This window comes from Sphingobacterium sp. UBA5639 (assembly GCF_002421245.1).
Taxonomy (GTDB): domain Bacteria; phylum Bacteroidota; class Bacteroidia; order Sphingobacteriales; family Sphingobacteriaceae; genus Sphingobacterium; species Sphingobacterium multivorum.
In genome coordinates this window covers 1-230686 of the sequence record NZ_DIJR01000012.1, presented here as the reverse complement: position 1 = coordinate 230686, position 230686 = coordinate 1, and the positions used below count along the sequence as shown (strand labels likewise).

204 protein-coding genes and 5 tRNA genes (1 of these 209 cut by a window edge) are annotated in these 230686 nt (G+C 39.7%); 105 read left to right on the top strand and 104 right to left on the bottom strand.

The genetic code is table 11. The features are described from left to right. On the bottom strand, positions 1-107 hold the 5' end (the start) of the coding sequence (locus tag B4Z90_RS09430) for a TlpA disulfide reductase family protein (protein ID WP_070564110.1). The gene continues 1051 nt to the left of window position 1, outside the view; only the first 107 of its 1158 coding nucleotides appear in the window; its start codon is at positions 105-107; its stop codon lies beyond the left edge, outside the window. A gap of 242 nt (positions 108-349) precedes the next feature. Here B4Z90_RS09430 and B4Z90_RS09425 point away from each other — a divergent pair, with 242 nt between their 5' ends. Next, positions 350-1075: a DUF6090 family protein gene (locus tag B4Z90_RS09425; protein ID WP_286751894.1), complete on the top strand. Its 726-nt coding sequence runs from the start codon at positions 350-352 to the stop codon at positions 1073-1075. 113 nt (positions 1076-1188) lie between these two features. Here B4Z90_RS09425 and B4Z90_RS09420 read toward each other — a convergent pair whose 3' ends face one another. The 13 genes from B4Z90_RS09420 to eat all read right to left on the bottom strand — a co-directional run bounded on the left by B4Z90_RS09420 (position 1189) and on the right by eat (position 15413). Continuing rightward, a complete protein-coding gene (locus B4Z90_RS09420) occupies positions 1189-1656 on the bottom strand; it encodes a GNAT family N-acetyltransferase (protein ID WP_286751895.1) in 468 nt (155 codons plus the stop codon). A 177-nt stretch (positions 1657-1833) separates the two neighbouring features. Next, on the bottom strand, positions 1834-2829 hold the full coding sequence (locus B4Z90_RS09415) for a hypothetical protein (protein ID WP_286802042.1): 996 nt from the start codon (positions 2827-2829) through the stop codon (positions 1834-1836). A gap of 80 nt (positions 2830-2909) precedes the next feature. Beyond that, positions 2910-4112, bottom strand: a complete 1203-nt coding sequence (locus B4Z90_RS09410; protein WP_286802041.1) for a S41 family peptidase — start codon at positions 4110-4112, stop codon at positions 2910-2912. A gap of 162 nt (positions 4113-4274) precedes the next feature. Then, on the bottom strand, positions 4275-5006 hold the full coding sequence (locus B4Z90_RS09405) for a hypothetical protein (protein ID WP_286802040.1): 732 nt from the start codon (positions 5004-5006) through the stop codon (positions 4275-4277). A 9-nt stretch (positions 5007-5015) separates the two neighbouring features. Then, entirely contained in the window at positions 5016-5738 is a 723-nt protein-coding gene (locus B4Z90_RS09400; RefSeq protein WP_286802039.1) for a hypothetical protein, read from the bottom strand. A 398-nt stretch (positions 5739-6136) separates the two neighbouring features. Next, positions 6137-7864, bottom strand: coding sequence for an amidohydrolase (locus B4Z90_RS09395; protein WP_286802038.1), 1728 nt, complete (start codon positions 7862-7864; stop codon positions 6137-6139). A 111-nt stretch (positions 7865-7975) separates the two neighbouring features. Continuing rightward, positions 7976-8677 carry an HAD family hydrolase gene (locus tag B4Z90_RS09390; protein ID WP_286767204.1) on the bottom strand — a complete coding sequence of 234 codons (702 nt, stop codon included), beginning with the start codon at positions 8675-8677 and terminating at the stop codon, positions 7976-7978. A 26-nt stretch (positions 8678-8703) separates the two neighbouring features. Next, positions 8704-9192, bottom strand: coding sequence for an NUDIX hydrolase (locus B4Z90_RS09385; protein ID WP_286751901.1), 489 nt, complete (start codon positions 9190-9192; stop codon positions 8704-8706). 267 nt (positions 9193-9459) lie between these two features. Next, positions 9460-10839 (bottom strand): aldehyde dehydrogenase family protein, encoded by a 1380-nt coding sequence (locus tag B4Z90_RS09380; protein ID WP_286802037.1) that lies wholly within the window; start codon positions 10837-10839, stop codon positions 9460-9462. Next, on the bottom strand, positions 10817-11593 hold the full coding sequence (locus B4Z90_RS09375) for a gamma-glutamyl-gamma-aminobutyrate hydrolase family protein (RefSeq protein ID WP_201303532.1): 777 nt from the start codon (positions 11591-11593) through the stop codon (positions 10817-10819). Before B4Z90_RS09375 ends, B4Z90_RS09380 begins: the two co-directional genes overlap by 23 nt. Then, a complete protein-coding gene (locus B4Z90_RS09370) occupies positions 11568-12725 on the bottom strand; it encodes an iron-containing alcohol dehydrogenase (RefSeq protein WP_286802036.1) in 1158 nt (385 codons plus the stop codon). Before B4Z90_RS09370 ends, B4Z90_RS09375 begins: the two co-directional genes overlap by 26 nt. Positions 12726-12732: 7 nt before the next feature. Further along, the gene (locus B4Z90_RS09365; protein WP_156167603.1) at positions 12733-14094 is read right to left on the bottom strand and encodes a glutamine synthetase family protein; all 1362 of its coding nucleotides are present in this window, start codon (positions 14092-14094) and stop codon (positions 12733-12735) included. Continuing rightward, a complete protein-coding gene (gene eat, locus B4Z90_RS09360; RefSeq protein ID WP_115048706.1) occupies positions 14091-15413 on the bottom strand; it encodes an ethanolamine permease in 1323 nt (440 codons plus the stop codon). The genes B4Z90_RS09365 and eat overlap by 4 nt, the downstream gene beginning before the upstream one ends. A gap of 192 nt (positions 15414-15605) precedes the next feature. Here eat and B4Z90_RS09355 point away from each other — a divergent pair, with 192 nt between their 5' ends. Beyond that, entirely contained in the window at positions 15606-16070 is a 465-nt protein-coding gene (locus B4Z90_RS09355) for an Lrp/AsnC family transcriptional regulator (protein WP_070564088.1), read from the top strand. A 150-nt stretch (positions 16071-16220) separates the two neighbouring features. On the opposite strand, the gene B4Z90_RS09350 is transcribed toward B4Z90_RS09355, so the two are convergent. Continuing rightward, positions 16221-17165 carry a pentapeptide repeat-containing protein gene (locus B4Z90_RS09350; protein ID WP_112374120.1) on the bottom strand — a complete coding sequence of 315 codons (945 nt, stop codon included), beginning with the start codon at positions 17163-17165 and terminating at the stop codon, positions 16221-16223. A gap of 353 nt (positions 17166-17518) precedes the next feature. Between B4Z90_RS09350 and B4Z90_RS09345 the strand changes: the two genes are divergently transcribed. Further along, positions 17519-19096 carry a Na+/H+ antiporter gene (locus tag B4Z90_RS09345; protein ID WP_115048708.1) on the top strand — a complete coding sequence of 526 codons (1578 nt, stop codon included), beginning with the start codon at positions 17519-17521 and terminating at the stop codon, positions 19094-19096. 80 nt (positions 19097-19176) lie between these two features. Here B4Z90_RS09345 and B4Z90_RS09340 read toward each other — a convergent pair whose 3' ends face one another. The 3 genes from B4Z90_RS09340 to B4Z90_RS09330 all read right to left on the bottom strand — a co-directional run bounded on the left by B4Z90_RS09340 (position 19177) and on the right by B4Z90_RS09330 (position 22007). After that, complete coding sequence (locus B4Z90_RS09340) at positions 19177-19443, bottom strand: hypothetical protein (protein ID WP_046673356.1); 267 nt, start codon at positions 19441-19443, stop codon at positions 19177-19179. 39 nt (positions 19444-19482) lie between these two features. Beyond that, positions 19483-21279, bottom strand: a complete 1797-nt coding sequence (locus B4Z90_RS09335; RefSeq protein ID WP_286802035.1) for a beta-lactamase family protein — start codon at positions 21277-21279, stop codon at positions 19483-19485. Between the two features lie 368 nt (positions 21280-21647). Further along, on the bottom strand, positions 21648-22007 hold the full coding sequence (locus tag B4Z90_RS09330) for a hypothetical protein (RefSeq protein WP_046673355.1): 360 nt from the start codon (positions 22005-22007) through the stop codon (positions 21648-21650). A gap of 204 nt (positions 22008-22211) precedes the next feature. Between B4Z90_RS09330 and B4Z90_RS09325 the strand changes: the two genes are divergently transcribed. The 3 genes from B4Z90_RS09325 (at position 22212) to B4Z90_RS09315 (ending at position 24426) form a co-directional block, all read left to right on the top strand. Further along, positions 22212-22871, top strand: coding sequence for a FadR/GntR family transcriptional regulator (locus tag B4Z90_RS09325; RefSeq protein WP_112374116.1), 660 nt, complete (start codon positions 22212-22214; stop codon positions 22869-22871). 88 nt (positions 22872-22959) lie between these two features. Next, complete coding sequence (locus B4Z90_RS09320; protein ID WP_286802034.1) at positions 22960-24171, top strand: MFS transporter; 1212 nt, start codon at positions 22960-22962, stop codon at positions 24169-24171. A gap of 111 nt (positions 24172-24282) precedes the next feature. After that, entirely contained in the window at positions 24283-24426 is a 144-nt protein-coding gene (locus B4Z90_RS09315) for a hypothetical protein (RefSeq protein WP_159332944.1), read from the top strand. A 260-nt stretch (positions 24427-24686) separates the two neighbouring features. Here B4Z90_RS09315 and B4Z90_RS09310 read toward each other — a convergent pair whose 3' ends face one another. Together B4Z90_RS09310 and B4Z90_RS09305 are read right to left on the bottom strand one after the other, a co-directional pair. Continuing rightward, positions 24687-26564, bottom strand: coding sequence for a RagB/SusD family nutrient uptake outer membrane protein (locus B4Z90_RS09310; RefSeq protein ID WP_115048712.1), 1878 nt, complete (start codon positions 26562-26564; stop codon positions 24687-24689). A gap of 36 nt (positions 26565-26600) precedes the next feature. Beyond that, positions 26601-29816 carry a SusC/RagA family TonB-linked outer membrane protein gene (locus tag B4Z90_RS09305; protein WP_159332945.1) on the bottom strand — a complete coding sequence of 1072 codons (3216 nt, stop codon included), beginning with the start codon at positions 29814-29816 and terminating at the stop codon, positions 26601-26603. Positions 29817-30307: 491 nt separating this feature from the next. On the opposite strand from B4Z90_RS09305, the gene B4Z90_RS09300 reads away from it, so the two are divergent. Continuing rightward, complete coding sequence (locus B4Z90_RS09300) at positions 30308-30688, top strand: GNAT family N-acetyltransferase (RefSeq protein WP_115048716.1); 381 nt, start codon at positions 30308-30310, stop codon at positions 30686-30688. Here the strand turns inward: B4Z90_RS09300 and B4Z90_RS09295 are convergent. The 6 genes from B4Z90_RS09295 to B4Z90_RS09270 all read right to left on the bottom strand — a co-directional run bounded on the left by B4Z90_RS09295 (position 30685) and on the right by B4Z90_RS09270 (position 37810). Further along, positions 30685-31539: a polysaccharide deacetylase family protein gene (locus B4Z90_RS09295; protein WP_236590847.1), complete on the bottom strand. Its 855-nt coding sequence runs from the start codon at positions 31537-31539 to the stop codon at positions 30685-30687. The genes B4Z90_RS09300 and B4Z90_RS09295 overlap by 4 nt on opposite strands. 290 nt (positions 31540-31829) lie before the next feature. Further along, on the bottom strand, positions 31830-32579 hold the full coding sequence (locus B4Z90_RS09290; RefSeq protein WP_046673445.1) for a succinate dehydrogenase/fumarate reductase iron-sulfur subunit: 750 nt from the start codon (positions 32577-32579) through the stop codon (positions 31830-31832). An 11-nt stretch (positions 32580-32590) separates the two neighbouring features. Further along, positions 32591-34507: a fumarate reductase/succinate dehydrogenase flavoprotein subunit gene (locus tag B4Z90_RS09285; protein ID WP_115048718.1), complete on the bottom strand. Its 1917-nt coding sequence runs from the start codon at positions 34505-34507 to the stop codon at positions 32591-32593. A gap of 12 nt (positions 34508-34519) precedes the next feature. Further along, positions 34520-35176 (bottom strand): succinate dehydrogenase cytochrome b subunit, encoded by a 657-nt coding sequence (locus B4Z90_RS09280; protein ID WP_070564055.1) that lies wholly within the window; start codon positions 35174-35176, stop codon positions 34520-34522. A 16-nt stretch (positions 35177-35192) separates the two neighbouring features. Further along, positions 35193-36623 (bottom strand): anion permease, encoded by a 1431-nt coding sequence (locus B4Z90_RS09275; RefSeq protein WP_046673349.1) that lies wholly within the window; start codon positions 36621-36623, stop codon positions 35193-35195. Positions 36624-36643: 20 nt separating this feature from the next. After that, positions 36644-37810: a porin gene (locus B4Z90_RS09270; RefSeq protein WP_286802033.1), complete on the bottom strand. Its 1167-nt coding sequence runs from the start codon at positions 37808-37810 to the stop codon at positions 36644-36646. Positions 37811-38130: 320 nt separating this feature from the next. Between B4Z90_RS09270 and B4Z90_RS09265 the strand changes: the two genes are divergently transcribed. From B4Z90_RS09265 to B4Z90_RS09240, 6 genes are all read left to right on the top strand, one after another. Beyond that, positions 38131-39522, top strand: coding sequence for a hypothetical protein (locus B4Z90_RS09265; protein WP_070564513.1), 1392 nt, complete (start codon positions 38131-38133; stop codon positions 39520-39522). Between the two features lie 102 nt (positions 39523-39624). Next, positions 39625-40656 (top strand): glutaminase A, encoded by a 1032-nt coding sequence (gene glsA / locus B4Z90_RS09260; RefSeq protein ID WP_070564052.1) that lies wholly within the window; start codon positions 39625-39627, stop codon positions 40654-40656. Positions 40657-40677: 21 nt separating this feature from the next. Then, entirely contained in the window at positions 40678-41043 is a 366-nt protein-coding gene (locus B4Z90_RS09255) for a glyoxalase (RefSeq protein ID WP_070564049.1), read from the top strand. A gap of 124 nt (positions 41044-41167) precedes the next feature. Beyond that, the gene (locus B4Z90_RS09250) at positions 41168-41608 is read left to right on the top strand and encodes a carboxymuconolactone decarboxylase family protein (RefSeq protein WP_115048720.1); all 441 of its coding nucleotides are present in this window, start codon (positions 41168-41170) and stop codon (positions 41606-41608) included. Between the two features lie 139 nt (positions 41609-41747). After that, entirely contained in the window at positions 41748-41981 is a 234-nt protein-coding gene (locus B4Z90_RS09245) for a hypothetical protein (RefSeq protein ID WP_286802032.1), read from the top strand. Positions 41982-42075: 94 nt separating this feature from the next. Then, the gene (locus B4Z90_RS09240) at positions 42076-42252 is read left to right on the top strand and encodes a hypothetical protein (RefSeq protein WP_286802031.1); all 177 of its coding nucleotides are present in this window, start codon (positions 42076-42078) and stop codon (positions 42250-42252) included. A 79-nt stretch (positions 42253-42331) separates the two neighbouring features. Here B4Z90_RS09240 and B4Z90_RS09235 read toward each other — a convergent pair whose 3' ends face one another. From B4Z90_RS09235 to B4Z90_RS09200, 8 genes are all read right to left on the bottom strand, one after another. After that, entirely contained in the window at positions 42332-43018 is a 687-nt protein-coding gene (locus B4Z90_RS09235) for a Bax inhibitor-1/YccA family protein (protein ID WP_046673344.1), read from the bottom strand. A 125-nt stretch (positions 43019-43143) separates the two neighbouring features. Further along, on the bottom strand, positions 43144-44583 hold the full coding sequence (locus B4Z90_RS09230) for a TolC family protein (RefSeq protein ID WP_115048722.1): 1440 nt from the start codon (positions 44581-44583) through the stop codon (positions 43144-43146). Beyond that, positions 44576-47740: an efflux RND transporter permease subunit gene (locus B4Z90_RS09225; RefSeq protein WP_286802030.1), complete on the bottom strand. Its 3165-nt coding sequence runs from the start codon at positions 47738-47740 to the stop codon at positions 44576-44578. Before B4Z90_RS09225 ends, B4Z90_RS09230 begins: the two co-directional genes overlap by 8 nt. Positions 47741-47761: 21 nt before the next feature. Next, positions 47762-48844 carry an efflux RND transporter periplasmic adaptor subunit gene (locus B4Z90_RS09220; protein ID WP_046673341.1) on the bottom strand — a complete coding sequence of 361 codons (1083 nt, stop codon included), beginning with the start codon at positions 48842-48844 and terminating at the stop codon, positions 47762-47764. Positions 48845-49022: 178 nt separating this feature from the next. Then, a complete protein-coding gene (locus B4Z90_RS09215) occupies positions 49023-49319 on the bottom strand; it encodes a hypothetical protein (protein WP_070564037.1) in 297 nt (98 codons plus the stop codon). 189 nt (positions 49320-49508) lie between these two features. Then, positions 49509-50723, bottom strand: coding sequence for a DUF763 domain-containing protein (locus B4Z90_RS09210; RefSeq protein ID WP_286802028.1), 1215 nt, complete (start codon positions 50721-50723; stop codon positions 49509-49511). Positions 50724-50881: 158 nt separating this feature from the next. Beyond that, entirely contained in the window at positions 50882-51532 is a 651-nt protein-coding gene (locus B4Z90_RS09205) for a hypothetical protein (RefSeq protein WP_286802027.1), read from the bottom strand. Between the two features lie 93 nt (positions 51533-51625). Continuing rightward, positions 51626-54547, bottom strand: coding sequence for an FAD-binding and (Fe-S)-binding domain-containing protein (locus B4Z90_RS09200; protein WP_070564032.1), 2922 nt, complete (start codon positions 54545-54547; stop codon positions 51626-51628). A 210-nt stretch (positions 54548-54757) separates the two neighbouring features. Here B4Z90_RS09200 and B4Z90_RS09195 point away from each other — a divergent pair, with 210 nt between their 5' ends. From B4Z90_RS09195 to B4Z90_RS09170, 6 genes are all read left to right on the top strand, one after another. Beyond that, positions 54758-55261: an FUSC family protein gene (locus tag B4Z90_RS09195; protein WP_286802025.1), complete on the top strand. Its 504-nt coding sequence runs from the start codon at positions 54758-54760 to the stop codon at positions 55259-55261. A gap of 183 nt (positions 55262-55444) precedes the next feature. Beyond that, positions 55445-55918: an Lrp/AsnC family transcriptional regulator gene (locus B4Z90_RS09190; RefSeq protein ID WP_046673335.1), complete on the top strand. Its 474-nt coding sequence runs from the start codon at positions 55445-55447 to the stop codon at positions 55916-55918. Positions 55919-55936: 18 nt separating this feature from the next. Beyond that, positions 55937-57004, top strand: coding sequence for an EamA family transporter (locus B4Z90_RS09185; RefSeq protein WP_201639201.1), 1068 nt, complete (start codon positions 55937-55939; stop codon positions 57002-57004). Between the two features lie 145 nt (positions 57005-57149). After that, on the top strand, positions 57150-57911 hold the full coding sequence (locus B4Z90_RS09180) for a 5'-nucleotidase C-terminal domain-containing protein (RefSeq protein WP_236560201.1): 762 nt from the start codon (positions 57150-57152) through the stop codon (positions 57909-57911). Next, positions 57889-58848 (top strand): bifunctional metallophosphatase/5'-nucleotidase, encoded by a 960-nt coding sequence (locus B4Z90_RS09175; protein ID WP_046673333.1) that lies wholly within the window; start codon positions 57889-57891, stop codon positions 58846-58848. The genes B4Z90_RS09180 and B4Z90_RS09175 overlap by 23 nt, the downstream gene beginning before the upstream one ends. 121 nt (positions 58849-58969) lie before the next feature. After that, the gene (locus B4Z90_RS09170; protein ID WP_286802023.1) at positions 58970-60184 is read left to right on the top strand and encodes an MFS transporter; all 1215 of its coding nucleotides are present in this window, start codon (positions 58970-58972) and stop codon (positions 60182-60184) included. Between the two features lie 75 nt (positions 60185-60259). Here B4Z90_RS09170 and B4Z90_RS09165 read toward each other — a convergent pair whose 3' ends face one another. The 4 genes from B4Z90_RS09165 to B4Z90_RS09150 all read right to left on the bottom strand — a co-directional run bounded on the left by B4Z90_RS09165 (position 60260) and on the right by B4Z90_RS09150 (position 64224). After that, a complete protein-coding gene (locus B4Z90_RS09165) occupies positions 60260-62263 on the bottom strand; it encodes a M13 family metallopeptidase (RefSeq protein WP_286802022.1) in 2004 nt (667 codons plus the stop codon). A gap of 105 nt (positions 62264-62368) precedes the next feature. Next, positions 62369-62578, bottom strand: a complete 210-nt coding sequence (locus B4Z90_RS09160) for a hypothetical protein (RefSeq protein WP_046673330.1) — start codon at positions 62576-62578, stop codon at positions 62369-62371. Between the two features lie 60 nt (positions 62579-62638). Continuing rightward, positions 62639-63580, bottom strand: coding sequence for a homoserine O-acetyltransferase MetA (gene metA / locus B4Z90_RS09155; RefSeq protein WP_112374108.1), 942 nt, complete (start codon positions 63578-63580; stop codon positions 62639-62641). Positions 63581-63693: 113 nt separating this feature from the next. Next, a complete protein-coding gene (locus tag B4Z90_RS09150) occupies positions 63694-64224 on the bottom strand; it encodes a TlpA family protein disulfide reductase (protein WP_070564020.1) in 531 nt (176 codons plus the stop codon). 233 nt (positions 64225-64457) lie between these two features. Here B4Z90_RS09150 and acnA point away from each other — a divergent pair, with 233 nt between their 5' ends. From acnA to B4Z90_RS09135, 3 genes are all read left to right on the top strand, one after another. Further along, entirely contained in the window at positions 64458-67226 is a 2769-nt protein-coding gene (gene acnA / locus B4Z90_RS09145; RefSeq protein ID WP_286802021.1) for an aconitate hydratase AcnA, read from the top strand. 287 nt (positions 67227-67513) lie between these two features. Further along, the gene (locus tag B4Z90_RS09140; RefSeq protein ID WP_070564014.1) at positions 67514-68080 is read left to right on the top strand and encodes a pentapeptide repeat-containing protein; all 567 of its coding nucleotides are present in this window, start codon (positions 67514-67516) and stop codon (positions 68078-68080) included. 139 nt (positions 68081-68219) lie between these two features. Continuing rightward, positions 68220-69605: a WG repeat-containing protein gene (locus tag B4Z90_RS09135; RefSeq protein ID WP_286802019.1), complete on the top strand. Its 1386-nt coding sequence runs from the start codon at positions 68220-68222 to the stop codon at positions 69603-69605. Between the two features lie 75 nt (positions 69606-69680). Here B4Z90_RS09135 and B4Z90_RS09130 read toward each other — a convergent pair whose 3' ends face one another. Beyond that, a complete protein-coding gene (locus tag B4Z90_RS09130; RefSeq protein WP_112374105.1) occupies positions 69681-70550 on the bottom strand; it encodes a DUF808 domain-containing protein in 870 nt (289 codons plus the stop codon). A 133-nt stretch (positions 70551-70683) separates the two neighbouring features. Between B4Z90_RS09130 and B4Z90_RS09125 the strand changes: the two genes are divergently transcribed. The 4 genes from B4Z90_RS09125 (at position 70684) to B4Z90_RS09110 (ending at position 74035) form a co-directional block, all read left to right on the top strand. Next, positions 70684-71241: a DUF4256 domain-containing protein gene (locus B4Z90_RS09125; protein WP_286802017.1), complete on the top strand. Its 558-nt coding sequence runs from the start codon at positions 70684-70686 to the stop codon at positions 71239-71241. Between the two features lie 31 nt (positions 71242-71272). Next, positions 71273-72130 carry a DUF6265 family protein gene (locus B4Z90_RS09120; protein WP_286802016.1) on the top strand — a complete coding sequence of 286 codons (858 nt, stop codon included), beginning with the start codon at positions 71273-71275 and terminating at the stop codon, positions 72128-72130. A 61-nt stretch (positions 72131-72191) separates the two neighbouring features. Continuing rightward, the gene (locus B4Z90_RS09115) at positions 72192-72650 is read left to right on the top strand and encodes a GyrI-like domain-containing protein (protein WP_046673474.1); all 459 of its coding nucleotides are present in this window, start codon (positions 72192-72194) and stop codon (positions 72648-72650) included. 92 nt (positions 72651-72742) lie between these two features. After that, entirely contained in the window at positions 72743-74035 is a 1293-nt protein-coding gene (locus tag B4Z90_RS09110) for a chloride channel protein (protein ID WP_236560203.1), read from the top strand. 60 nt (positions 74036-74095) lie between these two features. Here the strand turns inward: B4Z90_RS09110 and B4Z90_RS09105 are convergent, their stop codons facing one another. Beyond that, positions 74096-75517 carry an RtcB family protein gene (locus B4Z90_RS09105; protein WP_070563998.1) on the bottom strand — a complete coding sequence of 474 codons (1422 nt, stop codon included), beginning with the start codon at positions 75515-75517 and terminating at the stop codon, positions 74096-74098. Between the two features lie 102 nt (positions 75518-75619). Beyond that, complete coding sequence (locus B4Z90_RS09100) at positions 75620-76714, bottom strand: slipin family protein (protein WP_286802015.1); 1095 nt, start codon at positions 76712-76714, stop codon at positions 75620-75622. A 210-nt stretch (positions 76715-76924) separates the two neighbouring features. On the opposite strand from B4Z90_RS09100, the gene B4Z90_RS09095 reads away from it, so the two are divergent. Next, positions 76925-77107 carry a hypothetical protein gene (locus tag B4Z90_RS09095; protein WP_046673477.1) on the top strand — a complete coding sequence of 61 codons (183 nt, stop codon included), beginning with the start codon at positions 76925-76927 and terminating at the stop codon, positions 77105-77107. 14 nt (positions 77108-77121) lie between these two features. Here B4Z90_RS09095 and B4Z90_RS09090 read toward each other — a convergent pair. Beyond that, positions 77122-77183: transfer RNA gene (locus B4Z90_RS09090), tRNA-OTHER, on the bottom strand. Positions 77184-77730: 547 nt separating this feature from the next. On the opposite strand from B4Z90_RS09090, the gene B4Z90_RS09085 reads away from it, so the two are divergent. After that, positions 77731-78318, top strand: a complete 588-nt coding sequence (locus B4Z90_RS09085) for a hypothetical protein (protein WP_236560204.1) — start codon at positions 77731-77733, stop codon at positions 78316-78318. An 85-nt stretch (positions 78319-78403) separates the two neighbouring features. On the opposite strand, the gene B4Z90_RS09080 is transcribed toward B4Z90_RS09085, so the two are convergent. Both B4Z90_RS09080 and B4Z90_RS09075 read right to left on the bottom strand, forming a co-directional pair. Continuing rightward, positions 78404-79657, bottom strand: coding sequence for an amidohydrolase (locus B4Z90_RS09080; RefSeq protein ID WP_286802014.1), 1254 nt, complete (start codon positions 79655-79657; stop codon positions 78404-78406). 76 nt (positions 79658-79733) lie between these two features. After that, positions 79734-80585 carry an AraC family transcriptional regulator gene (locus tag B4Z90_RS09075; protein WP_070563990.1) on the bottom strand — a complete coding sequence of 284 codons (852 nt, stop codon included), beginning with the start codon at positions 80583-80585 and terminating at the stop codon, positions 79734-79736. 388 nt (positions 80586-80973) lie between these two features. Here B4Z90_RS09075 and B4Z90_RS09070 point away from each other — a divergent pair, with 388 nt between their 5' ends. From B4Z90_RS09070 to B4Z90_RS09060, 3 genes are read left to right on the top strand one after another with little or no spacing between them, the layout of a single operon-like run. Then, positions 80974-81588, top strand: a complete 615-nt coding sequence (locus B4Z90_RS09070; RefSeq protein ID WP_286802012.1) for a hypothetical protein — start codon at positions 80974-80976, stop codon at positions 81586-81588. 14 nt (positions 81589-81602) lie between these two features. After that, positions 81603-81956: a hypothetical protein gene (locus tag B4Z90_RS09065; RefSeq protein WP_070563983.1), complete on the top strand. Its 354-nt coding sequence runs from the start codon at positions 81603-81605 to the stop codon at positions 81954-81956. Next, positions 81941-83137, top strand: a complete 1197-nt coding sequence (locus tag B4Z90_RS09060) for an oxygenase MpaB family protein (protein WP_286802010.1) — start codon at positions 81941-81943, stop codon at positions 83135-83137. Before B4Z90_RS09065 ends, B4Z90_RS09060 begins: the two co-directional genes overlap by 16 nt. Here the strand turns inward: B4Z90_RS09060 and recR are convergent. Further along, the gene (recR, locus tag B4Z90_RS09055) at positions 83134-83748 is read right to left on the bottom strand and encodes a recombination mediator RecR (RefSeq protein WP_046673482.1); all 615 of its coding nucleotides are present in this window, start codon (positions 83746-83748) and stop codon (positions 83134-83136) included. The two genes, B4Z90_RS09060 and recR, sit on opposite strands and share 4 nt — an antisense overlap. Positions 83749-83862: 114 nt before the next feature. On the opposite strand from recR, the gene B4Z90_RS09050 reads away from it, so the two are divergent. The 6 genes from B4Z90_RS09050 (at position 83863) to B4Z90_RS09025 (ending at position 92608) form a co-directional block, all read left to right on the top strand. Continuing rightward, positions 83863-84567 carry a TIGR00730 family Rossman fold protein gene (locus B4Z90_RS09050; RefSeq protein WP_046673602.1) on the top strand — a complete coding sequence of 235 codons (705 nt, stop codon included), beginning with the start codon at positions 83863-83865 and terminating at the stop codon, positions 84565-84567. Positions 84568-84778: 211 nt separating this feature from the next. Further along, on the top strand, positions 84779-85336 hold the full coding sequence (locus tag B4Z90_RS09045) for an RNA polymerase sigma-70 factor (RefSeq protein WP_286767221.1): 558 nt from the start codon (positions 84779-84781) through the stop codon (positions 85334-85336). 67 nt (positions 85337-85403) lie between these two features. Next, entirely contained in the window at positions 85404-86543 is a 1140-nt protein-coding gene (locus B4Z90_RS09040; RefSeq protein WP_070563977.1) for a FecR family protein, read from the top strand. 35 nt (positions 86544-86578) lie between these two features. Further along, positions 86579-89851, top strand: coding sequence for a TonB-dependent receptor (locus tag B4Z90_RS09035; RefSeq protein WP_115048725.1), 3273 nt, complete (start codon positions 86579-86581; stop codon positions 89849-89851). A gap of 18 nt (positions 89852-89869) precedes the next feature. Then, positions 89870-91420, top strand: coding sequence for a RagB/SusD family nutrient uptake outer membrane protein (locus B4Z90_RS09030; RefSeq protein WP_070563972.1), 1551 nt, complete (start codon positions 89870-89872; stop codon positions 91418-91420). Between the two features lie 66 nt (positions 91421-91486). Then, entirely contained in the window at positions 91487-92608 is a 1122-nt protein-coding gene (locus B4Z90_RS09025; RefSeq protein WP_070563969.1) for an acyltransferase family protein, read from the top strand. 562 nt (positions 92609-93170) lie between these two features. On the opposite strand, the gene B4Z90_RS09020 is transcribed toward B4Z90_RS09025, so the two are convergent. Next, positions 93171-94631 (bottom strand): exonuclease domain-containing protein, encoded by a 1461-nt coding sequence (locus tag B4Z90_RS09020; RefSeq protein WP_286802009.1) that lies wholly within the window; start codon positions 94629-94631, stop codon positions 93171-93173. Between the two features lie 178 nt (positions 94632-94809). Here B4Z90_RS09020 and B4Z90_RS09015 point away from each other — a divergent pair, with 178 nt between their 5' ends. Beyond that, on the top strand, positions 94810-95091 hold the full coding sequence (locus tag B4Z90_RS09015; protein WP_070564501.1) for a GNAT family N-acetyltransferase: 282 nt from the start codon (positions 94810-94812) through the stop codon (positions 95089-95091). 65 nt (positions 95092-95156) lie between these two features. Here B4Z90_RS09015 and hutG read toward each other — a convergent pair whose 3' ends face one another. From hutG to hutH, 4 genes are read right to left on the bottom strand one after another with little or no spacing between them, the layout of a single operon-like run. After that, entirely contained in the window at positions 95157-96179 is a 1023-nt protein-coding gene (gene hutG / locus B4Z90_RS09010) for a formimidoylglutamase (RefSeq protein ID WP_286802008.1), read from the bottom strand. After that, the gene (locus tag B4Z90_RS09005) at positions 96176-98194 is read right to left on the bottom strand and encodes a urocanate hydratase (protein WP_070564498.1); all 2019 of its coding nucleotides are present in this window, start codon (positions 98192-98194) and stop codon (positions 96176-96178) included. Before B4Z90_RS09005 ends, hutG begins: the two co-directional genes overlap by 4 nt. A 4-nt stretch (positions 98195-98198) precedes the next feature. Beyond that, positions 98199-99398, bottom strand: a complete 1200-nt coding sequence (hutI, locus tag B4Z90_RS09000) for an imidazolonepropionase (RefSeq protein WP_286802007.1) — start codon at positions 99396-99398, stop codon at positions 98199-98201. Positions 99399-99456: 58 nt separating this feature from the next. Further along, complete coding sequence (gene hutH, locus B4Z90_RS08995; RefSeq protein WP_070563957.1) at positions 99457-101016, bottom strand: histidine ammonia-lyase; 1560 nt, start codon at positions 101014-101016, stop codon at positions 99457-99459. A 77-nt stretch (positions 101017-101093) separates the two neighbouring features. Between hutH and B4Z90_RS08990 the strand changes: the two genes are divergently transcribed. The 6 genes from B4Z90_RS08990 to B4Z90_RS08965 all read left to right on the top strand — a co-directional run bounded on the left by B4Z90_RS08990 (position 101094) and on the right by B4Z90_RS08965 (position 107940). Next, a complete protein-coding gene (locus B4Z90_RS08990) occupies positions 101094-102017 on the top strand; it encodes a LysR family transcriptional regulator (RefSeq protein WP_070563954.1) in 924 nt (307 codons plus the stop codon). A 122-nt stretch (positions 102018-102139) separates the two neighbouring features. Next, entirely contained in the window at positions 102140-102430 is a 291-nt protein-coding gene (locus B4Z90_RS08985; RefSeq protein WP_046673491.1) for an antibiotic biosynthesis monooxygenase family protein, read from the top strand. A 110-nt stretch (positions 102431-102540) separates the two neighbouring features. Further along, complete coding sequence (locus tag B4Z90_RS08980; RefSeq protein WP_046673492.1) at positions 102541-103047, top strand: S-ribosylhomocysteine lyase; 507 nt, start codon at positions 102541-102543, stop codon at positions 103045-103047. Further along, positions 103048-103689 (top strand): hypothetical protein, encoded by a 642-nt coding sequence (locus B4Z90_RS08975; protein WP_070563951.1) that lies wholly within the window; start codon positions 103048-103050, stop codon positions 103687-103689. A gap of 256 nt (positions 103690-103945) precedes the next feature. Continuing rightward, on the top strand, positions 103946-106129 hold the full coding sequence (locus B4Z90_RS08970; RefSeq protein WP_115048735.1) for a bifunctional alpha,alpha-trehalose-phosphate synthase (UDP-forming)/trehalose-phosphatase: 2184 nt from the start codon (positions 103946-103948) through the stop codon (positions 106127-106129). Next, entirely contained in the window at positions 106129-107940 is a 1812-nt protein-coding gene (locus tag B4Z90_RS08965; RefSeq protein WP_070563945.1) for a glycoside hydrolase family 15 protein, read from the top strand. The genes B4Z90_RS08970 and B4Z90_RS08965 overlap by 1 nt, the downstream gene beginning before the upstream one ends. Positions 107941-108031: 91 nt before the next feature. On the opposite strand, the gene B4Z90_RS08960 is transcribed toward B4Z90_RS08965, so the two are convergent. Together B4Z90_RS08960 and B4Z90_RS08955 are read right to left on the bottom strand one after the other, a co-directional pair. Then, positions 108032-108301 carry a hypothetical protein gene (locus B4Z90_RS08960; protein WP_046673496.1) on the bottom strand — a complete coding sequence of 90 codons (270 nt, stop codon included), beginning with the start codon at positions 108299-108301 and terminating at the stop codon, positions 108032-108034. A gap of 185 nt (positions 108302-108486) precedes the next feature. Further along, positions 108487-109065, bottom strand: coding sequence for a hypothetical protein (locus B4Z90_RS08955; RefSeq protein ID WP_286802006.1), 579 nt, complete (start codon positions 109063-109065; stop codon positions 108487-108489). A gap of 141 nt (positions 109066-109206) precedes the next feature. Between B4Z90_RS08955 and B4Z90_RS08950 the strand changes: the two genes are divergently transcribed. Then, positions 109207-109557, top strand: a complete 351-nt coding sequence (locus tag B4Z90_RS08950) for a hypothetical protein (RefSeq protein WP_147282038.1) — start codon at positions 109207-109209, stop codon at positions 109555-109557. 42 nt (positions 109558-109599) lie between these two features. Here the strand turns inward: B4Z90_RS08950 and B4Z90_RS08945 are convergent, their stop codons facing one another. Then, entirely contained in the window at positions 109600-109848 is a 249-nt protein-coding gene (locus B4Z90_RS08945; protein ID WP_286802005.1) for a hypothetical protein, read from the bottom strand. A gap of 396 nt (positions 109849-110244) precedes the next feature. On the opposite strand from B4Z90_RS08945, the gene B4Z90_RS08940 reads away from it, so the two are divergent. The 4 genes from B4Z90_RS08940 to B4Z90_RS08925 all read left to right on the top strand — a co-directional run bounded on the left by B4Z90_RS08940 (position 110245) and on the right by B4Z90_RS08925 (position 112695). Then, entirely contained in the window at positions 110245-110745 is a 501-nt protein-coding gene (locus tag B4Z90_RS08940; protein ID WP_070563934.1) for an RNA polymerase sigma factor, read from the top strand. A 79-nt stretch (positions 110746-110824) separates the two neighbouring features. Then, positions 110825-111010 (top strand): hypothetical protein, encoded by a 186-nt coding sequence (locus tag B4Z90_RS08935; RefSeq protein ID WP_286802004.1) that lies wholly within the window; start codon positions 110825-110827, stop codon positions 111008-111010. 215 nt (positions 111011-111225) lie between these two features. Beyond that, positions 111226-111699, top strand: a complete 474-nt coding sequence (locus B4Z90_RS08930) for a PA2169 family four-helix-bundle protein (protein ID WP_286802003.1) — start codon at positions 111226-111228, stop codon at positions 111697-111699. Between the two features lie 36 nt (positions 111700-111735). Further along, the gene (locus tag B4Z90_RS08925; RefSeq protein WP_286802002.1) at positions 111736-112695 is read left to right on the top strand and encodes a DNA topoisomerase IB; all 960 of its coding nucleotides are present in this window, start codon (positions 111736-111738) and stop codon (positions 112693-112695) included. Positions 112696-112703: 8 nt separating this feature from the next. Here B4Z90_RS08925 and B4Z90_RS08920 read toward each other — a convergent pair whose 3' ends face one another. Continuing rightward, entirely contained in the window at positions 112704-113909 is a 1206-nt protein-coding gene (locus B4Z90_RS08920) for an NAD(P)/FAD-dependent oxidoreductase (RefSeq protein ID WP_286802001.1), read from the bottom strand. Between the two features lie 125 nt (positions 113910-114034). On the opposite strand from B4Z90_RS08920, the gene B4Z90_RS08915 reads away from it, so the two are divergent. From B4Z90_RS08915 to B4Z90_RS08900, 4 genes are all read left to right on the top strand, one after another. Further along, positions 114035-114790: a Ku protein gene (locus B4Z90_RS08915; RefSeq protein ID WP_286802000.1), complete on the top strand. Its 756-nt coding sequence runs from the start codon at positions 114035-114037 to the stop codon at positions 114788-114790. Positions 114791-114887: 97 nt separating this feature from the next. Beyond that, entirely contained in the window at positions 114888-115514 is a 627-nt protein-coding gene (locus tag B4Z90_RS08910; protein WP_286801999.1) for a hypothetical protein, read from the top strand. 163 nt (positions 115515-115677) lie between these two features. Beyond that, positions 115678-117846, top strand: coding sequence for a GAF domain-containing sensor histidine kinase (locus B4Z90_RS08905; protein ID WP_286801998.1), 2169 nt, complete (start codon positions 115678-115680; stop codon positions 117844-117846). A gap of 113 nt (positions 117847-117959) precedes the next feature. Further along, positions 117960-118256, top strand: a complete 297-nt coding sequence (locus tag B4Z90_RS08900; RefSeq protein ID WP_286801996.1) for a hypothetical protein — start codon at positions 117960-117962, stop codon at positions 118254-118256. A gap of 8 nt (positions 118257-118264) precedes the next feature. On the opposite strand, the gene B4Z90_RS08895 is transcribed toward B4Z90_RS08900, so the two are convergent. Next, a complete protein-coding gene (locus tag B4Z90_RS08895) occupies positions 118265-120283 on the bottom strand; it encodes a glycoside hydrolase family 43 protein (protein ID WP_286801994.1) in 2019 nt (672 codons plus the stop codon). 218 nt (positions 120284-120501) lie between these two features. Between B4Z90_RS08895 and B4Z90_RS08890 the strand changes: the two genes are divergently transcribed. After that, complete coding sequence (locus tag B4Z90_RS08890; protein ID WP_286801993.1) at positions 120502-120972, top strand: hypothetical protein; 471 nt, start codon at positions 120502-120504, stop codon at positions 120970-120972. A gap of 104 nt (positions 120973-121076) precedes the next feature. Then, on the top strand, positions 121077-121325 hold the full coding sequence (locus B4Z90_RS08885) for a hypothetical protein (RefSeq protein ID WP_156167613.1): 249 nt from the start codon (positions 121077-121079) through the stop codon (positions 121323-121325). A gap of 58 nt (positions 121326-121383) precedes the next feature. On the opposite strand, the gene B4Z90_RS08880 is transcribed toward B4Z90_RS08885, so the two are convergent. Both B4Z90_RS08880 and B4Z90_RS08875 read right to left on the bottom strand, forming a co-directional pair. Next, positions 121384-122040: a response regulator transcription factor gene (locus tag B4Z90_RS08880; protein ID WP_046673510.1), complete on the bottom strand. Its 657-nt coding sequence runs from the start codon at positions 122038-122040 to the stop codon at positions 121384-121386. A gap of 10 nt (positions 122041-122050) precedes the next feature. After that, a complete protein-coding gene (locus B4Z90_RS08875; RefSeq protein ID WP_286801992.1) occupies positions 122051-122782 on the bottom strand; it encodes a hypothetical protein in 732 nt (243 codons plus the stop codon). 349 nt (positions 122783-123131) lie between these two features. Here B4Z90_RS08875 and B4Z90_RS08870 point away from each other — a divergent pair, with 349 nt between their 5' ends. From B4Z90_RS08870 to B4Z90_RS08860, 3 genes are all read left to right on the top strand, one after another. Beyond that, a complete protein-coding gene (locus B4Z90_RS08870; RefSeq protein ID WP_046673512.1) occupies positions 123132-123638 on the top strand; it encodes an RNA polymerase sigma factor in 507 nt (168 codons plus the stop codon). A 180-nt stretch (positions 123639-123818) separates the two neighbouring features. After that, complete coding sequence (locus B4Z90_RS08865; RefSeq protein WP_286801991.1) at positions 123819-124541, top strand: SIMPL domain-containing protein; 723 nt, start codon at positions 123819-123821, stop codon at positions 124539-124541. A 362-nt stretch (positions 124542-124903) separates the two neighbouring features. Beyond that, the gene (locus B4Z90_RS08860; RefSeq protein WP_286801990.1) at positions 124904-126238 is read left to right on the top strand and encodes a GH1 family beta-glucosidase; all 1335 of its coding nucleotides are present in this window, start codon (positions 124904-124906) and stop codon (positions 126236-126238) included. Positions 126239-126243: 5 nt separating this feature from the next. Here B4Z90_RS08860 and B4Z90_RS08855 read toward each other — a convergent pair whose 3' ends face one another. Next, a complete protein-coding gene (locus B4Z90_RS08855; RefSeq protein WP_286751963.1) occupies positions 126244-127122 on the bottom strand; it encodes a hypothetical protein in 879 nt (292 codons plus the stop codon). Positions 127123-127173: 51 nt separating this feature from the next. Here B4Z90_RS08855 and B4Z90_RS08850 point away from each other — a divergent pair, with 51 nt between their 5' ends. Both B4Z90_RS08850 and B4Z90_RS08845 read left to right on the top strand, forming a co-directional pair. After that, complete coding sequence (locus tag B4Z90_RS08850; protein WP_070563896.1) at positions 127174-127689, top strand: hypothetical protein; 516 nt, start codon at positions 127174-127176, stop codon at positions 127687-127689. Positions 127690-127709: 20 nt separating this feature from the next. Then, a complete protein-coding gene (locus B4Z90_RS08845) occupies positions 127710-128099 on the top strand; it encodes a DUF2809 domain-containing protein (RefSeq protein WP_286801989.1) in 390 nt (129 codons plus the stop codon). An 11-nt stretch (positions 128100-128110) separates the two neighbouring features. On the opposite strand, the gene B4Z90_RS08840 is transcribed toward B4Z90_RS08845, so the two are convergent. Next, entirely contained in the window at positions 128111-128629 is a 519-nt protein-coding gene (locus B4Z90_RS08840; RefSeq protein ID WP_286770710.1) for a VOC family protein, read from the bottom strand. Positions 128630-128895: 266 nt separating this feature from the next. Here B4Z90_RS08840 and B4Z90_RS08835 point away from each other — a divergent pair, with 266 nt between their 5' ends. After that, positions 128896-129921 (top strand): threonine aldolase family protein, encoded by a 1026-nt coding sequence (locus tag B4Z90_RS08835; protein WP_070563890.1) that lies wholly within the window; start codon positions 128896-128898, stop codon positions 129919-129921. Between the two features lie 146 nt (positions 129922-130067). Here B4Z90_RS08835 and B4Z90_RS08830 read toward each other — a convergent pair whose 3' ends face one another. From B4Z90_RS08830 to B4Z90_RS08795, 8 genes are all read right to left on the bottom strand, one after another. Further along, the gene (locus B4Z90_RS08830; RefSeq protein ID WP_312208564.1) at positions 130068-130733 is read right to left on the bottom strand and encodes an aquaporin; all 666 of its coding nucleotides are present in this window, start codon (positions 130731-130733) and stop codon (positions 130068-130070) included. A 129-nt stretch (positions 130734-130862) separates the two neighbouring features. After that, on the bottom strand, positions 130863-133079 hold the full coding sequence (locus B4Z90_RS08825) for a DUF4838 domain-containing protein (protein ID WP_286801988.1): 2217 nt from the start codon (positions 133077-133079) through the stop codon (positions 130863-130865). 1 nt (position 133080) lies between these two features. Then, positions 133081-134613: a YaiO family outer membrane beta-barrel protein gene (locus B4Z90_RS08820; protein WP_286801986.1), complete on the bottom strand. Its 1533-nt coding sequence runs from the start codon at positions 134611-134613 to the stop codon at positions 133081-133083. Between the two features lie 4 nt (positions 134614-134617). After that, positions 134618-136054, bottom strand: a complete 1437-nt coding sequence (locus tag B4Z90_RS08815) for a glycosyltransferase family 2 protein (RefSeq protein WP_286801984.1) — start codon at positions 136052-136054, stop codon at positions 134618-134620. A 39-nt stretch (positions 136055-136093) separates the two neighbouring features. Next, positions 136094-137230, bottom strand: a complete 1137-nt coding sequence (locus B4Z90_RS08810; protein ID WP_286801982.1) for a HEAT repeat domain-containing protein — start codon at positions 137228-137230, stop codon at positions 136094-136096. Next, positions 137223-137474 carry a response regulator gene (locus B4Z90_RS08805; protein WP_349681258.1) on the bottom strand — a complete coding sequence of 84 codons (252 nt, stop codon included), beginning with the start codon at positions 137472-137474 and terminating at the stop codon, positions 137223-137225. The genes B4Z90_RS08810 and B4Z90_RS08805 overlap by 8 nt, the downstream gene beginning before the upstream one ends. Further along, a complete protein-coding gene (locus tag B4Z90_RS08800; RefSeq protein ID WP_286801981.1) occupies positions 137441-137602 on the bottom strand; it encodes a response regulator in 162 nt (53 codons plus the stop codon). Before B4Z90_RS08800 ends, B4Z90_RS08805 begins: the two co-directional genes overlap by 34 nt. Before the next feature lie 167 nt (positions 137603-137769). After that, on the bottom strand, positions 137770-138849 hold the full coding sequence (locus B4Z90_RS08795; protein WP_286801980.1) for an NAD(P)H-dependent flavin oxidoreductase: 1080 nt from the start codon (positions 138847-138849) through the stop codon (positions 137770-137772). 175 nt (positions 138850-139024) lie between these two features. Here B4Z90_RS08795 and B4Z90_RS08790 point away from each other — a divergent pair, with 175 nt between their 5' ends. Next, positions 139025-140017 (top strand): 2-hydroxyacid dehydrogenase, encoded by a 993-nt coding sequence (locus B4Z90_RS08790; RefSeq protein ID WP_286801979.1) that lies wholly within the window; start codon positions 139025-139027, stop codon positions 140015-140017. A 165-nt stretch (positions 140018-140182) separates the two neighbouring features. On the opposite strand, the gene B4Z90_RS08785 is transcribed toward B4Z90_RS08790, so the two are convergent. Then, positions 140183-140521: a winged helix-turn-helix transcriptional regulator gene (locus B4Z90_RS08785; RefSeq protein ID WP_286801978.1), complete on the bottom strand. Its 339-nt coding sequence runs from the start codon at positions 140519-140521 to the stop codon at positions 140183-140185. Between the two features lie 118 nt (positions 140522-140639). Here B4Z90_RS08785 and B4Z90_RS08780 point away from each other — a divergent pair, with 118 nt between their 5' ends. After that, positions 140640-142043, top strand: coding sequence for an MFS transporter (locus B4Z90_RS08780; protein WP_286801976.1), 1404 nt, complete (start codon positions 140640-140642; stop codon positions 142041-142043). A gap of 58 nt (positions 142044-142101) precedes the next feature. On the opposite strand, the gene B4Z90_RS08775 is transcribed toward B4Z90_RS08780, so the two are convergent. The 6 genes from B4Z90_RS08775 to B4Z90_RS08750 form a co-directional block, all read right to left on the bottom strand. Further along, entirely contained in the window at positions 142102-143040 is a 939-nt protein-coding gene (locus B4Z90_RS08775) for a hypothetical protein (RefSeq protein ID WP_286801975.1), read from the bottom strand. 82 nt (positions 143041-143122) lie between these two features. Beyond that, on the bottom strand, positions 143123-146263 hold the full coding sequence (locus tag B4Z90_RS08770) for an error-prone DNA polymerase (RefSeq protein ID WP_286801974.1): 3141 nt from the start codon (positions 146261-146263) through the stop codon (positions 143123-143125). Positions 146264-146265: 2 nt separating this feature from the next. Then, on the bottom strand, positions 146266-147765 hold the full coding sequence (locus B4Z90_RS08765; protein ID WP_286801972.1) for a Y-family DNA polymerase: 1500 nt from the start codon (positions 147763-147765) through the stop codon (positions 146266-146268). Positions 147766-147767: 2 nt separating this feature from the next. Next, positions 147768-148508: an ImuA family protein gene (locus tag B4Z90_RS08760; RefSeq protein ID WP_070563863.1), complete on the bottom strand. Its 741-nt coding sequence runs from the start codon at positions 148506-148508 to the stop codon at positions 147768-147770. Positions 148509-148629: 121 nt separating this feature from the next. Beyond that, positions 148630-149364 (bottom strand): LytR/AlgR family response regulator transcription factor, encoded by a 735-nt coding sequence (locus B4Z90_RS08755; RefSeq protein ID WP_046673530.1) that lies wholly within the window; start codon positions 149362-149364, stop codon positions 148630-148632. 12 nt (positions 149365-149376) lie between these two features. Continuing rightward, entirely contained in the window at positions 149377-151254 is a 1878-nt protein-coding gene (locus tag B4Z90_RS08750; RefSeq protein ID WP_286801970.1) for a sensor histidine kinase, read from the bottom strand. Between the two features lie 504 nt (positions 151255-151758). On the opposite strand from B4Z90_RS08750, the gene lgt reads away from it, so the two are divergent. Beyond that, the gene (lgt, locus tag B4Z90_RS08745) at positions 151759-152577 is read left to right on the top strand and encodes a prolipoprotein diacylglyceryl transferase (RefSeq protein ID WP_286801969.1); all 819 of its coding nucleotides are present in this window, start codon (positions 151759-151761) and stop codon (positions 152575-152577) included. Between the two features lie 63 nt (positions 152578-152640). Here the strand turns inward: lgt and B4Z90_RS08740 are convergent, their stop codons facing one another. Further along, positions 152641-153309, bottom strand: coding sequence for a response regulator (locus B4Z90_RS08740; protein WP_070563855.1), 669 nt, complete (start codon positions 153307-153309; stop codon positions 152641-152643). A 336-nt stretch (positions 153310-153645) separates the two neighbouring features. Between B4Z90_RS08740 and B4Z90_RS08735 the strand changes: the two genes are divergently transcribed. Then, the gene (locus tag B4Z90_RS08735) at positions 153646-155673 is read left to right on the top strand and encodes a sensor histidine kinase (protein WP_286801966.1); all 2028 of its coding nucleotides are present in this window, start codon (positions 153646-153648) and stop codon (positions 155671-155673) included. A 99-nt stretch (positions 155674-155772) separates the two neighbouring features. On the opposite strand, the gene B4Z90_RS08730 is transcribed toward B4Z90_RS08735, so the two are convergent. From B4Z90_RS08730 to rocD, 6 genes are all read right to left on the bottom strand, one after another. After that, positions 155773-156843, bottom strand: coding sequence for a phytase (locus B4Z90_RS08730; RefSeq protein ID WP_084823135.1), 1071 nt, complete (start codon positions 156841-156843; stop codon positions 155773-155775). Between the two features lie 13 nt (positions 156844-156856). Further along, complete coding sequence (locus B4Z90_RS08725) at positions 156857-158119, bottom strand: right-handed parallel beta-helix repeat-containing protein (RefSeq protein WP_286801965.1); 1263 nt, start codon at positions 158117-158119, stop codon at positions 156857-156859. Between the two features lie 149 nt (positions 158120-158268). Next, positions 158269-161055: a TonB-dependent receptor gene (locus tag B4Z90_RS08720; RefSeq protein ID WP_286801964.1), complete on the bottom strand. Its 2787-nt coding sequence runs from the start codon at positions 161053-161055 to the stop codon at positions 158269-158271. 206 nt (positions 161056-161261) lie between these two features. Then, complete coding sequence (locus B4Z90_RS08715; RefSeq protein WP_286801962.1) at positions 161262-162830, bottom strand: tetratricopeptide repeat protein; 1569 nt, start codon at positions 162828-162830, stop codon at positions 161262-161264. 255 nt (positions 162831-163085) lie between these two features. After that, positions 163086-164051: an arginase gene (locus B4Z90_RS08710; protein ID WP_286801961.1), complete on the bottom strand. Its 966-nt coding sequence runs from the start codon at positions 164049-164051 to the stop codon at positions 163086-163088. Positions 164052-164054: 3 nt separating this feature from the next. After that, entirely contained in the window at positions 164055-165314 is a 1260-nt protein-coding gene (gene rocD, locus B4Z90_RS08705; RefSeq protein WP_286801960.1) for an ornithine--oxo-acid transaminase, read from the bottom strand. Positions 165315-165435: 121 nt separating this feature from the next. On the opposite strand from rocD, the gene B4Z90_RS08700 reads away from it, so the two are divergent. After that, positions 165436-165888: an Lrp/AsnC family transcriptional regulator gene (locus tag B4Z90_RS08700; RefSeq protein ID WP_046673539.1), complete on the top strand. Its 453-nt coding sequence runs from the start codon at positions 165436-165438 to the stop codon at positions 165886-165888. A gap of 51 nt (positions 165889-165939) precedes the next feature. Here the strand turns inward: B4Z90_RS08700 and B4Z90_RS08695 are convergent, their stop codons facing one another. After that, positions 165940-166125, bottom strand: a complete 186-nt coding sequence (locus tag B4Z90_RS08695) for a hypothetical protein (RefSeq protein ID WP_046673540.1) — start codon at positions 166123-166125, stop codon at positions 165940-165942. A gap of 207 nt (positions 166126-166332) precedes the next feature. Here B4Z90_RS08695 and B4Z90_RS08690 point away from each other — a divergent pair, with 207 nt between their 5' ends. The 3 genes from B4Z90_RS08690 to B4Z90_RS08680 all read left to right on the top strand — a co-directional run bounded on the left by B4Z90_RS08690 (position 166333) and on the right by B4Z90_RS08680 (position 168816). Further along, positions 166333-166575 carry a hypothetical protein gene (locus B4Z90_RS08690; RefSeq protein ID WP_046673541.1) on the top strand — a complete coding sequence of 81 codons (243 nt, stop codon included), beginning with the start codon at positions 166333-166335 and terminating at the stop codon, positions 166573-166575. 83 nt (positions 166576-166658) lie between these two features. Next, entirely contained in the window at positions 166659-167312 is a 654-nt protein-coding gene (locus B4Z90_RS08685) for an NAD(P)H-binding protein (protein ID WP_286801959.1), read from the top strand. A 91-nt stretch (positions 167313-167403) separates the two neighbouring features. Next, complete coding sequence (locus B4Z90_RS08680) at positions 167404-168816, top strand: alkaline phosphatase (protein ID WP_286801958.1); 1413 nt, start codon at positions 167404-167406, stop codon at positions 168814-168816. Between the two features lie 43 nt (positions 168817-168859). Here the strand turns inward: B4Z90_RS08680 and B4Z90_RS08675 are convergent. The 3 genes from B4Z90_RS08675 to B4Z90_RS08665 form a co-directional block, all read right to left on the bottom strand. After that, a tRNA-Thr gene (locus B4Z90_RS08675) sits at positions 168860-168932 on the bottom strand. 33 nt (positions 168933-168965) lie between these two features. After that, a tRNA-Thr gene (locus tag B4Z90_RS08670) sits at positions 168966-169038 on the bottom strand. A 34-nt stretch (positions 169039-169072) separates the two neighbouring features. Next, positions 169073-169145: transfer RNA gene (locus B4Z90_RS08665), tRNA-Thr, on the bottom strand. 271 nt (positions 169146-169416) lie between these two features. On the opposite strand from B4Z90_RS08665, the gene clpB reads away from it, so the two are divergent. Continuing rightward, the gene (clpB, locus tag B4Z90_RS08660) at positions 169417-172017 is read left to right on the top strand and encodes an ATP-dependent chaperone ClpB (RefSeq protein WP_075992745.1); all 2601 of its coding nucleotides are present in this window, start codon (positions 169417-169419) and stop codon (positions 172015-172017) included. A gap of 59 nt (positions 172018-172076) precedes the next feature. On the opposite strand, the gene B4Z90_RS08655 is transcribed toward clpB, so the two are convergent. Further along, positions 172077-172571 (bottom strand): TlpA family protein disulfide reductase, encoded by a 495-nt coding sequence (locus B4Z90_RS08655; protein WP_286801957.1) that lies wholly within the window; start codon positions 172569-172571, stop codon positions 172077-172079. A 157-nt stretch (positions 172572-172728) separates the two neighbouring features. Here B4Z90_RS08655 and purN point away from each other — a divergent pair, with 157 nt between their 5' ends. Further along, positions 172729-173301 carry a phosphoribosylglycinamide formyltransferase gene (purN, locus tag B4Z90_RS08650; protein WP_070563826.1) on the top strand — a complete coding sequence of 191 codons (573 nt, stop codon included), beginning with the start codon at positions 172729-172731 and terminating at the stop codon, positions 173299-173301. Between the two features lie 244 nt (positions 173302-173545). Here the strand turns inward: purN and B4Z90_RS08645 are convergent, their stop codons facing one another. Then, positions 173546-174778 carry an MFS transporter gene (locus B4Z90_RS08645; protein ID WP_286801956.1) on the bottom strand — a complete coding sequence of 411 codons (1233 nt, stop codon included), beginning with the start codon at positions 174776-174778 and terminating at the stop codon, positions 173546-173548. 91 nt (positions 174779-174869) lie between these two features. Between B4Z90_RS08645 and B4Z90_RS08640 the strand changes: the two genes are divergently transcribed. The 9 genes from B4Z90_RS08640 (at position 174870) to B4Z90_RS08600 (ending at position 184281) form a co-directional block, all read left to right on the top strand. Next, the gene (locus B4Z90_RS08640; RefSeq protein WP_070563819.1) at positions 174870-175367 is read left to right on the top strand and encodes a PaaI family thioesterase; all 498 of its coding nucleotides are present in this window, start codon (positions 174870-174872) and stop codon (positions 175365-175367) included. Positions 175368-175407: 40 nt separating this feature from the next. After that, complete coding sequence (locus B4Z90_RS08635; protein WP_070563816.1) at positions 175408-175830, top strand: hypothetical protein; 423 nt, start codon at positions 175408-175410, stop codon at positions 175828-175830. A gap of 101 nt (positions 175831-175931) precedes the next feature. Beyond that, positions 175932-176579: an SCO family protein gene (locus tag B4Z90_RS08630; protein ID WP_070563813.1), complete on the top strand. Its 648-nt coding sequence runs from the start codon at positions 175932-175934 to the stop codon at positions 176577-176579. Position 176580: 1 nt separating this feature from the next. After that, complete coding sequence (locus B4Z90_RS08625; RefSeq protein ID WP_070563810.1) at positions 176581-177000, top strand: c-type cytochrome; 420 nt, start codon at positions 176581-176583, stop codon at positions 176998-177000. A 208-nt stretch (positions 177001-177208) separates the two neighbouring features. Next, the gene (locus B4Z90_RS08620; RefSeq protein WP_046673552.1) at positions 177209-177811 is read left to right on the top strand and encodes a TetR/AcrR family transcriptional regulator; all 603 of its coding nucleotides are present in this window, start codon (positions 177209-177211) and stop codon (positions 177809-177811) included. Positions 177812-177819: 8 nt separating this feature from the next. Next, positions 177820-179145, top strand: coding sequence for a TolC family protein (locus B4Z90_RS08615; protein WP_046673553.1), 1326 nt, complete (start codon positions 177820-177822; stop codon positions 179143-179145). Between the two features lie 26 nt (positions 179146-179171). After that, entirely contained in the window at positions 179172-180329 is a 1158-nt protein-coding gene (locus B4Z90_RS08610; protein ID WP_046673554.1) for an efflux RND transporter periplasmic adaptor subunit, read from the top strand. Positions 180330-180367: 38 nt separating this feature from the next. Continuing rightward, positions 180368-183538, top strand: coding sequence for an efflux RND transporter permease subunit (locus tag B4Z90_RS08605; RefSeq protein WP_070563807.1), 3171 nt, complete (start codon positions 180368-180370; stop codon positions 183536-183538). A 131-nt stretch (positions 183539-183669) separates the two neighbouring features. Then, positions 183670-184281, top strand: coding sequence for an HAD family hydrolase (locus B4Z90_RS08600; RefSeq protein ID WP_070568850.1), 612 nt, complete (start codon positions 183670-183672; stop codon positions 184279-184281). Positions 184282-184361: 80 nt separating this feature from the next. On the opposite strand, the gene B4Z90_RS08595 is transcribed toward B4Z90_RS08600, so the two are convergent. Beyond that, complete coding sequence (locus tag B4Z90_RS08595; protein ID WP_286801955.1) at positions 184362-185726, bottom strand: hypothetical protein; 1365 nt, start codon at positions 185724-185726, stop codon at positions 184362-184364. A gap of 14 nt (positions 185727-185740) precedes the next feature. Continuing rightward, entirely contained in the window at positions 185741-186346 is a 606-nt protein-coding gene (locus B4Z90_RS08590) for an RNA polymerase sigma factor (protein ID WP_286801953.1), read from the bottom strand. A 326-nt stretch (positions 186347-186672) separates the two neighbouring features. Here B4Z90_RS08590 and lysS point away from each other — a divergent pair, with 326 nt between their 5' ends. The 6 genes from lysS to coaA all read left to right on the top strand — a co-directional run bounded on the left by lysS (position 186673) and on the right by coaA (position 193073). After that, entirely contained in the window at positions 186673-188391 is a 1719-nt protein-coding gene (lysS, locus tag B4Z90_RS08585; RefSeq protein ID WP_286801951.1) for a lysine--tRNA ligase, read from the top strand. Positions 188392-188794: 403 nt separating this feature from the next. Continuing rightward, positions 188795-189850, top strand: coding sequence for a patatin-like phospholipase family protein (locus B4Z90_RS08580; protein ID WP_075992758.1), 1056 nt, complete (start codon positions 188795-188797; stop codon positions 189848-189850). Between the two features lie 31 nt (positions 189851-189881). Further along, positions 189882-191114 carry a nucleoside recognition domain-containing protein gene (locus B4Z90_RS08575; RefSeq protein WP_075992759.1) on the top strand — a complete coding sequence of 411 codons (1233 nt, stop codon included), beginning with the start codon at positions 189882-189884 and terminating at the stop codon, positions 191112-191114. Positions 191115-191185: 71 nt separating this feature from the next. Beyond that, positions 191186-191566 carry a methylglyoxal synthase gene (locus tag B4Z90_RS08570; RefSeq protein ID WP_046673562.1) on the top strand — a complete coding sequence of 127 codons (381 nt, stop codon included), beginning with the start codon at positions 191186-191188 and terminating at the stop codon, positions 191564-191566. Positions 191567-191578: 12 nt separating this feature from the next. Then, positions 191579-191980 carry an OsmC family protein gene (locus tag B4Z90_RS08565; protein WP_088161689.1) on the top strand — a complete coding sequence of 134 codons (402 nt, stop codon included), beginning with the start codon at positions 191579-191581 and terminating at the stop codon, positions 191978-191980. A gap of 133 nt (positions 191981-192113) precedes the next feature. Beyond that, entirely contained in the window at positions 192114-193073 is a 960-nt protein-coding gene (coaA, locus tag B4Z90_RS08560; protein WP_088161690.1) for a type I pantothenate kinase, read from the top strand. On the opposite strand, the gene B4Z90_RS08555 is transcribed toward coaA, so the two are convergent. Beyond that, entirely contained in the window at positions 193070-193918 is an 849-nt protein-coding gene (locus B4Z90_RS08555) for a mechanosensitive ion channel family protein (RefSeq protein WP_088161691.1), read from the bottom strand. The two genes, coaA and B4Z90_RS08555, sit on opposite strands and share 4 nt — an antisense overlap. 178 nt (positions 193919-194096) lie before the next feature. Here B4Z90_RS08555 and B4Z90_RS08550 point away from each other — a divergent pair, with 178 nt between their 5' ends. The 4 genes from B4Z90_RS08550 to B4Z90_RS08535 all read left to right on the top strand — a co-directional run bounded on the left by B4Z90_RS08550 (position 194097) and on the right by B4Z90_RS08535 (position 201208). Further along, positions 194097-196196, top strand: coding sequence for a heavy metal translocating P-type ATPase (locus B4Z90_RS08550; protein ID WP_088161692.1), 2100 nt, complete (start codon positions 194097-194099; stop codon positions 196194-196196). Positions 196197-196359: 163 nt separating this feature from the next. After that, complete coding sequence (gyrA, locus tag B4Z90_RS08545; RefSeq protein WP_088161693.1) at positions 196360-198924, top strand: DNA gyrase subunit A; 2565 nt, start codon at positions 196360-196362, stop codon at positions 198922-198924. 8 nt (positions 198925-198932) lie between these two features. Next, positions 198933-200033 (top strand): tetratricopeptide repeat protein, encoded by a 1101-nt coding sequence (locus tag B4Z90_RS08540; RefSeq protein ID WP_286801949.1) that lies wholly within the window; start codon positions 198933-198935, stop codon positions 200031-200033. A gap of 2 nt (positions 200034-200035) precedes the next feature. Beyond that, complete coding sequence (locus tag B4Z90_RS08535; protein WP_112376491.1) at positions 200036-201208, top strand: tetratricopeptide repeat protein; 1173 nt, start codon at positions 200036-200038, stop codon at positions 201206-201208. 66 nt (positions 201209-201274) lie between these two features. Here the strand turns inward: B4Z90_RS08535 and B4Z90_RS08530 are convergent, their stop codons facing one another. Beyond that, a complete protein-coding gene (locus B4Z90_RS08530) occupies positions 201275-201712 on the bottom strand; it encodes an FKBP-type peptidyl-prolyl cis-trans isomerase (protein ID WP_286801948.1) in 438 nt (145 codons plus the stop codon). Between the two features lie 114 nt (positions 201713-201826). Next, positions 201827-202237 (bottom strand): OsmC family protein, encoded by a 411-nt coding sequence (locus B4Z90_RS08525; RefSeq protein WP_070568887.1) that lies wholly within the window; start codon positions 202235-202237, stop codon positions 201827-201829. A gap of 173 nt (positions 202238-202410) precedes the next feature. Here B4Z90_RS08525 and B4Z90_RS08520 point away from each other — a divergent pair, with 173 nt between their 5' ends. Then, positions 202411-202662 (top strand): hypothetical protein, encoded by a 252-nt coding sequence (locus B4Z90_RS08520; RefSeq protein ID WP_046673571.1) that lies wholly within the window; start codon positions 202411-202413, stop codon positions 202660-202662. A gap of 52 nt (positions 202663-202714) precedes the next feature. Continuing rightward, on the top strand, positions 202715-203902 hold the full coding sequence (locus B4Z90_RS08515) for an MFS transporter (protein ID WP_286801947.1): 1188 nt from the start codon (positions 202715-202717) through the stop codon (positions 203900-203902). Positions 203903-204001: 99 nt separating this feature from the next. Here the strand turns inward: B4Z90_RS08515 and fabV are convergent, their stop codons facing one another. Beyond that, the gene (gene fabV / locus B4Z90_RS08510) at positions 204002-205204 is read right to left on the bottom strand and encodes an enoyl-ACP reductase FabV (RefSeq protein WP_112376488.1); all 1203 of its coding nucleotides are present in this window, start codon (positions 205202-205204) and stop codon (positions 204002-204004) included. Positions 205205-205365: 161 nt separating this feature from the next. Between fabV and B4Z90_RS08505 the strand changes: the two genes are divergently transcribed. Then, on the top strand, positions 205366-206304 hold the full coding sequence (locus tag B4Z90_RS08505; RefSeq protein ID WP_286801945.1) for a multidrug resistance efflux transporter family protein: 939 nt from the start codon (positions 205366-205368) through the stop codon (positions 206302-206304). A gap of 7 nt (positions 206305-206311) precedes the next feature. On the opposite strand, the gene B4Z90_RS08500 is transcribed toward B4Z90_RS08505, so the two are convergent. From B4Z90_RS08500 to B4Z90_RS08485, 4 genes are all read right to left on the bottom strand, one after another. Beyond that, entirely contained in the window at positions 206312-207301 is a 990-nt protein-coding gene (locus B4Z90_RS08500) for an ABC transporter ATP-binding protein (RefSeq protein WP_286801944.1), read from the bottom strand. Positions 207302-207355: 54 nt separating this feature from the next. After that, positions 207356-208102, bottom strand: coding sequence for an ABC transporter ATP-binding protein (locus B4Z90_RS08495; RefSeq protein ID WP_286801943.1), 747 nt, complete (start codon positions 208100-208102; stop codon positions 207356-207358). A 240-nt stretch (positions 208103-208342) separates the two neighbouring features. Then, positions 208343-209137 carry a S1/P1 nuclease gene (locus tag B4Z90_RS08490; RefSeq protein WP_286801941.1) on the bottom strand — a complete coding sequence of 265 codons (795 nt, stop codon included), beginning with the start codon at positions 209135-209137 and terminating at the stop codon, positions 208343-208345. Positions 209138-209259: 122 nt separating this feature from the next. Beyond that, a complete protein-coding gene (locus tag B4Z90_RS08485) occupies positions 209260-209721 on the bottom strand; it encodes a DUF4268 domain-containing protein (RefSeq protein ID WP_070568910.1) in 462 nt (153 codons plus the stop codon). Between the two features lie 103 nt (positions 209722-209824). Between B4Z90_RS08485 and B4Z90_RS08480 the strand changes: the two genes are divergently transcribed. Next, positions 209825-210355: a lipocalin family protein gene (locus tag B4Z90_RS08480; protein ID WP_070569098.1), complete on the top strand. Its 531-nt coding sequence runs from the start codon at positions 209825-209827 to the stop codon at positions 210353-210355. Positions 210356-210376: 21 nt separating this feature from the next. On the opposite strand, the gene B4Z90_RS08475 is transcribed toward B4Z90_RS08480, so the two are convergent. Both B4Z90_RS08475 and B4Z90_RS08470 read right to left on the bottom strand, forming a co-directional pair. Next, positions 210377-210682, bottom strand: a complete 306-nt coding sequence (locus tag B4Z90_RS08475; protein ID WP_046673578.1) for a hypothetical protein — start codon at positions 210680-210682, stop codon at positions 210377-210379. A gap of 152 nt (positions 210683-210834) precedes the next feature. Then, positions 210835-212139, bottom strand: a complete 1305-nt coding sequence (locus B4Z90_RS08470) for an ammonium transporter (protein ID WP_070568913.1) — start codon at positions 212137-212139, stop codon at positions 210835-210837. A 291-nt stretch (positions 212140-212430) separates the two neighbouring features. Between B4Z90_RS08470 and B4Z90_RS08465 the strand changes: the two genes are divergently transcribed. Continuing rightward, on the top strand, positions 212431-213483 hold the full coding sequence (locus B4Z90_RS08465; protein WP_070568916.1) for an outer membrane beta-barrel protein: 1053 nt from the start codon (positions 212431-212433) through the stop codon (positions 213481-213483). 160 nt (positions 213484-213643) lie between these two features. Here B4Z90_RS08465 and B4Z90_RS08460 read toward each other — a convergent pair whose 3' ends face one another. Then, entirely contained in the window at positions 213644-214930 is a 1287-nt protein-coding gene (locus B4Z90_RS08460; RefSeq protein ID WP_286801940.1) for an OmpA family protein, read from the bottom strand. A gap of 164 nt (positions 214931-215094) precedes the next feature. After that, positions 215095-215508 (bottom strand): NUDIX hydrolase, encoded by a 414-nt coding sequence (locus tag B4Z90_RS08455; protein ID WP_286801938.1) that lies wholly within the window; start codon positions 215506-215508, stop codon positions 215095-215097. A 266-nt stretch (positions 215509-215774) separates the two neighbouring features. Between B4Z90_RS08455 and B4Z90_RS08450 the strand changes: the two genes are divergently transcribed. Then, complete coding sequence (locus B4Z90_RS08450; protein ID WP_286801937.1) at positions 215775-216794, top strand: L,D-transpeptidase; 1020 nt, start codon at positions 215775-215777, stop codon at positions 216792-216794. An 81-nt stretch (positions 216795-216875) separates the two neighbouring features. Next, positions 216876-217637, top strand: a complete 762-nt coding sequence (locus B4Z90_RS08445; RefSeq protein ID WP_236586050.1) for a murein L,D-transpeptidase catalytic domain family protein — start codon at positions 216876-216878, stop codon at positions 217635-217637. A gap of 88 nt (positions 217638-217725) precedes the next feature. On the opposite strand, the gene B4Z90_RS08440 is transcribed toward B4Z90_RS08445, so the two are convergent. Next, entirely contained in the window at positions 217726-218424 is a 699-nt protein-coding gene (locus tag B4Z90_RS08440) for a prolyl oligopeptidase family serine peptidase (RefSeq protein WP_286801934.1), read from the bottom strand. 245 nt (positions 218425-218669) lie between these two features. Between B4Z90_RS08440 and B4Z90_RS08435 the strand changes: the two genes are divergently transcribed. From B4Z90_RS08435 to gap, 6 genes are all read left to right on the top strand, one after another. Beyond that, a complete protein-coding gene (locus B4Z90_RS08435) occupies positions 218670-219875 on the top strand; it encodes a metallophosphoesterase family protein (RefSeq protein WP_286801933.1) in 1206 nt (401 codons plus the stop codon). Between the two features lie 3 nt (positions 219876-219878). After that, positions 219879-222917 (top strand): AAA family ATPase, encoded by a 3039-nt coding sequence (locus tag B4Z90_RS08430; RefSeq protein ID WP_286801932.1) that lies wholly within the window; start codon positions 219879-219881, stop codon positions 222915-222917. 79 nt (positions 222918-222996) lie between these two features. Next, on the top strand, positions 222997-223194 hold the full coding sequence (locus tag B4Z90_RS08425; RefSeq protein ID WP_286770440.1) for a hypothetical protein: 198 nt from the start codon (positions 222997-222999) through the stop codon (positions 223192-223194). A 335-nt stretch (positions 223195-223529) separates the two neighbouring features. Next, positions 223530-224624 carry an AI-2E family transporter gene (locus B4Z90_RS08420; protein WP_070568932.1) on the top strand — a complete coding sequence of 365 codons (1095 nt, stop codon included), beginning with the start codon at positions 223530-223532 and terminating at the stop codon, positions 224622-224624. 221 nt (positions 224625-224845) lie between these two features. After that, positions 224846-225463, top strand: a complete 618-nt coding sequence (locus B4Z90_RS08415) for a TlpA family protein disulfide reductase (RefSeq protein WP_286801930.1) — start codon at positions 224846-224848, stop codon at positions 225461-225463. Between the two features lie 6 nt (positions 225464-225469). Beyond that, positions 225470-226477, top strand: coding sequence for a type I glyceraldehyde-3-phosphate dehydrogenase (gene gap / locus B4Z90_RS08410; RefSeq protein ID WP_286801928.1), 1008 nt, complete (start codon positions 225470-225472; stop codon positions 226475-226477). A gap of 102 nt (positions 226478-226579) precedes the next feature. On the opposite strand, the gene B4Z90_RS08405 is transcribed toward gap, so the two are convergent. Together B4Z90_RS08405 and B4Z90_RS08400 are read right to left on the bottom strand one after the other, a co-directional pair. Next, complete coding sequence (locus tag B4Z90_RS08405) at positions 226580-227359, bottom strand: TIGR02757 family protein (protein WP_286801927.1); 780 nt, start codon at positions 227357-227359, stop codon at positions 226580-226582. 8 nt (positions 227360-227367) lie between these two features. Continuing rightward, on the bottom strand, positions 227368-228402 hold the full coding sequence (locus tag B4Z90_RS08400) for a quinone-dependent dihydroorotate dehydrogenase (protein WP_286801926.1): 1035 nt from the start codon (positions 228400-228402) through the stop codon (positions 227368-227370). A gap of 60 nt (positions 228403-228462) precedes the next feature. On the opposite strand from B4Z90_RS08400, the gene B4Z90_RS08395 reads away from it, so the two are divergent. Next, complete coding sequence (locus tag B4Z90_RS08395; protein WP_070568943.1) at positions 228463-230382, top strand: ABC-F family ATP-binding cassette domain-containing protein; 1920 nt, start codon at positions 228463-228465, stop codon at positions 230380-230382. Positions 230383-230515: 133 nt separating this feature from the next. After that, positions 230516-230588, top strand: a tRNA-Lys gene (locus tag B4Z90_RS08390). The last annotated feature ends 98 nt before the right edge of the window (positions 230589-230686 follow it).

Genomic DNA, 230686 nt, shown 5'->3' with positions numbered 1-230686 from the left:
CCATCCTGCAGTGGGGGTATTGTGCCATTAATTTGATAGCGATTTTGCCCACAAACGAGGAAAGGAAGCGTAAGAGCCACTACTAGCAATCCTGCCCGAATTCTCATAATATAAAGTCTATTTTCAGTTAATTTACGAACCTAAATATACGGAATTTTTCTGTTCTAAACCAGTCACTATTTAGTATAATCCATGGTATATACCCGATAAAACAATTTGACAGGTGTTTTCTGCCATAAAAGAGGTAATAGATAAGTTATTAATTTGTGTGTTTTACCAAACTTTTGCATCTTTGCGTATTAGCACCAATATTTAACAAATCACCTTTATATTAACTTAAAGCTGTAAAATGCAAGACGAGATCATTAAGCACACGAAGAAAATTTATAAAACCGCAAAGGAGCCAAAGCATAGTCTCACCGAAAAATTGAAAGAAATATCCATTGAGATCTTCATTATCGTTTTTGCAGTATCACTTTCGATATGGCTTCACGGTTGGAGTGAGCATAGGCATGAACAACAAGAAGTAAAAGAATTTTTGGAGGACCTAAAAGTCGATCTCGAAAAAGATGTCCACGACTTAGAAAAGCAAAATTCCTACCTAACGAACACAGCGGAAGGATGTAAATTTTACGGGGAATTAAACCAACAAAAAATTGATAGCTTGGTGAAAGTCAACCCAAATGACCGTATTAAGATGAACCTTAATCCGATCTTTAAGATCAGAAATACTGGAAATTATGAAGGATTTCGATCTAGTGGAAAAATCGGTCTCATTAAGGATCGAAAATTAAAAACAGGAATTTTGGAATATTATCAAACCGTAGTACCATCAAAAGACGATTGGCAAACCTACTATAACTCATTGGTTTTTAATCTCGCAGATGAGCTGGTATCCGTTCCCAATGCAAATATCAATCCTGATTTAATGTACAAAGCAATTAACGCATCGCCAAAAGTAAAAGGGATTCTTATCAATGCAGCATCTCAAGCAAATATGATTATTCAGCTGAATGATCAGGTGATTAAATCTGCCAAAGAAATCATTGCCGAAATTGAGCATAACAACGAATAAATCGGTTTAAAATGAGTGTGTAATGCCTTACCAATAAAAAAAAGACTTCTTTTAAAGTTTTAAAAGAAGTCTTTTTTACTTGTTATAGATATTATCTCATTGGATTTTCACTATTATCTGTCATCGATTTCCATACGCATTTCCAGAAGATTTGGTTTAAATCCTGCCTTTGCATAGGCTTTTATTGCACTGGTATTTTCTTCATAAACCTGAAGTCTTACTTCCGAGATATTTCTTTCTTTTGCCCAATCGATCAATCGGTGTAAAATCATCTTGTTGATACCCTGACCTCGATATTCTGGCCTAACGTACATAAAACCAAGATAAGCATACTTTTCATACTTTTGATAAGGTTTTGCATCCAATAATTTCGCATATCCTGATCCGACAAGTTGATCGTCAACAACTGCGACAAGGACTTCAGCCTCCCTAGACTTGATCAATTCGAGGAGATCATAATAATGAATTTCGCCTGGCTTTAATGTGTTATCAAAAGGTCGTTCCGCTTCAACGATCCCTTGTTCAAACTCAATTAACACATTGATTTCGCTTTCTTTTGCTTGTCTGATGATTATTTCCATAATTAATATTCTGCGTCTATTATTCCGCCTTTTTCGGGCTATATCCACTGCTGGCAAACTACAAATCGCATAGCAACTGTAGTATTATTTTCATATTTTAAGTTCTAATTAGAAGGAACTTCGGAGCCTTTTTCACCTTTTCTACAAGTTACATATTTATCACTTATAACGGAGGGGCTACTTATCAAGAATATGGAACTCTCGTTTTTCCAATAATCCATTTTTGTATAGTTCAGTATAAATCAACGGTCCTCTTTTTCTTGTGTTGATTATTGGTTCCCCCGTTTCTTCATTATATTCCTGCAATAATTTATAATACTTCCATTTGCCATCAGGAAGCCCTCCTTTATACCTTGCTTCCAAGTACGTATACGAATCTGTAAATGATGGATATTCTTGTAAGTCCACAAACCGATTTGTTTTAAATTCGATCCATTTTCCTTCTTTATGGTGATTTTTAATTGAGCCCTGTTCTTCATCTGTTTTATATAATCCATTCTGATCATAGTATCTGACAAATGTTCCGTTGCTTAAGAGCTGAAATTGATAAACAGGTTTTTGCCTAAAGGGATTCTCATTAAATTCATAATCCCGCAATGAGATTATAAAATTTTTATCGATATAGAATAGTGTATAGTCTGTGAATCCCATTTCTCCCTCATGATGAAGATAAATTCTTCTTATATCAACCGGCTTCCCATTCTTTACTGAAATTAAATATATTTTTTCTATGAATGGTTCACTATAGCGGACAGCGTTATAAATGGCCAGAAAATGAAGCGAATAATCCCCATAACGGAGGAAATTGGAGGCAAGTTTAATCTGATTATATTCTTTGCCGATATCTTGCTCAAATGGAAAAGAAACATCATATGCTTCGGGTATCGTTACGAGATTGTTTTTGATTGATTGATCAAATTTTAATGCATAGCGATTTCCTAAACCACGGTGATCTTGCATAGCCGACAATACGGAATCGACAGGTAGTTGTTTTGAAATATTTGAATACCCAAATGGAGGCGTTATACAATTCCTTTTATCCGTATTAAAAAAGGTAGATCCTTCAACTGATGCAGGTATATTTAAATTCTTATATCCGGTTTGTGCTTTGCTGTAGTTGGAAACAAGTACAAGCACAAGAAGGATAAAGGTTTTATTAATTTTACTAAACATATACTCTTTAGTTGTTCACATTGATCCTAACATTGCTCCATGAGTTTTCAGGCAAACTGAGCCATCATCTCCTATCTAACCTACCAAGCTATCTCCTTCGCTTTTTTTAATGTTTCTTCGATATTTTCACACAAAATCTTGGGAATAAAATCCTCTCTTGGCATTCCGTTGATATGATACAATCTTTCCGTTGGGAATTGGAATCCAATTTTTGTTTCTGTGAGACGGAAGTTTGAAATTGCGCCTAATAGCCCGGCCATAGGTGTGCCAATAACTGTCGCTCTATCAAGCGCGTCAAAACCTATAGCTATCCCTTCGCCCATACTTCCTGTCCAGTGTCCCACGAGGATATACACATTACCCTTGAAGATTTCCTTACGTGGACTTACATACTCTACCCAATGTCGTTTTGTGTCATAATCCTTCTCATCAAATTCGTGAATTTGATAAGGTAGAACTTTATTGACAAACCGCCCCATAATGGCCCTCGCAACCGTTGAATTTCCACCGCTAGGAGTTTCAGTCAAATCCAAAATAAGGTTTTTATTAGAAATCAAACTGTCAAGCGTCTTATCAAATTCAGCGATCAAGTTATTATTTCCCAGTGAATTATTGATTTTGATATAGGCTGTGTTTCCATTTATAATTTTATAATACAACAATTCATTCCGATTGCCATAGCTTACCGGTTCAAATGTTTTACGTTCGCCGTTTTCAACGACAGTAATCACGCGTTTCTTATCATGAGTTCCCGCAAAAAGCATATCTAAAGCATACTGATACATCTTTGGACTGTAATGACCTGTAAATCGAGGTAAGAAACTTTTTAACTGTTCATCGATTGCTTTTCCGTTGAAAAGAGTTACTTGCATACCAATTTTTAACCCAGCTAAATCTGCACCAAAACCTTTTCTTAAGTCTTTTATTAAATATTTGTTTCCATTTTTTTCGACACGTAGGTCGGACCATGATGGAATTATCCTGTTTGATGTATTAAGATTTGTGCTTAACGACGAATGTCCATTGTACAGCTCATTCAACGTATTTTCAAGCAACTGAATAAACTCGTTGTCATTTGTAACTTTTTCTACTTGTGAAGAATAAATTTCTTTGACTTTATTCCAGTCGATATTTTGCCTTTCTAAATAAGCATAATGTTTATTGATATCAGACCAAAACTCATAAAAATCCTTTTGGTATTTGGTTTGGGCGAAAATATTATTCTTTGTTAAAAATAAGAATACTATAGTAAAAATTGCTTTAGTCAATAGGCTTAATTTCATTGTTGTGTTCTTGAAGTGGTATTTCATTGGTCCAACCATAGCAAAAATAATAAAACCGGTGTTAAAATACTGAATCTTTTGAAAGCATTACTTTTTTCGTAATCTCTTTGTATAGATTTATAACTTGGAAAATCCTGGTGTTGTGATTCAGCAATTAAGCTGTTAACATCCCATTGGAGTTTTGATAATGATTAATTTGGTAACTTTTTTACCGTTATCTTTAAGACGACATGCGATCCGTAAGAAATAACGGCTTATACCGACTGCTGATGGATATTCAGATGGCGATTTTACTTTAGTCAAAAGTTTAAACCATTCTTCACCACACTGCTCTTTTACTTTTTGTTTCAACTCGTCCATAGATACGCTGGGAAAGGTCCGATGATCCTGATCAGTATATTCTTCACTTAGAAAAAGGCCATTCCCATTTTGTTTTAAAGGCTTCCAGTCTGAGTTAAAATGTTTCCATTCGGTAAGATCACAATGGGGACCTTCATTCATAATAGTTACGCTGGTTTCATAGCGTTGTTCCACCTTCAAGTCACGGACCTGATCACTTAAAATAGAAATATAAGTTCCCTCGATGCTTTCCCCGACTTCTGCTTCGATTTCTACGGTATCACGTTGTAGTCGATCCATCCTTTCTGGATCAAAAATGGCCATACCTTGAATCGAAACGACAAATTCATTGAATTTTATGGATGTTGTAGTCTTAACCTCATTCGTGGTATGTGAGGCGGGGACCGTATCTATCTGCTGCCTGGATATCACTACTTCTCCGTCAATAGGATGTTCTGATTGCTTAACATCCCGTTTTTGTAGGGGTACGCTAGGATTGTTACAAGAGCAAATTGCAGCAACAGTTAGCATGATGATATTTTGTTGTATGTTCATCTCTATACCTTAGTTTGTATTTTCTTTGCTTAACCGGGCAGTGTAGTACGCAAACTGCTTCATATTTTCATTGGCAACTTTTTTAAGCGTATAAGCTTTTATGATAATCGTCGTGCTATCGATCCATCTGATGTTTTCCACCGCCCAATTGTCCGTTTCAAAACTGTTGTATTCGGAAAGTTTGATCCGGAAAGGAGCCTTTTCTTTGCGGACAGCAAGTACCCCTATAAAGCAACTATTCGCAGCAAAGGCCTCATTATAATAATAAGCAAGAAAATCTCCGTTTGGAGATGAAATTGGTATTTCAACTGCACCGTCGCCGACTGAAGCAATTGTATGTTGACTACCGTTGATGCTATCGAGTAAAACTAAATCGCTAAAACCTAATGATTCAGCAACATGATTGCTTACGAGAATATGCATTTTCAGTTTGGGAAGATAGCCTTTATACGCCCAACCCTTAAATCCATCACCATAACCGGCTGAAAAACTATATTTCCTGAACTTTAGCTTGCCTTTGCCTGTAGGAATCACAAAGCTTTTCCGTTCAACAGCAGGAGTTTTATTGATAATGTTGGAGCTAAATGCTTTATGATAGTCTTCTGGTGTAGCTGCTTTGATTACTAATTTGGGAAGGCTATCATAGCGATCTCCATAACCTACTGTCAAATTTGGTGTAGATTGACCGTAAACAAGGTTTATCGAAAAAAGAAATATCAATAGCGATTTCATAATTATTTCTGGATTTTAGTAAAAACAGGATTCCATCTAAGATAACCCTCCCTGCGTTGCATGATGAAATAGATCTATTGTTTGTTCAAAAGTGACATCATGAATCGATCATCGTGTAAAGATAGGCCACAAGCCGCAAAAGTTTAAGACCATTTAATATTTGCATGTGGCGATTTATTATTCGCTATTTCTTTAAAGGATGAAGACTTGACGCTGTTGTATTACTATACAACTCTTCTGTTTTATCCCAACATTTGATCCTCTTGAAAACGATGACTTCGACTCATCGTCACTAGTCCAGCAGAGTGGCAACTAACAGTACAATAGTGGGTTTTTCCAAACAATCGCGAATCAAAATGAGTTTACAATGCTGTTTTATTATGGGATTGACAGATGGATCAATTTCGCTTAAAGACGGTATTCCCTTCTTTGATTGTTTCAATTACTTTGATGTCCCGTAATTTTTGGGGATTAATTGTTAATGGATTTTGATCCAAAATAACCAAATCAGCTAGTTTTCCTTTTTTAAGAGACCCTTTATCTTTTTCTTCCTGATACTGATAGGCGGCGTTGATGGTAATTGCTTTGAGCGCGTCCCTGACATCAATACGTTCATCTGGCCCCAACAACATTCCCGAACGTGTCGTCCGATTGACTGCAGCATACACCCCGGTCAATAGATCTGGAGGTGTTACTGGGCTATCATGATGGATGGTAAACAGTATTCCCGCTTTTTTTGCCGACTGAGCTGGACTAATAAACGCCGCACGTTTGGGACCAAAAACACTTTGATAGTGCCAATCTCCCCATAAGTAAACATGGGATGAAAAATAGGAAGGAATAACACCGATATCTTTTATCTTGGCGATATGATCGGGGCGGCTGTTCTGCACATGTATCAAGGTTGCCCTAAGCTCAGGCTTATAAATTCCTTCGGCTTTCAATCTGCCGATCACACGAAGTGCCTGATCAATAGCCGCATCGCCATTAACATGTAGTTGTGCCGTAATATGATTTGAAAACACTGTTTTTAAATCATTGTAGAGGGTCTGGTCCGAAAAGATTGGAAAGCCTTTGTAATCTGCCAGTTGTCCTTCTGGTGGAATCAGGTATGGTTCTGTCAACCAAGCTGTCTTCCCCTGAGGCGAACCATCATCAGAAAATTTAAATCCACCAAATTTCAAACGCTTTTCGTATTTCATGTAACTGGGTTTAAAGGATTTCCATTCGGCTTTGTTTGCTTCAAAATCCGGAAAATAAACCACATCTGCCTTTAGAAGATTTTTCGAAGCTGCTTCCTTCAACAGGCCAACCCCCACTCCCATCGAACGTCCGTCACAGATTGTTGTCTGCCCATAACTAAGCCATTCGTCTTGCGCTTTGACAAAATCTTTTAGGGATTGAGATAGCTCATTTTTGGCCTGTTGAGGCTTGGGAATCATATTCGTCAACTTCACCAGTGCGGCAAAAGAGGCATTTTCTTCTAGTTTGCCGTTTAGTCGATTATCAGGGCTTCGGCCGTAATGTCCCCCCTCCGGGTCTTTCACATTTTCGGTAATACCTAATAACTTCAACATCGCACTATTGGCAACACTTGCATGACCAGAAGCATGAATGACAATAATCGGATTTGTCGTACTGATCGCATCCAATTCCTGACGAGTCGGATGGCGATGCTCACGCATGATAGCATCATCGTAACCATTTCCTAATACAGGAACAGACGCGCCTAATTTTGTTCGCTTAATAACTGATAATATAGTCTTTTGAAGATCTGGTATTGAATTAACGGTACCATATGGACTTGGCGATAAATCTATTGCCTGTTCCATTCCTGCTCTTGAAGTGATATGGCCATGGGCATCAATAAAGCCAGGCAGTAAAGTTTTTCCCTTCAAATCGATCTGTTTCGTGTTTTCCCCTACATAGGGGCCCGCTTCTTTCCGGCTACCGACGAAAAGAATTTTCCCGCCTTTTACTACTAACGCATCTACCTGGGGAAAATCATCTTCCATCGTAATAATATTTCCACCAAAATAGAACGTATCGCCTTTTTGCTGACTGCTCTTACAGCTTAAAATAAAAAAGGGTAAAAGGATAATTAGATATTTCGTAATTATTGCCATGTGAGAGGTTAACTGTACTGATGAATAACAACAGAATACAGTTAATTGTTTCGCAGCTCTTTGCTGGGGAACAGTCGGTGGAAAAATGCGCATCTAGATGTGCATTTTCGATTAAAGCAGAATCGGTAGCAGTTGATCTAGACTTTCTACCTGCAGGAAATTGCTTGGTTTAACCTCATCACAAGCTTGCTCATGTGTCCAAGTCACATGGTAAGGGACATGTATTGCCTGTCCCCCCAATGCCAAAACAGGCAGAACATCGGAGTTAATTGAATTTCCGATCATGATAAAATTTTCAGCGGGGCATTCAATTTTTCTTAATAATTTTGAGTAATCGTCATTTTTCTTGTTACTCATAATTTCCACATGATGGAAGTACTTTTGGAGACCCGAATTTTTCAGCTTTCTTTCCTGATCCAAAAGATCGCCTTTTGTGGCTACGATTAGCTTATAATGTGCACTCAGCCTTACCAACGTATCTTCAACACCTTCCAATAATTCAATCGGCATCTTTAATAAATCTTGTCCAATCGCTATGATTTTGTTTATTGTCTTCAGCGATAACTGTCCTGCCGAAATACGGCTGGCAGTCTCTATCATACAAAGAATAAAGCCTTTCACACCATACCCATAGAGGGACAGGTTATTCATTTCTGTTTCAAATAATTCTTTTGATACTGCATGCTGTGGAAGATAATTTTCTAACAGTGCACAAAAATCATGTTCTGCTTTTTGAAAATATGGTTCGTTTACCCATAATGTATCATCTGCATCGAATGCGATGACTTTAATGGCAGTTTTATTGATAATCATTCTAATTTTAATTCAATTTAAGTAGTTTACTTGATCTTGATGCCATTATATTGTTCCCATAACCCGGTCAAGTTTAGGTCTGAATCATATACGGCATTAAAAGCAAACAGTTTTCCCTTAGCCACATAATCATAAATATAAAGATCGGTTAAAGGGGTCGGAATAGATTCCAGTTCGTCTGCAGCGATCCATTCGAGGTCACCCTCATTACAATAGGGGGCCTCTACATATTCGATATCGGATACATATACATAGCTGATCCAATTGTAATTGATCGGTGATGTTTCGGTTAACATGCCACAAAATTGTTTTGACGTGATATGGATCCCTGTTTCTTCCATGACTTCACGAACTACCGCATCATCCGGGTTTTCAAATGGGTCTAATTTCCCACCAACGGGAACATACATATCTTTATTGGGTTCTTTAAGGCGCTTTAGCAATAGAAACTTATCTTTATTTCTTAATATACATAGTGTGGCTACACGCTTCAAACCTGTCACTTCAGTGCTCATTTCTTTTCTGTTTGTAACAAAAATAGAAAATGTTGCGAGAGTCTTCAAGCATTTTAGCGAATTCATTCAGTCTATCTCTTATCAGTAAAGACTTGCATATCTATTGCATCGGCATAAGTCACCTTGGCGATCACTTTTCCATGAAGCGGACCCCATAATCTTTACGCACTCACTCTCATGGGGTACCGAAATTTATTTTTGAGGGAAAGCCCATTATCCAATGAACGATCGGCATAATGGGCTATATCCATAGAATTAAACATTAAATTATGCGGGTCTTAAATGATAGGCTTTAGGCTGAACAAATGCTCGTATACCTTGAGCCGATAAGGTCGAACCTAAGCCAGAATTTCGTCTTCCGGACCAAGGCACATTAGGGCTTACCCTATCACAGCAGTTCCAATACACCGTTCCTGTATCCATTTTGCTAAGGATATTCATTGCTCTATCCTGATCGGACGAAAACACCGCTGCAGTAAGGCCATAGGTCGTATCCTGCATCAACGTAATTGCCTCTTCGTCTGAAGTGACCTTTTGTATACCTATCAACGGACCAAAAGTCTCTTCACGCATAAGTAGCATGTTGTGATTACAGTGCTCAAATACTGTGGGAGCATAATAATATCCCTTACCTTCTAATACATGTCCGCCCAACCGTAGTGTTGCTCCCTTTTCAAGGGCATCTTTCACTTGATCTTCAAGGACGTCCAGCTGAGCAGCCCTCGTTAAAGGACCGATAAATGTGTCTCCAGCGCATGGATCGCCAACCTGATAGGAAGCTACCTCCTCAATAAATGCCTCGACAAACTCATCGTATATCTGTTCTGAAACATAGATACGTTCAACAGCACAACAGCTCTGCCCATTGTTGTAGAAAGCGCCCTCAGCTGCCGACACTGCCGCCTGTTTTATGTCTTTCAAATCTTCTGTTACGTATAGGGGATCCTTTCCGCCTAGCTCAAGCTGGACTGGAACTAATTTATGCGCTACGGCCCTAGCAATATGTACTCCAGTTTTATAGGATCCAGTAAAGAAATAGCCATCCAATGGCAATGATAAGATATGCTCGCCAATCCTCCCATCTCCAACAACACAGTGAAATACATCATCAGGTATACCGGCTTCATAAAGGTATTTTGCAAACTGCAATCCGGTCAGCGTAGCAAATTCAGAAGGTTTATAGAGCACGGCATTGCCCGCAACCAAGGCGTACAGAAAAATATTAAAGCCCACATTATAAGGGAAATTCCATGCAGAAATATTGGCAATGACACCAAGTGGTTCATAGCGAATATGTTCTAGTGTAGCCCCCTCATTTACAATAATTTCTTCTGAAAGCCATCTTTCAGCATTTTTTCGAAGATGCTCAATACGGTTTTGTGCTCCGTTAATTTCATTAAGCGATTGTGTGATGGGTTTGCCCGTCTCCTTGGTAAGGATCTCCGCAAGTTCCTGTTTATTCGCCAAGATCAGCTCCCCAAATTGTATGATGCACGCCAAACGATCCTTCAAAGGAACGTTGGCCCATTTTTGCTGTCCCTGTCTTAGTAAGGAGAGTGTATTTTCCAATTCAACTGTTGTGGTTGAAGGCAACGTTGCTACTACAGCACCGGTTGCAGGATTTCTAATTTCTATGTTGTCTTGCATGTTCGATAAAAACATTAAGAATTAAATTTTCATCTAAAAGTATTCCCTTCTGTGTTTGGGAAAATTCGGGATGCCATTGTACACCCATCACTTTCCCGGCCGCTTCTTTGGTATAACCAAATGCTTCGATAAATCCGTCTTCCGAGCGCGCAAAGACTTCGAGATCACGGCCAAGATCTTTAATAGCCTGATGATGTACAGTGTTGACCAATGGATTGGCAACATGGCCATATAGTCTGTCGAAAAGTGTTCCTGGTTCTATATGTACGGGATGATTGATGGTGTCGTATAGACTTGCTGAACGATGTACAGCCGACTGAGGAAGCTGACTACCGATATCCTGATACATTGTGCCTCCAAAATAGACGTTCATTAACTGAAATCCCCGACAGATACCTAAGACTGGCTTATGATTTCTGATGGCATAATCCAATATCTTTAGCTCATATTGATCCCGATAAGGGTCTCCTTTCCAGGGTCCGATAGGCTCTTCTCCATAATGCTGGGGTGCTATATCGCTTCCACCTTGAAGAACTATGCCATCCATCTGGTGTAAGATGTCCGCTAATAATGATTCTTCAAGATCCGGCAATAATATAGGAAGAACGCCTTTTTTAGTTATCCATCGAACCATATCATTTTCCATATAGCTCAGTGATTTGTGTCCAAAGACCGTCCTCTCGGGGTCTGGATAAAAAAAACACGCACTAATACCGATTTTTAACATATTATTTTCCTTCGTAAGCGGTTTCATAAATTGCAAGAAAATCTGCTTTGCTAACGGGCTTGGGGTTTGATGGGTGACAGAAATCTGCAAACGCCAGTTCTGATAACGGTTGCAGATGTTCCTTTTGCACGCCTATCGCAGATAATTGTGTAGGCAGTCCCAAACGTACATTGAGGTCAAACAGATAGTCTACAACCCTGTCTCCAGCATGACTACCGAGCCCTAAAGCCATGGCCATCTTATCGAAACGATCTTCAAAACCGACATAATTAAACTGCATTCCATAAGGAAGATTCACCGCGTTGGCCAGTCCATGATGGGTATCAAGGAGCGAGGACAGCGGATGCGCTAAACTATGAACGACTCCTAATCCCTTCTGAAAAGCAACAGCTCCCATCAATGATGCCAAAAGCATTTTGGAGCGGGATGGCAAGTCTGATTCTTTCGTAGCACACTCAATAGACGTCGCCACCATGGCCATTCCTTCAAGCGCTATACCATCACACATCGGATGATACCCTTTGGCCAAATAGGCTTCCATATTGTGGGTAAGTGCGTCCATTCCCGTTGCTGCCGTAATAAACGGTGGCAGATCCATTGTAAGCAAAGGATCGGCAAATACAATTTTTGCCATCAATCTGGGACTAAATAGAATTCGTTTTTTCTTGGTTTCATCTTCTGAAATAATAGCACTACGCCCCACCTCACTCCCAGTCCCGGCGGTCGTGGGTACAGTAATCAATGGTGGTATCTCGTTGGTCACATAGATATCGCCACCGATCAGATCGTCGTAATCAAATAAATCACGATGATGATTTGCGCGCAAGGCAATTGCCCGTGCTACGTCGAGTGCTGCTCCACCGCCAACGCCAATAATTGAATCTCTATTTTGCCCTCTAAAGACATCTCCTCCCAAAAGAACATCAGATTTTATTGGATTTTTATGCAAATCATGAAAGACAATAACGTCGATCCCTTTGTTCGTCAGCTTTTGTTGGACTCCCTTAAAAAATGGCAGTTGGGCGATAGTCGGATCCGTTACCAGTAGAGGGCGATTAAGTCCATTGGTCAATAAATAGTCTGGTAGCTCATCGATCACTCCAGCACCAAAACGGATCGGTGTCGGAAAATTAAAACCGTAAATTTTTGCTGTATCCATTGTTCAGTTAAATAATTTCAAAATATCTTTTTGTTTCCCAATCTGTGACCTGCTCTGAAAATTGTCGCCATTCCCATAACCGTGATTTACAAAAATGATCGACAAACTTTTGGCCAAATAGCTCGGAGGCTATTTGCGATTGCGCCATTCGAGCGGTCGCATCGTGGAGGTTTCTTGGTAACACGCCGTGTTGCAGATCTTTATAACCATTACCGCTAGTATGTCGATTATCCAATGGCAATTTATACTTGATGCCATACAACCCGCTAGCCAAACATGCTGCTACTGCCAAATAAGGGTTCACATCTGAACCGACAACACGGTGTTCAATGCGTGTGGCCTTGGGGCCACCTTCGATGACGCGGAGTGCTGTGGTACGATTATCTATGCCCCAAGTCAGGGTTGTCGGTGCCCATGCTCCTTCAGTCAGCCTTTTATAACTGTTAACAGTGGGCGCCAATAACGGTAGAATATCAGGTAAACAATACAATTGCCCAGCAAGAAAATGCTTCATCAACTGGCTCATTCCGAGTTCATCATCTTTATCATAAAAGAGGTTGTTCTGTTTGTTGAGATCCCAAAGACTTTGATGCACATGGCCACTGCAGCCAGGTAAGTCCTTGGTCTGTTTCGCCATAAAACTCGCCGTGATATTATGTTTTTTTCCGATGTCCTTAACCGCAGATTTAAAGAGCGTAGCCCTATCCGCAGCTTCAAGAGCATCACTACATTGGATCGCAGCTTCCAGAACACCTGGCCCGGTCTCCGTATGTAGGCCCTCAAGAGGTACACCGAATCTTTCGAGCATAGCCAAAAGATCCTGAAAAAATCCGTAGTTGTCAGACATCCGTAAGATGGAATAGCCAAACATACCAGATGTTATCGGTGTCATATCTCTAAAACTATTTTGGGGAGCGGCATTATCGGCTTTCACGAAATTAAACCATTCAAATTCCTGTGAAAAAATTGGTTTAAATCCGGCAGTCTCCGCCTGTGCAATTATGTTTTTAAGGAGTGATCTTGGGCACACATTTTGGTCGCGAGAAAGCGGAGATTCAAAATCAGCTAGAAAAAAGGGAATATCTTCTTGCCAGGGAATCTGTCGAAATGTATTTCCATCAATACGCGCCGGGAAATCGCCGTATCCTGTATGCCAGCCTGTAATTTCCACATTGTCATAAACCTGATCGTTAACATCCCATCCAAACACCACCGAGCAAAACCCAAATTCATTGTCCAGTGCAGAGATAAACTTATCCCGATGCATAAATTTCCCACGGAGCACCCCGTCTATATCAGCGACGGCAACTTTAACGTGCGTACTTGTGCTTGCTGTTAATTTGGCAATAATTTCATTTTTAGTTATCATAATTTGATGGTTTTGTCCTTGTCAAGGAAGATTAGGAAATAGAGGTATGATAAGATGACAAGCCCAAAGAATAATAGAGCTGTCAAGGGGTTATAATATATCATTGCAATGAGACACACGACAGCAATAATAAATGCAATTGCCGGAAACAGCGGATACAATGGAACTTTGAATGGGCGTTCCAAATCGGGTTCCTTTTTTCGCAAGGCAAAAAATGACCACATGGATATTATATAAAGACAGATTGCCCCAAAACATGCGATGGTAATAATACCTGCGGTCTTTCCGGTCAATAATGCTATGATGCCAATAGCCATATTGATTAAGAGTGCATTGGCCGGAGTCTTAAATCGTTGATGTACTTTTCCAAGAATCGACGGTGCATACCCCACTCTCCCAAATTCGAAGGTAGCTCTGCCACCAGCGAGAATGATACCATGAAATGAGGCTATAAGACCCAAAAGACCAACGCCTATAAGTAGTTTATAGAGAATATGGCGATTGTCAATGACATGTGCAATGGCAAGTGGCAATGGTGAATCGGAGGGTTCAGTGCTTCCGACAGGATAAACAACAGCCTCCCAGCCGCCGACACCCACCGCCGACAAAAATGTAATGATACAAAGCACAACTAAAGTTACGATGGCCGATCCAAAGCCGATTAATACATTTTTCTGTGGATTGATCGTTTCCTCAGCAACATTCGCTACACCTTCAATAGCGAGAAAAAACCAGATGGCAAACGGAATAGCTGCAAAAATACCCGAGAAGCCATTGGGCAATGCGTTGTGCTCAAGGTTGGAAAATTCGAAAGCCGGAAATGTAACACCGGCAAATATTAGTAATTCGATAACCGCAAGAACAGTTACGACCAATTCAAATGATGCAGCGAGCTTTACGCCCAGTATATTCATTGAAGTGAAAATCACATAGGCCCCAATGGCAAAAATAAGATAGTCAACCGAAGGATGCAATAAATGTAGATAAGCACCTATAGCAGCAGCAATGGCAGGCGGAGCAAAAACAAACTCGATATTTTGTGCAATACCGGCGACAAATCCCAAATGCTTGCCCAATCCTCGATTGGCATATTCAAAGGCTCCGCCAGCCTTAGGGATCGCACACGCCATCTCTGTATAGCTGAAGGTAAATGTAAGGTACATGATAATAACGAACACTGTAGCAATGGCCAATCCCAATGTGCCGCCTTCTGCCAAACCGAGATTCCATCCAAAATACATTCCCGAGATAACATAGCCTACACCCAATCCCCATAACATAACCGGACCAAGGACTTTTTTTAATTGAGGCTCACTCATAATTTTATTTAGGTTGGTAAATTGATAGTAATTAATTAATTTAAATTTACTACATATAGTTTAAATGATAGTATTATATATCTGTAATTATGGCTATTTTAGTAAAATAATATGGTTGTATTTTATTTACTAGTGTTTACGATCTAACTACAGTCATAGATATAGTTTTTTTAGATTTAATTTACTACGATAATGAAATTGGATGAGAAAGACCTCATGCTTCTGGACCTTTTGCAACAGGATGCGAACATAAGTAACAAGGAAATAGCTGACCGTGTTAATTTATCCATGACTCCCGTTTACGAACGTATTAAGAAGTTAATGGCAACCTCCGTTCTCAAACAGAAAGTCTTTCTGCTGGACAGAAGAAAACTTGATCTTAATCTAATGGTCCTTGTATCCATTAGTATGGAAAAACATTCCAATGAAAGTGCCTTGTTATTTATGGAGGAGATACAAAAATTTCCAGAAGTAGTCGAGTGTTTCCACGTAACGGGTGCATTTGACTATCAAATAAAGGTGATGGTTAGGGATGTTGATCACTATCATGAATTCAATTTTAATAAACTGGCAACAATCAAGGGAATCAGACATATGGAAAGTTATTTTGTCATGAAAGAAATCGTGAATACAACCCGTCTCCCAATCTTTCTTTGATAATTAGTTTAGCATATTTTAGCTTCTATGCTGCGCTGACGACTCTCCTAATTTAATTTCCCGGAATTGATGGATTTCATTGGTATGGCACCTACACTTAGGCAATGGTTCATACTTGCAGAACCATGCCTTCTATTTGTATCGTGTTGTTTATAAGAGCACAATATTCTCAAGCGATACGCCTACTCCCTTAAGAGCTGCGTAGGTTAATTTGTCCATTGAGGCCCCGTCAAAATCGATTGTTTTAATACTCTTATAATATTTATTGGTAAGCGCAAACGTGGGCCGAAAGGAAACATTTCTAAGAATAACCCCTCTAAATGAACTGTTTGCTAGGTCTGCATTATCGAATTTTACGTCGACAAATACTTGCCCATCAAAGCTTATGCCTTTCATATCACAGGACTTAAAGCAAACACCATTGAACTCACAGTGTTCAAAAATGGTTTTTCTGAGATCCGACGCCGTAAATTTGACATCTGTCAGCTTTATACTATTAAATCTAGCATTGTTCAACTCCGACGCATAAAATTCTGTACGTGCGAGAACGGTCTTGTTGAAATTTGCGTTCGTCATATTACTAGCAGAAAATGTACAGTCCGTAAGGTTCGACGAATCAAAATTAGCATCGCGGATATCACTTCCTTTAAAAATGCTTGCCGTGAAATCTGCTGTACTGAAGTCTGTGCCACGCAGCTCACTTCCGAGAAATTTTCTCTTTGGCGCATTTACGCCAGAAAAATCAGTTTCGGCTAGCGTGTTACCGCTAAAATCTGTCAGTAGCGGCTTTTGTCCCGTATCAGAAAATTTTGCCTCTTCCAGAGAATTTCCTTTCGTGTCATCTAAAGTGCCAATGACCACCTTTTGACTTGCTACGCTATCTCCTAATTTCGAATTTTCGGCGAAGTAGTTTAGATCGACTGCGAATATTTCCGCAAGTCTATGTAGTGTTAAAAAGTCTGGTAAAGACTCTCCCCGCTCCCATTTTCCAACTGCTTGGGGGCTGACGAATAAAAGTTCAGCAAGCTGTGCTTGCGACATATTTCGCTCTTTCCGCACTTTGGCAATATTATTACCTAATGTTTTGTTATCCATAATTATTGTTTATTGATGATGTTCAACTTTACAAATATATTGAGGCTAATCTGTAATTATCGCGAAAAGGGAAATACCTCTAGTTGTAATTATGCTACTTATCGTTGTATTCGAACAGCTTCGGGTTGTTATTCCTAGAGTATTGTCCTATACTGTTATTGAAACTATATTTTAAGTAAAACTTCTCAAAGACGGGCCTTTCTTTATAATAATGCCATCTCATATTTTAGATCGTGGGTTATGAGAAAGACAAACTTTAACTAATTTAGGAAGATCTACCACCATGAATACCGCCAAGCTAGTTTAAATATTTCTAGAAATTTGATCTATATTTATATACCTAAAATTTACATATGTTAGAGAATTTTGAGTTTTACCTTTTTTTAGTCCTACTAATTACGATGTTGATCATGCTGGCGAGAAAAATTCAGGTTGCATACCCTGTTTTACTCGTATTAGCGGGACTTGTAATAAGTTTTATCCCGGGAGTTCCCCCTATAAAGATAGAACCCGAATTGATATTCATTATTTTTTTACCGCCGCTCCTCTACGAGGCAGCTTGGTCAACTTCCTGGAAAGAACTCTGGCGATGGCGCCGGATTATCTTCAGCTTTGCCTTTGTTGTGGTCTTTTTTACAGCATTGTCCGTTGCCGTTTTTGCCAACTATTTTATCCCGGGATTCTCCTTAGCTCTCGGTTTTCTATTGGGTGGAATAGTTTCCCCTCCTGATGCGGTTAGTGCCGGTGCAATTTTAAAATTCGTGAAGGTACCCAAAAGGCTGGCGTCCATATTGGAAGGTGAAAGTTTGTTGAATGATGCTTCCTCACTAATAATTTTTCGCTTTGCAATGATTGCTGCTGCTACTGGGCAGTATGTATGGTACCAAGCGGCCGGGAGCTTTATTTGGATGTGTATTGGCGGAGTGGGAATCGGACTTACAATTGCCTATGTTTTTCTGAAAATGCATAAACTTTTACCAACCGATTCCAATACAGACATATTGCTAACTTTTATTGCACCTTTCTCGATGTATTTGATCGCAGAACAACTTCATGCTTCTGGGGTTCTTGCGGTTGTCAGTGGCGGCTTATTTCTCTCGTATCGTAGTCACGATTTTTTAAGCAGTGCATCTCGAATCCGGACAGTAACCGTATGGGAAAGCTTTTGCTTTCTGCTGAATGGCATTGTCTTTATGCTTATCGGATTAGATTTACCGGAAATTGTATCTGGATTGGGTGATACCAATATCTCCACTGCTATTGGCTATGGCGTCGCCGTTACAATAGTCCTTATTCTTGTACGAATTTTTGCAGGGTATGCTGCAGTAATTACGACCTTGATCATGAGAAATTTTATAACGGTTGCAGACGCTCAATCGCCCGGTTGGCAAACGCCAATGATTATCGGATGGACTGGAATGCGTGGCGTCGTTTCTTTGGCAGCAGCGCTATCTATCCCATTAACTTTGGCCGACGGAACTCCTTTTCCTCAAAGGAATCTCATTCTTTTCATCACATTTGTTGTGATTCTGTTAACCTTACTTGTTCAAGGGTTGACCCTCCCTTTTATCTTGAGGAAAATCAAATTAGTAGATAGAGATTTTGTAAGAAGTGAAAAGGAGATCGATTATGAAATTCAGAATAGATTGGCTCAAGTCGCCGTTGACAAGATTCGTAATGATTACGCGGACAAAGTTGAAAGTTTTCCGACCTTAAAGGATCAACTACAGAAGTATGAAAATCAATTGCGGAGCTCCGAGATTATCATTAATTATGCCGAATACCGTAAAATCTATATCGATATCCTTGAAACACAGCGAATTTGGCTTATCAATAAAAACCGCGAAGAACTTTTATTGGACGAAGAGATCATCCGCAAACACCTTCGTTTGTTAGATCTTCAGGAAGAAAGGTTGAATATGAGAAGCTAATTTATCCCTAGCTCAGCCTACTGCCGTACATTAATGATCGACAATGCAGATTGAATTGTCGATCATAAATAACTAATTTATTAGTCTTCATCCAAATAAATGTCGTGAACAACAAAACGAATAGATTTGCTAAACACCAACATATCCGCTACATCTTCAGAATCTATGGCATAGAGTGTTTCTACCCCACCTTCATCCAAAAGTTCGGAATCTGGTATAAGTTCAAAAAAAGTGATTCCTTCAACAATGGATAATTCTTCTACTTTAACATATGATACATCCTGGCTCTTCCAAAGTGAGAGAATTTCTTTGGAAAACAATCGATAATTATTAGCTTGATTTGACATGCTCGCAAATTAACAAAAATATGGCTCATTATATTTGTGTTATAACGTTTCTAAAATCTTACTTACTCTTTCGTTTTTAGGATTAATTTCGCGAACTTTTTGATAGTTCTTCTTGGCACTATCTATTTGTCCAGATTTCAGGTAGGCTTCCGCTAAACTATCATAAACATTTTCACTTTTAGGATATAGCACCGTATTCACCTTAAATATGTCAATAGCTTGGTTTATTTTATGCTGATTGAGCAATTCATAACCTGCACCGTTCAGGAAACCTTCTGAAAGCAACTCATCGTCACTATCCTGTTCTTTTGCTTTTTGAAAAGCTTTTAATCCATCCTTGAAATTTGCTTCTAAAATAAGCTCTAGTGGAGTCCGGTCATTTGCATTGACTTTCGGATTTTTGGAATAAATCTTTTTATCACGCAAAACCTGTACAAGCTCATATTGACCGCTTTCGGTATCCTTTGAAAATACTACGTTCACGTTTCGATCTCGCATAACAAAAGTATTTGCCGACACTTTAACCAACTCTACAGGCTTGTCTAGATTTTGGACTGACATAAGCTTGCCACTCTGACTATAGACCCTTATAACACCGTATTTGCCAGATCGATAACGTCCACTATTGACATTCAGTTCTTGAGAACTGAGCGGCAAAATTTTATTTATTGGGGCCAGGTAATTGGGCCATTGATAGGTTAATGCAACCGCTCGGACAAGTTCGTTGATAAATTCAGGTTTGTTTGTATTTGTAAGAATAACTACGCCATCACCGCTTGTTTTATTTCCAACAAAATAGGAGCTAAAGCCTTCGTTCCATCCACCATGGCAAAAATAAGATGAACCGTCGTAATCTTCCAGAAAGACACCTAATCCTATAATAGGTTCAATATAGGGGCTTGTGAATTCTTCGGCCATCTTCTTGGAAATTATAGTACTACTTTTGCCATTTAAGGTCCGTTGAATATAGATCACGAATCTAGCGTAATCTTCTGCTGTTGACCACAAGCCAGCAGCCGCCTGCTCTGGGTAGACATGATATCTTCCTTCGACTTTTTTACCATCTACAGTATAAGCCGTCGCCGCAAATTGTTTGTTCAACTCAGGAAGAGGCTGGGCAAAAGTGCTATTTTTCATACCCAAAGGTGAGAGTACCTTTTCTTCCATTATGCTACTATAATCTTTCCCTTCAATATCAACGAGCATCTGTTGAAGTACGGTATAGCCACCGCCTGAATACCGAAAATTTAAGCCAGGAAGTTTATCAACATACACCATAGGTGTATTAGCAGGCTTTAGACCACTCAGTACTTCTACCGCTGTAGGAATTGGGTCTGTTGTCCGATAGCCCGGGAACCCACTTACGGTAAGTCCGGCAGTGTGGCTAATGATATTTTTGAGTGTAACAGTTTTCGCTCTGGTCCAATTATTTTCGGGTATTTTCCAGGATTTCAGGTATAAATTCACATCGGCATTGGATGCCAACTTGCCAAGCTCCACTTCCTTCAATGCAGCGTATGCACTTACGGGCTTGCTCATGGACGCCACCTGAAATAAGGTGTTTGACCTAACTGGTGTTTTCGAATCGAGATCGGCAAAACCATACGTTTTGCTCCATAATATTTCAGCGTTTTTTATCACGGCGATGCTTACACCTGGAACCTGATAAAATTCCATGCGCGATTTAATATTCCAGGCCGGCTCACCCTCAAAACGAACAGGCGGTATGAGACTGGATTCGACATGAGAAATCTCCTTTATTTTTTGAGGGGTCGTTTGAGCAAATGCGGTTGACACTAGTATCGCAAAAATTCCAGTAATTGGTGAAGCTTTCATTTTATTTATGATCGTTTAAATGGTGATACGAAGCGCCTCTCCTATCTCTTGCTGGCTTCTTTGTAATTCTTCATTGACAGCTGATGCCAATTTTATTGCCAAAACCATAAGTCACTGTAAAACAATGCTATGAAATAGTATTCCAAAATAAATTGATCGTATTCGGNNCCGAATACGATCAATTTATTTTTACTAAGCGGTATCTCGCTTTTCTAACATCATCAGCTGTCAGCCCCATAGCATGTTCGCATACAGTAGCATCTTCATTGTCGTATTAGGATCGCCAATAGAAGTTTCCTTTTGGTTGAATTGTGGAAAAATGAAAACGGGGCATACTAGCCCCGTTACATTGTTTGATTAATTGATACTTAATGATTCGGATTACCATAATAGTTTTGATAATTCTGAATGGTAGCACTAAACCATGCTCCACAGCTGCTATAATACATATCATTGGCTCCATAGCTGGTGTACGTGAGAACCTGAGTTTCGATCAACTGACCGCTTGTATTATAGATACTCATCGTCAATCTACATAGGGTACGAGACTTTCCGAGCTTGATCTCTTTGGCTTCGCTCACGATATTCAAATTAGCTTTTCCAGTTTGTGATTTGTAAATCGTTGATTTTTCAACAAGGCTGTTGTCGGCCGCTTTTGGCCCCGTTTTCGCAAAAGTAGCAGATGACATTAAAGCCAAGGCTACGGCGCTCATCATTAATTTTTTCATGTTACTAAGTTTTAGATAAATACATTGGAGGACCTGCCTCACTGTTAATTAACCTAAAACTGCCAATAAATTTAACACAGTAAACACTGTAATAAATATCTGATGTAGTCGTAACAATATTCGGTTGGTTTGATCAAATTTTTGAAAATAAATAAGAATTCAAAAAATTCTACTACCTTTGCAATCATCAGATGATATGACTATATGAAGACTGAAGCTATCGTACGAAGATCCTTGGCAGAGGAAGTTGCCGCGGCAATAGAAGAAAAAATCAAATTAGGTGAATTCCCGGTAGAATCTAAACTTCCTACGGAACCAGAATTGATGAAACAATTTGCTGTGGGCAGATCCAGCATTCGTGAGGCGGTCAAATATTTAAGTCAATCAGGCTATCTCAATGTACAACAAGGTCTTGGTACTTTTGTTAAAAGTAGCACAGGTCATCATGCTCTTGATTCAAAAATTGAAAAAGCCAATTTTAACGATATTTTTGAAGTTAGACACGTATTGGAATTGCGAATTATTGAAAAAGCTGCCTTAAATCGTACTTCGAAAGGCCTCAAGGATATGGCTCAAGCGCTCAAAAATAGAGCAAAATATGCCGAAATGGGAAATTTGATGGCGTGCGTGGATGCCGATATTGCCTTTCACAGTGCAATTGCTGAATCATGTGGAAATAGTATTTTGACCGCTTTATATACAACTTTATCTGAACATGTCAATAAGTTCTTCATGACTATTTATAAGGATACAGTACCCTTCTTAACTTCACAACAGCAACACGAGGAACTGATGTTGGCAATCAAAGATAAAGAAGTGAAAAAAGCTGTTGATATTGCTAACCGAATTATCCAACAGCTGTAATTTTCCTATAGCATATGCAAATCATCAATCTCAATATACGTTATTTTTATCAATTAAAACATCAGATGACCTGATGAATATTTCTTTTATGAAAACACAATCTTTAAACCCGAGTGGATCTTGGAAAAGCTCCGAAACCGTCTATCCGATTTTATTTGCGATTAGTCTTTCACACTTGCTCAATGACTTGATTCAGTCGGTCATCCCGGCAGTATATCCCATGTTAAAATCAAATTATGCGCTTAGTTTTACCCAAATTGGTATTATAACGTTGGTTTTTCAGCTTACTGCTTCTATTTTGCAACCCTTCGTTGGTTTGTATACAGATAAAAACCCTACACCACGATCACTCGCTGTCGGTATGCTTTTCTCTTTAGCAGGATTGATATGCATTTCTTTTGCGTCAAACTTTATCTACATTCTCCTTTCTGTAAGTCTTATTGGCATGGGTTCATCTATATTTCATCCTGAAGCTTCTCGAGTTGCTCATTTAGCTTCCGGAGGCAAAAAGGGGCTCGCCCAGTCTATCTTCCAAGTCGGTGGTAATGCTGGTGGTGCGATAGGTCCCCTTCTTGTAGCGCTTATTGTGATCCCTTTGGGCCAACAATACATTGGTGTATTTGGCGTATTGGCCATTGTAGCCGTTATGATTCTTACTTATGTCGGTAATTGGTATCAAATACATCTCAAGCCTAAGACACAAACAACTGCTGTTGGTGCTTCAAAAGCCAACCTGCCAAAATCAAAAGTAGTATTTGCACTTGTAATTTTATTGGTACTCATTTTTTCCAAATATTTTTACATGGCTTCCATGACCAGTTATTTCACCTTCTATTTGATCAATAAATTCCATGTTTCGGTTCAGGAATCTCAAATATACTTATTTATATTTCTTGCTTCTGTAGCTGCGGGAACTATATTAGGGGGGCCATTGGGAGATCGCTATGGGCGTAAACTAATTATCTGGGTATCGATTCTCGGAGCGGCTCCGTTCACATTACTATTGCCACACGTGGGTCTAGGGCTAACCATTATCCTCGCTATTTTAATAGGTCTTATTATATCGTCTGCATTCTCTGCTATCTTGGTCTATGCGACAGAACTCATCCCAGGAAAGGTCGGAATGATTGCTGGTTTATTTTTTGGCTTTGCTTTTGGTATGGGGGGAATTGGTTCAGCAGTTCTAGGCTGGCTTGCAGATCAAACCTCAATCGAATATGTATTTAATATCTGTGCTTATCTTCCATTAATCGGAGTAGTTACAGGGCTATTACCTAATATAAGTCAGCAGAAAAAGTAATTATATAATCAGTGTGTCCGAAAAGTTTGTCACTTGTTTTGTGGAAACTATTTTTGAATAGCAGATAAAGTTTCAACCTGTCCAAAGAGCTATGGTGAAATCCGGTGAAAAATGGCAACAATAAGCGAATGGGAAGCCCTTTGCTTCGTACCTGCTTCGTACTTTCTTCGGATCATCAATAGATTCCGTACAGATGCTGAACAGTCATTGACCAGTCTCCGAACAGGAAAATACTGGTCAGGAACTGGCCAATAGCTAATCCTTATCCGGTGAGCTCCGAAGCTTGTCCGAAGCAGGTACGAACACAATAGGTATCTAAGGCATATTGCCGCCACTAGCAGCATATACTGAAACTTATTCCTGTCGCTTATCAATACAGCATAGTTACTAAAATTGGACCTATTCAAAACGTATTAAAAATTAGCCGCAAAAAAAGCTGTCCAAAAAAATGCAGTGTCCCCAAAAAGTTAGACATTTTCTGGGGGCACTGCACATTTGGACAGCTTCTTTAAATACTAGTAACCTGGATTTTGGATCAATTTTGTATTTCGATTAACCTCATCGCGATGCAAAGACGTGTAGTACATTTTGTCATCCCAGTTCCTATTTTCGATACCTGGATCAATATTGGATACCGTATAGGTATAGGTGTAGTTATCGGGATTATATTGATAAAGAGTTACATTTTTACCCGCCTTAAGGGTTCCCGTGATGTTTATAATATTTGCTTTACGACCTATAGTTTCCGCGGCTATCATCCAGCGTCGCGCGTCAAAGAAGCGATGCTCCTCGTAGGCTAATTCAATACGGCGCTCGTTTCTATAACGTGCTTTTAGAGCCGCTCCGGTTTCGGCGGTTGGAATTGCAGGCATTCCAGCTCTAAAGCGGATTTTGTTTAACCATGTTTTAGCTTCATTCTCTTCTCCTAATTCAAGACATGCTTCTACATAGTTCAATATCGCCTCTGTATAGCGAAACATTGGCCAGGGAATGCGCTGTCTTGTGTTTTGATCCTGCATTGTAGGGTCCGGATCTGTAAATTTACGAATATAATATCCTGTCCGTGAACCATTCCAATCTTCAATCGGGCTTTTTCTTGTGTCAAGGCCAAATTGGATAACCTTTTGTCCTTTGGCATTCATTATTTCGTATTGACCTGTTTGGATTTGATTCGCCTTATCTCTTTCAGCGACATCAGCTGTCCTAGGTTTCCAATCCGCACCGTCGTATAAAATTGTTGCCTTTAAACGTGGGTCACGATTTTGATAAGGGCTGGCTGCCATAGTAGGATTTGACCAGCTGAATTTTTGGCCATCAATAGTCTCGTAGTCGTCTACCAAGAGTTGTATCGGTGTATTTCCGGCCCAGTTATGATAGCCATTTGGACCGTTGTCTCGCCCTACCCAGCCACCACGTTCATCCTTTTCGTCAATAAAGAATCTCCCCAGAATAATATCTTTTCCTGCTGTAAAATCAACTGTCTTGCTCCCCCCTCCTAACGATACGGCCATATAGTTGGCAGTACCCTCATTAGGCGAAGCGGGTTGAGTTAGGTCTAACTTATAGGCGAATTCTGTATGATCCAGTACGGCTTTTGCTGCGGCCTTTGCTTTTGTCCAACGCTCCACCTGATTGCCACTCGTGTACATTAGATATTCTGGATTTTTATACCCTGACAATAATGTTGATTTTGCTTTGGCTTTACCCGCATCGTGGAGATCGCTGGCAGCATAGAGTAATACCCTTGATTTTAAGGCCAATACTGCAGTTTCATTTGCACGTCCCTTTGTTGATGAACTGCCCTTTAACAAAAGAGCTGCGCTGTCTAGATCTTTCACGATGGCATTGACACACTCCTCATAGCTATTCCTCGGAACCATATAGTCTTTATCGTTCAATGTATATATCTTATTATCGATGGGGATGCCACCATAAAAGCGTAAGAGCTGTTGATAATAATACCCACGCAGGAAATAGGCTTCGCCTAACAGCTTATCGGCTTTTGCTTTGTCAAACTTGGGTGCACTCAAATTGGAGATGGCAATGTTAGTTGCCCGGATGCGCGTATACATGCGACCGTATTCGTAAGTATCCATAATATAGCCTTGATCAGCTGGATTTGATCGAGATTCGGTCACGGTATTTATGCCCCGATTAGGGTGTGTAAATAAAGCTTCGTCGGTCATGGATGCCATTTCTTGCTCATAAAAGCCTCCTACCCCAAAACCGTTATAGATTTCTGTCACGAAAGCCTCAGACAAACCAGCATCCGACCAAACGATCTCCTGTGGAACTTCACTGAGTGGCTTCGTGCTCACAAAATCATCATTACAAGCTTGTAATGATGCAGAAAGTACAAGTAGTATAAGTGATATATTCTTAATTTTTTTCATTTTTCTTCTTCGTTAAGTTCTTAATATGACAGTTGGTTAGAACGATAATAATGCGCCAAAATTAATCAATCTTGCCTGCGGATAATATTGCCCTAATGCATTAACGGCTTCTGGATCATACATTTTGATCTTACTCCACGTTATTAAATTCATGCCATTTGCATATAGACGTAAAGAACCAATGCCAATTTTACTACAAATGCTTGAGGCCAGATTATATCCTATTTCCACATTTTTAAGCCGCAAATAATCGGTACTCCGCATCCAATAGGTATTGTTATAAGAATAATATTGATTGCCACGGTCTGTCAAACGTGGATAAACGCTACTTGGGTTACTGATGCTCCAGCGTTTATCATAGAATTCTTCCACAAAATTTCCGATAGATCCAGATTCATCCGTTCCTACACGTATCTCTCCTCCTGTAGCTCCTTGAAATAGTACCGATAAGTCAAAATCCTTATAGGTCAGACTAAAATTGAAACCTCCCTGAAATGTTGGGTCACTATTCTTGTCTCGTCTTACTTTATCATCGGGGGTAATCTTTCCGTCACCATTGAAATCTTTATATTTCATATCTCCAGGGCGTAAAGTTTTCGTAATGGCACTATAGTCCAATTTATTGTTGGCGATATCTTCCATGTCACGGAATACGCCGTCATAGACATAATAAATATCCGTTTTGATAGGTTTACCTGTACTTTGCTGCCATGCAGGGGCGCCCGGGGCTTCATCCCAGAAGATAATTTTGTTTTTAGCATAACCACCATTCACACCAACCGTGTACCCCAAATCTCCCACCTTGCCACGATAACCTAAGTTAAATTCCCAACCCTTGTTATCCACTTTGCCAATATTTTCTGCCGGTAATGTCATCCCTGTACTTTGTGGTATTGACGCATTTTTTCTCCATAGAATGGAATTACGGCGATTTTTAAAAATATCAAACTCGAAATTCAGCTTTCCTTGTAAAAATTGAAAATCAAACCCTAAATTATAGTTATTGGCAACCTCCCAAGTAATCATCTCATTAGGAACACGGCTTTCAAAAAGGGTTTTGGCTAGCTTATCATTGACGATATAAGTACCAAAGGAATAGGTTGAAAAATATTGATATTCTTGTAATTTATCATCATAGTAGATGTTGTCATTACCCATCTGGCCATATGACGCACGGATCTTGAAATAATTAATCACAGGGACATTTTCCTTCCAGAAATTCTCTTCCGACACGACCCATCCCGCCATGGCACCTGGAAAGAAACCGAACCTTTCACTTTCAGGGAACATATACGATCCGTCATAACGCCAAAGGAATTCTGCGATATACTTGCTTTTATAATTATAGCCAAATCGCCCAAAGTAATTTAGCCGCGCTCTTTTCCATGCAGATCCATCGTTATTTTTTTCCTGTTCTCCACCGGCAAAAAGATAGTCGATCGCATTTGAAAGAAAATAGCGACGATACGCGCTGAATTTATCATTATCAATTGTTTCTCTGTTGATACCGGCTATAGCATTTACCTGATGGTCACCAAATTTCCGCTCAAAGCTTAAGATTCCACCAAGTAAGATATTCAGTTGATCTTCATTGCTTTGGTTTAAATTTGGATCGGCAGGCCCACGTCTTCCAGGAACCAGTTGTGGTGTGCTGCCATCGGCCTCATAAGCGCCCTGCCAAGAATACAAAGTCCAGGGTGTAACCCATGTTTTTTGATTTTTTACATATTTGTCAACAGAGGCATTAAGTGTTAATTTAAGACCATCTATCCAGGGATTTGTAATCTCAACCTGACCATTTGTTTGAAAATAGTAGCGTTTATCGTGATCGTAACCTGTCGCATTGGTCGTAATTACCACGGGGTTTTCGCCATTTTCGATATCTGGTCCCGGCATTCCATTAGGCCATATTGCTGGTTGTGTTGGATTTCCCCGCATCAGCATTCTAAAGACCGTGCCAGCACTCTTGGTGGGGAAATTTCGGTTTTCCTGTCTTCCTAAAACACCAAATTGTGTTTTGATATACTGACTTATATTGGCGTCCAGATTGATCCTTAAGTCATACTGTTTATAACCTGTAGCCGAATTTTTATAGTAGGCATCCTGATTTTGATACCCCAAAGACATCAGATACTTGACATCCTCAGTACCGCCATTGATTTGGAGGTTGTGGCGCTGTTGAGGTGACCAGTTTTTTAGCGTAGCTTTATACCAGTCAGTATTGGGATGCCCCCAAGGATCTGATCCGTCTTTGAACTTTTGGATATCTTCTGGTTTAAACGGCGCATCCAAAACTCCTCCACCTTGTTTATTGTAACTGCCTTTCTCGTTGATCGCTGTATAAGCAGCAGACCATTCTTCAACAGGGAGGTTATAAATTTCGAGTTCATTTCTAATTGCCGCAAACTGGGAGGCATCTGTTAATTTAGGAATAACGGTAGGTTGGGAATACCCTTGGTTGAACGTATAAGAAAACTGCGGTTTTCCTGTTTTTCCTCTTCTTGTCGTAACGAGAATAACCCCATTGGCTGCCCTGGCTCCATAAATAGCAGCAGAAGCATCTTTTAGAACCGAGATATTTTCTATATCTCGGGGATTAATACGATCAATTCCTCCTTCACGCGCAGGAACTCCATCAATAACGACTAAGGGACTGCTATTACCCAGTGTATTCGTTCCCCGGATTTTGATATTGGAACCATCGTAGCCAGGCTCGGCGCTCCCGTTGGTTGCTGTAACGCCCGGGACGCGTCCTGTTAATGCATTGGAAACGTTCAATGCCGGTGATTGTGCTAGATCGCTTCCCTTCACAGTGGCTACGGCACCGGTGACAGTCTCTTTGCGTTGCTTTCCGTAACCAACAACAACGACTTCTTCGAGATTCGATTCCGAATTAAGAAGTGTGATATCGATGGTCTGTCTTCCTTTTACAGCTTCATCCATAGATTGTTTGCCGACCATCCGGAAATTAATAATCGCACTTGCGGGGACTTTGTCTAACTTGTATCTACCTTGAACGTCGGTTTTAGTTACTAACTTTGTTCCATTGACGGAAACTGTTACTCCAGGAATTGGCATTCCAGATTCATCATGCACCGTTCCAGAAACACTTTGCTCCTGCTGAAAGAGAATTCCATAGCTTGCGAGGGTTGTAGCATCGACGATTTGGGGACTCAAGGCCACTAGTGAGCACAATGATCCAGTCCAAAACGCTCTCTTCCATTGATTTGAGAAATAATGGCAGTTAATCATAAAAACTGTTTAATTGTTTAAATTTTGTGTTTAATTAGTTATTTTTTTTACCTCTAAGACGTATCGGTTTAGGTGTCTACTGGAGGCGATTTATAATTGTTTATTTAACATGAAAATACGAAAATAAATATACATTGCAAGTGTTATTTTTACACTATTTAACACTATTGTTATTAAGTGATTGGTAATCAGATAATTTATTGAAAAACAAATCAATTGTAAATTCATTTTCTCAAAATTGTTTCCAGCGCTTTTGCTACTCAACGCAAGATCAAAGAACTAGTAAAACACTGCAAATAGAAAGTCCTGAGGAAAAGTACTTTTTATCATTTAGAAACTATATTATCAATTTTTCAAATATTAATACGCATATTTATCCTATATAATTAGATCTATAATTGATTTTTTCTAAACAACTATGTACCTACAAATAATGGGGCCAAAAACGGCTTTATTAATAGCGAAGAAATAGTTGTATCTACAAAAAAACTATGACTGTAAATATTAGGACAGAAAAGTCAAGTGACACAACGATTGTATTCGAACTGATCCGACTCGCCTTTGAAAACGAACAGTATAGCGATCATCAAGAGCACATTTTAGTAGAAAAACTAAGAAGGACAGCAGAATTTATACCACAACTGTCAATGGTAGCTGAAGCTGAAGGAGAAATAGCAGGCTATATACTCCTGACAAAGGTGAAGATTATCGATAAAGAGAATCAAAAAACATCCGATTCTCTTGCCTTGGCTCCTGTCGCTGTGCTACCTCAGTTTCAAGGACAGGGAATTGGCGGTAAATTAATTCTTGGTGCTCATCAGATTGCAAAAGAAATGGGTTTTGATGAGATGACAGCTGACGAACCTATCTAATACTTAATCGGATAATCTTGCATCAATTCAAACTGGTAGCCTTCTTTTTTTAATGCATCAATTAAAGTGGATAACTCCTGCTGCCCTTTTCGCGTTTGAAACATATCATCATGCATTAAGAAAACAACATTATTAGGTACCATTGAGCTTTTGTTGTTCATATAATTTCGGATATGAGACAAGGTAGACTCTTGGCTCTGTATGGGCGTACCAGTAACGCTATTAAGCCGCCACTCGACATCCCAGCCATAAATTGTATATCCGTTCTTATGCAATAGATCGGCTGTGCTGGATCCATTCTTAAGGTCAATCTTACGAACATTATCATATATCCAAATATTCCTTCCTGGAAGCCGAACAATTTTATGTTTTAAATGGAGATCTTTTTCATTCTTTTCAAAATCAGCAAAAGCATTTTGGGGGTTACTATAAAATCTTGAATATTGATTGTTTGCGTGCGTATAGCTGTGATTATAACAGGCTATAAGTGGATTGGATTCATAACGGGCAAGATCGCGTTTTCTTCCTTTGCTCATATTCGCATGTTTACCAATCAAGAATACACTCACTTTAATGTTTTTTTCTTTCGCAATAGAATCAATAAAAGCACTACCAATTAATGGGCCATCATCAAAAGTCAAATAAATATGTTTTGGTTGCTTATCAAATGCTTTCCGCAGGGAGTCCTTTAGCTCACGTCTTTGTTGTTTGATCGGAACAGGGTGTAGACTATCTACTGTAAAGTGTATCTGATTTTTCTGAAGCGAATCCCACCTATTCAACAAATGTGGTATTTTTTCCTTAACAACCAATTTCTCCGTAAGTGTGTCCTTCAGTTCGCCTTTTCCCAAGACTTTGTTTGAAAAATCCTTACATGCGGTTACACTAAACACTATACTACAAATGAAAAGTACCACAAACAACCTACTACACTTCATATCAATCGCTATAACTTAATGAATTTCTTTTTTCAAAATTACTACAAAAACCTATTTATTAACCATAAAATCTTACAAATCCCTACTTTCAGGGATAAGGTGAGTCATCTTCAACGATCCGGTATCGCTCTTTTTATGGCTTCAGTCTTTATTATAAATCCGATATAAGAAACTATCGTGCCACTTTTTTCGACCGTTGGTCTTTATTTCTTTTTAAAAAATAGTGCCTTGTTATACTCAAAATTCATACGTGCGATATTCAGTACTGATATACCTTGTGGACACTCTACCTCGCACGCTTCTGTATTTGAACAATGACCGAAGGACTCCTTATCCATTTGTTTGATCATATTTAATACCCGTTGACTACGCTCTTCCTTTCCTTGTGGTAATAGTGCCATATGGGTGATCTTTGCTGAGGTAAAAAGGGCCGCGCTGCCATTTTTGCACGTCGCCACACAAGCACCACAACCTATACAGGCTGCCGAGTCAAATGCCGATTCAGCTAATTCATGAGAAATAGGAATGGCTGTTGCATCTGGAGCCTGTCCTGTATTGATAGAGACAAATCCACCAGAAGAAATAATTCGATCGAATGCGGAACGATCCACTTTCAGATCTTTTTTTATATGAAATGCGGCTGAACGAAAAGGTTCTATGGTAATGGTATCCTTGTCTTTAAATGAACGTAAATGTAACTGGCAAGTCGTCGTATGCTTAAGGGGCCCATGTGCAATGCCGTTAATCATCATTCCGCACTGCCCGCAAATTCCTTCACGACAGTCGTGATCGAACTCGACGGGCTCTTCTCCTCCTGTTATCAACTGTTCATTTAAAGTATCCAACATTTCCAAAAAAGACATATGCGGATTTAGGTCAGTTAATGTGTACGTCACTAATTTGCCTGTAGCATTGCGATCCTTTTGTCGCCATATTTTAAGATATAAATCCATAATCATTCATTTTATTTATAGCTCCTAACAGTTGGTTGTATTTCTTCAAAGGTCAACGGTTCTTTGACCAACTCAGGTTCTTCATTTTCTCCCTTCCATAACCAAGCGGAAATAAATTGGTATTCGGCATCGTTACGTAGCGCCTCTCCGTCTGCAGTTTGATATTCTTCCCGAAAATGCGCTCCACAGGATTCATTTCGCGTCAATGCATCATAACACATCAGTTCTCCAATCTCAAAATAGTCTGCTACACGTCCGGCTTTCTCCAGTTCGCTATTTAACGTATCGGCCTGGCCGCTGACAATAACGTCCTTGAAAAATTCTTGTTTTAGCTTTCTAATTTCTTCAATAGCATAGCGAAGCCCTTTTTCATTACGTGCCAGCCCACAATAGTCATAGAGTATTTTGCCGAGTGTTTTATGGAAATAATCCACAGTTTTACTGCCTTTGATTTTCAAAAATACGTCGATTTGTTTTCTAACATCCTCTTCAGCACGTTCAAACGCAATATGATCTGTGGAAATTTTCCCCGTATGAATATCGTTTGCCAAATAATTGGCAATCGTATAGGGACCGATAAAATAGCCATCGACAGATGCCTGAAGCAGTGAATTTGCCCCAAGTCTGTTTGCACCATGGTCCGCAAAATTAGCTTCGCCAAGCGCAAATAAACCTGGCAGACTCGTCATCAACTCATAATCGACCCATAAACCGCCCATGGAAAAGTGTGCAGACGGTGAAATCATCATCGGTACGCTATAAGCATCATATCCCGTAATCTTTTCATACATGTCAAATAGATTACCATATTTTTCCTGTATTTTCTGTTTCCCCTGTTCTCTGATAGCCTTCGCAAAATCAAGATAAACAGCATTTTTGAGTGGACCAATCCCAAAGCCGGCATCGATCCGTTCCTTTGCCGCCCGAGAGGAAATATCCCGTGGGGCAAGATTTCCAAATGCGGGATACCGTCGTTCTAAATAGTAATCCCGTTCTTCCTCCGGAATAGCGTTGGGTTCTCGCGTCTCACCTTCCTTCATGGGGACCCATATTCTTCCGTCATTGCGCAAAGACTCCGACATTAAGGTTAATTTAGACTGATAACTGCCCGATTGTGGTAAGGACGTCGGGTGAATCTGAATCCAGCTCGGAGAAGCCATTAATGCGCCCTTTTTATGTGCGCGCCAGATTGCCGAACCGTTACATCCCATAGCCAAGGTCGATAGGTAATATATTTTACCATAACCTCCTGTTGCTAATACAACTGTATGGGCCGCATGCCGTTCAATATCGCCCGTATCTAGATTACGTACGATAACACCACGTGCCTTTCCATCGATAACAACAACATCAAGCATCTCATGTCGTGTAAAAAGTTGCACGGTTCCCTTTCCTACCTGGCGCATAAGTGCCTGGTAGGCGCCCAAAAGAAGCTGCTGCCCGGTTTGGCCTCTTGCATAGAACGTCCGACTTACCTGTACGCCGCCAAAAGAGCGATTATTTAAATAGCCGCCGTATTCTCGTCCAAAAGGAACTCCTTGGGCTACAGCTTGATCGATCAAATTAAGTGAGCATTCTGCCATGCGGTATACATTTGCTTCACGTGCACGGAAATCCCCTCCTTTTAAGGTGTCAACAAACATTCTGTAAACGCTATCTCCATCATTTTTATAGTTCTTTGCCGCATTTACCCCGCCCTGCGCTGCGACGGAATGCGCCCGTCGCGGACTGTCCTGAAAACAAAATGATTTCACCTGATACCCCATCTCGCCAAGGGAGGCTGCAATAGAACTACCCGCCAACCCTGTACCAATCACGATAACATCCAATTTTTTGCGATTGGCGGGATTAACTAATTTGGCAGTCTTCTTATAGCGTGTCCATTTTTCATCCAATGGCCCTTCTGGTATTTTTGAATTTAATATCATGATTTATCCGCTTTAGTTTACTGTAAAGAATATATAAACAGGCATCATGGCAAAGCCCAAACTAATGATAACCGAATAGCCAATGCCAAGGATCTTAAACCATTTGACAAATTTTGGATGAAATAATCCTAAGGTTCGAATTGCGCTATGAATCCCGTGAATAAGATGATAACACAAGGCTATCATAGATAATACATAGATAAGGACGTACCACCATTGTTGGAAGACAGCGATGACCAAAACATATAAGTCCTTGTTCCCCCGCTCATCAAGCGGGGTTGCACCAAATTTGTATACATACCAAAAATTCTGAAAATGGATAACTAAAAAGATGAGAATTATAGTACCTAAAATTCCCATATTACGCGAGTACCATTTGCTTGCTCTTCCGCGATGATCCGATTTATAAACAGCTCCCTCCTTTTTATTTTTTAATGTAATGACAAGGCCATCTAAGGCATGAAGGATAATGCTGGCATAAAGTACATAAGAGATAATCTTGATCAAGATATTGCCCGCTAGAAAATGTGAGTAGGCATTAAATTGTAAATGTGCTTGTTCCTGCGGCAAGAATAGCTGTAAGTTCCCTAGGAAGTGAATCAGCAAAAAGAACGCTAAAAACAATCCAGTCAGGCACATGAGCATCTTTTTTGACAAAGTAGATAACATAATAAGATCCTAATTTTTAATAATAACCTATAACCTTCATCCACAATCCACCAACACCCATGTAAATCACCAATAATACGATACCGATTTCCAATCCACGCAACCACCATGATTTTAAATCAACATAGCCACTTCCGAAAAATACCGGTGCAGGGCCATGGCCATAATGTGTTAATACACCATAGATGGAGCCTAGAAATCCAAGCATCATCGCAAGCAGCATTGGTGGAATGCCTAAAGAAACACCGACACCCAACAAAGCGGCATACATCGCTGCTACATGGGCAGTGGCGCTAGCGAAAATGTAGTGACTAAAGAAGTAAACAAGAATAATGACAGGAAAGGCTATTTGCCAGCTCAAATCACCAATCTGTACTTTAATCAAATCACTAAACCAGCCGATGAATCCCAATTCGTTTAATGAACTGGCCATCATGACCAACACAGCAAACCAAACAATCGTATCCCATGCTCCTTTTTCTGCTTTAACATCCTCCCAGGTCAACACAGAGGTTAGTAACAGTAGCGTTAAACCTATAAAAGCCGTCGTTGTAGCATCAATTGAAAAGGATCCACCAAAGATCCATAATGCCAATAAGATAAAGAATGCCAAAAGCATTAACCACTCATTCCTCGAAATAGGCCCCATCTCTTTTAGTTTCTGTGCCGCCATCTTCGGCGCATCGCCTGTTTTTTTTAATTCAGGCGGATATAATTTGTAAAGAACAAGCGGTACCACAAAAAAGGCGACAATACCAGGTATGAATCCCGCAATGGCCCAGGACATCCAAGTAATGTCGATTCCCAGGTTAGCAGCAAATTTTTGACACATTGGATTACTGGCAGTCCCAGTCAAAAACATCGAAGATGCGATAAGATTCATATAATAGCTATTTAAAGTAAGATAGGATCCCAATTTCCGATGTGTCTCTGGTTTATCGGGGACGGAATCAAAACTAATAGCCATGGATTTCATAATTGGATATATAATTCCACCGCCTCGAGCCGTATTGCTCGGGATTGCTGGAGCTAAACAGACGTCTGCCAGTCCCAATCCATAGGCTAACCCGAGCGAACTTTTTCCAAAAACACGAATGAAAAGAAATGCAATCCGATTGCCAAGACCGGTTTTTATGAAACCGCGAGCAATAAAAAAAGAGATACCAATCAGCCAGATAACTTTGTCGCCAAAACCGGTCAAAGCTTTGGTAATGGATTTACCAGCATCTCCGGGCGCCAACACTTGTGTCAGCGCAGTAAATGCTATGGCCATCATACACATGGTACCCATTGGAGCTGCTTTTAAAATAATCCCAAGAATAGTTGCTGCGAAGATAGCAAAGAGATGCCAAGCTTCTGGGCTGACTCCTTTCGGTATTGGGATAAACCATAAAATGAGTGCCACAAGAAAAGTGATGGCAATATTTTTAATACTGATTTCTTTCATAATAAGCGTGGTTTAATAAATTAGAATCGACTTTGCACTTGAATAATAAATAAGTTCTTATTGAATTCACTGGTATTTTCGGTCTGCTTTTTATACCGGTCTAACTGGACACCAAGCTGAATCCTTGCACCATAATTTTTTAAAAATTCTAGACCGAACATCGGTGTGTATGTTTGACGTCCATTTGCATTTAGTTTATAATTAGGATCAATGTATTCATATCGGCAAGATAGCTCGAAAGCGCTTAGGTTGAAATAATTTACTTCGTATCTTAAGTTTGGAAGAAAATAAATACCCCGTACAAGGTAATCGCTCAATTTGGAGCTACGAGCACTCTCGTCCAACGAATAGTACAGGCTATGATTGATCGCCTGTTTTGCTTCCAGCTGCATATCGAGATTCCAGCGCTTGCCAAAGTTCACATTTCCGGTTAGATCAACACCCAATGCGTGCACCTGTTTTTTCATAACCTCGCCAATCCCCCCATTGAGCCCTAAGTTAACACTATACTTCTTCGAAAGGCCAAAGACAAGACGCGTAGCATATTGTTTGCCATTGTCGTTATCGACTACCTGATTTTTTCCATTTCCATTTACCACGGATAACGAGTAGCTAAAAGGCATTTCCCCAAGCGTGGTCTCACCTGTCGCTGCCACGCCGATCTGAAAGCTTGCCCAGCCGAGTTTGCCAAACTCAAGATATTGATTGGACCAATCCAATGATTTGATAATATCAATTGGATAAGTCTCTTCAATACCAAACCAGGGACGGAATTGGCCTACTGTAATCGCCAATTTGGGACTAAATGTATATTTCAAATAAGCATTTTCGAGAACTTTTGTTTTCGGATCGCTTTTAAAATCCGCGAGATTTGCCAAAACTGTCACCTCTGTGCGTTTGCTAATTTGGGCACGCATCTGAACGCGCATATACTTCACCATAAAATTGTTGTCCGTACCAGAACCATCACTGTGATGCAGTCCATTAACGTCTACATCTTTTGTGCCACTCACAAGGTATCTGGCCTGAAATAAACCTTTTACCTGAAGCTTGGGATAAATCGTATCATCCTTGGTTAGTTTTACAGAATCTACTTTGCTTTGTTGTTCGGTCCCTACTTCTTGCCCGTTGGCCAGGTTATTCAATAGTGAGCACGCAATAAGGAGTGGAATGTAATGTTTCTCCATATCAAAACAATTTGGCCTTAGCGAGTAGCCCGGCCTACTTTTCGTTGTTAATAATGTTACTTCTTCGATTTGGTATTGTAGTAACAACAGATAACATTAGAAAATGTTTTGTTATTTTAATATAATTTAATAACTGTAAGAAAACCAGTCCGATTCTAAAATGGTATCGTGTAAATTCCATGTTTTTGTGTAATTTCACGGACGAACATTAAACTAATCTAATTTTCAAATTCGCAGATTGATCTTTTAAGGAGCCATTGAACTCACTGAAAACTTCGCGCGTAAATTATGGTATGCAATTTTTAGAATCGATAAATATTATGAAAGAAAAATTAATCAAGACATGTTTTATTTGCCTGCTTCTCCTGATCATTCAGGGTTTTTCAATAACCACAAGCCACGCTGCTGACAAAGAAAAACCCGCCATGTTTTGGACTTGGCTAGATTACAACGCCAAAACAAACTTTGATTCAATTTGCCGTGAGATGAATTATTTAGGAATCGATGGCGTAATGTTAAATGCCGCCAGTCCAGACGAGTATCGGGTAGCAATTCCCATTGCAAAAAAATATGGCATCCAAGTTATCGCGTGGCTTTGGACGATGAACTTGGAACATGACAGGGATAAAATACTCCAAGAACATCCGGATTGGTTCAGCGTCAATCGAAATGGTAAAAGTCTGGCAGATACCACTGCATACGTTGGTTATTATAAATTTTTGTCACCTGTTGTGCCCGGAGTAAAAGAGTATATCCGTAAAAAAATCGAATCCTATTGTGAAGTCGAGGGATTGGAGGGGATTTCTATTGACTATAATCGCTACGTGGATGTTGTCCTCCCTACAACCCTTTGGCCTAAATACAATATTGTTCAAGATCGTGAATACCCAGCTTGGGATTACGGTTACCATCCAATTGCAATAGCGAAGTTCAAGAAACAGTATGGTTATGATCCGAGAGCACAAAAAGATCCATCGAAAGATCTAAAATGGCGCCAATTTCGTTGCGATCAGATAACCGATATCGCCAATATGATTGCAGACATCGTTCACTCCCATGGTAAAACAATGGCTGCATCCCCATTTCCGACTCCCAAAATGGCTTCTCGTATGGTGCGCCAAGATTGGGGTAAGTGGAATTTGGATGTTGTTTTTCCGATGGTATACAGCAATTTTTATACAGAAGATCCAAGCTTTATTAGAGATTGTACATTAGAAAATGTGCGCGATAAAGGAGCAAATACGACGCTATATTGTGGATTGATGGCTAAAAATAATGAAGAAATATTTGCCGATATGGATGAGGCGCTAAATAATGGTGCGCAGGGAATTTCTATTTTTACCATCCATAGCTTAAAAGATCCGCAGATAAGGGAAAAATTTAAAAACTATACAGCTGCTGCGAAAGCTAAAAAAGCGCAAAATAATGGAACTTTAACCCATTCGGCACATGTGAAAATCGAAAATAATCCTTTCAAAAAAGAAGGTATTATGAAATTAATCAACCAAAAGATACAAGATTTGGTACGCTCAGAAAATCCTGCTGCCAGCCCGATAGCATTATCAAAATATAAAAAAATAGATGCATACGATGTAACTCAAAAATACCTGGTTACTGATCAGGTGAGCAAAAAGAATTTTTACGTCACCTTCTTTTTCTATGGCGGTATACTTTCCGGTTGGAATGTTGATCCAGCTCCAAATGCAGCCTAAAGGATGACCTACTAGATGGAGGTGCTAAAATGTTACTTATTTGGCACCTCTTTTCTTTTAATACACTGTTCCCTATCTTTGGAACAAACAAATACTGAAAAAATGAGAAAAAATGTCAGGTTGGTAGCCTGTATTATAGGTTTGATATGTTCCGGATCAATTACTGTATCGTTTGCTCAAAACAACATTCAAAACCAGCGCAGTACTAAGAGCGCGATCATTGATAAAGCGCTATTGGATAAAATATTGGATAAAAATAGGCAATCATTCAAAGAAGGTAAAGTGGCTGATTACATCCCGGAATTAAGTAAAGCCAATGCAGCATCTATCGCACTTTCGGTGGTAAATAGTGATGGAACAATCGTTAGTATCGGAGATGTACAACAAAGATTTACAATTCAGAGTATTTCAAAAATTGTTTCCTTGATGGTTGCTGTATTGGAAAATGGCGAGGAAGTTGTTTTTAATAAAATGGGATACTATGGAACAGATAAACCCTTCAATCATTTTGCGAATTTGGAAACATCGGGTAAACCGCTCAATCCGATGATGAACGCCGGCGCCATTTTAACGACATCGCTTATTAAAGGAACAGGTGAGGAACCTTTTGTTAAAATAAGGGATATGATTCGCTTTATAACGAATAATGAAAAAATCGATTACAGTAGATCTGTATACCATTCGGAACGGGAGACTGGAAATCGAAACAGAGGCATGTTCTACCTGATGCGCAACAATGGACTCATTGATGGTGAAGGTGAAGACAAACTCAATAATTATTTTAAGCAGTGCTCCATTGAGATAACTGCGGAGGATCTGGCTAAAATAGGTTTCTTTTTTGCCCATCATTGCGTGCGCTATGATGGAAATAAGCAATACTATAACCCAGATCTATCTCAGCTAGTTCAATCACAAATGCTCATTGCAGGGATGTACGAATTTAGTGGCGAATATGCCAGAACTGTCGGACTTCCAAGTAAATCGGGCGTTGGTGGCGGAATCACAGTAAGTGTACCGAATAAAATGGGTATAGGGGCCTACAGTCCAGCATTGGATCAACATGGCAACTCTGTTGCAGCATATCGCATGATATTGGACTTGGTAAAAGAGAAATCGCTGGGCCTCTTTAATTAGTTTTCAACCTTTCAAAATCATATGACACGAACAGAACCCATAATTGCTGTAAAGAGCGTCTCCAAAAGCTCGCTATTCTACCAAAAGCTTTTGGGCTGTACCAGTCAACATGGCGGCGAAACATTTGAAATTCTCACGGATAACGGGACTGTCATTCTCTGTTTACACAAATGGGGTGAGCACGACCACCCTACTATGCAAGATCAAAAACATGCGGGGAATGGATTTATTTTATTCTTTAGAGTAGACAATTTACAGCAAATCTTCGAAAACGCTACTTTGTTAAATGCATTCATAGAGAAAGATATACATTACAATGAGAACTCGCTAAAGGATCAATTTATCCTGCGTGACCCCGACAACTATTACCTGATTGTATCAAACTAGGCTACTATAGCTGTATATCGATTGAATGGAGGCTTGTCTTCATACGTAAAATTTCCATTCTTAAACCAGTTTAATTTTTTTAGCGTATACTAATCGCAACTTTGTCTTATCAAAACTTAAAACAATGAACACACGATTGAATATTGCAAAAGTAGATGCGGTAGCCTATAAGGCGATGATGGGATTGGAAACCTATCTCAATGATATTTTTTTAAATCCAATTCAAAAGGAACTCATAAAAATACGTGCTTCTCAAATCAATGGCTGTGCCTTTTGCTTAGATATGCACACGAAGGATGCGCTGAAGTATGGTGAAACGCCACAACGGATATTTTTATTAAATGCCTGGCGGGAAACGAATCTATTCACTAAGGAAGAACAGATTTTGTTGGAGATGACAGAGGAGATCACATTGATACATCAAAAGGGTTTGACAGAAAGCACTTTTCAAAAAGCAAAAGAAATATTTGAAGAAAAGGAGATTGCACAGATTATTATGGCGATCATTACCATAAATGCGTGGAATAGAATTGGCATCAGCACCCATTTAGAACTATTAAAGTAGTGCTACGCTTTGATTACAAAAAAGCCTCTTTCAATATTGGAAGAGGCTTTTTTCATTGCTAAATATATTCCTGTTTTTTCCAATAAAAATCCCGATTATCCTTTATCTTTATTAGGAAAACCAATATGAATGCATGATTATGAAAATCCTAAAAAAAATCCTCATTGTTTTGGCGATCATCATCGCTATTCCCTTAATTACTGCAATCTTCGTCAGTAAAGACTTCTCGGCCCAGAGTGAGATAACAATCAATAAGCCGAAGCAGGAAGTGTTCAACTACGTGAAAATGCTTAAGAACCAAGATAACTTTGGTGTATGGCAACTATCAGACCCGCAAATGAAAAAAACTGAACAGGGTGTAAGTCGGCTATAAATCCAGCTGGGATGGTAAGAAAGTCGGTAAAGGTTCACAGACCATTACAAAAATCGTCGAGGGCGAAACAATTGAAACGGCCCTCGATTTCGGTATGGGTGAACCAGCCAAGGGTTATTTCATCTTAAAAGAGATCTCGCCTAATCAAACTTTGGTGACCTGGGGAATTTCAGGAAAATCGCCCTATCCATGGAACTTTATGAACTTATTTATGAATATGAATAAAGACTTCGATCAGGGTCTGAAAAACTTAAAAAATAGACTAGAATAGCGTCTATACAATGCAAAAAAAAGTGGTTAAAATAAACTTTACTTTAACCACTTTTTCTCATTTTTAAAAGGAACAAAATTTATCTTCTGCGCATTAAAATTCGTAGAATGTACCAGAACAGCAACATGATTGATGAAAATAGCTGCAAGGCTGCCCCTACATATTGTTCGTTGCCGTAACTATACTTCAGATTTTGAGTTTGATAGAGTATGCTTCCAGAAGCAAGTGCAATCATGGCAACCGAAAACCATAATCCAAGTTCAAAACCAAAAATAGCTCCAGCAACAATTGCCCCCAAAGATAAGAAGCCTCCAATCACCAGGATATTTCTGAGAAATGAAAAATCTTTATTGGATACAAATGCAACGACAGTAAGGCCGGTAAACAAGGCCAAAGTCATTATACTTGCCTGATAAATGACACTAATTCCTTCGGTCATAAATACCGCCATAAAAATCATCGGCAGGAAGATGATTGCCTCCAGTACAATATAGAATGCTAGGCCTAAATATTGGGTTTGACGGCTTTGCGAAAGTGTCCATCTTGATGAAAGTGTGGAGCCCAACCAAAAACATCCCAATAAGAACAACCAAATAAATTTTCCGCTAACCATCCAAACGATAAAATCATAAGGGATCAATTTGATCAGCAAAGTTTCCAAAACGATAAATGCTAAAATCGAAAGCGCAACATGAAGATAGGTTTTTTTATAAAAAACGCCCCTTTCAGCGTCATCATTGATAAGAATATACTCTTGTGATTCCATAAAACAAATACAATAGATTAAATAAGGATTAAAAATAAGCATTTATTCTATTTTCACAAGAAAGAAGTTTGCATAGGCTTATAAAAAAAGAACCCCGCCTAGCGGGGTCCATTCAAACAAACAACTTATTTCCAGCCTCCTCCCAAATCTTTATAGATATTGACAACAGCATTGAGCTGCTGCTTCTTTGTTTCTATCAATTCAAGTTTTGAATCCAGTACATCGCGTTGTGTCATTAAAACCTCCATATAGTCTGCCCTCGCTGATTTAAAGAGATCATTTGACACAGACACGGAATTATTCAGAACCTCAACTTGTTTTGTTTTGAAATCGTAGCTGCGCCCGAGGTTTTCAATATTAGAAAGTTGTGTAGAGACTTCTAAGTAAGCATTCAGAATCGTCTTCTCGTAATTATATACCGCCTGTATTTGTTTCGCGTTGGCTGTATTAAATTCCGCTTTAAGCCCATTTTTGTTGATCAAAGGTGCTGCAAGCTCCCCTATTAGATTATACAAAACTGATTCAGGCATCTTAAATAGATAAGAAGGCTTGAATGCCTGTAAACCCAGAGCAGCCGAAATCTCCAAAGAAGGATAAAACTCTTTCCGCGCGATCTGTACGTCCAACTTCGCGGCAGCGAGCTCATACTCGGCCTCACGAATATCAGGTCTATTGCTTAGTAGTTGGCTCGGTATACCTGTCTGAACTTTCGCCGGGATCAGATCGACAAAATTGCTTTTGTCACGTTTGATCTCTTGTGGGAAACGTCCCAATAGAAAATTAATACGGTTTTCAGTTTCTTTGATCTGTTGCCGCGTCTCAAATTCCATACCTTTGGTCTTCAACACTTCGGCTTCAAACTTTTGAACCGCCAGTTCTGTTACACGAGCAGCCTGTTTCTGCAATCGGATTACCGCAAGCGCATTGTCCTGAAGCTCGATATTTTGTTTGATAATAGCCAACTGATTGTCCAATGCCAATAATTCATAATACGAACGGGCAACTTCGGCAATAAGGCTACTTAAGACAAAATTTTTCCCTTCTACCGTAGCAAGATAACGGTTCAGTGCTGCTTGTTCGGAGTCCTTCAGTTTTTTCCAAACATCGATTTCCCAACTGGCATACGCACCAATGGTCAAATCTCCTAGTGGATCCGGCATTTCCTTTCCAGGGGCAATTTCTGTACTGGCATCACCGGCCCCCTGACTGGTGTATCGTCCAACTTTTTCAACACCACCTCCGGCACGTAAACCAACAGTGGGTTTCAATGCTCCTTTTCGTAAAAGAATATCATTCTTTGCGATCGCCAACTCCTGCAAAGTAACATTCAGCTCCTGATTGTTTTTCAACGCTGTATCGATCAATACAACTAAATTTGGATCCGTAAAAAATTCACGCCACTTAACCGACGCTGAATTCGTTGTATCTGATTGAGCTACATCTGTATACTGCTTCGGAACGAATTTATTCTCCTGTATTTGTGTCGCTTTGGGAACCTTACATCCCGTCACTGCTGCTGAAAGCGAAAATGCAATGACCCATTGTATTTTTCTGCGATTAGTCATTATTATCAAGTTCTTCAGTTAATGGATTTTCATCTTCGTGTTTAATAAGCTTGCGTTTGGAGGCAATAGACCCGAAGATAAAGTATAAGCCCGGTATCACCACAATACCAAAAACCGTCCCAAACAACATACCTCCCGCTGCCGCTGTACCGATCGTACGGTTTCCAATTGCACCTGGGCCTGAAGCCATAACTAAGGGAATCAACCCGGCGATAAAAGCAAATGATGTCATCAAAATAGGTCTAAACCTTACTTTTGCACCGTCCAAGGCAGCCTCAATGATACTCAATCCCTGCGAATGCCGTTGAGCGGCAAACTCAACAATCAACACGGCATTTTTACCAAGTAGACCGATAAGCATGACCAAAGCAACCTGCGCGTAAATATTGTTTTCCAATCCCAATAACTTCAATAGTAGAAATGCCCCAAAGATTCCGATTGGTAAAGAAAGCAACACCGCAAAGGGCATAATAAAGCTCTCATATTGAGCGGAAAGTATCAAGTAAACGAAACCGAGACAAATTAAGAAGATATAAATTGCCTGATTTCCACGACCTACCTGATCTTTGGAAATACCAGCCCAATCAATGCCATAGCCTCGTGGTAAGGTCTTGGCAGCGACTTCATTAATCACCTGAATTGCTTCACCACTGCTATAACCTGGTGCGGCAGAGCCCGAAATTTCAGATGCCATATACATATTGTGCCGGGTGATCTCAGAAAGACCGTAAACCTTTTCCATATGCATAAATGCTGAAAATGGTACCATTTCGTCTTTATCATTCTTCACATATAGTTTTAAGATATCTTCCGGCAAAGCCCTGTATTGCGGCAAAGCCTGAACCATAACTTTATATTGACGGTCATACTTAATGAAATTCGTTTCGTAATTACTGCCCACCAAAGTCGAAAGCGTATTCAGTGCATTATCAATGGTAACACCCTTCTGTTGCGCGAGATCATTATCGATATGCAACATATACTGCGGAAAACTTGCACTATAGAAGGTAAATACAGACGATAATTCAGGCCTTTTGTTCAATTCACGCACAAAATCCTTACTTACCGTTTCCATTTTCTTGTAGTCGCCAGAACCTGCTTTGTCCAGAAGACGAAGCTCAAATCCACCCGCAGCACCATAGCCCGGTACGGCCGGCGGTTGGAAAAACTCGATAGACGCTCCTGGGATATTTTTGGCAGCGGCCTCCAGTTGCTCTATGATCTCCTGCGAGGATTCTTTACGTTCTTCCCAGCTTTTCAAGTTGATCAAACAAGTACCTGTATTTGCCCCGGTTCCTTCAGTCAGGATTTCATAACCAGCCAATGAAGATACCGATTGTACACCATCAATGTCTTCAGCTTCTTTTTGCAATGTCTGGGCCGCTAGATTGGTCCGTTCCAATGTCGATCCTGGCGGCGTTTGAATAATAGCATAGATCATCCCCTGATCTTCATTGGGGATAAAACCTGCAGGAACAGCATTATTCAAAAAATATGCGCCAATACAAAAACCAATTAATACTAAAAATGTAAAAACGCGCTTATCCACTATGCCCTTCAACAAGTAAACATATTTGTTGGACATCTTATCAAACAATCTGTTGAAAGAATCCAGGAATTTATCGATAATGGATTTCTTTCTTGCCTTTCCATGGTTATTCTTCAGCATAATCGCACATAAAGCCGGAGTGAGTGTCAATGCCACAACACCCGATAAGATGATGGAAGTAGCCATGGTAATGGAAAACTGCCTATAGAATATCCCTACGGGGCCAGACATAAAGGCAACCGGAATAAAAACCGCCGCCATAAGGAATGTGATCGCAACAATGGCACCACTGATTTCGTGCATCGCTTTTTTGGTCGCCTTATAGGCCGAAATATGAAGCTCTTCCATTTTAGCATGGACAGCTTCAATAACCACAATCGCATCGTCCACAACCACACCTATGGCAAGCACCAGTGCAAACAATGTGATCAAGTTGATGGTAATGCCAAAAAACTGCATGAACAAAAACGATCCCACCAAGGAAACCGGTACTGCAATGGTCGGAATCAATGTCGAACGCCAATCTCCTAAGAATAGAAAAACCACAATAGCAACAAGCACAAATGCTTCCAATAAAGTATGGACTACTTTTTCCATGGATGCATCCAAGAATTTTGATACGTCATAGCTAATTTCGTAATCCAGCCCTTTCGGAAAGGAAGCTTTCAATTCCTTCATTTTGCTTTTAACGTCTTGGATTACCTGAGAAGCATTACTTCCATAGGATTGTTTTAAGACAATCGCTGCAGATGGTTTTCCATTCAGTGTAGAGTAGATATCGTACATCGCCGAACCGAATTTGATTTCCGCAACATCTTTTAAACGTAACATTTCACCATTTTCACCCGCACGTAAAACGATATTGCCATAACCTTCCGTAGTTGTAAAACGCCCCGGGTATTTCAATACATATTCAAAAGACTGGGAGGTCATACCAGACGACTCCCCGGCTTTACCTGGTGAAGCTTCCAAACTTTGCTCGGATAAGGCTTTCATCACCTCTTCTGCAGAAATCTTGTAGGCTGTCATACGATCAGGTTTCAACCAAATACGCATCGCTAATTCGCGTGTTCCAAGAATATTTGCCACCCCGACACCGTCTACCCGACGTAATTCGGAGACAATATTCATGTCCGCATAGTTATACATAAAATTTCCATCAAGCTCCTTGTCTTTACTGTAGAGATTGATGTACATTAACATATTGGATTCTTCACGTGTAATCTTCACCCCTTCACGGACCACAATTGGCGGAAGCTTGTTAACCACAGAGGCTACGCGGTTCTGTACATTTAAAGAAGCCTGATTCGGATCCGTTCCTAGGTTGAATACGACCTGAATACTTGCTTCCCCGTCATTACCGGCATCGGAAGCCATGTATTTCATTCCAGGAACCCCATTGATCGCACGTTCCAGCGGAATGATAACTGATTTAATCATCAACTCACCATTGGCTCCAGGATACTCAGCAGTGATGTTCACCTTCGGTGGCGATATTGACGGAAATTGTGTTACAGGAAGCTGTACCATAGAAAGCACACCCAAAAACACAATGATCAGTGATATCACGATCGAAAGTACTGGTCTATTTATAAAACGACTAAACATAGTAATTTAACTGTAAGGGATCTATTCTGTTTTTAACTTCAAATTTGAGATGGCGTCTTTAGGTTGCACAAAGCTGTAGCTGATTTTATCATCCTCTTTTGCTTTCTGAATACCATCCAACAAAAATTTATCATCTTTTTGAAGTCCGCTCGTTACCACATACAGATCTGGTAGGGAGTTACCAATGGTGATATGACGGGCTTTTAATTTGCCCTCCTTATCGATTACATACACATATTTACGGTCCTGCATTTCGTATGTCGCTTTCTGTGGAATAATTAAAACCTGTTTCAGCGGAAAGTTCATCACCACCTTGCCGCTCTCGCCATGTTTTAATAGACGGTTTGGATTGGGAAATTTCGCTCTAAAAGCAATATTTCCCGTCTCACTGTTGAACTCACTTTCTATGGTCTCCACAAGACCATTTTGAGCGAACAACTCATTATTGGCAAGCAACAAGCCGACATGAGTATCTCCACGTTTACTCACGTTAGTTTGATAACTTAAATATTCAGGTTCGGAGACATTGAAATAAACCAGCATCTCACTGTTGTCGGACAGACTTGTCAATAATTCACCTTCATCCACCAAACTTCCCAATTTCAATGGAATCCGATCAATGGTTCCGTCAAAAGGTGCCCTGATTTCTGTAAAGGAGAGATGTAATTTTGCAATCGCAGCCTCAGCTTTGGCTTGCTCAAGTTTTGCTTTAGCCATCGCGAGTTCATTGGGCGATACGACATTTTTATCGGCAAGCGTTTTTGTATTTTGAACTTCAATTTCTGCTACATTAACTTCTGCCGAAGATTTACGGTATTCGGCCTCATACATCTTCGGCATAATCCGAAAAAGTAATTGCCCTTTATGGACAAATTGTCCTTCATCTACGAAAATCTGCTCGAGATAGCCCTTTTCCTGAGCCCGAAGCTCAATATTTCGGAAAGACCTAATCTGGGAAACAAAGTCCTTACGGATAGTTGTGTCCATTTGCACCGGAGAGGTCGCTGTAAATTTCTCTTTTTCTTCCTTTTCTTCCTTTTTGGAAGTACACCCGATTTGGCATAAGGTAATAGCCAAACTAGCGAGCATAAATACTCTTTTCATTTGTAAGCGTCTAATTAAAAAAATAAGTTTGATTGTTTGTTGTCTTGGTTGGTGAAATGACCTCTACTTTGGTTTATGGTCGTTCCGACTTGTTCATAGATTGTACAAATCGATTACGACTGAGCAGAGCATCCCTTAGGATATCCACCAAAGCATATGAAATTTCGAAGGGTATATTTTAAATTCTCCAGTTTTGTTGAAGAACGTATCTTTGAGGGAAAAGATAGGCTATGAAATTGCAAAAAGGTATCTTCTTTGCAAATCGAAAAACGAAAACAAAAAGGACAATAGCAAAAAGTAGCAGCGCAACAAATTGGGATGTCACCTGCAAATCCTTGGTCAGTTGAAAATTTTCGGCATCAAATTCCTCGATAACTGGATTATCACTGTGAATATTACCGTAAAATAGCGGATCGATGTGGTCAACTGATGCGTCAATATACTGCTGTACATCAGCATGATTATGCTGATACATAAAACTAACAGTTGGTCGGTCGGATTCAATGAGCACGGCATGGCTATTACTGCTTCTGATAAATAAGAAGCATAAGAATAAGAATATCGTAACAACCGCTTTCATTGCGGAGCAAATATACTAGCGTACAACTAATTTTAACGATCTTTAACACATTTTAACAAAACAATTACAATTCGTAGATTTCCGCTAGAAAAGTGACAATTGCAAACCCCGACCATTTGTTCTCAAGGGTTGTGCATCTCCGAAGACTGTTCTGCCACCATATTTCCAAGAATCTCGCCGTTCTTCTGCTATAATTTGTTGAATATCAAATTGTGGCTGAAAATCTTTTTCGCTATCCAAGACAATCTGGTGCAACTTGTTAATCGATTTTAATTTTTCACCGTAACCCAGTTTAGATTTTTCAATGCCTTTTTGCAAAATTTGAATACTTTCATCGTAAATGGTTAAAGGAACTGGAAAAGGATGCCCATCTTTCCCGCCATGAGCAAAGGAAAATCGAGCGGGGTCATTGAACCGTGAAGGCGCACCGTGGATTACCTCACTGACTAAAGCCAATGACTGTAACGTACGGGGCCCAACTCCTTTTAAAAGCAATAAGTCTTCAAAATGGCTTGGTTGACTTTCTCGAGCCACGTACAACATCGCTCCTAGCCTCTTCAAGTCAACGTCCGAAGCACGGACATCGTGATGGGATGGCATAATAAGTTTAGCGAAGTCTTGCATCACTTGAGTTGAATCCTCCGCTACGATCGTCATAATACCTGTTCTATTGGCCGCCGCTTCTGCAGCTGTCAAGTTGAGGATAATACCTTGTGAAGGACCACTGATACCCGCATGTGGTTCTTCAACGAACGATTTGACCTTTTCAGAATGCCAATGGTAACGACGGGCAGTTCCATCCTTTTCATGCATACCTTGCTGCACGACCGACCAATTGCCATTATCCGTCACGATAAAATTGTGGAGATATAATTGGTAACCATCCTGAATAGCGGTGTTATCCACTTTAGCAACAAGCTTACTGCTGCGAATCAAGTCGTTGCCATCTAGTCCCATGTCGTTCGAAAGCCGAAGTAGTTCCTGTGGGGTCTGCATGGAAAGCTTGCCTTTACCCCCACAGATATATAGTCCTAAAGATTTCGCATCGGGATTAATAGCGCGTTTTAATGCCCCCATAACAGCCGTTGTGATCCCTGAAGAATGCCAATCCATGCCGAGAACAGCACCAAAGCTTTGAAACCAGCGGGGATCTGCCAGTCTTCTCAAAACCTCGTCTTTACCATAATCCATTAATATTACTTCAACAATGGAGCGACCTAGGAAAGCCATACGTTCGTAAAGCCACGCTGGTACTTTTCCATAGTGTAATGGGAGATCTGCGGTTCCGGATCGTTTCATTTCAAACTAAATATATTAGTACAAATCTATCTCTTTTTTAGATAAAATAAAAACGGCTAGATAGCTTCTAGCCGTTTTTATTTTATGATCAATCTATACACTACATCTGAGCATATAACTTAGGGCGCATCGAAGTAGCGGCACAAGTCACAGCTTCACTACTTACCGGTCAACGCTGACAATAATCCAGCCCGGAACGAAGGATCTTTCTCCGAAAACTCGATCGAATGCTTATAGGTGTCTACATTAAAGAAGAGCTCCGCTGGAGCAGCTTTTTTATTGTCCAAAAATAGTTTAAAGCTGTACGCTGTTTTTTTAGACAAATCAGCATTCACCTTATTGGATGAAAACACATTTGCAAGAATTACATCTTTTGTAAAAGAATCAGTGGTAGCTATTTGAAATAAATCACCTAATGCTTTAATTAAATTGTCAGACTGTTGACCCGACGACGAGATTCTAATCTTACCTTTGGTAAAGCCGACTTCATCACTCGGTTGGCCATCTATTATACCTGCGGGTATAAAATCTACAACCTCAAACTTCGCTCCTACAGTATCCTGTTTGTAAAGAGATTTTGTGATATAAATACGGCTTGAATCCGTTTTAATTTCATCTGTAATACGTAGAAAAAAGTTCTTCTTTTCTGCGCCCGGTGAACCATTCGTAAATTGTTCGATTTTTACACCTTCAATTTTGTTCACCGTTGTTGTATCACTTCCATCAGTTTTCTTTTGATTGGAATTTCCGCAACTAGCCATCAGCACCGTAGCGGTCGCAAGAAATGCTATAGATTGAATCTTGTACATATTGAATTGTTTGTTATCAGTTATTAATGAATATTGCTCTTATAATATTACCATTATTACTGATAACAAACAACTATTAGCAATGTTTTTATTTTATTTCAATAAAGCATCGTATAAAATTTCCACAGGATGATAAGATTTTCTTCCTACACCATCTTTAATCTGATGTCTGCAAGAAGTACCCGCTGCGGCAATTAAAGTACCAGGTTCTGTTTGGCGTATGGTTGGTAATAAAACCAATTCGGCTACTTTCATCGAGATATCATAATGTTCAGCCTCATAACCAAATGATCCTGCCATACCACAACAACCCGAAGGAATTGTTTCTACGCTAAAGTTCGTCGGAAATGATAGGACCTGTTCCGTAACAGTAACGAGATGAAAAGCCTTTTGATAACAGTGGCCATGAAGCTTTACCTTTTTCGTTTCCGACGTAAACTGTTCTGAATGAATACGTCCCGCTTTCATTTCATTCAACAGAAATTCGTCAATCATCAGCGCGTTTTTGGCTATTTTTTGTGCGTCAACACGTAAATCATCATCGACTAAACTTAAATACTCATCTCGAAATGTAATTATCCCGGAGGGTTCAACGCCTAAAAGTGGCGTATCATCCGTAATTAGTCCCTTTAAGAAATGGATATTTTGATTCGCAATCTCCTTTGCTTTTTTCACAAAGCCTTTAGAAAGATAAGTCCGCCCGCTTTGCACATGTTTTGGAATGACTACTTCATACCCCAAGGCAGTCAGCAACTTATATGCGGTAATGCCGATCTCGGCATCATTATATTCGGTAAATTCATCCGAAAAAAGGTAAACCCGACGCTTACTATCACTTGCCACTGCTTGTTTTTTTACCCATTGGGTTAAAGTCGTTCCATTGACTGTAGGTAAGGAACGCTTTGGCGCAAATCCTACTGTTTTTTTGACTACTCCTGACAAGAAATCATTTTTGACCACAAAGTTGTAAATGGGCGCAACCCAAGATCCGAGTTTCTGAGACTGGGTGAAATTAGCGATTAATTTTGTTCTAAATCCCGCACCATGCTCATCATAATAGTGCTGCAAAAATTCGGCTTTCATTTTGGCCACATCCACACTGGAAGGACACTCCGTCTTACAGCCTTTGCAGCTTAAACAGAGATCCATGACCTCTTTGATCTCCTCATGATCGAAACGATTTTTCTTTGGGGAATTCGTTAAAAATTGACGCAACATATTTGCCCGCGCCCGTGTCGTATCTTTTTCATCGCGCGTAGCCATGAATGAAGGGCACATTGTTCCACCGGTAATTTCAGTCTTTCGGCAATCTCCCGAACCAGAACACTTCTCCGCCAACCGAAGAATAGACTCATCTTTAGAAAAATCGAAATAGGTCTTTATTTCCGTTCGGTTGCTATCGTTGTCATAACGTAAATGAGAATCCATTGGCGGCGTGTTGACAATTTTATTTGCATTAAAAACGCCCTGTGGATCAAAGATATATTTTACATCTTCAAGCAATTTGTAGACTTTTTCACCAAGCACTTTGCCGATAAATTCGCCGCGCAGACGACCATCACCGTGCTCACCACTCAGTGAACCGTTATATTTTAATACAAGGTCGCTGGTTTTTTCGAGGATTGAACGAAATGTACGCTTCCCTGCTGCTGTTTTCAAATTCACAAAGGGCTCAATATGTAGTTCCCCGGCTCCCGCGTGCGCATAATAGGATGCATGCACCCCCTCTTCCACCAAAAGTTTTTGGATATCACGCACGTAAGCAGGTAAATCTTCAGGCGACACCGCACAATCTTCAATCAAATTTACAGGTTGACTATCCCCGGGTAAATTGCGAATTAGCCCCAGTCCTGCCTTGCGTACATCCCAAACCAAATTGGTCTGTTCAATACCCGTAATGTAGGGATAAGCATAACCAAGCCCGCGGGCTACAAGGTCCGCTTTCAGAGCCATCGCTTTTGCCTCTGTTTCAGCGGCTGTCTGCCCCCTAAACTCAACAATTAATAAAGCCTGGGGATCACCCTCAATAAAAAAACGATTATACTTATAAGTTGGATGCCCAACCGTAAAATCCATGATGTATTTATCTACCAATTCGGATGCTTCCGGCTTGTGCGCTAAGGCTACCACATTACCGTGCATACACTCTACCATATCCGCAAAATGAACACAAAGTAAGCCTAGTTCCTGCGGTGGTAAGGGCATCAGTTTGAGTTTCGCTTCTGTAACAATAGCCAGCGTTCCTTCGGACCCTGCCAACAAATTACACATATTGAAAGGTGTCGAGCGATCGGCAAGGATATCCAAAGCATAACCGGTATTTCTGCGCGTGATAGATCGTTTTGGATAGCCCGCTTCAATGGCGCTTAAATGCTCGGGGTCTGTCAATAATGCATTCATATTACGGTAGATATCCCCCTCACGACCAGCTAATAATAATTTCTTAAAATAGGCTGCTTCATCAACTGCTTCAAAGGTCACTTCAGAACAGTCGTCCAAAAGTACATTGGCCGAAATCAAATTGTGTCGTGTATCGCCCCAAACAATCGAATGCAGACCCGAAGAGTTATTGCCAATCATTCCACCTACCATAGCACGGCTTGCAGTCGAAGTTTCAGGGCCAAACATCAGTCCGAACGGTTTAAGATAATTATTCAAGTCGTCACGGATCACACCAGGTTGTACCCGAACCCACTGCTCGTCGACATTAAGTTCAAGTATATGGTTAAAATGACGAGAAATATCCATGATAATGCCATTGCCTACTACCTGACCAGCTAAAGAAGTGCCGGCGGTACGTGGTATGATTGTGACACCGTTGTGCCGCGCAAAATCAATTATTTTTTTGATATCATCATGATCGACGGGTATGGCTACGGCCAAGGGTTTTTCTTGATAAACAGATGCATCTGTCGAATAGGCAAGCAACATCGTTTGGTCCTTCGTTTCATGAGTATAATAGAGCTCCCCTTTGAGTTGAGACGCTAATAAGGCTAATTGATTTTGATCTTTCACTTAATCTGCATTTATGTATGAAACAAATTTAGTCAAATTTATTCATCGGAAAAAGAGAAGATTGCAAGAAATACCCAAATCAAAAACAAAAAACGCATAAAAACGCAAAATCAAACAAATTACCATAAAAGTCAATTTTATTTCGTTCCTTCCGACAATGCACGTATTTTTGTGGCGCTACATCATTTAAATTAACGATTCATATCTTATATGCGTAATCTATTCCTTCGCTATACGCTGCATTCTGATTTTATTATATACACCATCCGGGTATTGATTGGCTTCCTTATAGGTTATCCCCTTTTCGTATCTTTTCCCCAATATTCGGTTTCCTGGACACTAATCTCCATTATATTGGTCATTTCACCGCAAGAGAATGAGTCGAAAAAAATAGCCATCGACCGGGCTAAATCCAACTTTATAGGATCAGCAATTGGTCTCAGTCTATATTTCGTTCCCATTTCGCAACTCTCTGCCATGATTATCGGTATTGTTGCATCATTGATTACATGCAAGCTACTCAATATTATGGCTGTGGCAAGGACATCCATGGTGGCACTCATTATCGTCTACCTTCACGAACAGCAAAGTCGCTCTTACTTCGCCGCTTTGGATCGCTTTGGCTGTGTGTGCTTAGGTTGTCTGATTGGATTGGGCGTCATCCTGTCAACGAGTAATATTATTCTGAAATTAAGAAAAAGGTACAATTGTTGAGTTATACGCCTACCTGTCTAAAAGGCAATATACTTACCTTCAGTACCATAGCCCAAATGGTTAAGATTTCTTTCTGATAAATAAGAATAAAATTCACTCAAATTTCCGATCACTCAGAATTATATTCAGAATTTTATATACAATTTTGAATTTTATACTTTTTTACCTATCTTTGCAGTCGAAATGACAAAAGTAGAATATAATTTAGACCAGGTCGACTATAAAATCTTGCGCTTAATGCAGGATAATGGACGGATCAACAATGCTGACATCGCAAGAGAATTAGGCATGGCACCATCGGCGATCCTCGAGCGCGTAAAGAAGCTCGAGCAAAAAGATGTGATTTTAAAGTATAGTGCCAAGATCAATCCTGCCGCGGTCGATCAGAAACTTTTATCGTTTATTTTTATCAAAGCCAATGATATTATTGGCGAACAGGGTGTAGGGTTGGCACTTGCGGAAATCCCTGAAGTTCAAGAGGTACACGACATTGCAGGTGACGATGGTTACCTTATTAAAGTAAGAACTGCGGATTCTACAGGTTTAGTGGATCTCATGCGAAATACCTTAAGTAAAGTGGAAGGTATTATTTCAACGCGGACAACAATTGTACTTCAGACTGTCAAGGAAGATCAGCAGGTTGTCATACCTGAGTAATAGAAAGGAGGTTTAATCATGTTGCAAGGACAAAAAAAGGCTGCTAGCCCATTAATGGTTGTAGTTGCTTATTTCATTATTTATGTGGTATGGGGCTCGACCTTTTTCTTTATAGAAAAAGCGTTGCATAGTTTCCCCCCATTTATTTTGGGTTCGTTTCGATTTGTTGTAGCCAGTGCAATTCTAATGACATATTGTGCTATAAAAGGGTATAGATTATTTAACAAGCGTTCTATTCAAGAGGCCGCAATCGTAGGTTTTTTATTGCTCTTTGTCGATATGGCCGGGGTTATCTGGGCCGAGCAATATGTGTCTGGTGGTGTTGCCGCTATTATTGCCGCAGCCGCTGCAATCTGGTTTATTTTATTGGATAAACCCAAGTGGAAAGAAAACTTTAGCAGCATTAGCACGGTTGCTGGTGTAGCATTAGGTTTCTGTGGTGTTGTGATGCTTTTCGCTGAACAGATCATGGCGACCAATGATCATACAGACGGTACTCTTAAGGTAATTGCCCTATCTATTTTGGTATTGGGTTCTATCGCTTGGACTGTAGGTTCATTGATTTCCAAGTATTTTAAAAAATCCGAAAAAGAAGAAAAAGAGGACCTGCATGTTATGGTGAAGACTGCTTGGCAAATGGTTACCGCAGGTGTTCTCTTTAATATCACGGCGCTATTTACCGGTGAATATGCATCATTTACACTGAGCAGTGTAGCACCTATTGACTGGTTTAACTTGGGGTATTTAATCACATTTGGTTCCATCCTTGCTTTTAGCTCGTATATTTGGTTATTGCAGGTACGTCCAGCAATGGAAGTAAGTACCTATGCTTATGTGAACCCAATTATTGCACTTATATTAAGTCATTTTTTTACTTCGCATGTGGTGACCTCATTGCAAATTGTTGGACTAGCGGTTATTCTATTCTCGGTCCTATTAATGAACTGGAAAGCATATCGTACCAAGCTGTCCTCGCGCAGCAAAAGGAAAAAGATCCTTCAGCAGGAGAATAGTTTAGAGCGTTTGATAGCAGCGGATCCCCAAACGGACAACAAACATATTCCTGAGACGGAATTAGTTCATTAGGTTGTTATTTTTCTAATTATATGGGCAAAGCTTAACGTGTAACAATGTTAAGCTTTTGTTGTTTTTAAAAATTAGCTAACATTGGATAAGATTTGTTCATATATAATTGGCTAACTTTGCGTACTATTTGGTTAAATTAAAAAGAATGAATATTTCGAAGCAAATTGCCTTTATTGGTAGCCTTGGTGTCGCTTCGCTTTTGATGATTACAGGTTGTACAAAACAACTCCATCCAACGCAAAAAGATTTCCAACAATATCATATCAATAGCGATATGCAAGCTGATCCTGCAGTCGTGTCAATCTACGAACCCTTCAAACACAAAATGGAAGCGGAGATGAATCGTGTGATTGGACATGCGGACAAGGCATTGACAAAAGAGAAAACAGCGGAAACATTAATGGGCAATTTTTTTTGTGAAGCCTTGTTGTGGATGAGTGAACACAATGCCCATAACCCCGCGGATTTGGCGTTCGCAACAAAAGGTGGTATCCGAAATGATCTTAAAGCAGGCGATATTACAGTAGGACATATTTTTGAGGTTATGCCCTTTGAGAACACATTGACGATACTCGAGCTCAAAGGTAGTCAGATTCGTCAGCTGGCTGACTATATTGCTACAACACATGGACAACCTATAGCCGGAATGACGTTGACAATTACGGGCAACAAAGCTCAGGACATAAAGATCAAAGGTCAAGCTATTGAAGACAATAAGTTATATAAATTAGTGACCTATGATTATCTTGCCAATGGTGGTGACAACCTCAGCCTGTTGACACAACCTGTATCCCGGGCTAATTATCCGCAACGCATGCGTGAAGGTTTGATTGAATATGTGAGCGAATTAACAAAAGAAGGCAAAAAAGTAAATGCAGAATTAGATGGAAGAATTAAAATCAATTAACCGAAGATCTTTTATCAAGCAAGTTGGTGGATTTTCTGCTGCAGTTGCTTTGGGATCACTTCCTTTTCAAGTCGACGCGAAGAGCAAAAAGGTAAAACTTACAATTTTACATACCAACGATGTTCATAGCCGTATTGAACCGTTTCCAATGGACGGCGGGAAATATCAGGGATTGGCTGGTGTTGCGCGCCGAAGTACACTGATCAATAAAATCCGCAAAGAAGAAGAACATCTTCTATTACTCGATGCAGGCGATATGTTTCAAGGTACCCCCTATTTTAATCTTTTTGGAGGAAAACTTGAACTTGACCTCATGACAAAGTTAGGTTATGATGCCGGGACATTTGGAAATCATGAATTTGACAATGGTCTTGACGGTCTTGTAAAGTACCTGGATCACGCTAAATTTCCGTTCTTAACGGCAAATTACGACTTCAAAGGAACCGTATTGGAGGGCAGAACCCAAGATTATACCATATTCCATAAAGGTGGAATAAAAATAGGCGTATTTGGACTAGGGGTAGATATTGAGGGATTGGTTGACCCCAATAACTTCAGGGGAATGAAATATTTGGATCCTATTGAAGTTTCCAACAAGGTGGTCCGCACATTGAAAGAAAAACACAAATGTGATTTGGTCATCTGTTTATCGCATTTGGGCTATCAATATGAAAACGACAAGGTGTCGGATCTGATCCTTGCCGCCAAAACCTCAGACATTGATCTCATTATCGGAGGACATACGCACACCTTCTTAAATGAACCAACACTGGTTACAAATTTAAAAGGAACAAAGACCGTTGTGAATCAAGTCGGTTTTGCTGGAATTAATCTAGGACGTATTGACTTTATTATGGAACCAGGGTCTGACAAGAAACAAATGGTCGCAAGTACCTATCAGGTCAATCCGACAATTCCGGAGTCCATGTTGGCATAATATAATCTAATTTTAACAAATGCCAAGTTGACTAATCAATTTGGCATTTTTTTTACCAATACTATAAGAAGACGTATGAAGTAAAAACTTATACGGTCTATACACGCTGATTCGTCATTCAATGAAAAGAATTTTATTGATTTACCTCGACTCCTTTAAGGGACTGTCTCAAGCCGCATGGCTACTTGCCATAGTGATGCTCATTAATAGAATGGGAAGTATGGTGATTCCCTTTCTTGGCCTCTACATGACCCAGGTTCTACATTTTGACATTAAACAGGTCGGTGTGGTATTGATGAGTTATGGATTCGGCTCCGTTTGTGGTTCCTATATTGGTGGCTGGCTGACTGACCGGATTGGCAGCTTCAAGGTTCAGTTCGGAAGTCTGGTATTGGCGGCCCCTTTATTCTTACTGATCCCACATTTCAAAGAGGTACAGTCCTTATCCATCATGATTTTTACGTTAAGCTTAATCTTTGATGCCTTCAGACCTGCAAACTCCGTGTCAGTGGCAAGTTACGCTAAACCCGAAAATATCACGCGCGCCTTTTCATTGAATCGTCTTGCCATAAATCTGGGATTTTCAATCGGCCCGGCGGTGGCTGGATTTTTGGCCACCATCTCATTCAATTGGATCTTTTATGGAAATTCTTTTGCCGTCCTTTGCGCTGCAGTGATTTTCTTTGTCTTTTTTCATAAACGAGAAAAAAGAAGCGATATTAAATCTAAAAAAGAGATTACTGCTGAAAACGAATTACCTCAAAAGACACGAAATTCCTATACCGACCTGCCTTTTGTCTTATTCAATATCTTTTGTTGCATTTTCTCATTCTGTTTCTTTCAGTTGATCACAACGTTACCTATTTTCTACCGAGAAGTTCACCATTTGAATGATCACCAAATCGGATTTCTACTCGGCTGGAGTGGATTCGTTATCGTATTACTGGAGATGTTCATTGTCCATATAGCTGAAAAAAGATTCTCGCTTATAAGCACGCTCGTCTTTGGAACATTTTTATGTGCCAGCTCTTATGCCATGTTAAATTTTTCAGGTGGACTCGGGTGGTTATATTTCACATTCTTTATCTTCGGCCTTGGCGAGATGCTGACACTACCATTTATGGCAACGGTTTCTGTTAACCGTTCGACACCTAAAACACAAGGAGCATACATGGGGTTCAATTCGTTGGCATTTTCAGCTGCAAATATATTTTCGCCGCTTTTAGGGACTAGCATTGTCGATTCCTTCGGTTTTACAACCTTATGGTGGGCAACCGCATTAACCTTATCTGCTACGGCGATCGGATTCTACTTGGTTCTGAGATGGATGAAGTAACCTACACTTGAGAAATGAAAAACGGGTGTATGCTCATGTGAGATACACCCGTTTTTCATTAAACATGCCTGAAACCTACCAAATTTTGATACGTTTATCGACCGGAACAAACATTTTGTCGCCGTTCTTTGTATCCCAAGCCTTATGGAAAGCATCTAGGTTAATGATTGGGGCAAAAGCACGGTACTGTGCTGGAGAATGTGGATCAGTTTTTACTTGATTGACCACAAACTCATCGGTAGTTTTCGTTCTCCAAATCGTTGCCCAGGAAAGGAAAAAGCGCTGGTCCTGTGTAAAACCATCTATTAAACCAGGATTTCCCTTATCGTTCAGATAGAGTTGCAATGCATCAAAAGCCACTGATGAGCCACCTAAATCCCCAATATTCTCCCCTAATGTAAAGCGACCGTTCACAAAAACACCTGGTACAGGTTCGTAGGACTCAAACTGACGTACCAAAGCATCAGCCGCTGCTTCAAATTTCGCCTTATCACTGTCGCTCCACCAATTGTTCAGGTTTCCATTCCCATCGTATTTCGCACCCTGGTCGTCAAATCCGTGCGAAAGTTCGTGACCAATTACCGCACCAATACCGCCGAAATTAACTGCAGCATCAGCTTTATAATCATAGAATGGCGGCTGAAGAATCGCTGCTGGAAAGACAATCTCATTAAACAGTGGACTATAGTAAGCGTTCACAGTCTGTGGAGTCATCCCCCATTCAGATTTGTCCACTGGCTTATCTTGTTTCGCCAAATTCTGGTAAAATGCCCATTTACTCGAAGCTAATACATTTTCATACAACGATGTCCCAACATCAAGTTTGCTAAAATCTTTCCATTTATCCGGGTAACCAATTTTAACTTTAAACTTAGTCAGTTTGTCCAATGCCTTTACTTTCGTTTCATCCGACATCCAAGTCAATCCCTTGATATGCTGCCCGAAAGATTTAACGAGGTGGCTTACAAGCTCTTCCGCTTCAGCTTTGGCCTTTGGAGGGAAGTTTTCTTTCACATACAATTTCCCTAATAACTCACCTGCGATCGAATTGACAAATTCCACACCGCGCTTGTCCAGAGCACGCTGCTCCTTTTGTCCTTTTAACTTACGACCCCAGAAATCAAAATACAGATCATTTAACTCCTGTGTAGTATATGACGCTGCATTATTTAAAATATGAAATGTCAATAGCTCTTTGATCACCGGTAGATTTTCAGGGTTGAAAACCCGATCCAAATTTTCGTAATACTTTATTTCCGGTACAATAACAGTATCAGCCTTAAAACCGACATCCTTTAGGTACTTTGCAATATCGACGTTTTTCACAATCTTTTTTAGATCGGCTACAGCGATCGGATTATATCGCCCATTTGCATCGCGTGATTGCTCAACGGTTTTAAGGTTTGCCGCCAGCTGCTTTTCAAAGGCGACAATTTTTGGACCTTTTAAATCCTTCGTAATTTGGCCTGATTTAGCATAAAGTGCAGAAATATAATTTGAATAATCCGTTAACGTTTCTTCGTTCTTCTTATCTTTTACTTGATAATAAGAACGTCCAAGCCCCAGACTTCCTCCGCCGAGGTATACTGTATTAACATCGGAATTTTTAAGATGCGCATATACATAGCCACTAAAAAAAGGATTTCCACCAATCGGTGCTACCTCAACAAGATAGTTGTATAAATCATCAAAATTTTTAATTGCTGCAATTTTAGCAAGATAAGGTTTAACAGGTTCTAAACCAAGTTTATTACGTGTTTTCATATCCACAAATGATTTATACAAATCACCTATCTTCTGATTGTCTGTACCCTTTTGGAATTGTCCAGTTAGCGATTCTTGCAAGACCTTCAACGTAGCAATATCGGTGTTTTCACGCAATTCGTCGAAAGAACCCCAACGTGCTTTATCAGAGGGTATTTTGACTGTTTTCATCCAGTGTCCATTCACAAAATTATAAAAGTCATCTTGAGGACGAACACTCTTGTCCATGTAACTCACATTGATTGCGTTGTTTTGCGCTTGGCCCGCCAATGAGCCGCAGGTCAACAAAGCTGCTAAAAGTAGATTTTTCTTCATATAAAAATTTAGTTTGTCTATCGCTATACACAAACTTAAGCAAAGTTCTTCTATTGTTAATGCAACAATTGGGATTCTAATCGCAACTAAAATTAATGGGGATAATTAAGTCTTGGTTTTATTGCGTGTTGATTTACGTAGTACAAGGATAAAAATCAGTAGAAACAGTGCGACACCGGCAATCCAAATCCACGGATTAGCATACCATAACGTCCCATTCGCTTCTTTAAGCTTTTGATTCTCTTCCAGGGTAACCTGTGCTTTCAATAAAAAAACTGAAAAAACAGGACAAACTATTAAAGCAGTCTTTTTCATATTTAATCACTTCATATGAATAGAATACTCTTTTAGCTGTTTTTGTTTGAAGGAATTAAATTATCCTTGTTTGATTTCGCCTAAATAAACCACGTCTTTTAGATCAAAAGGAGTTTCTTGATACACAAAGTAATTCAACCAATTATTGAAAAGAAGATTCGCATGACTTGTCCAGCGCACCAGAGGGCGATTTTCGGGGTTGTCATCAACATAATAATTTGCCGGCATAGCAATCTCCTGCCCTTTTTCTAAGTCTCTTTTATACTCTTCATCCAGTGTAAAAGGAGCATATTCTGAATGTCCCGTCAAATAAAACTCGCGTCCCCCGCGTGAAGAAACGATAGCAATACCGGCTTCTGGCGATTCTGAAAGAATTTCTAAACCCTCTTTTACCAGGAGATCATCCTTCTCAATTGTTGTATGGCGGCTGTGCGGTATAAAGAACTCATCGTCAAATCCACGGAATAAAGGATGTCTTTTGTTTAACGCAGTGTGCTTAAATACACCAAAAAGTTTTTCCGTTAATGGCTTCTTCTCTACACCATAGAAATGATACAATGCAGCTTGAGACGCCCAACAGATATACAAACTTGATGTTACATGGGTCCTTGCCCAGTCGAAGATGGTCTGAATTTCATCCCAGTAGGTCACTTCCTCAAAAGCAACCATTTCAACTGGAGCCCCCGTAATAATCATTCCGTCGTAGAAATTCTCCTTAACCTCGGTCAAGCTCTTGTAAAACATTTCCAAATGCTCTTCGGGGGTATTCTTTGAAACATGCGTTTCAAGTCGCAAAAATTCCATTTCCACCTGCAAAGGATTATTTGACAGCAAACGAATAAAATCTGTCTCTGTCGTAATTTTAAGCGGCATTAAGTTCAGTACCAAAACACGAAGCGGTCTGATATCCTGCTCATTTGCTCTTAAATCACTCATGACAAATATATTCTCCTTTTTCAACAGCTCAATGGCAGGAAGGTTATTAGGAAGTTTGACCGGCATAGATAATTTCTCCTTATACAATTAGCATGCAAAATTAGCAAGAAAATGCCATAAATGCTAAATGAAACATAAATTATCTTCCATTATATTGTTATAGTCTCCAAGACCAAAAGCTATTCCTTGCTTAAATCCAATAGGGATTTTCTGAATTTCTGCGACCCAAAGTTCATTCCACCTACGTGTTTAATGACCAGCTTACCAGCCTTATCCAAAATAATCGTTGTTGGTATGCTTGTGGTACTCAATTCTTTGGGTAAAGCCGAATTTAATTGATAGACCGGTAGACTATATTTTCTTTTCGCCATAAACTTCCGCGAAGCGCTAAGATTTCCATCGATATCGACAGCCAAAATAACAATAGCATCGTTGCCCTTAAAGTCCTTATAGAGTTGATCCAAGGAAGGCATCTCAGCAAGACATGGTGGACACCATGTCGCCCATAAATTAATAACCACAACTTTTCCTTTGAGCTGGTTTAGGCTCAATATATTGTTTTTACTGTCCCTAAAACTAAGATTGTATCCTTCGGTTCTGCTCTTATTCTCCTCCTCGACCACACAATGCTTGCTTGCTTTAACCAAAAATGGATTGCAAAACAACAAACTAACCAATAAAAGGAGACTATAATTTACTTTTTTTGTCATATAACACTTTAACTAAGCTTAAACATTACCATAACGTTTGTATCCTAATTTGATTGCTTTTATAGCAGAAAATTAATCGAATTTTTTCACGCGTTTTTTTAACGGATTTTTCAGCGGCAATGGAGGTTTAAAATTCGGTGTTAGAATACGAAAGCGAAAAGGTAAGTGTAAAAGATATTACAAACAAATTTAGGGATATGTATATTATATAGTATGAAAATAAGTAAATGAATATGAGCAAAGAGAAATCAATACAAGAAATTGAAATTAACGGCAAAGTTTACCAGTATAGTTCTATTAAAGATCTCCCTCAAGGTAATGTTATGCACCTACCGTTCAGCATCCGGATACTACTGGAAAATGTATTGCGAAACCATGATGGATTCAGTATCACAGACGAGCATGTCAATACCCTGATTCATTGGACTCCACAACCTGTTGACAAAGATATCCCCTTCAAACCGGCCAGAATTTTAATGCAGGATTTCACCGGAGTACCTGCTGTAGTCGATATGGCATCACTACGTGCCGAATTTATCCGTCATGGCAAGGATGGACAAAAAATAAATCCTGCTATCCCGGTGGATCTGGTCATTGATCATTCCGTTCAGGTCGACTACTTTGGTACACAGTACTCGTATGACAAGAATGTCGAGTTGGAATATGAACGCAACCGTGAGCGTTATGAACTCCTTAAATGGGCACAGAAAGGATTAAAAAATTTTACCGTTGTTCCCCCAGGTATGGGTATCTGCCATCAGGTCAACTTGGAATATCTTGCCAAAGGAGTCATTGAACGTGACAATTGGCTTTTTCCTGACACATTAGTAGGGACAGATTCGCATACACCAATGGTCAATGGTATTGGTGTATTAGGTTGGGGAGTTGGTGGTATTGAGGCCGAGGCAGCCATGCTTGGACAACCCATCTTTTTCACCTGCCCCGAGGTTATCGGCCTTAAACTTACGGGCAAAATACCAGCGACATGCACCGCGACGGACATGGTTCTTTCCATCACAAAAATACTTCGTGATACAGGTGTTGTGGGCAAATTTGTTGAAGTATTTGGCGATGGATTGGACAGCCTTTCGGTGACAGATCGTGCGACAATATCCAATATGTCACCAGAATTCGGCTGTACGGTTACCTATTTTCCGATCGATGACCGAACCCTTGAATACATGCATAGCACCAATCGAAGTGCCGAACAGATTAAAATTGTTGAAGATTATTGTAAAAGCAATTTACTTTGGCGGACAGGCAAGGAAGAAATTCAATATTCGTCGGTTGTTGAATTCAATTTATCAAGTCTGGAGCCAACTGTATCCGGCCCTAAGCGACCTCAGGATAAAATTCTTGTGAAAGATCTAAAAACTACATTTTCACATCTCTTGGATAGCGAACACCATCGACAGTATATCCCTGTTCTACAGCGATCGGAATCTGCTTGGCTTGCCGACGGCGGGTCTGGTACGGAGTTTACCTTTGGTAAGGTACCTATTGAACATGATTCACCGCATGAAGTTATCCAAGAGTCTATTCATGCTGTGCGCATCAAGCACAATCATAAAGAATATATTGTCAGTGATGGCAGTATTGCCATTGCCGCCATAACAAGCTGTACCAATACGTCGAACCCTACTGTGATGATCGGCGCAGGATTATTGGCCCGTAACGCTATCGAGCGTGGACTGCGGACCAAATCCTGGGTAAAGACCTCCTTAGCCCCTGGTTCAAAAGTCGTTACACAATACCTTGAAAGATCAGGACTTAGTGCTGATCTCGATGCCCTGCGTTTTCACACGGTGGGTTACGGTTGTACCTCCTGTATTGGAAACTCGGGTCCTCTTCCACCACAAATAGCAGAGGCAGTGGAAAAAGGTGAACTCATTGTCGCATCGGTATTGTCTGGTAACCGAAATTTTGAGGCGCGTGTGCATCCTCAGGTAAAAATGAACTTTTTAATGTCGCCGATGCTTGTTGTTGCCTATGCGTTAGTCGGAAGAGTTGATATTAATCTTTTGAAGGAGCCGCTCGACTACGACCCGAATGGTGAGCCCGTATATCTGAAAGATATTTGGCCGAGCCGCGAGGATATTATGGAAACCGTCAATGCCTGCGTCAAACAATCGGATTTTCAAGAAGTTTATGATGTCATCTTCGATGGTTCAACAGACTGGCAAGAACTTGAAGTGAATCTGGATCAAAATTACCAGTGGGACAACACGTCTACCTACATTAAAGAATCACCTTTTTTTGAAAATTTACAGGCTGTACCAAATCCGATACAAGACATCCAAAATGCAAGGGTGTTACTTTATCTTGGTGATTCGGTTACAACGGATCATATCTCACCTGCAGGGTCATTCAAAGAAGAAACTGCGGCTGGGCAATACCTCAGCGCACATCAGGTAAGTAAAGAAGATTTTAATTCGTATGGATCTAGACGTGGGAACCACGAAGTTATGATGCGTGGAACATTTGCCAATGTGCGTATTAAAAACAAAATTACTGATCGTGAAGGTGGATTTAGCCGTTATTTCCCAAGCAATGAGGTGAAGACGGTATATGAAACCGCAATGGAATATCGAAAAAACAACACTGCACTCATTGTGCTGGCAGGAAAAGAGTATGGTTCGGGCTCCTCAAGAGATTGGGCTGCAAAGGGAACATTCCTGCTCGGCGTACGGGCGGTTATTGCTGAAAGTTTTGAGCGTATTCACCGAAGTAATCTTGTCGGTATGGGGGTAGCACCACTTGTGTTTATCAATGACGAAAATGCAGAGAAATTAGGACTAGATGGAACAGAAGTCTATAGCATCACGGGACTTGCGAACGATTTAACACCCCATAAACTCCTCTCGGTAAAGGCGGTGCATGACAATGGAAAAACAACCACATTTCAAGTGAAAGCAAGACTCGATTCTGCCATTGAAATCGAGTATTTTAAGAATGACGGTATTCTGCAATATGTGCTACGGCAATATTTAAAAAACAACTAATATTCGGCAAATTGAAGAATCGAAATAGCTAAAAAAGTAAAGGGCACTCTATAGAGTGCCCTTTAACAACTATATTAAAACCTACCAGAGTTCTACAATACTTCAGTCTTGCCCCCAGAATTATGTTTTATGGCTATGCCAAATATAGTTGGAAAAAATTACCCTTTTTATCCCTGAAATCAGGTATTTTGCATATAATCGGATGTAGCGCATTCACTTCATTTTAAAGTAAAATCATTCGGGAGAATTGTTTATTTTCGCTAAGATCAATGCCAACAGCATACAGAATGAAAGAACTTATCGAACAAACAATCACGAAACAAACATGGACTCCTGAACTGAAACAAGTTCAGGAATTCTACAAATGCACCTTTGAGCAATGTGATTTTCAGAGCGCGGAACTGTTAGACCTCATTTTCACAAATTGTGAATTTAAATCGTGTAATCTTTCCAACGTCAGTCTGAAGGGCACACAACTAGATCATGTTGTCTTTAATGACTGCAAAATGCTAGGTATACACTTTAATGAATGTAGTTCATTTTCCTTTCATGTTAATTTCAGCAACTCGGTATTGGATTACTCCTCTTTTTTTGAACGAAATATAAAGAAATTTCAGTTTGATCACTGTTCGTTGCAACATGTGGATTTTGAACGAGCTAATCTGCAACAGGCGGTGTTTAGAAAAGCGAATTTGTTAAATGCCCGTTTTATACAAAGCAATCTCGAAGGCTGTGATTTTCGGTCCTCCATCAACATCCAGCTCGATCCCGAGGCCAATCGCATGAAAAAAAGTAAATTTGGTCGGGAACAGCTGCCTGGACTATTGCTTAAATATCAGTTGGCCATCGATTAAATCTCAGAATGGGGTTTGATAAGGGCCTGAAGATCGTTGCATGAGATCGGCTCGATTTCGATTTATCATTAAATAACGGATTTCAGGGATATAACACCTTACATTGAATCAGGATATTTGTCTTTCAAAGTTTAAGAAGATGAAAAAAATATCCCTATCGTTCGTAGCTATCTTGGCGGCCAGCAGCATGTCGTTTGCACAAATCAATAAAGCATTCAAGATCAACTATGCCATTACCTATTCCGTCGATCCCAGCGAAGAAGCGCAAGCAGTTCCAGTTTCTGTCTACGAAGCTTATGTTAACAATGATAAAATAAAAGTTGTATCGGCTTCCGGAGACGGCGAAGAGTCCATCTTTCTCGTTAAAAAAAATGAAGAGCAATCGGTTATATTATACCCAGGACTGGCAAAATATGTCGTGAAAGAAAATGAGCTTAGCTCACATGCGATCAAACTCGTCCCAAACCAGACGAAAATGATCGCTGGTTATCCCTGCAAACTAGCGCAGGTAGAAATTCCTATTTCGGAAGATAACGCGGAAAACAGTACCCTATCGATTTGGTATAGCGATAAACTGCCAGTCGCCTATTGGGAGGGCTTTGATCTGTTCAAAAAAATACCTGGGGCTGTGCTGCAGCTAACAACACCGCTTGGCATGAATATGATTGCGCAGAACATCACCGATAGCCAACTGGACGAAAAGGATTTTATTGTACCTGAGGATTATGAACAAGTAGCATCCATTTATGATGACGAAGAGGATGCGGAAGATAGCAACCAGATTGCTGAAAATCTCTATTTATTTGAAGATGCTGCAACTAGCCTTTTGGGGGTAAAAGACGGCGATGAAAAAACAATTGTGCCAGCACAATACCTTTACATTGCTCCATTTGTTGGCGACCTGAGTATAGTTCAATATAAAGATGAAAAATATGGTGCCATTAATCTCACCGGTAAACCAATCCTCCCCTTCCGATACGATTATTTAGGTTACGATGACCATCTTGGCCAACTGGTTTTTGGACTAAACGAAAAATATGGGGTCATGGATAAGTCTGGTAAAATTTTGATCCCAGCAAATTATGATATGATATCATTCATTAACGGGGGCTATGCTGTATTTCAAGTGAAAGATAAATATGGCATATTGAATCAAGCGGGTAAAATAATTGTCCCGGCAACGTATAGCTTTATTTCTGAAAACAATGCAACGCATTTCGTCAGCATTGAAAACGACAAGTATAATCTTACTGATATTAAGACCAATAAAATCGTTGCGCCCGACTACGATTTGATTTCAATTACCGAAGAACCCAATCTTTTCCTTGCAAGCAAAGGTGGAAAGTATGGGTATTTAGATGGTCAGGGAAAAGTTGCAATACCATTTATATACAGTGGAGCTACCTCGTTCAGCGATGGCGTGGCTTCTGTTTCATTAGCGGATTCGGACGATGTAATTTTGATTAATACAAAAGGCGAACGTGTGGAAATAGATGCTGCGGCAGAGGCAACAGATATAATTTAAACATCAGCAACCAAAAAAGGCAACAGATCTATCTGTTGCCTTTTTGGTTGCTGATCATCAATGATCAGTATAAGGTTATTTTTTCTTTTTAAACAGCATTTTGCCGATCGTAAATAAAATCACCACAATTATGCCTCCACCTAGGCCAAATAACAGCTCTTTTAGCATGCTTGGCAGAGCGGGTAGCGCGTGATGTAAGAAATCAATATAATGCGCAAATATTCCGCCTGAAACTAAAATTAAAGCAAATGTACCAACCACAGCCAATAACTTGATAACAAAAGGCAGTGCGCGGACTAAAAAACGACCTAAACTCGCTACAGGGCCTTTCTCACGGGAGGTTTTAATCAATTTATAACCCGCATCGTCCATCCGAACGATAAGTGCCACAATACCATAGACTCCAACTGTGGCTAAAAAAGCAACAACCGAAACCGTAATAATTTGTAAGGACAAGCTTTTTCCAAGAACTGTTCCTAAAGCGATAATGACGATCTCCACGGAAAGAATAAAATCTGTCGTGATAGCCGATTTTACCTTCGCTTTTTCAACAGCAACTGAGTTTTCAGCAACGACAGTCTCTACTTTCGTTTCTTCTGTAGCATGTTTGCGGTGAAACAGGTATTCAATAATCTTTTCAACACCTTCAAAAGCAAGGTAGAAACCACCCAAAATTAAAATATATTTGATGGCAATTGGAAAAAAGACGTTCAGTAATAAAGCAATAGGTACAATGATCAACTTATTGAGCAGCGAACCCTTTGTAATTGCCCATAAAACTGGGAGCTCACGTGAAGCCAAAAAACCAGTCGCTTTCTCTGCATTTACCGCTAAATCGTCACCTAAGATTCCAGCAGTTTTTTTTGTTGCGATTTTGCTCGCCACTGCTACATCATCCATCAACGCTGCAATATCATCTAGTATTGCAAATATTCCTGAAGCCATATTTATATAAAAATTGAACGTAAAAATATAAATTTAATTCAATTTTGAACTAAAGAATTTAATCCATTTGTAATATTAAGCTACATTACATTTGATTTAAATACGTAATTTTAATACCACAAGGACAACCGTTATGAAAAATTCACTTACACTGCAGGAACAGTCAATGCTACTTGAAACACTAAAACAAAGGTTTCAGAAATTTCCTAAAAGACATCCACAGATCAGTTGGGATGATGTTGCGCATAAATTACTTGAAAATCCCAAGAAATTGTGGAGCTTGTTCCAAATGGAAAAGAGCGCTGGCGAACCCGACCTTATTCTGATTGATGCAAACAAAGAACAGTATGCTTTTGTGGATTGTGCTGAAGAAAGTCCCAAAGTAAGAAGAAGCCTCTGTTTTGACCAAAGAGCCATGGATGAAAGGAAAGAAAACAAGCCTATTGGGAATGCTGTGGAAGAAGCTAAGAAAATGGGGACTGAGCTACTAAATGAAGAACAATATCGCCAACTTCAACAATTAGGTGAATTTGATTTAAAAACTTCCAGCTGGATACAAACACCAGATGCCATCCGCAAGCTTGGAGGTGCCTTATTCTGTGACCGACGTTACAACCAAGTCTTTACCTATCATAATGGCGCAATCTCCTATTATGCCGCACGTGGATTTCGCTGCATACTTTTTCTTTAAAAGTCCCTAACCTTCAAAATTTAAAACCTATATGAAAACAATTGTAATAGCCACCCTGCTCTTTTGCTGGGGAGCTGCCCAACCGCTTTTTTCACAAGTATCTTTTCCATCGTTCTTGGAAGGGACATGGAAGGTGGACAATAAAGAGCAATACGAACAATGGGATCGTATAAATCAACACGAATTAAAGGGACTTTCCTATACGTTGAAAAATGGGCAAAAGATCGTCAGTGAATACCTAAAATTGACCAAAATAAAGGATAAAGTTGTATACACAGCACTGGTCATCGGACAAAACCATGGAAAAGAAGTCAATTTTGAGCTAAGTTATCAGGATAGTACCTATTCGTTTATCAATGAGGCCCATGATTTCCCCAATTACATTCGGTACACACCAGTCGCCACAAACCGACTTCACATTGTAGTGGAAGGAAAATCGGGAAGAGCCAGGTCTTTTTATGCGAGCAGAATTGCACCGACCACGACTGAAGGAAACCCAAATTACGATCAAGAGCTCGCAAAAAAATTGGGGGCTGATGATTATGGAATGAAATCCTACATCTTTGTCCTCCTCAAAACTGGCGAGAATAAAACAACAGACAAACAATTCATTAATGAATGTTTCAAAGGTCACATGGAAAATATCAATCGTCTCGTAAAAAATGGGCAATTGATTGTTGCTGGCCCATTTGGAAAAAATGACGACAACATTCGGGGCCTTTTTATCTTAAATAACATGGCTTCAACTGATGCGGCAAAGCATATTTTAGAGAACGATCCAGCGATAAAAAACGGCCTCTTAGAAGCTTCGTTTTACCCCTGGTATGGTTCAGCTGCCTTGGCAGAATATCTGTCCCAAGTAGATAAAATCTGGAAAAAACAACATTAACCCTTTGGTCATGACATAGGGTTGTCATTGGCCGATCTAACTTTGGGGAAAACTAAGCGAAATGAATAATAAAATAATCCCTTCATTCAGTATAATAGGTCTTGCCATCCGTACAAGCAACCAAAATGGGCAGGCGGCGAAAGACATTCCAGAACTTTGGGCCCGCTTTTTTAAAGAAGATGTGTTGAGCCGTATTCCCAACAAGATATCCAGCGAACTCTATTGTATCTATACCGAATATGAAAAAGATCACACATTGCCTTATACGACTTTATTAGGCTGTAAAGTCAGCAATCTTGAAGAACTACCCGAAGACTTGGACGGTATTCATATCGCTGAAAACCATTACCGACATTTTACAGCAGAAGGAAATTTGGAAGATGGCATCGTTTATGAAACTTGGCAAAGGATATGGCGTTCGGATTTACCCAGAACGTATGCCGCAGACCTCGAAATATATGGCGAAAAAGCCCAAAACCCACACGATGCAAAGGTGGATATATACATAGGCATTCATTAGGGTCTTTATCGTAACAAAACGTATGTGTTAAGGTATTTATCGTTTATTTTAAACTAAATAACCCTTACCTTTGTGTCGATTTAAAGAATAACATGATGCAAGGCAATACGACATACAGAAAAAAAGTTGTTCGATATAGCTATCTAAAATTAATTGGAAGTTCAGCGCTCGTCAGTATCGTTTGTTGTGTATTGGCATACAGCCTCAAACACAGCACAGCTTATGTACAGGAAGAATTGTTTGAAAGTGTATCTTCCTGGGATGCCAAACTTTTTATTGTTTTACCCAGCATAGGTATTACAGCGATTTACTTCTTACGGAAATACGCTTTTCAAAACAGAAAAAACAAAGGGATCAAAGAAATTTATACGACACTAGAAACAAGAAAAGACCATTTACCTTTTTTTAAGATTCCTTCACATTATATCAATGGTTTTCTAACGGTAGTTTTTGGTGGGTCAACCGGTGTTGAAGTTTCTACAGTTGTTGCATCAGCCACGGTGGGTAACCAAGCGTATAAGCGATTACATCCAGCTTGGGCTTACAAAACCGAGTTGATCTGCGCTGGCGTAATCGCTGGAGTCACCCTGTTGTTTGGAAGTGCATTGGGTGGTTTTCTTTTTGCTTTTGAGGTAATTGCACGCAGATATAACAAGACCTTGCTCATTAGCGGACTAACTTCAATGGCCCTGGCTTCCGTATTTGTCTATTATCTTGACGCAAGTCCTTTGTTTACATTTGAGGTAAAAGCATGGCGATGGCAAGCGATCCCTTTTGTCGCTATTTTGGGATTGATTGGCGGGATTTTAGCATTATATTTTACTAAAACGGTAATTTATGCGAAGTCCTATTTTGCAGGCATAAAAAGTAATTTTATCCGTGTCAACTTGGGTGCAATCACCGTTGGAACATTTATCTTTTTCTTACCGGTACTCTATGGCGACAGCTATCATGGTCTTGGAGAGGTTCTAAAAAGCAGTCTGCATGATTCTGTCAATTTACTTTACTTTCTTCCGTTGATCCTGCTTGTTCTCTTAAAACCTTTTGTGGCTTCTCTGACGCTAGGTGCTGGTGGTGACGGCGGCGTTTTTGCCCCCAGTATTGTTACAGGTGCATTGTTAGGCGTTTTGTTTGCACAGCTTTGCAACCATTATCTAGGCACACAATTGGTGGTTATTAATTTTGCCCTTTTTGGTGCTGCAGCAATGCTTTCTGCGGCTATACATGCACCTTTCACGGCGATCTTTATTATTGCAAGCCTTGTTCCTTCCGGATATTTATTACTAGCCCCCCTACTCATCAGCAGTTTTATTGCGAAAACGCTAGCTAAAAAACTATATCCTTATAACGTATACACCTATAAGGAAGTGGCGACGGCCAGGTAATCAAAAGAAATTAAATACGAAAGCGGCTCAGACATCAATCTGAGCCGCTTTTTCTTGCCATTAGTCTTCTCTGCTCCCATCATCTGCCATGCGGACAATCTTGGGCGAAAATTTTGCCACGACATCAACAAGATCTTTTTGTGAAGCCATGACAGTGTGGATGTCTTTATAGGCCATCGGCGCTTCATCCATCCCTGCACCAAGCAGCATAACACCTTGATCTTTAAGCATCGCATGAAGGTCATGGGAAGATAAGGTTTTAATCGCTTGTGTACGGCTCATCAGTCGACCTGCCCCATGAGATGCCGATTGTATAGCATTCGACTCCCCTTTTCCGCGAACCAAAAACCCTGGTGTCGCCATGGAGCCCGGAATAATCCCCATTACCCCTTTTGCAGCGGGCGTCGCACCCTTTCGGTGTACAATAACATCTTGACCATTCCAAGTTTCCTTCCATGCAAAATTGTGGTGATTTTCAACTTTCGCCAACAATTCAGCTCCTAAAGCCAACGTGATCTTGTCATGGATCACTTCGTGGCAGGCTGACGCATAATCGCCAGCGAGATTCATGGCCAGCCAATACTCCTGTCCCTCATGGCTATCCAGGTCCAAATAAGCCAGATTTTCCGCTTGATAAGGTAACTTACACAGGGATTTGGCCAGCTTGGTATAATGTGCTGCTAGGGTAGCGCCCATTCCTCTTGAACCCGAATGTGTCAACAAACCCAAATAACTGCCGCTATCAATGTTTAAAACCTCATCTCTTTCCTCAAATTCGACTATACCAAATTCCACAAAATGATTCCCCCCACCGGAAGAGCCCAATTGGGTCCAGGCTTTATCCTTCAAGGAGGAAAGTAAACTATTCTCATTGAATAATTTGTTTTCCAGTACAGCATGATCTACGCGTTCATGTCTCAGGTATCCATTACCAGCCCCAAATTTACTGTTTCGTAGAATAATATCTTTCAGCGTCATTATATTGTGCTCCACAAATGAACCCGGTAGATCAAAGATGGACAAAGCCATGCGACAGCCAATATCGACACCAACACCATAAGGGATCACGGCATTATTTGTCGCCAGAACTCCTCCGATTGGCAATCCGTATCCTTGATGGGCGTCTGGCATCAATGCTCCGGCAACCGAAACTGGTAATTTCATGGCGATATTCATCTGTGCTTTCGCCCCTGTTTCAATTTCAGACGAACCGTAAATGGTATAATCCGCCGGGTTTTCGTTCAAGACAATTAATGACTTGTCAATTGCCTCTTGCCCAAGCAGAGCACTCGCTAAAATTCCGAAAACAGCATCATCAGAATAGCTGGTCGGATTTTCCAAAACAGCTTTAAACTTTTCAAGCATTTCTGCCCGCGTAAAACCGTGTCTTTTACTGTTGATCTTCAGTGCTACTCCCAAGCTATGATTTTCTTTATATCCCAAAGCAATTAAGTCATTGCCGTTTATTCTCTTATTTTCCATTTTCTTACTTTCTAATTTATAGAGTAGTTTTACAAATCCTCCAAAGCAGGTAACAACAGCTCTTTACGTTGCTACCTGCACCTCTTTCAATTTAATAATCTTTTATTTCACAAACAATTGTTTGAGTTGGTCAACAATCTGTCCATTTCCGGAAACCGAAATCGTATTGATCTTTTCTGCGATCTTTTCGACATATTCCATTTCCTTCAACTTAAACAACATACTGTTTTCTTCCATCAGTTTCGCCGTATTCAACAGACTCCGTGTCGAAGCGGTCTCTTCGCGACGCATGATGCTATTTGCCTGCGCCCTCTTCTCTGCAATCAACACTTGGTTCATGATGTCCCGCACATCCCCTGGTAAAATAACATCTTTAACACCGCAGGTCAACAGTGTTAGTCCCATGCTCGCAACCTGTTGTAATGTATTTTCTAAGATATAGCCTTGTATTTCAGTCTTCCGCTCCATCAGCTCGTCTAACGTCATCTGCCCGATATAGGACCGTAGGGTCAACTGCATCAACGAATACAATTGCTTCTCGTGGTCTTTATTATTCAATAGTGCTTTGACAATATCCACAATCTGATATTGCAGCGTGAAATTGATTCTGATCTGTGCTTTATCTTTAGACAAGATCTCCTGTCCTACCACCTCCAAGGTCAAAACCCGCATATCAGCTTTTGAAATCGCTATGGTTTTTGCATTCTTCCACCAATAATACGTTCCCGACTTCAAGATATCCACAAACACACCGTCTACAAAAAGCAGGGCTTTCACATTTGGTTCAATTTTATACTGACGTACATAATAGCTCAAACTCTGTTTCTCCAACAACTGACGATTTAAAGATGCCGGAACCTCAATCTCCGCAATGTCTTCCAGTTGAAATCTGCGTTCACGCAATTCCTTCCAAAAAACATGTCTGCCGGAGGCTAACGTCTTTTCGAAATTATTATTCAAAAAAACAAGACAAATCTCCGTATCGCCCACCTCAACGATGTCAACCAATTCACTAAAACCTGCCAACTGCAAAAGCACATCGATATTACGATCGGAAGGAAATGAATGAGTAGTTGTATATTTCTCCAGTTTTTCACCAAATCCCAACCAATAGTTACCGGATTTTAAAACACGGACCACCATATTGTTTTTAATAACCAATCCGATTTCCGCTGTAGTTATCTGTACTCTTTTCATTTGTATATTCTTTTAAATTTTAATTATTGCTATTATAAAACCTGCTATTTTTTATCCCTTGACCTCAAGCGGGATTCAAAAGCCCAAGTATCCGCTTTTAAAATCAAAAGTCGGTGAACAAATACCCCATCTTATTGGTCACGACTTTTTAGTATAAATTCAAATACCACATCTTAGGAATCTCAGGCCATCAATCAATTGCATAGTCGCATGAAAACAGCGCATAAGCAGGATAAAAAGATAGCAAGCTTCTACCAAATGACCTTTTTAAAGAAGGTCTTAACTTTGAATGTCCGAATGGACAGTTCGGTGCAATACCCTTATGCTATTCCATCCGAAAATGGAAGTGGGATTCGAACCCACACGATTGAGCTGTTGTTCTACCCAGACTGAACTATCCTGATTGCTCAGGAGTAGGAATCGAACCTACGACCCACAACTATCTGCTCTGCTCTACCCTTGAGCTACCTTTTTACGGGAGAGGACTCGAACCTCTAACACGAGCACTTTCCTTTCAACTTCTCGTTTTATCAGTATATTGATTCTCATAGAGAACAATACTAACCTGCTATACTGAAACAGGTGACCAGGATGCCACTGAAGAAGAAAGGCTTCTTTAATACTTCATCAAGAAGTATATATCTTAAAGCTATTCGCTATAATTTCATCAAAGAACGTTTGTCATTGTTGACATTACAAATATCGTTGGGTTAATGCGCAGGGAATTTGCGTAGAAAAAAAAAGAAGTAAAAAAAATATAGAGAAAACATAAAATGCTGTTATACAGAAATTAAAAATAAATAATTAGCATCAGAAAGAAACAAGGGACTCTTAACTACGCAGATGTATTGCGTTTATACGCCACACGATCGGCACACAGAGCTTTGCTTTATTTCAACAAGAATGGGAAATAGGATTTTTTGGTAAATATGCTGTAGAAATATAGCGGTAATCCGTGATCGTGTTATGGGATTTATATCCTAATTTTACACCCAAATAAAAGACGATATCAAAAGATGAAAAGTTTGTATGCAACAATACTGCTGTTTTACATGCTAGCGAGCTGTATAAATCCAACGAAAAACCATAAAAGCACTGCAGTGGAACATCCTGCAAAGCAGGTTTTAATCAACGACGGCACAGGCACAGTGAAGCAAAACACGACAATTGCTCAGCATCAGCAAGCGGAAGATTGGTTAAAAGAGATTTTTAAATGTAAAAGTTCTGCATCCGGCAAATATTGTTACTATCTGGACAAAGAAGATGCCTTATGTACCAAACGCTTTCAGGCGTTCTTAAAAGATGCCAATGAAATTTACGGGCCATCTAACCTCACAGATGAAGAACTGCCCAAAGCTGAAGCAGCTTACAAAGCTAAATGGGAAAAAATCTATCCCTTATATACAGCGGAAACCTGGTTATTTGGAAGAGGTAATGACGACGCATTGGATATCAAGGATGTTAAAATCGACAAAATAACGGAGAGCAAGTTTATCGTATTTATTGATTACGGCGATAATATCCGAACCAAAAACGAGGTTCAATTGGTCCATGAGCAAGGTTCTTATAAAATAGACTACTGCAAGACGACTTTCCTACATTAACCGTAATCCCTCCTAAAAAATGAGCATGCCAATTCCCCAGACGATAAATTGGCATGTCAAATGTTCTTATTATGTGCTATTTTAATCAAGCTTGTGAACTATTGTTCCATTTGACGAGATTTCCCTGATGAATAAGCCCATTGACGGTCGAGATCCGAGAAACTGCTTCTGCTGAACAACTCGCGTCGACAAAAAGAAGGCTAGCATCATCTCCTACTTTCGGCCATACCGAATTCCCGTGGTCATCAAGCGGGATTTTGCCATTGGTCGCATAACAAAGGCAACGAGATAGCTCGAATTCAGTTTCATAACCATATAATTGCGCGGCTAGATTGGCTTTCTGAAGCATATTACCACTACCAAAAGTACCCCAATGATCCTGAACATTGTCGTTCCCCACAAAAACTTCCACTCCCGCCTTTTTCAGTTCCCGAAATGGCATCAACATATTGCGGAAAGGAACCGAACTGCATATACCGACTTTCGCTTCTGCCAGTCGTTCGGCCATGTGTTCTAAGTCTTTTTTCGGCAGGTAGCCTAAGGCGAAAGCATGACTGATAAATGTGCGTCCCTGTAATGCGGGGTTTTCCAATGCTTTATCAATCAAATATTCCATAGTTTTAACACCTGATTCTCCACCTTCATGCAAGTGGATATCGATTCCCTTGTTATTGTCCAATGCAAGTCGAACCGTCAAGTCCATCGGTTTCTCGATACTGCCGTCAATACTAAAGGGATCCAAACCACCGATAAAATCCACCTGTTCCCATTTTGCAACTTCCTCCATTAACTTCGCGGATTCTGTATAGAATAGACCATGTTGGGGGAATGCGACCAGTTCTGCAGCAAAGGAATACTTTAAATGTTCCAGTGCCTGTAACAGATGTTCCAATGACTTCGTCCCCGATGTTGGGTCTACATTAAAATGTGCGCGCGCAAAATTTGTTCCGTAGCCCTGCAATAGCGCAATCAATTTTTCGGCCCGTTCGACAGAGGTTTTCAACAATTCAGGGATGATGATCTGTTCCTTGGCAATCATATCTTTTACAGTCCTGTTTTTTGGAAATACCGCCTTCCAGGGCAGGCCGTATAAAGTTTTATCTAAATGAATGTGCATGTCACGGAATGGCGGTAAGGCCAATTTACCTTTCATGTCGAAGCCTTTTCCGTCAATCCCCGATTGCGCTGGCTCTATATTTTTTATTTTATTTGCCTCGATTTGAATATCAAATAATGCCGTTTTCGTCGCAACAATTTCTTCCTTCTCATAAAGAAAGCCTGTTTCTAGCAATACGTTCCTCAACAAATAAGTATCTTGATTTTGATTGATTTCATTCATGCTTAAATCATTTTCACCAAAGCTAAGTGATTTGGGACAATGATCCTTGTATGAATTATCACAGCTTGTGTAGAAATTATGGCTGCGCTTTAAACTGACTTGGTGTCATATTTGTATGGCATTTAAAAAACTTGCTGAAGCTTGCATTATCGTAAAATCCCAGATCAAAGACAATAGCTTTGATCGTTTTATCCGAAATTTTAAGCAAGCGCTTTGCTTCCAATAACACGCGTTCCTGAATCAAAAATGAAGCTGACTTGTGTAACACCCGATTACTTAACACATTCAGATAGTTTGCGGATATATTTAGCTTCTCGGCATAAAAAGCAACGGATTTTTCACTTTTATACCATTCATCGATAAGCTGAACAAATTTTGCCACAATCGGATTATCCTGATGTTGTTCATAATCATGATAATTATCCTGAACGATCTTGCTAATCAGAAGGGCAATTACTTTAACCCGCGCGTAAATCAATTCCCATAGGATATGATCGTCCGCTAGATCAGCTGCAATTGCTTTAAATTCTGCCGATAGCGACTGAAAGTGGATCGCTGAAAGATCAATGACCAAATGCTTTAGATAATAAGAAATAGGAAATCGCAATGCAGGTAATAAGCTTTCGAACCAACGTCTGCTGATCATGAGCTGCAATGCATGGGTCGAGTCGTCCATCTTCCACTGATGTACCTGACCTGGAAAAACGAGATGTAATTGATTACATCCAAGCGTAAAGTGATCGAAGTCTATGGTATGCGTACCTACAGACTCTTCAAATAATAAGAGAATAAAGAAATCATGTTTATGCGGCTCATTAATTTCCCGAGGACCAATAAGTTCGTGAAAAAGCAGGTCACAATCCGCAATAATCCCTTCCTGGAATTTTTGCAGATCTAGTATTGGAAAATGGTCGTTGGGTTGATACATAAACAGTATTCCAAAGATAGTATCTAAATATTAAAACAAAAAACAAAAGCTAGTGAGAGCTGGTAACAATACTAAAAATTACTTCCAACTTATGACCAGCTTCATACTGTAAACAAAGTGAGTCCACAGTAAGTCCACGTTGAGTCCACCTTTTTTATGTGCAACTACCATGGCTTCATCGTACAGACATACTGCTTACAGTCCGAAGTTGATTACTAATAGGCTATAATTTTTTCTAACGAAGCCCTTAAGCTTGCCCGCAATTATTGACAGAAATTGTTACGATTATCATTATTGATTAATATCAAAAAAACGTTACTTTGAAATAGTTTATAGGGTCTGATTTAGGTCGAATGCCTATGCCTCATTTCCAACTTAAGATCGAAACATGCAAATTGAAATAGGGAGTATATTTTACGAAATAGTACTTTGGAATAAAGATTACATCCAGATTCTAGGTAGTTCATCACCCTATCGTGTATATGCTCCAGCGCATTGCGATGTTGCTTTCCTCAAAGAGTACATTAAGCTAAATCCTCCAGAAAATAAATCGGAAGATTCATCCTATTCCTATCTGGAAGATCCCTACTACCTATTTGGAAAACCTTATTTGGTCAAGATTTATCCGTCCGCAATGCTACCAACTGTTGAATTGACAGTAACGAGCATATGTGTATATCAAAAGAAGAACACAAATACCTTGAACTTACTGTACAAATGGTGCCAGGAATTACTCTACCATGAAGTCGTCAAGCAAATTGCTTACTGGGAGGAGCAATTGGATATATATGATGTGGCAACAGTAACCATCCGTAAACTACCCAAAAGTGATTTTAGAATCGTTGAAGGTGGATTTCAATTTTCAAATCGACTCATAGATTTTAAAAAAGAACACATCAATCTAATTATTCTAAAGGCTTTCTGTAAATTTGCGGATAAGACCCGAAAGGAAACAGAAGCAATTTTCAATCTATATATCCCAAACTGGAGAGATCTTTATTAGCACACTATAATAAAATGGCAGAAATTAGCATCAGAATAGCGATAGAAAAAGACAGTTTAATCATACCGTTCACCGATCAAGAGCTCCTACCATTCGTCGACAAACATCAGAAAGAAATCAATGATTACGTTATCGATCAATTGGAAGATAAAGATGGCGGCCCGCATTTAAGTGACTTTAGCGTCAACAGGCTGACTTTTTTTGCTGATCAGACAGGTGGCTCTTTTAGACTTCATTTTAAAATTGACCGTCAATTTTGCTGCAGTGATCTTTTATCTTGTCAAACGGATTATATAGACTTTAAATTCAATAAATCGAACAATACAATCACATTAACAGGAGGTTATATATCTTGGACAACTCAATAAAAGAGAGGCGAATACCCGAGCGTTATCAAGTTAATACAAGTTCATTTTCTTTCTATTGGTCGAGAGGTCTTGGCGTGGAATTGCTTCGCAAATTGCCGACTAAACCTTCGATCGCTGCTGCCGATCAATTTGTACCTTTACTCGATCAATTTGACAATAGCTGCGACCAGCTTGTCGAACAGCTCCACCTAAAAATTGGTTTCCCTCAAGGTCAACAACTGCTTAAAGATGCACTTGCAGGAAAGCCTATTGATGCCGCATACGAACCCATATTGCAGAATTTTCTACAGACATTGGATCTCAGTCCCTCTTGGTTAGATTGGGATAAAATAGAGCAAGGCATTGGCCTCAGCCAACGTTCGGGCTTATCAGGACTTGTCGTATTACGGGACTATGTCCTCATGGGGGGCTATGAATCCAGTGCCATCAATAAACCCCTAATTTTTACAGGTGCGTTAAAAAAAGGTGCTGTCAAAAGGCTCACCGAAACGGTCACCTTTTGGGTTGACGTCACAGGTAACAATGCACTGAAAAAGGGTAATATCGGCATTGAGGCCATCCTACTTACCCGATGTATCCATTCGTATGCTCGGTTAAATATTCTAAAGCACGGTCAGTGGCAAAGAGAAAAATGGGGCATCCCTTTAAACACTTGGGATATGCTTGCGACCAACCTCGGATTCTCTCTTGTTTATCAAACAGGGCTAAAACGCATGAAATTCAATATATTGAAAAGCGAGGTTGATGGTTTATTCCATGTTTGGAAATTTATTGGGACATTGCTGGGCATTCCCACGCAATTGCTACCCGACACCGTGGAGCAAGCTATTGAAGCGTTGTATTATTGGACGATGACCCAACAATCAGGAGATCAGGATAGTTTAGCCTTAGCAAAAGCGCTCATGGAAGAGCCCATTAAAGCAGCCTACCCCACAAACAAATGGGGACGAAAGCTTATGCGTGAAATTCATCTCTACTACAATCATTATCTATTGGGAGACTATTCGTGTTCATTACTTGGTTTAAGGAAAACGGTACTCGGTAAAATCGCTTATGTGAATATCTTAAAAAATAAAAAAGCAAATCATATGATCACCGACAGCCTATGGCGACAACAACAGATTGACAAAGGAAGAAAGATACACGAGGGTGTGAAACAAATCTATCTGAAATACAATTAACCAACATTGCGCTCGTAAGGCACCCGTGTCGCAATGGACCGTCCTAAGGTCAGTTCATCCACATATTCCAATTCACCACCAAAGGCTATACCGCGGGCAATGGTTGTAATTTTAACATCAAACTCACGCAATTTGCGATATAAATAAAAAATGGTGGTATCCCCTTCCATTGTTGCTGAAAGTGCCAGAATAACTTCTTCCACCTCACCTCTTTGAATTCGATTGAGTAATCCCTCAATTTTTAGATCCGCAGGACCAATACCGTCCATTGGCGAAATTAACCCACCCAATACATGATATACACCTTGATAGGAATTTGTATTTTCAATGGCCATCACATCACGTGTATCTTCCACAACACAAATCAAGCTTTTATCACGTTTAAAGGAGGCACATATCTCACATATACTGTGATCCGAAATATTGAAACATTCCTGGCAATACTGAATATCTTCTTTCAAGCGATCAATAGCGGCTGTAAAACGGGCTACATCCGCATCGGATTGCTTCAGCAGATGCAAAACCAGTCGTAATGCTGTCTTTTGCCCTACGCCTGGTAGTTTTCCAAATTCAGCGACGGCATTCTCAAGAAGTTTAGAAGAAAAATTCATAATGCAAATGTAAGAATAATCAGAAAAAGTAGCTACTATTAAAAAAATAGCTATATTGTATTCCTTTTTGAAAAATTGGAATTTAGAATTAAATGTATAACGTTATATATGGACATTACAAAAGAAGATAAAATTATCCGCGCATTTGAAAACAAAACATGGCAGGAAATTAAAGTTAAGGACTCATGGCAGATTTTTAAAGTGATGTCAGAGTTTGTGGACGGATTTGAGAAATTGGCAAAAATTGGTCCCTGTGTATCGATATTTGGATCAGCACGTACGCCACGTGAACACAAATATTATCAAATGGCGGTCGATATTGCCAGTTTATTGACAGAACGCGGTTATGGTATTATCTCGGGCGGTGGACCTGGAATTATGGAAGCAGCCAATAAAGGTGCTTATGAATCCGGAGGAAAGTCTGTTGGTCTAAATATTGAATTACCATTTGAGCAGTTTCACAACAAATATATTGATCGCGACAAACTACTTGAATTCAAGTACTTTTTCGTCAGAAAAGTGATGTTCATGAAGTATTCTCAGGGTTATATTGTTATGCCAGGAGGCTTTGGAACCATGGATGAGCTTTTTGAAGCAATCACATTGATTCAAACCGGCAAAATTGCACGTTTTCCGATCGTGTTGGTTGGCTCTGAATATTGGAAAGGGTTGATGGACTGGGTTCAGAATACAATGATTCCTAACAAATATATCAGCGAAGAAGATTTGAAACTATACCGTATTGTCGATACTGCCGAAGAGGCTGCGGATCATATTTTCCGATTCTACGACAAATACTTGTTGAAACCAAACTTCTAAGAAGTACCCGTAAAAAAAGAGTACCTGAATCAACAGATACTCTTTTTTTTTGCCTATTTGCCCTCCCCTTGGTCTTTGTAAAATAGGTATTTAGCTGTTCAAAACCAGCTTTTACAGATTAAAGTTGCATTATTGCCAATTTAGTCCCTACATTTATGGCGCGATTCGCATTACACGTCGTTAACCGTAGAAAAACAAATTATTGTCTTGCATGAAAGATTTTGGAGGCCATTCAGATGAAGAGTTGATTGTATTGGTTCAACAAGACGATAGCTTAGCTTTCGAAGCTTTGTATGATCGCTATTGGAAAAAGCTTTATTACCAGGCTGCGCGCAAAACAAATTCGCTGGAAGACGCGCAGGAAATCGTTCAAAACATCTTTACTTCGCTTTGGCTGAGACGCCATCAACTCCAAATTGAAAGCAATCTCGCCTCCTACCTCGCTGTGGCCGTTAAATACAAAGTCTTTAAATATCTGGCGCAACAATACAAGCAGGAAGTTTTTAAACACGATACGGAATGGGCCGATTTCGATAACTCGACGGAAGATTGGCTTCAGTTTGAAGAACTTCGAGTTCGGCTGGATCAGCTTGTTTCGGAACTGCCCGAAAAATGCCAGCTTGTTTTCAAATTATCCCGCGAAGAAGGACTCACTTATAAACAGATCGCTGAGCACATGAACATCTCTGTGAAAACGGTCGAAACCCAATTAAGCCGTGCCTTAAAAAAAATACGCGCTGGTATTCAGCGCTTTCTGATTACTTTGTGATTTTTTTTCTCTACTTGTCAGGGTATCAACCCAATCTAGGGACTCTATATATAAATAACCCCTAAATATGGTTGATCATAATCAATTCCGGATAAAGCAATTGGCTTACAAATGGCTTCAAGGCACATGTACCCCTGAAGAGGAAGCCGAATTGCAAGAGTGGTATGAAACAAGTAATGGCGAACCTCTCCCTATTCCTGAGGGGCTGGCAACCGATGAACAACAACTCAAAGAGCTGTTATTTTCCAATATAAAGCAGGAAATCCAAGCGTCAAAAATCAGGCGAATTCCGCAACGGGTGAAGTTGGGTGGAATAGCTGCTGCTTTGGCACTGTTGTTTATATTACCCCTTTACCTTGTTAAAAGAACATCTGGAGATAGCCAGCGGGTAGCCGTGAAGATGCAACAACAGGTTCACCCGGGCATTAAGGCGGCCGTATTAACTTTAGCCGATGGAACTAAAATTGATCTTTCTGCCCAGCAACAGAGCGTTCTCCATCAGGATGAACAGGTGAAAGTAATTACGACTGCTTCCGGAACCGTGCAATATCAATTTACAGCCAGTAGGAAAACTGCTACAAGCCGTACCAATACCATTGAAACCCCGATTGGAACAGAGTATACGATCATTTTGGCCGATGGCAGTAAGGTGTGGCTAAATGCTGGATCCGTGCTGACGTTTCCTGAATCTTTTGCGTCGAATAGCCGGGAAGTAAAATTATCTGGGGAGGGCTATTTTGAGGTCAGCCACGATAGCAAGCGCCCCTTCTATGTGCGATCCAATGAACAGACCATTCGTGTATTCGGAACCCATTTTAATGTACGCTCTTATCCAAATGAAAACAATAAAACCACACTTATAGCCGGTTCTGTACAAGTCTCGCAATTCGGTAAGTCAAAAATGCTGAAACCTGGTCAAGCAGCATTTACCACTGGCGGGAATCTTATCGTAGCAGAAGCCAATATCGAAGAAGCAATGGCCTGGAAAAATGGTTTTTTCTATTTCGAATCGACACCCATTAAAGATGCGCTTGCCGCCATAAAACGCTGGTATAATGTGGATATCGTGTATAAAGGAACAAATGAAAAGCGTGAACTGACAGGTAAGATAAAACGCAATTCAACTGCCCAGCAACTGGTTGAGACCCTCAACTTTCTGGATATAAAATGCCGATTGGAAAACAATAAAATTGAAGTTGAACTCTAAATTATCTAATATAAAACAAACTTACCCAACTAATTATGCACAAACTTAAAACCATCCAAGGGGCTGGTAAAAAGGCAAAACTATTTGCTGCTTTACTTGCTATCCAATGCGTTTCCCATGCAAATAATTTGGCGATGGCGAATGTAAACCAATCTAAAATCAAGTTACAAGACAAGGAATACACTTTGGCAAAGTTTGCTAAAGAAATCGAGCGTCAGAGTTCTTATGTGTTTCTGTACGATAACTCACAGATTAATGATAACCAAAAAATCCGCATAAACCATAAAGATGGTTCTATTGTTGAAATTCTGGATGACAACCTGAAAGAGCTGTCGTATTCATACAAAATTGTCAACAACACCATTGTCCTAAAAAAGAAAATAAATGACATACCTTTAAGAAACACGATCAATATACAACAGCTTGTCAAAGGGCGCGTTACCGATGGCGACGGTAAAGCATTAACAGGGGTCACCATCCGCAATACAACAACAGGTAAACAAACGGAAACAGACAGTAAAGGTGAGTTTTCTATTGAAGCGACTACTACCCATCAACTCAGCTTTAGTTCAATAGGTTATGAGACTATCAGTAGTACGGTAGGTTCCAATAGTTACCTCAATATACAGCTAAAAACTGCCAACAACCAACTGGAACAGATCGTTGTGGTCGGTTTTGGAACACAGAAGAAAAAAGACATCACGGGAGCCATTGCAACCATGAGTACAAAAGATATTGAAGATCGCCCTGTGACCCAATTAGCGAGTGCTATGGAGGGCAAAATGGCGGGGGTGGAAATTGTAAAATCTTCCGGACAACCTCAAGCTGGTTTCTCTATTCGCGTTCGCGGAACTTCAACAATTACTGCAGGTAGCAATCCATTATACATTGTAGATGGTGTTCCTACTGAAAACATATCGGAGCTCAATCCATCCGATATTCAAAGCATTTCTGTATTAAAGGATGCTGCTTCAGCCGCTGTCTATGGATCTTCTGGCGCAAATGGCGTTGTATTGATTACAACCAAAAGAGGAACAAACGGTAAGACACAGGTAAATTTCGAAACCTATCAAGGATTTTCAGGCATCAGAAAAAAGCCTAGTGTTCTAAATGCGGCACAATATAGAGAATTAATGACTGAGATGGGAGAAGCCTTGGATTGGTCGAAATATACCGCTGATACAAACTGGCCAGATCAGCTATTCCGCACCGGTCACAGCCAAAAATACCAGGCTTCAGTACGCGGTGGAGATGAAAAGACAGGGTTTTACATCTCGGGATCTTATCAAAAAGATAATGGTACGGTCATCACAAATACAGTAAACAAGGTCAATTTCAAGGTTAATTTGGATCATCAGATCAATAAAATCTTTAAGGTGGGGACCAGCTTATCGTACAACCGTTGGTACGACGTGGATATTACCGAGAACTCCCGAAATGGAGTCATCATGAATGCTTATCTGGGCTCTCCAGTAATCGGAATATATGGCGACAAAGGTGCTTTCACAGTAGATCCATTCTATACAGATCTTGACAACCCCGTTGCATTGGCAACAGGCAACGAGCACAGCTATATCAACAACAGATTTACAGGAAATGCCTTTGTGGAAGCCAATATCCTACCTGGATTAAAATTCAAATCGCTGTTTGGGTATGAGAAATTTAACAACCAGTACCGCAGTTTCGTAGATCCTTTTCGTACAACGGAAGGTCGAAAATATAAGGGTATGGCAACGCTCCAGCAGCAGGACAATCAGTATTGGATGTCCGAAAATACATTAAACTATAATAGAACCTTTAGTGACAAGCACCATTTTACAGGCTTATTAGGCTATATTACAACGAAAACACAAACAACAACCTCAAATATTGCTACGCAAAATTTTGCTAATCCAGCAATCCACACGGTCAATGGTGGTTCGATGATCACAGCGATGCCTACGGCAGTAGACGCCGCTGTATCCACTGTATCTGGCATCGCAAAAATTGGTTATGATTATAACGACAAGTACCTATTTACAGCAAATCTGCGGGCTGACGCATCATCTGTATTTGGCCCAAATAACCGCTGGGGCTACTTCCCTTCTTTCTCTGCCGGTTGGCGTTTATCCAATGAAGATTTCTTCAGTTCGCTGAAAAACACCGTAAACGATTTGAAAATCCGTGCGAGTTGGGGTAAAGTTGGAAATAGCCAAATTCCGGCCTTTTCCTATCTCGGTTTAGTCGACGTGACAGGATCATATAACATCGGCGACCAAGTTGTACCCGGTTATACGCCTGCTACCCTGGACAATCCCAATTTAAAATGGGAAACAACAAATCAGACCGATATTGGTGTGGATGCCAGTTTCTTTAATTCGAGATTGATATTTGGTGCAGATTATTATGCAAAAAGGACTGTAGGCCTACTTCTCAGCTCAAGGGTTCCGTACAGTTCGGGCTATAGAACTGCGCTGAAAAACTTAGGCGACCTACAAAATAGAGGTTTTGAATTCGAATTGAGTAGCCGAAATTTCGTTCACGATTTCAAATGGAATACAACTGTGACCTTTGGGCTCAATCGCAATAAAGTCCTGAATATTGATGGCGGAACCTATTATGACGGAAATATCGATGGTCGGGGTAATAGTACGATTGCAAAAGAAGGCGTTGCATTGGGGTCCTTCTGGGGCTATATCGCAAAAGGCGTCAATCCAGAGACCGGAGATATGATCTATCAGATGGCTGATCCGGAAACAGGTCTTCAAACGAGTGATATGGCTATCATCGGGAATGCTACACCAAAATTCTCTTATGGCATGACCAATGATTTCAGCTATAAGAACTTCAACTTTTCCTTTTTCTTACAGGGGGTACAGGGAAATGATATCCTTAATGCGACGCGTATTTATACAGAAGGTATGTGGGAACCGAGAAACCAAAGTGTTGCCGTGTTAAACAGATGGACTGTTGATAACAACAACAGTACTATGCCACGTCCGGATCTAAACAATACAGATGACAACTACAATTCACAAATTTCCTCCCGTTTTGTAGAGAAAGGTTCTTACCTCAGGGTAAAATCGATGACCCTGGCCTACACGCTACCTAAACAAGTGCTTGAAAGATGGAAGCTCAATAAGGTCCGTTTTTATGTGACGGGCGAGAATCTGTTAACATTCACCAAATACTCAGGTTTGGATCCTGAGGTAAGCATGTATGGGGGAACTAATCAGCAAACCGTGAGCTCCAATATGGCGCCCGGTATCGATTTTGGTACTTCGCCGCAGGCACGCACCTTTATTGTTGGTTTAAACCTAACTTTTTAACCTTTTAGCTTACAAAAAATGAAATCAACTAGATATACTTCATTGGCCATAGCCTTATTGACATCGCTTACTCTAAATTCCTGCAAAAAGTTTTTAGATCTTCAGCCTACCTCCACGGTAACGAGCGAAAATGCCTATCTCACAGGAGACAATATTGAGAAAGCATTAAACGGAGCCTATAATTCTTTTATAGGCAATGGCACTCGTCCAGGTAGCAATGCCAATTATTATCAATGGGAAATGATTCTGCAAACAGATATTCGCTCTGATAATGCCCATGCTGCCGGTGGTGGCGAAATAGATTTTGCACAAATTGACTATAATAACATCACCAATACCAATGAAATGGTACGCAGGGACTGGGAAGAACTGTATGGAGCAATCTCAAAATGCAATATCGTTATTGACAACGTTGATAAGGTCACAGATCCTACTTTTTCGGATGAAAGACGCAAACAAATTCTTGGAGAAGCTTCATTTTTAAGGGCCTTCCATTATTATCAATTGGTCAAGCTTTATGGTGGTGTGCCCTTGGAAAAACACTCCAACAGTACAGATGCAGAAGTATTACGCATCAAGCGATCAACTGTAGCCGAGGTTTATGATTTTATCGATTCGGATCTGCAAGTTGCTGCAAACAACCTACCCGATGGATTTGGGCAACCTTCCATTGACAAGGTCAGAGCAACAAAAGGGGCTGCAAATGCCTTACTGACCAAGATATGGGCACAACGCCCTGATCGAGATTACAATAAGGTATTGCAATACGCCGATGCAGTGATCGCTGGAAAAGGTGGTTACCAGCTCCTTCAAAACTATGCGGATCTTTTTGACGGCAAACACAACTATAATAGTGAATCTATCATTGAGATTCCCTATATCGCCGGCAGTCCCAATCTAAGCTGCTGGGGTGGCGCATTCTTTTTCCCGGATCTTGATGAAAATGGCAAAATCAACGAAAACGAATGGCGCCGATATGGAACACCATCGAAAGATCTTGTCGAAGCTTATGACAATGCTGGCGACACCGAACGAAAGAACGCCAACATTTGGTTCTATTCAGTTCCTTGGGCGGATGAATTTTGGAATCCCTGCGGAGATGCTGCGACAGAAATCCCATTTAACGTAAAGCAAAAACATGCCAACAGCTTCCAAAGTGGCGATCATTTTTACCTTTTACGACTTGCGGACATCATTCTGCTCAAAGCAGAAGCTCAAAACGCACTGGGAAATACTTCAGGGGCAATAAATACCCTTAATGTCATCCGTCATCGCGCAGGGCTCGCCGATTTATCCGGTATCAGCTCCAGTGCCCTAAAGGCCATCATTCTCAACGAGCGCCGATTAGAACTAGCTTTTGAAGGGCAACGGTGGGATGATTTAAACCGTTATGGTGTCACAGTAGATGTGATGAATAAATTAAATGAAATCAAATTTACATGCGATAACGGCAAGCAGAGTAGCCCTACGTTGATTAAGTATAATTTTAACCAAAATAGCCTGCTCCTTCCAATACCATTATTGGAACTGCAGGCAAACCCGAGCCTGACTCAAAATCCAGGCTATTAATTAGACCAAACATAGGCTGTTCAAAGGAGTATCCTTGAACAGCCTTTTTTACCAATACACTTTATTATGACTCGTTTTAAATCACTGGATATTTTCCGTGGGTTTACACTCGCGGCTATGATTCTCGTCAATAATCCTGGCAACTATCATCATGTATTTCCTCCACTTGAACATTCCATTTGGCATGGATGTACGTTTACAGATCTTATATTTCCATTTTTCCTATTTGCTGTCGGAAACGCTATGGCATTTTCTTTAAAAAACAGCGACCAGTTAGCCCCCACACGATATTGGAATAAAATTCTCAAGAGAACAATCATCCTTTTTCTACTTGGTCTGTTTTTAAATATTTTCCCCTTTGCGGAATGGAATAGTCTTCACCAGCTCGAGTGGATTCCCTTTGCCAAGTACAGGTATTTTGGGGTGCTGCAACGTATTGCAATCTGCTATTTCAGCACGGCAATGATACTATACTATTTTAGGGCTAAAGGTGCTGCAGTTATTAGTATCTTCCTGCTACTCCTCTATTGGCTAATTTGCTATTACGGTAATCCAGCAGATCCTTACAGTCTGGAAGGTTGGTTTGGAACGACACTAGATATCCGAATCTTTGGTGCATCCCACCTCTATCACGGCGAAGGAACAGCATTTGATCCAGAGGATGTCTGGAGCGTATTTCCGGCCATCAGTCAAACGATATTCGGGTATATCACAGGAAAATACATTATTCAAAAACTGACCGGCAAAAGTGAACTGATGAACCTATTTGTCGTAGGCCTGGTCTTTATTTTAGTAGGCTATCTATGGTCATTTGCTTTTCCTATTAATAAGAAAATCTGGACCAGCAGTTACTGCGTATTCACAACGGGTATTGCCATCTCTTTTCTTGGTATATTAATCTATCTCATCGAATTTCAAAACATCAGAGGGATATTTTATACTGTCTTTGACGACTTCGGCAGGAATACACTATTTATCTATTGTCTTAGCGGACTAATCCCTACGATTTGTTCATTTATTCTCATTGGGGATAAACATCAAAACCTTTGGAACTTTAGCTATCATTTCCTGTTTGATGGTTGGCATAATCAACAATTATCCTCCGCCCTATTTGCATTGCTATTTGTCGCTTTGAATTGGTTGATCGCCTATTATTTACGAAAGAAAAAGATCTATATCAAAATCTAGGTCAAGGTATCTTTGGGTTAAAATAAGGGAATCTGAATTAGGAATAAAAAAAAGGGCCAAAGGCCCTTTTTATATATAAAGATATGGATAAGATATACCGCAGCTACTTTTAGAAAACGCCCCATCTTTGTTTTACTAATTCCGCTATTACAGTACGCTGACACTAAAGTAACTTAAACTAACTATAGAGAGAAAAAACTTAGGGGGACAAAAGGGGGACAAATATTAATCAATTGAAAACCAATAAATTGAAACATACACTTCAAATAAAAAAAAACACTGATTTATTTTGAATAATCAAAATAAAAGGAATACTTCACCTAAAATTCTTGTTCGGAAATATAAAAAAAAGAAAACCTGAGGTTGGGAGCCCCAGGTTTTTAACTAACCAATTATTAACCTAAATTATGAAAAGTCTTTTTTTAATATTCTACACAAAGAATATTTCAACTATTGGACCAAAATCGCGCGCGATTTGCGATTTCACATTTCTTTAACAGATTACTGAGATTGAAATGACTAAACGGAAAAAATTCCCAAAATATGACTTGAAAATATGCTGTTAATAGAAATTAAATAGACTATTCGGAGTCAATTTCTCGTAAGAGAAAGTGGGCTCTGCCGCAACGTCAGGTAAAATCTTTGATTTTGTTAAGAAATGTACTTTAGCGGGATGTCTTTCTGCTGCCATTTTGACCAATTCCATCATGTAGTGATTGCTCTGATATCTTTTAACTTGTCCTTTTATATCTTCAAACCCGCTGTACTGGCCGTATTGATCCATATATCCCATTCCATAAAAAATACCATTTTCAATGACAATGCAACTTTTTTCATCGGAATTACGTCCTTTATCGATCAATACATACGATGGTTGCTGTTTGAGCCAATCCTCAATACAACGTTCCACCCGGGTATTGTGTAGGTCTCGATCGGGCAATTCGGTCTTCTTGATGGATTTCGTAGACAAACTGGCGTGCCCAAACTGACAAAATTGCGGATTAATAGCGTCATGCTGAATAAAGCTTTGCAGCAACTGAATAGCGTCATATTCACGCTGAAACAGCTGAATACATGCTTGTCCCCTTGTCGTCTTCCCTATAGCCAGATGGAGATAGCCATTTTGGTCCTCATAAGAAAATAAACCGAATTTAGGCTCATACCGTTTAAGTGCCCTATTATATTTTGGCCAGAACTTTTTAATTTCCGCACATTCCAATAACAATGACATCAGCTCAGTTCCGCAGCACTCATAACTTATATGATGAATTTCTTTTAAGAAATGTTGCCTTTGCGCTTGAATATTATTCCCTGTAAAATGGGACAATACTCTTTTTTTTATATTTACAGCCTTGCCAACATAAATTACTTTTCCAGCTTTGTCATGAAAATAATAGACCCCGGGATCATTGGGCAATTGTTCATATTCCAAGGGATTTAAATGCGGTGGAAAACGTTGGTCTAGCGCTTTATGTTTAATCATATCCTGAAATACCTGTTCGGTATCTAGCACTTTCAAATAAGCAAAGAGAATGGCTGTTGCATCGGCGTCGCCAACCGCACGGTGTCTATTTTCAATTGGGATATCTAAATAATCACATAGACGTCCCAAACTATAGGACAATAATCCGGGCTTGATTTTTCGGGCATAGCGTACTGTACATAATTTTATTGCTGACCACTCGAAGCCCGATTCCTGAAGCTGAAACCGAATGAATGAATAATCAAAGTTTACATTATGCGCAACAAAAATACGGTCTTTGAGCATTCCATAAATGTGTTCGGCAACTTGATCAAATAATGGAGCATCTTTCACCATATCATTGTCTATTCCCGTAAGCGCAAAAATTGAATTTGGAATTTCTTTCCCTGGATTAACCAAGGTCTCCCAACGTTCCAAAACCTGGTTACCATCATGAATAATAATGGCAACTTCGGTGATCCGGCTCGATTTTGCATGGCCACCTGTAGTCTCTATGTCCACAATGGCAAATTCTTGTCTTTTGCTTTGATTTACACTCATAACGCAAAGCAAACATACTAAAAATATTAGCTATTTAAAAGAATCGCTGCAATTTTACAAAACACAAAAGCGAATTATGCCATCTAACTGGTAAAACAGCTGTTTTTCTCAACTAATGCCATGTTATATATTGCTGGATTTTGTTTAATTTGTACTTTTCATTCATTAAATCATGCTCATGCAAGTAATACAAAAAAATGACGATAAACATGGTAGCTTTGAGGTTATCGATCAAGGAAAATCAGTTGCGCAAATGACTTATACCTGGGCTGGCCCCACAAAATTCATTATAGACCATACGGAAGTAAGTTCTGAATATGCAGGAAAAGGGCTAGGTAAACAGCTATTGATGGCGGCAGTGACTTATGCACGTCAAGAAAATTTAAAAATTATGCCTTTATGTCCTTTTGCAAAATCAGTTTTTGATAAGGATCCTACATTGGCCGATGTGCTTTTTTAAGGCCTCGACCAATATGCAGAAAGATGGTTAGATTGCTGTCGCAATTTACCCATCTTTTTTTCTGTTTATCTACTGGCTAGTTGCTGATCAAATTTAATGGCAAGTTTGTTTATCAACTTGAAGATCAGATCAGCTGTTAATTTCGCCGTTCTAGAATCGATATCAAAATGGGGATTAAATTCAGCAAAATCGACAGATTTTAAGTTGGGCAGATCCAGTAGAATATCGTAGATCGTAAAGAACAAATGATCGGGCACTATACCGTTAAATGCCAATGCACTTACTCCCGGCGCATAAGTTGCAGCGAAAGCATCAAGATCAACCGTCAAATATACATAATCTACTGATTTGGCAAAACGTACAATTTTGTCGCGAATGAAATCAAGTTTCTCAACGACCAGACCCTCTCGCCCTATAATCTGTACTTTCTTCGCTTTGGCATAGTCGAGCAATCCTTTGGTATTACTAATTTCTTGAATACCAATTGCCAGGTAATGAAATGGCAAACCTGCATTAGACTGGTCCTGCTCGATTTGATAGAAGCCCGTTCCAGAATTCCCTTTGCCATCCTGCAATGCACGGATGTCTAAATGGGCATCCAAATTAATAATGCCAAGACTTTGATTACTGCTCTTAAGAAATTCTTTAACACCCAAATAATGGCCATAGGTTATTTCATGGCCGCCACCCAAGATGACTGGAAATCCTTCTTGTTCAAGAATACAATTTAAGGCAGTACCCAAACCCTGCTGAGACAACTCTAAATCACTATCTTTTAAAAGTATATCACCACAATCTTTAAGTTTTAGTTTATCTGAGAAATGTACAGGCAGGTTTGTTAATACATTCCGAAGTGCTGTCGGTCCATCTTTGGCCCCTACACGACCTTGATTGCGTCCAACACCTTCATCACTACAGCATCCAAGAAAGGCAACAGACTGCCTAAGATCGGGCTGCTCGAGAAGATCAACACAGTCCATTAATTGATGCCAACGCATCCATTCACGATCTTGGCCATCGATACGCCCTTTCCATACCGCTTGGTCACCTTTGCTGTATATTTCTGGATTATTCAACAAAAAGTTCATTCGTTCAGATCAAATAATTGTTCAATAATATCGTCATCTACAAGTTGCGCGCGCGTAACTTGCAATGCCGTATTTCCCTCCATTGCACGATCTAGCGCCTGATTAGCTTCCTTATTTCTAGCCCAAGCACGCCTAGCGATCCCATTATTGACATCAAAATACAGCATCTTTTCCAATTTAACAGCTGCTTCCCCTGAGCCATCTAGCAGTAAACCAAAGCCACCGTTGATGACCTCTCCCCAACCAACTCCGCCGCCATTGTGAATAGAGACCCAAGTGGCCCCGCGGAAACTGTCTCCGATGACGTTATGAATAGCCATATCTGCTGTATATTGACTTCCATCGTAAATATTACTGGTCTCCCGATAAGGTGAATCGGTACCGCTCACATCATGATGGTCTCTTCCCAAAACAATAGGTGCCTCAAATAAGCCACTTTTTACAGCGTCATTAAAAGCCTTTGCTATTGCAATTCGTCCATTGGAATCTGCATACAGGATACGAGCCTGAGAGCCTACCACAAGTCTATTTTTTCCAGCTTCTTTAATCCACTGTATATTATCTTGCATCTGCTGTTGAATTTCCACTGGGGCCTCTTTTCGGAGATTTTCCAAAACTGTCATGGCTATTTCGTCTGATTTTTGAAGATCCGAAGCCTTTCCTGAGGTACAAACCCACCGAAAAGGTCCAAAACCATAGTCGAAACACATTGGACCAAGAATATCCTGCACATAAGATGGGTAGCGGAATTGATCCTTATCATTATTCCATACGGCTGCACCAGCGCGACTGCTTTCCAAGAGAAACGCATTACCGTAATCAAAAAAATAAGTTCCTTTGGATACATGCTTATTGATGGCATCAACATGTCGTACAAGGCTTTCTTGTACACATTGCTTAAATCTGTCAGGATCACTCGCCAACAAAGCATTGGATTCTGCAAAGGTCAGCCCCATTGGATAATAGCCTCCAGACCAAGGATTATGTAATGATGTCTGATCAGATCCGACAGTGATGTGAATATTTTCGTTATCAAAGGCTTCCCACACTTCGACAATATTACCGATATAGGCAAAGGATACGGTCTCCTTTTGATCCATCACCAACCGTACCTGTTCAACAAGTTCATCGATGTTTTCGATCAATCGGTCTACCCAACCTTGTTCATGCCGTTTCTTTGCCGCAGCGGGATTTATTTCAGCGCATACGGTGATACAGCCGGCAATATTACCTGCTTTAGGTTGTGCGCCACTCATTCCCCCCAAGCCAGAAGTCAAAAATACCTTGCCCTGAATTGTATCATCTGCTGCTAAGTGTTTTCGGAAAGCGTTCATGACAGTAATTGTGGTGCCATGTACTATACCCTGGGGACCAATATACATATAGGAACCTGCTGTCATCTGTCCATATTGCGTAACGCCTAAGGCGTTAAAACGCTCCCAGTCATCCGGTGTCGAATAGTTTGGAATCATCATGCCATTCGTTACAACAACGCGTGGTGCATGTTGTGACGACGGGAAAAGACCCATGGGATGACCACTGTAGAGATGTAAAGTTTGCTCATCTGTCATCTGTGCAAGATACTGCATGGTGAGGCGATATTGAGCCCAATTTTGGAAAACAGCTCCATTCCCACCATACGTAATCAGTTCATGAGGATGTTGCGCTACAGCTGGATCAAGGTTGTTCTGAATCATCAACATAATCGCTGCCGCTTGCTTGCTCTCTGCTGGATAATCAGCGATCGGTCGCGCGTGCATTGCATATTGGGGCCTAAAGCGGTACATGTATATTCGGCCGTAACTACGGAGCTCCTCTAAAAATTCAGGTGCTAAAACGGTATGCCATTGTTTGGGGAAATAGCGTAATGCGTTCCGTAAAGCCAGCTTCTCTTCCGACCGGGTGAGAATATCCTTTCGTCGGGGGGCATGACTTATGGTATGATCTCGCTCTACTTTTGGGGGCAATACGGTCGGAATACCTTCCGCCACCTCGTTCTTAAATGTATCTTCCATGTTGTTATAATGAGAATACTTCCCGACCATTTTTCCATACTGCTGTAGGTTGCAAACTTCCTTGGTAGTAAGTAATATCCTGATAATTAGCTGTTTTAAATATACTGAAATCTGCTTTCATGCCTTTGGCTAACACGCCGCGATCCGACAGGTTTAAAGCTTTGGCGGCACGATAGGTTAATGCAGCAAGCAACTCAGCGTTCGTCAACTTCTCTGCTGTTGCCAAAATACTCGCACTCGTCAATAATTGTCCCATGGGTGCAGAACCCGGATTCCAATCACTTCCTATGGCCAAACATGCACCTGCATCCAACAGCTTTCTAGCTGGCGTAAAACCACATCCAAGTCCGATGGAAGCCGCAGGTAGCGCCACCGCAACTGTATCTGAATGGGCAATAAGGTCAATTTCAATTGCTGTTGATGCCTCAAGATGATCCGCAGATTGGGCACCGAGTTCAACTGCAATCTGACTTCCCGAAGTTGTGAACTGATCGGCATGAATAGTCAGGTCAAAACCCATCGCTTTTGCTTTTTGTAAATATGCCACAATGTCTTCCCCTTGAAACGCTGTTTTTTCTATAAATGCGTCAATCCGGTTTGACAGCCCTTCTGATTTTAATAGCGGAAAAAGATCTGTTGTAATTCGATGAAGATAATCCTTTGCCGATCCGCTGAAGTCTCGCGGGAGCATATGTGCCGCCAAACAAGTTGGAACAAGGTCTGATGCCGTACGACGATCCGACTCCTGAATGACACGTAATATCTTCAGCTCTTCTTCAACATTAAGACCGTAACCGCTTTTAACTTCAATTGTTGTGATTCCTTGCCTTAACAGAAAATTTGCACGCTGGATCGTGAGATCAATCAATTCTGCTGCATCACAATCCCTTGTGTGTGATACCGTGCTCCAAATCCCTCCCCCAGCTGCCGCAATCTCCAGGTAGCTTGAGCCTGCATTTCGGAGGGCGAAATCATTTGCTCGATTACCGGCAAAAGCAATATGCGTATGGCAATCAATAAAGCCTGGCAAGGCGACTTGATCTTCCTCTACATGTACAAGTGCCACTTGCTTTCCCCATTGCAGTTGTAATCCCTCAAAGTCCGCCACTTCCATGATATCGTTACCTGCTATTAAAATACCTCCATCTTTAATAATAACTATTTGTTTATCATGGAGCGCCCCATTAACGGGCATATTTGACATGGTTAATATCTGCCTAAAAGGTCCAACTAATTTTAGCTCTTTTTCCATCCTTCTTCGTCTAAAACTCTTCAAATCTTTGTTTCAAATCCGCAGCAATTTCGCCCGTCGCATATTGACGATGCAATGTGATCAGTTCGCCCGATTTTACGAGCCTTAATGCTTCAGTCAACAGCTCTTCCATCGGTTGATCGGATTCGATATGCGGAATGGACTGACGAATTCTCGCATGAATAGCTTCCAATGCTGCAGTCGATTTTAATGGCTGATGATAATCCTTTGCCTGTGCCGCACATAACAGTTCAATGCTTAATATTTTATCAACATTGTCAATGACCTGTAGTAATTTTCGGCCGGAAATAGATCCCATACTGACATGGTCCTCTTGGCCTAAAGAGGTAGGAATACTATCTGCACTTGCAGGAAAACAAAGCCCTTTATTCTCACTTGCAATCGCGGCTGTGCTATATTGTAAGATCATAAATCCTGAATTGAGACCGGTTGATTTCATTAACAATTTTGGGACACCGTTGGTTTGACCTTCTAAAGACAAGTAAACCCTTCGATCCGAAATATTGCCGATTTCCGATGCAGCAAGTGTGGCATAATCCAAAGGCAAAGCGATTGACTGTCCGTGAAAGCTACCGCCACTAATGGTTAGTTCATCATTAATGATCACAGGATTATCGGTCACTGCATTTATTTCGATTTCTATGGTCTCCTTCAAATGAAGCCAAGCATTGCGTGATGCTCCGTGGACTTGAGGGATACAGCGCAAAGAATAGGGATCTTGTACGCGGGAACAGTCTTTGTGGCTTTCTAAAATGGCGGAGCCATGAAGCATGTTAAAAATGCTTGCAGCGACATAACGGTTTCCGGCATGCGGGCGTAATTGATGTAATTCAGTAAAAAATGGTTTTATTGAGCCGTTTAAACCTTCAATCATTAAGGTCGCAATAATATCAGCATTCTGAAGTACACGATTTAACTCAGCAACAGCCATCACAGCATGGGCTGCCATAAATTGAGTTCCATTGATCAAAGCCAGACCTTCTTTTGCGCCCAAGTGCACCGGAGCCATACCATATTTTTCCAAAACGGTAGCTGTTTCCATAATTTCCCCTTCTACGTTGACTTTTCCTAAGCCAATCAAGGGTAAAAATAAATGTGACAATGGCGCCAAATCACCCGATGCGCCGACAGAGCCTTGCTTAGGTACCACAGGAATGATATGGTTTTCGATATGCCAAATAATCCGTTCAATTGTCGCATACTGAACACCCGAAAATCCTTGAGAAAGCGCGTGAACTTTAAGAATAAGCATCAATTTGGCCAAATCATTGGCGATAGGTTCGCCCATACCGACAGCATGGCTTTTTAGAATGTTTTCTTGTAGCAACTGCGTTTGACTTGCGTCAATAAGTGTGGTACACAAGGGACCAAAACCGGTATTAATCCCATAGACAACCTCACCACGCTCGACTATTTTACGGACATAACTGGCGCTCTGCTCGATCTTATTCTTGACTCCGGGTGATATTTCCCCCGTAACCGTTCCTTTTACTATGGCTAAGGCTACGGAGCATGTTAGCTGCCCACTGCCGTATAAAAATTTTTCCATCTTCCTATCTGCTTTACTCAAATGTACTTGCTATATTTGATAATTAGAAATACCATTTTTATCATCAATTGATAACCATGAATTATCAAATAGAACTAAGACACTTACTGTATTTTAAAGTATTGGCAGAAGAGCTGCATTTTAGAAGGGCTGCCGAAAAATTGTTTATTGCGCAGCCGGGCTTGAGCAGACAAATTAAGCAGCTGGAGGAATCCTATGGCGTAGCACTTTTTGAGCGTAATAAACGAAATGTTCAAATGACGGAAGCTGGGATCTATCTCTTTGCGGAGGTGAAAGAACTCTTTAGGCACTTGGATCAGATTGAAACTCAACTTCAAAGCTTTGCCAATGGTAAAATAAGTACCTTAAAGCTGGGGTTTATTGGGTCGGCTGTTCAGACCATCCTGCCGGAACTACTACTCAATTTAAAACAGCAGCAACCTGATATCGAGTTATCACTTCACGAACTAGCGAATGAAACCCAGCTGGATCTGCTGGAGAAAAAAGAATTGGACTTAGGCTTTGTTCGTCTTTCGGAAACGCCACCTGGCCTATGTAGCCTGCCTATACATACCGAGCATTTTAGTCTCGTTTTACCCAACGATCATCCCCTATTGAATTCGCCGAAAGCAAGTCTTGACGCCTTAAAAGATGAATCATTTATCTTATTTTCCAAAAACTATAGCCACTCTTATTATGATCTCGTCATGAGTATCTTTAGTGATCATAAGTTTATCCCCAAAGTTACTTTGCGCACTGTGAATGCTTTGACCATTTTCAATATGGTTGCTCAGGGATTGGGTGTTGCCATTGTTCCTTCGTCTTTAAAGAACGGATACCATGTTGATGTCACCTTCCTTGAATTGAACGGTTTACCACAACGAACAACGCTCTCTCTAGTTTGGAATGCACAAAATCGCAACCCGGGTATTCCATTGGTCACCCAGATCATTACTTCACAACTAAAATACGGATATAATACGTCAAAGCGGGATAATTAAGGTCTAAGTCCATATTAAAACAATAAAGAATAAATTGTTCGGTAAGCTTGTTCGTGTATTGCATATCAGAAACAAATTTTCTAAGTTTGAGTTATTTACTAAACTTGATAAAAAAACAAATTATGATTTTAGAAGTAGCTGTATTGCAAATTATTGAAGGACAACAATCCAATTTTGAAAGAGACTATAAAACAGCTTGCCAGTATATTAGTGCGAGTAAAGGCTATATAACGCATTCACTACGTAAATGTATTGAGAAAGACAACCAGTACATTCTATTGGTCGAATGGGAAACGTTGGAAGATCATACCATCGGTTTCAGAGAATCTGCATTATTTAAGGAATGGGAAAAACTTTTACATCATTACTACGATCCGTTTCCAACAGTCGAACATTATGAAGTGTTAAAATAGTAGTTTTATCGTCCTTTTTCTATAATAATCTAGTATCTTTGTAGAAATTTTTGATATTCAACTTTTAACCCCTGTAGCGTCGCAAGCGTTACAGCTTTGAACAGAACAAGATGTACACAAAAGAAAAAGCAAAAGTAAATAGTTTTACGGTAGATCATACCAAATTAAAACAAGGGATCTACGCTAAAGCTTCTACCACCAATAACAGCAATGTTGAAAGTTATACAACTTACGACATTCGCATGATCAGACCGAATTCTCCTGAGCGTATGCTATCGCCTGAAGTCATGCATACCTTAGAGCATTGTTTTGCAACAGAAATTAGAACCATCTTAGGTGATGAGGTTATTTATGTTGGACCAATGGGCTGTTGCACGGGATTTTATGTTGTATTGGCTGGAACAGCGAAAACTCCTCAGAATGTGGCTGAATTGATGAAAGAAGTATTAGAGACTATTCTTACAGAAGGATACGAAGTACCTTTCCAAAACCCGATTAGCTGCGGAAACTACACATTTATGGATTTTCCCACCTCAAAGCAGGCTTGTGTTAACTTCTTAAATCTGATAACTGCCGGAGAATTGGCTTTTGAGTATCCATATATTGAAGAAAACTAAATGATCCTGAATAAAGATATTGAAACGATTATCTTGGTAGCAAATAAAAATGAGCTATCTTTTAATCCGACCATTGAATCGACTTTTGTCTACGAAATTGGTGTAGGTAAAGTAAATGCTCTCCTAGCCGTTGCTACGCTTTATGAAGACATCAAAGCTTTAGGGATCAATCCTATTCTTCTCAATGTGGGCACTGTGGGCTGTACAAGACATCCGATAGGACATGTTCTTTATCCGGCATACTATGCGCAAGGAGACGCGTATACAGATGGTTTTTTTCTGGAAAACACCTTGTTTTTTAAAGGGCAAGGGATTTTGGAATCCATTTCACGCGATGAATTTCGTTACGAAGATGCACTCTTGACATCGGATCGTTTTATCAATGTAAATACGGCTTTTTATCAGGATATCAAACATTTTAATCCTCTGGCATTTGATATGGAATCTTATGCCCTAGCGAATTTCTGTTTTCAAAAAAATCTCACCTTTCATAGCATTAAAATTGTTTCAGACAATTGTGATGGTACCGTTAAAGATTGGGAAAGCATTTTAGGGGAAATTTCAGGGAGATTAGGAGACATCCTCGATCAATTTATGAAAAAATTGAATCACGAAAAAGCTGCTGCTGTCCCTATATCGTAAGTTAATGAGATAACAAAAAGACCTGTAGAAATAGAGGTCTTTTTTGTTGCTATTTGGGCCGTACCGCTGCCCAAATTCCCCAGCATTATTCCAATAAACTACCTTGTTCTTTCTTCAACAGCTGCCCCTACCGTCCTTCTAATTTGAATTTATCGAAACTATTCTTCGCCGAGGTTGTTCAGATAGTGGATGACAAGCCCATCGTTATAGTCAATATAACTCTTCCACACTGCAAATAAATCGATCTAATATTCTTATGAAGAAAAAGAAGAAAATAATAATTTCAAATAGACTGCCGATACAAATAGAACGAAAAAAAGAAAAATTAATCATCAAGCCGAGTGCGGGTGGACTTGCAACTGGGTTAAACTCCGCTTTTGATAGCGACGAAATACTCTGGGTTGGCTGGCCGGGAATCGTTCCGAAAGATGAAGAGGAAAAAGAAAAGATTGTTGAGCTTCTCAAACCGATGAGCTTACTTCCTGTTTTCTTATCAAAAGATGAAATCCGCAATTTCTACGAAGGTTATTCCAATGAGGTTCTCTGGCCTATCTGTCACTATCAGCCGAGCTACATTCATTTTGATCGCGAATATTGGTCTACGTATGTCACAGTGAATAAAAAATTTTGCGAAGCCGCTCTTTCCATCGATCAACTTTCGGATTTTATCTGGGTGCAGGATTATCAGCTTATGCTGCTCCCGCAACTGCTGCGTTCAGAAAACCAAACACTCAACATCGGTTATTTTCACCATATCCCCTTCCCTTCTGAAGAGCTCTTCATGAACATTCCACAACGTAAAGAATTGGTCGAAGGTTTATTGGGTGCGGATCTCATCGGATTTCATACGTTCGCTGATAGCCAGAACTTTCTAAACGCCTGCAAAAAAATACTGCATGTATCATCTGGTTATAATCAGCTGATATATAAAGATCGCCATATCTTTGTGGAATCCTTTCCGATGGGCATTGATTTTGATAAATTCGTCCAAGTCAGCCATCAACCAAAAATTCAATCCATTGCAAGCCAATTTCGAAGCCACTTTCCCGACCAGAAGATTATTATATCGGTCGACAGGCTCGATTATAGCAAAGGGATATTAGAGCGATTACGTGCTTTTCTCACCTTCCTTGAAAAATACCCCGAATGGCATACAAAAGTTGTCTTATATATGCTTATCGTGCCATCAAGGGATAAAGTGTCGCAATATAAGAAGCTGAAAGACGAGATTAACCGAAAGGTGAGTGAAATCAATTCCATTTATGGAAATTTAAGCTGGACGCCAGTATTATATTTTTACAAATCACTTCCATTCGAGGAGCTGGTTGGATTATATGTTGCATCTGATATCTGCATGATTACATCGACGCGCGATGGGATGAATCTTGTCAGTAAAGAATATATCGCCAGTAAAACGTTATCAAAAGGTGTGTTGATTTTAAGTGAGTTTGCGGGCGCTTCCAAAGAACTTGTTGACGCCTTGATTATCAACCCCTATAATCGAACGGAAACTGCTGACAGTATTTACCAAGCGCTTAAAATGCCGCCCGAAGAAGTTCAGGAACGTACCGATGCCAATATTCAGATTATACAGAAGTTTAATGTACAGCATTGGGTGCAACTATTTACCAATCGCCTGGCTGAAACCAAAGCCATCCAGCGTGATGAATGGGCAAGGCGGATTTCAGATAAAGTGTTCAGTAGTATTTCGGAACGATACAGTAAAAGCAGCAATAGGCTCTTTTTCCTGGATTATGACGGCACTTTGGTCAAATTCCAGAACCACGCCCAAAAAGCAACTCCGACGACCTTATTGTACAACCTCTTGGATAATATTATTTCAGACCCACTTAATACCTTGGTCATCATAAGCGGGCGCTCGCAAGAAAGCTTATCGTCTTGGTTTGACGGTCGGTCTTACTATTTGGTTGCCGAACATGGCATTTGGTCAAATTTCCCAAATTTCAATTGGTCATATAAAAAAGGACTGGCACTTCATTGGATGCCCGAAGTAAAAAAATTGATGGAAAAATTGGCCGACCAAACTCCAGGCGCATTTATTGAAGTCAAGCCTTATTCGTTGGCCTGGCATTATAGAAAAGTAGAATTAGGCTTGGGCGAACTTAAAGCCACTGAATTAAAAGAGATTTTAAACCCGATGCTGAATGATTATGGCTTACAGTTACTTGACGGAAATGCGGTCATTGAGGTTAAAAATACGGAAGTTAACAAAGGTAAAGCAGCATTGGAAATTGCAGGTCATATAAAAGCAGATTTTATGTTGGCCATTGGCGACGACATTACCGATGAAGACCTATTCCGTTATCTTCCTCAATCGACGATAAGTATTAAAGTTGGTAGCAATAAGTCTGCGGCAAAATATTATCTGGATGAACAAGAAGATGTTCTTCAATTTTTGAATCAACTTATCATAAAATAATGAACGAAAATACAATGGAAAAAAGACATACCTATCAATCTGGAATCATTGGCAATTGTTCCTATATTGCGCATGTCGGTATGGATACCAATATATCTTGGCTGTGCTGGCCCTCTTTCGAAGATAGCTTTGTATTTGGCAGTATGCTCGACAAACAGCAAGGCGGGCGCTTTGAGATCAGCTCAGAGGAACCTATTGTCGAAACCAAGCAATACTACATCAAAAACTCCAACGTGCTCTGCACGGAAATCCATACAGCGTCCTATGCCTATCGCGTTACGGATTTTGCCCCTCGATTTGAACAATTCGGACGATATTTTAAACCTTTGATGTTGGTCCGGAAGATCGAACCTTTATATGGGGTCCCCAGTGTAAACGTTAGGTGTCATCCTACTGGCGACTATGGCCGATTGGCACTTAAACCAACCCGTGGAAGCAATCATATCCTGTATAGTAACGACCAGATCGGGGAACGAATTCGCCTTACTACGGATCTGCCCATTTCTCATTTCTTTCAAGAGGAGAGCTGGACCATCATCAGTGAGAATAAATACCTTGTATTGACCTATGATGCTGCTTTCGAATCAGCTATCGCAGGTACCTGCGAAGATTTCCTCCATAAGACAATTAGCTATTGGCAGCGATGGATTAAAAGATGTAGTATTCCCAACATCTATCAAACAGAAGTTATTCGATCCGCTTTGGTGCTAAAGCTCCATCAATATGAGGACACAGGAGCAATTATAGCAGCTTCAACAACAAGCTTGCCCGAGTACCCTGGTTCTGGCAGAAACTGGGACTACCGCTATTGCTGGGTACGGGATAGCTACTATGTGCTAACGGCACTGACGCATATCGGTCAATTTGAAGAAATGGAAAGCTTTGCAAACTATATTGCCGGCATCACACATCGTAATCCGGGAAGGCTTCAACCATTGTACGGTATTCTCGGCAATTCCGAGCTTACGGAACATATTTTACCCTATCTAAAAGGATATCAGGAAAGCGGTCCAGTGCGAATCGGGAACCAGGCGTTTGAACATATCCAAAATGACGTCTATGGTCAGGCTATGATTGCATTGTTGCCTCTTTTCACTGATCAGCGTTTTAAAATCCATGAAAACAAAAATGTCTTAGGCTGGGTGAATTTTATTCTGGAAAAAATAGAAGCCACAATCGAGGAAAAAGATGCCGGCATTTGGGAGTTCCGGAACTTTGCCAACCATCACTGCTATTCGAATCTTTTCCAATGGGTTGGATGCAAAGCTGCCCTATTAATTGCACGCCAAAATGGTTATCAGGATATGGAGGATCGCGCGAATGTTCTCCTAAAAAAGGCAGAAGCTTACATTGAAGCTTGTTATGACGAGGAGCGAAAAGTCTATCAAAACGCATTAGACAGCCGAAATTTAGATGCAAGCACCTTACAGCTTATTGTTATGGATTATCTTGACCCAAAATCGGACCGTGCACGTCATCACCTCGAGATGCTGGAAAAAGAATTAAAAGGCGAAAATGGACTTTTTTATCGGTATAAGCATCAGGATGATTTTGGCCGCCCCAAATCCACGTTCTTGGTCTGTGCATTTTGGTATGTAGAAGCCTTGGCCTGCGTAGGGCGTGTGGAAGAAGCGAAAGAGATTCTCGAACGTTTGCTGACCTACAGCAATCACTTAGGTCTGTTCAGCGAAGATGTTACGGAAGATAACGGTAGCCAATGGGGTAATTTCCCTCAAGCCTATAGTCATGTTGGATTGATGAATGCTGTTTACCGCCTGGCGATAAAATTGGATAAACCAATTTTTCATTAACATAAAACAAACATGAAGGTGTTAAAAAGTCAGGTTAACACCTTCGGTTTGAGCATTCGAAAGCGCTATCGGTGCTTATATTTACAGGCGCTTATATTAAGGTCTGTTTGTAGCGATCAAAATGCTCACAGATTTCTTCCACCCCAATTTGTTTACCCATTAAATCTATAAAACGGTTCTTATACAATGAGAAAATATATAATCCTGTTGCCAAGCTTCCCACCACAAAAATACCTTCCTGCTCGTTACTTTTGACCAGTTTATTATTTAGATGACATTCCTTAAGCAATGGTATATCATAAGAAGACCATTTCCCCATTTTATCTTTTAGTACCAACCCAATATTTTTTGTTCCAGTCATCGTAATTTGCTCCTTTCTTAAAAAGGGAACATCAGTAATTGTCTAAATGTTTGCATCATTTGCTGATTCCAGCAAAAATGCGTCTTTTATACACAGTATCAAGTATAAACACGTTATATAAAAAAAGCATGTTTTCACCATTATAGTTTGAAAACATGCTTTTATTAAGTCTGTACGAGATTAATCTATCTTTTGCCAGGCAGATAGATCTGAAAACCCAAACCTACCCCCAATCCACTCGCTCCATTACCCGTATTGATATTGGCTTTACTGTAGTTATAACCGAAGGTGGCTTCCAAAGCCACTGTCCTGGTAATAAAATGTGCATAACCCACATTCGCTCCTACGGCCAGTGCAACATCTTTCCCTTTCGAGCTACCCGAAATCCCGATGTCTCCCTGCCCAAAGAATCTCCCTGTAGTGGAACCTGCATTGGGGAAGTAATAGCGTACAAAAGGTGCAACCCCATATGTCCATTCATTATCAGCATCCTTTACCGTGGCCAAACCTAAGTTGGCTTGCGCTCCGATGGCCAAACCATCCGAAACAAAATAGCCCGCTCTCGGTTGAAGTGCAATGTTAAACGATTTTGCTTCAAAGCTGTAGCCTAGATTACCGATCGATCCACCGACCATCCAGTTTCCTTGCTTTATAGGTTCGATGCCTACCTCCGATGACATCTGTGGCGTGGTCTCAATTTTCTGCGCATGGGCCTGATACCCAATACCTGCTGTTATTAATAAAAGAAGTGTCGATTTTTTCATATATATGTATGTTCTAAATTACTTTAATTTAATAACAAGGTCAATAAATGAAAAGTTTTAAATTTATCATTAAAATATGGATACCACCTTTTAATAAAAAAAACAACCATTCAGTTTTAATTGCTGTTCTTTATTAAAAAGATGATGAATACAGCAATTCAATTTGGTGATTCTATTTCACAGTCATATTGGAGAAACTCCATGTACATGAACGAAATAGACCCTCTAGACAACGATCCAAGTACCGACGATGGTACTTCTGTACGGAAGCAGCCTCAAGTCCCTTCCCAAGAAGACGTAACTCCTGACCTATACTATCCTGAAAATGCAGAGGGGCCTGATCCAAGCGAAGAAGAACAACGCGATCGTAGTAATAAAGAAAAAATTAATACAGAAGAGGATCAAAAGAAAGAGCAACCGGACCATTCAGAAGAAGATATTTATGGTGCTGATCCGGATCAAAAGAAAGAGCAAAAAAACTCCCTTAATTAAGGGAGTTTTTTTATCAGATATATTGATAGGTCGACGAGATGGTTACGGTTTTGATTTACTATTATTGATACTGTCTTTCCTAAGTGTGTCTGCTAAACTCGTATCTTTCTGCATGGTCATTTTTTGCTGTTCGCTTAAATTATACCGGGTTTCGTCGGCATCAGTAGGTGAAATGTTGTCTGACTGACCGCTTCCCTCAGTTTGATTTTTGGTCGAGTTTTGGCACGAAAAGAATAGTGTAGCGCATAATATCGCTCCTAAAGTTAATGTGAATCTTTTGCTCTTTTTCATAGTCTATTTATTTTGTGTTAATCTTTTCGATAAGAACCACATGCAAAGCTTATTAGTTCAATAAAAGCTGATAAAAACAAAAAATTCAAAAACTTGCTTAAAAAAATGGACACTAGTATATGGCATTAAAACAGGTAATACCCGTAATAAAGACATTTTTTTTAGGAACAAATACCCAATTAAAAAAAGCTATTCATGGCAGTAAATTTTATTGCGACACGTTTAATCCTGCTTTTTTGTAGTGTTTCTACTACAAAATCAACGATACGCAGCTTTACGTATTTTTCCCATATACCTGTTTAAACAAGGTTTGGATGACCTATAAATCGCAAAACTAGCACTTTAATTGTACCTCTGTTTATCGAATACACATCAATCAATTTAACAAAAGGTACTATGAACAATTCCAATTTAAATTTGTTAGTCGAAGAAAAAAGAAGTCTTTTGAAACATTTCGCGGGAAAATTCACCAATGATCCTGATGAAAAAGAGGATTTGATTCAAGAAACACTTATCCGCGCATTAAAATCGATCGATGATTTTATCCGTCACCCCAAGTTAATGTCTTGGCTTTACGTTATTATGAAAAATGTATACATCAATCAATACCGCAAAGCGAAGCGTACGAATGATATCCACGAAACCTACATCGGTCTCGAAAGTACCAACACAATAGAAACAAATAAAAGTGACAATAAATTCATCGCGGATGATATTGAAAAAGCGATGTGCAGTTTATCTGAAGAAAATTATCAAGTGTTTCAATTATTTCTCGAAGGATACAAGTATCATGAGATAGCCTCTTATTTTGACATGCCCGAAGGCACTATAAAAACCAGGATCCACATGACAAGAAAGAAACTTCAAAAGCAACTTAAAATTTACAGGCTCAAATAAAAAACAAAAAGGTGGTTCTAGGGTTATCTATCTAGAAGCAGCTAACCGACATCACAACAATTCGTTAAATGGTAAACATATGAAATCAAGAGTTAAAATAAATAATCAGCATGCTATGGTCATTGCGCTAATTATCTGCGGCGGTCCGATAGGAAAAGGAAATAGCAAAACCATTGTTCAACCAGAAGTTTCGGAATCAGTAGACAAGAAACAGATTAAGGTCGATACGGAAAAAGGTAAAAAAACTTCTTTTAATAAAAAATAAAGATAGCAATTACCGTCCAACGGCTGCTTTAGCAATTTAAAGCAGCCGTTTTTTTTTGCGTTTCGCTCCAGCTATCGTGCAACAATCTACTGATGGTACGCTGTATAAAATCGCCTTCATGGATGAAATTATACCTATCCTGTTCTTTCACAAAACTGCAGGGCTACTTGAGGCGTTCTTAAGTGAAAAATAGAAATTCACAAAGCTGACATTAAATGGAAAACAATACGGTAAATGATCGTACATTAACCAGCGACCTTATACAGATCAACAACGATCGGATTGCAGGTTATCAAAAAGCTGTAGAAATAGCCACGCGCCTCCATCTTGAACATTTAAATAACACCTTTATTGAGTTTATGAACCAATCCGAGGTATTTATTGAAGAATTAAAACCCTACCTAGCTCCGCGGGAAGACGACTCAATCGGAGGAACGATGATCAGTGGCAAGCTATTCAGAATTTGGATGGAGATAAAATCCGCCATTTCAGGAAATGATGAAGGGAGTTTACTATGCAGCTGTGAGCAAGGTGAAGATGCCTTTACACATACCTATAAGGATGTTGTTGACCATGAAGACTGGGAAATCAGCCATGATCTGCTCCTGCTCATCGAAAAACAACTTGGTATACAGCTCGAAGCTCACGAATATATTAAAACGTTACGAGACAAGGCCACAACGTCTTAACCTATTATCAACATATTTTACAAGGGAAAATGCACTATGAAAGCAAGAACGGGGTATACAAGAAGAAAAGTAGGTAAGTCTTTTAAATATTTCGACGCTTCGGAAAAGGAAGTGTCCGATAAAAAGGTTTTAGAGCGGATCGCAAAACTCGTTATTCCACCAAATTGGACAGATGTTTGGATTGCTAAAAGCTCAAAAAGCGATTTACAGGCTTTTGGCTTCGACCAAAAAGGACGCAAACAATATATCTATCATTCCAAATTTGTCGGCCAACGGCAAGCTGCAAAGTTTAGCAATATCCTCTATATGGGTAAATACTTACAAGAGTTGAGAAACATCAGTTCCAAACACCTCAAACACGAATTTTGGGACATGGATAAACTTTGTGCAGTTGCTTTTAAAATAATGGACAGTACATTGATTCGTATTGGCAATAAGCGTTATACACTGACAAATAAATCGTATGGGCTGAGTACTTTGGAAAAAAGACACGTCAGCATTGAAGGCAATCAGATATCGCTAGCCTATAAAGGTAAAAAGGGGGTTTTCCAGCAGAAATCCTGGACCAACAAACAACAAGCTAAACTTTTGGAAGAATTACTAAAAATGAAAGGCAAAAGGATATTCCAAATGGATAGTGCAAGTTGCGAAAGCACTTTCTGTGGTTCCGCATTTAATCAGTATCTGCGGAAGAATTGTACGGGTGAGATCAGTTGCAAGAGTATTCGCATTTGGGGCGCCAGTCGTGAAGCCTTTTATCAGCTTGCGCAAACAAAACAGGCGGAATCACTCAGTGCACGGAAAAGACAATTAAATAGCGTCATCAAGAAGGTTGCAGAGCAACTTGGTAATACGAAGTCTGTTTCGCAGACTTATTATATCCATCCGGCCATACAACAGGTATTTATGGAAGCAAAGTTCCCCTTTATAAAAGATAAATTACCACTAGCGAAGCTTGAAGAGAGAGTATTCCGATTTTTACGTAAACATGGCTAAGCAGGAAATTACCGGCCAAATCTAAACCATTCTTCCAATGGATGGTTTAGCTTATGAAGCCAACTCGCAACCATCTCCATTGCTGCAACAGAAAAGGTTATACCATTTCCGCCGAAGCCACATACAAAATATGAATTTTTGAACTTTCTATGTTCTCCGATATAAGGTAATCCATCTTTGGTCGTCCCAAATGTACCTGCCCAAGTAAAATCAGTGCGGAAGGTTTTATCGACAAAAATTTTATTAAATGACTGCGCTAACTTATGAGACTTCTTTGCAATGAGCTCATCTCGCTTGATGGGATCTCTAAAGGTCTCATCTTCTCCTCCAATCAGAAACCTATCGTCGTCTGTTGTTCGCATATACAAATAGGGCGTGGCCGTATTCCAGATGAGAAGGTCGCGATATAGCTGATTATGTTCTTTATCAGCTTCCGATACAATAGCAAATGTGCTTAGCAGGTCAACAAATTTTTCGGAAATGAGATTTGTTGTTTCGTATCCTGTACAATAGATAATCTTTTCCGCTTTGATTTTAGCCCCTGTTGAAGTAATCGCTGAATTATAACCAGACTTATAAAACACTTTTTCCAACGCTGTTTTGTCAAAAATAGATAACCCTCGGTTAACATTATATGCCAATAGTTCGTGTGTGAAACAAAAGGCGTCAATGCTTGCCCCTAGATCCGAAAGTATACCCCCATAAGCACCGCACATTGCATAACGTTCCCTGATATCCCGCTCCGTCAGCCACTTGACGTCGAAGCCAGCTTCTTGCCTTGCTTCGAACTCCACCTTTAGCCAAGCTATATCCTTTTTCTTTGCCGCATAGTAGAGTGACTGTTTGCTTCTAAAACCAGCTTTCGATCGGATTTTCTTGGCAAGTCTACCTAATTTATCAATCGCTTCTCCACAGGCTCGGTAGCTCGCAATTGCCCCCTGAATGCCGATTAATTCCTTTAATCTATATAAGGGAATATCAATCTCATATTGTATCATGGAAGTTGTTGCCGCCGAACTCCCATTCACAATTTCCCGCTTATCTATAAGAACACATTTCTTTCCATCGGCCATACATTGATGCGCAATCAAGGCTCCGGTGATCCCCCCTCCTACAATAAGTACATCACAGGTTATATCTTTTTGTAAGGAAGGATAGGTATTTAAGAGACCATTCTTCACCAACCAAAATGGCTCATTTGACTTTAAATCCATGATAATAATAGCAGCTTTACAGTATATAACCGATTCCTTTAGGAATAGTTTGCCAGCTATTTTATTAAATTTCAAACCATTCCTCCATAGCGAAGGTTATCGTATTAGCAATAAATGGACAACATATGCGTGCAATTTGGACAGGGGCTATTGGTTTTGGCTTAGTTAATATTCCCATAAAATTATATAGTGCAACTGAAAATGCAAGTCTCGATTTGGACATGCTTGATCGTAAAGATTTATCCAATATTAAATTCAAACGGGTAAATGAACAGACTGGTAAAGAAGTAAAGTGGGACAATATTGTTAAAGGATACTTTATGAAAGACCACTATGTAGTTTTGGAAGACGCCGATTTTGAAGATGCAAGTCCGGAGAAATCAAAACTTATCAATCTGCATGCATTTGTAAAACTGATGGATGTTGACAGTATTTATTTTGAAACACCTTATTACCTCGAACCACAGAAGGGCGGTGAGAAAGCTTATCAGCTGCTTGTCAAAGCTTTAGAAAAAACAAAAATGGCGGGTTTAGGAGCATTTGTGATGCGAAATGTCGAACATCTAGCCCTTATAAAACCCTATCGTAATGCATTGGTATTGAATAAAATTCGCTATCAGCAGGAGATTAGGGGCTTGGACGACCTTAAATTGCCCACTACAATAAAAATTCAAAAGGTGGAAATAGACATGGCGACACAGCTGATTGAGCAGCACAGTAAGTCCTTTGATATTAGTAAATATAAAAATGAATACATGGACGAGCTCCTAAAAATTATCAAGCAAAAAGACAAGGGAAAACGCCCAACCATCCGAAAAATGAAAGTTGAGCATACAAAAGCAGACGATCTCCTTGCCAAACTAAAAGCGAGCTTGGGTTAAGACGCACCGACATAAAAACCTAGGTGGCTTAGCTACCTTCAAGGAAGCTAAAAGCAGGAATAAGAAATCCAGTATTTTAAACATAAATGGAAAAACGATGAAAAATATCATACCGGAACAAAAAGAAGGGAAAAGACTTGATTGTTTTGAATCACTTGAATTTGCAAGTGAAGATATCGCTAACTTAGCATTTGAATTGGGCGTAGAGAACCTGAGAAAGGTCAACCATTGGTACACGTTAGCCCAATTACCCGCTACCACATTTCAATTGACAGGCGGTTATGGTACACCGATAGATCGCTTACTCGATTTACATGATTATATCAGACTGGATATCCCCGGACCGGGACTTCCAAGTAGCGGTGGTTATGACTGGGTGCATGTCGTTAACCTCACGCTAGACAAAACCGATGATTATAAAGTTTTTGCCCTAACCTTAAAGCCTTGTCCCGATCCAAGCCATCCCGGCGATAAAAATACAGCTCATTTTTTCGAAGGAATTTCATCGTCAACTTTCCTGATCGAACAGCGTAGAAACAGTATATTGTTTCAATATGCTGGCAGAAACGAGATCATAAACGTTGACAATGAAAATTTTAGCGATAATGTTCGGAACTATCTCGTCGGTTTGGCGGCGAAAATAGGAGCCTCCTATCCGCAGTGGAAATCATTAATTAAAGGAATGGCGAATGCTGTTGCCAAAGAATTTAATGCCCATTTATAGTATGTTACATGTGAGAAAATGGCACCATTTTTAATTCCAAAGTAAAAAGAAGCCAATAAAGCAATTTTATCTACTTTCCAACGTTCTAATATTAAAGATTCGATCTATGTTGTCGTAATTTTTTTTCGTACATTTATGTATACATTAGGAGTTTTGGGGTACTATGAATCATACAATCCAATCGAGCAATCAAACCGCTATTAAGCTTCAATCTTTTGGCAAACTGGTCATTTTAGATCGGCACTTTACGATCGTCGGAGTAACGGAGTCTGTCGTAAATGAACATTATACCAGTGAAGCTCTATTAGGAACTCATTTTTTTCATAGCTTTGGCCATATCTTCGGCGAAGCTTTGTTAAAAGTGAGGAATGCTGTGATGGAACTTCTTGAAAACGGACAGTCGCGCCACATTTTACCCATTAAAATTAAAAACGACCGTGTTTATGTAAAATTACGTAGACATGATGAATATCTTTACATTGAATGGGAACAACAGCATAAAAAATATATTCCCGCTAAAAAAATTAACGAACTCAATTTTTTGTTGGATACCATTCAGCCAAATAATTGGAATCGCGTTTGTTCGGCCATCAACAAGATATTGAATTATGATCGTGTTTTCGTTTTGCAAATTCAAGAAACAGGGTATAGTTCGGTGATTGCTGAGCATACGGCAAATGGACGGTCTTCTTTCAAAGGCAAGGAATTCTCCAAAGATTTTATGCCCGAGGAAGTTTTGTCTTACTATCGTAGTTATTCGTATCGATACGCTCCCAACATGGACGATCAGGGACAAGAATTCTATTATAAAGATGAGGCCATCGATCCCCTTTCGAGCTTATTATCTCCTCTGCCTGAACTCCATCAGCTTTTTTTAAAAGAAATAAATGTTCAAAGTGCCCTTTTTTTTCGAATCTGTATTGATGATGATTTTTGGGGACTTGTGGTTGCGCAGCATGACGAAAAGCGTGTAGTCGACCTACAACAACGAAAACTATGCACATTTGCCATCCAGGCGGCAACCAACAAATATGAAAGTCATATTAAACAGAATCTTTTGGAAAGAACAGAACTTCTTAAGCTTGCTGAAGAAGAATTAAAGAAAAGTCTCTCTGAAAATAAGATGGTAAATTGTGCCTTGATACAACATATGGACATTCTAACTCAGCTTGTGGATGCAGACGGTTTGGCGATTTTCAATCAGGGCGACGTTTTTAGCTATGGGCAGTCTCCTCCTAAAGCACAGTTTTATGAACTCATTCAATTCCTGCAGAAACATACCGACAAAGCCCTCTTTAAAGACTACAACTTTCGTCTAAATCATCAAGAAAACTTTAAAGAAAAGCTTGGTTTTGCCGGTCTAATGTATTTAAAGGTAGGCTTGGAGAACGATTATTACATCGTTTGGTTTAGAAGAGAAAATAGCAGTCAGGTCATGCAAATGGAGTTAAAAGAAGAACAGGATGGTAAAAAGCAGCTCAAAATCTGGGAAGATACGCGTTATGATGTTGCCAAGCCATGGAATGATGCTGAAATTAACTTTGTGCTTCGCTTAAATCAAATCATCAAAGAATCCATCTTTGCGAAATTGAAAGAACGCCAGCTCCTCAATGACGAACTTCTCAGCTTAAACAATGAATTGGAAATGTTTACCCATACGCTTTCCCACGATTTGAAAAACCCGCTGTCCATCTTAAAAATGGGCATACAATTTCTTCAGCAACACCCCGACAATATCGATTTTAAAAAAATCAATAAATGGTATCAGAATTTCAGCCGAAGTGTCACCAACATTGAGGATATTATCAACAATATGGTACAATTAAGTCAACACCGATCCAGCATTTTAGACAAAGAGCCACTTCCAATGGCCTACACCATTCAGCGTATATTCCAAGAAAACAGTATTCTATATAACGTCAATAATTGTCGGCCCACTTTTGGTACATTATTGCCTATTTGGGGCGAGAAAAGTGCCGCTTATCAAATTTTTTCCAATTTAATTATCAACGCTATAAAATATTCAGCCCAGTCGGACAGCCCTGTGGTATCCATAGATAGTTCGCATGAAGATGATTATACCCATTATCAAATCAAGGATAATGGAATTGGCATACCCAGTGAACACCTACCGCACATATACGAAATGTTTACAAGGGCGGATAACGTGGGCTCCATACCCGGTACGGGCATTGGTCTTTCACTCGTAAAGCGCATTATGGAGCGGTTGGGAGGAAATATAAAAATTGAATCGGAAGTCGGTTTGGGTACAACAGTTCATCTTTACTTTCCAATTGTTAAGCCATTTCCCGAACAAATGTTGCTCAATTAACCTGATGCAGCATCCTGAAATCTCGCAAACTATTTCCTTGCTGATATTGTTCATTATTCGAGAGAATACAACGCGAATAAAGAGGGTTGTACCACTTAAACGAAATCGAAAACATGGAAGAGATATTGCAACATGCAGTAGTAAAACGAGGTTTGATTATTGCCTATTACTTTAGTAACATATGGTATCGTAAAGGATTATTCGGGCAACATACTATTCCGGATCCCAATGATACTGATCCAATTGAGCGTCCTGAACCGGACGTGGATGAAACCGATCCTGAAGAAGAAAATGTCAATTATGCCCATAAAAAGACACAAACAAGCGACGGAACAAGTGCTAGAGCGGCCTCGTCCGCTTCTTGGGATGAAAATGTCGAAAATCCAGCAATACCCAAAAAGACAGATTGACCAGTGGGTCAATCTGTAACGATATGCAATTGGCCATTTTCATTAAAAAAAACGTCGCTGATAAACACCATGCGTTTATCACCCGTTTTTATAGTACGTCCGTGATACACACAGCGGAGCTTTCCTTCTCTATCGCTAAATAGGCTATTGTGTCCGGTACCCGAAATTACTCCCCCGCTATGGGTATTTTTTTCAATGATTGGGTTAGCAGGTGACTTTTCATAGCTTCCCAATGGGGCAGTTGCCGTTCCATAGCCTACCGCATAATTGGCTCCAGCAAAATAGTTGGCGGAATACATCATATAATATTGTCCGTTTTTTTTCATTAGAAAAGAACCTTCTGTCCATCGTCTATTTATCTCACCCGAAGTGACTGACCTACTCTCCCATTCAGCCTGTGCGTCATTCATCGAAACTGGAGGTCGCATTAAAAGGACTGGGTCCCCGATCGTTTTAGTCATACTGCTGTCCAATTCAACACCATATACCCAGCTCTCTTCGATCCTGCTATAGCCATACTTCTGCTTCGCCCAATCCGCAACCTCCGACTCCACCGGATGCTCGTAGCAACAACGCGAATAAAACAGATAATTCCTATTGTCGGTATCTCTAAAAACGTTCGCATCAATAATTGGATATCCCGGATCAAAAATAGGTTTTCCAGTAAGGTCTTTGAATGGCCCTAAGGGACTATCCGCCACAGCTACCCCGATGCGATAGTTTTCAATATGTTGTTTTGGATTATCTTTCCAATGGGCGCTATAATACATATAGTATTTGTTATTGACCCGGTAAACTTCAGGCGCCCAAAAATCTTTTTCTCCCCAGCCATTAGGCTGGTTGGCATCATATACTTTCCTTTCCTTCGTCCATGTTTTCAGATCTTTGGAACTATAAGCAATAAAGCCGTTTTCAGTTCCACCTGTGCCATATAAATAATATCGATCGGTAGGCGGATCAAATACAATAAAGGGATCGCCAAAGGCTACATCCGTTTGATAGGATTTTCCATTCCGGGTCAATCCCTGATCTGTGGCCAGGAAGCGAAATTTTGCGGTATCAAACCGAGGAACCGGAATACCATCACCAGTTGATGCAAAATTAAACGGTATGATAGCGGTTCTCCGAGGTGCCACTTTTTCATCTGAAAAGTGTGTGTGACAGACATAATACCATTGCTTTCCTTTTTTGAAAATGTCGCCATGTCCAGTTCCGGCAAAACCGCTATTTTTTCGGCTTAATGCCGGCTGACCTTCCAGTTTTTTCCAAGGCCCATAGACATTATCCGCGATTGCCACGCCGACAGCATAGTCTTTATTTCGAAAATCATTTGCCGAATAAAACATATAATAATACTGGCCTTGCTGGATAACAGTAGGACCTTCGGTAACCGTCCACTCTGCATTTGCTGTATTTTCCCAGGGTAATTCCGCATGGACACATTCTTTTAGCGTCTCTCCTTTTATTCCCGAATAATCGGACTTTAATTCGGCGACAAAAATTCTATTTCCTTGCGTTAATCTGACATGAAACAGGTATTTCCTCCCATTGCGATCGCTGAATACAAAAGGATCTATCTGCTTTTGCCCGACTTCAAGTGGTGCTTTGGAAGTTTGCTTAAAAGGACCTACAGGGCTATCACTAACTGCAATTGCTATATGCTCATCTGCTGTATAAGCCATATAAAATTTACCCTTTTCAAACCATACCTGTGGCGCCCAAAATCCCGTCGATCCAAAAGCATCTCCTTTTAAAAGAGCAAAACCTGAAGTTGTGCCTGCCGGGACCTTCCAATGTTTCAAATCTGTAGATTGATACACTTTAAACCCCTGCTGTTCTTCAGAATCTCCATTCGTACCGTACAGATAATAATATCCCCCGTAAAAGAATACGGTTGGATCAGCCTGAAAAATCCCGTCTATTGGAATATTCGCCTTTCCTATCGATACTGCTGTGGTATGCTGTGCGATTGTCGTCTGTACAAAAGACAGAAAAAGGGCACTAATTAAGAGGTATATTTTGTTCATTGAATTGAATAGCTATTTGGTATACAGATATCTAAAATTCAATAATTAATCGCTCAATTGCCGGTAATATTGTATCAATTTAACATCATTTTGTATCATAAAACCATTTCTCTAACCAAGTTTAGTTAAATGCAACTGTTTCATTTAATTGACAAACCATTTACTTCTGAGACCCGTTCTATTTAAAATAATCAAATACTTATTTAAGAGCGTAGGTCATGATATGTAATAACATCTTTTTCTTTTCCTTAATAACCAGTCTGCTGTTGATATCGTGTAATCATCAAACTCCTCAGGAAAAAGCTTCCCATCATATGGAGGAGGCCGAACATAAAGCAGCGGCAGCCAGTGAACAGGCTATAGTGAGAGCTGAAGCTGCGGCAGCAAAGAATACCGAAGCAGTCATTTATGCAAATATAGCTGCTGCTAACGAGGCTGTTGCTGGGATTCCAGCTCCAGCGTTGTCCAATAAGGAAGCTGAAAGGATATACAACAAACTCGGCAAAATCATTGTCGATCGAATCAATGCAAAGACAGCAGTAGAAGCGATGGAGAAAGAACAAGCCATCGCTCGAATTAAAAAAGATGTTTTGGAAAATTTAAGGAATGGCAAAATTACCCAAGCTGATCATGACGGTATAATGGGCTATTTAGAAGATAGCATCAAAGCCGCCAAGTCAGTTATGTAAGGCGCAATCAGCGAGACAAAACGACAAACTTATGATAAATTCAATCGAACAATCGTGTATAGAAGCCTGTTGGCAATGTGTTACTGCTTGCCATACCTGTGCGAATGCTTGCACAAAAGAAAGTGACCTTCAAGCCATGGCAAAATGTATTGCATTGGATATGGAATGCGCAGTCGTTTGTAAAGCAGTGGCCGAACTTCTTGCTATGGAAAGTTACTATAGCCGACGACTTATCAAGACTTGCGCTGAATTATGTACACTCTGTGCAGAGGAGTGCTTTATGCATCCCCATGAACATTGCCAGCACTGTGCTAAATTATGTGAACTTTGCGCAATTGCGTGCAACAAACTAACTGCATAAAATATAGTGGTGTAGATTTCAAATTTCCTGATGGGGCCATCAGGAAATTTTTAATTCAAAATACCTCTTTCAAATGCAAATTTGACCAAATGAGCTGTATTTTTTACGCCCGCTTTATCGATTAAGTTTTGACGGTGTCCTTCAACTGTACGCTTGCTTAAAAATATCTTATCGGCAATTTCAATATTCGTGTATCCTTCTGCAATTAATTTGAGTACTTCAAGCTCTCTATCGGAGATATCAAAATCTGTCTGTAGTTCTCCTGATACCTGTGCATAGCTTTGTCCAGAGCGAACTTGGTCCAATAGTATCATTGCGATTTCCTCGCTCATGTATCGTCCCCCATTCGCGATATGATTTAATCCAAAAAGCAATTCGTTATAGCCAACGTTTTTAACCAAATATCCGGCAAGACCAGATTCAAATGCTTCAACAACGTAATTGATCTGATTCAACATGGATAGTATTACTACTTTAATGGACGGATACTGTTTTTTTAATTCATGTAATAGTTCAATACCATCCATTTCCTCCATGCTGATGTCTGTTAAGACAATATCAGGAACAGGATTAGAATTTAAGAACTGAAGAGCCTCCTTTCCATTCGACGCCTCTCCAACAACTTCAAATCCATCTTGCGATTCTAATAGTAATTTTATTCCGTTACGTACAACCATGTGGTCTTCAACCAATAGGATTTTTATCATTATTCTTTTTTTAAATAGTTAATTTAAGTAAAATACCTGTTGCCGGCGTATGATTCATAATCCGTGCATTATAGAGTTCAGCAATCTTCATCAAACGCATTGGACTATGTTCATGTTTTATTGTTGACAGCGATTTCTCCTGGCTAAAAAAAGGTGACACTTTAATTAAAATCTCAAATTCAATCACCTGCACCGAAACTGAAATAGCCTGTGAAGGAATCTCATCATTTAAATACTGGAATATAGCCGTAAGTAACTTAAAAAGCTGAACTTGTGCCCCATGATGCAATTCTCTTAAATGCGGATCTAGCAAGGTGTCAATTGTAAAACCCGATCGTTTTCTATAACTCGCCACAGCCTCATCAACTGCATGAAAAATGCCAAGATCATTCAGTATCGGATTGTAGAGCAATACAGCTTTATTACGAATCTCCATAACCAGCGCGCTTAATGAATCACGTAAGCAGCGTAATTCTTCAAAATCACCATAGCGATTTGTAAAATTCTGAAGAGATATACGCATTCCGTAAAGTTCCTGAGCCAATTCATCGCGGAAATACCGTCCTATTTTTCCAATATCATCTTGTTGATTCCTAATAATCGATTTATAAAAATCTTCTTGGCTACCATCCCATACCTGCTTTAATTCCGAAGGCTCTTTGAGGCTCTCCAATCGTTCCATGGGCTCTTCTGATAGCTCAAAATATAGTTTTTTGTTTTCGTCCCCCATATTGTTTTTCATTACATGTCATAACTAATAACCATTTAAACGTATCAACAGTTTTAAATATTCACATCTATTTAATCATCAAAAATGTACTTATTAAAACACTACGTATAAATACGTGCGACAAAAAGAAAAAAGGGGGAAATGAGACAGGAAAACACTTGTTATTAATGCACAATAACGCTTAGCATCAGCCTGATAGCTGAATAGTTATTCTGTATAAAGCATTGACTAACTGACTGTTAAAATAAAACAAGTAATAAATCGGCTTGATCCATTCAGCGTCAACGCATTTCCTCTTAATTATTTTCTAGCACCTTAATTGTAGTGATATAGCCAAGATAGACACTTAAAACTTGATAATATGGAAAATTTAACAATCGATCAACTGTTTAAGGAAAAAAGACCTACATTAAAATATTTGGCAGCGCAATTTACAAACGATCCGGATGAACGAGAAGATCTGGTTCAGGAGACCATGGTAAGGTCATTGGGATCTATTGAAAAATTCCTGAAGCATCCAAAGTTGATGTCTTGGCTCTATATCATCATGAAAAATACATATATTAACCAATATACTCGAAATAAACGATTGGAGAATTACCGCAATGAATATGTAAGTATAGGTTATCATAATGAAATAACAACCAATCGCGGTGAAAATAATTTTATAGCCTCTGATATACAACACGCACTCAATAGTTTATCAAAAGATTACTATAACGCCTTTGCAATGTTTTTGGAAGGATTTAAATATTATGAAATTGCAGAGCATCTGCAAATCCCGGAGGGTACGGTCAAAACACGTATACATATGGCCAGGAAAGCACTGCAAAAACAGCTAAAGATTTATTCAAAAAGTATTGATTAAAAAATGGTCTCTTTTCAAGATAAAAAAGCAGGTAATTACCTGCTTTTTTATTTTATTTCTCATTACTTAGACCTGCCTATGCTTCAACTGCATTTTACCCTAGCGGATATTCTAGTTATTCATTATATTTAGATATTTAGGGAACAACTTATTGATTTAATAGATTGAACATCAAAAATTATGAAAAAACAGATAATCACTTTATTTTTTATATGCTTGAGTGGCATTATGGTCGTATTGTCCTGTGATCGGGCAGCAAAAGAAGGTGAAAATAGAATTCGTGTCAGTGGTGAAGGAAAAATTAGGATAATGCCCGATCAAGTCACTTTGACAATCAATACGGCATTCACAAAACCAAGGATGGTAGACGCGGTTAGAGAGACTCAAGCAACTGTCGATACGGTCATTGCATTGCTCCAAAAATACGGCAATAAAAAGGAAGACATTAAAACAAGCAGCGTGTCAGCAAATAAGGATTATCAATATATCGGAAATACCAATAAATTTATTGGGTATCAAGCACAACAAACAATCGATTTTGTTTTACATGATTTATCGAAATTTACAGAATTAACAGGCAAGTTGTTAGAGACCAAAATAAGCGGAATAGGCTCCATCTCATTCGATCATTCCAAAGCAGACAGTATTTTAAGAGAAGCGGATCTTATTGCTTATGATGATGCATTAAAATCTGCAAAAAAACTTGCATCTCGGGCAGATGTCGAAATTGGCAAACTGCTGTTTTTGTCGAACGACGGAAGCGCATCCAACCAATCGACGCAGTTTAGAACAGGGATGGCGTTAGAAACATTCAGCAAGGGTTACGGCGGCGAAGGATTTAAAGTAGCCCCCGAAGTTTTAGAATTTAAAAGGACAATATATACGGAATTTGAAATTAGATAGCTCAAAAATTGGGATTAAGAATCTACGCCACTTAGACATTCTCGTAAGATCCTACTTACAAGTAAAACTTGCTTAGAATTAGCATACGGCTAAGCATAATACCATGATTCATCCCGGTGTTTTTTCGTATATTTAACATATAGTTTATATACAGTTCATTTGCGTTTCGTTACTTTATCATACAATAGTTCAATGTAATCAACGGAGTAATGTATCTATTATGAAAACGATAAACTATTTTTTCCAGCGAATTATATTTAGGATCTTTCTAGGTCGATTCAGTTCATTCTATTCACCCTTGAGATTCCACAAGACCTAATTGTTTTTAAACGGCATTGAGGTCCGATAATTTTATTTTATAAATGCTTTTAACCAAAGATGCTTTTGGCAAAGATTTTATTTGGGGAGTGTCTACAGCTGCCTATCAGATTGAGGGTGCGCATGATTTACATGGCAAAGGTCCTTCTATTTGGGATATCTTTGTACAAAAAAGGAACCGTATATTTCAAAATCAACATGGTAATGAGGCTTGCGATTTTTACAATCGCTACGTCCAGGATCTCCATCTAATGAAAGGAATGCATATTCCTAATTATAGATTCTCCTTATCATGGAGCCGTATTTTCCCGGGTGGAATCGGTGAAGTAAATCAATCAGGTTTGGATTTTTATGATCGATTGATCGACCTATCGCTCGAACTAGGGATCACCCCTTGGGTTACCTTATACCATTGGGATCTTCCCCATGCATTAGAAAAAAAAGGTGGCTGGGTGAACCGTGATGTAAAAGATTGGTTTGGCGAATTTGTTTCCAAATGTGTGCATACCTACGGTGATCGTGTTAAAAACTGGATGGTTCTCAATGAGCCTACCGTATTCACTGCCGCAGGTTATTTCTTTGGCGTGCATGCACCGGAACGAAAAGGTCTGGGTAATTTTTTGGCCGCCGCGCATCATGCGGCATTGGCACAAGCACAGGGAGGTCGAATCATCAAATCGATCCAGCCCGACAGTCAGGTTGGAACTACATTTTCATGTTCTCATGTCGAACCATTTACATCGAGAGACAAGGACATTAAAGCAGCAAAAAAAGCAGACGTATTACTCAATCGTCTGTTTATAGAACCTCTCTTAGGAATGGGCTATCCTACTCAGGAGATTAAAATACTGAATAGAATTGAGAAGTATATTAAATTTAATGATGAAAGAGACCTGAAATTTGATATGGATTTCATTGGGATACAGAATTATACGCGGGAGGTTATACGATACGCCATGTTCGTTCCTTATCTCCAAGCAAAAATAGTATCCGCAAAAGAGCGTAAAGTTGATTTAACTGAAATGAACTGGGAGGTTTACCCAGCGTCCATCTATCATATGCTCAAAAAATTCAGTACCTACCAAAACATGCCGCCTTTAATTGTTACCGAAAACGGCGCCGCGTTTCCGGATAAAGCCGAGAATGGTATAGTACATGATCCTAAAAGAGTTTCCTATTTACAGGAAGCATTGCAACAAGTTTATCGTGGGAAACAGGAAGGTATAAATGTCAAGGGCTATTTTGTATGGACTTTTCTTGACAACTTCGAATGGGCTGAAGGATATCGGCCAAGATTTGGACTGGTGTATGTTGATTTCAAAAATCAACAACGTATCATCAAATCCTCTGGGCATTGGTATGCGGACTTCTTAAAATAAAAAAATTACTTTTTCTCACCATGATGATAAATCAAATTCGTGATTTTTAATAAAATTACCGCTACAAGTATTGCCCCAATAATGATACATACGCTGATTAATGAATTTCGCCCGTTATCAGCAAAAATATAGATTGCGCATACCGCCAACAGACAGGGCAAAGCAAAAACAATCAGCTTGATCCAATAGACACGATCCTCTTCCTGGAGGATCCTTTCGGTGGTTACCGCATGAATAAGATCGGCCTTATTTTTTCTAAAATACGTAAGAATGAGCTCTATCTCTTCCTGTCGAAGTTCGCGGGGGCGGACGATCTGTTCTTTTAATACGATAAGTAGATTTTTGCGATCGCGTTGTACAGAGCGAATATCTGCCATTTGAAATCGCTTTTTATAGCCCATGGGATTTATTGCATAGCCCTTATAATCGCTGTTTTCGGGACATAGACAAGAGAACTCAATGGCATTTAAAGAGAAGATAATATCAGTGTGATCTTGACCAATCTCTCTAAATTTTGATATGGCAAGTTTAACGGTTGCAAATAATGCACACTGAAGCACAAACAGACCAAAAGACAGATGAAAAATCCAGGACAAAAGCAATGCAACAGCAATAAATCCAAAAATAAACCAGCTCATATTAGACAAAATGTCAACCTTACGTCGTATTATTAACACAAAAATTGTACACATTACAGCTGGGATACTTGCTTTCCAATCCCAAAATATACTGACAACACCCAGCACGGAGCATAGCATATACATCAGCAGTTGAAAATAATCTGATTTCCGTTGGAAGTTGGTTCTCTTAATTTCAATGCTGTTTTCCACTACCTGCTCGAACAAAATGAAAAAATGTTTAACATAATATCTCTCTGATTGCATAAATATAAATATCTTTAATTAATATATATGTAAAAAATCAAAGCGTATCGTATGAAGACTTTTCAGTTTAAATCACATCAGGTTAAAAAGGGCTTAATCTTTGGATTAATTTATTTAGTTGTTGTATTTATACTATGTTATATGATCTTCGGTGGTATAAATGGGATGGCCGATGCGGCAAATAACTTTGGTTCGGCGAAGGGCTTAGGGATATTGGTTGCGGTTGTTATCATTGGTCCACTCGTCGTCATCTTGCAATTGATCAATCCCAAGATTGAAGTACAAGTTGACAGTGCGAACTTATCTATCAGGCAGCCGAAAAAAGAGGATAGCATTATTCCACTGAAAGAGATCTACATCATGGAAATAAACCATGCTTTGGTTAACCAGCTTCAGCTGTTCGATCAAAATAGACAGCTACTCGCTACAATACACCCCCAAAACGACACAAATGTCATTTTCTCCATCGCTAGTGCAATAGCACAACAGGGTAGATTTGTGAAGACAAAGGGGAACAAAAAGATCTTTGGAAATCCTGTTGAAACAATTTCCTATTCCAGGCAATAAATTTGGCATCGATATACGAAATGAAAAGCGCGGCAAAAATTCAGTATTTGGTCCTAATGGTGACAACTCTACTCTTGGGTTTAATCTCACGTAAAATATCTGTCATACCGCCTATATGTGGCGATGTGCTTTATGCCATGATGGTGTATTGGTTATCACGCTTAATATTTATTAAAAAATCACTGTTCTCCTACTGTATCATTACCATTCTATTCTGTTTTACCATTGAATTTTTACAACTTGTCCAATTGCCCCTATTTTTATGGATAAGGAGCAATTCACTTTTGCGCCTCGTATTTGGACAAGGATTTCTCTGGTCAGATTTAGGGGCTTATTTCCTGGGAGCGCTTGGAGCTGCATTTCTTGATTATCTTAAAGATCATTTGATAAAAACAGACCCTGCGTTGTGAACTGAATAGACCTATTTTGTCGTTTTGGCCCCCATATCGATGCCCATCTTTTCATAAGCAACATCATTCGGCTGCCAAAGCTCTATTTTATTTCCTTCAATATCCATGATATGAACAAATTTGCCATAGTCAAAGGACTCGATCTTATCAAGTACCGTAACTCCCTCCTTCTTCAATTGATCGATTAGAAGTTCAATATCGGCAACCCGATAATTGATCATAAAGTCTTTGTCCGAGGGACCAAAATAGCTTGTACTCTCTTTAAAAGGGCTCCATTGCGTAAATCCTTTTTTCGTACTATCAGCACCCTGATACCACTCAAATACAGCGCCGTAAGAATTTGTTGCCAGTCCCAGATGATCGGCATACCAGGCCCTTAATTTTTTAGGATCTTTGCACTTGAAGAAAATTCCCCCTATACCAGTTACTCTTTTTAACTCGACAGGTCGGTTCAAATTGCTCATGGTATTAAAGGCGTACCCCATTCCAAACGCCAGCGAAATACTCGCAACAAATACGACTCTTTTCATAATTTGATAAGGATAAATATTTATTTCTACCTCCTCTCCCAAATTTAATCATAAGTTTTGAAAAAACATTTACAGTGCAAAACAACATATTCTTTTCTTATACGCTCAGAATGTTATATTCATAGCTTTTATCCCATTTTTTTCCTGCTCAGATTGTTAAAAAACGATATTGTATTTATACATTTGACTCGGTCAAGATTCATTTATCATCCTGGTAATGCGTTTGACGTACTTAGTAAATAGCATCTGAAGTAAAAAACAGCGTTATGTATAATTTTAAAAACGATTATTCCGAAGGGGCGCACCCCCGCATTTTAGATAAACTTATTGAAACAAATCTGATACAACAAGCCGGCTATGGCGAAGATGAATATGCTAAAGCAGCAAAAAGCATTTTGAAGAAAAAGATAGCGAACGAGCAAGCTGTTGTTTACTTTTTATCTGGCGGAACACAGACCAATCTACTTGTGCTATCCTTTCTCTTACGTATCCATGAAGCCGTAATTAGCGCAAAAACGGGGCACATATCGGCCAATGAAACTGGCGCTATCGAAGCAACTGGACACAAAGTCATTACTGTCGAAACACTTGATGGAAAACTAACGCCGAAGGATATTACAAAAACGTTAAAGGAACATGCACTGGCACCACATGTCGTAAAGCCAAGAATAGTGTATATTTCCAATTCGACTGAAATTGGCACGATCTATACGCTGACAGAATTGGAAGCACTTTATGTATGTTGTCAAGAACATCATCTTTTACTTTATCTGGATGGAGCTCGGTTGGGGCATGCTTTGATGGCTGAAAACAACGATCTAACACTGAAAGACATTGGAAATTATGCTGACGTATTCTATATTGGCGGGACGAAAAACGGTGCGCTTTTAGGTGAAGCCGTAGTGTTTAATAAACCCGAATTGGCACTGGATTTTGACTATGCAATCAAGCAGAAGGGCGCTTTGCTTGCCAAGGGCCGGGTTTTATCCATTCAGTTTCTCGAGCTCTTTAAAGATGATTTATATTTTGAACTAGCGCAAAAAGCAAATTCCTACGCTATGCGGATCGCTCAGGTGATCAAAGAAAAAGGCCATTCATTTTTGACAGACTCAACCACTAATCAAATTTTCCCGATTTTACCCAAATCTGTCATAGAGACATTGAGTCAGAAATACCAGTTTTATATTTGGAAGGAAATAGATAATGATTATGCTGCTATTCGCCTGATTACCTCCTGGGCCACCGACGAGGAGCAGGTTGCAAGTTTTATGGAGGCCATATTGAAATCTTAGTGATCCGACCTCTAGGCTTATCAATCACTCCTAAATGAAAGCGTCCAATAGGTATGTTGTACCCATTGGACGCATCCGATAAAATGAAAAAAATTAGTCTTTAGGTTCCAACGCTTTCCAAACAACCGCTGCAACTGCAGCACCCACTAGCGGCGCAACGATAAATAACCATAGCTGAGACAAAGCTTGCCCCCCCCCGCTAAAATGGCAGGACCAAATGAACGTGCTGGGTTAACGGATGTACCCGTTACAGGGATAGCAACGAGGTGGATTAATAGCAGTGTAAAACCGATTGCAAGTCCAGCCATTGTACTGTTACCTACTTTAGAGGTTGTCGCTAATATCACAAATAGAAAAAGAAACGTTAACACTGCTTCGATCAGAAAGGCAGAAGCAGTACCATACTCGTTTTGATAACCCTTTCCCCATCCGTTGGAGCCATAGGCCCATTCACCTGCAGTAAAGCCGGCCAGCTGTCCACTCAAAATCTGTTGAAGAACAAATGCTCCCAAAAGTGCGCCAATAAATTGAGCAATGATATACACAATTGCATCCTTAGCAGACATTTTACCCGCCAATAATACACCAACCGTAACGGCAGGATTGATATGACAACCTGAGATTCCTCCGATCGCATAAGCAAAAACCACGACCGAAAGGCCGAAGGCAACTGCAATACCCAAAAGGCCAAGGCCAGAAAGTCCAGCTGTGGTATTGGCCCCTGCAATTGCGGCAGCTCCACAACCAAAAAGTACCAAACCAAATGTTCCAATTAGTTCGGCAACAAATTTTGAAGATGTTTTAATTTCCATATGAATCTGTTTATAACTTAGTTAACTCTAATTTAATCATTTTCCGTATTAAATTAAAGCACTAAAAAATTTATTGTAGAACAATATCCACACACTATTAAAATCAGTTCTATATATACATCTTCAACATCAGTTTATCCATATTTCATCACAGGCTATAAGCGCGTTCCGTTTCGGATGATACCTCCATTCAGGTAATTTTGCTAAGGGCTCAGCATAGACTCGAATGACCTTAACACGGTCGTTTATCAAAGCTCGATAGCGAACCTTCTCCACTGTATAATCTTCCTCCTGAGATTCAAGTTTCCTCAGCAGCACATCTTGAAAATCTTCGCCATTTTTGGATACCGAAATGCGGACTTCCTTTGGTGAAAATATCCAATGTCGGACATCCTTTAGAAAATTAAGCTCAATTGTATCGATGTGTTTTTCCTGTTCAAAATCAAACGTAATATCCATCGGCTCCCCATTCCATAGCAACCAGTTGTAGCTATAATCCATGTATCCTGGGACACTATCGGAGAGGGTTTCCAGACCATTGGCAGGGAAGGAAGGATCGAATGGATTTTTCAGTTTTATACTTGCTTGGGAAGCTTTGTTCGTTCTGACTCCAGCATTGAATATTTCGCTCCATTCTTTTGCATAAGCATCAGGTGACGCCCCCCCTTCGGCAAGTTCTATTACCCCCAGCCTTTTGGCGTCTTTAATAAATTGAGTGACTTTAAGGCTTACATTAGGTCTTACAACCCAATGGTCGCCGTCTTGCTCAAAGATACCATGCTGATGCGGACCATAGAACCGTGCTTGTTGCAAGTAGGTGTAATCCAAGCCTAAACCGACACGTCTAATACGCGATTCTAATAAAGGATTTCCTTCACTTGCAATTTCAGCTTTTTCTAACAATGTACTGTATTGATCCATAGCTTCGGGACTCAAAAAATCCTTTCTATTATCAATTGGATTTCCATAAATCGACAAAGCGGAGGAAGCTCCAGGCAAGTGATTTCTTCGCAGATCGAGATATTTCTTAATAAATGGTGCAGCCTTACCATAATAGCCCTCAATAAATTCATCTGTCAATTGCTCTTCTGAACGACCATCTGTATCCCAGGCAAGGTTAGCCAAAATATAAGCATTTAACTCCGCCATATCACTATAGGTCGCTCCGCCACCTTGTAAGAATACCCCTTCTACCCCTTGTCCTTTCAAATATTGCATGCTTTTCTGCATCGTTCCTTGAATGGGGAATGGGGCAAGATAATTGGTAAACTGAGTCAAATAATCCCATACAAACACATGCTTCGCTTTCGATTTCCAAGCGCCCAATTGTCTACGGAAAGTTGCTGCAGAATATTCACTACTGATATCATTTTTCCGAAAAACATCGATATTACTTAATATAACCGAAACATTATCTGCGACGCGAAGATGCGCTGGAGCATTAGCCGATTCGAGATACGCCAGCGTCGTAAATTTCTTGTCTGGAAATTTTCCGGCCACCCTATTCACAAAGTGGATCAAGGAGCCCTGTGCTCCTCCTTCGCGCTTATCAATGGCTTGGCAAAGATCGCAAGTACAGCTTCCAATGTCGTCATTGGCTGCTATGGACCAATAGATAGCCGTTGGATTTTCAAGCATCCTTTTCTTAAAGTAAGCGACTGTATGAGTAAAAACTTCTTCATTGGAAAGACAGAGCTGAATCGGTTGGCGCTTCCCATCATACAGCGCGTAATATTCCGGATGATCTTTAAAATAAATCGATGGTGGCAATATTTTACTGAAGGTATGGCCCCAGTCCCCCCATCTATCTTCCAAATTATGTAGGCCATACCAGTCCATGTACTCCTGATCCAATTCCACAGGGAAATAAACTTCTCTAAATTGAAAATTAGGCTTTGAAAAGATTTTTAAATCGGCATCCACATATAACGCAGTACACTTTGGAACATCGGTACTTTCTTTACCTGTATACCACTTTCGCCCACCAATAACATCCCTGACATAACGGTACGCCGCAAATATTACACCTCTACCACTTCCTTTGATGTAAATATTTTTTCCTACAGCTTCAATCGAATAACTGTCTTCAGGGGACGCATTTGTTATTGGGCTTCTTTCCAAAATAATGGCATGTGTATCATCAACTTTGGCTTGTATTGCAAAATCTACACCTGTGCTTTCTTTTGTAAAGGTGTTTATCACCGCAGCAGCTTTTTGTACAACAGGATCATTTGCATCCGCCTGGATGACATAATCCGTTTTCCCATTGTCCACCAATACCATTCTTTCCTTACCCTGAACTATCGTTACCAAAGACAATAGACCTAACATAAACTTCCACATCATATTAAAAATATCTCCTTAATGATAGATTTAGATCATACTGGTTCATAAATCTATTTTCAGCAACTTTGTAATAGCTCCAACCGCCCATGAGTGTAAAACCCCAAGCATCTATGCGATGTTGCCAGCCTGCATTAATTGATCGGGATAAAAAATTGAAACGGTTGTTTAGGAATTGATAACGCGATGGATCATCTGGCGAAGTCCCCACATTACCGATTAGTGTGACATAGGAATCCGGTTTTTCACTGTTATAATAATGTCGTATCGCGAGGGAGTAGGCTTGGTTCCATCGCTGTTCATCACGTAACAAAAATCCCCTTAAATAGACAAAAGTTGGCCCAAAATATCGGCCTGCCGAAGCGACAAGTCCGTAATTATTTGTATTGTCATTTGCACGAACATACCTTCCTCCGAAATCGAAGAGCCACAATCCCGCTTCCCGATATAGGCTATAAGATGCGCGCCATGTTGGAAAAACACTACCATCAGCCCAAGCTATCTGGTGATAGGCATATATATTTTTACTGTAGTTAAGCCAAGCATCCAAACCGACCTGAGAACCTTTCTCACCACGTCTATTCCCGTAATTAAACTGTCCGATAAGTGTATTTTTCTCCCCTAATTTTTGGCCATATTCCAGACCTGAAATAAAGAAATGTCCATTTGGCCGATCTTGCGAACTTTGCATATGATTTGCTCCAATATAAAACTTATAAGGCATATTCTCGCGGTAAACTTTGGTCAAATGCTGATATTGTACATTTTCTGGCATCTTCGCTACCAGCTGATTCATAAAACCCAATGCCGTTGAATAATCTTTGTTTAGTGCGGCAATGTTTGCTAATTGTTCGGTAACAAAAATCGAACTGTCACCTCTGCTCCATAAAGTTTCGAAATCAGTCTTCGCTTTCCCGTATTCTCTATTCGTCATAAAAGCACTTGATCGCAGGTATAAGAAACGATTGTCTGCAGGATCAGCATGTTGTATACTGTCCGAATAAGCCAATGCTTGAAATACATCTCCCTTTTCGACGAAATTCCGTCCCCTTTTATACCAGATATCGATGCACGCATCACGGTCACGTGTTAACTTCCGATCTTCAAATTCGCTATACAACCTGATGATTTCAGCGTCCATCGGAAACCGTTTACGTGCGGATTGCCAGGTAATCGTTGCTTTTTCAGGCTGATTAGAAGACTCATATAGTGCAGCTAATGAAAGATACGCGTCTCTGTAGCTGGGCTCGCTCGAAACCACTGCTTCAAAATAGGGAATCGCCCAGTCGGCTCGCCCCATCTTCTGATAGCTCAATCCCAAGATATACCTAAAATCCGTGTATTTAGGATATTTTGATAATACGGTTTGGCTCAATGCAATGGATTCCCCCACTCTTCCTGCTCGCAGGTAGCCAGCGGCTTTTGGAACCAAGCTGTCAACGTCGTATGTTTTATTTTGCCAGTTAACCTGCGCATGTACAACATGCGACAAAAATAGCAAACAAAAAATTAGCGCAGATAGGATTAATTTTTTCATTTTTCTACTTTTTAATGTGATCAGAGGGCAAAGGAGTTAAGGTGCCTTTTCGCGTCATTTCCCCCCAGGCATGCTTTTTCCCAAAAAGTTCTTGGACATAGCCCTTAATCGAGCTATAAACGATAATGGGATGATAAACAAATGGTTCTATAAATGCGGTGAGGCATAACCTTATAATATCTTTTCGCCGTTTGTAATATTTATAGACATAATTGTCCAGTAAAATGGAAAAACTTGTCAGAAAGACCGAAAACATATAGACGAAGATCAATAAAAGAATAGCCATTGGCCAATTAATGCCATGTGTTAGGATGAGGTAGATATAAAAGAAAATACCTAAAATCTCCATAATAGGGGCAAAAAATTCGAAAATGGCATTGTATGGAAAAACGATGAGTCCAAACCTTTTGTACTTTGGATTAAAAAAGGCCTTACGATGTGTGCGCATAATTTGCATCAAACCCCGCGCCCAGCGTACACGTTGACGCGTTAACATCTTGAGGCTGTCAGGCCCCTCAGTCCAACAGAGCGTCTGCGGAATATACTTGACCTCGTATTTTTGGTTATTGTCACACATGGTCATACACATTCTGGTTACCATCTCCATATCCTCGCCCAAGGAATTAGAATCATATCCGCCCGCAGCAATGAGAATCTCTTTATCAAACAATCCCAATCCCCCAGAAACATTGGGAATACAGTTAAGGTAATTCCAGCCCATTTTACCCAACAGGTATGATCGAATGTATTCCATTTCCTGAAAACGGGCCAATATGGGTTTGGGTAATGCAGCTTCCACCAACATACCGGAATCCACATAACTGGAGTTTGACATCCGTAGTGTTGCGCCCACAGCGATTACACGTTCCTTCGAATCCAGTACAGCTTCGATTAATTGAACCAGGGTGTCATTGGCGAGCACACAATCCACATCGGTATCTAAAATATAAGGAAAGGAAGCTACATTAATTCCAGCATTTACCGCATCGGCCTTACTGCCCCCGTTTATTTTATCAACGATCGTTAGTCGTTTATGAGAGATGTCCATGGATTTGTAGATTGCTTTAATCTCCTTACATGGCACCAAATAGTCAACCAAAAAGTCTACCTGGACCAGATCAAACTCTTTAATGAGCTTCTCCAATGTATCATCTTTACTGCCATCATTCACAATAACGACCTCATACCTGGAGTAAAACAGTGTCATCAGCGAACGTACATTGTTTACGATTGTAACCGATTCATTATATGCTGGTGCGACAATACTTACCCCTGGAGCAATTTCAGACTCCATTAATGTCTGCACACGTCGGGAATTTCTCTTCCGAAGATTCTTCCGGATCGATATGGATGACATCCGAAACAACATGACGTATACAATCAACAGCAAGAGACAATAAAATCCGAAAACAAATTCTATTGAAAATATAAAATGTTTCATATGCAATACTTTTGTGTTATGGAACCAATACCTAGCAATCTATATATAGTGAACCATAGGGTGACTAACATAACGTATAAGCTTATAATCGTCCAAATTTTCAGCAGTTTCAATTTTACGTAAACTTGATGCACTGTAAGGCTTTTGCGCGAGCAGGGAACGATAAGCGTGTTTTCGTAGTGCCAATACTGTACTTTTATCGTTGAAGATGTTCTCTAAAAGATCGATCGATTTTCCTTGACCAAGACGCCCCAATGCTTTTACAATCTCTATCTTGACATTTAAGGGCTGCTCGATGGTGTAAAAATCCACTAACCGACTTTCGCTATCTCTCGCCAGGAGTTTGCCCAATGAGTTGATCGCTTTGTGTAGCGTTTTAGCATCCTGAGCTGAAACGATGAGCTGCCATAATTTTTCTTCATCCAATTGCTGGTAATAGACCATGAGGTCCATCATAAGGCTATTGATTGAAAAAGATTGAGCGCCGTCCAGCCATTGAGAGAACACGTAAGATCCCACATAATCGGTTGAGACAATTGTTTGATAGATATCAAGTGCATCCAGGTCAGTAATTCCTGCAATACCAGAAAAAACCTGATCGAAGGATATTTCACCCCGCACCTGCAAAAGATATTTAAAGGCCGCTACCCGAATTTCAATGCGTGGGCTACTCATCAGCTGCATCAAAACCGCATCCTGGATTTCGACCTTCATCAATGCTAAATCGGCCAAAGATCTTACTGTGGCTGCCACATGGTGGCTCTCGTGTCTTATTTCGTATTGCGCTTCTCTATCGAAGCCCAATTCATTAAATAAACTCCGCATATTTTTTCCTTTCTCTCCACCGATAGTAAAAATATATTCATGCAATATTTGACGGACCACTTTCTGAATGATCGGCTTATGAAGATCCAACGCTAGTTTATCCACCGGATAATGGCTATTCCTATTATCAATCAAAATGTGTTCATAGATAAAATCTCGCAATACAGGATATATTTTAGCATGATATAGGCAATACCGATAGTCGCGATAATAAAAGATAGCAATACCGACAAGACAGCTTACCCAAAATAGAAAGCTCAACACAAGCGCTATCGTAACCAAAATAGGCCAACCCTCACCCTCAAAAAAGGATCGGATGCTATGAATCGTATGTTCTATTTTACTAAGCATGACCTATTCTTAATCGTACACGGGATATCAGTTCAGACGGCGAAATAGGTTTTTTGATATAATCGTTGGCTCCTACTTCGAAACCTTCAACAATGCTGTTGTCATCTCGATAGCCTGAAATAATAATAACGGGCACTTGGTTATTCGTACTGCTTTTCCGAATGCGATCGATTATTTCGTAACCATTAGCAAAGGGTAATGCCAGGTCTGTTATGACCAAATCAATGGTTTCATCCGAAACCAGCGAAAGGGCTTCTTTACCGGACTTTGCCAGTAAGAGGTCATACCTTCTCTTACAAGAACAAACTGCATTGTGCTCAATAGAATTTCATTATCTTCGATAACAAGAATTCTCTTTTTTTCGTTCTCCATAGCGGTAGATTTTTAGTTTTTCACGGTGAGACAAAGTTTCGAAAAAAAAAGAAAATGTCTTGTAGATTAACAACTACAGGTGGATTTAAATAATTTAAACGCAGGTTTTAAGGATTGTTATCTCTTAAAATGACAATATATTGACATAGCATATTTCGTGTTTATTGTTAAACAACTAAACTAGTATGTAAAATTTCAACTTCTTCGATCAAGGAACGAATGATATCTGCAGTAGAAAGTTCACTGTAAGAATGTATCGATTGTCCGGTCCAAATGTTGATAAAATCAGCATTTCTATTTATCCTTGCTACTCTTCTTAATTCGCCTGTGAGTTTATTTTGATAAGGATAGGGCAAAATCTTTTGAGCGGCTTCTAAAGCTTCAATGAATTTATTTTTTATACCTCTGGCGTAGCGCCCTGAAAAGCTCCTCGTTAATACGATGTCTGATTCATTAACGCCTGAAAGACGCGCTTTTTCAAAGTCCAGGAGCGCGCGCTCCTTAGATTTGAGTAATAAACTACCCACCTGGAAGCCACTTGCACCTAAGAGCTTTGCAGCATGCAATGTACTAGCGTTGTATAAACCACCGGCATAAATAAGGGCAACATGGACATGCTCTTTTACCTGCGGTAGTAGTGAAAGTCCGCCAATCGCCGGTATTGGAGTGTCGTCAAAACTTCCGCGATGTCCCCCTGCTTCTAGTCCCTGTACACAGATGATGTCAATGCCAGATTCTTCCAAAGCGATTGCTTCTGCCACCGAGGTGCATGTACCAATAAGAGTAACATCATTGTCTTTCAATCGTTTTATACTTTCTGTATCCAAATTTCCAAACGTAAAACTCACAACTTTACACCGATGGGTGATGATTACGTCAATCTGTTCCCTGTAATCGGTCAAATGGATACTATCAAGCTCGGGTAAGGTTACTTTCAAGTCGTGCTGCGCGGCTAATTGCTCCACGAAAGTTTTTGTTTCACTATACTGTTTCCTTAAATCGAATGAAACCTTGGGAATATTATTGACAAAAATATTGACCGCGAAAGGCCGCTTTAGATTTTCGGCAGTCAAACGAATAAGTTCGCTGCAACGTTCTGGCGGCAGATCACCCAAAGATAACGAACCGAGCGCTCCAGCACGCGAGGCTGCAATGACCATTTCTGGTGTCGTAACACCAAACATTGGAGCTTGGATAATCGGATATTCAATACCTATTGATCTTGTGAGTTGATTTGACCACTGCATATCGGGACAATTTAATAGTCTTAAAATTTGTATAACGATCGATGTAATGCGTCTAATTTAGCTTATTTTTTATTAAATGATGTGATAACTATTGGGAAACATCCTACAACGGAAGTTCCAAATAAGCTATTTATACTGTATATTTATGGTATTCTATTACGTAACAAACAATTTTATGAAAATCGCCTTCTTTTCGACTAAACCATACGACAAATTATTCTTTGGACAGGAAAACAGCGCTTATGGATTTCAGTTTAATTTTTTTGAAACGCATTTAGGTCCACATATTGTCAATGCTATTGAAGATGAGAAAGTGGTCTGCGCATTTGTCAATGATAAACTAAACCGACAAGTGATTGAAGTACTTGCTCAAAAAGGTGTCGAACTGATTGCATTACGCTGTGCTGGTTTTAACAATGTTGACCTGGAGGCGGCAAAGGAGTTTGGCATTCAGGTATGTCGGGTCCCGGCTTATTCCCCAGAAGCAGTTGCAGAGCATACAATAGCAATGTTATTGACATTGAATCGTAAAACCCATAAAGCCTATAACCGCGTAAGGGAGCAAAATTTTGCATTGAATGGCCTTTTAGGATTTAATCTTCACCAGAAAAAAATTGGCGTTATTGGAACGGGGAAAATTGGAAAGGCCTTTATCAAAATTGCATTGGGATTTGGGGCACAAATAATTGCCTATGACTTATATCCCGATCAGCAGCTTACAACACAGGGTGTCAATTACAAATCATTGGATGAGCTCTTTAAAGAATCAGATATCATTTCACTTCATTGTCCCCTAACCTCCGAGAACCACTACCTCATCAATAGCGAGTCATTGGGGAAAATGAAAGACGGCGTTACTATTATTAATACAAGCAGAGGCAATCTGATCAACACCCAAGATGTCATTAAAGCACTCAAAGAACGAAAAATTGGTTTACTGGGTATTGATGTCTATGAACAAGAGGAAAAGTTGTTTTTTAAAGACTTATCGACAACAATTATTGAAGATGAAACAATACAATTATTGATGAGTTATCCGAATGTCTTAGTGACGGCACACCAAGCTTTTTTCACCACAGAAGCATTAACCGAAATTTCGCAAAGAACACTAAGGAGCATCTCAGACCTATCAACCAAAGGAATCACTGACGCCGAGGTCATGCTTTAACAAGACTTCCCATCAAATTTATTTTGAGGTAGCGCTATTAGCAATGTTGTGGCTAAATGCACCTTTTAAAGAAACAGAATGGATGCAAACTGTTGTATCATCGGTACAATTGTCTCATTAGGCATCAGCAAAAATGAGTAGCGAAAGGGAATATAAACTAAATGCCTATCCCCTTTCGCGTTTGTAATCACACCACCACTCATCAAGTCTTTCAATGACCGGCAGTAAAGTTTTACCTAATTCGCTAAGTTTATACTCCACACGTGGTGGAGATTCAGCATAAATCTGTCTACATAAAATACCATCACGTTCGAGCTCACGGAGTTGAACGGTCAAGGTCGTTTGCGCCAGATCTTCCATTTCCCGCCGTAGTTCTCCAAATCTTTTGGGGCATTGTTTGGCAACAGCCTTAATGAGCAAAACTTTCCATTTTCCGCCAATTATCTTAAAAATTCCGTTGACATCACACCAGGCTCCAAAATTTTCACTTTTTTTTTCCTTCATAATCTCCTCATACTGACCATTAGTTCATAAAAACATACCAAGTACATCATTTATAACTACTTGATTGCAAAAAATATCCAAACTATTTTTAATCGTAAAATTATTAAAAACTTTCTATATGCGCTTTCAAATTAAGGATCTACTTCATATTTTCCTCCTTTCAACGGGTATATTTCTTTTCGTCATCGATCTTTTTATCATTAATGTTTCTCTTCCCACGGTTCAACATGCGCTACATCTACGCAATAGTGATACGCAATGGATCATAATACTATATATCATTGGTTACACAAGTCTTCTAATCAATGCAGGGAATGCCGGAAATCATTATGGAAAGAAGAAATTATATTTAATTGGCATGGCTGGTTTTACAGTAGCCTCTCTTTTATGTGGCTTAGCCGATAATCTTTACATTTTATTGGCCGGAAGATTGATCCAAGGGATTAGTTCTGGATTGATGGTTCCACAGGGTATCGCATTGATCACCTTACGTTTTGAAAATCCCGAGAAGAGATCAATGGCATTGGGTATTTATGGGAGTATAGCAGGCATCGCTTCTGTCATCGGTCAATTATTGGGCGGAATACTTCCCGACCAGACCTGGATACATGAAAGCTGGCGTCTTATCTTTTTAATTAATGTTCCCATTGGGGTGGTCGCCTGCTTTGCTGTCTATCGTTATACAGCTAACGATCAAGTCTACGTTAAATCCGCTGTTTCTTTTAAACCAATGGTAACATTATTTACGCTTTTAATGGGAATAATTTTTCCATTAATCATGGGGCCTGACTTGAAATGGCCAATATGGTCACTGCTGGTCCTGGGAACAACGCTTGTTTTTGTCCAGCTATTTCTAAAAAAACAGCGTAAATTAGAAAAGATGGGCTATCCTAGCGTACTCAATTTCACCTTATTCAATAATCGGGTTTTCAATTTGGGTCTGCTGGCCGCATTAGCCTACTATATGGTACAGGACGCTTATTTTATCATAAATTCCAATTACCTTCAAAATCAAAAGAATTATACAGCAACAATGACCGGAATTGCCTTTGTTTATCAAGGTATAGGTTATGTATTGGCAAGCGTTATGGTCAGCAAGTTGGTACAGCGTCATGGAAAAATTGTGGTGCTTTATGGATTAGGCATCATGATTTTGGGATTTGTTGCACATCTTTTCATTTTTAATAGGATGCTTTTAAATAACTACCAGATACATACCCTGTTCTTTTTTTACGGCATTGGTTGCGGTAGTGTACTACCTGCATTAATGACTCTTGCCTTAAAAGACCTCAATGAAAAATTAATTTCCGTCGGATCTGCCATCTATCTTACGATACAACAATTATCAATATGCCTGGGAATCACATTTATCGTCGGTGTATTTCTACATCAAAAAGAAAATAAATTTTTCATTTGGCAGCATATTTCATCAGCTTATGGTTACTCGATCGCACTATCGGTCATATTGCTCTTATTTGTCCTAGGTTTTATAGCTTATTTACCTTCACAAAAGGTAAAATAGCAGGTAATTTGTATGGGGTTTAGCTGATTTATCCTATTTTATATAAGGGTTAAGGCCCCTAATTTGCTGCCTTATATTTGTTCACTAAAGCATAATCATAGGGTATGCGCATACTCAAGGGACCAGCTTCCCACAAATCTGAATCAGGGGACAAGTAAAAGTCATAAGCATTACGCAGGAAATTTTCCCCATCGGGTGCTTCTTGCCATTTTTTCTGCGCTCTATTATAAAGTAGTATCATGCAACTCACGCAAGTTCCCTTATCTTTCATGGCCAGGTTTTCATAACACTTCCCTATTTTTACACTTAATTTTTGTTGAATAATAAGGTCCGTCAACCGTCCTTTGGTAAGGTGAATTAAAGCAAGCTGTGCATCTTCATCCGTTGGCGAATGTTTTGCGGGGTTCAATCGGCCGAACTGAGCCTGATATATTCGTGCTATTTCGGCCTGCCTCACATCCATTGGTAAGAGATTTGTATCTACGGGATGGAGGTCTTCAACATCGTCCACCTGGGTGGCTCCAACACTTAAGGCGATATTTTGTTTGGATGTGTCAGCAGCTGAGCTTTCATTTTTATCGAATAACTGCGTAAGTTCTGAAATATGATGTCCTATTTGATTAAAACCAACAACGTAATTTAAGATAACAAAAGCAAATAGTGCAAGGACAGAAAAAATAAAAAGTGCCTTCCAAATACTGGTCCGGCCATGCTCATTTGTTTCCACTTCCAAAAATGTAGATCTTTTGTGATCTGCTCTGTCAGCATCGTCACGATGTTCAACCCGGTCATAATCACCTAAAAATAAGTCTTTACCATCAAAAAGATCAATATGATCTTCTTGAAACATTTGCACTATATCCCGGGCAGCTTTATACTTTACATTTGCCCCTGTAGCAACCAAATCAATTGCGGCATTAACATCGCCCTGTTTAATTAATTCACGAATAGTTGCTTTATCAATTTCGATTGTATTTACGAGAATATTCTTAGTCATACCGTTTAATTTCTATGGATTGCTTCGCTATCGATTAGCACTGAACCATTTTAGATCAAAAATCAGATTAATAAATGAAAGATCAATGAAAATTTCTTCCCTTATGAAAAATACCTGCAGCATTGTCGCCATCTGTTGTCAGATCTTTTAACAAACCTGACATATCAAAGCATCGTTCTGCTATTACATGAATAACCTCTCCTTCAACTTGAATTTTACCCGCGACCATCAGGAGTTTTGCGCGAAGAATTTCTTTTCGATATTTTTCAAATACAGTACTCCAAACGACAATATTTGCAAAACCGGTATCATCTTCAATGGTGATAAATAAAACACCTTTAGAGGTTCCTGGTCGTTGTCTAACCGTAATCAATCCGCATATTTTCACGAGTATATTATTTTTGATCAGACCTAATTTTGCTGTGGGCACGACATGGAGTAGATCAAGCTTACCGCGCAAGAAACTCACGGGATGTGCTTTAATGGATAGCGAGGTTCTTGCATAGTCGGCCACTACATGTTGGCTTTTCGTGAGCAATGGCAGTTCGATCTGTCCTTCTACTATACTTTCAGAGGGTTGACCTTCAAATAATGCAATCGGACGATCCGCCAATGCTGTAATTTCCCAAAGTGCTTGCCGACGATCAATACCTAATGATGTAAAGGCATCTGCATCAGCTAACTTCTCCAACGCAGTAAGAGATAGTCCAACATCCATCATACCAGTAATGGATGCATAAGCAGACTGCCGACCTTGTGTCAGCACAGCAGCCTCTTCCATTGAAAATCCTTTGATCTGACGTAAGCCTAATCGAAGGTCATGTGGTTTTCCAATTTCTCCTTCTAAGGTATTGTCCCACAAAGAATGATTGATATCAATAGGACGTACTTTTACCCCGTGTTTCTGTGCATCAATAACAATTTGTGCTGGCTGATAGAACCCCATGGGCTGACTATTGAGTAAGGATGCTGCAAAAATATCCGGATAGTAATACTTAAGCCATGAGGACACATACACCAGTAATGCAAAAGACGCTGCGTGACTCTCTGGAAAACCGTAACTGCCAAAACCTTCCAATTGCTTAAAAACTCGATTTGCAAACTCTTCCGTATAGTTTTTCTTTACCATACCATCGACCATCTTTTTGTGAAAAGTCGACACCTGCCCTTTGGCTTTGAATGTAGCCATGCTTCGGCGCAATTCGTCGGCCTCTGCAGGAGTAAATCCCGCAGCAACAATGGCAATTTCCATGGCCTGCTCCTGAAAAAGGGGGACGCCCAAGGTTTTTTCAAGAATGGTTTGGATCTCTGTACTTGGATAATCGACATCTTCCTCTTTATTTCGCCGACGCAAATAAGGATGCACCATATCGCCTTGTATTGGTCCAGGCCGTACGATAGCCACCTCAATAACCAGATCATAAAATTCGCGCGGTTTTAATCGCGGCAACATCGACATCTGGGCCCGGCTTTCGATCTGGAATACACCTAAGGTATCCGCATGACAGATCATATCGTAAACCTTTGGATCGTCTTTTGCCCCAATATCAGCCAGGGTAAGCTCTTTTCCATAATGCTTTTTAGCGAGGTCAAAAGCTTTGCGTATACAGGTCAACATCCCCAAAGCAAGTACATCAACCTTTAGAAAACCCAGTGCCTCAAGATCATCTTTATTCCATTCGAGATTTGTCCGATTATCCATGCGGGCATTTATTAAGGGACAAAGCTCATGCAAATTACCTTGCGTAATAACAAAGCCGCCCGTATGCTGCCCCAATTGACGTGGAAAGCCAATATATTGGTGCGTCAATTCGAGAATTTTTCGCAAATGTTGACCTTCGGGATTAAAGCCCTGTTCAACCAAACGTTCCAAATTGATATCATCGTCCCAATGGCTACTCACTACCCCTGCTAAACGCCCTACCGCATCCATGGAAAGCCCCATCGCCTTGCCAACATCACGTATTGCGCCTTTGGAGCGGACCTGTGTGACAGTTGCTACGATAGCAGCACGATTTCGACCATATTTCTCATAAATATACTGGATCACTTCTTCTCGACGCTCATGTTCAAAGTCGACGTCTATGTCCGGCGGTTCATCGCGTGCATCGGACATAAATCGTGCAAATAAAAGCCTGTATTTTGATGGGTCAACAGAAGTAATGCCCAAACAGTAACAGACCGTAGAATTTGCTGCCGATCCACGTCCCTGGCATAAAATTCCTTTTTCCTTTGCAAACCGGACATAATCGTATACAGTTAAAAAATAAGAAGCATAATTTTTGCGTTCGATAAAATCAAGTTCCATTTGAATCGTTTCACGAACTGTTGCTGGAATATCACCATCAAATCGTTTTTTTGCCCCTTCCCAGGTTAAATAAGTTAATTCCTCCTGCGTCGTTCGACCATGGGATGATAATTCATCTGGATAGATGTACTTCAAATCATCTAGGGCAAAACGACAAGCATTGGCTATTTTTACACTCTGTGCTACGGCCTCAGGATACAGCCTAAACAAACGTTCAACTTCAGGTATTGATTTGAGATAACGCTCCGCATTAGGATGTAAATGAAATCCAGCCGTATGTATCGTACATTTTTCACGAATGCAGGTTAAAATATCCTGCAATTCACGCCTTTCAGGGACATGATAATATACATCACCAAGTACCACCCTCGGGATATCCAATTGTTCGCCCAGCTGATTTATCCGAAACAATAATTTAGCATCATCTCCACGATAGAGTTTTTTTATTCCTAGATTAAGATAGCCCTGGAGATGCTGTTGACATTCCTGAGCAAACTCAATAAATGAATGTTCAAGCTCAAACCCCAACACCAATTTTTCAGGTGGACAAATAATGAATATAATCCCTTCAGCGTATTGAAATACATCGTTTTTATATAACTCGCATTTTCCTTTTTCGGTCCTTAAATTTCCAAGCGTTAACAATGTTGAGAGTCGGCCATAAGCCTCTTTATCTGTTGGGTAGGCCAATAAACTTGGGCCATCCTGTAAATCTAAACGACAGGCAGGAATAAGTCGTATACCTACTTTTTTAGCCTCGATATGCGCACGAACGATCCCAGCAAGGCTATTACGGTCGGTTACTGCAACAGCATGATACCCTAATTGAGCAGCCCTTTCGATCAGTTCCTCAGGGTGTGAAGCACCTTCGAGAAAACTAAAATTACTTGTTATCTGTAATTCACAATAGCCCATGCTTAAGCAAAAAAACCGTGTATAAACCATTGATCCGTATGCCCGTCATAATGCCCCGAACGATACAGCCAAAAACGCCGGCCTCGCAGATCTTCTACCGCATAGTAATCCCGATGTTCGCCTGGATCAATCCACCATTCACGCTCAATACGTTCGGGGCCATCTGCTTTTCTGATCGTATAGGTGTCTCCCTTATAACGGAACAAGATGGGGGGATAATCGGGTATGGGAGCGGTAACAATAATACGTTCCGGAACCTTCAATAATCGCGTCGGACGTGGTCTTGCCATTTGCCAGTCAACAGTTGCAACCTCATCTAGTGTAGTCGCTATTTTCATGGATCGCTCGGGCCAGTAATGTGCAGACGGAACATAGCGTGAAATCTCACAATTGGCGTCTCTACTTTTCAAGCGATCTAACAGTTCGGTAACTGTCGGGTTTTTGAGGCCAATTCTATTGTTCCAAAGATTTTCCTGAATAGGATCTGCGATTTCAACTTTTGAAACCTCCAAAGTAAATAATTCAATCCCCAATGCCGGTTCAATCTGTGGAATCTTTATGGCAAATAATTGAAGGATATGTTTGACCTGGGCAGTAGCACGATTAGTCTCAATGCTGATTGTCTCTAATTTCCCATCCACGCGGTGGCAATTCAATTCAGCTGCACGTAATCCTTTCCCCTCTCCCGACAAACGTTTACACAACTTGTTTAATAACTCTTCCAGCGCCAGTTCAATACCGTGTGCTGTACAGATGGGTTCGAGACAAGGTAATCGCTCTTCATACGGTAAATTAGCTTTTATAGGAAGAACAAATTCATCTTCCAGCCCCATGGCCTGATCCAGTCGAAGTAATAGGCTGTCACCAAATCTTCTACGCAAGACTGAACGCGGCATTTTTGCAAAACTTCCTATTGACTGTAGTCCAAGCGATTGCAACCTTTTCAATTGAACCTCTTCCAATCGTAGTGCTGCAGGGTGCAAGGGAAAAAGTGCCTCTGACTGCGCCTGTTCATTTATAATCGTATTTTCAGAACCAAAATGTGTGATAGCCCATGCGGCCCCAATGGTATCAGCAATGCCCATGCGCACAGTATAACCATGTTGTTTAAATTGAGAAACAATACTTGTTAAGTAAGTTGCCTCTCCACCCCAAAGATGTGCACAACCACTTATATCGAGCATAATTCCATCCGGCTCATCCAATGAAACCCATGGTGTATACCTTATGCACCAATCTGCTATGGAATGGAGTAATTTTTCAGCCAATCCAGCTTGCTCTTTGATGATTTTAAGTGATGGAATAAATGCCCGTGCATCTGCTATAGCCATACCTGCATGTATCCCCGCTTGCTCTGCAAATGCGTTACACGCACTAACGATTAATTTTCCTTGCACAGCGACAGACAAAACAACAGGAACATCCTGCAAATGTGGCTTACAGACAGTAAGCCAATCTGTTTTTAAGTAACGAAACCAAAGGGACGCAAATCTTTTTTTCATGGCTAGCCTAAATTTTGATAATTATAGGTCCAATCTGTGATCTGCACATCTTTTTTGAGGAATGTTCTAAATCCTTGTGGAGACCAGATAATTTGTCCTTTGGCTGGATTACCATTTCTTACCTTAAGCAGCTCTACTTCCCAACAGGGGTAACCAATACCAGGTAATCCATCATCCGATTGACTAGGTAAAGAAGTAACCTTCCAACGTGCAGCACAACTCGTCGCCAACAAGATCTTGGGGTTATGTTGAAGTATAAATCCTGTCACCCGGCTTTTTTCTACGGCAAGTTGAAGGCGCCTTGACTGAATAAAATCCAGCTGATGTATTTCAGCCAATACGGCTGTTATGCCATGGCATTTCAACGCTTCTTCCATTGCCCATAAAACATCTCTTTCCCGTTTCATGGAGACAAAAACAATCGAGGCCGGATCAACTCCAAATGATTTGATAGCAGCAGGAAATACCGTTTGAATAGAGCCTATCCAAATACAAATCCCATCATTTTGCATCAGTTTTCCAAGCAAAGCACCAATAAATCCACAGGAAGCAGCACTATCCATGCGGTTAAAGCTAACAAATTCATGTATAACACCTTTGGGAAAGATTCCATTTGGAAAAGCTTTTTCCAAAGGCCCCAAATCTATAGCGCATTCATCATTCAAACTTTGAGCTACTCCCTGCCACGACAGTAAGTCTTTTTTAAGTTTGCTAATCAAAGCTTGTTTATCATCTAACATCATAACCCCTCCTATTTAATAGTACATACAAATGTAATACTAAATATTTTAGTATTAAAGACGAAAGCTATATTTTTTAGCAAATAAACACAGTGCTAAAACGGAATCTTTACTATTTCAATTCTTATATATCATTCAAGAATTGTTGGATGACATCTTTTTTTCTGGTCGCAACAGGAATCATTTTACCATCAGACATTTCTATTTGGCCATCCTTGAAATATTTTTTAATATAATTGGCATTGATTAAATAAGATTGATGACAACGAATAAATTCAGATTCAGGAAGCATCGTTTCAAAATGCTTAAGGACTTTTGAAACCATCATCGGTTTATTGTCTTTGATATAAAATGTAGTATACCCTTTATCTCCATGACAATAAAGAATATCATCAATATTCACGATCTGGGTATATTCAAATGTACGAAGCGCTATCTTACGAGGTCTACTTGGAGATTTCAGATAGCTTTCGGCCATACTTAATTGCATGCTATTGAACTTAAATTCCGTATTTTTTTTATAACATTTTTCAATAGCTTCCATAAATTGTTCTGGGACTAATGGCTTTAATAAATACGCAATGGCACCTATATTTAGGGCTTCTATGGCATACTGGTTAAATGCTGTTATAAAGATGGTATTAATATCCAATTTCAGTTCTGAAAGGAAGGATAAACTGGATCCGTCTTTCAATTGAATATCGGCTAAAATAAGATCTGGATTAGATTCAAGCAATTCACGTTCTGCCTGGGCAATAGAGGGACTATAACCTACTATCTGAACATAGGGTATCGCATCTAACAGAGACTTAATATACAGATAGATGTTATGCTCGTCTTCAAGAATATAAACTTTCATAATTTCACGTATTTAATTAAAATATAAAACAAGTGGGATATAAATTTCTACACGATATCCACTTTTATCCTCTTTATAATTGGGTTTTATTTCAATCCTTGCTTTTTGCTTTGGATCAGTAAATAAAAGTTCAAGACGCTCTTTGGTAATCACCTGTGAAAGAGATGTCTTGTGCGCATTCTCTTTTTTATCTGTGCGCATTCCCCAACCATTATCACTGATAACAATATGCAATTGATCTGCTTGCTGATTAAAAAGAATTTGTAACTGTCCGCGATAATTTAAATTTTTGAAAGCATGTTCAAAAGCGTTTTCAACAAACGGCTGAATCAACATGGGGGGAATCATGACATCGTCCACATCCAAATTACCGCTCTCAATTTCAAAATCAAATACATCTTGATAGCGCATCTGCTGTAAAAGTATATAATTCTTTAATGATTTAATTTCTTGATCCAAAGAAATATACTCCTCCCTATTTAATTCGAGTATATCACGAATTTGACGGGACAACAGGATGAGGTATTGATTTGCTTTTGCTTTTTGTTCACTACTGATCAAACCTTGCAAATTAGCTATAGCATTATAAATAAAATGCGGATTAAGCTGGTTTTGTCGTGTCTTTTGCTCTAAAATTAATTGTCTGTTTTCGGCAACTATACGCTGATTAATATTTTTCAACAACTTTTGTTTATTCCGATAATAAATGAAGAATGCAATACTAAAGATCAGCGCAAATAAAATAACAAAAATCCAACGCTGTTGGACCATAATCTGATGGTTGAAGGCATTTGTTGTTTTTAAAAGCTGAATAGCCTGGTCCTTTTTTTCAGTTTCATATCGTGTATTGATCTCATTGATACGATCATTTTCAATACTTTTTGTGCTATTTTTATAATCCTGATAGGCTGAATCTAAGGTAAAATAAGCCCGTTCATAATCTCCTTTTAATGCGTGTGCTACTTGTAGATTCTGGTAATAGAATAATTTATTTTGCTTGCCTTTATGTGTTTTGATAAACTGCAATCCAGCATTGAAATAATAGATCGCCGAGTCCACTTGATGATTATTCAAAAAATTTTTTGCCAAATTCGCATACGCATAGGCATTGAGCGCCTTGCTTGAAGATAAATAATTAAAATACTTTTGGGATGCCTCTACTGCTTTTCGACTATTACCTATGCTAAAAAAATACTGCGCCTGTAAATTATACATGCGCATAATAATAGCAGAATCAGCCGTTTTATTTGCATAATATCTGCAGCTATCCAGTGTTAATTTTAATTTCTCAAAATCATGCAATTCAATATACTGTATAAATTTAATCTCCTGATAGGCCTGTGCAACATGTGGGTCGGATCTGTTGGGATGATAATAATACCACGACTCGTTATCTTTGAGTGCCTGGTTATAATCAGCGCGGCGATAATTTGCATTGGCCAATAGATTAAAAAAAAGAAAACTAAACCTACTTTTATTTGCTAATGCATATTCTTTCGCATCGATAATTTGTTCCATGATGCCAATAGTAGTCACATCATTAAAACTAAAATTAGCTCTTATTTTAAAGTAATCCTTCAGAACATGCAAATCGGGAGACATTGTTCTCCCATCAAGGTTTTTCAGCGCAATTTCTATTGAATCAATTTTATCATCCAACAAGTAGTTATACGCCAAAAAAATCCAATTATAGCCAGAAATATTAAAATATCTATCCTTAGCAAACTCCGTTGTCTTCTTTGCTATAATAGATTGATCCCTAAAATCCTGTAGAGCGAGAAATTTTAATAATGTGTCCTGATAGGTTAAATCAAGTGCCTTATCTTCAGTATGCGCATTATTTCTAGACGTCTGACGGTCACTTTGATAACAAGAAAGTAACTGTGCCATTAGCACGAGAGATAAAAAACAAAAAGTAAATCTTGTCAAATTTCGTATCATCAGAATATAACTATCTGTTTAAATTTACATGAAGGTCTTATATTTTTCCATTACCTCCTTCATTAACTATAATAAGCTTTCACAAGATATCAACAGCTATAAAAAAATAGGCAAGGCACTACTATCCATATCATGTTATCTATTGTCGAATATCGGAATATTATCAAAAAAACCAATATATACTTTCAAAAGTATTTAACCCCACTGATACTTATGTTAATATTCTTCCTCAGTAAAAACACCGAGTGCAATTATTGATCGCAGATAGAGTTAATTTTCTTTTACTTCCTACAAACATACAAATTGGTCAACAATGAAAACTTACTATTTAATAATCGCAATATATGACTCAATATTTGCATCGATAAAGAGAATTTCGTTTTTTTATCAAAACGTGTAACGAAATAGCCATACCACATACTTATATCATAAAGCATCACGCTAAAACGTAATATGGTAAATAGCCTAATCTTTACTTACATAAACTGGACTATAGATAGTGATATCTTTGTTATTCCACTTATTGAACACCCTATTCGCTGGTACGGACTATTTTGGTTATTGGGTATTGTATTATGTTATAAGATATTAGGATCATTATTTAAGAAAGAAGGTCGGCCACCCGAGTTTTTAGATCAACTAACCATTTATATTGTTTTTGGTACTGTCATTGGCGCTAGACTAGGGCATGTATTATTTTACGATCCCGGTTATTACCTCAATAATCCCTTAAAAATATTAGCCATATGGGAAGGTGGGCTGGCAAGCCACGGTGGCGGTATAGGCATACTAATCGCAATCTATTTATTTGCAAAAAAACAGCAACTTCCTTTTCTCTGGCTTGCAGATCGGATTGCTTTGGTCGTCCCTTTAGCTGGTGTTTGCATTCGATTGGGCAACTTAATGAACTCTGAAATGATTGGCACAGCAAGTAGCTTACCTTGGGCCTTTGTGTTTACCCATATCGATACTATCCCCCGGCATCCAGCACAGCTTTATGAAGCCTTATTTTGTCTCTTATTATTCGTATTGTTATATCGTTTATGGAAAGAAAACAAGCTTCGACGTAACAATGGAAACTATTTCGCCTTGCTGTTGGTTTTGCTGTTTTCGTTCAGGTTTTTAGATGAGTTTTTGAAAATCAATCAAGAGCATTTTGAAGACTCCTTATTGATCAATATGGGACAGCTGCTTAGTATACCCTTCATTCTTATTGGAGCTGGCCTATTTATTTTCAATCGTTGTCGAGAAAGAATACCGAATATAACGTAATAGAATGCGCGGACTTCCAATAATAGCCCGCTACGTCATGCTCACCAAATACAGAAATGGTTATCATGATTTTTTTAATAAGCCATGTTGAAAAGCATATTTTACTAATTCCGCGGTATTTTTTACCCTTGTTTTATCTATCAAGCTCTGCCGATATCCTTCAACAGTACGCTTACTCAAAAAGATTTTATCTGCAATTTCTAAATTTGTAAAACCGTCAGCGATTAACTCTAATACTTCTAGCTCGCGATCGTTTATTTCCAGATCGAGGATGATATTCGAGCCCGCATCCCTATAAACTTGACCGGAAGAAACTTGTTCAAGCAGGGCTATACTAATTTCTTCGCTCATATAGCGTCCGCCTTCAGCGACATGCTTTAATCCAAAAAGTAATTCATTGTAACCTATATTTTTCAACAGGTAGCCCGAAAGACCATGTTCAAAACCTTCAACAACATAATGAATTTGATTTAGCATAGACAATATCACAACTTTGACCAATGGATATTTTTGACTGATGATTTTTAAAAGCTCCATCCCGTCCATATGCTCCATGTTTATATCAGTTAAAACAATATCAGGAGCTAAACCATTCGCCAATATAGACAGCGCTTCTGCACCATCAGATGCCTCGCCTATCACCGTAAATTCACCCTGGGATTCTAAAAGTAGTTTAATACCATTCCGTACGACCATGTGATCTTCAACCAATAGTATCTTAACCGTATTCATCTTCTATGGCATTTAAATAAAAACTTTCAATTCTATTTTCTTCCAAACTTATACTGCAACGATAATTTATCATATTCGCTATTTGAAATAAAAAAGTAACAGACTGCAAACAAAATAAAGATACAACTTTCTATCCAGTCTACTGTCGACATGATGAGTTCACATTAAACAGCCCACAGGATCAACTGGCAAATAAAATAGTGGATTTCATCCCGTACGACAACTCCGGTCATTTATGGATAGAGCGAAAACTCATGAGAAAGGAACAATATTTGTATGCTATTAAATCAAGCTATAGCGATATCGCTTTAATCAATACTTAATTTTTGCTATGTTATGATATGTTCAGATAAAGATATTTTAGCCGTTCTCACCTCTTCATTGGATGCCTGCGCAATTTATGATAGTGCAGAACTCCATATTTCTTATGCAAGCACTAACATGTTAAAACTTTGGGGTTGTGATCAGCGTATTATTGGGCAGTGTCTTGAAAATTGTCTTCAACGAGAAGATTTAACACCCTATATCCCCCTCCTGAAAAATGTCTGGATAAACGGAAAAACTGCGGTCATTGAAAAGATAAGGATTAAACTCAAAACGGAAAATCAGGCTTCACTAGGTTATACGCACACTTTTGAATATCATCCGCTCATCGATGAAAAAGGTGAAATTTATGGCATATTTAATCAAATTAGACTGATACCTGAAAATGAAGACAAGTACCCACAAACGCAGGAAAAAAATACCATTGAACGAAAATTGCTACAAGATTTATTAACTCAAAAATATCTTATAGCAGGAAAACACTATAAGAGCCCAACGAATAATTACACCTTGTCATCTAAACATACTGAAGATCTCAATGAAAAACTTAAGGGGGCACTCAAGAAAATCATTGAGAGTGAAGAACATTATCATTTTGCTTTACAGTCGGCCGAGATGGGAACATGGACCTTAAATTGTAAAAATTACTTAGTAAATTGGGATGAACGGACTCGGGAACTCTTTGGGTTTGCGAAAGGTGAGTATGTTCCATACAATGAAGTCATTAAATATATTCATCCAGAAGATAGGAATAGAATCGATCAGGAAGTCAAAAAATCACTGACTTATCAAAACAAAGGTGTTTATGACGTACAGTTTAGAACCATTGGAGCACAAGATCTTCAGTTACGGTGGTTGCACTGTAAAGGAAGAGTATACTTTGACCAAGACCAACAACCCGAATGGTTTGCAGGTACCGCTATAGATATTACCACCCAGCATCAAGAACACGAAAAGCTTGAAACAATTCATCAACTTATCGCCAAAAGAGATCAACAGTTTAGAATGATCGTAGAAGCCGCCGGTATCGGTATATTTTCTATTGACATGGAAACCAAAACAATGGAACTCAATGATCGCTGCCGTGAATTATTTGGCTTCGATCAGCAAGACAACATCAAAGAAGCTGACTTTTTCGACCAAATACTGCCTCAGTACAGAACTATCATGCATGATGTTTTTCTGGAAGTAACACATAAACAATCTCCTTTCGATTGTCAATGTGAAATAAAAGATAAAAAAACAGGTAAGATAAAATGGTTAAGGTCAATAGGTGGAAGTCAATTGGAATCGGATACAACAAGACATATGATCTACGGCGCTATAATAGACAGCACCAATGACAAGGAAGAAGAAAGGAAAAAACTAGACTTTATTAGTATCGCAAGTCACGAACTTAAAACACCGTTGACCTCACTAATTGCCTATATCCAATTACTTCAGGCCAAAGAAGGTACACTGAGCACCGAAAAGCGCATGCAATATCTCCACCAATCGAATGAGCAAGCAACGCGTATGCGCGGTTTAATTGACGGCTTTTTAAATGTTACTCAATTAAATGAGGGTAAGCTAGTGCTTCGCAAAAAGACATTTAACGTTTGCTCTTTAATCGATTATATTCAAAATATCTATTCTTTAAAATCGGTAAAGCACTTCATCCATTATACAGGAGCAATAGATTCGAATTTGGAGATTATTGCCGATCGTGATAAAATCGAACAAGTGCTAATCAACTTCATGGACAATGCCATTAAATATTCACCCAGTAATTCAACAATTACCCTGCATGTGGCAATACAATCAGGTTATTTTGAAGTCGAGATCAAAGACCAAGGAAAAGGCATCAATCACAAGGATCAGAAACAAATATTCAACAAATTCTATCGTGTAAATGACGATGCAGATTGTTACGCGTCGGGATTTGGTATTGGGCTGTTTATTTGCAAAGAAATTATTCAAAAACATCAAGGAGAAATTGGTGTCAACAGCCAGATTGGTCAAGGATCAACCTTTTGGTTTAAAATTCCGCTCAGTGCATAAAGCATAACGCGTGGTATTTTAAACAAATATTACCAATAGCAAAAAAAAGCAACAGCTGTAATCAAATAACAACTGTTGCTCTAGCACTTATTCTATAACCTATTTCTTTTTCAAATCCGCTCCGGCAATATCTTCCCATCTATAGTAATGGAATGTTTTATCGTCGCTCATAGTAACAAACAAGCCATGTTTAAAGGTTTCATTTAAATTAAAGGAGGTCGTTTCTGAACCATCACTTTGTGTTGCCATAACCGGTACAGTCTTCAGATATTTGTGTTCGAAAGGATTGCTTTGGGTTCCTTCCCGACTAAAGACCTGAAAACGATTTGCACCCTGGTCCGACACCAAGATATATCCGGTACTATCGGTCAATTTATAAATCGAAATACCTTCATGATCTTCTTTAAAACCTGTTGTAGCAAATAATGCCAACTGTTGGTTTCCCTTTGCTGGATCGGCATAGTATTGTTTTACGCCAACTTGTTCGTCCGAATAGTAAATATATCCAAGCTCATTGTCCACCGCTATCGCCTCGATCTCTTTCTTTCCACTAAATGAACCAAATTTGCGAACTAATGTAGCTTTTACCGTACCAGAACCATTATCCTCCAATAAATATTGACCCAAATAGCCTTCTTTTGGTCCATTTTTCCGTCCAACAATAGCATAGATCTCTCCTTTTGGGGAAGTATATAGGGCAATCCCCATCAGATCCCTAAATTCCGGTTCAGTTTCGCTAACAAACATATCCAGTCCCCCTTGATCGATCGGTTTCATATCGGGTAATGAAAAGACACGCAATTTATGGGTCATACGCTCTGTTGTGACGGCGATATCCACAGGTTTCCCCCCCAATACCAAACCGTAGGCTACATCAACATTGTTTGGTCGTTTTAAATTGGAAACCACTTTTTCTTTGACCGTTTTACCCTGTAAATCGTACACGAATAAAGCTCCATCGGCATCTTTATCCGTTGCTATAATCAAACTCTTGCTCGGATCGCTCTTATTGATCCAAATTGCGGGATCATCCGAATCATAACGTACAGCATCGGTCACAATAACGGGCTTAACTGATTCTATATTATTTGTTTGCGCATTTTCGCATGCCATTTGAAGCAGGGTTGATGCTCCCAAAGTTAGTGTTAGTATTGTTTTTAAATTTGTCATTATATGAAGTAAATTAGAATTTGGAACCGAATGCCCCAACATATGCTGCTGGCTGGGGAGAACTATAGATTAGACCGTTTGACATCACTAGGCCACTCGTAAAATGAGGTTTAAAAGCAAGGGTACCAGCCTTTAATGCAGGTGAATTCCCTTGGAGATGAAAATCCCAGGTGGAGTCAAACAGATAGTTGTCGACTGAGGTTTCCAAAGGATAGGCTATAAATTTAGGATTATTATCTCCTGCCACTTTACCTCTAATATCATTACTACCGCCTACAATATCATTTTTGCCGACCTGAAACTGATCTACATTCAATTGGCTGTAACCATAGTACCAGTTATTACTTGACACAGAACGGTTATCTTCTGGCTTTTTCGGATCGCGCTTGACTCCAAACCGCGTATTAGCATAAAGATTATTGTAAATCTCGGCTCTGACAGATGCTTCTAACCAAATCGAACCTCCTTTGGCTGTCGGTCTGCGCCATCCAGTGTTGAGCATGGTATTATTGTAAACAATAATATAAGCCTGGGGTGTACGGTCTCCTGAATTGGACAGTTTTAATGCATTGGTATTTACACTATACACTAGGTTATAAGCAACATCTGCAAGACATCCGGATTTGAAATTCATCGCTTCTCCACCTGTCACCCCATTGGAAAAGAAACGGTTGTTAGCAAAAATGATTTTTCCTCCTTCAATATACGTGCAGTCTTCGTGAAAATGACTTACCGTACTATTTTGAACCACTAGTTTTCCATTTGGATTAGAAAACCATAGCGCTGGTAAAGCTTCACCAGACACTTTTTTATACAAGCCCATCTTTACAGAAGTCGACGCGTCTGATGTAATTGCACCCCCATACTCTATGATGGTATTGTCCAAAACAAGTTCCTGACAGCTTGGAGCGGCTAAAATTCCTCCCCATAATTTGCCAAATTCATTCGTCTTCGTCTTATACCCATCTTCAACCGTAAACTTGACAGGATTTTCAGCTGTACCTAACGCATATAAATTACCCAAAACAACAATTTCAGGCTTATTGACAGAATCCATCAATACAGTTACGCCTTCCTCAATCGTTAGTGTCTTACCTTCGGGAATAATAATATCCCCCTTAATATGCTGCACACTCCCCTTACTCCACACACCGGAGACCTCGCCGATAGCACTTCCATCGGCATCAGCAGTATCAACATCAATATTTGCTTTTTCACAGGCGCTTAACACCACGATAAAAAATGCTAGAAACGATAAAATACATTTATTTTTCATCTGTATATATTTAATTTTAATGATGAAGCGAATCATACTTGTTCAAAACTTGATCGTTCCAAAAAAGGGAAAGCTTCACCGAAACAAACTGTTGTTATTTCACACCGTACATGTTCAGATTAAAACATGTTGTGTTTTACGCGGGTCTATTATTTACTAAACGAATAACGTAAACCAAGGATATAGTTCTGTCCATACAAATCCTTTCTAATCAATGTATTTCCGTCTTCAATAAGCTTTTCAGCGATCTTCTCATTTTCGGGATTTGTTCCTTTCACATACAATTCCATGGGTGTATTCAAGATGTTGTTGGCTTTGGCAAAAACGGCCCAACCTGCTTTAAATTTTTTCTCAATAGAAGCATCTAACTGAACAAATCCCTTTTGCCATAAATCATCGTTCAAAAATTGCGATACTGTATTGATCCGTGAGCCGGTATAAGATCCAGCCAACTGTCCTTCCCAGCCATTATTAGCATCTTTGTAAAGCAATGATAGATTGGCCACATGTGCAGCTTGCCCATATAATGGTCTAGTTTGATCCACGATTATCGCTTCTGGGTCCTGTGTGGTTTCATTGATTCGACGCGACATCTTAGCGGTCGTTATACGTGAATGTGTATAGGTATAATTGGCCTTAACACCAAATTTCTGGATATACTTGATGTAATCAACCTCGACACCAAAGTTGTTGGCATTACCAAAATTACCTGGAGTGTAGTATACATCCTGCTTACGAACCTCATCCGGTTGAAAGGTATATTCAATTGGGTTTTTGATTTTCTTATAAAACATACCGACAAGAAATTGGGAAGAAGCTTCAGGGAATAATTCATACCTTAAATCGAAATTATCTGCTAAGGCATGTTTTAAATCTGGGTTTCCTTTTTCTAAAAACTCTTCATTAACCACACTTGAGGGTACAATTTCATAAAATCCAGGTCGGTTTAACGCGCGATAATAGGCTGCATGAAGCTGTTGTTTTTCGTCCAAATGATATTTCATGGTCAAACTTGGCAGCCATTCTGTATAAATCTGTGATCCCTCCGGTCTTTTTTCTCCTGCAGGAAACAATAATTTATAATTCTGATTGCTGTGTTCCATCCGGATTCCACCGATCATCTGCCATTTGTCATTCTCATAATTGAACATGCCGTACAATGCTGTGGTCTTCTCACCAGCGTCGTAAGTTAGTGGATTTGCGACAGCTCCAGTAGGATTGGTGACAGTCAGATTGAGATCGGTATAGCGCTGAAAATCCACACCGTATTTATACTTTGCCTCTTCTGCAGAAGCTGGTGATAAGTTGTAGTTATTGTAAAAACTACTACGCTGTTTATCACGATACAGACCTCCGGTCGATAGCTCCAGCTTACTGTTTTCCATTGGAACTTTATAAGCCACATCCCAATAACCTGCATGATCATTATCCGTATTACGCTCCCAACGATAGGTTACAGGAGATTTATTGACGAGAGAAGTTCTTTTACGTTCAAAATTTTCTTCTACGCCATCCAAACTGATCATCGTATTTTGTGGCAATTGATTGCGCGCTGAAGAAAGCACACCTGACCAACGGACATTCAGCCGATTATCTAAAAAATGATGATCCCCCTGTAGGGTACCATTGTAGATCTGTTGCTGTGTTTTTCGACTTCTTGTCACATAGGTCAGTTCGGCTTTACCAATACTGGGATCATACTGGCCATTATATATCGTATTCACAGCATCACGCAATTGCATGTTATTTAAATTCACATACATTTGATAGAAGCTAATCCGATGATTCAGATTAAATCGATAGTCGATCTTGTTATGCAAACCTAAGCGTTGTTGCTGTTCATCATATTGACGATCACTCTGCTCAGTAATTACCGCATTGGGATTTACGCCAACGACAGCCGATTTGTAGAAAATAGAACGACTGCCACGATGTAAATTTTGATAACTCGCACCCAAAATAACGCCCAATTTATCATCCAAATACCGATTGCCTATTGTCAAATTGCCGACAAGGTCTGGAAGTGGCTTTTTATAAGTATAATCTAATGCACCCTTATTAAAATCAGCAGCGGTTGCATTGTAATTCTTCCCATGCTGTTCATATGGCGATTTTGCCGAGGTTCCGCTTGTCGAAAAGCTTCCAAAATCCCGATTAAAATAACGTTGGCTATAACCTGTTGCCAAATTTGCTTGAAGCAATAGCTTTGTCGGCGCCGATTTCATAACCATATTGACAACCCCACCTACTGCATCGGCTTCCATATTTGGTGTTAGCGACTTGTAGACTTCTAAGCGTTCCAACATATCTGAAGGAAATAAATCCAAAGGCACATAACGGTATTTATTATCTGGACTCGGAACTTTTACGCCATTCACCAAAGTCGTGTTGTAACGTTTATCCATCCCTCTCAGAATTGCGTATTGCCCCTCGCCATTCGAATTTCTTTCTATGGATACACCCGAAACACGCTGTATAACATTTGCGACGGTGATATCGGGAGAAATCTCTATTGCGCGCGCCGAAACAACATTCATAATTTGTGACGCATTCTTTTCTAAACGCCGCGCGCTAGGATCGTCATCCCCACCGTTTCGACGTCCTTTTATAGTTACTTCCATTAATGTTTGTTCGGTCGATGTCAGCTGAAAAATAAAATGAGGGGTATTTTCTTTTTGAATCTCGATTTCTTTAATTAGTTCGGCGTAAGCCATATGCTTGATATGGACCTTATCCACACCTGCAGATAATCCTTTGAATTCAAACGAACCATCCAATTGTGTTTTGGTCGATAGCCCACTTTGTTCCAAGAAAACTGTTGCACCAGCAATAGCTTCACCAGTCTGACCATCCAATACCTTACCTTTGATTTTGGTCGCATAAGCAGCGCTGACCGAAATACTGGAGGCAAGTAATACTGTTAAAAAGTTTTTCATTTTGCTTAGATTATTATGAATCTTTGATTGTTGTCGCAAAGATGGCAGCCAATTTTAATCACACAAAATATCGAGCGTTACAATGAGGAAACAAGGTAGAAAGTGGGCTATACAGCGAGGAAACAAGCACTACTAAACATCTAATAAACAGCAGTTTAAATGCAATTTAAGCGCCATTAACATTCTATTACTCCTGTGTTAAAAAATTATGAAATCCCAACAAGATAGCCCGCGAGGTCCTCTCCTTGTTCCAGTCTTAGTTTTTTTCGCAATCGATGTCTGGCAACACGAAGGCTATCTTGTGATATGCCCAATAAGACGGCAATATCGATATTATTCAAATTTATTTTAAGCAATGCGATTAACCGCATATCCGCGGCCGTCAAATCTGGAAATCGTCGAATAAGTTTTTCAAAAAAGCTGTGATGTACCTTTTCGAAAGTTCCCATAAACTCTTTCCAATGAATACCCTGTGTGATATTTTCATTGATCTGCAACACCAACTTCTGCATCTGTCGTTTTTGATCCCGGCGTTCGTCCTTAACCATTCCTTTTAATTCATCACGAAGTTCTTCCAAAAATTGATTGTTACGGATTAAATTTAAGGTATGGGATGTCAATTCCTTTTGCTTGAGCGACAGTTCTTGTTTGAGCTGCTTATCTTCAAGCAACTGGTTTTTAAGTGCAATTTCGGTCAACTCGCGTTCGGCCTCCTGTTTTCGGGAATCGGAGATCTGGTTTTTGATCTTAATTTTCTGGCGACTATGCAATACATAGGATAACACAATTAACAAAATTAAAACCACGATTGTTCCCCAGAGCATGATTAAGTTGATTCTTTTGGTTACTTGTAATTTCTCGATCTCTTCGGCTTGTTGATTCATATCGTAGAGTGCCTGAAAAAAAGCAGTATGGCGAGCACCATCCACACTATAAAGTTCAAGCACCAACTTACGGCTCTTTTCTGCATAAAAATAGGCGCTATCCATCTGCTCACGCAAGGCGTAGGTTCTACTCAAATCTTTTGTCGTAGCAGCCATTTGATACACATCACCCAAATTTTCCGCCATCTGATAAGCCAATTGCGTGAGTTTAATACTTTCTGGATATTTATTGGTCTTCCTAAAAATATCGCCCATATTATTTATGACCACAATTTTTCCATAATTGTCTTTTGTTTCCGTATAGAGGGTACGTGCTTTTTCAAAATGAAAAAAAGCGCTGTCATACCTTGCAAGATCTTCATAAATACTGCCTAAATTTTCATGGATCTTGGCTTCTCCATTTTTATTACCAATACTGCTATAAATGGACAAAGCAAGATTCTGGTAGACAAAGGCGGAATCGTAGTTCGCTTCCTTTTCAAATAAATGACCTATATTCCCTAATGTACCTGCCTCTCCATTTTTATCCCCTTCTGTTCGGAAAGAATGTAGCGCCTTGTTAAAATAAACTTTCGCTAGATCATGTTGTTTGTTGAAAATATTGAGCTCCCCGATATCACTCCAATTCGAAGCAAGATGCTGTTTTGAATTTAATTGCGTATAGATTCGATCGGCTTGAAAATAGTAGTCCTGCGCCTGTCCATAATGCCCCTGATTAACACATAACCATCCAATCGCCTGTAAACAATTGGCTTGTAATAATAAGTCTTTATCCGTAACAGCTTTTGCATAACGTTTTTTTACGAGCATAATTGCAGAATCAGGATGGTTTTGACTTAATCCTCTAATATCCTTAAAGGATTCAACCTGCGCAGTACCTGGCTGCCACAAAAAAAGCTGTATAAAAAAAAGTAGAAACAAAATAATTTTATCAGAAATCCTCATATTTCATGTAAATAATCGAATTGCAAATGTACATGAAACATGTTAACACAATATTAAATCACATAGAGTAATACGAGTTTTAACATAAGAAAGGCTGACTTATTTTTATCCACCAAGTTCAACGATATACTATTAAAAAAGCCCTTTTATTGACGATACACATCAATAAAAGGGCTTGAAAATAGACAATCCCAAAACCGGTTAATTACTCGATTTCAATTCAATGAGCGGAGTGATCCGTTCTAATATATCAAATGCCACCTCTGCCATTTTGTTACCCTTATTGTCCAATAGTGGATTAACTTCAACAATTTCAAAACAAATCACCTTACCCGATCGGATGATCTCTTCTAAAATCGACACAATCTCCCTTGGCAAAAACCCCTTCGGTACTGGTGTTCCGGTGCCATCCGAGATCAATTCACTATCCATGCTATCCACATCAAAAGAGATATAAATCATATCACATGCTTCTAGGATTTTCAATGCTTCAGCCACACAATCGGTTATTCCGCGCTGTCTCGTATCTTCCACACGATAGTTTTTAATGCCAAATCGTTCAATGACCAGATCTTCCGGTTCTTCCGTATCCCTTACACCAAAATAAATCAAATGATTGGATAGTATTTTACCTACTGGGCCAGCTATTCGTTTTAGTTTATTCCAAAATTCTTGTGTCGATTCGTCTATTTTATTGATTTTACACGGGATATTATCCTCATTCAACATCGCCGCTAAAGGCATTCCATGCATATTACCAGAAGGTGTTGTGTGCGGAGAATGAATATCGGCATGCGCGTCTACCCAGATCACACCGAGTTGTTTATCAGGATAAGCGGACTTTAAACCACTGATCGTCCCCATTGCGGAGGAATGATCCCCTGAAAACACCAATGGAAAATTGCCGGAAGATAAGCTATCTTCAACGGTGGAAGCTACTTGTTTGCATTGTTCATAAACCTGCTGAATATGTTTCGCAAAAGGATGATTATCATTCTGATAAATGGAGCTATTTCGAGTCGGCACATCAACAAATGGATAGTTAATGAAATATTGACTTCCTTTATTAATTGCAGCTATCTCGATGGCGTCGATGCCCAGATCTGAACCCCTAGTCCCTGCTCCTATATCCGATCTGTTTTTGATCAATTCAATCATTTTCTCCATACACTATTTCAAATTAGTCAACGATCGCTCAATGATCCCTAAGCAAGTCTCGACTTGCTCTTTTGTAATAACCAGCGGCGGAGCCAATCGAATTTTGTTACCATGTGTAGGCTTCGCTAAAAGTCCATTTTCTTTAAATTTGAGACAGATATTCCAGGCCAAATCACTTTCTTCATCCGCATCAATTACAATGGCAGTCAAGAGCCCCTTTCCTCGCACTTCTGTAATTAACGTGCACTTAGCAGCAATCTGACGCAATCCATCCAAAAACAAGGCCCCCATCTGAAACGCCCGTTGCGTCAAATTTTCATCCCGCACAACATTTAACGCTTCCATAGCCACTGCACAGGCCAATGGGTTCCCACCATAAGTCGAACCATGTTCGCCCGGTTTAATACACAACATAATGGAATCATTTGCCAACACTGCCGATACCGGCAATACACCGCCCGATAAAGCTTTCCCTAAAATCAGAACATCTGGTTTGCTTTGACTCTGCGCATCATCAATAGCATAGGATGCCAACATGCTTCCCGTCCGAGCAATACCGGTTTGAATTTCGTCTGCAATAAACAATACATTGTATTTTGTACATAATTGTCTCACGCGCATCAGATAATCCTCATCAGGAACGACAATACCCGCTTCGCCCTGAATTGGCTCAACGATAAAACCGGCGATATTTTCATCTGCTTTGAATAACTGTTCTAGTGCATCAACATCATTATAGGGAACGAGTACTATGCCATCTAAAAAGGGCCCAAATTCGTGTGTTGCAGTACGATCATTGGATGCCGATATCACAGAGATTGTCCTACCATGGAAATTGTCCTTGGCAAAGACAATTTTCGCTTGATTGGCTGCTACACCTTTCACCTGATAGGCCCATTTACGACAAAGCTTCATTGCCGTTTCCACAGCTTCAACGCCCGAATTCATGACCAAAGCCTTATCAAATCCAAAAAGATGACAAAGCATTTCTTCAAAATCACCCAGTTTATTATTATAAAATGCCCTGGATGTTAATGTTAATTTCTCGGCTTGCTCTTTTAAAGCGTGTACAATCCGTGGATGGCAGTGTCCTTGATTGACAGCTGAATATGCAGATAAGAAATCAAAATAAGACTTTCCATCAACATCCCACACCATAACTCCTTCAGCTCGTTCCAAGACGACCGGAAGAGGATGATAATTGTGCGCTCCATATTTTTCTTCTTTGGCAATGAACATCTCGCCCTTACCTTGTTTAGCTACTGTACTCATAATTCAGTTTTTTCTAATAAGAACAAATATACAATATTTACTTTTTTATTGACTGAAAAATAAAATTTAACCCTAAATTAGCGTAGAAATATTTAAATTAACTTTTAAACCGCTTTCTACAATGAATAATATCGATGACTTTGATCTACAGATTTTAAAATATTTAGACGAAGATGGACGGATGGCCTACTCTGCAATAGCAACAGCCATGGGCGTATCCAATACCATGATCCATCAACGAATCAACCGTTTGACGGAACAAGGGATACTGACAGGTATAAAGCCCGTATTGAATGAAAAGAAGCTAGGCTATGATTGGGGTGCTTTTACAGGGCTAAGTTTAGAAAAAGATCATGATTCGAGCAGAATTATTGAAGAGCTCAAAAAAATACCAGAAGTTACAGAATGCTACTATATTACGGGCAACTACACGTTATATGTGAAAATTATTGCTAAAAATCACGAACATATGCGACAACTACTTTATGAAAAAATCGATAGCATTCCAGGAATTGCGAAGACAGACTCCCTTATCGAATTAGGCTGTGCTTTCAAACGTAATATTATATTCTAGCACAAGAAACAACCGAAGGGATCCTGAACACGGATTTTCAGGGTCTCAACGCTATTTACCAATATTTGCCAACTCTTCTTCCGTCCAATAGATTAATTCTCGTAAAACATACACATTTTCATAACTTCCCAATCCATCGATGTAATCCCACAAATCACCTTCAACCTTCACTGGTCTTCCATGATGAAGTATATCATACCCATTATCTAACCAATTTTGTATCTGCTCTTTATCCATCGTTATTAAAACTTATTGTTAATTATCTTTAAAATGACTATATCAAATATAATGTATTTTACACTTGCTGCCCACAACTGGATAAAAGAAAGTCAAATTTCAACAACTTTTTGACATAATGCCTATCACTCTTCAAGAAGTTATCACGCTATTTGGCAAATTTTAAAAATAAAAAAGTATATTCGTATAACATCAAATATCAATATTATGGCAGATTTTTTCTACGTTGGATACGAAGGTGAAGACGAATTACTCGAACTGGTGGCAGTATCTACAATTCAATCCCTACTCTATTTCCAAGATGCCGATCAAGAGGACTTTACAACAATAAAAACCGCTATTGATCAAAATTTTATTGTCGAAGAAGATCTAATCACTGTAGCAGACACCCTCCGATTGGATCAATCTATTGTTCGCTTTACTCCTGGCAAGCCTAATTATAAAGATTAATTGCATACTCAATCATCTGGGCAATAACTCTCAGTAAAGCAATTCATTCAAGATAATTAGTAAAGAAAATAAGTAAGGAAATAATGAAGGTAGTTTTAATTGGCGGTTCTGGTGCTACAGGAAGGGCGCTCATTCAATTGATGTTGAAATCTAAGGAAGTTACGGAAATCGTTGTTCTTTTAAGACGTGTGTCGTTTGATGAGCACATTAAATTGAAACAGGTTATCATAGATTTTGAAAATCTAACGGATTTTGAGCGCGAGATCCAAGGCGACATCGCTATTTCCTGCCTTGGCACCACATTAAAGGACGCTGGCAGTAAAGATGCACAATGGAAAATAGATCATGATCTTAATTTGCAATTTGCGGCATTGGCAAAAAAAAATGGTTTTCCTACGTTTCTCTTATTATCGGCTCTTCTTGCGGATCCTGCATCAAAAATTTTTTATAACCGCATGAAAGGAACCCTTGAACAGGATGTTAAAGCACTAAATTTTAATCGGCTTATCATTTTCCAGCCGGGAGGATTAATACGACCAAACACAGATCGCTTCGGTGAAAAGACAGCCATTACTACCCTTCGTATCCTTAATTCGATAGGATTATTCAAATCCTATAAGCCACTTTCGGTAGCACAAGTTGCTTCCGCAATTTTACAGGCGATCAATCACTACACAACAGGTATCCATACAGTAACCGTGAAAGATATCCAGAAATTAGCAGCAGAAACCAGTTGAAACAAGTAAAAAAACAATTCATAATATTGAATTAACAGTAAGCTAATCCTAAGGCTGTAATTTGTGTTTTTTTAAAATAACAACCATTCAAATGAAAAAACACGTTTTATTTCTGTTTCTCCTCGTTTTTTTACATGTTTGCCCCTCTTTTGGCCAAGAAGCAAAATACATCTTTTACTTAATTGGTGATGGCATGGGCCTCAACCAGGTTAATCTCACCGAAATTCATCAAGCGGAAGTACAGCATAAAGATAATCCCATCTCACTTGTGTTTACCCAATTTCCTCATGTTGGATTTGCCTCCACACATTCACTCTCCAATGGCGTAACGGATTCAGGCGCTGGAGGTACCGCATTAGCCGTTGGAAAAAAAACCAAAAATGGCGTTATCGGCATGGACAGTACAGGAACTGTCCCCTATAAGAGTATAGCTTATGCCGCTAAGCAAAAAGGAAGGAAAGTCGGTATTATTACAAGCGTCAGCATAGACCACGCTACCCCGGCTTCATTTTATGCGCACCAAGCAGACCGCGATATGTATTATGAAATCGGTAAAGAAATTGTCACTTCCAATTTTGATTTTTTTGGCGGATCCAATTTTCTCAAACCCGAAACAGCATTTGATCATAAAAAGGCGCCATCGCTTTTCCCCATATTAGAAAAAGCCGGCTATAACGTGCTTAAAGGAAAAGATGCTTATGCACAACTACCCAATAAATCAGATAAGATCATATTGATGAATTCAGATGACAGTCCCATAGATGCCCTTAAATATGCCATAGACCAAAAGCCAAATGATTTAAAATTGGCAGATATCACATCTGCAGCTATCACTTCACTGCATAAAAACAATACAAATGGTTTCTTTTTAATGATTGAAGGTGGAAAAATTGATTGGGCATGCCATGCAAATGATGCAGCTACGACGATTCAGGAAGTATTGGATTTCAATGCCTCCGTACAACTCGCCTATGATTTTTATAAAAAATTCCCAAATGAAACACTTATAGTCGTTACAGCGGACCATGAAACAGGAGGATTAGGTGTCGGTAATGGAAGTTCTTCGCTGAAAACAAAATTCTTGTCCCACCAAAAAACCTCGCATGCAGAACTTTCGAACGCAATTGGCAACCTTCGTAAGAATAATCCAAATGCAACATGGGACGATCTCAAGAATCTCATTGCTGCTCAAACTGGTTTATTTTCCAAAATTACAATCCATGAAACTGATCGTAGTGCTTTAGAAGCTGCCTATCAAAAAAGCTTTGTCGATCATCAAAATGAAACCGCAAAAAGCCTTTACGCAAGCGACGACAAAATAGCCGCATTGAGTATTTCAATCTTAAATCGGATGGGATCAATAAGCTGGGCCTCTAATAACCATTCGGCCGCCTATGCACCGGTATATGCGATCGGAGTTGGCTCCGAGCAATTCAGTCAGAAAATGGATAACACAGATATACCAAAGAAAATCGCTACAGCAGCAAAACTTAGTTTGGACTAAACAAAAAAAGATCCCAAAGAAATCTTGGGGATCTTTTTTTATGAGCCTCTTATCGGAATCGAACCAATGACCTACTGATTACAAGTCAGTTGCTCTACCAGCTGAGCTAAAGAGGCTTTCAAATGAATTTTAATGAGTGTCGCTCAAAGAGCCTCTTATCGGAATCGAACCAATGACCTACTGATTACAAGTCAGTTGCTCTACCAGCTGAGCTAAAGAGGCTTTTTAAAGAAGTTTAATGCATTTTGCTTAAAAGAGCCTCTTATCGGAATCGAACCAATGACCTACTGATTACAAGTCAGTTGCTCTACCAGCTGAGCTAAAGAGGCGTTACTTCTTTTCAATCTTATAACGTCTGACCGTTTTAAGATGCTGCAAATATCGAAAGCTTAAACCAAAAATGCAAGTCGATTTCAAGAATTTTATACCCTGCTAAGCCAATTATTTAAAAATCAAGCGCATTATTTTTAATAACTGAAAATTTGTCATGATTCAATAAAAATTATTGCCATTTTTTCCGAAGTATGGCTTAAAACCCGAATGGCACTTCAATTGTTATAACCCATATGTATCAACGAAACTTTAAATAAGAGAATAAAAATGAATTTTAACAACTATACAATTAAAGCCCAAGAGGCTATACAAAAAGCTTCCGAAATTGCGGCTGGCCATCAACAACAGGCGATTGAGACAGCGCATATTTTAAAAGCTTTACTCACAGTAGATGAAAATGTCGTCAGCCACTTATTAAAAAAGTTAAATGTCAACATCAGCTATCTCGGAACGGAACTAGATAAACAAATTGAAGGTTTTCCGAAGGTCAGTGGCAGCAATATTTATTTAAGTAGCGATGCCAACAATGCACTTCAGAAAGCACAGGGCTATCTCAAAGAATTCAATGATGAATTTGTCTCGGTAGAACATTTATTATTGGGTATTCTGGCAACTTCTGATAAGACCTCCACATTACTTAAGTCACAGGGCGTTACAGAAAAAGACTTAAAGACCGCCATAAAAGAATTGCGCGGAAACAGTCGGGTAACTGATCAAAATGCGGAGGCCACCTACAATGCACTGGGGAAATATGCCCGAAATTTAAATGAATATGCCGAGTCCGGCAAATTGGATCCCGTTATTGGCCGTGATGAAGAAATTCGACGTGTGATGCAAATACTCTCCCGTCGTACCAAAAACAACCCGATACTTGTCGGTGAGCCTGGGGTTGGTAAAACGGCTATTGCGGAAGGTATTGCTTACAGAATTATAAAAGGCGACGCACCTGAAAACTTAAAATCTAAGATTGTATTTTCCTTAGATATGGGCGCTTTGGTTGCCGGAGCTAAATATAAAGGTGAATTTGAAGAACGTCTAAAAGCGGTTGTAAAAGAAGTTACCGATTCCAATGGAGACATTATACTCTTTATCGACGAAATCCATACATTGGTAGGTGCTGGAGGTGGTGAAGGCGCAATGGATGCGGCTAATATCCTCAAACCGGCGTTAGCTAGAGGTGAACTGCGTGCAATTGGAGCGACAACCTTAAACGAATACCAAAAATACTTTGAGAAAGATAAAGCATTGGAGCGCAGATTCCAGAAAGTTATGGTTGAAGAACCTGACACGCAAGATGCCATTTCCATTCTCCGTGGCTTAAAAGAACGCTACGAAACACACCATAAAGTACGCATTCTGGATGAGTCTATCATTGCTGCCGTGGAATTGTCACAGCGCTATATTGCCGATCGTTTTCTACCAGATAAAGCGATTGATTTAATTGATGAGGCAGCATCCAAATTGCGCCTTGAAATGGATTCTGTACCGGAAGCTGTCGATGAGCTTGAACGTCGTATCATGCAATTGGAAATTGAGCGTGAAGCTTTGAAACGTGAAAATGACGATAAAAAAGTTGCAGAATTATCGGAAAGTATCGCTAATCTATCTGCGGAAAGAGATACCTTAAGAGCGTCATGGCAAGAAGAAAAGAGTCTTGTTGACAATGTCAATCAAGAGATTGAGAATATTGAAAACTACAAACTCGAAGCTGAGCAGGCCGAACGTTCCGGAGACTATGGAAAGGTAGCAGAACTTCGTTATGGACGAATTAAAGAAGCACAAGAAAAAGTGGACAAACTAAAGGCTGAACTCGCTGAAAAACAAGAAAGCAAGCGTATGCTCAAAGAAGAAGTTACTTCAGAAGACATTGCTGATGTTGTCGCAAAATGGACAGGAATACCTGTGAGCAAGATGATTCAATCAGAACGCGAAAAATTATTGAATCTGGAGGAAGAGCTTCATAAACGTGTCGCCGGTCAGGATGAAGCAATAGAAGCTATTTCCGATGCCATTCGTCGATCACGTGCTGGATTAAATGATGCGAAACGACCAATAGGATCGTTCATATTTTTGGGGACTACCGGAGTCGGAAAAACCGAACTTGCAAAAGCACTTGCCGAGTTCTTATTTGACGACGAACAATCCATGGTTCGTATTGATATGTCGGAATATCAAGAACGACACGCCGTGTCTCGTTTAATCGGAGCGCCTCCGGGATATGTCGGCTATGATGAAGGCGGACAGTTGACTGAAGCAGTCCGAAGAAGACCCTATTCTGTTGTTTTGTTAGATGAAATTGAAAAAGCTCATCCCGATGTATTCAATATCCTATTGCAGGTATTGGATGATGGCCATCTTACAGACAACAAAGGTCGTACGGTAAACTTCAAAAACACCATTATCATCATGACCTCCAATACGGGGTCAACCATTATACAGGAGAATTTCAGTCATCTGACCGATGATAATAGGGATGAAATTATCGCCAAAACACGCAATGAGGTCTTCGATCTTTTAAAACAGTCGATTCGCCCCGAGTTTTTGAACCGTATCGATGAAGTGATTATGTTTACGCCATTAAGTCGAGACGAAATTGGAGATATTGTTCGTTTACAATTTGCACATGTTCAGAAACAGCTGGCCGAACAAAATATATTCATTACGGCTTCTGATGAAGCAATGGATTGGTTGGCACAGCTTGGTTATGACCCAATTTATGGGGCTAGGCCACTAAAACGTGTTATTCAAAAACGAATTTTAAATGAACTATCAAAGGAAATTTTATCCGGAAAAGTAAATCGCGATTCGATTATTCGTCTGGATGTATTCGACGGTAAATTTGTGTTCATCAATAAACAAGAACAATAAAAAAAGAACGTCCGACAGTACTGTCGGACGTTCTTTTTTTATTGTTAATTTTTAAACATTTAACCTGTAATACCTAAAGCTTTTAACAACTTGTTTACATCGTCTTCGCCGTCCAAATGCTGTACCAATACTTTGGTTTTTGCGTCATAGATATAGAGCGATGGGTAATTGCTTGGCTTAAATTTTTCAATAAATTGAGTTCCAGCATCAAACAAGAATTTGACATTTGGGGCACTTTTCAATGCCTTCGCATGCATATTAATAAATCCATCGACATAAGGCTTATCATTCATGGAGATAAAATAGAAGGATACATTCTTGAATTTGGACAAATTGCGTGCGATACCAGCCCCCATTTTCTGGCAATGGCCACAACCCGGGTCGTAAAAATCCAACACAATATAGCCCGATTTTGGAAGCCTGTCTGAATTAAACTTGCTGGCCTGATAGACCTCCTCAAAAGTAAACGATGGAAGTGTTTTGGGTGCCTGTGCAAAAACAGGTTTAAATAAGAAAAATACACTTACAAAAAATAGGGAACAAAGGAACCTCATGTTAAAGAAATTTAAACCAACAGTGACTATTCAATTAATTTTAATCAATAATACTTAAAAATGCGCTTCAGTCAACTATTATTTTAGTTTTTTTACAAAAAATCCGTAAGTTTGGGCTAATTTTTAAATCGATCAAATCTATTAATACTTATTAATCGTGAAAAAACGAATTGCTATTTTTGCTTCAGGTTCAGGGTCCAATGCTCAAAAAATAATGGAACATTTCAAGTATTCAGATGAAGCTGAGGTTGCCTTGATTTTATCCAATAACCCTGATGCTTACGTTATTCAACGAGCCGACAATTTTGAAATACCTGCACATATATTTGATCGTGACGAATTTTACAAAACCGACAACGTTGTCAACATTCTTAAAAACTTAAATATTGATCTGATTGTTTTGGCGGGTTTTCTTTGGCTCGTTCCAAATAACCTGCTGAAAGCATTTCCAAATCAAATTATAAATATACATCCTGCTCTCCTACCAAAATATGGTGGCAAAGGTATGTATGGTGACCATGTACATAAAGCCGTTTTGGCCAATAAGGAAGAGGAACATGGCATTACGATCCATTTCGCAAATGAACATTTCGACGAGGGGGAAATTATATACCAAGCACGATTCAAAGTGGATCCCAACGATACTTTAGACATTATTAAATTTAAAGGACAGCAACTCGAACATCAGTACTTCCCTAAAATAATTGAAAATCTGATCAAAAAAATGTAAAAACAATTCTATTATTTAGAATTGTTTTAAACAAATTGTAACTTTGTATTATGAACGAAGTTATTGAATCTGTGTTGGAGATCGATGAGTCAGAAAATAAAGCTGGGTTGTTTCAGTTTCGGAATACGGCTATGAACCCTTTTTCTGACTTTTCTTGTGCCTGCTTTAAAAAGTGTTGCAAAAAATATAAAGAAGGCAAACGCTGTAAAAAATGTCCGGGACGAAAAAAATAGCTATTTATTGACTACTCTTCCAGGTAGTCTAAATCTTTATCAAAGCTTTCTTCTAACTGGGTCAACGAATAAATTGCTATACCCGAAAGAACGACAACCATTGTAATTCCTGCTGGCACAATTCCAAACGCATTTACTAGAAGTCCATATAGCATTGTTGACGGAATGAGTGCACCCCGTACAAAATTGGGGGCCGTCGTTGCAACAGTTGCTCTGAGATTTGTACCAAATTGTTCCGCTGAGATAGTCACAAAGGTTGCCCAATATCCTACTCCTAAGCCCATTATAAAGGCAAGGCTTAAAAACTTTGTCGCTGTAATACCATCACTCAATAAATACCATAGTGAACTTCCAATGATAATTAATTGACATATAAACACCACTTTTTTGCGGGATTTTAAAATCTGTGCGAATATTCCTGCCAGTACATCCCCGATAGAAATACCGATATAGGTAAACATCACCCCTTGACCAGCACTCAGTGTACCTGTAGCCCCCAAGGCCTTGCCGATCTCCGGAGCCTGTGTAACCAAAACACCGACAACAAACCAGATTGGAAGGCCAATACAGAGACAGTTAACATACCGTTTTAACCGGCTTTTATTTGTGAAAAGCATACGGATATCCCCTTTCACAACACCCGATTTATCTTGCTCCTTAAATAATCCTGATTCAAAAGAGCCAATGCGCAGCAATAGCAACAGTAAGCCCATTCCACCACCGACAAAGTAGGCCGTCCGCCAGTCAAATTCTTCCGAGACAAAATAGGCCAATATAGCTCCTAAAACACCGACACCGGCAACCAACATGGTCCCATAACCGCGTTTTGATTTATGCATACTTTCAGAAACCAAGGTAATTCCCGCCCCCAGTTCTCCGGCCAAACCAACGCCCGCTATAAAACGAATAATACCATACATAAGCACATCATGTACAAAACCATTTGCAATATTCGCTACAGAGTATAAAAGAATCGATCCAAAAAGCACTTTTAAACGTCCAAATTTATCCCCTATAATCCCCCAAAGAATTCCACCCAACAGCAAACCGCCCATTTGCATATTGAGCACAAATTCACCTTTTACCCGCATCTCTTCCGCAGGGACGCCAATATCAGTGAAGGACTGAATACGGACGATGGAGAAAATAATCAAATCGTAGATATCGACGAAATAGCCCAGTGACGCAATCATAACCAGTAACCACACTTTTTTATTGGGTTGTTTTTCTTTTATTGTTGACATTTTAGGTTTTTTGATCTGTAAAAATACCATAGTGAAGCTATAAAACCAAGATTTCGAAAAATAATCCGACACATTGTTTTATTTTTGCATCATGAGATATAGTCCACTTGCCTTAACATGGCTATTACGTATTTACCCGCCCTTTCTATTTCAAGGAATCTGGGTAAAAAAAATTAGTCCTGGCTTCCAAGGTGCCAAAGTAAAAATATATAAAACACCATTCAACATCAATACCAACAAAACACTCTTTGGTGGAACAATCTTTTCTGCAGCAGACCCCATCTTCCCTATCCTAATCGACCAATACCTTCAAAAAATTGGCTTTAAGAAAACCGTTGCTTGGTTAAAATCATCACAGATCACCTTTAAGAAACCCGGCAAAACCAGCGTGGAATATTCTGTGCAACTCTCAGAGGAAATCCTTGAAGAATGTGCCCATATTATCCGCACAAAAGGCAAAGTAGTTAAGGATTTTACCCTGGAAATTAAAGATAAGTCTGGTGACCTCTGTGCCACGGTACGTTGTGAAACCTATATTCGTGACTTGAATTTTACATTCCCTTCCAGAAATCGAAATATTGAGCCATAAGAAATTAATATATTTGTCCAATTACCAAAAAACATAAAACATGAATAAAATCGCGTTTGTAGCTATCGCATCCTTGGCAATAGCAGCATGTGGAACCCAGGGAAATGGTGCAACAGGTGTAAAAGCCCTGCAAGATTCAACTATTAAGATACATGATGAAATTATGCCTCAAATCGCTCATTTCGACCGCGATGTTGTTAAGATAGATTCTATTTTGGCAAATTTAAAAAACCTAAAAACAACTAAGGCTGATTTAGACACCAATTTAACAAGAAAAGAGCTAAGCACATTGAAAGCTAATTTAGAAAGTGCTACAGACCATATGATGGACTGGATGAAAGGATATAACCCAGATTCAACAGATGTTAAATATTTTGAAACAGAGCTTCAAAAAGTAAGTGATATGAAAAAAATATTTGATAATGTTGCTAAAGAAAGCCAAGACAAATTAAAGAATTTTTAAATCCAAAAATTCAAATAACACAGTCCGCCCCTCTTTAGGTTAACATTAAGTTGTTCGTGTAAAGATGGAATCAAGCTTTAACAAACAAAACTATTAAACACATGAGATCCATAACTAAATTTTACTGCGCAACTGGTCTTTTACTCGGTTTATTTTCCTGTAAAAACAATAGCCAGACAAGCTTACCCATCTATGGCGAAAGAGAAGCTGTAGAAAAAACAGTTGATGGAAAACAAATCGTAGATACAGTCTATCATACTATTCCGCCTTTTAAACTGCTCAATCAGGATAGTACAATGATTTCAGACAAAGATTTTGAGGGTAAAGTATATATTGCCAACTTCTTCTTTACCCATTGTCCAAGTATCTGTCCGACGATGAATCGCAACCTATTAAAGATATACCAGCAATACAAGGATAATGAAGAAGTTCGTTTCCTTTCCCATAGTATAGACTTTAAATACGATCAACCCTACGTACTGAAAGATTATGCCAATAAATTGGGTGTAACCAATAATCACTGGCAATTTGTTTCGGGGACTAAAGCAGAAATATATGGTCTAGCCAATCAATATCTGGTTTATACCGCTGAAGATAAAAATGCGCCTGGAGGTTACGATCATCAGGGGTACCTTGTCTTAATAGACAAAGATAAGCGAATTCGGGGCGCCTACGACGGTACAAATGATGAGCAAGTAAAAAAACTGATGAACGACTTACCTTTACTCTTGAGCAAGGATAAAAAATAACATGCACATTCTCTTAAAAACAGGTATAACAATTGGTGCTATTTTAGCGGTCTTGATAAGCTGTCAGCATGAAGTTGATATCAAAACTGCGCAATATGCGGTCAACGGTCAAAAGGTATACCGAACACATTGTCAAAATTGTCATGGAGAGAAAGGTGAAGGATTGGGCAATCTCTATCCGCCCCTAACCGATACCACCTTTCTGCAAACTCATCGTCAAGATCTTGCTTGCATCATCAAGCACGGAACTTCTGGTGAACTTGAAGTTGCGGGTAAAAAGTTCAATAATACCATGCCAGCTTCAAATCTTTCCGCAATTGATATCGCTTATGTATTAACCTATATCAATACCAAGATCAACAAAGGAAAAAATTTATATCCTTTGGAAGATGTTGAGAAAAGTTTAAAAGGTTGCAAATAGAAAAGCGGTGATTTAATCAAATCACCGCTTTTCTATTTGCGATCCTTCACCTTTACCTCCCCTCCACCGATCAAAAAAAATAAAAATACGAAAACAATTTCATCTCTTTTTCCTTATTGTATTATTGATTCAAATCGTTTTATATTTATTGATTTATAACAATATTCTGACATTTTGGATCCAAATTAATCGTTAATTTTGCAACCGAATGAACGTTCGATTGATGAATTCCAATGAAAAAATTGCGGCAGTATTTGCCAGCACACTAAAACTTATACAAACAAACGGCTTCCATGGAACGCCGATGAGCAAAATCGCACAAGAGTCTGATGTAGCAATTGGGACTATCTACCATTATTTCCCGTCAAAAGACGATCTAATTTTTGGTTTGTTCAAACATTGTAGAACACTACTCAATGAGTATATTTTTGATGGTATAAAAGATGATTTCGACTATAAAGACTCATTTTTTCATATTTGGCGCAACTTTGTCAAGTTCTATCTAGAGAACGGGCACATCTTTAGTTTTTTTGAGCAGTTTTTTTCCTCCCCTTATTACGAGAAGAACAAAGCTGAGATACAAGAACCTGTGGGGGGGCAAAACAAAGTTGTTGATTTTTTACAGGAAGGCATTGATCGAAAAATTTTGAAGCAGGTAGATGTCCATCTTTTGGTGGCAAGTTACATTGGCGTGGCACTATCAACTGTTCACAGCATCAAATTTAAAGATCTCAAGTTTTCCGAACAAAATGTGGAGGACTTAATGGGGATTATTTGGGATGGGGCTATTAATAGAGAAAAAAATAATTAATTACATATATGAAGTTTAATAAAATCGTTTATTCCTTAGCGGCCCTATCGCTTTTGAGTAATACAGGATTTGCACAACAGCAATCTGAAAACTTGCCGGCAAATGCAACACTTCAGCAGCTGATTGATTACGCCTTACGTAATCAAATCGCTGTAAAACAAGCGCAATTGGACGAGACCATCGGTGAAAAGGATATTGACATCTCTCTTTCAGGTTGGTATCCACAATTGGGTCTAAAAGGAAGTTATAATTATAATGTCATTGTTCCATTAGCAAATATTGGCGGAAATAATATCAAAATGGGGCAGAACAATGCAAGTGCATTAACGCTTCAAGCGGATCAACAGATCCTAAATCCAGAGCTAATGCAGGCGAAGAAAGCGGCAGAATTGGTACGTCTTGGCAATAAACAAAATACGGAGAACAAAAAGATCACCGCTGTTGTAGAGGTCAGCAAAGCCTATTATGATATCCTAACTTCGGAAGAGCAGATCAAGATTGTACGAGAAAATATCGCTCGCCTCCAAAAACAATTGAAAGATGCAAAATCTCAATACGATGTGGGCTTAGTCGATAAGACCGACTATAAGCGAGCACAAATTGCTTTGGCAAATTCGAATGCAGACGAGAAAAGAACGGTTGAGCTTCGCAAATATAAATACGAATACCTCAAACAATTGCTAGCTTTGGATAAAAGCAAAAATTTGACGCTATCCTTTGACAATAGCAATATGGAATCAGAAATTTTGTTAGACACAACTGCTGGAATAAATGTCTCTAATCGAATTGAATTCCAACAATTGGAAACATCCAAAAAAATCCAGCAGTTGAGCACGCAATACTATAAATGGACATATTTACCAAGTGTAAGTGCTTTTTATAATTACGCTTTCAACTATCGAAATGATAAATTTAGTAAACTTTACTCCGATAATTTCCCGGGTTCAGTTGCCGGCCTAAATGTTTCTTTTTCAATTTTCGACGGATTTAAACGTAAAAAACAAATCAATAAGTCCAGATTGCAGGAAGAAAGAATTGACTGGGACATCAAAAATTTAGAAAATAGCATTAACACAGAGTATTCGCTGGCAAGAGCAACCTATAATGCTAACTTAAATGATTGGAAAACAGCTAAAGAAAATGTGGAACTCTCCAAAGAAGTATACGAGACCATCAAACTTCAATATGACGAAGGTATCAAAACTTACCTCGATCTAATGACAGCAGAAACTGATCTCAAAACAACGCAACTTAATTATTTGAACTCCCTCTATGCACTATTATCAAGTAAATTAGATGTTCAGAAAGCAGTTGGGGCAATCCACACAAATTAATTAATAAACGGAAACTAATACAAATCATGAATAAAAGACAATTATTATTCGCTTTCTTCCTTGGGACGGCATTAGTATGGACCTCTTGTGGAAATAAGGATGCAAAAAAGCAAGGTGCAGCACAGGCTCAGGCTGAAAAAGTTGTTCCTGTCAGCTTTGGCGTAGCATCACATGAGATTGTTACAGGTACAATCAGCTATCCAGCAACAGTCAAACCGTTGAACGAAGCAGATCTATATGCGGAAGTAAGCGGCTATATCACCAAAATATATGTTTCTGACGGCGCAGTAGTTTCCGCAGGACAAGCGCTTTATGAAATTGATGGAACACGCTACAATGCGGCTGTCCAACAAGCTAAAGCAAGCTTACAGGTAGCACAAACGGATTTGGACCGCCAAAAAAGAGATCTAGCGCGCTACCAAACATTAGCCGATAAAGATGCGATTGCGAAGCAGGTATTTGACAATGCAGTTTCGAATGTAGCCGCTTCGCAGGCACAGGTAGAGTCTGCTCGTGCAGCTTTGGTCACCGCGAATACAAACTTATCGCGTTCGACCATTCGGGCTCCTTTTAGTGGTACCGTAGGAATATCACAGGTACGTTTGGGCGCCTTGGTCAATCCAGGTACGACCCTATTGAATACCTTGTCTTCAACTAGCCCAATAGCTGTTGAATTTCAGGTAAATGAAAAGGATATTACCAAATTTACCCAACTGCAAAGTAGCCATTCATCATCGGATCTTTCTCTTGTATTGCCAAATGGAAGTACGTATGAAGGTAAAGGAACAATCACAACCATCGACCGCGCAGTTGACCCTGCAACCGGGACGATCAAAGTGCGCGCTACTTTCCCCAACAATGCCAACGAATTGCGGGCCGGTATGAATATTACGATGAATGTATCGACAACCTCAGCTACGGAAGAAGTTGTGGTTCCTTACAAAGCCGTTTTCGAACAGCTTGGCGTATTTAACCTCTATACCGTAAATGATAGCAGTAAAGCTGAAATTCGCCAAGTAAAATTAGGTATTAAAGCCGGTGACAAAATTGTGATCAAAGAAGGTGTTAAAGATGGTGAGAAAATCGTTGTCGATGGTGCCATGAATGTCCAAAATGGAGTTAAAGTAGTTGACGCTGCTGTCGCTGCCCAACAGGCTGCAAAAGGCGCACCTCAAGGAAAATAACACCATTAATTTTTTAAAGAGAATCTAAAAGATATAGAATGATTTCAGAAGTATTTATTAAGAGGCCAGTTACCGCAATCGTTATTTCGATATTGATTTCAATTATCGGGATCATTGCAGTATCCACGTTGCCAATTAGCCAGTATCCTTCTATTGCACCTCCAACAGTAACGGTTACGGCCAATTACACCGGAGCTGATGCACAGACGGTTGAACAAACCGTGACAACTCTTATCGAGAGTCAGATCAATGGTACACCTGGCATGATTTATATGTCGTCCAATAGTACGTCAAATGGTCAAGCAACAATTACGGTGACATTTGAAGTAGGTACGGATATCGATATTGCGACCTTAGACGTACAAAACCGTGTGGGAATCGCTGAACCAGCCCTTCCGGAAGCGGTAAGACGTTTGGGGATTACAACCCGTAAAGCCAATAACGATATCTTGATGTTGGTTGCTTTAACTTCACCAAAAGGAACTAGAAGTGAAAATTTCTTGGCCAATTACAACAACTTATACGTTAAAGATGCACTTTTGCGTGTGAAAGGCGTCGGTGATGTAACGGCTTTCGGGCAACCATTCTCGATGCGCGTGTGGCTTGACGCAAATAAATTAGCCAACCTGAGCATGACTCCTGCTGATGTATCCACAGCAATTGCCGAACAAAACTCCCGTATACCTGGAGGTAGCGTTGGTGGACGTCCACAAGAGTCTTCGACGGTATTTGAATATCCGATCATTACCGATAGTGATCTTTCAAATCCCGAGGACTTTGAAAACATCGTTGTAAAAACCAATAAAGATGGATCTATCGTACTCTTAAAGGATGTTGCGCGTGTTGAATTGGGTCAATTTAATTATGGTACATCATCTACCGTAAATGGTATGACTTCATCTGCGATGATGATCAATCAAACCCCAGGAGGAAATGCCGTAGAATCCGCAAAAGGTATTGTCGATGCTTTGGAAAAATTAAAGAAATCTTTTCCAACGGATGTAGATTATACGATCAGTTATGAGACGGTGTCGGTTGTGAATGCCTCTATTTCTTCGGTTATCCACACCTTGGTTGAAGCATTGATTCTGGTAACGGTCGTGGTATTTTTCTTCCTTCAAAGCTGGAGAGCAACATTAATTCCCGTACTGGCAATCCCCGTATCCATCATCGGTACTTTCATCTTCTTCCTAATGTTTGGCTTTTCGGTCAACAACCTGACCATGCTTGCCTTTGTATTGGCCATCGGTATTGTGGTGGATGATGCCATCGTTGTGGTGGAAGCCGTCCAGCACTATATTGACCATTATAAACTGGATGCAAAAGAAGCGACACGTCGTGCCATGGGCGATATCACTGCTCCGGTTATTGCAATTGCATTAATTTTGGCTGCGGTATTCGTTCCGGTTGGTTTTATCCCTGGAATGGTTGGTAAATTATATCAACAGTTTGCAATCACCATTGCAGTATCCGTTATGCTGTCTGCATTTATCGCACTTTCGTTAACCCCAGCATTATGTTCAATTTTATTAAAGCCGACAGCAGTACATGAAGGCGCTAAAGGTTTGAATAAATTTTTCTACAAATTTAATATTTGGTTTGAAAAAGTGACCATCAGGTACTCAAATGGTGTAAAACAGGCTATCAAAAAAGCACCACTGGTATTGATTATTCTGTTATGTATTTTTATCGGAACAGGCTGGATGTTTACAACCAAACCAACTGGATTTATTCCTTCAGAGGATGGTGGTGCATTTTTCGCCGGTATTACATTGCCAGAAGGTTCTTCTTCTGCGCGTACAAATGAAGTTCTTAAAGAGATTGAAGCCGATCTACACAAGACATTTCCAGAAATCAAGTATGTTACTGCAATTTCCGGTATCAATATTTTGAACCGCGCGTTTAAATCCAATGGTGCAACAGTGTTCGTTTCGCTTAAACCTTGGGAAACCCGTACACGCACGGCAAACGATATCGCTGGTATGATTATGGGTAAATACCAGGGCTATACCAAAGCAAGGGTGTTGGCGGTAACGCCACCAGCAATTCCGGGTCTAGGTACATCTGGAGGTTTCTCTATGCAGGTACAGGATTTACAGACGGTAAATATCAAAGATTTCGAAGCGACAGTCGGCAAATTCTTGATGGCTGCCAACCAACGTCCAGAAATTGGAATGGCTTATACCCTATTTAATACCAACTCTCCCAACTACAAATTGGAAGTGAACCGCGAACAGGCAAAACGCATGGGCGTGCCTATCTCCAGTATTTATTCGACGATATCATCCTATTTGGGTAGTAGCTATGTGAATGATTTTACAAAGTATGGTCGTAGTTACCGTGTCGTCACACAAGCTGATATCCCGTACCGTATGAATATTGAAGACATCAACAAATTGTATGTCAATAATGTGTCGGGAAACCCTGTACCTATGGGTACGCTGGTTAAGTATGAATTGATGACTATGCCTTCGATCATCAATCACTACAATATCTTTAGAAGTATCGAGATCAATGGTAGTTCGGCCCCTGGTTACTCATCAGGAGATGCTTTGAAAGCCTTACAAGAAGTAGCTGCACAAACATTACCAGAAGGTTTTGACTATCAGTTCTCCGGTCTGTCGCTGCAAGAGATGCAATCGGGATCAAAAACTGTCCAAATTTTTGCGTTGTGTATCCTGTTTGTGTTCTTGCTTTTAGCCGCATTATACGAAAGTTGGTCTGTACCATTCTCTATTTTATTATCTGTTCCTTTAGGTGTATTTGGGGCCATATTAACCCTAACATTAATCCCTACATTGGATAATAACATCTATGCACAGATTGGTCTGGTCACCATCATTGGACTTGCTGCCAAGAATGCGATTCTAATTGTGGAGTTTGCTAAGGAACGGGTTGATATCGGGATGAACCTTTATGAAGCGACATTAGATGCTGTAAAATTGCGTCTACGCCCAATTATCATGACGTCCTTTGCCTTCATCTTGGGGATTATTCCATTAATGCTATCTCATGGAGCTGGAGCAATTTCTCGCCAAACAATCGGTTGGACGGTATTTGGTGGTATGACTGCAGCCACACTCCTAGCGATCTTTATCGTTCCGGTACTATTCGTTGTGATTACACGTATGGCATACGGTAAGAAAAAATTGGCTGAATTAGAAGCGAATTTCGATGAAGAGAAAGCGAAAAATTTAAGTTCACACTAATTATACGCTGCCTCTGTGAAGAATCCCCACGGAGCTAACAGCAAGAAGCCTTTCCTTGTAACAAGGGAAAGGCTTCTTTTTTGCTCGTCCAATTATATTTTTTTATTTTTACTGCTCACTATTAAAAGTATATGTCACCTGAATCACAACGAAAATTTGAATTACTAAACCTTCTTGCCGAATCCTACGACGCACTATTATTTGATGTCGATGGTACCCTGGCAGATAATATGGACGCACATAAACAAGCCTATAAAGCTGCAGCCAAACAATACGGAGTCGAGTTGGATGTCAATTTGATTGATGAAACTGCCGGATGGCCCACTGTGGCTGTTGCAGAGGAAATCAGCAAACGCTATGAGGTAGATTTCGATTATCAAGAATTTTCCACACTAAAGTCTACTATTTTTCGAGACGAGTATGTTTTCAAGACTAAGCCTGTAGATTACGTTGTTGAACATCTAAAATATCAGAAAGGTAAAAAACACATCGCTGCCGTTTCAGGAGGAACCAGAACAACCTTATCCATGACATTAACCACCATTGGTGTATGGGATGATTTGGAAACACTGGTTTGTGCTGGAGATACAGCTGAGGGAAAACCTTCACCACAACCCTTTCTTTTGGCAGCTGCTCAATTGAATATTGCTCCGGAAAGATGCCTGGTCTACGAAGACGGGACCCCTGGAGTTGAAGGTGCGAAAGCCGCAGGAATGGGTTGGGTTCGCGTTGATGAAATTTAATAAACCCCAATTTGCAGACTATAAAAAAAGCCGCAGTAAACTTCAAGCTTACTGCGGCTTTTTTTATAACATTATGCTTTTTAAAAACTAGTAATTATTTTCACTCCCCCGTTGCTATAGTTCAAATCGGATGATTTCAAATTTCCGATTGGAGCTTTATAATAAGGCTCTACAGAAATGGATAATTTTCCAACTTTTTGTTTCCGACCAACTGAAAAATTAATAAAGCCGTTCACACCTTTATCATCAACATTTTTGTCTTGGGATTTTTGTCTGTACTCCGTATTATTTGTTTCATAGATCGTTGCCCGTTCCTGATCCAATACACCAACATAGGATACACCGACTGAGGTATAGAAATTCTTGTTGATCGCGTATCTAACATCCAATGGGATATCAACTGTTAGGATTTTACCTGAAACCCGTTCATTACTCTTTGCATCTTTTGCATCTGCTGCCCGCATCGCAAAGGAATTATTCAAATTCGATTGAGAAATATAATTTGGCGCATCTGCATTAAGAGAATTTGATCCCATTGCAGGAGTAATGGGTGAATTACCCGAAACAGCTCCATAATGTTGAATGGAAGCTCCTGAACGAAGACTTACCTTACTCGAAATATTATAAGCTAGTGCGACCCCGCCCCCCAGCGTTATACTTTCTGACGTAGAGGCAGGTGATACAAAAGCGCCCATTTCCCATTTCTTATCTTGGTTAACGTTCGTGTGTACAACACTATTCCTTGCCCCCCCTTGTTGCGCAGCATACAATTGTGATAGTTTTGCAGCATCGCGTTGTGTTTGATTAACAGGCGACATAAACCCTGAATTGGCCGAAGCAATAACGGCACTACTATTCGTCACAGTGGTATTTTTTGACGCGCTTACTCGTTCCACTTCACTTTTCGTTAAACCAACCTGCGCTGAAAGTGAATTATTTTTCAATTGCATGGACTGCAGCCTTCTTAAATCGGCTGATACAGCCACATCGTGGCCCCGCATTAATTGCCTAGTACTCAATACCAAGTGGTGATTGTCTAAATTTTCAGTTGAATGGTCCGTTGGCACAGAATAGGTATAGGGCTTCTTCGCCGATAATACCTCTGCACTCACAATCCTATCGCCCGTAACATCCGATAACGAACGCTGTATCGATTCCTTTAAATCCTTATGATCACCTAAAACATCTTCGCGTTCCGGCAGATGTGTTAAAACGACAGCAGGTATATCAGTCTCCACATTCGTCTTTAGCCCCCAATATCCTACACCAAAACACAATAACACAGCCGCAGCAGCACTCCAATACTTCCAATTAGAGGAACGATGTGCTGAAACGCCATAATTTGAGGCAAATTTCTCCCAGGAACCTTCTTTATAAGGTAGTTCATGGTCTTTTAATTGTCCAATGATCTCTTCTATCAATTCCTTTTTCTTATTGTCTTTCATCGTAACAACAATATTTATCTTATTTCTTGAACTACGCCTGTATAATCCAAGTATAATTTTCTAAGTTTTTGTTTCGCTCTAGTCAGATAAGTCCTTGACGTACTATCTGGTATGTTAAGCATCTGGGCAATTTCATCATGTGAATACCCCTCAATTTCATAGAGATTAAAAATAGTTTTTTGAATTTCAGGGAGCTGATCGAGCAGACGCATAATCTCATTGACCTCCAGTCGACTGTCCAATTGTACTGCCGGTGTATGCATATCCCCTTCTCCCAAATCTTCAACCGAATAAAACTGCTTTTTACTTCGTAAAAAATCAATCGAAATATTGGCAGCAATTCGTCCTATCCAGGCTCTAAACGATTTTTCGAGATTTTCATCCTCAATATTCCTATTAAATGATTCCAATTTTCGAAATACCCGAACAAAGCTTTCATTCACGAGCTCTTCCGCGTCCACATCCTGTTTTACATAACGAATAATAATAGCCATGAGATAACCATAATACATCTTATAAACGAAAGCCTTGCCGTCTTCACGATCGCGCAAGCAACGCTCTAAAGCATCATGTAAAGATGATAGCTTCTTGTTATAAAAATATGACCGAATTATACCCACTTAAACCATTTAATTATTAAGTTTCAAACTTAGACAAATTGCCTTTCATATGCAATCAATAACACATGCTATGTAAACAATCTATCGAATTCTCCCCTTCATTATGAACGTTTTTTTCGAGGAGATAACGAAATTAAAATTATAAAACTCAAAATCAAATAGTCGAATGTCCCCTTGTAATAATATCACTATTTAACTATTTTTATGCCATATAACGGAATGCCATTTCCTTTCGCTACAGCGTTTTCAAAAAAAATCCATAAAAAGAATTGAAAAAAATGGCTATTTTTGCGTGATTTTCACATTTTAAATATTATTCATACCGAATGAGTACTGTATTATCCGAACAGGAACAACTTAGAAGACAAGCGATGCAATCGTTGTTGGATATGGGAATTGATCCATTTCCAGCAAACGAATTTGTCGTCAATGCACATGCTGCTGATATTTTAGAAAATTACGATAGAGATAAATTGAATTATAAGAACATTACCATTGCTGGACGTATCATGAGTCGTCGTGTGATGGGTAGTGCTTCATTCTTTGAAATTCAAGACTCTACCGGACGTATTCAAGCTTATATTAAGCGTGACGATGTATGTCCTGATGAGAATAAAGACCTATACAATGTCGTTTTCAAAAAGCTATTGGATATCGGAGATATCGTTGGTATCAAAGGCTATGTCTTCACAACACAAACCGAGGCTATTGCAGTACACGTAGAAGAACTTACCGTTTTATCCAAATCGTTACGTCCCCTACCTGTCGTTAAATCTGCGGAAGGTAAAACTTTTGATGCCTTTACAGACCCAGAGCAACGCTATAGAATGCGTTACGTGGATTTGATCGTAAATCCAGGTAACAAAGATAGATTTATCAAGCGTACGAAGCTCTTTAATGCGATGCGTCAGTTCTTTAACGACGCGGGGTATATGGAAGTAGAAACACCTGTCCTGCAATCCATTCCAGGCGGTGCTGCAGCACGTCCGTTTATTACACACCATAATGCTTTAGATATTCCATTATATCTTCGTATCGCCAACGAGCTTTATTTAAAAAGACTAATCGTTGGTGGATTTGATGGTGTATACGAATTTTCTAAAAACTTCCGCAACGAAGGAATGGACCGTACCCATAACCCAGAATTCACCGTAATGGAGATTTATGTAGCTTATAAAGACTACAACTGGATGATGGATTTTACAGAACGTCTATTGGAGCACTGCGCCTTGGCCGTAAATGGAACAACAGAAGCGACATTCGGCGAACATAAAATTGACTTTAGAGCACCGTTTAAACGTATTTCGATGACAGATTCCATCAAGGAATTTACTGGATTTGATATTACTGGAAAATCTGAAGACGAAATCCGTATTGCCGCCAAAGGAATGGGCATCGACGTAAACGAAACCATGGGCAAAGGCAAATTGATCGATGAAATTTTCGGCGCAAAATGTGAAGGAAACTACATCCAGCCAACATTCATTACAGATTATCCAAAAGAAATGTCTCCTTTAACGAAGAAGCACAGAGATAATCCCGATTTGACCGAGCGTTTTGAGCTGATGGTTTGTGGAAAAGAGATTGCCAATGCTTATTCAGAGCTTAATGATCCAATTGATCAACGTGAACGATTTGAAGATCAATTACGTCTTTCTGAAAAAGGTGATGATGAAGCCATGTTTATTGATCAGGATTTCCTACGTTCATTGGAATATGGAATGCCGCCGACCTCTGGACTTGGAATCGGTATGGACCGTTTAATCATGTTCTTGACCGATAATGCGTCAATCCAAGAAGTTCTTTTCTTCCCACAAATGAGACCTGAAAAAGTCGCCAAAGTAGCAGAAGTAAAAGATTATGAGGAACAAGGCATTCCTGCGGCCTGGGTTCCTGCCTTACAAAAAATGGGCTTTACAACCATTGAAGCTTTAAAAGAAGCGAATCCGAACAAGGTGTTTAATGATCTTGGTGGTATGCGTAAAAAACTGAAACTAGATATCAATATGCCAACGAAAGACGAAGTATTTGCTTGGTTCAATTAAATCGGTATCTATACTAGCTAAAAAAGCTGCCTCAATAAAATTTGAGGCAGCTTTTTTTTGTTTTTATGTAGCGTATCAGCTAATACCAAACTCCTATAATCTTCTCATCAGCCCCTACACTAACAGGGAGATTACAGGGGGTTAACAGGGGGTTAGCAGGGGTATAACAGGGGTAAACCCTTGTTAACCCCCTGTTATATCCCTACAAACTATATGGTAAATCCCCATTAATTCAGAAGCTGTTTAGAGCATAGCACAATGCAATACAAAGTAAGGCTGCTAAAAAAATGCGCTATGCATTTAAGCACAGGATGTAGGACACAATTGTCACCAATATATGACTCCTGTCAATTGAAGACATTTATTATATTTACATATCGTTAACTAAATCAGTTTTTGCCATATGAAGAATATTCTCGCGCTTGATGGTGGTGGTATCCGGGGTATCATTCCTGCAATGGTTCTCGTCGCTCTGGAAGAGAAGTTACAAAAGCAGACCATGGATCCCAATGCGCGGATTGCCTCCTACTTTGACTTTATTGCGGGCACAAGCAGCGGTGGAATTCTGACAAGTATTCTTTTGTATCCAGAAGAAGGCAATCCCACCCATCCTAAGTTTTCCGCGCGAGATGCATTAAATTTATTTGTTAATCATGGTACTGAAATTTTCAACGCTTCCAAATGGCGACGCTTTTTAGGTGGATTTGGTCTTGTCAGCGAACTCTACTCGTCCAACACATTATCAGACGTTTTGGATGAGTACTTTCAAAATGCACGATTGAGCCATCTTATCAAACCCTGTATCATCACTGCGTATAACATTGAATTGCGGAAGAATCATTTTTTTAGACAACAAAAGGCAATTACGCACGGGGAAGCACGGGATTTCTACCTTAAAGATGTCTGCAAGGCTACATCTGCTGCACCCACATTTTTTCCTGTTGCAGAGATCTATTCGCTTTCAAAAACAAGATACCCTTTGATTGATGGCGGTGTGTTTGCTCAAAACCCCTCCATATGTGGTTTACTTGAAGTTTTAAAGGCTTTTAACAGCACGCAGATAAACGACATGTTTATGGTATCCTTAGGTACGGGAATGTCAAAAACAGCTTATAATTACGAACATTTTAAGAAGAAACTTGCTATACAAATCGGTCCTGCTTTAGTTGACATTATGACAAGTGCATCTTCCGAGAGTACCGAGTTTTTTATTCGGCAACTATTTCAAAGTAACGGTAAGCAACAAAATTATCTCCGCATAGAACCAGCCAATCTATCGAGCATCAATGCCTCATTGGATGCAGCCTCGCCCAATAATATACAGAAGTTGATCTCCTTATCCGATAAAATGATCAGTGAGCATGAGGATACATTGGATTATATCGTTGCGCATCTCATTAAAGAAAAGAGTCAAAATAAGAAGAAAAATCCATGGAGCCAGTTGATGGATAAGTTCTAAAAGATTACTTTTACGCATATTTTAAATCTATATGGCATTAAACTACGTTTGGGTTGCATTTTTCTTAATCACATTTGCCGTAGCCCTTGTAAAACTAATCTTTTTCGGAGATACGGAAATCTTTCAGCAAATTGTAAATTCAATCTTTGACAGTGCAAAAACAGGAGCAGAAATCTCTTTAGGACTGATCGGCATGATGAGTTTTGCACTTGGGATTATGAAAATTGGTGAAAAAGGCGGTATGATCAATATCTTCGCAAAAATCGTGGGCCCTTTTTTCCATAAACTATTCCCAGAGATACCCAAAAATCACCCTGCGCTTGGTTCTATTCTTATGAATTTCTCGGCTAATGCACTAGGATTAGATAATGCGGCAACGCCATTGGGGCTTAAAGCCATGAAAGAACTCCAGGAGCTCAATCCAAATAAGGAAACAGCTACCAATGCACAAATCATGTTTATTGTGCTCAATGCATCTAGCTTAACCCTCTTGCCTATTTCAATTATGGCTTATCGGAAAGAAGCTGGTGCACCAGATCCTTCAGATGTATTTCTGCCAATTCTGATCGCAACCTTCTTTTCCACATTGGTGGCATTAATTCTCGTTTCCATCTACCAAAAAATCAATTTATTTAACCGTGTAATTCTAGGATACCTGGGAGCAATGGGACTATTTATCGGTGGACTACTTTATTACTTTTCGGGACTGCAACAAACAGAAATTGAAATATTCAGCAAGGTATTCGGCAATCTTATTTTATTTAGCTTATTTACCTCTTTTATAGGTTTGGCTCTTTTCCGTAAAGTGAATGTATACGATTCATTTATAGAGGGTGCCAAAGAGGGCTTCGAAGTCTCTGTAAAAATAATACCCTATCTCGTCGCGATGCTTGTTGGTATCGCTGTATTTAGAGCATCAGGAACCATGGACTATATGGTCGCTGGAATTTCCAAGGCTATCGCATTATGTGGTCTAGATACATCGTTTGTAGACGCTTTACCTGTAGCCTTTATGAAGCCGCTCAGTGGATCCGGTGCACGTGGACTTATGGTCGATTTGATGAATGCCAAGGGGCCAATGGACTTCGCTGCCAGGGTTGCTTGTGTTATTCAGGGATCAACAGAAACTACTTTTTATGTCCTCGCGGTATATTTTGGTGCAGTGGGAATAAAGCGTACACGGCATGCATTACCCTGCGCTCTGCTAGCTGAATTGGCTGGTGTGATAGCCGCAATTATTATATCCTATATATTTTTTAAATAGTATACAAAACGGATCGAGAAAGGTTCTGTTTTTAGATTTGAGCCGATTCTTTTACATATAATTATATACTGATGAAAAAAACAATTGCACTAATAGCCCACGATGGCAAAAAACCTGAAATGGTCGCATTTGTCAAAGACCACCAGGAATTATTGGAGCGCGCCAATATCATTGCCACAGGTACTACGGGCTCTTACGTCAGACAGACAGGCTTGCCTGTGGAATTGAAATTGAGTGGCCCCATGGGTGGTGATGCACAAATCGCAGCTTTGGCGGCCGAAAGAAAAGTTGATGGTATTATTTTCTTTCGCGATCCACTAGGGAAACACGCACATGAACCAGATATTCAAATGCTCATGCGTGTATGTGATCTTTATAATGTCCCTTTGGCAACAAACCCTGCAACAGGAAGCCTCATCATTGAAGGACTATTAGAAGACGTGGAATCCTAATTTTAATCGCTTATGGACAATGAAGTAATCGTTTCAATAGGGAAAACACCCTATACAACTACAGTACAATACGGCAAACATCAAATAACGGTTGATGAACCCGAAGATGTAGGTGGTGAAGATCAGGGCATAAACCCTACTCCACTATTACTATCCTCTTTAGGGAGCTGCAAAGCCATTACCGTCAAAATGTATGCTGACCGCAAAAACTGGCCCCTGGAGGAGGTGCTGGTGCGTTTATCTTATGAGGTGCAAACAAGTGAACAGCAACAAACGACCTATATACAATGTTTTATTAGCTTTAAAGGAGATTTAGATGAGGTTCAAAAGCAGCGTTTGTTTAAAATAGCTGAAAAGTGTCCTGTTCATAAAATATTATCAAATCCTATTGTAATAACTTCAAATCATTTATAATGTTTCTTGGGATAACGGATAACACTATTTATATTTGTCCGCGCAAAAAAGACCTTTAATAGTCGATAGAATCGAATAGTAAAGGTTTACTTGTCCTGCAATATAGATATTTGTAATAAAAATAAAGCAAACGATGCAATTGGATCCGCAAATAGCAATAGACTCGCCTTTTAGATCGATCAAACGGGAAGATTGGAAAAATTTAAACGGGAAGGTATTGCACAATTTCAGTGTCGAAGACCTGGAAAATCTACATGCACTGAATGAACCTTTGACAAATCAGGAAATAGAAGAAGTCTACTTTCCCTTAAGTCATCTACTTGAGATTCATATTGATCGTTTCCAGAGCCTTCACCAGCGTACAAACCGGTTCTTTGGCAAAGAAGAGAGCAAACTGCCTTATATCATTGGTATAGCTGGGTCGGTCGCTGTCGGAAAAAGTACTACTGCCCGGGTTTTGCAGCGTGTCCTAACTTTGCTTCCGTCCAAGCCGAAGGTCGATTTGGTGACCACAGACGGTTTTTTATACCCCAACCAACAACTTATCGAACGTGGTATTCTAAACCGAAAAGGCTTTCCTGAAAGCTATGATGCCAAAAGATTGATTCATTTCCTTTCAGCAGTGAAATCAGGGGCTCCAAAAATTGCGGTACCAGTATACAGCCACTTGGTCTATGACGTCTTACCAGACGAACAACAACAAGTGATTGAACAACCCGACATCCTCATTGTAGAAGGGATAAATGTATTACAAGTCAATTCCCAACGACCACGAAAGGGACATAGCGTATTCGTTTCCGACTTTTTTGATTATTCAATCTATGTACATGCCAGCGAGAAAAATCTTATTGAATGGTATACCAATCGATTTGAATCACTGCGTGCTACGGCATTTCAAAATCCGGCTTCATTTTTCCATAAATATGCAAATATGACAGCTGATGAAAGCCATGCCATGGCTGTAAATATCTGGAACGAAATTAATAAGCCCAATCTACTTAAAAACATTTTGCCGACTAGATATCGCGCGGATCTCATTTTAGAAAAAGGAAGCCACCACTTTGTTAAAAATGTCAAAGTAAGAAAGATTTAACCCTGCATTCTTGTGAACTGGAGGATTTCATTTAATATGTTGCTCTGGACCTGCTGATGTATTTTGTTGCTGGACGAGATTGTACTTACCTCAACTTTATACTTGATATAGTCTTTAGTCATATCGGCGACCTTGATTGTAAAGCCCTGGGAATGAGCTAAATTTGGGTTTTTCTGAAATAATGGACTTAAATACTGTTCCAATTCCGCCACTGCAAATGAGCGATCAATCGGTAGTTCAAACTTTACAACAATTTTATTTGACTTTTGAGAAGTCTTATTGACCAAAGTCGCGGTAAACACCAAATTATTGGGAATCATCACAGCATCATCATCTTCATCGCGCACAACCAGATTGGCCAATGTGATATCAACAATTTTCCCCTGATATTCACCTATTTTTATGCGATCTCCAACGGAAAATTGATCCGAAAACATAATAATCAAACCGGATATCATATTCGTGATATATTCTCTAAAAATTACCGCAATCGCCATTGCGACAATTGTCATGCTGGTGATAAAATCTTTTGGATTAATACCAACCGCTATCATTAGGCTGACTATAATAAAAAAAACATTGCCTACTGTAGCTACACGTGTAATTCCGAGCACAAAATTACCCCGGACAACCTGCTGTTCATTTCGACTGTTGTATAGTTTTACAAGGATAAAATGACCGATTGAGATCAGGACACTAGCTGTTAGAAAAGTATTTAAGCCGTAAGCCATATTCCGGATGACCTCCCGCTGCATATAAAAGGTTTCAAATTGAACAAATGATGCCGTTAACGCAATCAGCAGTATAATTCGTACAATAAAAGAAATTGAAATTGGTTTTGTCATTTTTTACACAAGCTTAAGTTGTCTGTCTAGTCAAATTTTAATGTTCTCCCATTCGCTATGCACGATAGTTCATGTAAAACGGCCACAAACAGGCTTGCTAAACTAAACAATTTTACTTTACGTAAAAAGCATTATCAGGAAATAGCTATCTTTGCCTAAAGACATTACATGCTATTAAATGAAGGAATCGAACGTGCAGACTGAACTTAACGTAAGCGGAATGCATTGTGCAAATTGTGCTATTTCAATCCACAAATACCTAGAAAACAACGGCGCTAAGGATATCTACGTCGATTTCGCCTCAGATGAAGTGAAATTTTCGGAGATCCCCCTGGAACAAATACCTGTGCTGGTCAAAGGTATCGAGTCTTTGGGTTACAAAGTTATTTCGGGTAAGGATAAGAAGCCTAGCTTTTGGAAATCTATTGATTTTAAGTTCCTTTGCTGCCTCATCTTCACCATCCCCCTGTGGAGCCACATGTTTACAGACTTACCCATTCTGCATGATCCCTATATCCAACTTGCGCTATGTGTCCCAGTTTATATCATTGGTTTTTCCTATTTTGGAATCAGCGCATTCCGTTCCATCTGGAACAAAATGCCCAATATGGATGTACTCATCTTTGTTGGATCTACAGCTGCGTTTAGCTATAGCCTCATTGGAACATATTATAATCTAGGGCATGATTACCAGTTCTACGAAACATGCGCAACAATTATAACATTGGTATTTTTGGGGAATGTCCTCGAAAAAAGAGCCGTTACCAAAACCACATCAGCAATCAAAGAATTGGTTAAATATCAGGATATACCTGCTATTAAAATTGAAGACGACCAAGAAGTAGAGATATTAGCCCGAGATATTAAATCAGGTGATATTTTAAAGGTAAATTCAGGAAATCAGATACCTGTTGATGGCGATATTTTGGAAGGACAGGCTTGGGTGGACGAATCTATGCTAACCGGAGAAAGTCTACCTATTGAAAAACTCAAATATGATGCTGTCATTGGTGGTACGTTACTAACTGAAGGAAATATCAGAATCGTGGCGACCAAAGTTGGGTCTAAAAGTGTACTGTATCAAATTATTCAATTAATTAAAGATGCACAAAGTAAAAAGCCACCTATTCAAAAATTCGGTGATAAAGTAGCCGCTTATTTCGTCCCAATCGTCGTTACGATATCATTTTTCACTTTTTTTATTACTTACTTTATTGCACAATTACCGCTCCAACAATCCCTCATGAATGCGATAGCTACACTTGTTGTATCTTGCCCATGCGCCATGGGGCTAGCCACACCTACAGCTGTCATGGTTGGTCTGGGAAGAGCCGCAAAAAAAGGAATACTGATCAAAGGCGGAAGCACCATTGAGGAGATGTCCGATCTCAAACAGATGGTATTTGACAAAACGGGCACCTTAACAACTGGTGATTTTAATATCAAAGCAATTCAGACCTTTGGTATTGAACAATCGCAAGTCGAATCGATCATAGCACAATTGGAGAGTTATTCGAGTCATCCGATTGCCAAGTCGATCCGAAAACAACTCAAGGAGATAAAATCTTACCGCATTATCTTTAAGGAAGTCAATGAAATAAAAGGGAAAGGGATATTTGCTACAGACACAAATGGTAATAACTATTCCATTTGCAATGCAAAACTTGGTGAAAAGGATTACTCCAATCGCTATGATCTTGCCTTAACAATCAATGGCGTTGTAATTGCTGGCATTGTATTGGAAGATCAGATTAAGCCCTATGCAAAGGAACTCATCCAATACCTCAAAGATAAAGGGATACGCCCTATTCTTTTGAGTGGGGATCGACAAAGTAAATGTGAACGCACAGCGCAAAAGCTTGGTATTGCTGATGTATACTGGGATAAGTCGCCAGAAGAAAAACTAGAAATATTGTTCAAGCTCAAAAAGAATGGCCCTACCGCAATGGTTGGTGACGGTATCAATGACGCTCCGGCATTAGCTGCTGCCGATGTTGGCATCTCGCTCGGTGATTCGACACATATTGCTATTCAATCGGCCAAGGTGGTTTTATTAAACAATGATCTTAAATCCATTGAAAAGCTGCTAAAGATTGGTCACCATACCCTATTGACAATAAAACAAAATCTATTTTGGGCCTTCGCGTACAATATTGTGGCCATACCGCTTGCCGCTGTGGGCTTTCTCGGACCTATGCTTGCAGCCTTAAGCATGGCCTTTTCAGACTTAATTGTCATAGGCAATTCGATTCGACTCCGCTTTAAAAAAATCAAATAAAAACGATACCCCATAAGTACCAAGACAATCCATAAAAGATTGTCTTTTTTGTGTATATTAGGGCTTAAATCATTCGCTTTTGAGGTTAAATTTTTGTAACTTCGCATGCGTAGCAAGCCAGTTTACAGGGCTTGCTTACTAGTTTTATTGAAACCAAATTCATATGGCTGAAGAAACAGAAAACGACAACAATCTTGTTCCGGCAAACGACCGGATTATCCCAATCAACATCGAGGATCAGATGAAGTCTGCCTACATTGACTATTCCATGTCTGTCATTGTATCAAGAGCACTTCCTGATGCCCGTGATGGCATGAAACCAGTACACAGACGTGTTCTTTATGGCATGCTGGACTTAGGGGTTACCAGTGGCAAGCCTTACAAAAAGTCTGCCCGTATCGTCGGTGACGTATTAGGTAAGTATCACCCACATGGTGATTCGTCCGTTTATGACACCATGGTTCGTATGGCTCAAGATTGGAGTTTACGCTACCCTTTGGTAGATGGTCAAGGTAACTACGGTTCCATTGATGGCGATCCACCTGCGGCGATGCGTTACACTGAGGCAAGATTAAAGAAAATTGCCGAGGAAATGCTATCCGATATCAACAAAGACACTGTTGATTTCCAAAATAACTTTGACGATTCCTTACAAGAACCAACAGTCCTTCCTACGCGTATTCCAAACCTCCTGGTAAATGGAGCTTCGGGTATTGCTGTAGGTATGGCTACAAATATGGCTCCACATAACCTATCTGAGGTTATCGATGGTACAATCGCTTTTATTGATAATCGTGATATTGAGGTTCCAGAATTGATGCAGCACATCAAAGGCCCAGACTTCCCTACAGGTGCATTGATCTACGGCTATGCCGGGGTTCAAGATGCTTGTAATACGGGACGTGGCCGTATTGTCATGCGTGCAAAAGCTGAAATAGAAGCAACCAAGTCTGGAAGAGAGCAGATTATTGTTACCGAAATTCCCTATCAGGTGAACAAGGCGAATATGATCGAGCGTACAGCCGAACTGGTTAATGAGAAGAAACTAGAAGGTATCTCTGCCATCCGTGATGAATCTGACCGTACGGGTATGCGTATTGTGTACGACATCAAACGTGATGCAAATGCAAATGTTGTTTTAAACAATTTGTTTAAATATACAGCGCTACAAACTTCATTTTCAGTAAACAACATTGCTTTAGTTAAAGGAAGGCCAATGCTATTGAATCTGAAAGATATGATTCATGAGTTTGTGGAGCATAGACATGATGTAATCGTTAGACGTACACGCTATGAACTGGCAGAAGCTGAAAAACGTGCTCATATTCTAGAAGGGTATTTAATTGCCTTAGATCATTTGGATGAAGTCATCAAATTGATCCGTAACTCGGATACACCAGAAGATGCACGCGTTGGATTAATGGAAAAATTTGGCCTGTCCGACCTTCAGGCTCGCGCGATCCTCGATATGACCTTACGTCGTCTAACAGGACTGGAACGTGATAAGATTAAAGAGGAATATGCTGAATTGATGAAAACAATTGACTATTTGAAATCGATATTGGAAGACGAAGAGCTTCGTATGAAAATTATCAAAGACGAGTTAATTGAAATCAAGGAAAAATACGGTGACGAACGTCGATCTCAGATTGTACACTCTGCTGAAGATATGCGTATGGAAGATTTTATTGATGATGAAGAAATCGTTATCACAATCTCCCACAATAGTTACGTAAAACGTACTCCATTATCCGAATACAAACGTCAGGGACGCGGTGGTCGTGGATCAATTGGCACAAACACACGTGAAGAAGATTTTACCGAGCATATCATCACAGCCTCAGCACATAATTATATGCTGCTATTTACAGAGGCAGGTCGCTGTTTCTGGTTGCGTGCATTTGAGATTCCTGAAGGAAGCCGTACTTCTAGAGGTCGAGCACTTCAAAATATCATCAATGTTCCAAAAGAAGAAAAAATCAAGGCCTTCATCCTGGTGAAGAACTTGAAAGACCAAGAATATTTGGAAAACAACTTCATTATTATGTGTACCAAAAAAGGTACGATTAAGAAGACGTCTTTGGAAGCCTATTCTCGCCCAAGAGCAAACGGTATCAATGCCATCAATATTAATGAAGGCGATCAATTAATTGAAGCTTGTTTGACTACTGGAAGCAGTGAAATTGTCATGGCTCTCCGTTCTGGTCGAGCAATTCGTTTCAATGAATCTACAGTTCGTCCAATGGGCAGAACGGCAACAGGTGTACGTGGTATCACCTTGGGAGCCGAAAGTGATGAAGTGATTGGCATGATTAGTGTGAATGATTCGGAAACTACCGTGTTGGTCGTTTCTGAAAAAGGATACGGAAAACGGACAGATATCGAGGATTATCGCGTAACGAATCGTGGTGGTAAAGGTGTGAAAACAATCAACGTCACCGATAAAACAGGCGAACTCGTTGCGATAAAAGGCGTTACAGACAACGAAGATTTAATGATCATCAACAAGTCTGGTATTGTTATCCGTATTGCTGTGGAAGAATTAAGAGTAATGGGACGTGCAACACAAGGTGTAAGACTCATTAATTTAAAAGATAACGACGAGATCGCTTCTATTACGAAAGTCGATCGTGAAGAAGAATCTGAAGAAGAGTCTGAACTGACCGAAGAGTCAACGGAAAATGGCGATTCAACTTCTGAAGAAAACACGGACTTAAACGAAGAATAAATAGTCTAATGAAAAACTTACTGATATCATTGTTAATATCTGCAAGTAGTTTAACTGTTGTTGCCCAATCCAATCTGAAAGAGGGCAGCAACAGTTTTGCTTTATATACCAAAACTGGCGAATTTAAAAATCTTGAAAATGCGCGAAAGTTTGCAGACGCCGCCTTCCAATCGAAGAAAGATTCAGCTTCTGTCAACAATAATCTTTTAAGAGCATTGGTATATAGCTCCTTGGCAGTTGCAGATTCAACAAGGAAGCAGCCCTATAAAATGGATCCTATCGACGTATCCATCAAATCACTTAAGCTTCTGGATCAAAAAAAAGCACGTCGAAACTTTCCTGCGGAAATGGACTACATTCGTCAAAATCTTGCTGGAGCCATATCCTATCAGGGAGCGTTGGCTTTAAAAGATGGCAAATTTGACAAAGCTTATAAAGCTTACCTTCGAATAGATTCACTTGGTTTCAAAAATAATGATCTCAAATATAATCTGGCGGTACTCTCCGGCAAGAATAAAGATTATATGAATTCAATCAAATATTATGATGAACTCATTAAAAGTGAACATCCAAAGCCTAATTACTTTCTTGAATTAGCGCAGATTTATTCGCTCGGAGGTACTAAACAGGATGTCTTGAACGTTCTTGAAAAAGGACATGCTATATTTTCTGAAAATAAACAGATACTTTTTAGATTAATTGATGTGTATTCGGCCAATAATTCTTATGACGCTATCTTAAATGTCATTGCTGATGCTATCCGTCTAGAACCTGAAAATGTCGAACTGAACTATATTGCAGGCTATTCTTACGAAAATGCCAATGATATAAAACGGGCGAAAGAATATTATAATAATGTATTGCGATTGGATCCGAATAATTATGAATCTAATCTTGCATTAGGGTTAATCAATCTGGAGACTTTATTAAAGGAACCTTCCAACCAGGATATACAAGAGTTGACCATCGAGTATCTGTTGAAGGCAAATGAGATTAAGCCTTATGATGTCAATGCGCTTAAAGCTTTGGCTAAATATTATAAGCTTATTGATGACGCATCTCAATTAGACAGAGTGAATTTATTATTGAATCAATTAACAGTTAAATAGATATGAATTTAAAATCTCTATTATTATTAGCAGCAATAGGTACTGTATCTACCTCAGTTTCTTTTGCGCAGACGGGCAATGTTAAAAAGGCAAAATCTGCCCTAGCGAAATTCCAAGAATTGAAAGACGCTGGTACGGTTCAATTGGGTATTCCTAATTTGAAATCGGCGAAAGAAGCTATTGACGCAGCTGTTGTCAATGACAAAACAAAAGATAATGCGGAAGCGTGGACGGTATATGCATTGGTAAATGCAAACCTATCAACAATAGATAAGTCATCTGAATTAGCGAAATTGGCTGAGGACGGAATTGCGAAAGCAAAACAGCTGGATACAGACGGTGCGAATAAAGCGAATATTACTGTTGCAGAACAAATTCTGGGACAATATAATTTCAATTTGGGAGCAGAAGCATATCAAGCACAAAAATATGCTGAATCGTACAGCTCTTTTACAAAAGCGTTGACCTATCTTCCTGGAGATACATTAGTTACTTATTACAGCGGTGTTGCAGCGCTATCAAATAAGGATTATAAGAATGCTGTGGAACGTTATAAAGAACTAATTCCAAGAAAAGATTTCTCTTCGCATAAAACGATTATGGTCGATCTACCGAAATTGTACCTCTCTATGCAAGATACAACTTCAGCACTTGAATATGCAAAAAAAGCGGCTGAAGCTTATCCAGATGACAATGCGGCGATGACTCAAAACATCGAATTGAATCTGATTACAGGCCACGAAAAAGAAACAATTGATGCTATCACTGCACAATTAGCAAAAGATCCAAACAATAAAAGCTTAAATTATTACCTAGGCATAGCCCAATCTTCAGCGAAAAACGAAGACGCAGCAGTTGCAGCATACAAAAAAGCATTGGAGATTGATCCTAACTTTTTTGAGGCAAATACAAATTTAGCAATCACGTTAATGAACAAAACACGTGAAAAATTAAATGTTGTTAATAATAACAGAAAATTGACGCAAGCGCAATATGATGCAGAATTAAATAAGATTAAAGCAGAATTAAAGCCAGTGCTTCCTTACTTAGAGAAAGCAGTTTCTTTGCAACCAAAAAATGTAGATGCTTTAACGAATTTAAAGAACTACTATATTTTTATGCAAGACGAAGCTAAAACGGCCGAAATCAATGCTAAGATCAAAGAAGTAGAGTAAAAAATAAACTTCCATAAAAAAGCCCGCATCTGATGACGCGGGCTTTTTTATGGAAGTTTTTTAGGGTTAAGCTAAAATCGCAATTAACTCAATCTGAAATATCAACGTACATTCTCCTCCTTTTCGAGGTAACAACTCTTCCTTTCCATAAGCCAGTTTTGGTGGAAGGCACACCTCCCAGATTGATCCAACCGGCATCATTGAAATCGCTTCTTGCCAACCCACGATGAGTTCATTAATATAAAACGTTTCGGGGTGCTTCCGCTTATACGAACTATCGAATACAGTTCCGTCTAGAAGCTCGCCTTTATAATGGCAGATAACTTTAGCCGACTTCTTGGGAATTTGCCCCGCCCCCTTTGTTAATACCTTATAATGCAAACCCGATGCGCATACGACTACTCCTTCTTGCTGGGCATACTTTTCCAAAAATACCTTTCCAGCTTCCAGATTCTTTTCCGCAAGCGCTACTGAACTTAACTTATTTTTCTTTCTCTGAACCAAAACTCAATGGATTAAAATTCAATATTGCTAATTATTTATGTTAGCCTCAAAAATAACAGCTTTTTCTCCTTTTAACGAAAAAAGACCAAGTTTTTGTTCGATAGAACGCCTTTATCAAAGTAACTTTGCATCTAAGGTTTTCTCGAAACTGAATGCCTTACTCACCGGACAGTTTTCCTTCGCTTTATGCGCTATTGTTTGAAACTCAGTTTCGCTTATCGTTGGCACCTTTCCTTGCAGTTCAAGTTCAGATCGCACAATTGAACCATTCTCGAACACGATTGTCGACACGGTGATTAATTCTTCCGGGACAAAACCGGCTTCAGAAAGAAAAGCGCTCAATTGCATGGTGAAGCATCCTGCATGTGCTGCTGCCAATAATTCTTCGGGGTTTGTTCCCACACCATTTTCAAACCGTGTCGAAAATGAGTATTGCGTATGATCCAACGCTGTACTGTCTGTAGTCAGGCTACCTTTTCCTTCTTTCAGATTGCCATTCCATTGGGCTGTTGCTTTTCTTCTCATGTTTTCTATGCTAATTATTTAATTTTTCTAACGTTAATTTCTCCTGTCGCGATTCTAGCCTTTCAGGTATCTTTTATAGAACAAACAGTCGATCAAAAAGTTGTACACTATTGAATAATTGATGTCGCATTTTGAACAGCGCTTACGTTAACAATTGTATTAAAACTAAACTCATGAATAAATTATTGTACCTTTTCATCCTTGTTATCGCCTTCAATTCATGTAAAACTCGTCAAGTCAAAGAACAGGCTTTGATACAGGACTGTCCTGAAGAGAAGATTGTCAATAAAATACCTGGTCCCCCAGTAAAGGGTGAATCTGAAAAAGTTTACTATATCTATCAAGGCAAAAGAATTTCACCAAAACAATTTGACCAAGAATGGCTCGAGAAAAATTGTGATATTAAAGAGACAGTTGTTTATTGATTTTATTTCTTAAAACAAGCATAAAGACGTAATTTCGCCTAAAATTTTTATAATGACAGTTTCTCTTCGGGAGGTCAATCAAAAGATTTTAGGCTACGTCTCTTTAACTTTCCTTGGTTACCTCACAATCGGCCTATCGCTTGCTACCCTCCCCATCTTTATTCATCAAACTTTAGGATTTAATACAATTATTGCGGGACTGGTTATTAGCGTTCAATATATCGCTACTTTCCTACTACGCGGTTATGCAGGAAAAATTGTGGACACCAAGGGCCCCAAGATTTCCGTTCTGCGCAGCATGTTATTTTTTGCATTATCGGGACTCCTTTTACTGCTTGTTTTTTTATTCCGGTCTCAGCCTCTGCTCAGTTTGGGTCTCCTACTTATTACCCGCTTGTTTACTGGAATTGGAGAGGGTCTAGTGGGTGCGAGCCCTATAAATTGGGCATTAATGGAGCTCGGCGACGAACATGCCGCAAAAGCGATCTCTTTCAACGGAATAGCCAGCTATGGTGCATTGGCTATTGGTGCGCCCTTGGGTGTGTTGCTGGTGGATCATATCAATTATGAAGCTTTGGCTCTATTGACCAGTGCTATTGGTCTGCTCGGCTATTTTTATTGCCGCGCAAAAACACCCTATCAAGTGGCAGGTAAAAAGGCTGAAAAAGTGAGTTTTAGACGCGTATTGCTTTTAGTAGCTCCCTTTGGAATTTGTCTTGCCTTAGGTGGTCTGGGGTTTGGCAGTATCTCCACTTTTATGACGCTTTACTATGAACATTTCAATTGGGAAAATGGGGCAGCATGCTTAACTTTATTTGGCGTATTTTTTATTTTAACACGACTAATTTTCAATAAGGTCATTGACCAATATGGTGGGCTCAAGGTTGCCTTAGTTAGTCTTTTCGTTGAAACAGTAGGCCTCACGGTTATCGCCGTGGCAATTGATCCCTTATGGACCCTATTGGGCGCTGCGTTAACGGGTTTTGGCTTCTCACTGGTATTTCCTGCGCTTGGTGTCGAAGCCATTAAACGGGTAGACCAAAGTCAACAAGGCTCTGCTCTGGCTGCTTATGGGCTATTTATTGATATTTCACTTGGCATCACAGGTCCATTAATTGGCTTTGTGGCCAATAATAGGGGGATGACAGCGATATACCCATTTAGTACCATGATGGTCTGCATTGGTTTTGCCGTTGTTGGAAACCTACTCTATCAAAAACAGCGGGAGCTGACACCATAGTCTCCACTAAACATCTATATTGTATCAAAGATATACCTACAAAAAAAGCGGTGAATGTTTAAACATTCATCGCTCTTTTTGTAGGTATATTCGTTAAATTTAACCCTCAATACTAGGTACGCCAACAACTTCATTGGTATCAGCATTGTAATCGATACCCTCAAAATTGAAACCGAACAAATTGAAAAACTCGTTACGATAACCTTCAATATCTGAAATTTCCGCTAAATTTTCAGTTGTTGCTTTCTCCCACAATGCTGCAACTTCAGCCTGAACATCTTCACGCATTTCTAAGTCATCAACACGGATACGACCTTTTTCATCAAGCAATACTTTACCGTCAGCAGTATAAAGTCGCTCGGCAAACAAACGTTGCATTTGTTCAATTGTACCCTCGTGAATTCCTTTTTCTTTCATGACTTTGTACAATAAAGAAATGTATAAAGGAACAACAGGAATAGCTGAGCTTGATTGCGTAACCAAAGCTTTATTCACCGATACATAAGATACACCATTAATATCGCTCAAAATCGCGTTTATGGCAGGCACTGTTCCTTCTAAATCATCCTTCGCACGACCAATCGTACCATTACGGTAAATTGGATAAGTAAGTTCAGGACCTATGTAAGAATAGGCAACTGTTTTCGCTCCATCAGCTAACACACCAGCAGCTTTAAGATCTTCGATCCAAAACTTCCAGTCTTCTCCACCCATAACAGCTACAGTATTCGCAATATCTTCTTCATTTTCAACAGGCTGAATGGTAATATCTGAAATTACACCCGTATGGAAATCTACCGTTTTGTTGGTAAATGGTTCTTGTATCGGTTTCAAAACAGAAGCATGTGCTACCCCCGTTTTTGGATGCGTACGGCGTGGTGATGCCAAACTGTAAACCACTAAATCAACCTGTCCCAGATCCTTTTTAATAAGTTCAATAGTTTGTTTTTTCACTTCGTCCGAAAAAGCGTCACCATTGATACTTTTGGCATATAATCCCGCCTCATGGGCTTCTTTCTCAAAAGCTGCGGAATTGTACCATCCGGCAGTCCCGGGCTTGCCTTCTGCCGCAGGTTTTTCAAAAAATACACCGATTGTAGCAGCTCCAGAACCAAATGCTGCAGAAATCCGAGATGCAATACCAAATCCAGTAGAAGCACCGATTACCAATACTTTCTTTGGACCATTCGCGATCTCACCTTTGGATTTCACGTATTCAATTTGATTTTTAATGTTTTGCGCAGCCCCTTGTGGATGCGAGGTTAAACAAATAAAACCTCTAGTTCTTGGTTGTATAATCATCTTGATTAATTTTCTTACTACTTGTTTTATTGATTAGGCAAAATAAGGAATTTTAAATGAGAAAATCGCGATAAAAATCAATTAGTTTTTGTTTCATTTTCATTTAAACGGACATTTGCTTACTTTCACAAAGTTAAGTATACATCGCATTCCACTTATTTATGCCAATCCAATTTACAATAAAAAAGAATAAAAAAAATGCACTTTTTTTAGGAACGCTAGCCGCCTTATTTTTTGCCAGTACCTTCGTTCTAAACCGCATTATGGCCGCGTCCGGTGGAAGCTGGCAATGGACAGCCTCCTTACGGTTTATTTGGATGCTCCCAGTCTTACTTATCATTGTTGCCATAAGAGGAAACCTCATCGATTTACTTAAAGAAATCAGATCCAACCTTTGGCAATGGCTTCTTTGGAGTACCATCGGATTCGGACTGTTCTATGCGGCGCTTACCTATGGCGCAAATTATGGCCCATCTTGGCTCGTAGCCAGCACTTTCGAATTCACCATTATAGCCGGCATGTTTATTGGTCCGTTGCTCGAAACGAAAGGTCAGCGAAAAAGCATATCAAAAGCTTCACTCCTCTTCTCCATTCTAATTTTTTTAGGTATTCTTTTGATGCAAATTTCAGAAGCCCAGTCAACCTCCTTAAACAGCATGTTATTGGGAACCATCCCTGTATTGATCGGTGCCATTGCCTATCCCTTAGGTAACCGTAAAATGATGAAAATATCAAATAATAGGTTAGATGCTTTTCAACGCACGCTCGGGATGACGCTCTGTAGTATGCCATTTTGGATTATCCTGAGTCTATTTGGCTATTCTGATCATGGTTTACCAACTGATAGCCAGCTCTTCCAAACCTTTTTAGTGGCCATTTGTTCGGGGGTGATTGCAACACTTTTATTTTTCTCAGCTACTGATTTCGTTTATCACGATCATAAAGCCTTAGCAGCTGTAGAGGCAACACAGGCCATGGAAGTTATTTTTACGCTGCTAGGCGAAATTCTCATCTTGCAGGCGGCACTTCCAAATGTATATTCCTGTATGGGTATTGTATTGGTGGTCATTGGCATGATACTCCATAGTCGCACAAGTTAATAATCCCCTATCTTTTATCTGCTTGTAATGTTCTGCTTATTTTACTCAGGTTTAAGCTGTTGGCCATTGCCGAGAAAATATCATAATAGGTTCCTTTATGTGCGTAAAGATCTTCATGTTGTCCTTTCTCCACCACCATCCCCTTTTCCATGACCACAATAGCATTGGAATCGATGATCTGGGAGATACTGTGAGAAACGATAATCACTGTACGGTCTTTCTTTATGGCATCCAAACTATTTTTAATCTGTTCGGTCGCAATGGCGTCCAAATTAGCCGTAGGCTCGTCGAGAAAAATAATCGGTGGATTTCTTAAAAACAAACGAGCTATAGCGATCCGCTGCTGCTGCCCCCCTGACAGCGATTGCGCATCTGAATCGTAACCTTTGGGCAAATCCATAATCTGCTCATGGATATAGGCCTTTTTGGCCGCTTCAATGATCTCTCCCCTGGAACTTCCCATTTTACCATATTCAATATTTTCAAAGATAGTTCCTTTAAAAATATGATTCCGTTGCAATACCATACCGATATGTCGACGGAGAAACGCTGTATCGTATTTTGCCAAGTCTACCCCATCCAAAAAAATTTGCCCACTGGTGGGTTCATAAAATTTATCCAATAAGTTGATAATCGTACTTTTACCGGCTCCACTCAGCCCCACTAATGCCGTAATTTCATTTGGCTTGATCTCAAAATTTACATCCTTTAAAGCAACCGTCCCATTCGGATATTCAAAAAATACATTCCGTAATGCCAAATGTCCTTTTATCTGTGCCGGCTTATAATCTCCCTTTGATTCTATATACTCGTCAGATTCCAAAATTTCAAAGAAAGATTCCGAATAGACCAGGGCATCGTTTACCTCATCATAAATCCGGTGCAGCTGACGAATCGGCGCCGAAACGTTATTAAATAACATAATATGAAACATAATCGCACCAATGGTAATTTGGCCGGAGAGAACAAGATAGGCCGTTAAAACAATAATTATCACAACGGCAATCTGTTCTACGAAATTTTTAATGCTATCGTAAAAAAAACTTGTTTTTCAAGTTTCCATTTGATTCTCAGTCATTTCATATTGAATCTTTTCATTACGTTTCGCTTCTTCTGGCTCTCGAACGAAAGATTTAATTACCAAAATTGAATCGATCAAACTAATGATCCTATTATTTTTCGACTCCCGGTATTTGCGCATCTGCCTCCTAAAGCCCGTCAATCTGGAGGCTTGGGTCTGACTAATATAAAGATACAAGGGAATAACAGCCAATCCCACTAGACCTACGTATACATTAGCGTAGAACATACAGATTAATGCAATGATTGCATTGGCAAACAAAGGCAGAATATCAATAAAGAAATTTTGGACCAGACGTGTCAACGAACTGATCCCGGCATCTATCCGGGTAGCCAATTTTCCACTTTCATTGTCGCTTGAGGTATAGAAGGCTAACTTATAGGTTAAAATGCGGTTTACAATGGATTGAGAAAAGTCACGTGCGATATAAATGCGAAGTTTCTCCCCGTAAAATTTCTGACCAAATTGCACAAAAGCGTAGACTATTTCTTTAATTAGTAAAATAATACTAATTATACCAACAAGATACATGCCTTTCGATAAAGGCTCCTTGGCGACCATCAGCTCATTAATTTCATCTACGGTATAACGTAAAATAAAAGCGTTTATTTGCGCCGCGAAAGACCCCACTACCGTTAATAGCAACGTATAAATAATCAACTGACGATAAGGTTTGGCAAAGGGAACAATTTTCTTAAATAATTGTGGGATAGTCATTGAAATCGATTTAATACACAGGAAACAATTAATCTACGGACATTGTTTAACTGAAAGCATACAATCAATTTGATCGCAACGTCGGGCTGACCTAAATTAGGAAGATATCCAAACCGTGAGGCCAGCTTCTTTGATAATCGAATAAATTAAACGGTACTGTCAGGAATATGTCTGGCATGACACAAACAGGGCTATCCAAAATGGATAGCCCTGTTTGTGTGAAGTGATAGCCCCGCTACATTAACCAAAAATCCGATTTAACACTTTGGCAAGGCGTAAACCACCTTTGAGCATACATTGCTCCATAATATCCTTGTTTTGATAGACATAAGTGTACGATAAAATGGCGTTATTAGCTACGTCAGCATAAATCTTTTCAGCTACTTGATTTGATTCATACAACCAATTCGAGAGTTCTCCAGCCGCTAACTGCGCATTCTCTTTTTTATTGTTCACATCTAAAACAGTTGCAAACTCGGTGTAACTATACTTCTCATTATCAACCAAATCGCTATCCCATACACGATGAATATTCGATTTTTTTCCAAACCAGCTTACTTCAATCTTATTGCCTCCTTGATCCTCAGCACGGCTAACGTGCATGGGTTGATGCGCATCGCCCAAAATATGGATCAAGAAATAGAGGTTTTGCTTTTGCTGATCCATTGGAAGAGTTTTATCTGCAAACGACTTCTCAATACGTAGCGCTGTCTTATAAAGATTCTCGTCGGCTGAACTTTCCAAACCCAATTGAAAATCAGCCCAGGGTAAATTCGAGTTTAAATTGATAAAATGGGAATTTCCCAGTTTTTTAAATTTAGGATTGGGATCTGATTTAATAAAATCGCCCCAGTTGGCCCAATAAGCCAGTTTCTGTTTTCCAATAATTTTCCCTATATTTTTTTTGGCTTTTTTTGTCAAATGGCGTTCCGCAATTTCGGCCACGACACGATGTCCCGTTGTACCCCACGCAAATACCGAAGAAAGCTGAAAACACATTGCCATTGCCAGCAAACCCTTAATCATTTTTTTCATTAGATTGTTGTTTTAAATGATGACGAAGTTCTTACCTGTAAAAAACGCTGTTCTCTCCACAAACTGGAGTTGAAAAGCGGAATCAAACCTGTAATAACTCATCTTACTATACTAAATGTTAATTATTTGAAAATATCGAAGGTATACTTTGCTGAGGACCAAAACTCATCCAGCGCAATTATTCGAGGCTTAAAAAAAGAAATGAGCTCAGCCCAGTCTGTCTCTTTAAAAACGCTGTAACCTGTTAAGCTTGTGTAGATCCGACAAATCGGTTTCCCATATTCGTCCGTTCCGTCCATGTCCCAAATCCACTCCTCTTCAAGAAGATCCTGCAACAACGCTTTAAACTGAAAAAATTGTTCTGCCATCAATGCCCTCAGTCCAGCATCAGGTTGTGACCACTGTATCGCAACAGTTGCCACTTTGTTATCCGCATCCATTTTGAAGTATAAATGCTTAATGCCTGTCTTGTAGTTGATCCAATTTACCTTATCCCCATCTGCAGAAGTATGTAAAGCCATAAATTGGCCAAACTTCGTCCAGAATAACTGTTTTAATTGTTTTATCTCTTCCCTTGAATACACCGATACAAATTTTAGTCAACAAAATTAGCAAAATAGCGCGGTATGTCTAAACCTTATTGGTATCAAAATTGTTGTTTTAACAATATATATTCAAAAGATGAACATGGATAAGAAAAAATCACTGTTACTGTTAGCTGGCGTCGCACTTAGCGCTGTGGCCTATAATGCCTTTAAGCCCGTCATCTCGCGACCTGACGTCGTCGATCCTTTTGACTTGGATAAATACCTTGGAAAATGGTATGAAATAGCTAGACTCGACTTTTATTGGGAAAAAGGCTTAAGTCAAGTTTCGGCAGAATACAGCAAAAATAAAAATGGTACAATACGTGTCAATAACCAAGGGTACTCCGAAGACAAAGAACGCTGGAAACAGTCTATCGGAAAAGCTAAATTTGTCAACAGCCCCAATGAAGGTGCACTTAAAGTGTCGTTCTTTGGACCGTTTTACAGTGGCTATAATATCGTAAAAATAACGTCGGATTATAAATATGCACTTATTTTTGGAGACAACCTCGACTATATGTGGATTTTGGGCCGTGAGAGGGAAATTCCAGATAAAATAAGAAATGAATTTTTAACCTATGCCCTCCAATGTGGATATAAAACAGGCGATCTGGTGTGGACCAAGCACTAAACCTGTATAATAGATCAAACCTTAGTTAAAGATAGGGGCCAATAGCTGATAGTTTAACGTCTTGTCCTGCGAGAGCACATCGGCTATTTCTTCAATGTCCTCAGGAGTAATTGCATTTCTGATACCTGCATTGTAAAGGTTCGTAAGGAAAAATGCAGCTTCACGTTTTTCGTTAAGCGGCAAAATTGAACTCCCGACATAGAAATTTAATACAGATACAGCATATTCGCCAAACAGGTTAAAACCGAAATCACCATTTTTCTGGAGGCAATAACGCATCATTTTTTCAAAATCAGAACGCAAAGTATCTTTAATCTCAGTAGTCATTGAACATCTTTTTAGAGGCATAGTTGCCGAAAATAGTGTATAACAACATACACTCTTCTCCTGGCAGGACAAAAATGCAAAAAATATCCCAAACAATGTACCGCGAAGCAGTAGATTGTTTGGGATAAATGGAGCGTTATGCCACGAATGGTTTACAATGCTTCTGCATGTTGAGAAACATCCAAGCCAAGCTCTTCATCTGTTTCTTCGACGCGCAATGGAGCGATAAGATCGGTGATCTTCAATAGTACCAATGAACCCACGAAGGCAAAAAATGACACCGCAAATAACGCGACCATATGGACAAAAAACAATTTCGTCTCGCCAAAAAATAGGCCATTGTCCACAACAAGTGGATTAACATTATGGTGAGCAAACACACCGGTAAGTACCATACCAACCATACCGCCTACCCCGTGACAAGGGAACACATCCAACGTATCGTCTATACTTGTTTTGCTTCTCAAATATACAACCAGATTACTAACCAAAGCACCAACCAAACCAATGATCATCGCATGTGGAATACTGACAAAACCAGCTGCTGGAGTAATTGCAACCAAACCAACAACAGCACCGATACATGCCCCCATTGCTGAAGGTTTTTTTCCACGTATGATATCAACAAATATCCATGCCATCGCGGCCATAGCCGATGCTGTAGTTGTGGTCGCAAAAGCATATGCTGCCAACGAATTTGCTCCACCGGCAGAACCGGCATTAAATCCAAACCAGCCAAACCATAAAAGTGCTGTACCCAAGATCACGTAGCTTATACGTGCTGGATTATGACTTTGTGTCTTACGTCCTTTTAAATAAATAGCAGCTGCCAACGCCGCCCAACCAGCCGACATGTGTACAACTGTACCACCGGCAAAATCAAGAACACCAAATTTTGCCAATATACCTTCTGGGTGCCAAGTAGCATGTGCCAATGGCATATAAATAAAAATACTGAACAGGATTATGAATAACATAAATGAATTAAAACGGATACGTTCTGCAAAAGCCCCAGTAATTAATGCCGGTGTAATAATCGCAAACTTCAATTGAAACATGGCAAACAAAACCAAAGGTATAGTGGGAAGCGCTCCCCAAGCAACATTCCCTAATGTACCTTTCATCATAAAAAATGTACGCGGATCACCCACAATACCACCGATATCATCGCCGAAAGCTAAACTAAAGCCAACAGTGACCCAAAGGATTGTCATTAAACACATACATATAAAGCTTTGCATCATCGTTGAAATTACATTCTTCTTGCTAACCATACCGCCGTAAAAAAAGGCAAGTCCAGGTGTCATAATCAACACCAATGCAGAAGAAGTCAACAACCAGGCCGTATCTCCCGTATCAAATTCTGTCTTGTTTAAGTCAGACAAGTCAATCGAGGGAAATACAAGTCCTAATACTCCCAAAAGAACTAGAACAATGAGTGGAATAATTTTTTTCATTTGTTTAAACTGATTAGTGTTTTCAATACATTAATAAAATTGTTAAAAAAATACAAGAACAAAACAAAAACCTACTTTCGCTTATAATTTTTTCAAATATAAAGTCTTTTTATTAAAAAAATACCATGTTATTTTATTTTTTATGATTTTTTTTACATAATTTCACAAAAACAAATACAAAAACCACAATAATCACTTTATTTTTAAACCAAAAACCAAACAAAACAAGCAAAACAAAGATAATTTCACCTAAAAACATCAAACAAACCAAACTTAAACCCCAAAAAAAACATGAAAAGACTTCTAACAACCATTATTTTATCGACATTTCTAATAAAAACAGCCACGTGCCAAGAAGAAACAAAAGAAAAAGGAATAGAAATATCCGGATCAGTAGACACCTATTGGAAATATGATTTTCAAAACAAACCCAACATCAACACCTATTTTACGGAAGACAACAATTCTGTGTCTATTGGCATGGTGGATTTGGCTGTAAAAAAGAAGTTTAAAAAAGCATCATTTGTCGGAGAATTATCTTTTGGGCCCAGAGGACAGTATCGATCCATTATGAACGGTGATGGCCAGGCCGGCGATGACAAAAACAGTTTCCACATCCAAAATTTATATGTAGGCTATGATCTAACCGAGAAGCTCAATCTTACTGCAGGATTCATGGGAACATTTGTGGGTTTTGAAGTAATATCGCCCACATACAACTTTCATTATTCAACTTCCTATTTATTTGGCGCCGGCCCATTTCAAGACGCAGGTTTAAAAGCTACCTATAGTTTCTCAGACAAAGTAGCCTTAATGGTCGGACTATTTAACGACTGGAACGTCTATCAAGATATGAACGGAGTTTCCCATGTCGGATCACAACTGGCCTATACCCCCAATGACAAAAGCAGCTTCTATCTCAATTTTCTGACAGGATCGTCCGCTGGCGGTAAAAACAATTACAGTTCCGGGACCTTGGTCGATCTCGTTGCTAATTATGACTTCACCTCAAAATTTTTCCTTGGATTAAATGCTACAAATTATAAAAAGAGAGATGGTGGCGGTTACTCTGGAATAGCACTTTATCCAAGAATTCATTTTTCAGAAAATTTTGGCCTAGGATTACGCGAAGAGTTTTTCCAAACGCATAAAGAGGAAGAAAATGGAATCCCTAGTTCCAATATCCTCGCAACCACCTTAACAGCAGAATACAATTACCATGGATTCAAATTTATTCCCGAAATCAGAATTGACAAAGGAAATACCGAACGATTCATCAAGAACGACTTAAGCCCAACTAAATCTGCAGGACAATTTCTATTGGCCTGTGTATACAGTTTCTAAAGAGCATTCCATTACACCAAAGAAAAGGGCAGGTTACACTGCAATGCCCCCAAAAGCGAGACACTTTCTGGGGGCATTTTTATGAGAAAAAACATAGTTTGGAATTCAAACTTAGTCTTGTCGATCGGATCGTTCAAGGCTATTGTTCAGCAAAAAACACTTACCGTACACTTATCGAAACATGCCGATCCATAATACGATCGGATTCGGGCGCATCTGCCTTATACTTGGCAAACTGTGAACCGTACCCCTCTGCACCGATTACCTGTTTGGAAAGCTGCTCTTTACCCAGGTAATCCTTTACAGCTGTTGCGCGCTCAAGCGATAACTTTTTATTAAAATCCTCATTACCTGTTTTGTCGGTATAACCACCGATCTTAATATTGGCTGCAGGAAAAGCCTTTAATATCGCCGCAAGATTACGCAGTTGCACCTGGCTTTCAGGCAACACCTCGGCTGTACCTGTTTTGAAATTCAGGTTATCGAAATCAAACCAGGTATTTTTCAGGGAATCCTCACCGATCGACTTATAATCGGATTTTAGAAATTGGACCAACTGATCTTCTATCCCGCCTTTAAATGCAGCAAGTTTGACACCATCTGGCAAGATGACCTCCGTCTGCTCGCGCTCCACTAAACTGGAACCTGTTTTCATGGTACTTGAATCCACCATTGCACTGTTCACACTGGTGTCGGTAGCACCGTCTTGCTTACTGCCGCTGCAGCCTTTTCCAAATAAAAACCAGAGTAGAGCCAATATAACCAAGGCGATTAAAATCTTCCACCAACCGCCACCGGACCCGCTTCTGGAACTGTTTTCAGCTATCGCTGCCCGCGACTCTCCTGTTCTCGGCAATGACAAAGGCTCTTTATGTGCTTCCAACTCATTTGCCGGATTAATGGAGCTTGACTTATGACTATCAACTTCCTTGACAACATCGGCAGGAACTGCAGGTTCAGTCACCGACTCCACAGGTGGAGAAAAATGCGCCCCATCGAAAAGCTTTCCAAAGGCACCTAAACCTAAACCCGCTGGCACAGCAGCAGCAAAAGCTGTTTTATTTTCCTGCAAAACATGACCGATACGTTCAAAATCCCAATTTTGTCCCTTATTTGTTAAACTGGAGAATATCGCTGGCAGAGAAAAATTCATTAATTTCCCAATGGAACTACCATCATAGCCCAAATAACCGGAAACGGTACTCAAAACGGTATCCAGGCCACCACCAAATATTGATCCCAGTAGCCCAGCCGAATTCTCACCTTCCACCGCACGATCCCCTGCAGACTCATCCGCGTTTGTCACACCGCCGAGAAGTCCTTTGAGATCAAAATCCGCGAAATGCTGCTTGGCCTTTTCAAGTATTGCCGAAATTCCACCGGAATCGGAATGTTGGCTTAAACCTAAAAACAAGGCGGGAATTGTTGCATTCAACCCCTGCTTCACCCCCCTCTTTATCCTGGTTTAAAACTTGCCCTATCTGAGCGACCGCTTCTTCGTCAAAAAAGTCCTTCGCCCCTTTTAAAAGCTGATTTTCCATAATCTTCGTTTATTTTTAGTTTTTATAAAACTCTAACAAACAAAGGTTTAATTTGTTTACTCAATACGATTTACTGATCAAAATTACCCGAAAGCCATTTCGGAAGGACAAACTCGGATGCCAAATGAGCCCATCGGTAGTTCTGCCAATTAGCTTTACTGATCCACAGCACTTCGTCCAGTTCTTCGTAAGCCTCAAATGCATGACGCTCTGCCAGTTTAATTAAATAGATATAGCCCACGACAACCGTATTAAGCTCATTTACGGCTTGCGTACTGTGGCTTCCGATAAACCGTATTTCCATCCCGCCCACGTCATACTGAAGCTCCTCCTTGAGTTCGCGAATTAAGGTCTCCTCACGGCTTTCTTCCGGAGCTACCTTCCCGCCGGGCAGCTGAAAATAGCTAGAACCTTTTTTACGAACCATCAGCAAATCTCCTTCCGGGGCAAGCATCACCCCCGAGCAAATAACAATTTTGTCCATATCACTTATTTCACACTGATTATTTTAGACCACAAAACTAACTTTTTATCCATCATCAAAGAAATATATCCCCCGCATTCAAGACAGCTCTTTACAACCAAATTTCACACCAAGTGAACGTCATAACCTCGAAAATCTGTTAGGGTTCACAAAACGAATATTAAAGGTTTAACGTTATTTCTTTTTCTTTCAACTGCAATAAAATTGCAAATAATAAACTAATTATCTAAGTTTAAGGTATAAAACGATAATCTATACATCCATATATGAATCGAAGATTAACCTGTTTCATACTAAGCATGTTGTTCCTATTGCCGGGATGCCGTCAAGATAAGAAAAACACAACAAAGACCAATCAGCAAACTGAACAGCGAAAACCTACACCTCCTAAAGAGCAGGTTGAGAAGAAAAAAGTATTTACGGCTGAGGATATTATCCTAAAAAAAGAGCTGCTTTACAACAAATACACCCTGGAGGACAGTTATCCCTATAAAGATACCACGCGAGGTTTTCAATGGGATAAAATCAAGGAACGCCTGGCCTTTATCGAAAATTTTCAACAGTCTCCATCGCTGTACGGCGTTCTACAAAATTATCAAAATGAAAAGGGCGAAGCGCCAACAATCCAGAATTATAAGCGGGACTCTTATAAACGCGTGTCCGACAGTTTCAATGTCGAACGCTATCAAGCGGCACCCCTCTACGATCTTAACAGCGCGAAGGCCGTTCGTTACGGTCGGGACGGCTGGCTCGTTCGCGTACAAGGCCCCGACAGCATCGCACGGATTCCGATTGAGGGTATTTCATTCGAAGGGAAATATACCGTACCCAAAAGATATCTTCGCATCATTAGCGATACCGTACAGTTCAACATTATCAATGTTGTCGATGTGAAGAACCAAAATATCTGCACCTTGGAGAAGGTCGGTAACGAATGGCTTGTCCGAAGCATGAACCCCGTGACGAGTGGCCGGCACAAACCTCCCCATGCCCAGGAAACACCGACAGGCCTCTTTGTGGTCCAGGAACACAAATCCAAGATGTTTTACTATGAAGACGGTACCAAAACTTATGCCGGATTCGCCCCCTATGCTACCCGATTTACCGCCGGGGCCTATATACATGGGGTTCCAGTTAACAATCCCAACGGCAGCATCATTGAATATAGTGAGAGTCTGGGCACAATACCCAAGTCCCATATGTGCGTCAGAAATGCGTCATCTCACGCTCAATTTGTCTATAAACGGTCAAAAGACCTCGCTTCGCTGGTTGTTGTTATTGATTAACAATATTTAACATTCTGTAAATCAAATATTATTATCTTTAATCATTAATTTTGTAAACATCTACACAGAAAAGGGAGAAGAATGGGAAATACGTTTATGTTTCTTTTGATGGCACTTAATACAGCACTGTCCTCACAAGAAGAATTAAAAACAACAGATCAACAAACCACCAGCACTCATCGTATCAATGTCGAACGTCAACATACCGAAGTTGACTCATTGTATGATGAAATGAATCTAGGCAAAGTATTAAAATACGAAGCGTTTCGTCAAGCAATGGAAGGCAGAAAAGAACTTCCGATCCACAACAAGGACATCATGACCGTCATCGATTTTTCATTGGCATCAACGGAAAAGAGGCTTGTGGTACTCGATCTTGCGCACAAAAAAGTACTATTCAACACGCTGGTCGCACATGGAAAAAATAGCGGTGAAAACTATGCCGTCAATTTTTCAAATCAACAGGAATCACTGAAAAGTTCTTTAGGATTCTTTACAACAGAAAACACCTACAATGGCGAGAACGGCTACTCTTTGGTTTTAAATGGTCTTGAAGAGGGGATAAATGACAATGCAAAAGCACGATATGTTGTGATGCATGGCGCCGACTACTGTAGCACAGGAACAATAGCAAGTTTAGGCAGACTTGGCAAAAGCTACGGCTGCCCCGCGGTTCCAAGAGAGTTTGCAGGTCCAATCATTAACACAATCAAAGATGGAACGTTGTTGTTTATTTACGCTGACAACTCCGAATACCTCGCAAAAACACGTTTGATCCATCAACCTAATATATTAATGGCTCAATTTCAAAAAAGACAGTCCGCCTTTGATCACGAAGGCTAACAACAAAAAAGCCTGATAGAAATATTTCATCAGGCTTTTTTATGTTGTAAATCACTGTCCGACAGAGCACCTTCGCATTCACGTTAAGCTAAGATTTATGCTTTTTCTTAAATTTCAACATCCAATTGTAAATTGCATCGTCATGAAACAGTCGTTCCACGCTTCCGTGTGTGCCCCCTTTTATTACATTTAAGCTCACATTTGCTTCCGGATCCTCTCTTTTTATCGCATTCATAATTTTTTGGGATTCCGAAATTGGCACAGCACGATCAGCAGTACCATGATGAAGCCATATCGGCACCTGCGTCAGGTTAGATGCATACTGACTCGATCCACCACCACATATTGCAACGGCAGCAGCCACCCTTTCAGGATATTTGCCAGCCACATCCATTGTGCCATAGCCTCCCATACTCATGCCGCAAACGTAAATACGATCGGGGTCGGCATTGTAATGTTCAATAACATAGTCAACAATTTCGATCACTTTGTCTGGATCCCATCCTCCCCGGGACTGTGGTGCAACAATTATCCCAGGTACATCCTGCCCTTTATTGATGGCATACAATACACCGTAACGCTTTACACGGTCTAAATTTGTCCCGGACAAACTTCTTCCGTGCAAAAACACAAACACAGGCTGCTTTTCAGATTCCAATGAATCCGGTGCAGCATCTTTCAATAGAAAGGGATAAGCAGTCTCCCCTTTTATAGCGTGTATCTCCTGCGCATTTACGCGCATCAACAGCATAAAGAAAAAACAGATATACAGGTAAATTTTTCGCATACTTCTTGTCTATGACTATCTAGCTTAATTTTGGAGCACTAAAAATACAATTAAATGACTTTTATGGTATGCATTTAACATGTTTTAACACTTCGATTCGGGAACATAGCCATTCAAAGAAAAGAAAGGCCTCATTCCTTATTAGCACAAATTGATCATTTGAAAGATTCCATCCAATTATAATTGCATTTCATGCCAAAATTATCTTAGTTTGTAACATTGTCGCAAAATATCCAAGCTCTCACATGAAAATATTGCATACCTCCGATTGGCATTTAGGAAAAAGATTGGACAGTTTTTCCCGGATAGATGAACAAGTACTGGTCATGGACGAAATCGTTCATATCGCAGATCGGGAAAACGTGGATCTGGTGATCGTCGCAGGAGATCTGTTCGATGCCTTCAATCCAGGTGTGGAAGCCATTGAGTTATTTTACCGAACCATCAAGCGTCTTACAAAGAATGGCATGCGCCCTGTAATAGCAATCGCAGGCAATCACGATTCACCTCATTTGATTGATGCACCCGATCCTTTGGCAAGAACGTCAGGGATCATCTTAATCGGGCATCCTCATGCTGTGGTCACTCCTTTCGCAACAGAGGGTTTCACCGTGTTACAGTCAGATACAGGCTTCATCGAATTAAGCTTGCCGCAATTTGACTACCCGATTCGTATTCTTCACACAGCATATGCCAATGAAATACGCTTAAAACAGTATCTAGGCGAAGAGAAAGAAAGTAAATTGAATGAAGTGTTAGCGGCAAATTGGCAAAAAATAGCCAATACCTATTGCGATGATAAAGGCGTCAATATATTGACGGCACATCTTTACATGAATAAATTGGGCAGTCCACTTTTAGAGGAGCCAGATGGCGAAAAACCGGTCAAAATTGGTAATGCAGACTTAATCTATTCAGAGGCCATCCCGCCGCAGGTCCAATACACGGCATTAGGGCATATCCATGGTTATAAAAATATCGGTTCGGCTGAGAAACCGGTAATTTATGCATCTTCGCCCCTATGTTATAGCTTTTCGGAGGCTGGGCAAACTAAATACGTTGCGCTGGTGAATGTATCGGCCGGAGAACAAGCAATTGTCGAGCGCATTCCATTGACTCAGGGCAAACCGCTGGTCCGAAAATCATTCGACGATATTGAGCAGTGTATATCTTGGTTGTCTGAAAACCCCAATGCATTGGTGGAGCTCACGCTGAAATCGGAGACCTTCTTAAAAGCCGAGGACCGCAAGCGAATCTATCAGAGCCATTCGGGAATAATCTACCTCATTCCGCTCGTTAAGCAGGATGAGCAAGAGCTGCTTGAAGCCAAAGAAATTAATCTTACACAAGACATGTCGACCTTATTCAACGATTATTTTAAATCCAAGAACGGCAACCAGGCACCCAATGATGACATCCTCGATCTTTTTCACGAAATCCTAAACTCATAATCCATGATTCCATTAAAGTTAACTCTAGAAGGGATATACTCTTATCAAGAACGTCAGACGATCGATTTCACTGCGCTTTCTCAAGCAGGTCTTTTTGGTATCTTCGGTGCTGTGGGTTCCGGCAAATCATCGATATTGGAAGCAATTACCTACGCCTTATTTGGGGAAACAGAACGCCTGAATGCACGGGATAAGCGCGCTTATAACATGATGAATCTAAAGTCTAACCGATCTTATATTGAGCTTGATTTCGTCAACTTTGAAGACCGTACATTTAGAATTACCCGCGAATTTAAACGCAATTCCAAAAATTTCGATGATGTGAAATCGCCCACGGTTGTACTCTACGAAAAAATCAATGAAGCATGGGTTCCACTAGAAAGCAGCAATACGCAGCATATCATCGGATTAAGCTATGAGAACTTCAAGCGGACAATCATCATTCCTCAAGGACAGTTTAAAGAGTTTATAGAACTCGGAGCCAAGGAACGCACGGATATGATGAAAGAAATTTTTCAGCTGCATCGATTCGACCTGCAGGATAAAGTTTCCAACCTCTATAAAAAAAATCAGTCCGAACTGGATCACCTCAACGGTCAATTAATCGGATTTGATGAGGTCACAACCGAACTGATAGAAACGACCGAAACAAATCTCCAACTGGCAGTCGAGTCCTTTGTCGTCCTTGAGTCGTCGTACAAGGCGCATCATGAAAGGTTCTTAAACCTCAAAAAACTCAAAGAGGATTTCTTAGAACTCCGAACAGTGAAAGCACTCTTTCAGCAATTGCTAGAACAAAAAGATGAAAAAGAAACTTTACGGTTAAAGTTAAATCGCTTTGAGGAAGCGCAAACCAACTTTCTACATATTCTTAAAACTAAGGAAAAATTAGCGGCGGAAGGCCTAATTACACAGAAAAGAGTAGAAACCGAAAAGCAGAGACAGGCCGAAATTCAACAGCTAATCCAGGAGCATTCCTCAAGTCTAAATCTGTTGAAATCACAATATGAGCTGCTACCACAGCGTCGTATTCAGGAATTGGACCTGGAATTGATAAGCCAATTGATTACGTTTTCAAATGAAATCAAGAGTTTACAGGATCGGGCGCAGAAGGGACGCAATTTTGTGCAGGAAACGAAAGATCAACAACGACATTATAAAGCCAGAATTCAGGAGACAGAAATTCAAATCGTCAGCCTAAAGCGAGCAAAACCCTCATCTCAAGAACTCATGGAGCTGGGTCAGTGGTATACCAAGCAGCAGAGCATCCAGCAGCAGGAAGACGACCTGAACAAACAGGCCATTGATTTAGAAAAAAGCATAGCCATACTGAAGAATGAACTCCATACCTTCCATCCTGATCTCGAAGAATTTCGATCCAATCATCCTCTTGTCGTCAATGCCCTCGAGCAAAAACTTCAAGCACTCCAAGATGAAAAATCTCATCTTCTCCTGCAGCAAAGGCTGACCCAATATGCAGAAAACCTTAAAGCAGGCTCCCCGTGCCCACTATGTGGAGCTTTGGAACATCCCGCCATCAATCAAGGACAGGATATTTCTCACCAGGTTGCCGCTAATGAGAAATTGATTACTGAGACAAATGAGAACCTTAAGCACCAACAGGATCAGCAATTTCAGGTCGAGAAACTTCAGCTACGTTTGCAGTCACTAAATGATCAGCAACAAGATCTACATACGAAAATACAGCTGAATGCCCGTAACAAAATTGCGCATGCCCAACAATTTACATGGGCCGGTTATAGTCCTTCGGATGAATCCAGCTACACATCAAATAAGCAGGAGCTTGCCCGGATCGAAACGCAACTAGCAAAAGTGGAGCAACAACTTGGCGAACACCAGGCTACACTCGCCTCCGTTGAGGAAAAGCTGGAGAAATACAATAAAGCACTGCATCAGTTTGAACGTGATGAAGCAAGCAAACAGGCCCAGATTAATCAAAATATGGGGAATCTAAAAACGCTGCGCTGGTCCGACTATAAAATGCGGGAGTCCGAAGCAGTCGAACAGGAATATACTGCACTGAAAAGATCGAATCTTGAGATTGAGCGCGACTACATTGCTTTAAGCGAACGATTAAATGAGTTAAACAGTCAATTTGCAGCCCAAAACAGCTTGGTACAGACCATTGTTGAACAGCTCGGACATATCGAACGTGAAAGTCAAGAGGCCGATGTCACGCTCCAACAGCTACTTGAGGCGTCACCCTTTGAAACGTTGGAAGAGATTCGGCAAATACTCGCGGAGAATTTGTCTGTCATACAGATCCGACAAGAGCTGGAGCAATTTCAGATTCAATTTGAAACGGTGAAGGCACAGATCAGTCAGTTGGAAAAGAAACTCGTCGACCAGGTATATGACGAAAACCAATTTCTCGCGCAGGAAAAAATCCTGGATGAGAGCGCCCAAGAATTGAAAGCAAGCACAGAAAATGTTGCCCGACTTCAACAAGAGCGCGATCAGCTAAGAATCGCCTATGCTAAAAAGGAAAATCTCCAGCAACAACAGATCAAACTAAGTTTACGCCACGATAATTTGAAACAACTTTTTAATCTATTTAAAGGTGCGGGCTTTGTGCAATATGTTTCTTCGATTTATTTACGGCAGCTGTGTGATCATGCGAACATTCGTTTCCATCGCATGACCCGCAATCAACTTAGCCTGCAGCTGAATGACAACAATGAATTTGAAATTATCGATTATTTGAATGAGGGAAAAAATCGCAGTGTAAAAACACTATCCGGTGGACAGGCATTTCAGGTATCCCTAAGTCTGGCTTTGGCCTTAGCAGAAAGTGTACAGTCTAATTCGCGTGCGGCCAGAAACTTCTTTTTTATCGATGAAGGCTTTGGAACACAAGATATCACTTCTGTTAATATTGTTTTCGAAACCCTATTAGATTTACACAAGGAAAACCGCATCGTCGGTATTATTTCACATGTTGAAGAGCTCAAAGAACGTATTCCAGTATCCCTTTCAATAGAAAAGGATGAAGAGCGTGGCAGTCAAATTTTTATCAATTAATTCCGTTTTATTTTGTATATTAGTTATAGCGGTTCCGCTGAACGAGCCTGATCGCTATAACCAACAAAAACAAAAGATTATGGGCTTATTTTCAAACAATAAAAAAGGAAAAGGGTCTCATCCTTTTTTTCATAAGGCGACCAAAACAGTAAGCGGCACGGCCTTTTCAGCTAAAGAAACCAGTCAAACAAGGACGGTACAATCCATGCTTTTTGTCAAACAATACGATATACTAACGATCTTAAGGGAGGTTTTAATGCCGCAGAATCAAAACTAAAATTAAGCAGATTTCCATCTTCCATACTAACGTGAATGATGTTGGCCCTACATGTAAACGTAAACAGACTATGTTTACTACGCACGATTAGTGCCTAGGTTAAAGAAAGTCTAGGTACAGCATAGCGTATAAAGCTATCAAAATTTAGCAAAACAACATGATTGCTAATCACTGGGAACCAGAACTTCACAATTGGCTTTAGGGCAGAAAAAAGAAATACAATAAAACATTGAAATTATAAAAAAGAAAGTTTATTTTAACCAGACAAAACTTTTTCCAAAAAAATATTGTCATACGATAAATAACAATCGATAGACAGTATATTTGTCAGCTATATGAAGTACAAACAAATCAACAATAATTCCATCAATCAAATCATGCTAATCGTCATCATATTGGCGATATGTATATTGATCTTTACAAGCTTATTCTACTACCTCCCCGGTTTTCTGGGAGCAGTTACCTTATATATTCTTTTTAGAAAAATCAATTTTAAGTTGACTGAAGAAAAGAAATGGAATAAATCTTTCGCCAGTATTTTATTGATATTATTGACTATCATATTCTTGGTAGGGCCACTCTATCTGTTAATCAACTACATGGTACCTCAGGTAACAGAAGTCATTAGCAACAAAGACGATCTGATGCACAAGTTTGACTCGATCAAAACGTACTTTAAAGATAGCCCCTATTTAAGCAATATCGATCTTTCTGATACCGCCTTAATGGGAACGCTTCAAAAAGCAGCTAAATTTATACCCAATATTCTGAATTCCGTTGCGGAAGTTGGTGTCAATATACTAGTAGCGCTATTTGTGTTGTATTTTATGTTGGTTAGCAGCAAAAAACTAGAACAAACCATTTATCAAGCGATCCCTTTCACCCAAACCAGTAAAGCCGAGTTGTGGAAAGAGTTTGATATGATGGTAAAATCCAATGCAATCGGCATCCCGATTTTGGCTATATGCCAAGGTATTGTAGCGGGGCTTGGTTATTGGTTCTTTGGCTTAGAGAGCCCGATCTTTCTGGGAATTCTTACCGCAGTTTCCACTATAATCCCAATTTTGGGAACCATGGTGGTGTATCTACCGGCAGCGCTTTTTCTACTGGCGAATGGACAGTCCGGAAATGCAATAGGTCTTGCCTTATATGGTATCATTATTATTGGTAGTATTGATAATGTACTTCGATTTACCATATTGAAAAAGTTGGGTGACGTTCATCCCTTAATAACGGTATTCGGTGTTTTGTTGGGATTAAACCTATTTGGTATGCTGGGATTGATCTTCGGTCCACTAATCCTATCTTGTGTGGGTGTATTATTGAAAGTGTATAGCATTGAATTTGGAAGAAGTACGCCAGAAATTATTCAATCTACCTCATTGACAGACTCAAAGTCTACGCATGACGGTCCTGACATCATAGAATAAAGGAACTGCAACAGGTTAAATTGTTTTGATCACAACATGCATTAATATCCAGTATACTGTCATAAATTAATTTCTACGATTAAGAATCCCTTTTTTTTCATAGTTTTGATCATTAGTATAATACATTCTTCAATACTTTCTACGTAAAAATTGACGATGTATTAAGCATAAACATTAAAACGATAAAATCACGAAAACTGATTTAAAAGCAAACGTATTCTATGAATAAAAAGATAATCTTAGGAGTGACAGCGTTATTGGCCGCCGGCATTCTTTCCTCATGCAACAACAACAAACCGAAAACAGATCAAACTGCAAATACTACGCAGGAAGCCAGTGCTGACAGCCATGATCATGCAGGTCATGATCATGCAGACCACGATCCTATTCAAGCTGCGCCAAAGCAATCTTCCGACCCTGCAGCCATTCTTCCTAATTTCACATTTTATCAGCTTCGTTCGGGCATCCGTGTTACGCAGGAAAACGTTGCTAAAGACAAGAATACCGTTTTTATTCTATTTGATCCCGGGTGTAGTCATTGCCAACATGAAGCTACGGAGCTTGAAAAGAATATTGATCGTATAAAAGACGTCAATATTTATTATATTTCCATGAATGATCCGGCCTTAGTACTAGGTTTTTTTGACACCTTTGCACCTAAACTATCCAAAGCATCCAACGTAGAGGTATTGATTGATAAAGACCAAACGTTTATACAGACCATCCACGTACCTTCACAATTTCCCGCAAATTACGTCTATGGTGCGGACGGAAAACTAAAAGCACATTGGGAAGGTGAAAAAAATATTAACGAAGCAATAAGCCAATTTCATAAATAATCTGAAATGCTAAACATAGCAATCAATGGATTCGGACGCATCGGTCGGAATACACTACGTAATATCTTTTTACGGGAGGCTTTCGATGAACTGCAGGTCATTGCCATCAATGACCTGACAGATACGAAGACCTTAGCCCACCTATTTAAATACGATTCTGTACATGGTCCTTTTCCTGGCACCGTGACACACGATGAAAAACATATTATTGTCAATGGTCTTTCCATCTTGGTTACCAATGAAAAAGATCCTGCAGCACTGCCTTGGCAGGAGCTTCAAATTGATGTTGTCGTCGAATCTACAGGGTATTTCACCAGTCGTGACAAAGCGGCTCTCCACCTGGAAGCTGGTGCAAAAAAAGTGATTATCTCCGCCCCGGCACAAGATAAAGACATTCCAACAGTGGTATTGGGCATTAATGACAGTGTCATTGATCTATCTGCTTCGATTTTATCCAATGCCTCCTGTACAACAAACAATGTTGCTCCCCTCGTTAAAATATTGGATGAAAATTGGGGCATCAGAGATGGCTATATTACCACGGTTCATTCCATGACGGGAGACCAGAATCTTCACGACGCACCACATAAAGATTTAAGGAGAGCACGGGCAGCATCGTCGGCGATCATTCCAACAACTACTGGTGCCGCTAAAGCGATTACCAATGTTTTTCCGCATCTGCAGAATAAACTTGGCGGAGCCGGGATACGTGTCCCCGTACTCAACGGTTCATTGACGGACTTTACCTGTACGCTCGAGAAAGAAACCACTGTAGAGGAAATCAATAAAGCATTCAAAGCTGCAGCAGAAGACGAATTAAAAAACGTATTATTTTATACAGAAGACCCCATCGTTTCGGTAGATATCATCAATAACCCCTATTCATGTGTATTTGATGCGCAATTAACCTCGGTAGTGGGCGGTCTGGTCAAAGTTGTGGGCTGGTATGACAATGAATTTGGTTATTCCAATCGTTTGGTTGACCTTCTGATCAAGATCGATAGGCTCGCATAAGTTTGCTACCTCATCATCATCTTAGGATAGGTGGCGGCATAAAAAAAGCGTCCTTGCCAATTATAATTGGCAAGGACGCTTTTTTTTCTTCATGCATTAATTTTACATTTCCCCTTCAACGCCTAATCCAAATAACGCAAAATCATATTTGACCGGATCCAGCGGATCCAGTAAGCGCAGATTGGCTGTTAATTCCTGGGCTGTTTTCCAATTCACTTTATCCAGCGTAATTAGACCAAATTTGCGGGCAACACGCTCGACATGGACGTCGCATGGACAGATGAGATCTTTTGGGGACAGGCGGTGCCAAATACCAAAATCTACACCTTTTGTATCTTTTCTGACCATCCAGCGTAAAAACATATTGATCCGCTTAACAGTTGACTTCTGTGCTGGACTACTAATGTGCTTCCGCGTGCGAACAGGATAATCAGGTAAGGAAAAGAAATAGGTTTTAAAGGCATTCAATGCCATTTCTAGGTCGACCTCTTCCCTGTTCTCCTGTCCTACGAGAAAAGCATCCTCCAAAGATTCGAAATGCGTATAGTGATGCTTAAAAAAAGAAACAAAATAAAGAATGTCGGTATCATTGAAGGTACGGTGCTTAAAACCCAGCAAGGTCTTTAAATCCTGTTCTTGGTGATTTACAATATAATCGTATGGCGAACCATCCATACGAGCCACCAGTTCATTACATTTATTGATAATCGTCTTTCTTTGTCCCCAAGCCATGATGGAAGCCAAAAATCCCATGATCTCAATATCCTGCTTCCGGGAAAATTGATGGGGAATCGATATGGGATCATTTGGAATAAAACCAGGTTGATTATATTCATCAACTTTCTTATCCAAGAAATCTTTCAGATCAAAATCAACGTCCATACTAATCCTTATCTTCCAGTTTGAAGAATACCTTTACAAATCTTTGCGATCAAGCCTGGGCCTTCGTAGATAAAACCGGTATAAACTTGAATGAGACTGGCTCCAGCATCTAACTTCTCAATGGCATCTTTCGCCGAATGAATCCCCCCTACACCGATGATCGGAAATGCCTTGTTGGATTTTTCACTTAAGTAGCGAATCACTTCCGTTGAACGTTTTGTCAAAGGACGTCCACTTACACCACCCGCTTCATTGATCAGCTCCTGTTGGCTCTGTAAGCCTTCTCTTGAAATCGTCGTATTCGTTGCGATAACACCTGCAATTTGAGTTTCCAAAACGATCTCGACAATATCATCCAATTGACTATCCGTCAAATCGGGCGCTATTTTAAGCAAGATGGGCTTCGGAGCCGATTTTGCGATATTGAGGCTTTGTAAAGTATTCAATATATGTTTTAAAGGCTCCTTTTCCTGTAAATCCCGTAAGCCCGGTGTATTCGGAGAACTCACATTGACAACAAAATAATCCACGTAGTCAAACAATGCATTGAAGCAATAAATATAATCATTGACAGCTTCTTCATTGGGTGTCACCTTATTCTTACCGATATTTCCCCCTATTAACAATCCTTTTCGATCCTTTAGATTTTTCAATCTTGTAGCGGCAACATCTGCCCCCTGATTATTAAATCCCATTCTATTGATCAACGCTTCATCGGGAACAAGGCGGAACATCCTGGGTTTATCGTTGCCCGGTTGCGGATTAGGAGTTACCGTTCCAATTTCGATAAAACCAAATCCCAAATTAGTCATATCCGCAATATATTCCGCATTTTTATCAAAGCCAGCAGCAAGGCCCACCGGATTTTTAAATTTCAATCCAAAGACTTCGCGTTCCAAACGTGGATCTTCCACGGTAAAAAAAGCATTCAATAATTGTTTGGCGCCCCAAATTTTTGAGAAAACATTCAATCCACCGGTCACTTTATGGTGAGCCGTCTCCGGATTCATTGTAAAGAATATAGGTTTGACTAATTTATACATAATCGCAAAGTTACTCAAAGAAGAAGAAATATTCATTACTTTTGTACTTTTGCAGTTGAAATGATATCAATAAATAATTTAACATTTGAAATAGGATCTCGCGCTTTATATGACGAAGCAAACTGGCATATCAAACCAGGAGATAAAGTTGGCTTGATCGGTGCCAATGGTACAGGTAAATCGACTTTACTTCGCCTTATTGTCGGTCAATATACGCCCACATCAGGAACGATTTCCATGGCGAAGGACCTTAAGATTGGTTATTTAAACCAGGACTTATTGTCGTACCATTCTGACAAAAGCATTTTGCATGTTGCCATGGAAGCTTTTGAGCGCCAAAATCAATTACATGCCGAAATCGAGGACTTACTCCACAAACTAGAAACAGATTATTCGGATGAAATCCTGAATAAACTAAGTGATAAACAAGTAGAATTTGAGGCTTTAGATGGTTATAACATCGAATTTAAGGCCCATGAAATCCTTGCCGGTTTAGGTTTTTCCGAAGAAGAACAGAAAAGACCATTGGCCACTTTCTCCGGAGGTTGGCGTATGCGGGTTATGCTTGCCCGTATCTTATTGCAAACTCCAGATATTCTGTTATTGGATGAACCGACCAACCACATGGACTTACCTTCCATCAAATGGCTGGAGAACTATCTGCAAGCATTTGATGGCGCCATTGTGATTGTTTCCCACGATCGATATTTTCTTGACCGCATCATCAAGAAAACGGTAGAATCACGTAAAGGAAAATTAACACTTTATGCAGGTAACTACAGTTTTTATCTTGAAGAGAAGGAACTACGGAATGAATTGCAGGCCAATCAATTCAAAAACCAGCAAGCCAAGATAAAACAGGAAGAACGCCTTATCGAGCGTTTCCGCGCCAAGGCTTCCAAAGCCAAAATGGCGCAGTCGCGCATCAAAGCATTAGATCGCTTGGAGAGAATTGACGATGTGGACGATGACAATCCTACGGTAAACTTCAGCTTTAAATTTTCAAAACCTTCGGGGCGCCACGTCGTGACATTGGAAAATATTTCCAAGTCATACCCTAACCTGGAGATCTTAAAAAATACTTCAGCCATTATAGAAAAGGGTGATAAAATAGCCCTAATTGGTGCCAATGGTAAAGGTAAATCTACCCTCTTACGTATCGTGGCCAATGCGGATCACCAGTTTGAAGGAAAAGCAGAACAGGGACACAATGTTTCGCAGACATTTTTTGCGCAACACCAGCTGGAGGCCTTACATCTGGAAAATTCCATCCTTGCCGAGTTACAAACTTTTGCGCCGAAGCATACAGAGACTGAATTGCGCTCGATCCTTGGATGTTTTCTATTCACTGGTGATGATGCATTCAAAAAGATCAAAGTACTCTCCGGAGGTGAGAAATCGCGTGTGGCCCTTGCAAAAGCATTAACCGCGGACGCGAACTTCTTAGCGCTCGATGAGCCTACCAACCACTTGGATATGCAGTCTGTCAACATTCTGATCCAGGCCTTGCAGCAATACGAAGGTACATTTATCGTTGTCTCCCACGATCGTTATTTCTTAGACAATGTAGCAAACAAAATCTGGTACATTGAAGACAAACAGATCAAGGAATACCCAGGTACCTATCAGGAGTATGAAGAATGGGCTGCAAAACGCGTCGTAAAGGCGGACGTAAAAACGGAGAAAAAAATCAAGGAAGAACCCAAAGTAAAGAAAGAAAAGCAACCACTTACTGAAGATAAAACACGTTTGTTGAGTAAAAAAAATAAGGAGCTAACGTCTTTTGAACAAAAAATTGAAGAGCAAGAAATTTTAGTTAAAAATTTAGAATCAAAACTTGCCGACGAAGCAGTGTATTCGGATGCGACTAAGTTACAGGAAACTACACGCTCTTACAACTCAGCGAAGGCATTATTGACGCAATTTCAGGAGAGTTGGGAACAGCTGGCGGAAGAAATCATGGAATTGGAAAATGGTTAATTTTTTTGGCTTAAAATCAGCTTATTAAACCTCAAAGCATGATTTTAAGCCAAAATTATTTGCAGGAACAGGATTAAAGCCATACTTTTGCATCACTTCAAACAAGGAACGACAGTTCAAAATAAAGAAGTAAGATTCCGTAGCTCAGCTGGTAGAGCAATACACTTTTAATGTATGGGTCCTGGGTTCGAATCCCAGCGGGATCACTGAGAAAAGCTAATCGCAAGATTGGCTTTTTTTGTATTAATAACAAAAATCAATCAGATCATTCTGCATTAAACTGGATCATACCGAAAGTTTGGGG

Excerpts from the sequence above, each read along its gene's own strand:
- B4Z90_RS09425 (WP_286751894.1), top strand. The coding sequence starts at position 350 with ATGCAAGACGAGATCATTAAGCACACGAAGAAAATTTATAAAACCGCA.
- B4Z90_RS09420 (WP_286751895.1), bottom strand. The coding sequence starts at position 1,656 with ATGGAAATAATCATCAGACAAGCAAAAGAAAGCGAAATCAATGTGTTA.
- B4Z90_RS09415 (WP_286802042.1), bottom strand. The coding sequence starts at position 2,829 with ATGTTTAGTAAAATTAATAAAACCTTTATCCTTCTTGTGCTTGTACTT.
- B4Z90_RS09410 (WP_286802041.1), bottom strand. The coding sequence starts at position 4,112 with ATGAAATTAAGCCTATTGACTAAAGCAATTTTTACTATAGTATTCTTA.
- B4Z90_RS09405 (WP_286802040.1), bottom strand. The coding sequence starts at position 5,006 with ATGAACATACAACAAAATATCATCATGCTAACTGTTGCTGCAATTTGC.
- B4Z90_RS09400 (WP_286802039.1), bottom strand. The coding sequence starts at position 5,738 with ATGAAATCGCTATTGATATTTCTTTTTTCGATAAACCTTGTTTACGGT.
- B4Z90_RS09395 (WP_286802038.1), bottom strand. The coding sequence starts at position 7,864 with ATGGCAATAATTACGAAATATCTAATTATCCTTTTACCCTTTTTTATT.
- B4Z90_RS09390 (WP_286767204.1), bottom strand. The coding sequence starts at position 8,677 with ATGATTATCAATAAAACTGCCATTAAAGTCATCGCATTCGATGCAGAT.
- B4Z90_RS09385 (WP_286751901.1), bottom strand. The coding sequence starts at position 9,192 with ATGAGCACTGAAGTGACAGGTTTGAAGCGTGTAGCCACACTATGTATA.
- B4Z90_RS09380 (WP_286802037.1), bottom strand. The coding sequence starts at position 10,839 with ATGCAAGACAACATAGAAATTAGAAATCCTGCAACCGGTGCTGTAGTA.
- B4Z90_RS09375 (WP_201303532.1), bottom strand. The coding sequence starts at position 11,593 with ATGAAACCGCTTACGAAGGAAAATAATATGTTAAAAATCGGTATTAGT.
- B4Z90_RS09370 (WP_286802036.1), bottom strand. The coding sequence starts at position 12,725 with ATGGATACAGCAAAAATTTACGGTTTTAATTTTCCGACACCGATCCGT.
- B4Z90_RS09365 (WP_156167603.1), bottom strand. The coding sequence starts at position 14,094 with ATGATAACTAAAAATGAAATTATTGCCAAATTAACAGCAAGCACAAGT.
- eat (WP_115048706.1), bottom strand. The coding sequence starts at position 15,413 with ATGAGTGAGCCTCAATTAAAAAAAGTCCTTGGTCCGGTTATGTTATGG.
- B4Z90_RS09355 (WP_070564088.1), top strand. The coding sequence starts at position 15,606 with ATGAAATTGGATGAGAAAGACCTCATGCTTCTGGACCTTTTGCAACAG.
- B4Z90_RS09350 (WP_112374120.1), bottom strand. The coding sequence starts at position 17,165 with ATGGATAACAAAACATTAGGTAATAATATTGCCAAAGTGCGGAAAGAG.
- B4Z90_RS09345 (WP_115048708.1), top strand. The coding sequence starts at position 17,519 with ATGTTAGAGAATTTTGAGTTTTACCTTTTTTTAGTCCTACTAATTACG.
- B4Z90_RS09340 (WP_046673356.1), bottom strand. The coding sequence starts at position 19,443 with ATGTCAAATCAAGCTAATAATTATCGATTGTTTTCCAAAGAAATTCTC.
- B4Z90_RS09335 (WP_286802035.1), bottom strand. The coding sequence starts at position 21,279 with ATGAAAGCTTCACCAATTACTGGAATTTTTGCGATACTAGTGTCAACC.
- B4Z90_RS09330 (WP_046673355.1), bottom strand. The coding sequence starts at position 22,007 with ATGAAAAAATTAATGATGAGCGCCGTAGCCTTGGCTTTAATGTCATCT.
- B4Z90_RS09325 (WP_112374116.1), top strand. The coding sequence starts at position 22,212 with ATGAAGACTGAAGCTATCGTACGAAGATCCTTGGCAGAGGAAGTTGCC.
- B4Z90_RS09320 (WP_286802034.1), top strand. The coding sequence starts at position 22,960 with ATGAAAACACAATCTTTAAACCCGAGTGGATCTTGGAAAAGCTCCGAA.
- B4Z90_RS09315 (WP_159332944.1), top strand. The coding sequence starts at position 24,283 with ATGGCAACAATAAGCGAATGGGAAGCCCTTTGCTTCGTACCTGCTTCG.
- B4Z90_RS09310 (WP_115048712.1), bottom strand. The coding sequence starts at position 26,564 with ATGAAAAAAATTAAGAATATATCACTTATACTACTTGTACTTTCTGCA.
- B4Z90_RS09305 (WP_159332945.1), bottom strand. The coding sequence starts at position 29,816 with ATGATTAACTGCCATTATTTCTCAAATCAATGGAAGAGAGCGTTTTGG.
- B4Z90_RS09300 (WP_115048716.1), top strand. The coding sequence starts at position 30,308 with ATGACTGTAAATATTAGGACAGAAAAGTCAAGTGACACAACGATTGTA.
- B4Z90_RS09290 (WP_046673445.1), bottom strand. The coding sequence starts at position 32,579 with ATGGATTTATATCTTAAAATATGGCGACAAAAGGATCGCAATGCTACA.
- B4Z90_RS09285 (WP_115048718.1), bottom strand. The coding sequence starts at position 34,507 with ATGATATTAAATTCAAAAATACCAGAAGGGCCATTGGATGAAAAATGG.
- B4Z90_RS09280 (WP_070564055.1), bottom strand. The coding sequence starts at position 35,176 with ATGTTATCTACTTTGTCAAAAAAGATGCTCATGTGCCTGACTGGATTG.
- B4Z90_RS09275 (WP_046673349.1), bottom strand. The coding sequence starts at position 36,623 with ATGAAAGAAATCAGTATTAAAAATATTGCCATCACTTTTCTTGTGGCA.
- B4Z90_RS09270 (WP_286802033.1), bottom strand. The coding sequence starts at position 37,810 with ATGGAGAAACATTACATTCCACTCCTTATTGCGTGCTCACTATTGAAT.
- B4Z90_RS09265 (WP_070564513.1), top strand. The coding sequence starts at position 38,131 with ATGAAAGAAAAATTAATCAAGACATGTTTTATTTGCCTGCTTCTCCTG.
- glsA (WP_070564052.1), top strand. The coding sequence starts at position 39,625 with ATGAGAAAAAATGTCAGGTTGGTAGCCTGTATTATAGGTTTGATATGT.
- B4Z90_RS09255 (WP_070564049.1), top strand. The coding sequence starts at position 40,678 with ATGACACGAACAGAACCCATAATTGCTGTAAAGAGCGTCTCCAAAAGC.
- B4Z90_RS09250 (WP_115048720.1), top strand. The coding sequence starts at position 41,168 with ATGAACACACGATTGAATATTGCAAAAGTAGATGCGGTAGCCTATAAG.
- B4Z90_RS09245 (WP_286802032.1), top strand. The coding sequence starts at position 41,748 with ATGAAAATCCTAAAAAAAATCCTCATTGTTTTGGCGATCATCATCGCT.
- B4Z90_RS09240 (WP_286802031.1), top strand. The coding sequence starts at position 42,076 with ATGGGTGAACCAGCCAAGGGTTATTTCATCTTAAAAGAGATCTCGCCT.
- B4Z90_RS09235 (WP_046673344.1), bottom strand. The coding sequence starts at position 43,018 with ATGGAATCACAAGAGTATATTCTTATCAATGATGACGCTGAAAGGGGC.
- B4Z90_RS09230 (WP_115048722.1), bottom strand. The coding sequence starts at position 44,583 with ATGACTAATCGCAGAAAAATACAATGGGTCATTGCATTTTCGCTTTCA.
- B4Z90_RS09225 (WP_286802030.1), bottom strand. The coding sequence starts at position 47,740 with ATGTTTAGTCGTTTTATAAATAGACCAGTACTTTCGATCGTGATATCA.
- B4Z90_RS09220 (WP_046673341.1), bottom strand. The coding sequence starts at position 48,844 with ATGAAAAGAGTATTTATGCTCGCTAGTTTGGCTATTACCTTATGCCAA.
- B4Z90_RS09215 (WP_070564037.1), bottom strand. The coding sequence starts at position 49,319 with ATGTATCAGCATAATCATGCTGATGTACAGCAGTATATTGACGCATCA.
- B4Z90_RS09210 (WP_286802028.1), bottom strand. The coding sequence starts at position 50,723 with ATGAAACGATCCGGAACCGCAGATCTCCCATTACACTATGGAAAAGTA.
- B4Z90_RS09205 (WP_286802027.1), bottom strand. The coding sequence starts at position 51,532 with ATGTACAAGATTCAATCTATAGCATTTCTTGCGACCGCTACGGTGCTG.
- B4Z90_RS09195 (WP_286802025.1), top strand. The coding sequence starts at position 54,758 with ATGCGTAATCTATTCCTTCGCTATACGCTGCATTCTGATTTTATTATA.
- B4Z90_RS09190 (WP_046673335.1), top strand. The coding sequence starts at position 55,445 with ATGACAAAAGTAGAATATAATTTAGACCAGGTCGACTATAAAATCTTG.
- B4Z90_RS09185 (WP_201639201.1), top strand. The coding sequence starts at position 55,937 with ATGTTGCAAGGACAAAAAAAGGCTGCTAGCCCATTAATGGTTGTAGTT.
- B4Z90_RS09180 (WP_236560201.1), top strand. The coding sequence starts at position 57,150 with ATGAATATTTCGAAGCAAATTGCCTTTATTGGTAGCCTTGGTGTCGCT.
- B4Z90_RS09175 (WP_046673333.1), top strand. The coding sequence starts at position 57,889 with ATGGAAGAATTAAAATCAATTAACCGAAGATCTTTTATCAAGCAAGTT.
- B4Z90_RS09170 (WP_286802023.1), top strand. The coding sequence starts at position 58,970 with ATGAAAAGAATTTTATTGATTTACCTCGACTCCTTTAAGGGACTGTCT.
- B4Z90_RS09165 (WP_286802022.1), bottom strand. The coding sequence starts at position 62,263 with ATGAAGAAAAATCTACTTTTAGCAGCTTTGTTGACCTGCGGCTCATTG.
- B4Z90_RS09160 (WP_046673330.1), bottom strand. The coding sequence starts at position 62,578 with ATGAAAAAGACTGCTTTAATAGTTTGTCCTGTTTTTTCAGTTTTTTTA.
- metA (WP_112374108.1), bottom strand. The coding sequence starts at position 63,580 with ATGCCGGTCAAACTTCCTAATAACCTTCCTGCCATTGAGCTGTTGAAA.
- B4Z90_RS09150 (WP_070564020.1), bottom strand. The coding sequence starts at position 64,224 with ATGACAAAAAAAGTAAATTATAGTCTCCTTTTATTGGTTAGTTTGTTG.
- acnA (WP_286802021.1), top strand. The coding sequence starts at position 64,458 with ATGAGCAAAGAGAAATCAATACAAGAAATTGAAATTAACGGCAAAGTT.
- B4Z90_RS09140 (WP_070564014.1), top strand. The coding sequence starts at position 67,514 with ATGAAAGAACTTATCGAACAAACAATCACGAAACAAACATGGACTCCT.
- B4Z90_RS09135 (WP_286802019.1), top strand. The coding sequence starts at position 68,220 with ATGAAAAAAATATCCCTATCGTTCGTAGCTATCTTGGCGGCCAGCAGC.
- B4Z90_RS09130 (WP_112374105.1), bottom strand. The coding sequence starts at position 70,550 with ATGGCTTCAGGAATATTTGCAATACTAGATGATATTGCAGCGTTGATG.
- B4Z90_RS09125 (WP_286802017.1), top strand. The coding sequence starts at position 70,684 with ATGAAAAATTCACTTACACTGCAGGAACAGTCAATGCTACTTGAAACA.
- B4Z90_RS09120 (WP_286802016.1), top strand. The coding sequence starts at position 71,273 with ATGAAAACAATTGTAATAGCCACCCTGCTCTTTTGCTGGGGAGCTGCC.
- B4Z90_RS09115 (WP_046673474.1), top strand. The coding sequence starts at position 72,192 with ATGAATAATAAAATAATCCCTTCATTCAGTATAATAGGTCTTGCCATC.
- B4Z90_RS09110 (WP_236560203.1), top strand. The coding sequence starts at position 72,743 with ATGATGCAAGGCAATACGACATACAGAAAAAAAGTTGTTCGATATAGC.
- B4Z90_RS09105 (WP_070563998.1), bottom strand. The coding sequence starts at position 75,517 with ATGGAAAATAAGAGAATAAACGGCAATGACTTAATTGCTTTGGGATAT.
- B4Z90_RS09100 (WP_286802015.1), bottom strand. The coding sequence starts at position 76,714 with ATGAAAAGAGTACAGATAACTACAGCGGAAATCGGATTGGTTATTAAA.
- B4Z90_RS09095 (WP_046673477.1), top strand. The coding sequence starts at position 76,925 with ATGAAAACAGCGCATAAGCAGGATAAAAAGATAGCAAGCTTCTACCAA.
- B4Z90_RS09085 (WP_236560204.1), top strand. The coding sequence starts at position 77,731 with ATGAAAAGTTTGTATGCAACAATACTGCTGTTTTACATGCTAGCGAGC.
- B4Z90_RS09080 (WP_286802014.1), bottom strand. The coding sequence starts at position 79,657 with ATGAATGAAATCAATCAAAATCAAGATACTTATTTGTTGAGGAACGTA.
- B4Z90_RS09075 (WP_070563990.1), bottom strand. The coding sequence starts at position 80,585 with ATGTATCAACCCAACGACCATTTTCCAATACTAGATCTGCAAAAATTC.
- B4Z90_RS09070 (WP_286802012.1), top strand. The coding sequence starts at position 80,974 with ATGCAAATTGAAATAGGGAGTATATTTTACGAAATAGTACTTTGGAAT.
- B4Z90_RS09065 (WP_070563983.1), top strand. The coding sequence starts at position 81,603 with ATGGCAGAAATTAGCATCAGAATAGCGATAGAAAAAGACAGTTTAATC.
- recR (WP_046673482.1), bottom strand. The coding sequence starts at position 83,748 with ATGAATTTTTCTTCTAAACTTCTTGAGAATGCCGTCGCTGAATTTGGA.
- B4Z90_RS09045 (WP_286767221.1), top strand. The coding sequence starts at position 84,779 with ATGAAAGATTTTGGAGGCCATTCAGATGAAGAGTTGATTGTATTGGTT.
- B4Z90_RS09040 (WP_070563977.1), top strand. The coding sequence starts at position 85,404 with ATGGTTGATCATAATCAATTCCGGATAAAGCAATTGGCTTACAAATGG.
- B4Z90_RS09035 (WP_115048725.1), top strand. The coding sequence starts at position 86,579 with ATGCACAAACTTAAAACCATCCAAGGGGCTGGTAAAAAGGCAAAACTA.
- B4Z90_RS09030 (WP_070563972.1), top strand. The coding sequence starts at position 89,870 with ATGAAATCAACTAGATATACTTCATTGGCCATAGCCTTATTGACATCG.
- B4Z90_RS09025 (WP_070563969.1), top strand. The coding sequence starts at position 91,487 with ATGACTCGTTTTAAATCACTGGATATTTTCCGTGGGTTTACACTCGCG.
- B4Z90_RS09020 (WP_286802009.1), bottom strand. The coding sequence starts at position 94,631 with ATGAGTGTAAATCAAAGCAAAAGACAAGAATTTGCCATTGTGGACATA.
- B4Z90_RS09015 (WP_070564501.1), top strand. The coding sequence starts at position 94,810 with ATGCAAGTAATACAAAAAAATGACGATAAACATGGTAGCTTTGAGGTT.
- hutG (WP_286802008.1), bottom strand. The coding sequence starts at position 96,179 with ATGAACTTTTTGTTGAATAATCCAGAAATATACAGCAAAGGTGACCAA.
- B4Z90_RS09005 (WP_070564498.1), bottom strand. The coding sequence starts at position 98,194 with ATGGAAGATACATTTAAGAACGAGGTGGCGGAAGGTATTCCGACCGTA.
- hutI (WP_286802007.1), bottom strand. The coding sequence starts at position 99,398 with ATGTCAAATATGCCCGTTAATGGGGCGCTCCATGATAAACAAATAGTT.
- hutH (WP_070563957.1), bottom strand. The coding sequence starts at position 101,016 with ATGGAAAAATTTTTATACGGCAGTGGGCAGCTAACATGCTCCGTAGCC.
- B4Z90_RS08990 (WP_070563954.1), top strand. The coding sequence starts at position 101,094 with ATGAATTATCAAATAGAACTAAGACACTTACTGTATTTTAAAGTATTG.
- B4Z90_RS08985 (WP_046673491.1), top strand. The coding sequence starts at position 102,140 with ATGATTTTAGAAGTAGCTGTATTGCAAATTATTGAAGGACAACAATCC.
- B4Z90_RS08980 (WP_046673492.1), top strand. The coding sequence starts at position 102,541 with ATGTACACAAAAGAAAAAGCAAAAGTAAATAGTTTTACGGTAGATCAT.
- B4Z90_RS08975 (WP_070563951.1), top strand. The coding sequence starts at position 103,048 with ATGATCCTGAATAAAGATATTGAAACGATTATCTTGGTAGCAAATAAA.
- B4Z90_RS08970 (WP_115048735.1), top strand. The coding sequence starts at position 103,946 with ATGAAGAAAAAGAAGAAAATAATAATTTCAAATAGACTGCCGATACAA.
- B4Z90_RS08965 (WP_070563945.1), top strand. The coding sequence starts at position 106,129 with ATGAACGAAAATACAATGGAAAAAAGACATACCTATCAATCTGGAATC.
- B4Z90_RS08960 (WP_046673496.1), bottom strand. The coding sequence starts at position 108,301 with ATGACTGGAACAAAAAATATTGGGTTGGTACTAAAAGATAAAATGGGG.
- B4Z90_RS08955 (WP_286802006.1), bottom strand. The coding sequence starts at position 109,065 with ATGAAAAAATCGACACTTCTTTTATTAATAACAGCAGGTATTGGGTAT.
- B4Z90_RS08950 (WP_147282038.1), top strand. The coding sequence starts at position 109,207 with ATGATGAATACAGCAATTCAATTTGGTGATTCTATTTCACAGTCATAT.
- B4Z90_RS08945 (WP_286802005.1), bottom strand. The coding sequence starts at position 109,848 with ATGAAAAAGAGCAAAAGATTCACATTAACTTTAGGAGCGATATTATGC.
- B4Z90_RS08940 (WP_070563934.1), top strand. The coding sequence starts at position 110,245 with ATGAACAATTCCAATTTAAATTTGTTAGTCGAAGAAAAAAGAAGTCTT.
- B4Z90_RS08935 (WP_286802004.1), top strand. The coding sequence starts at position 110,825 with ATGAAATCAAGAGTTAAAATAAATAATCAGCATGCTATGGTCATTGCG.
- B4Z90_RS08930 (WP_286802003.1), top strand. The coding sequence starts at position 111,226 with ATGGAAAACAATACGGTAAATGATCGTACATTAACCAGCGACCTTATA.
- B4Z90_RS08925 (WP_286802002.1), top strand. The coding sequence starts at position 111,736 with ATGAAAGCAAGAACGGGGTATACAAGAAGAAAAGTAGGTAAGTCTTTT.
- B4Z90_RS08920 (WP_286802001.1), bottom strand. The coding sequence starts at position 113,909 with ATGGATTTAAAGTCAAATGAGCCATTTTGGTTGGTGAAGAATGGTCTC.
- B4Z90_RS08915 (WP_286802000.1), top strand. The coding sequence starts at position 114,035 with ATGCGTGCAATTTGGACAGGGGCTATTGGTTTTGGCTTAGTTAATATT.
- B4Z90_RS08910 (WP_286801999.1), top strand. The coding sequence starts at position 114,888 with ATGAAAAATATCATACCGGAACAAAAAGAAGGGAAAAGACTTGATTGT.
- B4Z90_RS08905 (WP_286801998.1), top strand. The coding sequence starts at position 115,678 with ATGAATCATACAATCCAATCGAGCAATCAAACCGCTATTAAGCTTCAA.
- B4Z90_RS08900 (WP_286801996.1), top strand. The coding sequence starts at position 117,960 with ATGGAAGAGATATTGCAACATGCAGTAGTAAAACGAGGTTTGATTATT.
- B4Z90_RS08895 (WP_286801994.1), bottom strand. The coding sequence starts at position 120,283 with ATGAACAAAATATACCTCTTAATTAGTGCCCTTTTTCTGTCTTTTGTA.
- B4Z90_RS08890 (WP_286801993.1), top strand. The coding sequence starts at position 120,502 with ATGATATGTAATAACATCTTTTTCTTTTCCTTAATAACCAGTCTGCTG.
- B4Z90_RS08885 (WP_156167613.1), top strand. The coding sequence starts at position 121,077 with ATGCTTGCACAAAAGAAAGTGACCTTCAAGCCATGGCAAAATGTATTG.
- B4Z90_RS08880 (WP_046673510.1), bottom strand. The coding sequence starts at position 122,040 with ATGATAAAAATCCTATTGGTTGAAGACCACATGGTTGTACGTAACGGA.
- B4Z90_RS08875 (WP_286801992.1), bottom strand. The coding sequence starts at position 122,782 with ATGAAAAACAATATGGGGGACGAAAACAAAAAACTATATTTTGAGCTA.
- B4Z90_RS08870 (WP_046673512.1), top strand. The coding sequence starts at position 123,132 with ATGGAAAATTTAACAATCGATCAACTGTTTAAGGAAAAAAGACCTACA.
- B4Z90_RS08865 (WP_286801991.1), top strand. The coding sequence starts at position 123,819 with ATGAAAAAACAGATAATCACTTTATTTTTTATATGCTTGAGTGGCATT.
- B4Z90_RS08860 (WP_286801990.1), top strand. The coding sequence starts at position 124,904 with ATGCTTTTAACCAAAGATGCTTTTGGCAAAGATTTTATTTGGGGAGTG.
- B4Z90_RS08855 (WP_286751963.1), bottom strand. The coding sequence starts at position 127,122 with ATGCAATCAGAGAGATATTATGTTAAACATTTTTTCATTTTGTTCGAG.
- B4Z90_RS08850 (WP_070563896.1), top strand. The coding sequence starts at position 127,174 with ATGAAGACTTTTCAGTTTAAATCACATCAGGTTAAAAAGGGCTTAATC.
- B4Z90_RS08845 (WP_286801989.1), top strand. The coding sequence starts at position 127,710 with ATGAAAAGCGCGGCAAAAATTCAGTATTTGGTCCTAATGGTGACAACT.
- B4Z90_RS08840 (WP_286770710.1), bottom strand. The coding sequence starts at position 128,629 with ATGAAAAGAGTCGTATTTGTTGCGAGTATTTCGCTGGCGTTTGGAATG.
- B4Z90_RS08835 (WP_070563890.1), top strand. The coding sequence starts at position 128,896 with ATGTATAATTTTAAAAACGATTATTCCGAAGGGGCGCACCCCCGCATT.
- B4Z90_RS08830 (WP_312208564.1), bottom strand. The coding sequence starts at position 130,733 with ATGGAAATTAAAACATCTTCAAAATTTGTTGCCGAACTAATTGGAACA.
- B4Z90_RS08825 (WP_286801988.1), bottom strand. The coding sequence starts at position 133,079 with ATGATGTGGAAGTTTATGTTAGGTCTATTGTCTTTGGTAACGATAGTT.
- B4Z90_RS08820 (WP_286801986.1), bottom strand. The coding sequence starts at position 134,613 with ATGAAAAAATTAATCCTATCTGCGCTAATTTTTTGTTTGCTATTTTTG.
- B4Z90_RS08815 (WP_286801984.1), bottom strand. The coding sequence starts at position 136,054 with ATGAAACATTTTATATTTTCAATAGAATTTGTTTTCGGATTTTATTGT.
- B4Z90_RS08810 (WP_286801982.1), bottom strand. The coding sequence starts at position 137,230 with ATGCTTAGTAAAATAGAACATACGATTCATAGCATCCGATCCTTTTTT.
- B4Z90_RS08800 (WP_286801981.1), bottom strand. The coding sequence starts at position 137,602 with ATGGAGAACGAAAAAAAGAGAATTCTTGTTATCGAAGATAATGAAATT.
- B4Z90_RS08795 (WP_286801980.1), bottom strand. The coding sequence starts at position 138,849 with ATGCAGTGGTCAAATCAACTCACAAGATCAATAGGTATTGAATATCCG.
- B4Z90_RS08790 (WP_286801979.1), top strand. The coding sequence starts at position 139,025 with ATGAAAATCGCCTTCTTTTCGACTAAACCATACGACAAATTATTCTTT.
- B4Z90_RS08785 (WP_286801978.1), bottom strand. The coding sequence starts at position 140,521 with ATGAAGGAAAAAAAAAGTGAAAATTTTGGAGCCTGGTGTGATGTCAAC.
- B4Z90_RS08780 (WP_286801976.1), top strand. The coding sequence starts at position 140,640 with ATGCGCTTTCAAATTAAGGATCTACTTCATATTTTCCTCCTTTCAACG.
- B4Z90_RS08775 (WP_286801975.1), bottom strand. The coding sequence starts at position 143,040 with ATGACTAAGAATATTCTCGTAAATACAATCGAAATTGATAAAGCAACT.
- B4Z90_RS08770 (WP_286801974.1), bottom strand. The coding sequence starts at position 146,263 with ATGGGCTATTGTGAATTACAGATAACAAGTAATTTTAGTTTTCTCGAA.
- B4Z90_RS08765 (WP_286801972.1), bottom strand. The coding sequence starts at position 147,765 with ATGAAAAAAAGATTTGCGTCCCTTTGGTTTCGTTACTTAAAAACAGAT.
- B4Z90_RS08760 (WP_070563863.1), bottom strand. The coding sequence starts at position 148,508 with ATGATGTTAGATGATAAACAAGCTTTGATTAGCAAACTTAAAAAAGAC.
- B4Z90_RS08755 (WP_046673530.1), bottom strand. The coding sequence starts at position 149,364 with ATGAAAGTTTATATTCTTGAAGACGAGCATAACATCTATCTGTATATT.
- B4Z90_RS08750 (WP_286801970.1), bottom strand. The coding sequence starts at position 151,254 with ATGGCACAGTTACTTTCTTGTTATCAAAGTGACCGTCAGACGTCTAGA.
- lgt (WP_286801969.1), top strand. The coding sequence starts at position 151,759 with ATGGTAAATAGCCTAATCTTTACTTACATAAACTGGACTATAGATAGT.
- B4Z90_RS08740 (WP_070563855.1), bottom strand. The coding sequence starts at position 153,309 with ATGAATACGGTTAAGATACTATTGGTTGAAGATCACATGGTCGTACGG.
- B4Z90_RS08735 (WP_286801966.1), top strand. The coding sequence starts at position 153,646 with ATGATATGTTCAGATAAAGATATTTTAGCCGTTCTCACCTCTTCATTG.
- B4Z90_RS08730 (WP_084823135.1), bottom strand. The coding sequence starts at position 156,843 with ATGACAAATTTAAAAACAATACTAACACTAACTTTGGGAGCATCAACC.
- B4Z90_RS08725 (WP_286801965.1), bottom strand. The coding sequence starts at position 158,119 with ATGAAAAATAAATGTATTTTATCGTTTCTAGCATTTTTTATCGTGGTG.
- B4Z90_RS08720 (WP_286801964.1), bottom strand. The coding sequence starts at position 161,055 with ATGAAAAACTTTTTAACAGTATTACTTGCCTCCAGTATTTCGGTCAGC.
- B4Z90_RS08710 (WP_286801961.1), bottom strand. The coding sequence starts at position 164,051 with ATGGAGAAAATGATTGAATTGATCAAAAACAGATCGGATATAGGAGCA.
- rocD (WP_286801960.1), bottom strand. The coding sequence starts at position 165,314 with ATGAGTACAGTAGCTAAACAAGGTAAGGGCGAGATGTTCATTGCCAAA.
- B4Z90_RS08700 (WP_046673539.1), top strand. The coding sequence starts at position 165,436 with ATGAATAATATCGATGACTTTGATCTACAGATTTTAAAATATTTAGAC.
- B4Z90_RS08695 (WP_046673540.1), bottom strand. The coding sequence starts at position 166,125 with ATGGATAAAGAGCAGATACAAAATTGGTTAGATAATGGGTATGATATA.
- B4Z90_RS08690 (WP_046673541.1), top strand. The coding sequence starts at position 166,333 with ATGGCAGATTTTTTCTACGTTGGATACGAAGGTGAAGACGAATTACTC.
- B4Z90_RS08685 (WP_286801959.1), top strand. The coding sequence starts at position 166,659 with ATGAAGGTAGTTTTAATTGGCGGTTCTGGTGCTACAGGAAGGGCGCTC.
- B4Z90_RS08680 (WP_286801958.1), top strand. The coding sequence starts at position 167,404 with ATGAAAAAACACGTTTTATTTCTGTTTCTCCTCGTTTTTTTACATGTT.
- clpB (WP_075992745.1), top strand. The coding sequence starts at position 169,417 with ATGAATTTTAACAACTATACAATTAAAGCCCAAGAGGCTATACAAAAA.
- B4Z90_RS08655 (WP_286801957.1), bottom strand. The coding sequence starts at position 172,571 with ATGAGGTTCCTTTGTTCCCTATTTTTTGTAAGTGTATTTTTCTTATTT.
- B4Z90_RS08645 (WP_286801956.1), bottom strand. The coding sequence starts at position 174,778 with ATGTCAACAATAAAAGAAAAACAACCCAATAAAAAAGTGTGGTTACTG.
- B4Z90_RS08640 (WP_070563819.1), top strand. The coding sequence starts at position 174,870 with ATGAGATATAGTCCACTTGCCTTAACATGGCTATTACGTATTTACCCG.
- B4Z90_RS08635 (WP_070563816.1), top strand. The coding sequence starts at position 175,408 with ATGAATAAAATCGCGTTTGTAGCTATCGCATCCTTGGCAATAGCAGCA.
- B4Z90_RS08630 (WP_070563813.1), top strand. The coding sequence starts at position 175,932 with ATGAGATCCATAACTAAATTTTACTGCGCAACTGGTCTTTTACTCGGT.
- B4Z90_RS08625 (WP_070563810.1), top strand. The coding sequence starts at position 176,581 with ATGCACATTCTCTTAAAAACAGGTATAACAATTGGTGCTATTTTAGCG.
- B4Z90_RS08620 (WP_046673552.1), top strand. The coding sequence starts at position 177,209 with ATGAACGTTCGATTGATGAATTCCAATGAAAAAATTGCGGCAGTATTT.
- B4Z90_RS08615 (WP_046673553.1), top strand. The coding sequence starts at position 177,820 with ATGAAGTTTAATAAAATCGTTTATTCCTTAGCGGCCCTATCGCTTTTG.
- B4Z90_RS08610 (WP_046673554.1), top strand. The coding sequence starts at position 179,172 with ATGAATAAAAGACAATTATTATTCGCTTTCTTCCTTGGGACGGCATTA.
- B4Z90_RS08605 (WP_070563807.1), top strand. The coding sequence starts at position 180,368 with ATGATTTCAGAAGTATTTATTAAGAGGCCAGTTACCGCAATCGTTATT.
- B4Z90_RS08600 (WP_070568850.1), top strand. The coding sequence starts at position 183,670 with ATGTCACCTGAATCACAACGAAAATTTGAATTACTAAACCTTCTTGCC.
- B4Z90_RS08595 (WP_286801955.1), bottom strand. The coding sequence starts at position 185,726 with ATGAAAGACAATAAGAAAAAGGAATTGATAGAAGAGATCATTGGACAA.
- lysS (WP_286801951.1), top strand. The coding sequence starts at position 186,673 with ATGAGTACTGTATTATCCGAACAGGAACAACTTAGAAGACAAGCGATG.
- B4Z90_RS08580 (WP_075992758.1), top strand. The coding sequence starts at position 188,795 with ATGAAGAATATTCTCGCGCTTGATGGTGGTGGTATCCGGGGTATCATT.
- B4Z90_RS08575 (WP_075992759.1), top strand. The coding sequence starts at position 189,882 with ATGGCATTAAACTACGTTTGGGTTGCATTTTTCTTAATCACATTTGCC.
- B4Z90_RS08570 (WP_046673562.1), top strand. The coding sequence starts at position 191,186 with ATGAAAAAAACAATTGCACTAATAGCCCACGATGGCAAAAAACCTGAA.
- B4Z90_RS08565 (WP_088161689.1), top strand. The coding sequence starts at position 191,579 with ATGGACAATGAAGTAATCGTTTCAATAGGGAAAACACCCTATACAACT.
- coaA (WP_088161690.1), top strand. The coding sequence starts at position 192,114 with ATGCAATTGGATCCGCAAATAGCAATAGACTCGCCTTTTAGATCGATC.
- B4Z90_RS08555 (WP_088161691.1), bottom strand. The coding sequence starts at position 193,918 with ATGACAAAACCAATTTCAATTTCTTTTATTGTACGAATTATACTGCTG.
- B4Z90_RS08550 (WP_088161692.1), top strand. The coding sequence starts at position 194,097 with ATGAAGGAATCGAACGTGCAGACTGAACTTAACGTAAGCGGAATGCAT.
- gyrA (WP_088161693.1), top strand. The coding sequence starts at position 196,360 with ATGGCTGAAGAAACAGAAAACGACAACAATCTTGTTCCGGCAAACGAC.
- B4Z90_RS08540 (WP_286801949.1), top strand. The coding sequence starts at position 198,933 with ATGAAAAACTTACTGATATCATTGTTAATATCTGCAAGTAGTTTAACT.
- B4Z90_RS08535 (WP_112376491.1), top strand. The coding sequence starts at position 200,036 with ATGAATTTAAAATCTCTATTATTATTAGCAGCAATAGGTACTGTATCT.
- B4Z90_RS08525 (WP_070568887.1), bottom strand. The coding sequence starts at position 202,237 with ATGAGAAGAAAAGCAACAGCCCAATGGAATGGCAATCTGAAAGAAGGA.
- B4Z90_RS08520 (WP_046673571.1), top strand. The coding sequence starts at position 202,411 with ATGAATAAATTATTGTACCTTTTCATCCTTGTTATCGCCTTCAATTCA.
- B4Z90_RS08515 (WP_286801947.1), top strand. The coding sequence starts at position 202,715 with ATGACAGTTTCTCTTCGGGAGGTCAATCAAAAGATTTTAGGCTACGTC.
- fabV (WP_112376488.1), bottom strand. The coding sequence starts at position 205,204 with ATGATTATACAACCAAGAACTAGAGGTTTTATTTGTTTAACCTCGCAT.
- B4Z90_RS08505 (WP_286801945.1), top strand. The coding sequence starts at position 205,366 with ATGCCAATCCAATTTACAATAAAAAAGAATAAAAAAAATGCACTTTTT.
- B4Z90_RS08495 (WP_286801943.1), bottom strand. The coding sequence starts at position 208,102 with ATGACTATCCCACAATTATTTAAGAAAATTGTTCCCTTTGCCAAACCT.
- B4Z90_RS08490 (WP_286801941.1), bottom strand. The coding sequence starts at position 209,137 with ATGAAAAAAATGATTAAGGGTTTGCTGGCAATGGCAATGTGTTTTCAG.
- B4Z90_RS08480 (WP_070569098.1), top strand. The coding sequence starts at position 209,825 with ATGGATAAGAAAAAATCACTGTTACTGTTAGCTGGCGTCGCACTTAGC.
- B4Z90_RS08475 (WP_046673578.1), bottom strand. The coding sequence starts at position 210,682 with ATGACTACTGAGATTAAAGATACTTTGCGTTCTGATTTTGAAAAAATG.
- B4Z90_RS08470 (WP_070568913.1), bottom strand. The coding sequence starts at position 212,139 with ATGAAAAAAATTATTCCACTCATTGTTCTAGTTCTTTTGGGAGTATTA.
- B4Z90_RS08465 (WP_070568916.1), top strand. The coding sequence starts at position 212,431 with ATGAAAAGACTTCTAACAACCATTATTTTATCGACATTTCTAATAAAA.
- B4Z90_RS08455 (WP_286801938.1), bottom strand. The coding sequence starts at position 215,508 with ATGGACAAAATTGTTATTTGCTCGGGGGTGATGCTTGCCCCGGAAGGA.
- B4Z90_RS08450 (WP_286801937.1), top strand. The coding sequence starts at position 215,775 with ATGAATCGAAGATTAACCTGTTTCATACTAAGCATGTTGTTCCTATTG.
- B4Z90_RS08445 (WP_236586050.1), top strand. The coding sequence starts at position 216,876 with ATGGGAAATACGTTTATGTTTCTTTTGATGGCACTTAATACAGCACTG.
- B4Z90_RS08440 (WP_286801934.1), bottom strand. The coding sequence starts at position 218,424 with ATGCGAAAAATTTACCTGTATATCTGTTTTTTCTTTATGCTGTTGATG.
- B4Z90_RS08435 (WP_286801933.1), top strand. The coding sequence starts at position 218,670 with ATGAAAATATTGCATACCTCCGATTGGCATTTAGGAAAAAGATTGGAC.
- B4Z90_RS08430 (WP_286801932.1), top strand. The coding sequence starts at position 219,879 with ATGATTCCATTAAAGTTAACTCTAGAAGGGATATACTCTTATCAAGAA.
- B4Z90_RS08425 (WP_286770440.1), top strand. The coding sequence starts at position 222,997 with ATGGGCTTATTTTCAAACAATAAAAAAGGAAAAGGGTCTCATCCTTTT.
- B4Z90_RS08420 (WP_070568932.1), top strand. The coding sequence starts at position 223,530 with ATGAAGTACAAACAAATCAACAATAATTCCATCAATCAAATCATGCTA.
- B4Z90_RS08415 (WP_286801930.1), top strand. The coding sequence starts at position 224,846 with ATGAATAAAAAGATAATCTTAGGAGTGACAGCGTTATTGGCCGCCGGC.
- gap (WP_286801928.1), top strand. The coding sequence starts at position 225,470 with ATGCTAAACATAGCAATCAATGGATTCGGACGCATCGGTCGGAATACA.
- B4Z90_RS08405 (WP_286801927.1), bottom strand. The coding sequence starts at position 227,359 with ATGGACGTTGATTTTGATCTGAAAGATTTCTTGGATAAGAAAGTTGAT.
- B4Z90_RS08400 (WP_286801926.1), bottom strand. The coding sequence starts at position 228,402 with ATGTATAAATTAGTCAAACCTATATTCTTTACAATGAATCCGGAGACG.
- B4Z90_RS08395 (WP_070568943.1), top strand. The coding sequence starts at position 228,463 with ATGATATCAATAAATAATTTAACATTTGAAATAGGATCTCGCGCTTTA.